At 60.3% G+C, this 230,686-nt stretch carries 182 protein-coding genes, 42 pseudogenes and 1 riboswitch (2 of these 225 cut by a window edge); of the genes and pseudogenes, 88 read left to right on the forward strand and 136 right to left on the reverse strand.

The features are described 5' to 3' along the window. The 7 genes from AC56QQ_RS29925 to ccoN form a co-directional block, all read right to left on the reverse strand. On the reverse strand, positions 1–1,497 hold the 5' portion of the coding sequence (locus tag AC56QQ_RS29925) for a cation-translocating P-type ATPase (protein WP_497124425.1). Its footprint begins 789 nt before the window's first position; 1,497 of the gene's 2,286 nt are visible here — the first part of the coding sequence; it begins with the start codon at positions 1,495–1,497; the stop codon falls past the left edge of the window. Beyond that, entirely contained in the window at positions 1,494–1,991 is a 498-nt protein-coding gene (locus AC56QQ_RS29930) for a FixH family protein (protein ID WP_489859704.1), read from the reverse strand. Before AC56QQ_RS29930 ends, AC56QQ_RS29925 begins: the two co-directional genes overlap by 4 nt. After that, positions 1,988–3,544 (reverse strand): cytochrome c oxidase accessory protein CcoG, encoded by a 1,557-nt coding sequence (gene ccoG, locus AC56QQ_RS29935; RefSeq protein ID WP_489859703.1) that lies wholly within the window; start codon positions 3,542–3,544, stop codon positions 1,988–1,990. The genes AC56QQ_RS29930 and ccoG overlap by 4 nt, the downstream gene beginning before the upstream one ends. 207 nt (positions 3,545–3,751) lie before the next feature. Continuing rightward, positions 3,752–4,615: a cytochrome-c oxidase, cbb3-type subunit III gene (ccoP, locus tag AC56QQ_RS29940; RefSeq protein ID WP_497124426.1), complete on the reverse strand. Its 864-nt coding sequence runs from the start codon at positions 4,613–4,615 to the stop codon at positions 3,752–3,754. 2 nt (positions 4,616–4,617) lie between these two features. Beyond that, positions 4,618–4,767 carry a cbb3-type cytochrome c oxidase subunit 3 gene (locus AC56QQ_RS29945; RefSeq protein WP_111546799.1) on the reverse strand — a complete coding sequence of 50 codons (150 nt, stop codon included), beginning with the start codon at positions 4,765–4,767 and terminating at the stop codon, positions 4,618–4,620. An 11-nt stretch (positions 4,768–4,778) separates the two neighbouring features. Continuing rightward, positions 4,779–5,510 carry a cytochrome-c oxidase, cbb3-type subunit II gene (gene ccoO / locus AC56QQ_RS29950; RefSeq protein ID WP_489859701.1) on the reverse strand — a complete coding sequence of 244 codons (732 nt, stop codon included), beginning with the start codon at positions 5,508–5,510 and terminating at the stop codon, positions 4,779–4,781. Continuing rightward, a complete protein-coding gene (gene ccoN, locus AC56QQ_RS29955) occupies positions 5,501–7,132 on the reverse strand; it encodes a cytochrome-c oxidase, cbb3-type subunit I (RefSeq protein WP_489859700.1) in 1,632 nt (543 codons plus the stop codon). The genes ccoO and ccoN overlap by 10 nt, the downstream gene beginning before the upstream one ends. Positions 7,133–7,456: 324 nt before the next feature. Here ccoN and AC56QQ_RS29960 point away from each other — a divergent pair. Continuing rightward, positions 7,457–7,705: pseudogene (locus tag AC56QQ_RS29960) on the forward strand (hypothetical protein); the annotation flags it as partial. A 107-nt stretch (positions 7,706–7,812) separates the two neighbouring features. On the opposite strand, the gene AC56QQ_RS29965 reads toward AC56QQ_RS29960, so the two are convergent. Then, on the reverse strand, positions 7,813–8,553 hold the full coding sequence (locus AC56QQ_RS29965) for a Crp/Fnr family transcriptional regulator (protein WP_489863631.1): 741 nt from the start codon (positions 8,551–8,553) through the stop codon (positions 7,813–7,815). Positions 8,554–8,710: 157 nt separating this feature from the next. Between AC56QQ_RS29965 and hemN the strand changes: the two genes are divergently transcribed. Continuing rightward, complete coding sequence (gene hemN / locus AC56QQ_RS29970) at positions 8,711–10,060, forward strand: oxygen-independent coproporphyrinogen III oxidase (RefSeq protein ID WP_489863630.1); 1,350 nt, start codon at positions 8,711–8,713, stop codon at positions 10,058–10,060. Between the two features lie 255 nt (positions 10,061–10,315). On the opposite strand, the gene AC56QQ_RS29975 is transcribed toward hemN, so the two are convergent. The 12 genes from AC56QQ_RS29975 to AC56QQ_RS30030 form a co-directional block, all read right to left on the reverse strand. After that, positions 10,316–10,582, reverse strand: a complete 267-nt coding sequence (locus AC56QQ_RS29975; RefSeq protein ID WP_489859699.1) for a DUF2274 domain-containing protein — start codon at positions 10,580–10,582, stop codon at positions 10,316–10,318. Positions 10,583–10,584: 2 nt separating this feature from the next. Continuing rightward, complete coding sequence (locus AC56QQ_RS29980; RefSeq protein WP_497124428.1) at positions 10,585–11,712, reverse strand: TraB/TrbI/VirB10 family type IV secretion system protein; 1,128 nt, start codon at positions 11,710–11,712, stop codon at positions 10,585–10,587. A gap of 112 nt (positions 11,713–11,824) precedes the next feature. Next, on the reverse strand, positions 11,825–12,853 hold the full coding sequence (trbG, locus tag AC56QQ_RS29985; protein ID WP_489859697.1) for a P-type conjugative transfer protein TrbG: 1,029 nt from the start codon (positions 12,851–12,853) through the stop codon (positions 11,825–11,827). Then, entirely contained in the window at positions 12,843–13,574 is a 732-nt protein-coding gene (trbF, locus tag AC56QQ_RS29990) for a conjugal transfer protein TrbF (RefSeq protein ID WP_489859696.1), read from the reverse strand. The genes trbG and trbF overlap by 11 nt, the downstream gene beginning before the upstream one ends. Continuing rightward, the gene (trbL, locus tag AC56QQ_RS29995; protein WP_489859695.1) at positions 13,575–14,897 is read right to left on the reverse strand and encodes a P-type conjugative transfer protein TrbL; all 1,323 of its coding nucleotides are present in this window, start codon (positions 14,895–14,897) and stop codon (positions 13,575–13,577) included. A 33-nt stretch (positions 14,898–14,930) separates the two neighbouring features. Then, positions 14,931–15,656, reverse strand: coding sequence for a P-type conjugative transfer protein TrbJ (gene trbJ, locus AC56QQ_RS30000; protein WP_489859694.1), 726 nt, complete (start codon positions 15,654–15,656; stop codon positions 14,931–14,933). Further along, positions 15,653–18,103, reverse strand: coding sequence for a conjugal transfer protein TrbE (trbE, locus tag AC56QQ_RS30005; protein ID WP_489859693.1), 2,451 nt, complete (start codon positions 18,101–18,103; stop codon positions 15,653–15,655). The genes trbJ and trbE overlap by 4 nt, the downstream gene beginning before the upstream one ends. Next, on the reverse strand, positions 18,097–18,369 hold the full coding sequence (locus AC56QQ_RS30010) for a VirB3 family type IV secretion system protein (protein WP_489859692.1): 273 nt from the start codon (positions 18,367–18,369) through the stop codon (positions 18,097–18,099). The genes trbE and AC56QQ_RS30010 overlap by 7 nt, the downstream gene beginning before the upstream one ends. Continuing rightward, a complete protein-coding gene (locus AC56QQ_RS30015) occupies positions 18,369–18,677 on the reverse strand; it encodes a TrbC/VirB2 family type IV secretion system protein (protein ID WP_111546811.1) in 309 nt (102 codons plus the stop codon). Before AC56QQ_RS30015 ends, AC56QQ_RS30010 begins: the two co-directional genes overlap by 1 nt. 11 nt (positions 18,678–18,688) lie before the next feature. Further along, positions 18,689–19,657, reverse strand: coding sequence for a P-type conjugative transfer ATPase TrbB (trbB, locus tag AC56QQ_RS30020; RefSeq protein ID WP_489859691.1), 969 nt, complete (start codon positions 19,655–19,657; stop codon positions 18,689–18,691). Continuing rightward, positions 19,654–20,067 carry a CopG family transcriptional regulator gene (locus AC56QQ_RS30025; protein ID WP_489859690.1) on the reverse strand — a complete coding sequence of 138 codons (414 nt, stop codon included), beginning with the start codon at positions 20,065–20,067 and terminating at the stop codon, positions 19,654–19,656. Before AC56QQ_RS30025 ends, trbB begins: the two co-directional genes overlap by 4 nt. A 118-nt stretch (positions 20,068–20,185) precedes the next feature. Then, the gene (locus AC56QQ_RS30030) at positions 20,186–22,216 is read right to left on the reverse strand and encodes a conjugal transfer protein TraG (protein WP_489859689.1); all 2,031 of its coding nucleotides are present in this window, start codon (positions 22,214–22,216) and stop codon (positions 20,186–20,188) included. Between the two features lie 268 nt (positions 22,217–22,484). Between AC56QQ_RS30030 and AC56QQ_RS30035 the strand changes: the two are divergent. The 4 genes and pseudogenes from AC56QQ_RS30035 to AC56QQ_RS30050 form a co-directional block, all read left to right on the forward strand. Beyond that, positions 22,485–23,891 (forward strand): annotated as a pseudogene (locus AC56QQ_RS30035) (ISNCY family transposase); the annotation flags it as partial. 608 nt (positions 23,892–24,499) lie between these two features. Beyond that, positions 24,500–24,925 carry a hypothetical protein gene (locus AC56QQ_RS30040; RefSeq protein WP_489859688.1) on the forward strand — a complete coding sequence of 142 codons (426 nt, stop codon included), beginning with the start codon at positions 24,500–24,502 and terminating at the stop codon, positions 24,923–24,925. Between the two features lie 9 nt (positions 24,926–24,934). Further along, positions 24,935–25,453 carry a PIN domain-containing protein gene (locus tag AC56QQ_RS30045; protein ID WP_497124430.1) on the forward strand — a complete coding sequence of 173 codons (519 nt, stop codon included), beginning with the start codon at positions 24,935–24,937 and terminating at the stop codon, positions 25,451–25,453. A 34-nt stretch (positions 25,454–25,487) separates the two neighbouring features. Continuing rightward, a complete protein-coding gene (locus tag AC56QQ_RS30050) occupies positions 25,488–26,414 on the forward strand; it encodes a CBASS cGAMP-activated phospholipase (RefSeq protein WP_489859686.1) in 927 nt (308 codons plus the stop codon). Here the strand turns inward: AC56QQ_RS30050 and AC56QQ_RS30055 are convergent. Genes AC56QQ_RS30055 through AC56QQ_RS30080 form a run of 6 tightly spaced genes read right to left on the reverse strand, consistent with a single transcriptional unit; the run spans position 26,411 to position 31,564 of the window. Continuing rightward, positions 26,411–27,556 carry a hypothetical protein gene (locus AC56QQ_RS30055; RefSeq protein ID WP_489859685.1) on the reverse strand — a complete coding sequence of 382 codons (1,146 nt, stop codon included), beginning with the start codon at positions 27,554–27,556 and terminating at the stop codon, positions 26,411–26,413. The two genes, AC56QQ_RS30050 and AC56QQ_RS30055, sit on opposite strands and share 4 nt — an antisense overlap. Continuing rightward, the gene (locus AC56QQ_RS30060) at positions 27,550–27,906 is read right to left on the reverse strand and encodes a hypothetical protein (protein WP_489859684.1); all 357 of its coding nucleotides are present in this window, start codon (positions 27,904–27,906) and stop codon (positions 27,550–27,552) included. The genes AC56QQ_RS30055 and AC56QQ_RS30060 overlap by 7 nt, the downstream gene beginning before the upstream one ends. Further along, complete coding sequence (locus AC56QQ_RS30065; RefSeq protein WP_497100559.1) at positions 27,903–29,048, reverse strand: hypothetical protein; 1,146 nt, start codon at positions 29,046–29,048, stop codon at positions 27,903–27,905. Before AC56QQ_RS30065 ends, AC56QQ_RS30060 begins: the two co-directional genes overlap by 4 nt. A 38-nt stretch (positions 29,049–29,086) precedes the next feature. After that, a complete protein-coding gene (locus AC56QQ_RS30070; protein ID WP_497100558.1) occupies positions 29,087–30,265 on the reverse strand; it encodes a hypothetical protein in 1,179 nt (392 codons plus the stop codon). Beyond that, positions 30,258–31,205, reverse strand: a complete 948-nt coding sequence (locus AC56QQ_RS30075; RefSeq protein ID WP_489859682.1) for a PD-(D/E)XK nuclease family protein — start codon at positions 31,203–31,205, stop codon at positions 30,258–30,260. Before AC56QQ_RS30075 ends, AC56QQ_RS30070 begins: the two co-directional genes overlap by 8 nt. Next, positions 31,202–31,564: a helix-turn-helix domain-containing protein gene (locus AC56QQ_RS30080; protein WP_489859681.1), complete on the reverse strand. Its 363-nt coding sequence runs from the start codon at positions 31,562–31,564 to the stop codon at positions 31,202–31,204. The genes AC56QQ_RS30075 and AC56QQ_RS30080 overlap by 4 nt, the downstream gene beginning before the upstream one ends. Before the next feature lie 320 nt (positions 31,565–31,884). Here AC56QQ_RS30080 and AC56QQ_RS30085 point away from each other — a divergent pair, with 320 nt between their 5' ends. Next, entirely contained in the window at positions 31,885–32,871 is a 987-nt protein-coding gene (locus AC56QQ_RS30085; RefSeq protein WP_497100557.1) for a phosphoribosyltransferase-like anti-phage protein, read from the forward strand. Between the two features lie 3 nt (positions 32,872–32,874). After that, positions 32,875–33,555, forward strand: coding sequence for an NADAR family anti-phage protein (locus AC56QQ_RS30090; RefSeq protein WP_489859679.1), 681 nt, complete (start codon positions 32,875–32,877; stop codon positions 33,553–33,555). A gap of 73 nt (positions 33,556–33,628) precedes the next feature. On the opposite strand, the gene AC56QQ_RS30095 is transcribed toward AC56QQ_RS30090, so the two are convergent. The 5 genes from AC56QQ_RS30095 to AC56QQ_RS30115 form a co-directional block, all read right to left on the reverse strand. Further along, entirely contained in the window at positions 33,629–37,273 is a 3,645-nt protein-coding gene (locus AC56QQ_RS30095) for a DEAD/DEAH box helicase (RefSeq protein WP_497124431.1), read from the reverse strand. After that, complete coding sequence (locus AC56QQ_RS30100) at positions 37,273–37,941, reverse strand: hypothetical protein (RefSeq protein WP_497109042.1); 669 nt, start codon at positions 37,939–37,941, stop codon at positions 37,273–37,275. The genes AC56QQ_RS30095 and AC56QQ_RS30100 overlap by 1 nt, the downstream gene beginning before the upstream one ends. A gap of 341 nt (positions 37,942–38,282) precedes the next feature. Next, positions 38,283–39,182, reverse strand: coding sequence for a restriction endonuclease (locus AC56QQ_RS30105; protein ID WP_497104005.1), 900 nt, complete (start codon positions 39,180–39,182; stop codon positions 38,283–38,285). 5 nt (positions 39,183–39,187) lie between these two features. Beyond that, a complete protein-coding gene (gene scpB, locus AC56QQ_RS30110; protein WP_489859676.1) occupies positions 39,188–39,925 on the reverse strand; it encodes an SMC-Scp complex subunit ScpB in 738 nt (245 codons plus the stop codon). A 5-nt stretch (positions 39,926–39,930) separates the two neighbouring features. After that, complete coding sequence (locus AC56QQ_RS30115; RefSeq protein ID WP_489859675.1) at positions 39,931–40,953, reverse strand: DUF1403 family protein; 1,023 nt, start codon at positions 40,951–40,953, stop codon at positions 39,931–39,933. Positions 40,954–41,672: 719 nt separating this feature from the next. Between AC56QQ_RS30115 and AC56QQ_RS30120 the strand changes: the two genes are divergently transcribed. From AC56QQ_RS30120 to AC56QQ_RS30135, 4 genes are read left to right on the forward strand one after another with little or no spacing between them, the layout of a single operon-like run. After that, positions 41,673–41,969, forward strand: a complete 297-nt coding sequence (locus AC56QQ_RS30120) for a DUF2604 domain-containing protein (protein WP_135919096.1) — start codon at positions 41,673–41,675, stop codon at positions 41,967–41,969. Then, positions 41,962–42,570: a putative metal-binding protein gene (locus tag AC56QQ_RS30125; RefSeq protein WP_489859674.1), complete on the forward strand. Its 609-nt coding sequence runs from the start codon at positions 41,962–41,964 to the stop codon at positions 42,568–42,570. Before AC56QQ_RS30120 ends, AC56QQ_RS30125 begins: the two co-directional genes overlap by 8 nt. 44 nt (positions 42,571–42,614) lie before the next feature. After that, positions 42,615–43,055, forward strand: coding sequence for a Mov34/MPN/PAD-1 family protein (locus tag AC56QQ_RS30130; RefSeq protein WP_489859673.1), 441 nt, complete (start codon positions 42,615–42,617; stop codon positions 43,053–43,055). Positions 43,056–43,057: 2 nt separating this feature from the next. Then, positions 43,058–44,617: an E2 ligase fold family C protein gene (locus AC56QQ_RS30135; protein WP_489859672.1), complete on the forward strand. Its 1,560-nt coding sequence runs from the start codon at positions 43,058–43,060 to the stop codon at positions 44,615–44,617. A 58-nt stretch (positions 44,618–44,675) separates the two neighbouring features. On the opposite strand, the gene rlxS is transcribed toward AC56QQ_RS30135, so the two are convergent. The 5 genes and pseudogenes from rlxS to AC56QQ_RS30160 all read right to left on the reverse strand — a co-directional run bounded on the left by rlxS (position 44,676) and on the right by AC56QQ_RS30160 (position 48,803). After that, positions 44,676–46,646 (reverse strand): relaxase/mobilization nuclease RlxS, encoded by a 1,971-nt coding sequence (rlxS, locus tag AC56QQ_RS30140; protein ID WP_489859671.1) that lies wholly within the window; start codon positions 46,644–46,646, stop codon positions 44,676–44,678. Continuing rightward, positions 46,607–47,509 carry a lytic transglycosylase domain-containing protein gene (locus tag AC56QQ_RS30145; RefSeq protein ID WP_497124432.1) on the reverse strand — a complete coding sequence of 301 codons (903 nt, stop codon included), beginning with the start codon at positions 47,507–47,509 and terminating at the stop codon, positions 46,607–46,609. Before AC56QQ_RS30145 ends, rlxS begins: the two co-directional genes overlap by 40 nt. Further along, positions 47,497–48,045, reverse strand: coding sequence for a S26 family signal peptidase (locus tag AC56QQ_RS30150; protein WP_489859669.1), 549 nt, complete (start codon positions 48,043–48,045; stop codon positions 47,497–47,499). The genes AC56QQ_RS30145 and AC56QQ_RS30150 overlap by 13 nt, the downstream gene beginning before the upstream one ends. Positions 48,046–48,181: 136 nt before the next feature. Beyond that, positions 48,182–48,520 (reverse strand): annotated as a pseudogene (locus AC56QQ_RS30155) (hypothetical protein); the annotation flags it as partial. Next, a complete protein-coding gene (locus tag AC56QQ_RS30160) occupies positions 48,480–48,803 on the reverse strand; it encodes a DUF736 domain-containing protein (protein WP_111547709.1) in 324 nt (107 codons plus the stop codon). The gene AC56QQ_RS30160 and the pseudogene AC56QQ_RS30155, both read right to left, overlap by 41 nt. 671 nt (positions 48,804–49,474) lie before the next feature. Here AC56QQ_RS30160 and AC56QQ_RS30165 point away from each other — a divergent pair. Next, a complete protein-coding gene (locus AC56QQ_RS30165) occupies positions 49,475–49,654 on the forward strand; it encodes a hypothetical protein (protein ID WP_489859667.1) in 180 nt (59 codons plus the stop codon). Between the two features lie 90 nt (positions 49,655–49,744). Here the strand turns inward: AC56QQ_RS30165 and AC56QQ_RS30170 are convergent, their stop codons facing one another. The 3 genes from AC56QQ_RS30170 to AC56QQ_RS30180 form a co-directional block, all read right to left on the reverse strand. Further along, entirely contained in the window at positions 49,745–50,269 is a 525-nt protein-coding gene (locus tag AC56QQ_RS30170; RefSeq protein ID WP_497100556.1) for a DUF309 domain-containing protein, read from the reverse strand. A 408-nt stretch (positions 50,270–50,677) separates the two neighbouring features. Next, positions 50,678–50,977: a DUF5615 family PIN-like protein gene (locus tag AC56QQ_RS30175; RefSeq protein ID WP_489859665.1), complete on the reverse strand. Its 300-nt coding sequence runs from the start codon at positions 50,975–50,977 to the stop codon at positions 50,678–50,680. Between the two features lie 4 nt (positions 50,978–50,981). Continuing rightward, positions 50,982–51,632 (reverse strand): DUF433 domain-containing protein, encoded by a 651-nt coding sequence (locus AC56QQ_RS30180; RefSeq protein WP_497124433.1) that lies wholly within the window; start codon positions 51,630–51,632, stop codon positions 50,982–50,984. 155 nt (positions 51,633–51,787) lie between these two features. On the opposite strand from AC56QQ_RS30180, the gene AC56QQ_RS30185 reads away from it, so the two are divergent. Further along, positions 51,788–51,937: a hypothetical protein gene (locus AC56QQ_RS30185; protein WP_497124434.1), complete on the forward strand. Its 150-nt coding sequence runs from the start codon at positions 51,788–51,790 to the stop codon at positions 51,935–51,937. Positions 51,938–52,058: 121 nt separating this feature from the next. Here the strand turns inward: AC56QQ_RS30185 and AC56QQ_RS30190 are convergent, their stop codons facing one another. The 4 genes from AC56QQ_RS30190 to AC56QQ_RS30205 all read right to left on the reverse strand — a co-directional run bounded on the left by AC56QQ_RS30190 (position 52,059) and on the right by AC56QQ_RS30205 (position 55,938). Next, positions 52,059–53,789: a ParB/RepB/Spo0J family partition protein gene (locus AC56QQ_RS30190; RefSeq protein ID WP_497124435.1), complete on the reverse strand. Its 1,731-nt coding sequence runs from the start codon at positions 53,787–53,789 to the stop codon at positions 52,059–52,061. A 77-nt stretch (positions 53,790–53,866) separates the two neighbouring features. After that, the gene (locus AC56QQ_RS30195; RefSeq protein ID WP_497100555.1) at positions 53,867–54,286 is read right to left on the reverse strand and encodes a DUF2958 domain-containing protein; all 420 of its coding nucleotides are present in this window, start codon (positions 54,284–54,286) and stop codon (positions 53,867–53,869) included. 79 nt (positions 54,287–54,365) lie between these two features. Continuing rightward, a complete protein-coding gene (locus AC56QQ_RS30200) occupies positions 54,366–55,331 on the reverse strand; it encodes an ArdC family protein (protein ID WP_497124436.1) in 966 nt (321 codons plus the stop codon). A gap of 373 nt (positions 55,332–55,704) precedes the next feature. Beyond that, positions 55,705–55,938: a helix-turn-helix domain-containing protein gene (locus AC56QQ_RS30205; protein ID WP_489859656.1), complete on the reverse strand. Its 234-nt coding sequence runs from the start codon at positions 55,936–55,938 to the stop codon at positions 55,705–55,707. A gap of 106 nt (positions 55,939–56,044) precedes the next feature. On the opposite strand from AC56QQ_RS30205, the gene AC56QQ_RS30210 reads away from it, so the two are divergent. Beyond that, positions 56,045–56,326: a DNA -binding domain-containing protein gene (locus tag AC56QQ_RS30210; RefSeq protein ID WP_489859655.1), complete on the forward strand. Its 282-nt coding sequence runs from the start codon at positions 56,045–56,047 to the stop codon at positions 56,324–56,326. A 20-nt stretch (positions 56,327–56,346) separates the two neighbouring features. On the opposite strand, the gene AC56QQ_RS30215 is transcribed toward AC56QQ_RS30210, so the two are convergent. From AC56QQ_RS30215 to pdxR, 6 genes and pseudogenes are all read right to left on the reverse strand, one after another. Further along, positions 56,347–56,526, reverse strand: a complete 180-nt coding sequence (locus tag AC56QQ_RS30215; protein ID WP_489859654.1) for a DNA -binding domain-containing protein — start codon at positions 56,524–56,526, stop codon at positions 56,347–56,349. 267 nt (positions 56,527–56,793) lie between these two features. Next, positions 56,794–59,195 (reverse strand): annotated as a pseudogene (locus tag AC56QQ_RS30220) (thiamine pyrophosphate-binding protein). A 52-nt stretch (positions 59,196–59,247) separates the two neighbouring features. Beyond that, entirely contained in the window at positions 59,248–60,198 is a 951-nt protein-coding gene (locus AC56QQ_RS30225) for a PDR/VanB family oxidoreductase (RefSeq protein WP_489859652.1), read from the reverse strand. A gap of 5 nt (positions 60,199–60,203) precedes the next feature. Next, positions 60,204–60,695: an MOSC domain-containing protein gene (locus tag AC56QQ_RS30230; RefSeq protein WP_489859651.1), complete on the reverse strand. Its 492-nt coding sequence runs from the start codon at positions 60,693–60,695 to the stop codon at positions 60,204–60,206. Further along, on the reverse strand, positions 60,692–60,916 hold the full coding sequence (locus AC56QQ_RS30235; protein ID WP_489859650.1) for a hypothetical protein: 225 nt from the start codon (positions 60,914–60,916) through the stop codon (positions 60,692–60,694). Before AC56QQ_RS30235 ends, AC56QQ_RS30230 begins: the two co-directional genes overlap by 4 nt. Before the next feature lie 44 nt (positions 60,917–60,960). Beyond that, the gene (gene pdxR / locus AC56QQ_RS30240; protein WP_497129173.1) at positions 60,961–62,460 is read right to left on the reverse strand and encodes a MocR-like pyridoxine biosynthesis transcription factor PdxR; all 1,500 of its coding nucleotides are present in this window, start codon (positions 62,458–62,460) and stop codon (positions 60,961–60,963) included. A 99-nt stretch (positions 62,461–62,559) separates the two neighbouring features. Between pdxR and AC56QQ_RS30245 the strand changes: the two genes are divergently transcribed. From AC56QQ_RS30245 to AC56QQ_RS30255, 3 genes are all read left to right on the forward strand, one after another. Next, complete coding sequence (locus AC56QQ_RS30245) at positions 62,560–63,768, forward strand: trans-sulfuration enzyme family protein (RefSeq protein WP_489863627.1); 1,209 nt, start codon at positions 62,560–62,562, stop codon at positions 63,766–63,768. Between the two features lie 61 nt (positions 63,769–63,829). Further along, positions 63,830–64,732 (forward strand): dihydrodipicolinate synthase family protein, encoded by a 903-nt coding sequence (locus AC56QQ_RS30250; RefSeq protein WP_497124438.1) that lies wholly within the window; start codon positions 63,830–63,832, stop codon positions 64,730–64,732. Positions 64,733–64,766: 34 nt separating this feature from the next. Next, positions 64,767–65,411: an FMN-binding negative transcriptional regulator gene (locus AC56QQ_RS30255; RefSeq protein ID WP_489859648.1), complete on the forward strand. Its 645-nt coding sequence runs from the start codon at positions 64,767–64,769 to the stop codon at positions 65,409–65,411. Between the two features lie 216 nt (positions 65,412–65,627). Here AC56QQ_RS30255 and ubiM read toward each other — a convergent pair whose 3' ends face one another. The 6 genes and pseudogenes from ubiM to queC form a co-directional block, all read right to left on the reverse strand. Then, positions 65,628–66,809 carry a 5-demethoxyubiquinol-8 5-hydroxylase UbiM gene (ubiM, locus tag AC56QQ_RS30260; RefSeq protein WP_497124439.1) on the reverse strand — a complete coding sequence of 394 codons (1,182 nt, stop codon included), beginning with the start codon at positions 66,807–66,809 and terminating at the stop codon, positions 65,628–65,630. A 236-nt stretch (positions 66,810–67,045) separates the two neighbouring features. Further along, the gene (locus tag AC56QQ_RS30265) at positions 67,046–67,735 is read right to left on the reverse strand and encodes a DsbA family protein (RefSeq protein WP_497124440.1); all 690 of its coding nucleotides are present in this window, start codon (positions 67,733–67,735) and stop codon (positions 67,046–67,048) included. Between the two features lie 163 nt (positions 67,736–67,898). Beyond that, positions 67,899–68,540 (reverse strand): annotated as a pseudogene (locus AC56QQ_RS30270) (cation:dicarboxylate symporter family transporter); the annotation flags it as partial. 499 nt (positions 68,541–69,039) lie between these two features. Continuing rightward, complete coding sequence (gene queE, locus AC56QQ_RS30275) at positions 69,040–69,774, reverse strand: 7-carboxy-7-deazaguanine synthase QueE (RefSeq protein ID WP_489859645.1); 735 nt, start codon at positions 69,772–69,774, stop codon at positions 69,040–69,042. Beyond that, complete coding sequence (gene queD, locus AC56QQ_RS30280) at positions 69,771–70,127, reverse strand: 6-carboxytetrahydropterin synthase QueD (RefSeq protein WP_489859644.1); 357 nt, start codon at positions 70,125–70,127, stop codon at positions 69,771–69,773. Before queD ends, queE begins: the two co-directional genes overlap by 4 nt. Beyond that, the gene (gene queC / locus AC56QQ_RS30285; RefSeq protein WP_497124441.1) at positions 70,127–70,825 is read right to left on the reverse strand and encodes a 7-cyano-7-deazaguanine synthase QueC; all 699 of its coding nucleotides are present in this window, start codon (positions 70,823–70,825) and stop codon (positions 70,127–70,129) included. Before queC ends, queD begins: the two co-directional genes overlap by 1 nt. Before the next feature lie 595 nt (positions 70,826–71,420). Here queC and AC56QQ_RS30290 point away from each other — a divergent pair. Next, a complete protein-coding gene (locus tag AC56QQ_RS30290) occupies positions 71,421–71,804 on the forward strand; it encodes a hypothetical protein (protein ID WP_497129175.1) in 384 nt (127 codons plus the stop codon). Positions 71,805–72,772: 968 nt separating this feature from the next. Here the strand turns inward: AC56QQ_RS30290 and AC56QQ_RS30295 are convergent. From AC56QQ_RS30295 to AC56QQ_RS30330, 8 genes and pseudogenes are all read right to left on the reverse strand, one after another. Beyond that, on the reverse strand, positions 72,773–72,997 hold the full coding sequence (locus AC56QQ_RS30295) for a helix-turn-helix domain-containing protein (protein WP_497124442.1): 225 nt from the start codon (positions 72,995–72,997) through the stop codon (positions 72,773–72,775). 1,045 nt (positions 72,998–74,042) lie between these two features. Next, a complete protein-coding gene (gene glmS / locus AC56QQ_RS30300; RefSeq protein ID WP_489859642.1) occupies positions 74,043–75,866 on the reverse strand; it encodes a glutamine--fructose-6-phosphate transaminase (isomerizing) in 1,824 nt (607 codons plus the stop codon). Between the two features lie 685 nt (positions 75,867–76,551). Beyond that, a complete protein-coding gene (locus AC56QQ_RS30305; protein WP_497124443.1) occupies positions 76,552–77,109 on the reverse strand; it encodes a DUF2285 domain-containing protein in 558 nt (185 codons plus the stop codon). Next, a complete protein-coding gene (locus AC56QQ_RS30310) occupies positions 77,021–77,395 on the reverse strand; it encodes a transcriptional regulator domain-containing protein (RefSeq protein ID WP_497124445.1) in 375 nt (124 codons plus the stop codon). The genes AC56QQ_RS30305 and AC56QQ_RS30310 overlap by 89 nt, the downstream gene beginning before the upstream one ends. A gap of 22 nt (positions 77,396–77,417) precedes the next feature. Further along, positions 77,418–78,050 carry an acyl-homoserine-lactone synthase gene (locus AC56QQ_RS30315; RefSeq protein ID WP_489859631.1) on the reverse strand — a complete coding sequence of 211 codons (633 nt, stop codon included), beginning with the start codon at positions 78,048–78,050 and terminating at the stop codon, positions 77,418–77,420. A gap of 93 nt (positions 78,051–78,143) precedes the next feature. Next, positions 78,144–78,869, reverse strand: a complete 726-nt coding sequence (locus AC56QQ_RS30320; protein WP_497124446.1) for a LuxR family transcriptional regulator — start codon at positions 78,867–78,869, stop codon at positions 78,144–78,146. 160 nt (positions 78,870–79,029) lie between these two features. Continuing rightward, positions 79,030–79,892 (reverse strand): annotated as a pseudogene (panC, locus tag AC56QQ_RS30325) (pantoate--beta-alanine ligase). Beyond that, a pseudogene (locus AC56QQ_RS30330) lies at positions 79,889–80,281 on the reverse strand (3-methyl-2-oxobutanoate hydroxymethyltransferase); the annotation flags it as partial. The pseudogenes panC and AC56QQ_RS30330, both read right to left, overlap by 4 nt. Before the next feature lie 212 nt (positions 80,282–80,493). Between AC56QQ_RS30330 and AC56QQ_RS30335 the strand changes: the two are divergent. From AC56QQ_RS30335 to AC56QQ_RS30385, 11 genes are all read left to right on the forward strand, one after another. Continuing rightward, positions 80,494–81,462 (forward strand): NUDIX hydrolase, encoded by a 969-nt coding sequence (locus AC56QQ_RS30335; protein WP_497124447.1) that lies wholly within the window; start codon positions 80,494–80,496, stop codon positions 81,460–81,462. A gap of 64 nt (positions 81,463–81,526) precedes the next feature. Continuing rightward, a complete protein-coding gene (nadA, locus tag AC56QQ_RS30340) occupies positions 81,527–82,501 on the forward strand; it encodes a quinolinate synthase NadA (protein ID WP_497124448.1) in 975 nt (324 codons plus the stop codon). Next, positions 82,498–84,039 carry an L-aspartate oxidase gene (locus AC56QQ_RS30345; protein WP_497124449.1) on the forward strand — a complete coding sequence of 514 codons (1,542 nt, stop codon included), beginning with the start codon at positions 82,498–82,500 and terminating at the stop codon, positions 84,037–84,039. The genes nadA and AC56QQ_RS30345 overlap by 4 nt, the downstream gene beginning before the upstream one ends. Next, complete coding sequence (nadC, locus tag AC56QQ_RS30350) at positions 84,039–84,893, forward strand: carboxylating nicotinate-nucleotide diphosphorylase (RefSeq protein ID WP_497124450.1); 855 nt, start codon at positions 84,039–84,041, stop codon at positions 84,891–84,893. The genes AC56QQ_RS30345 and nadC overlap by 1 nt, the downstream gene beginning before the upstream one ends. A 153-nt stretch (positions 84,894–85,046) precedes the next feature. Then, on the forward strand, positions 85,047–85,988 hold the full coding sequence (gene bioB / locus AC56QQ_RS30355) for a biotin synthase BioB (RefSeq protein ID WP_497124452.1): 942 nt from the start codon (positions 85,047–85,049) through the stop codon (positions 85,986–85,988). Continuing rightward, on the forward strand, positions 85,985–87,124 hold the full coding sequence (locus tag AC56QQ_RS30360) for an 8-amino-7-oxononanoate synthase (protein WP_497124453.1): 1,140 nt from the start codon (positions 85,985–85,987) through the stop codon (positions 87,122–87,124). The genes bioB and AC56QQ_RS30360 overlap by 4 nt, the downstream gene beginning before the upstream one ends. Continuing rightward, a complete protein-coding gene (bioD, locus tag AC56QQ_RS30365) occupies positions 87,121–87,849 on the forward strand; it encodes a dethiobiotin synthase (RefSeq protein WP_497124454.1) in 729 nt (242 codons plus the stop codon). The genes AC56QQ_RS30360 and bioD overlap by 4 nt, the downstream gene beginning before the upstream one ends. Then, a complete protein-coding gene (locus tag AC56QQ_RS30370; protein ID WP_497124456.1) occupies positions 87,755–89,020 on the forward strand; it encodes an adenosylmethionine--8-amino-7-oxononanoate transaminase in 1,266 nt (421 codons plus the stop codon). The genes bioD and AC56QQ_RS30370 overlap by 95 nt, the downstream gene beginning before the upstream one ends. Further along, positions 89,017–90,000, forward strand: a complete 984-nt coding sequence (gene bioZ, locus AC56QQ_RS30375) for a 3-oxopimeloyl-[acyl-carrier-protein] synthase BioZ (RefSeq protein ID WP_497124457.1) — start codon at positions 89,017–89,019, stop codon at positions 89,998–90,000. Before AC56QQ_RS30370 ends, bioZ begins: the two co-directional genes overlap by 4 nt. Before the next feature lie 58 nt (positions 90,001–90,058). Next, positions 90,059–90,511 carry an aspartate 1-decarboxylase gene (panD, locus tag AC56QQ_RS30380; RefSeq protein ID WP_111548091.1) on the forward strand — a complete coding sequence of 151 codons (453 nt, stop codon included), beginning with the start codon at positions 90,059–90,061 and terminating at the stop codon, positions 90,509–90,511. 1,146 nt (positions 90,512–91,657) lie between these two features. Continuing rightward, complete coding sequence (locus AC56QQ_RS30385) at positions 91,658–92,125, forward strand: Ros/MucR family transcriptional regulator (RefSeq protein ID WP_497124458.1); 468 nt, start codon at positions 91,658–91,660, stop codon at positions 92,123–92,125. A 248-nt stretch (positions 92,126–92,373) separates the two neighbouring features. Here AC56QQ_RS30385 and AC56QQ_RS30390 read toward each other — a convergent pair whose 3' ends face one another. Further along, a complete protein-coding gene (locus AC56QQ_RS30390; protein WP_023749661.1) occupies positions 92,374–92,586 on the reverse strand; it encodes a cold-shock protein in 213 nt (70 codons plus the stop codon). A 473-nt stretch (positions 92,587–93,059) separates the two neighbouring features. On the opposite strand from AC56QQ_RS30390, the pseudogene AC56QQ_RS30395 reads away from it, so the two are divergent. Continuing rightward, positions 93,060–93,852, forward strand: a pseudogene (locus AC56QQ_RS30395) (aldehyde dehydrogenase family protein); the annotation flags it as partial. Between the two features lie 280 nt (positions 93,853–94,132). Here AC56QQ_RS30395 and tnpC (AC56QQ_RS30400) read toward each other — a convergent pair. From tnpC (AC56QQ_RS30400) to AC56QQ_RS30430, 7 genes and pseudogenes are all read right to left on the reverse strand, one after another. Then, positions 94,133–95,704, reverse strand: coding sequence for an IS66 family transposase (gene tnpC / locus AC56QQ_RS30400; protein WP_497123677.1), 1,572 nt, complete (start codon positions 95,702–95,704; stop codon positions 94,133–94,135). Between the two features lie 54 nt (positions 95,705–95,758). Next, entirely contained in the window at positions 95,759–96,112 is a 354-nt protein-coding gene (tnpB, locus tag AC56QQ_RS30405; RefSeq protein ID WP_258580693.1) for an IS66 family insertion sequence element accessory protein TnpB, read from the reverse strand. Beyond that, positions 96,093–96,561: pseudogene (gene tnpA / locus AC56QQ_RS30410) on the reverse strand (IS66-like element accessory protein TnpA). The gene tnpB (AC56QQ_RS30405) and the pseudogene tnpA overlap by 20 nt, the downstream one beginning before the upstream one ends. 127 nt (positions 96,562–96,688) lie before the next feature. Next, entirely contained in the window at positions 96,689–96,937 is a 249-nt protein-coding gene (locus tag AC56QQ_RS30415; RefSeq protein WP_497124459.1) for a DUF982 domain-containing protein, read from the reverse strand. 207 nt (positions 96,938–97,144) lie between these two features. Next, the gene (locus AC56QQ_RS30420; protein ID WP_497129177.1) at positions 97,145–97,453 is read right to left on the reverse strand and encodes a DUF982 domain-containing protein; all 309 of its coding nucleotides are present in this window, start codon (positions 97,451–97,453) and stop codon (positions 97,145–97,147) included. 403 nt (positions 97,454–97,856) lie between these two features. Then, on the reverse strand, positions 97,857–99,485 hold the full coding sequence (locus AC56QQ_RS30425; protein ID WP_497124461.1) for a putative bifunctional diguanylate cyclase/phosphodiesterase: 1,629 nt from the start codon (positions 99,483–99,485) through the stop codon (positions 97,857–97,859). Positions 99,486–100,432: 947 nt separating this feature from the next. Continuing rightward, positions 100,433–102,853, reverse strand: coding sequence for a bifunctional diguanylate cyclase/phosphodiesterase (locus AC56QQ_RS30430; RefSeq protein WP_497124463.1), 2,421 nt, complete (start codon positions 102,851–102,853; stop codon positions 100,433–100,435). A 461-nt stretch (positions 102,854–103,314) separates the two neighbouring features. Here AC56QQ_RS30430 and AC56QQ_RS30435 point away from each other — a divergent pair, with 461 nt between their 5' ends. Both AC56QQ_RS30435 and AC56QQ_RS30440 read left to right on the forward strand, forming a co-directional pair. Next, positions 103,315–103,518: a hypothetical protein gene (locus tag AC56QQ_RS30435; RefSeq protein WP_497124465.1), complete on the forward strand. Its 204-nt coding sequence runs from the start codon at positions 103,315–103,317 to the stop codon at positions 103,516–103,518. Positions 103,519–103,769: 251 nt separating this feature from the next. Continuing rightward, the gene (locus AC56QQ_RS30440) at positions 103,770–104,192 is read left to right on the forward strand and encodes a hypothetical protein (protein ID WP_497124466.1); all 423 of its coding nucleotides are present in this window, start codon (positions 103,770–103,772) and stop codon (positions 104,190–104,192) included. A gap of 87 nt (positions 104,193–104,279) precedes the next feature. Here the strand turns inward: AC56QQ_RS30440 and AC56QQ_RS30445 are convergent, their stop codons facing one another. Together AC56QQ_RS30445 and AC56QQ_RS30450 are read right to left on the reverse strand one after the other, a co-directional pair. Further along, the gene (locus AC56QQ_RS30445; RefSeq protein WP_489863707.1) at positions 104,280–104,600 is read right to left on the reverse strand and encodes a DUF309 domain-containing protein; all 321 of its coding nucleotides are present in this window, start codon (positions 104,598–104,600) and stop codon (positions 104,280–104,282) included. After that, entirely contained in the window at positions 104,549–104,671 is a 123-nt protein-coding gene (locus AC56QQ_RS30450; RefSeq protein ID WP_497129179.1) for a DUF309 domain-containing protein, read from the reverse strand. Before AC56QQ_RS30450 ends, AC56QQ_RS30445 begins: the two co-directional genes overlap by 52 nt. A 343-nt stretch (positions 104,672–105,014) precedes the next feature. Between AC56QQ_RS30450 and AC56QQ_RS30455 the strand changes: the two genes are divergently transcribed. Next, positions 105,015–106,664 carry an MFS transporter gene (locus tag AC56QQ_RS30455; protein ID WP_497124468.1) on the forward strand — a complete coding sequence of 550 codons (1,650 nt, stop codon included), beginning with the start codon at positions 105,015–105,017 and terminating at the stop codon, positions 106,662–106,664. Positions 106,665–106,841: 177 nt separating this feature from the next. On the opposite strand, the gene AC56QQ_RS30460 is transcribed toward AC56QQ_RS30455, so the two are convergent. Beyond that, positions 106,842–107,003 (reverse strand): IS3 family transposase, encoded by a 162-nt coding sequence (locus AC56QQ_RS30460; RefSeq protein ID WP_497124469.1) that lies wholly within the window; start codon positions 107,001–107,003, stop codon positions 106,842–106,844. Positions 107,004–107,151: 148 nt separating this feature from the next. Next, the gene (locus AC56QQ_RS30465) at positions 107,152–107,628 is read right to left on the reverse strand and encodes a transposase (protein WP_497124470.1); all 477 of its coding nucleotides are present in this window, start codon (positions 107,626–107,628) and stop codon (positions 107,152–107,154) included. 134 nt (positions 107,629–107,762) lie between these two features. Here AC56QQ_RS30465 and AC56QQ_RS30470 point away from each other — a divergent pair. From AC56QQ_RS30470 to AC56QQ_RS30480, 3 genes and pseudogenes are all read left to right on the forward strand, one after another. Continuing rightward, positions 107,763–108,096: pseudogene (locus tag AC56QQ_RS30470) on the forward strand (carbonic anhydrase family protein); the annotation flags it as partial. Between the two features lie 161 nt (positions 108,097–108,257). After that, positions 108,258–109,802 carry a Fic family protein gene (locus AC56QQ_RS30475; RefSeq protein ID WP_497124471.1) on the forward strand — a complete coding sequence of 515 codons (1,545 nt, stop codon included), beginning with the start codon at positions 108,258–108,260 and terminating at the stop codon, positions 109,800–109,802. Positions 109,803–110,507: 705 nt separating this feature from the next. Beyond that, positions 110,508–111,569 (forward strand): tyrosine-type recombinase/integrase, encoded by a 1,062-nt coding sequence (locus tag AC56QQ_RS30480; protein WP_497124472.1) that lies wholly within the window; start codon positions 110,508–110,510, stop codon positions 111,567–111,569. A 216-nt stretch (positions 111,570–111,785) separates the two neighbouring features. Here the strand turns inward: AC56QQ_RS30480 and AC56QQ_RS30485 are convergent, their stop codons facing one another. Both AC56QQ_RS30485 and AC56QQ_RS30490 read right to left on the reverse strand, forming a co-directional pair. Further along, positions 111,786–111,920, reverse strand: a complete 135-nt coding sequence (locus AC56QQ_RS30485; RefSeq protein ID WP_497124473.1) for a hypothetical protein — start codon at positions 111,918–111,920, stop codon at positions 111,786–111,788. Positions 111,921–112,126: 206 nt separating this feature from the next. Continuing rightward, positions 112,127–112,819 carry a helix-turn-helix transcriptional regulator gene (locus tag AC56QQ_RS30490; protein WP_497124475.1) on the reverse strand — a complete coding sequence of 231 codons (693 nt, stop codon included), beginning with the start codon at positions 112,817–112,819 and terminating at the stop codon, positions 112,127–112,129. A 147-nt stretch (positions 112,820–112,966) separates the two neighbouring features. On the opposite strand from AC56QQ_RS30490, the gene AC56QQ_RS30495 reads away from it, so the two are divergent. Both AC56QQ_RS30495 and AC56QQ_RS30500 read left to right on the forward strand, forming a co-directional pair. Beyond that, complete coding sequence (locus AC56QQ_RS30495) at positions 112,967–113,473, forward strand: hypothetical protein (protein ID WP_497124477.1); 507 nt, start codon at positions 112,967–112,969, stop codon at positions 113,471–113,473. 11 nt (positions 113,474–113,484) lie between these two features. After that, positions 113,485–114,000, forward strand: coding sequence for a hypothetical protein (locus AC56QQ_RS30500; RefSeq protein ID WP_497124478.1), 516 nt, complete (start codon positions 113,485–113,487; stop codon positions 113,998–114,000). 161 nt (positions 114,001–114,161) lie between these two features. Here the strand turns inward: AC56QQ_RS30500 and glnA are convergent, their stop codons facing one another. The 5 genes from glnA to AC56QQ_RS30525 all read right to left on the reverse strand — a co-directional run bounded on the left by glnA (position 114,162) and on the right by AC56QQ_RS30525 (position 122,786). Further along, positions 114,162–115,571: a type I glutamate--ammonia ligase gene (gene glnA, locus AC56QQ_RS30505; protein WP_258599997.1), complete on the reverse strand. Its 1,410-nt coding sequence runs from the start codon at positions 115,569–115,571 to the stop codon at positions 114,162–114,164. 113 nt (positions 115,572–115,684) lie between these two features. Beyond that, positions 115,685–120,352: a glutamate synthase large subunit gene (gene gltB, locus AC56QQ_RS30510; protein ID WP_497129181.1), complete on the reverse strand. Its 4,668-nt coding sequence runs from the start codon at positions 120,350–120,352 to the stop codon at positions 115,685–115,687. Positions 120,353–120,609: 257 nt separating this feature from the next. Further along, entirely contained in the window at positions 120,610–120,831 is a 222-nt protein-coding gene (gene tnpB / locus AC56QQ_RS30515; protein WP_497104011.1) for an IS66 family insertion sequence element accessory protein TnpB, read from the reverse strand. Positions 120,832–121,192: 361 nt separating this feature from the next. Beyond that, positions 121,193–121,489, reverse strand: a complete 297-nt coding sequence (locus AC56QQ_RS30520; RefSeq protein WP_497124479.1) for a hypothetical protein — start codon at positions 121,487–121,489, stop codon at positions 121,193–121,195. A gap of 85 nt (positions 121,490–121,574) precedes the next feature. Next, positions 121,575–122,786 carry a porin gene (locus AC56QQ_RS30525; RefSeq protein ID WP_497124480.1) on the reverse strand — a complete coding sequence of 404 codons (1,212 nt, stop codon included), beginning with the start codon at positions 122,784–122,786 and terminating at the stop codon, positions 121,575–121,577. A gap of 665 nt (positions 122,787–123,451) precedes the next feature. Between AC56QQ_RS30525 and AC56QQ_RS30530 the strand changes: the two genes are divergently transcribed. The 11 genes and pseudogenes from AC56QQ_RS30530 to AC56QQ_RS30580 all read left to right on the forward strand — a co-directional run bounded on the left by AC56QQ_RS30530 (position 123,452) and on the right by AC56QQ_RS30580 (position 133,232). Next, on the forward strand, positions 123,452–123,847 hold the full coding sequence (locus tag AC56QQ_RS30530) for a histidine phosphatase family protein (RefSeq protein ID WP_497124482.1): 396 nt from the start codon (positions 123,452–123,454) through the stop codon (positions 123,845–123,847). A 335-nt stretch (positions 123,848–124,182) separates the two neighbouring features. Further along, positions 124,183–125,144, forward strand: a pseudogene (locus AC56QQ_RS30535) (radical SAM protein); the annotation flags it as partial. 523 nt (positions 125,145–125,667) lie between these two features. Continuing rightward, positions 125,668–125,784: riboswitch (TPP riboswitch) on the forward strand. Positions 125,785–125,863: 79 nt separating this feature from the next. After that, positions 125,864–127,723, forward strand: a pseudogene (gene thiC, locus AC56QQ_RS30540) (phosphomethylpyrimidine synthase ThiC). Continuing rightward, positions 127,720–128,721, forward strand: coding sequence for a glycine oxidase ThiO (thiO, locus tag AC56QQ_RS30545; RefSeq protein WP_497124483.1), 1,002 nt, complete (start codon positions 127,720–127,722; stop codon positions 128,719–128,721). The pseudogene thiC and the gene thiO overlap by 4 nt, the downstream one beginning before the upstream one ends. Beyond that, positions 128,690–128,887 (forward strand): sulfur carrier protein ThiS, encoded by a 198-nt coding sequence (thiS, locus tag AC56QQ_RS30550; protein ID WP_497124484.1) that lies wholly within the window; start codon positions 128,690–128,692, stop codon positions 128,885–128,887. The genes thiO and thiS overlap by 32 nt, the downstream gene beginning before the upstream one ends. A 2-nt stretch (positions 128,888–128,889) precedes the next feature. After that, a complete protein-coding gene (locus tag AC56QQ_RS30555; protein ID WP_497124486.1) occupies positions 128,890–129,663 on the forward strand; it encodes a thiazole synthase in 774 nt (257 codons plus the stop codon). Further along, positions 129,660–130,265, forward strand: coding sequence for a thiamine phosphate synthase (locus tag AC56QQ_RS30560; protein ID WP_497124487.1), 606 nt, complete (start codon positions 129,660–129,662; stop codon positions 130,263–130,265). Before AC56QQ_RS30555 ends, AC56QQ_RS30560 begins: the two co-directional genes overlap by 4 nt. Beyond that, entirely contained in the window at positions 130,256–131,017 is a 762-nt protein-coding gene (locus tag AC56QQ_RS30565) for a hydroxymethylpyrimidine/phosphomethylpyrimidine kinase (RefSeq protein ID WP_497124488.1), read from the forward strand. Before AC56QQ_RS30560 ends, AC56QQ_RS30565 begins: the two co-directional genes overlap by 10 nt. Positions 131,018–131,722: 705 nt before the next feature. After that, positions 131,723–132,004, forward strand: a complete 282-nt coding sequence (locus AC56QQ_RS30570) for an ArsR/SmtB family transcription factor (protein ID WP_497129183.1) — start codon at positions 131,723–131,725, stop codon at positions 132,002–132,004. Positions 132,005–132,203: 199 nt separating this feature from the next. Then, positions 132,204–132,397, forward strand: a pseudogene (locus AC56QQ_RS30575) (hypothetical protein); the annotation flags it as partial. 535 nt (positions 132,398–132,932) lie between these two features. Continuing rightward, positions 132,933–133,232 (forward strand): DUF982 domain-containing protein, encoded by a 300-nt coding sequence (locus AC56QQ_RS30580; protein ID WP_497124489.1) that lies wholly within the window; start codon positions 132,933–132,935, stop codon positions 133,230–133,232. Positions 133,233–135,456: 2,224 nt separating this feature from the next. Here the strand turns inward: AC56QQ_RS30580 and AC56QQ_RS30585 are convergent. Further along, complete coding sequence (locus AC56QQ_RS30585) at positions 135,457–135,813, reverse strand: hypothetical protein (protein ID WP_497129185.1); 357 nt, start codon at positions 135,811–135,813, stop codon at positions 135,457–135,459. 382 nt (positions 135,814–136,195) lie between these two features. Continuing rightward, positions 136,196–136,760: pseudogene (locus tag AC56QQ_RS30590) on the reverse strand (cytochrome-c peroxidase); the annotation flags it as partial. Between the two features lie 137 nt (positions 136,761–136,897). Here AC56QQ_RS30590 and AC56QQ_RS30595 point away from each other — a divergent pair. Beyond that, positions 136,898–137,362 carry a Ros/MucR family transcriptional regulator gene (locus AC56QQ_RS30595; protein ID WP_258599975.1) on the forward strand — a complete coding sequence of 155 codons (465 nt, stop codon included), beginning with the start codon at positions 136,898–136,900 and terminating at the stop codon, positions 137,360–137,362. 197 nt (positions 137,363–137,559) lie between these two features. Here AC56QQ_RS30595 and AC56QQ_RS30600 read toward each other — a convergent pair whose 3' ends face one another. Continuing rightward, the gene (locus AC56QQ_RS30600; protein ID WP_095495993.1) at positions 137,560–137,772 is read right to left on the reverse strand and encodes a cold-shock protein; all 213 of its coding nucleotides are present in this window, start codon (positions 137,770–137,772) and stop codon (positions 137,560–137,562) included. Positions 137,773–138,164: 392 nt separating this feature from the next. After that, positions 138,165–138,377 carry a hypothetical protein gene (locus AC56QQ_RS30605; RefSeq protein WP_497124490.1) on the reverse strand — a complete coding sequence of 71 codons (213 nt, stop codon included), beginning with the start codon at positions 138,375–138,377 and terminating at the stop codon, positions 138,165–138,167. Between the two features lie 507 nt (positions 138,378–138,884). Between AC56QQ_RS30605 and AC56QQ_RS30610 the strand changes: the two are divergent. Continuing rightward, positions 138,885–139,356, forward strand: a pseudogene (locus AC56QQ_RS30610) (M16 family metallopeptidase); the annotation flags it as partial. Here the strand turns inward: AC56QQ_RS30610 and AC56QQ_RS30615 are convergent. Then, positions 139,349–140,218, reverse strand: a pseudogene (locus tag AC56QQ_RS30615) (M16 family metallopeptidase); the annotation flags it as partial. The pseudogenes AC56QQ_RS30610 and AC56QQ_RS30615 sit on opposite strands and share 8 nt — an antisense overlap. Positions 140,219–140,831: 613 nt before the next feature. Here AC56QQ_RS30615 and AC56QQ_RS30620 point away from each other — a divergent pair. The 3 genes from AC56QQ_RS30620 (at position 140,832) to AC56QQ_RS30630 (ending at position 147,722) form a co-directional block, all read left to right on the forward strand. Then, entirely contained in the window at positions 140,832–142,289 is a 1,458-nt protein-coding gene (locus tag AC56QQ_RS30620) for an NAD-dependent succinate-semialdehyde dehydrogenase (RefSeq protein ID WP_497129187.1), read from the forward strand. Positions 142,290–144,225: 1,936 nt separating this feature from the next. After that, positions 144,226–146,352, forward strand: a complete 2,127-nt coding sequence (locus AC56QQ_RS30625) for a prolyl oligopeptidase family serine peptidase (RefSeq protein WP_497124491.1) — start codon at positions 144,226–144,228, stop codon at positions 146,350–146,352. A gap of 674 nt (positions 146,353–147,026) precedes the next feature. Continuing rightward, on the forward strand, positions 147,027–147,722 hold the full coding sequence (locus tag AC56QQ_RS30630) for an OmpW/AlkL family protein (RefSeq protein WP_497124492.1): 696 nt from the start codon (positions 147,027–147,029) through the stop codon (positions 147,720–147,722). 437 nt (positions 147,723–148,159) lie between these two features. On the opposite strand, the pseudogene AC56QQ_RS30635 reads toward AC56QQ_RS30630, so the two are convergent. The 3 genes and pseudogenes from AC56QQ_RS30635 to AC56QQ_RS30645 form a co-directional block, all read right to left on the reverse strand. Continuing rightward, positions 148,160–148,678 (reverse strand): annotated as a pseudogene (locus AC56QQ_RS30635) (transposase); the annotation flags it as partial. Positions 148,679–148,756: 78 nt separating this feature from the next. Continuing rightward, positions 148,757–148,975: a helix-turn-helix domain-containing protein gene (locus AC56QQ_RS30640; RefSeq protein ID WP_111548122.1), complete on the reverse strand. Its 219-nt coding sequence runs from the start codon at positions 148,973–148,975 to the stop codon at positions 148,757–148,759. A 203-nt stretch (positions 148,976–149,178) separates the two neighbouring features. Beyond that, on the reverse strand, positions 149,179–149,424 hold the full coding sequence (locus AC56QQ_RS30645) for a helix-turn-helix domain-containing protein (RefSeq protein WP_497124494.1): 246 nt from the start codon (positions 149,422–149,424) through the stop codon (positions 149,179–149,181). A 123-nt stretch (positions 149,425–149,547) separates the two neighbouring features. Between AC56QQ_RS30645 and AC56QQ_RS30650 the strand changes: the two genes are divergently transcribed. Then, positions 149,548–149,823: a DNA -binding domain-containing protein gene (locus AC56QQ_RS30650; RefSeq protein ID WP_497124495.1), complete on the forward strand. Its 276-nt coding sequence runs from the start codon at positions 149,548–149,550 to the stop codon at positions 149,821–149,823. A gap of 12 nt (positions 149,824–149,835) precedes the next feature. On the opposite strand, the gene AC56QQ_RS30655 is transcribed toward AC56QQ_RS30650, so the two are convergent. From AC56QQ_RS30655 to AC56QQ_RS30675, 5 genes are all read right to left on the reverse strand, one after another. Beyond that, positions 149,836–150,330, reverse strand: a complete 495-nt coding sequence (locus tag AC56QQ_RS30655) for a DUF2285 domain-containing protein (RefSeq protein WP_497124496.1) — start codon at positions 150,328–150,330, stop codon at positions 149,836–149,838. 58 nt (positions 150,331–150,388) lie between these two features. Next, a complete protein-coding gene (locus tag AC56QQ_RS30660) occupies positions 150,389–150,646 on the reverse strand; it encodes a transcriptional regulator domain-containing protein (RefSeq protein ID WP_497124497.1) in 258 nt (85 codons plus the stop codon). A gap of 34 nt (positions 150,647–150,680) precedes the next feature. Beyond that, positions 150,681–151,307: an acyl-homoserine-lactone synthase gene (locus AC56QQ_RS30665; protein ID WP_497124498.1), complete on the reverse strand. Its 627-nt coding sequence runs from the start codon at positions 151,305–151,307 to the stop codon at positions 150,681–150,683. Positions 151,308–151,397: 90 nt separating this feature from the next. Further along, on the reverse strand, positions 151,398–152,126 hold the full coding sequence (locus tag AC56QQ_RS30670; RefSeq protein ID WP_497124499.1) for a LuxR family transcriptional regulator: 729 nt from the start codon (positions 152,124–152,126) through the stop codon (positions 151,398–151,400). 540 nt (positions 152,127–152,666) lie between these two features. Next, complete coding sequence (locus AC56QQ_RS30675; protein ID WP_497124500.1) at positions 152,667–154,073, reverse strand: aminotransferase; 1,407 nt, start codon at positions 154,071–154,073, stop codon at positions 152,667–152,669. A 184-nt stretch (positions 154,074–154,257) separates the two neighbouring features. On the opposite strand from AC56QQ_RS30675, the pseudogene AC56QQ_RS30680 reads away from it, so the two are divergent. After that, positions 154,258–154,528, forward strand: a pseudogene (locus AC56QQ_RS30680) (Ros/MucR family transcriptional regulator); the annotation flags it as partial. Positions 154,529–154,718: 190 nt separating this feature from the next. Here the strand turns inward: AC56QQ_RS30680 and AC56QQ_RS30685 are convergent. The 14 genes and pseudogenes from AC56QQ_RS30685 to AC56QQ_RS30750 form a co-directional block, all read right to left on the reverse strand. Then, the gene (locus AC56QQ_RS30685; protein ID WP_497124501.1) at positions 154,719–155,240 is read right to left on the reverse strand and encodes a helix-turn-helix transcriptional regulator; all 522 of its coding nucleotides are present in this window, start codon (positions 155,238–155,240) and stop codon (positions 154,719–154,721) included. Positions 155,241–155,247: 7 nt separating this feature from the next. After that, on the reverse strand, positions 155,248–155,523 hold the full coding sequence (locus AC56QQ_RS30690; protein ID WP_497124502.1) for a hypothetical protein: 276 nt from the start codon (positions 155,521–155,523) through the stop codon (positions 155,248–155,250). A 34-nt stretch (positions 155,524–155,557) separates the two neighbouring features. Then, a complete protein-coding gene (locus AC56QQ_RS30695) occupies positions 155,558–157,114 on the reverse strand; it encodes an E2 ligase fold family C protein (RefSeq protein WP_497124503.1) in 1,557 nt (518 codons plus the stop codon). A gap of 5 nt (positions 157,115–157,119) precedes the next feature. Further along, entirely contained in the window at positions 157,120–157,551 is a 432-nt protein-coding gene (locus AC56QQ_RS30700; RefSeq protein WP_497124505.1) for a Mov34/MPN/PAD-1 family protein, read from the reverse strand. Positions 157,552–157,604: 53 nt separating this feature from the next. Then, positions 157,605–158,222 carry a putative metal-binding protein gene (locus tag AC56QQ_RS30705; RefSeq protein WP_497124506.1) on the reverse strand — a complete coding sequence of 206 codons (618 nt, stop codon included), beginning with the start codon at positions 158,220–158,222 and terminating at the stop codon, positions 157,605–157,607. Continuing rightward, a complete protein-coding gene (locus AC56QQ_RS30710; RefSeq protein WP_497124507.1) occupies positions 158,219–158,644 on the reverse strand; it encodes a DUF2604 domain-containing protein in 426 nt (141 codons plus the stop codon). The genes AC56QQ_RS30705 and AC56QQ_RS30710 overlap by 4 nt, the downstream gene beginning before the upstream one ends. A 271-nt stretch (positions 158,645–158,915) precedes the next feature. Then, on the reverse strand, positions 158,916–159,611 hold the full coding sequence (locus AC56QQ_RS30715) for a competence protein CoiA (RefSeq protein ID WP_497124509.1): 696 nt from the start codon (positions 159,609–159,611) through the stop codon (positions 158,916–158,918). A 256-nt stretch (positions 159,612–159,867) separates the two neighbouring features. Then, positions 159,868–160,365 carry an Lrp/AsnC family transcriptional regulator gene (locus AC56QQ_RS30720; RefSeq protein ID WP_497124510.1) on the reverse strand — a complete coding sequence of 166 codons (498 nt, stop codon included), beginning with the start codon at positions 160,363–160,365 and terminating at the stop codon, positions 159,868–159,870. 88 nt (positions 160,366–160,453) lie between these two features. Beyond that, positions 160,454–162,006: pseudogene (locus AC56QQ_RS30725) on the reverse strand (fumarate hydratase). Continuing rightward, positions 162,003–163,436, reverse strand: a complete 1,434-nt coding sequence (locus AC56QQ_RS30730; protein ID WP_497124511.1) for an NAD-dependent succinate-semialdehyde dehydrogenase — start codon at positions 163,434–163,436, stop codon at positions 162,003–162,005. Before AC56QQ_RS30730 ends, AC56QQ_RS30725 begins: the two are co-directional and overlap by 4 nt. Positions 163,437–163,626: 190 nt before the next feature. Continuing rightward, positions 163,627–164,553 (reverse strand): LysR family transcriptional regulator, encoded by a 927-nt coding sequence (locus AC56QQ_RS30735; protein ID WP_497124512.1) that lies wholly within the window; start codon positions 164,551–164,553, stop codon positions 163,627–163,629. A 124-nt stretch (positions 164,554–164,677) separates the two neighbouring features. Then, positions 164,678–165,592, reverse strand: a complete 915-nt coding sequence (locus AC56QQ_RS30740) for an HpcH/HpaI aldolase/citrate lyase family protein (RefSeq protein ID WP_497124513.1) — start codon at positions 165,590–165,592, stop codon at positions 164,678–164,680. Positions 165,593–165,714: 122 nt separating this feature from the next. Then, positions 165,715–166,864: pseudogene (locus tag AC56QQ_RS30745) on the reverse strand (CaiB/BaiF CoA transferase family protein). Then, the gene (locus tag AC56QQ_RS30750; protein WP_497124515.1) at positions 166,848–168,131 is read right to left on the reverse strand and encodes a methylaspartate ammonia-lyase; all 1,284 of its coding nucleotides are present in this window, start codon (positions 168,129–168,131) and stop codon (positions 166,848–166,850) included. Before AC56QQ_RS30750 ends, AC56QQ_RS30745 begins: the two are co-directional and overlap by 17 nt. 573 nt (positions 168,132–168,704) lie before the next feature. Here AC56QQ_RS30750 and AC56QQ_RS30755 point away from each other — a divergent pair. Both AC56QQ_RS30755 and AC56QQ_RS30760 read left to right on the forward strand, forming a co-directional pair. Then, the gene (locus AC56QQ_RS30755) at positions 168,705–169,988 is read left to right on the forward strand and encodes an ATP-grasp domain-containing protein (protein WP_497129189.1); all 1,284 of its coding nucleotides are present in this window, start codon (positions 168,705–168,707) and stop codon (positions 169,986–169,988) included. Between the two features lie 480 nt (positions 169,989–170,468). Next, entirely contained in the window at positions 170,469–171,812 is a 1,344-nt protein-coding gene (locus AC56QQ_RS30760; RefSeq protein ID WP_497124516.1) for an MATE family efflux transporter, read from the forward strand. Positions 171,813–172,003: 191 nt separating this feature from the next. Here AC56QQ_RS30760 and AC56QQ_RS30765 read toward each other — a convergent pair. Further along, a pseudogene (locus AC56QQ_RS30765) lies at positions 172,004–172,203 on the reverse strand (hypothetical protein); the annotation flags it as partial. 346 nt (positions 172,204–172,549) lie between these two features. Here AC56QQ_RS30765 and AC56QQ_RS30770 point away from each other — a divergent pair. Both AC56QQ_RS30770 and AC56QQ_RS30775 read left to right on the forward strand, forming a co-directional pair. Continuing rightward, entirely contained in the window at positions 172,550–173,683 is a 1,134-nt protein-coding gene (locus tag AC56QQ_RS30770; RefSeq protein WP_497124518.1) for a M24 family metallopeptidase, read from the forward strand. Between the two features lie 125 nt (positions 173,684–173,808). Continuing rightward, positions 173,809–174,498, forward strand: coding sequence for an aspartate/glutamate racemase family protein (locus AC56QQ_RS30775; protein WP_497124519.1), 690 nt, complete (start codon positions 173,809–173,811; stop codon positions 174,496–174,498). A 165-nt stretch (positions 174,499–174,663) separates the two neighbouring features. On the opposite strand, the pseudogene AC56QQ_RS30780 reads toward AC56QQ_RS30775, so the two are convergent. The 3 genes and pseudogenes from AC56QQ_RS30780 to AC56QQ_RS30790 all read right to left on the reverse strand — a co-directional run. Beyond that, positions 174,664–174,832 (reverse strand): annotated as a pseudogene (locus AC56QQ_RS30780) (IS256 family transposase); the annotation flags it as partial. 557 nt (positions 174,833–175,389) lie between these two features. Then, positions 175,390–176,205: a gamma-glutamyl-gamma-aminobutyrate hydrolase family protein gene (locus AC56QQ_RS30785; RefSeq protein WP_497124520.1), complete on the reverse strand. Its 816-nt coding sequence runs from the start codon at positions 176,203–176,205 to the stop codon at positions 175,390–175,392. Positions 176,206–176,516: 311 nt separating this feature from the next. Beyond that, a pseudogene (locus tag AC56QQ_RS30790) lies at positions 176,517–176,753 on the reverse strand (IS701 family transposase); the annotation flags it as partial. A gap of 127 nt (positions 176,754–176,880) precedes the next feature. Here AC56QQ_RS30790 and AC56QQ_RS30795 point away from each other — a divergent pair. The 5 genes and pseudogenes from AC56QQ_RS30795 to AC56QQ_RS30815 all read left to right on the forward strand — a co-directional run bounded on the left by AC56QQ_RS30795 (position 176,881) and on the right by AC56QQ_RS30815 (position 181,845). Next, positions 176,881–177,072, forward strand: coding sequence for a hypothetical protein (locus AC56QQ_RS30795; RefSeq protein WP_497124521.1), 192 nt, complete (start codon positions 176,881–176,883; stop codon positions 177,070–177,072). 367 nt (positions 177,073–177,439) lie between these two features. Next, positions 177,440–178,955 (forward strand): annotated as a pseudogene (gene istA / locus AC56QQ_RS30800) (IS21 family transposase). Beyond that, positions 178,952–179,845: an IS21-like element helper ATPase IstB gene (gene istB / locus AC56QQ_RS30805; protein WP_497124522.1), complete on the forward strand. Its 894-nt coding sequence runs from the start codon at positions 178,952–178,954 to the stop codon at positions 179,843–179,845. Before istA (AC56QQ_RS30800) ends, istB (AC56QQ_RS30805) begins: the two are co-directional and overlap by 4 nt. Positions 179,846–179,908: 63 nt before the next feature. Then, positions 179,909–180,557, forward strand: a pseudogene (locus AC56QQ_RS30810) (tyrosine-type recombinase/integrase); the annotation flags it as partial. 68 nt (positions 180,558–180,625) lie between these two features. Next, positions 180,626–181,845, forward strand: a protein-coding gene (locus AC56QQ_RS30815) for an IS3 family transposase (protein ID WP_497124523.1) whose coding sequence is annotated in 2 segments (ribosomal slippage) — positions 180,626–180,964 and positions 180,967–181,845 — 1,218 coding nt in all. Because the reading frame shifts where the segments join, the coding sequence is not laid out codon by codon here. 252 nt (positions 181,846–182,097) lie between these two features. Here AC56QQ_RS30815 and AC56QQ_RS30820 read toward each other — a convergent pair. Next, positions 182,098–183,191, reverse strand: a pseudogene (locus tag AC56QQ_RS30820) (IS701 family transposase); the annotation flags it as partial. 57 nt (positions 183,192–183,248) lie between these two features. Here AC56QQ_RS30820 and AC56QQ_RS30825 point away from each other — a divergent pair. Further along, a pseudogene (locus tag AC56QQ_RS30825) lies at positions 183,249–184,449 on the forward strand (IS256 family transposase). Here the strand turns inward: AC56QQ_RS30825 and AC56QQ_RS30830 are convergent. After that, the gene (locus AC56QQ_RS30830; protein WP_497124525.1) at positions 184,450–184,611 is read right to left on the reverse strand and encodes a hypothetical protein; all 162 of its coding nucleotides are present in this window, start codon (positions 184,609–184,611) and stop codon (positions 184,450–184,452) included. Between the two features lie 297 nt (positions 184,612–184,908). Here AC56QQ_RS30830 and AC56QQ_RS30835 point away from each other — a divergent pair. The 4 genes and pseudogenes from AC56QQ_RS30835 (at position 184,909) to AC56QQ_RS30850 (ending at position 189,910) form a co-directional block, all read left to right on the forward strand. Beyond that, a pseudogene (locus AC56QQ_RS30835) lies at positions 184,909–185,939 on the forward strand (IS110 family RNA-guided transposase). A gap of 875 nt (positions 185,940–186,814) precedes the next feature. After that, positions 186,815–188,362: pseudogene (locus tag AC56QQ_RS30840) on the forward strand (ISL3 family transposase). Positions 188,363–188,425: 63 nt separating this feature from the next. Next, a complete protein-coding gene (locus AC56QQ_RS30845; protein ID WP_497124526.1) occupies positions 188,426–189,175 on the forward strand; it encodes a tyrosine-type recombinase/integrase in 750 nt (249 codons plus the stop codon). Positions 189,176–189,271: 96 nt separating this feature from the next. Continuing rightward, the gene (locus tag AC56QQ_RS30850) at positions 189,272–189,910 is read left to right on the forward strand and encodes a Mu transposase domain-containing protein (protein WP_497124527.1); all 639 of its coding nucleotides are present in this window, start codon (positions 189,272–189,274) and stop codon (positions 189,908–189,910) included. A 62-nt stretch (positions 189,911–189,972) separates the two neighbouring features. Here the strand turns inward: AC56QQ_RS30850 and AC56QQ_RS30855 are convergent, their stop codons facing one another. Beyond that, positions 189,973–190,128 carry a hypothetical protein gene (locus tag AC56QQ_RS30855; RefSeq protein ID WP_497124528.1) on the reverse strand — a complete coding sequence of 52 codons (156 nt, stop codon included), beginning with the start codon at positions 190,126–190,128 and terminating at the stop codon, positions 189,973–189,975. 47 nt (positions 190,129–190,175) lie between these two features. On the opposite strand from AC56QQ_RS30855, the gene istB (AC56QQ_RS30860) reads away from it, so the two are divergent. After that, positions 190,176–190,931 carry an IS21-like element helper ATPase IstB gene (istB, locus tag AC56QQ_RS30860; RefSeq protein WP_497124530.1) on the forward strand — a complete coding sequence of 252 codons (756 nt, stop codon included), beginning with the start codon at positions 190,176–190,178 and terminating at the stop codon, positions 190,929–190,931. A 242-nt stretch (positions 190,932–191,173) separates the two neighbouring features. Continuing rightward, a pseudogene (locus tag AC56QQ_RS30865) lies at positions 191,174–191,275 on the forward strand (transposase); the annotation flags it as partial. A 330-nt stretch (positions 191,276–191,605) separates the two neighbouring features. Here the strand turns inward: AC56QQ_RS30865 and AC56QQ_RS30870 are convergent. Further along, a pseudogene (locus AC56QQ_RS30870) lies at positions 191,606–192,704 on the reverse strand (IS110 family RNA-guided transposase). Positions 192,705–192,960: 256 nt separating this feature from the next. Between AC56QQ_RS30870 and AC56QQ_RS30875 the strand changes: the two are divergent. Together AC56QQ_RS30875 and AC56QQ_RS30880 are read left to right on the forward strand one after the other, a co-directional pair. Then, positions 192,961–193,155 (forward strand): annotated as a pseudogene (locus AC56QQ_RS30875) (transposase); the annotation flags it as partial. Between the two features lie 42 nt (positions 193,156–193,197). After that, a pseudogene (locus AC56QQ_RS30880) lies at positions 193,198–193,555 on the forward strand (transposase); the annotation flags it as partial. 197 nt (positions 193,556–193,752) lie between these two features. Here AC56QQ_RS30880 and AC56QQ_RS30885 read toward each other — a convergent pair. The 8 genes from AC56QQ_RS30885 to AC56QQ_RS30920 all read right to left on the reverse strand — a co-directional run bounded on the left by AC56QQ_RS30885 (position 193,753) and on the right by AC56QQ_RS30920 (position 204,333). Next, positions 193,753–195,045 (reverse strand): serine hydrolase domain-containing protein, encoded by a 1,293-nt coding sequence (locus AC56QQ_RS30885; protein ID WP_497124531.1) that lies wholly within the window; start codon positions 195,043–195,045, stop codon positions 193,753–193,755. A 747-nt stretch (positions 195,046–195,792) separates the two neighbouring features. Continuing rightward, positions 195,793–197,163: a CapA family protein gene (locus AC56QQ_RS30890; protein WP_497124532.1), complete on the reverse strand. Its 1,371-nt coding sequence runs from the start codon at positions 197,161–197,163 to the stop codon at positions 195,793–195,795. Positions 197,164–197,498: 335 nt separating this feature from the next. After that, positions 197,499–198,746: a serine hydrolase domain-containing protein gene (locus AC56QQ_RS30895; protein ID WP_497124533.1), complete on the reverse strand. Its 1,248-nt coding sequence runs from the start codon at positions 198,744–198,746 to the stop codon at positions 197,499–197,501. A 49-nt stretch (positions 198,747–198,795) separates the two neighbouring features. Further along, a complete protein-coding gene (locus AC56QQ_RS30900; RefSeq protein WP_497129191.1) occupies positions 198,796–199,899 on the reverse strand; it encodes an ABC transporter ATP-binding protein in 1,104 nt (367 codons plus the stop codon). After that, on the reverse strand, positions 199,896–200,918 hold the full coding sequence (locus AC56QQ_RS30905) for an ABC transporter ATP-binding protein (protein WP_497124534.1): 1,023 nt from the start codon (positions 200,916–200,918) through the stop codon (positions 199,896–199,898). The genes AC56QQ_RS30900 and AC56QQ_RS30905 overlap by 4 nt, the downstream gene beginning before the upstream one ends. A gap of 1 nt (position 200,919) precedes the next feature. Then, positions 200,920–201,801: an ABC transporter permease gene (locus tag AC56QQ_RS30910; RefSeq protein ID WP_497124535.1), complete on the reverse strand. Its 882-nt coding sequence runs from the start codon at positions 201,799–201,801 to the stop codon at positions 200,920–200,922. 1 nt (position 201,802) lies between these two features. Further along, positions 201,803–202,744, reverse strand: coding sequence for an ABC transporter permease (locus AC56QQ_RS30915; RefSeq protein WP_497124536.1), 942 nt, complete (start codon positions 202,742–202,744; stop codon positions 201,803–201,805). Continuing rightward, positions 202,744–204,333, reverse strand: coding sequence for an ABC transporter substrate-binding protein (locus AC56QQ_RS30920; RefSeq protein WP_497129193.1), 1,590 nt, complete (start codon positions 204,331–204,333; stop codon positions 202,744–202,746). Before AC56QQ_RS30920 ends, AC56QQ_RS30915 begins: the two co-directional genes overlap by 1 nt. A 384-nt stretch (positions 204,334–204,717) precedes the next feature. Here AC56QQ_RS30920 and AC56QQ_RS30925 point away from each other — a divergent pair. Then, positions 204,718–204,913 (forward strand): annotated as a pseudogene (locus tag AC56QQ_RS30925) (transposase); the annotation flags it as partial. A 247-nt stretch (positions 204,914–205,160) separates the two neighbouring features. Here AC56QQ_RS30925 and AC56QQ_RS30930 read toward each other — a convergent pair. Next, positions 205,161–205,319, reverse strand: a pseudogene (locus AC56QQ_RS30930) (IS3 family transposase); the annotation flags it as partial. A gap of 118 nt (positions 205,320–205,437) precedes the next feature. Here AC56QQ_RS30930 and AC56QQ_RS30935 point away from each other — a divergent pair. Continuing rightward, positions 205,438–206,571 (forward strand): M24 family metallopeptidase, encoded by a 1,134-nt coding sequence (locus AC56QQ_RS30935; protein ID WP_497124518.1) that lies wholly within the window; start codon positions 205,438–205,440, stop codon positions 206,569–206,571. 275 nt (positions 206,572–206,846) lie between these two features. Here AC56QQ_RS30935 and AC56QQ_RS30940 read toward each other — a convergent pair whose 3' ends face one another. After that, the gene (locus AC56QQ_RS30940; RefSeq protein ID WP_497124537.1) at positions 206,847–207,671 is read right to left on the reverse strand and encodes an IS5 family transposase; all 825 of its coding nucleotides are present in this window, start codon (positions 207,669–207,671) and stop codon (positions 206,847–206,849) included. Here AC56QQ_RS30940 and AC56QQ_RS30945 point away from each other — a divergent pair. The 5 genes and pseudogenes from AC56QQ_RS30945 to AC56QQ_RS30965 form a co-directional block, all read left to right on the forward strand. Beyond that, positions 207,619–208,155, forward strand: coding sequence for an aspartate/glutamate racemase family protein (locus AC56QQ_RS30945; RefSeq protein ID WP_497129279.1), 537 nt, complete (start codon positions 207,619–207,621; stop codon positions 208,153–208,155). The genes AC56QQ_RS30940 and AC56QQ_RS30945 overlap by 53 nt on opposite strands. A 780-nt stretch (positions 208,156–208,935) precedes the next feature. Next, positions 208,936–209,769 carry an IS5 family transposase gene (locus AC56QQ_RS30950; protein WP_497124538.1) on the forward strand — a complete coding sequence of 278 codons (834 nt, stop codon included), beginning with the start codon at positions 208,936–208,938 and terminating at the stop codon, positions 209,767–209,769. Positions 209,770–209,891: 122 nt separating this feature from the next. Further along, positions 209,892–210,930: pseudogene (locus AC56QQ_RS30955) on the forward strand (IS110 family RNA-guided transposase). A gap of 587 nt (positions 210,931–211,517) precedes the next feature. Then, positions 211,518–212,861, forward strand: a pseudogene (locus tag AC56QQ_RS30960) (IS1380 family transposase). 196 nt (positions 212,862–213,057) lie between these two features. Next, positions 213,058–213,710 (forward strand): annotated as a pseudogene (locus AC56QQ_RS30965) (gamma-glutamyl-gamma-aminobutyrate hydrolase family protein); the annotation flags it as partial. Positions 213,711–214,031: 321 nt separating this feature from the next. Here AC56QQ_RS30965 and AC56QQ_RS30970 read toward each other — a convergent pair. From AC56QQ_RS30970 to AC56QQ_RS30985, 4 genes are all read right to left on the reverse strand, one after another. Further along, the gene (locus AC56QQ_RS30970; protein ID WP_497124539.1) at positions 214,032–214,676 is read right to left on the reverse strand and encodes a Mu transposase domain-containing protein; all 645 of its coding nucleotides are present in this window, start codon (positions 214,674–214,676) and stop codon (positions 214,032–214,034) included. A gap of 96 nt (positions 214,677–214,772) precedes the next feature. After that, positions 214,773–215,780 (reverse strand): tyrosine-type recombinase/integrase, encoded by a 1,008-nt coding sequence (locus AC56QQ_RS30975; RefSeq protein ID WP_497124541.1) that lies wholly within the window; start codon positions 215,778–215,780, stop codon positions 214,773–214,775. Next, positions 215,777–216,769 (reverse strand): tyrosine-type recombinase/integrase, encoded by a 993-nt coding sequence (locus tag AC56QQ_RS30980; protein ID WP_497124542.1) that lies wholly within the window; start codon positions 216,767–216,769, stop codon positions 215,777–215,779. Before AC56QQ_RS30980 ends, AC56QQ_RS30975 begins: the two co-directional genes overlap by 4 nt. Further along, on the reverse strand, positions 216,766–218,034 hold the full coding sequence (locus tag AC56QQ_RS30985) for a site-specific integrase (RefSeq protein ID WP_497124543.1): 1,269 nt from the start codon (positions 218,032–218,034) through the stop codon (positions 216,766–216,768). Before AC56QQ_RS30985 ends, AC56QQ_RS30980 begins: the two co-directional genes overlap by 4 nt. A 140-nt stretch (positions 218,035–218,174) precedes the next feature. On the opposite strand from AC56QQ_RS30985, the gene AC56QQ_RS30990 reads away from it, so the two are divergent. Both AC56QQ_RS30990 and AC56QQ_RS30995 read left to right on the forward strand, forming a co-directional pair. Further along, positions 218,175–219,065, forward strand: coding sequence for a Mu transposase domain-containing protein (locus AC56QQ_RS30990; RefSeq protein WP_497124544.1), 891 nt, complete (start codon positions 218,175–218,177; stop codon positions 219,063–219,065). A gap of 14 nt (positions 219,066–219,079) precedes the next feature. After that, positions 219,080–219,541 (forward strand): annotated as a pseudogene (locus AC56QQ_RS30995) (ATP-binding protein); the annotation flags it as partial. 60 nt (positions 219,542–219,601) lie between these two features. On the opposite strand, the pseudogene istB (AC56QQ_RS31000) reads toward AC56QQ_RS30995, so the two are convergent. Together istB (AC56QQ_RS31000) and istA (AC56QQ_RS31005) are read right to left on the reverse strand one after the other, a co-directional pair. Further along, a pseudogene (istB, locus tag AC56QQ_RS31000) lies at positions 219,602–220,494 on the reverse strand (IS21-like element helper ATPase IstB). Further along, the gene (gene istA, locus AC56QQ_RS31005; protein ID WP_497124546.1) at positions 220,491–222,005 is read right to left on the reverse strand and encodes an IS21 family transposase; all 1,515 of its coding nucleotides are present in this window, start codon (positions 222,003–222,005) and stop codon (positions 220,491–220,493) included. Before istA (AC56QQ_RS31005) ends, istB (AC56QQ_RS31000) begins: the two are co-directional and overlap by 4 nt. A gap of 180 nt (positions 222,006–222,185) precedes the next feature. Here istA (AC56QQ_RS31005) and AC56QQ_RS31010 point away from each other — a divergent pair. Both AC56QQ_RS31010 and tnpC (AC56QQ_RS31015) read left to right on the forward strand, forming a co-directional pair. Further along, positions 222,186–222,464, forward strand: a pseudogene (locus AC56QQ_RS31010) (ATP-binding protein); the annotation flags it as partial. 150 nt (positions 222,465–222,614) lie between these two features. Next, positions 222,615–223,685 (forward strand): annotated as a pseudogene (tnpC, locus tag AC56QQ_RS31015) (IS66 family transposase); the annotation flags it as partial. 15 nt (positions 223,686–223,700) lie between these two features. Here tnpC (AC56QQ_RS31015) and AC56QQ_RS31020 read toward each other — a convergent pair. The 3 genes from AC56QQ_RS31020 to AC56QQ_RS31030 form a co-directional block, all read right to left on the reverse strand. After that, positions 223,701–223,973, reverse strand: a complete 273-nt coding sequence (locus AC56QQ_RS31020) for an IS66 family transposase (RefSeq protein WP_497124547.1) — start codon at positions 223,971–223,973, stop codon at positions 223,701–223,703. A 301-nt stretch (positions 223,974–224,274) separates the two neighbouring features. Continuing rightward, positions 224,275–224,982, reverse strand: a complete 708-nt coding sequence (locus AC56QQ_RS31025) for an aspartate/glutamate racemase family protein (RefSeq protein ID WP_497124548.1) — start codon at positions 224,980–224,982, stop codon at positions 224,275–224,277. Between the two features lie 389 nt (positions 224,983–225,371). Then, positions 225,372–226,370 carry a M14 family metallopeptidase gene (locus AC56QQ_RS31030; protein ID WP_497124549.1) on the reverse strand — a complete coding sequence of 333 codons (999 nt, stop codon included), beginning with the start codon at positions 226,368–226,370 and terminating at the stop codon, positions 225,372–225,374. A gap of 826 nt (positions 226,371–227,196) precedes the next feature. On the opposite strand from AC56QQ_RS31030, the gene AC56QQ_RS31035 reads away from it, so the two are divergent. Continuing rightward, complete coding sequence (locus AC56QQ_RS31035) at positions 227,197–228,852, forward strand: MFS transporter (RefSeq protein ID WP_497124550.1); 1,656 nt, start codon at positions 227,197–227,199, stop codon at positions 228,850–228,852. 1,070 nt (positions 228,853–229,922) lie between these two features. After that, positions 229,923–230,686, forward strand: partial view of an NAD-dependent succinate-semialdehyde dehydrogenase gene (locus tag AC56QQ_RS31040; protein WP_497124551.1) — the 5' portion only. The gene runs 715 nt beyond the window's last position; only the first 764 of its 1,479 coding nucleotides appear in the window; it begins with the start codon at positions 229,923–229,925; its stop codon lies off the right edge, out of view.

Here is a 230,686-nt window from a genome sequence, read left to right on the forward strand (position 1 = left end):
CCCGCCAGGAGCGGCAAAACCGGCTATGGTCTTTGAAAACGGGTGACGGGAGTGCGCGGCCATGTCGGCTGCGATTGCCAGCATGGCCGCATCGATCGACGACGCATTGACCAGCCGGGGCTGTCCGAGCGTGAGCGTTCCGGTCTTGTCGAACACCGCTGTATCAATCGTCGCCAGGCGCTCCATGGCCGAACCGTCCTTGACCATGATGCCGTTCTCGAACAGGCGCCGCGCGGCGACCACCTGAACCATCGGCACGGCGAGGCCGAGCGCGCACGGGCATGTGATGATGAGAACGGCAATGGCGATGGTTATCGCCCTATGCCAGTCGCCGGTTGCCGCCATCCAGCCAAGGAACGTCGCGAAGGCGGTCAGATGAACCACCGGAGCATAGAGCGCCGAAACGCGGTCGGCGATCCGGCGATAATGGGCGCGACCACCCTCTGCGGCCTCCATCAGCCGAACCATTTCCGCCAGGAACGAATCCTTCGCGGCGGCTGTCGCCTCGATCGTCAGCGAGCCGGTAAGATTGAGGACACCGGCCTGCACGGGTCCGCCTGGCGCCACGTTTCGGGGCGTGCTCTCGCCGGAAACCAACGAGCAGTCCAGATCCGAGGTCCCCTGAATGATCTTGCCGTCGACGGGGATCCTTTCGCCGGCTGCGATCAGCAGCAGCATGCCTGGTTCGATCTCGCCAACCGGCAGGTAGTCGCGTGCACCATCGCTGCGCAGCACCATGGCGCCACGCGCCGCCAGCTGCGACAGGCCTTTCACGGCGGTCCGGGCACGCTCCCGCATGACATGATCCAGCGTGCGGCCGATCAAGAGGAAGAACAGCAGCGATACCGACGCGTCGAAATAGGCGTGATCGCCATGATTGATCGTCTCGTAGAGGCTCATGGCGTAGGCAAGCGACACCCCGACCGCGATCGGCACATCCATGTTCATGCGGCCGTGGCGCAACGCATTCCAGGCCGAGCGGAAGAAGATGCCGCCGGCGAAGGCGAGTGCAGGGATGGCGATAAGCGCCGAGACCCAGTGGAACAGGTCGCGGGTAGCGCCTTCGGCACCGGACCAGACAGAGACCGAAAGCAGCATGATGTTGCCCGCCGCGAACCCGGCAACCGCGACGGCGCGGATCAACTCCGAAAGCGTCCTGTCCTTTTCTTCAGCCTCGGGGGCGAAGAGATGCGCCTGGTAGCCGAGCCGTCCAAGCGCGGCGACGAACGGTGGAACCTCGTCGCCGCGCCAGCGGACCGAGACCCGTTTCGTCGACAGGTTGACGCGGGCGCTCTCGACGCGATCGAGCTTTCCCAACGCCGTCTCGATCGTCTGGATACAAGCTGCGCAATGAACGCTCGGCACCGAAAGATCGGTCTGCCGAAGATCATCGCCAAGCGATCGGCTGGCCAATTTGATTTCCTGGCTGGACGGTAGGACCGATGTGGTGCTGCCCATATCCAGCGCCATTTCAGCGCCCGGTGCACAACAGCTCATTGCAGCGCTCCATGGGAAATCATGACCCGCCGGACTTCCCGATAGGGCTCTGCAAGGCCGGCATCGGCGTCGACTTCGATGATCCAGACGCCCTCTTTTGGCGTGTGCTGTCCCACAAACTCCTGATCCGCAGAAGGCGCCAGGACGATGGATTTGTCTTCCGCCTCATAGGCGGGATGACGAAACAGCACCTTGACGCCATGCAAGGGAACCGGCTTGCCGGCGGGGTCTGTAAGTCTGTAGCGAACTTCGCCCGATGCGATCGTCAGTTTGCCGGTCCAGCCGAGCGCCGCCTGCGCGCGACCCTCCCCGGCCTTCTTGTTGAATTGCTGGCTCGCCACATAGGTGTTTTCGACGACAAGGCCGGTCCAGCTTGTGTTGGCGAGGGTCGCCATGGTCAGATTGACCGCGATGACCACGCCGAAAAAGGCAAGGATGATGGCCAACATGTGCCTGCCGGTGAATTCGCGGGATTTTTGCGTTCTGGCGCTCATCTGGCAGTCTCCAGTGCATTGAAGGTGGCGGTGTATTCGTCCGACTCGAATCTCGCCTTGTCCTCGACACGGAACGTGAAGGTTTGCGCTGTGCCGTGGATTTGATCCGCCGGCTGGCGCACGAAGACCTTCAGGATCTTCAGGCGGTCGGGTTCGACCGGAATGGCGAAAGAACGGCCTGCCGGGATATCGTCGCCGACCACGCTCATATCACCCCCTCGCAAGCCTTGAATCGTGACGATTATCGTCCTTGGCTGGGGGATCATGTTGAGCAGCTTGACGGTGTAGCCGTTGCGGATCGAACCGTCTGACAGCGTGACGAATTGCGGATTGCGGTCATGCAGCACGTTGACTTCGAGCCGGTCGCGCGTCAGCAGCGAATAAAGCAGGCCCAGGCCGATCAGCGACCACAAGCCCATGTAGACATAAGTGCGTGGCCGAAAGATCTTGCGAATATGGAAATGCGCCACCTTGTCGGAGAACAGCCCGTCAGCGGTCCTTACCAGCGACGGATTGACTGAACTGGAGCCGCCTGCGGTCGCCAGCATCATGTTGGCGTTGTAGTCGGAGAGCGTCGCGTAGGAGATCAGCCCGCGCTCCCTGCCGAGCTTGTCCATGACGCCGTCGCAGGCGTCGATGCAAAGCGCGCAGGTGATGCATTCGAGCTGCTGGCCGTCGCGAATGTCGATCCCCATCGGGCAGACCGCGACGCAGGCATTGCAGTCGACGCAGTCGCCGACGGACTGCCCTGCGGCTTGCACCTTCTTGGCGTGACGCGAGCGCGGTTCGCCGCGCCAGTCATTGTAGGTGACGGTGAGCGAACTTTCGTCGAGCATGGCCGCCTGGATGCGCGGCCATGGGCACATATAGGTGCAGACCTGCTCGCGCATCAGCCCGCCGAATGTGTAGGTGGTCGCCGTCAGCACGGCGATGGTGATGTAGGCGACGGGTGCCGCGGTGCCGGTGAAGAGTTCGCCAACCAGCGTCGGCGCATCGGCGAAATAGAAGATCCAGGCGCCGCCGGTCGCCGCACCGATGACCAGCCAGATGGCGTGTTTCGATACGCGCTGCACGAGCTTGCGCGCGGTCCAGGGGCCGGCATCGAGCTTCATCCGCGCGTTGCGGTCGCCCTCGATAGCCCGCTCGACGACCAGGAACAGATCGACCCATACGGTCTGCGGGCACGTATAGCCGCACCAGGCACGACCAACAGTCGACGTGATCAGGAAAAGACCGACGCCGGCCATGACCAGAAGGCCGGCCACATAGTAGAATTCCTGCGGCCAGATCTCGATGAAGAAGAAGTAGAAGCGCCGATTGGCGAGATCGAGCAGCACGGCCTGATCCGGGGCAAACGGGCCACGGTCCCATCGCAACCAGGGTGTCAGGTAGTAGATACCGAGCGTGATCGCCATCACCAGCCATTTGAACTGGCGAAAGCTGCCCGAGGCGCGCTTCGGGAAGATCTTCTTGCGCGGGGCATAAAGCGGCTGGCGGGTTTTGGCGGAGTTGACCGCTACGGCTTCGATCTGCGTTTTATCCAGCACGTGCATCTCCACTCGCGCGCAGCCGATGACATTGCGTGCAACCGGACTCGTCTGCTTTGGCTGACGTCCGGAGTGCTAGGTTGAGCAAGCTTTCCGAATGGCGGGCAGCGCCATTGGTGCAGGTCAATCCCAGCCTGCCGGGAATGTGTCGAGGCCCGGCGCGCGCCGGGCCTCGTCGCTTGGCGGGGAGGGGCCGAGAATAGGCTTCCGTTCCTATTCTCCGCCGCCAAGCGAATGGACATAGACCGCGAGCTCCTTGACCTTGGTTTCGCCAAGACGACCGATCCAGGCCGGCATGACGCCGTGCTTGGGTGCGCGGACCTGCGCGGCGATAGCTGTCTCGCCCGGTCCATAGAGCCAGATCGCGTCGGTCAGGTCGGGTGCGCCGAACTCCTTATTGCCTTTTGCGTTGTCGCCATGACAGGCCACGCAATTTTCGGCAAAGACCTTCGCGCCAGGCTCGATCAGACTGGCGTCCTGGACCTTGCCGGAGAGGCTGGCGATGTAGGCACTGACCTGAGCGATCTGGTCAGCGGTAATGATGTCACCAAAGGCCGGCATTTCCGACAGTCGCGTGTCCGGGTCAGACGCAAAACGGATGCCGTGCGTGATCGTCTGCTGGATCTGCTCGGCCTTGCCGCCCCAGAGCCAGTCGTCGTCGTTGAGGTTGGGAAAGCCCTTGGACCCTTGCGCGCCCGAGCCGTGGCACTGCACGCAATTGACCCTGAATGCCGCACCGCCGGCAGCGATGGCGAACTCGCGCAATGCATCGTCAGCAGCAATCTCGGAGATGGTTTTCGATTCCACCGCCGCGACATATTTGGCCTTGGCGGCTTCAGCGGCGGCCAGTGCTTTCTTGACGTCGTTGCGGCTCGAATAGTCGAGCACACCCTTGGACGCGGAGGTCAGCATCGGCCATGCCGGATAGGCGATGGTATAGCCGATCGCCCAGATAATGGTGATATAGAAGGTGATGACCCACCAGCGCGGGAGCGGGTTATTGAGCTCCCGGATGCCATCCCATTCGTGGCCGGTCGTTGAGATGCCCGACACTTCGTCGATGTGCTCGCCGCTCATGATCAATCGTCCTTGAGGGGAATCCGGGCGGCTTCGTCGGCTTGCCTGCGGCTGCCGGGACGAAGTGCAAAGGCAATGCATCCGATGAAGAACAGCGCCATCGCGAGCAGGCCCCAGCTGTCGGCGAATTTCCGCATCAGATTGTAGTCCATGGCCATTCTCCTCAGCGGTAGCCGGCGGCTTCGTCATAGTTTTTGAAATCGACCAGCGTGCCGAGCATCTGCAGATAGGCGACCAGGGCATCCATTTCGGTGACCTGCTGCGGGTTGCCGTCGAAGTCACCGATCTTGGCTTTGGGGTAGCGGCTTTCCAGGCCGGACGTGTCGGCATTGGGATCAGCCTGCGCCATCAGGTCGGCATTGGCCTGAGCGATCATGTCATCGGAGTAAGGGACGCCTACGCGCCTGTTAGCGATCAGATGCGTCGAGAAGTCCTTCACCTCGATCGACGTGTCCTTCAGGAACGCATAGCTCGGCATGATCGATTCCGGCACCACCGAGCGCGGATCGGCTAGATGCTGCACATGCCATGTGTTCGAGTAGCGGTCGCCGACCCGGGCGAGGTCAGGTCCTGTGCGCTTCGAACCCCATTGGAAAGGGTGATCGTACATCGACTCGGCCGCCAGGCTGTAGTGACCGTAGCGCTCGACCTCGTCGCGGAACGGCCTGATCATCTGGCTGTGGCAGAGGTAGCAGCCCTCGCGCACATAGATATTGCGCCCGGCGAGCTCCAGCGGCGAGTAAGGTCGCATGCCTTCGACCTTCTCGATCGTGTTGTCGAGATAGAAGAGCGGTGCGATCTCGACGATGCCGCCGACCGTCACCACCAGCAGGGAACCAACGAGAAGAAGCGTGGCGTTCTTCTCGATGACCGCGTGTTTGTCCATCAAGCCCATTTTCTGGCTCCTGATCGCGCACGCCGGAGGGCGGGGACGGAGCCCGGCATCGGATCCTCCTCGCGCTGGTATCCGAGGATGGTCATGGCAATGTTCCAGGCCATGATCAGGGTGCCGGACAGGTACATGGCGCCGCCGATGGCGCGCATGACATAATAGGGGTGCATGGCGGCGACGGTTTCGGCGAAGGAGTAGACCAGGAAGCCCTGCTCGTCGTACTCGCGCCACATCAGGCCCTGCATGATGCCGGAGACCCACATTGCCGCGGCGTAGACGACGATCCCGAGGGTCGCCAGCCAGAAGTGCCAGGTGACCAGCCGCAGCGAATAGAGACGTTCACGGTTCCACAGCTTCGGCACCATGAAATAGATCGCGCCGAACGAGATCATGCCTACCCAGCCGAGCGCGCCGGAATGGACATGGCCGATGGTCCAATCCGTGTAGTGCGACAGCGAATTGACCGCCTTGATCGACATCATCGGGCCTTCGAAGGTCGACATGCCGTAGAAGGCGATGGCCATCACCATCATGCGGATGATCGGATCGGTGCGCAGCTTGTCCCAGGCACCGGACAACGTCATCAGACCGTTGATCATACCGCCCCATGACGGCATCCAGAGCATGATCGAAAACGCCATGCCGAGCGTCTGCGCCCAGTCGGGCAAGGCAGTGTAATGCAGGTGATGCGGCCCGGCCCAGATGTAGAGGAAGATCAGCGCCCAGAAATGGATGATCGAAAGGCGGTAGGAATAGACCGGCCGGTTCGCCTGCTTGGGTACGAAATAATACATCATGCCGAGGAAGCCGGCGGTGAGGAAGAAGCCGACGGCGTTGTGGCCGTACCACCATTGCGTCAGGGCGTCCTGGACGCCGGAGAAGGCGGAGTAACTTTTCGAGCCCAGGAAGGAGGCAGGCATCGACAGGTTGTTGATCAGATGCAGCATCGCGATGGTCACGATGAAGGAGAGGTAAAACCAGTTGGCGACGTAGATATGCGGCTCCTTGCGCTTCAGGATCGTGCCAAGGAACAGGATGAGATAGGCGACCCAGACGATGGTCAGCCAGATGTCCACGTACCACTCAGGTTCGGCGTACTCGCGGCTCTCGGTGATGCCGAGCAGGTAACCGGTCGCGGCCATGACGATGAAGAGCTGGTAGCCCCAGAACACGAACCAGGCGAGATCGCCGCCGAACAGCCGGGCGCGGCAGGTGCGCTGCACGACGTACATGGACGTGCAAAGCAGAGCATTGCCGCCGAAAGCAAAGACGACGCCGGATGTGTGCAGCGGCCTCAGTCGGCCGAAGTTGAACCAGGGCTGGATGTTGAGATCCGGGTAGGCAAGTTGCAGCGCAATGACCACGCCGACCAGCATGCCGACGACACCCCAGAACATGGTGGCGATGGCGCCATACCGGATTGGACCATCCATGTAAGCGGATGGGTCGATCGGAGCGGCCACTTCGAAACTCGTGTTGCGGATGAGGATAGCGACAAAACCGAGCAGCACAAAAAACAGCACCCACATATGCTGCCGGAAAGGCTCATCCACCCCAAAGCCGGCGGCCACCAGCGCCACAAACGCGAAAAGGCCCAAAGCGACGATTTCTGTGCCGAATTTCATGACATTTCCCGACCTCGGATTCCGATGCGCGGACGCCAAATCCGCGGTGCATTAATTCCTCAGCCGCGGCCTGCTCGCCCTGATCCATGTCAGGGCCACACGATTTTGCTTCGGGCAGATCGAGCTCGGTGCAATCAGAAGGTGGCGATTGAACTTGGAAACGCAGCACGGGCCGCCCCGCTAATGGACAAGTCCGGCGTCCGCCGGGCCTGGCCGAGCGGAGGCGGTCCGGGCGATGTAATTAAGCGCCCATTGGGAAAAACTGCGGCTCTGCGACGCGCTGGAAAGTATTGCCGATGCCTTGCCGAGCGTCGATCGCTTCAAATGCCGTGGCACAGCCAGCGCGGTCGTTCGCTGCTTCGTGACATCCATCGGTTCGACGAGACGGTCATTTTCCCCGTGGATGAGGCGTACTTGACCTCAGCCGAGGCCAATCTTGCCTCCACCAGCCGGTTGCGCGCCGAGCATGTCGAGGATAAATGCTTCGCCGACGAGGTGGCCGAAACGCTCCTGGCGATCGGTCATGGTGATCCGATAGAGACTGCGGAAGCTTTCGGGTTCATGCTACGCGGCTTCTTCGAAGGCGTGCGGCGACACATCGCGTTCGAACGCGAGCATGTCCTGCCGCGGATCGGAATAAGCGACGTAGGCCCGGCGCTTAGGTCTCATTCCAAGGGCGGTTACCGCGCGCCTCGGCCGCCGCAGCGCTGCTCCAGCCGGCTCATGCTGTCCACGGTCACATGGCGGTTGTTCTCGATCCGGATCACGCCGTCAGCCCGCAATCGCGTCAGCTGGCGGCTCACGGTCTCGTTCGTAAGTCCGAGGAAATCAGAGATGTCGGCACGCGTCAGCGGCAGATCGAAGCACGCCGACCTGGCCGCCGGGTCAACATTGGGGTCGATATTCCGGGCGATCATGAGGAGAAAGCTCGCCACCTTTTCCGATGCGGTCTTGCGCCCCAGCGTCACCATCCATTCGCGTGCTTCGTCGAGTTCGTTCAGCGTCTGCTTGAGCAGGCGATGCTCGAGTTCCGGCGATTCCTTCATCATCCGTTCAACGGCCGCCTTCGGAAACGAACATAGCGAGACAGCTGTTGCCGCTTCCGCGTTGATCGCGCTTTTCACCTTGAAGGGCCGTCCCAGAAAATCCGGTGCGAACTGGAGACCGACGATCTGCTGGCGGCCGTCCGAAAGGCTCTTCGTGAGCTTCACCACGCCTGAAAGCACGTTTGCATAGCTGTCGACGGCCTCGGCGTCGCCGATCAGCTCGACCCCTGGCTCGATTCTGTGTCGCGACGAAGTCTTGGCGAGCCCCACCAACTCGTCTGGATCGAGCGCACCGCAGACGCCACGATGCCGTGCCTCGCAAGACAGGCAAAGGACGGGAATGCCGGAACTGTGAATGTCCTGCCGTACTGTCATTTCGTTCGCTTTACCGGTCCCAAGTGCCAGCAGGATAGCAATCGACGGCAGAGAAATCCTTGCGGCAGTTTGTCCGTGCTGAAGGTTGACCGAAATCAGGGCTTTGGCTCTTCGATGCGTCCAGAGTTCCGGCGAGGAAAACACGGTGGACCACGACATGCGACCGGAATTAGCTGCCAGACTTGGCGAGAACGTCCCGCGCTATACCAGTTATCCGACCGCGCCGCATTTCCATGCGGGCGTCGATGCTGCCGTTTACCGTGGCTGGTTGGAGGCGCTCGAAAGTGGTGACGAGATATCGCTCTATCTGCACATCCCCTATTGCGACAGACTCTGCTGGTTCTGTGCGTGCCATACCAAGCAGACGCGCCACTACGAGCCGGTGTCTGCTTATCTCCGCACGCTGCGCACGGAAATCGCGACGATTGCCAGCCTTGTCAGCGGCAAGGGTCGTGTTCGGGCGGTCCATTTCGGTGGCGGTTCGCCGACGATGCTGAAGCCCGAGGACATGGTGGCACTGGGCACGGTCTTGCGGGACAGCTTCGATTTTCTTCCGGACGCGAAAATCAGCGTCGAAATCGAACCCAACGACATGGATGAAGCACGCCTGGATGCACTCGCCGAAATCGGCATGACGCGGGCGAGACTCGGCGTGCAGGATTTCGATTCGAAAGTGCAAAAGGCGATCAACCGCGAGCAAAGCTTTTTGCAGACCAAAGCAGTCGTCGACGGAGTTCGTTCGCGCGGCGTTGAATCGATCAATCTCGATCTGCTCTACGGCCTGCCGCACCAAACCAGGGAGAGCGTCTGGTCCACAATAGCGCAGGCGCTGACCCTGGAACCGGACAGGATGGCTCTGTTCGGCTACGCTCACGTGCCCTTGTTCAAGAAAAATCAAACGATGATCGACGAGGCATGGTTGCCCGGTCCCGCGGAGCGGTTTGCTCAATCGCAACTCGCCGCGCGCGCGATCGTGGACAAGGGATATGAGGCAATCGGCCTCGACCATTTCGCAAAACCGGGCGATGCGCTGGCGCTCGCGTCCCGCGCCGGAACCTTGCGCCGGAACTTCCAGGGCTACACCGAGGATCGCTCCGAAACCTTGATTGGCCTTGGCCCATCTTCGATCAGCCAATTTCGCCAGGGCTATGCCCAGAACATGCCTTCGACCGCCGAGTATGGTCGCATGGTTGCGGATGGCGGACTGGCCGCTGTCCGCGGCATCGTGCTCTCCGACGACGATCGCGTCCGAGGCTGGATCATCGAGCGGCTGATGTGCGATTTCGCCTTCTCGGCGATCGATCTGGTGGAGCGCTTCGGCTCAGCCGGCCAGAGGCTCCTTCTTCAGTCGAGTTCCATGGCCCTAAACGATCCCCTTCGATTGCTCGAACTTGATGGCGAAAGTTTCCTGGTGCCGGCTGAACGTCGCCCCTTCGTCCGAAGCATCGCGGCCAAGTTCGACAAATATTTCGAAAGCGGAACGGCAAGGCACTCGGTGGCAATCTGAGCACCACAGACGAGCGGTCACCGTTTTCAGTCGATCGCGAACCGATTGAGATACGTTTTTGACCGTTCATGGGCGACCGTCGCATCACGGACCAGATACGAAGGTCTCTGGCCATAGGCGACGATATCGTCCGGTCGTGCCTTCCGGCGTCCCCACCTCGTCCCTAAGGCAGATTCCTACTTTCGCGTACGGAAAAGTTAAACACGCTTGCCAAACGAACGGCGATGCGCGCCATTGACCAACTCTATGCTTCGGTTAACCTGACCCTGGCTGGCGTCGCGATTTCTCCGACATGCTGGCGGCCGGCAAACTTTCCTTTCTGGCTTTGGCAAACGCTCGGTCGCCTTCCAGAAACCCGGCCAGCATGAAGGGGATGAGCTCAGCTACCGACTCAGAATCGCCGTAGGTCTGACGGTAAAGCGCCGCATAGTCCTTGAGTGCTTGGCTCAGGTCGGCGCTGACGGTGATGGTGATCTTCGAAGGTGTCCGGTCCGGAAGCTTTCCAAGTTTCAGGTTGGCCATGACTACTCCTGTTCAATCGGATACGGCCGCAGCACGAGATCCTTGTGTACGACGACGCGCAGCGGCCAACCGGGGCGGACGGTGATCGTGGGCTGAATATTGAGGTTCTTTTCGGTGATGCGCTGTCCGGCCCGACTGACGTTCTGCTGGGCGGATTCACGGATTGCCTTGACCAGATCGCTTTCGTTTTCCCCGAGGCTCAATTCCGTACCGACGCCTAGCAATGTGGCTAAGGCAACTCCCTTGATCAGCTGCCAGGTGTGGAAATCCACCTTGTCCTCAAGGCCAGCATAGCCGGCGGTGTCTGTCGCGGGCAGATTGTCGATTTCGATTGACGAGCCGTCGGGCAGCAGAATGCGTTGCCAGACCAGCAGCGCGCGCCTTTGTCCAAAGGCGACAACGCTGTCATAGGTGCCGATCAGACGTGAACCTTGCGGGATGAGCAAAGTGTTGCCAGTGACTGTGTCATGCACGGTCTCGGTGACCTGTGCGACGACGAGGCCGGGCAAGTCGGAATTGATGCCGGTGATGAGGCTCGCTGCAATCACGCTGCCGGCCATCAGCTGATACGGCGAAGCCGGCGTCTGCAGCGCATGCGGATTGTAGGTCCCGCTTGTGTTCCGCTCGCTGACAAAATCGAGCTTGCGTTGTTGATTGTTCTGGTCGCCCTCGGCCGGCGCAACTGAGGCTGAGGCCCGTGCTGCCTCGGATTGCGGAAGCGGTGCCTCAGACGGCTGCTGCACACTGTGCCCACTGCCGGCGACATCCGACTGCCGGAGTCGATTTTCGATCTGGAAAAACACTTTCGATTCGCGTGCCTCGATCGCCTGCTGGGCAAGGCGCTGCTCCTCGTCCGAAATCTCATACCCTGGCGCGATGCCGAGCTGGCGCTGACGTTCAAGGATCGGCCGGCCGAGATCACCTGGCAATGGTGGGCCGAGCACCGGCGCCTTCGGTTTGATCCCGGAGTAGTCTTTGGGGAGCGTTTCAAGTCCCTCGGCGGTTGGCTTGCGCCCGGTGTTGTAAAGCTCTTCCGCCTGCTCCTTGAAGCGCAGAGCCGGTCCCCGGAGCGCGATCATGGTGACGCCGAGCACGGCGCCCGATCCGAGTGCAGCGATCGTGATGATCACGCCGCGCTTGAACCGCACCGCACGACGGGGGAGGCCCGTAACTGCAGCTGCTCGGGATCGAGTTTCGGCGGAGCATTGGAGCGGGAAGTATCGGTCATGAACCTTTCCCCCCTCACCTGCCGGAACGCGCAAAAAGTGGGATCCGCCGCGGCAGTTGCCGGCCGTCATTCCTCGTAATGCGCACCACTTGCTGCTGCTTGGTGCCGAGCCGCAGTTCGGCCGCGGCAAAGAGGCGATCGACGATGTAATAGTTGCCGCGCATGCGGTAATTGACGAGCTGGCTGTCCCCGTCAGCACCGACGACGAAGAGCGGCGGTGCCTCGCCCTGATCGATGCGGCGCGGGAATTCGATATAGACCTTACTGCCGTCGTCGAAGGTGCGCGTCGGCCTCCATGGCGGTGTGTCGCCGGCAATCGAATAGCGGAAGCGAATATTCTCGAGCGCCACGTTCGACGCTACTGGCATGGCTGCCTCGGCCTGAGCGTTGCGCTGGCGAAGCGCGATGATCTGGTCCTCGCTGTAGGTCCAGGAAATCGCCGCCATAGCGGTCTTTTCCGTGCTTTGAAGCTGCAGGTGGTAGGTCCGCCGGTCAGTGCTGATGACCAGATTTGTGCCAAGCCCCGGTGCGAAGGGCTTCACCAGCACATGGGTTCGCTGGTTGTCGCCGGAACCACTGACGGTGTCGCCAATCACCCAACGCACTGTGTCGCCAGCCGACACGGATGAGAGTTTCTCGCCTGGCTGCAGGGCGATGTCGACGACGCGCTCGGGTGCTGCGTAAAGCTGGTAAAGCGCGCCTTCCGTGTAGGGATAGACCTGTACCGCGTTGATATAGCCATACTTGGTGGGTTGCTGTGTCGCCGCCTTGTTGGCATCCGCGACACGTTCTTCAGGGGAGCGTTTGTCCTCGACGGTTTTGCCCGGAGCGGGCTGTAGCTGGCCGGGTAGCGGCAAGGGCTTTGGAACTTCGACGATCCTGACCGGCTTTTCCGGCGCCTTCTCAATTGCCGCTGGTTTGAACTCAGCAGCGTCATAGGAAATCTCAGGTGGCGGCACCGGCTTCGATGCACAGGCGGAGAGGACGGCGGCCGACGTCGACATGATCAGCACGGCACGGAACGATGGCGTTCTATTTGTCATTGGCGGGCTCCTTCGGGGAAACGGATGTCGGCGCGGCACTGTCGAGCTCGCGCGACCAGTCGATGGCGTTGACGAAAACGCCGAGCGGGTTGTTGCGAAGCTGATCGGTATTGCTCGGCGGGCGGATCACGATGGTGAGGATCGCGGTCCAGCGCGTCGTGCTGGCCAGGCTGCCGCGCTCAAAGACCTGCTCGGTCCATTTGACCTGGAACGAGCTGTCAGAAGCCTTGACCACGCTGGTCACCTGCACCGACACGCTACGCGTGCCGATCTGACCAAAGGGGTCGTTCGACTTGGCGTATTCGTTGAGAAAGAGCGCTGCTCGATCTGTGGCAAAATCATAGGCTACCAGCCAGTTCTGCCGCACCAGCACCGGATCGGTGGAGACGGAACGAACATTCTGGATGAAACGACCGAGGTGCCATGCGATCTGGGCATCTGAGGGCTCATAGTCCCGGATTGCCGGCGCAACGGCGCGCGCCTCGCCGAAGCGATCGACCTCAACGACGTAAGGCACGACGCGGCTCTGCATCGACTGCCATACAAGTCCGCCGGAGAGTCCAGTTGCCAAAGCCAGACAGCCGAGGGCCATGAGCCGCCAGTTGCGGGCCTGTACTCGAGATGAGCCGATCCGCTCGTCCCAGAGCTGGGCGGCCTTCTGATACGGCGTAACCGGTTCGGGTGTTTTGCCGTAACGTTGAACGGGTCGCTTGAAGAGCATCTAGTCGTCCTTGTCATTGAGAGAGGGATTGGCGCTGCCTCCAGGCCTGTCGCCATCACGGACTGCTTGCATGGCGGCGTGTCGATGCGCGCGAGCGGTCTGTTCGGAACGCAAGCGCCTCGCCCATGTCGGCGCGGCATTAGCGGCCGTACTGGCTGGACCTCCGACCATTGACGCGGTCGGCGTACCGCCAGTCGCGATCCAAGCGGCTTCCCGACCGGCATCGGCGCTGCGTCCGAATGCTCCGGTGGCAGATCGCGCTGCCCGCATCGCGGCGCCGCCGGCGGCACCCGCCACACCCTGCATTCCAGCTGCCACACCGGACAGGCCAGAGTCGGGCGAAGTTGCACGCCCAATCTGCCATGCCGAGGAAGCAGCCGATCTCATGGCTGTGCCGGCCCGGATTGCCGCTAGACCGCCGCCAGTTGCCATGCGCGCACCGGCAAACGCAGCGCCTCCGGCAACGAGTGCTGAACCGGCGGCCGCCGTGGTGGTTCCGAGGGCAGCGCCCGCGCCAAGCTGCGGCGCGCCGGAAACAAGCCCTGAGGCGATCCCAGGCCCAAAGATGCCGAGCCCAAGCAGCGCCAATGCTCCTAGCACCTGAGACATGGCGGCAGCCAAGTCCGGCTCCTTGCCTTGCAGCGCGGACGCGAACTCGCCGAAGAGCGTGGAGCCGATGCCAACAATGACGGCGAGCACCATCACCTTTATGCCCGATGAGATCACGTTGCCGAGCACACGCTCAGCGAGAAACGCCGACCGGTTCCAGAGCGCGAAAGGGACCAGAGTGAAGCCCGCCAGTGTGGTGAGCTTGAACTCTAGGATGGTGATGAAGAGCTGGATCGAGAGAATGAAGAAGGCGATGATGACCAGGAACCAGGCCATGAGCAGGACGAAGATGGTGAGCGCATTGCCGAAGATTTCCGGGAAGCCAAGAAGCTGGCTTGCCTGATCGAGCAGCGGCCAAGCGCCCTCGAAACCGGTCGCGGCAATGCGGCCAGGATGCAGGAGATTGTCGGCGGACAGATTGCCGGAGGAGGCGTTGATGCCGAGACCGGCAAAGGACCGATAGATGATGTCTGCGAGGTTCTTGAAATTGTTCAGAATGAAGGCGAACACGCCGACATAGAGCACCTTGCGGATGAGCCGGCCGAAAATGTTGGGCTCGCCTCCAAGCGCCCAGGCGAGACCCGCAAGTGTGATGTCGATGCCGATCAGGGTGGTAGTGAGGAAGGCGACGTCGCTCGAGAGCAGACCGAACCCGCTGTCGATATAGCGGATGAAGGTCTCCATGAAGCGATCGATGACCCCAAGGTCGTTCATGCCGCCGCCTTTCTCGTCGTAGAGAACTGGTGATCAGTTGCCGGGATAGGCTGTACCGGTGCCCAGGAAGCGCTTCGTCGTCTGGCGGGCGGCTTCCTCGGACTGCGCCTTTCGGGCGGCATCTTCAGCCTCAGCCCGAAACTGCGTCGCGAGCAGCGTCTGAATCTGCATCTGCTGCTTGGTCGAAAGCGCGATCAGCTGATTGGTGGCCTGGCTTGCTTCAAGCGCGCCAGCCGCGCCCTGGCTGCGGTTGACGAGATCAGCAAGCAGGTCGCCGTCGCCACGGACATTCCCGACGATCTGGGATTGCACACCCATGGTCTGGCGGAACCCCTGCATGGCGCTCTGCCAACGTTCGCGCGCGGCGCTCGCTAGGTCGCTGACCTTGATCGTGGCGTCGTAGCTTTCCGGATATTGCTGGCGCCACTGGTCCTGAAGCTGGTTCAGATCGAAGCTTAGGCCACTTGCCTGATCCATCAGACCATCGATTCGTTGGAGCGAACCGGTGAGCTGGCCCACCGAAGAGAAATCCAGGCTCTGAAGGTTGCGCGCCATGTTCTGTAGCATGGTGGCCTGGTTCTGCAGCGACTGGATCTGGTTGTTGATCTGTTCCAATGCGCGCGCCGCCGAGAGCACGTTCTGCGTATAGTTCGATGGATCGAAGACGATCAGGGCATAGGCTGGCTGAACATAGTCGGCCATCGGCTTGGCGATCAGAGAGACGGTGACCAAGCTCGTGAAAAGGCGGCGTCCCATCATGATGATTGCTCCTTGTCTGGTTGAGGGAATTGCAGAAGAAGCTCGGCGGCCCAATTAAGGCCGCGCGCGCTCAGGAAGCGGGAGGCAAAGCTGCCCTGCCCGTCCTCGGACAGGACGTTGCCGATCAGGGTCTGCGTGGATGGATCGGAGGCACCACAAAACGCGAGCGTGATGGGGCCGAGCCCGAGCTCGAACAGACGGTTTCCACGGCGCGATTGCAGATAGTAGTGCCGTTTCGGCGTGGCGCGGGCGACCAATTCGATCTGCCGCTCGTTCAAACCGAAGCTCTCGTAGGCTGCTCTCGACTGCGGTTCCACGGCACGATCATTGGGAAGGAAGATGCGCTGTGGGCAGCTCTCGATGATTGCGGGCGCGATTGTAGAGCCCGCGATATCGGCAAGCGACTGCGTGGCGAAGATCACCGACACATTCTTCTTGCGCAGCACTTTCAGCCATTCGCGGATGCGGGCGGCAAACAGCGGATTGTCGAGATAGACCCACGCCTCGTCGAGCATGAGCAGTGTCGGCCGTCCGTCGAACCGCTCCTCGAGGCGATGGAACAAATAGGTGAGCACAGGCAGGAGAGCGCCCTGGCTGTGCGTCAGTTCTTCGGTCTCGAAACACTGCACATCCGACAAGGCCAGCCGATCATCATCGGCGTCGAGCAACCGGCCGAACGGGCCCTCGAGCGTGTACGGCATCAATGCGGACTTCAGCGCATTGGACTGAAGCAGGACCGAAAGGCCGGTCAGCGTGCGTTCCTGCGCCGGCGCGGTGGAAAGGCTGCTCAGTGCCGACCAGATTGCCTCCTTTACCTCAGGGGTGACGGTGACGTTCTCATGGGCAATGAGGCCTGCGATCCATTCGGCCGCCCAACTGCGGGTAGCCTGGTCGTTGATGTTGCGCAGCGGCTGGAAGGAAAGCGCCCCGTCCGCGCCGAGCGCGTGGTGCTCTCCACCCATGGCGAGTGTCGCCACGCGGGCTGAATTGCCCTTGTCGAAGACATAGACCTGCGCGCCGGCGTAGCGTCGGAACTGAAGAGCGATCAGCGCAAGCAGCACCGACTTGCCGGCGCCGGTCGGTCCAACGATCAGCATGTGGCCGACATCTTCGACATGGGTGGAAAGCCGAAACGGTGTCGACCCGCTGGTCTCGACGAAGAGAAGCGGAGGTGCCACTCGCCGGGTGACCTTGGCGAGATGCTCGTTCTCCGACGGACCGGCCCACGCCGACGACAGCGGCATCAGATGGGCAAGGTTCAGTGTATGAATGAGCGGCTGGCGAACATTGGCATAGACATGGCCGGGCAACGAGCCGAGCCATGCCTCGACCGCGTTGACGCTTTCGCGGATCGTGGTGAAGCCGAGCCCGTTGACGATGCCCTCGACCGCGCGAAGTTTCTCGGCGGCGGCTTGGCGGTCCTCGTCCCACACCGTCACGGTCGTGGTGAGATAGCCGAAGCCGACATGATCGCCGCCTAACGCCTGAAGTGCTTCGTCGGCATCGAGTGCCTTGTTGTCGGCATCGCTATCAACGAGCGGAACGGGTTCGTTGGTCACAACCTCGCGCAGGATAGCGGCGATCGATTTGCGCTTGGCAAACCATTGCCGGCGTAACCGCGTCAGCGTTTTGGTGGCGTCCGTCTTGTCGAGCGGAATGAAGCGCGCCATCCAGCGATAGGCAAAATCCCGGTGGTTGAGTGCGTCGAGAATTCCCGGCCGCGTGACGTTCGGGAATCCGAGGATAGTGAGCGTACGAAGATGCTGCTCACCCAGCATCGGCTCCAAGCCACCGGTAAGCGGCGCATCTATCAGGATGCCGTCCAGATACATGGGCGTTTCTGGTACGGTGACGGGATGGCGGCGGGTGGAGATTGTGCCGTGCAGGTAAGCCAGCGTCTCGGCATCGTCGAGCATGCGCACTTCGGGCATAAAACCCGACAGAAGATCGAGGACGCGGTCGGTCTCGTCACGGAACCTCGCTAGCTCCTGGCGCCAGTCTCGTTCGCCTTCGGAATGATGAGAGTCGACGAGCGCGCTTTCCGCCCGCGCCTGGCTGTCCGGCGGCGACATGAACAGCAAGGTCAGGTGATAGCGGCTCTCGAAGTGCTCGACCTTGCCCTCGAAGGCCGCACGCCGTTCTTCATCGACCAGCCATGACGCCGCGTCGGGAAAGCGCGAATTCGGATAGCCCAGCGCTTCGACGCGCTCGGCTTCGAAGAACAATGCCCAGCCGGAGCCAAGCCTTCTCAGCGCATTGTTTGCCCGCGCGCAGATGCCGACAAGTTCGGCTTCCGTCGCGCTTTCCAGATCGGGGCCGCGGAACTGTAAAGTCCGTTGAAAGCTGCCGTCCTTGTTGAGCACGATGCCCGGAGCGACCAGTGCGGCCCAGGGCAGATGATCGGCAAGCCGATCAGCTTTGCCGCGATATTCCGAAAGGTTCAGCATGCGAGCCACCCCTTCAGGCGAAGATGACGGACAAGCACGCCGGCGAAGTCCGGATCGCGGCGAGCGGCAAAGACCGCGAGCGTGTGGCCGGCGGTCCAGAGCGCCAGCCCGGCAATCCACTGCTGCAGGCCAAGGCCTATTGCCGCGGCCACCGTGCCATTGAGGATCGCCACCGCTCGCGGTGCGCCGCCTAACAGGATCGGCTCGGTCAATGCCCGGTTAACGGGAACCTCGAAGCCCTCGATATGCTGCTCTCCGGCGATCATCAGACGAGCGCCCCGCCGCCGAAGGAGAAGAAGGAGAGGAAGAAGCTCGACGCCGCGAAGGCGATCGACAGGCCGAAAACGATCTGGATCAGCCGGCGGAAACCGCCTGCAGTGTCGCCGAAGGCGAGCGTCAGGCCGGTGGTGATGATGATGATCACCGCGACGATCTTGGCAACCGGTCCCTGCACCGATTCCAGGATCTGCTGCAGCGGTTGTTCCCACGGCATGCCGGAGCCGGCCGCGTGAGCCTGGGCTGTAAGAAGAAACGCGAGCGCGGTGGACGAAAGAAAGCGAAGCTTCTTGCGCATGAGGTGACCTTTCAGAGCTGCTGGAGTTGCGGAAGCGTGAGCGGGGCGACGGCGTAATCGCCGTTGTGGTCGAGACCGGTGACCTCGGCCATCGCGTCGATGCGGCGCGAGGATCCGCGCCCGGCGATGAAGACGATCAGATCGATGGCATCGGCTATGAGACGGCGGGGAACGGTGACGACGGCTTCCTGGGAGAGTTGCTCGATCCGGTAGAGGGCGGAGCGCGCCGAATTGGCGTGAACCGTGGCGATGCCGCCGGGGTGGCCCGTGTTCCATGCCTTAAGCATGTCGAGCGCTTCCGCGCCCCTCACCTCGCCGACAATGATCCGGTCGGGCCGGAGCCGGAGCGTCGAGCGTACGAGATCGGCAAGTGTGACCGAACCCCGCCTTGTCCTCAGGGCGACGCAGTCCTTTGCCGCGCATTGCAGTTCGCGCGTGTCCTCGATCAGGATCACCCGCTCATCGCATTCGGCGACTTCTGCGAGCAATGCATTGGCAAGCGTCGTCTTGCCCGACGACGTGCCGCCGGCGACCAGGATATTGCGCCGCTCACGCACCGCCTTCCTCAGCGCGTCGGCCTGCAGCGGCGACATGATGCGGTCGGCGACATAGTTGGCCAGCGTGTAGAGTTTTGCGGCCGGCTTGCGGATTGCAAAGCATGGCGCCAGCACGACCGGCGGCAACAGCCCCTCGAAGCGTTCGCCCGATGGCAATTCGGCACTGACGATCGGGTTGTCGGCATGCGCCTCGGCGCGCACGTGGGAGGCGACGAGGCGGATGATGCGTTCCGCCTCGGAAGGGTGCATGTGCACACCGGTATCGACTCGGCCTTCTCCCAACCGGTCGAGCCGCAGCGCACCATCGGGATTGACCATCACTTCGATAACGGCTGGATCGGCAAGGGCCTCGGTGATCGCCGGCCCCATCGCGGTGCGCAGCATGGTACAGCGGCGATGGTCGGCTTCCGGATGAGAACTCATCCTTCTCCTCCCACGACATTCTCCTTGCCGAGCGACCGTTTCCCGGAGGCGATCTGGCGGCCGACCTGCTCGACGAATTTGTCGAAACGCTCCTGGGCAATGGCCTGCGTTGCTTTGTCCGGAACCGGCGTGTGGGCATGAAGCGTGATCGAGAAGCGGATGAAGAGCGCCAGGCTCTCCAGGATCATCTCGGCATCGCGCCCAACGTGAGCGAGGTCGCGGGAAAGACGGTCGAGCCTCACGCCGTAGCGGCGGTCGAGCTCATTCTCGCCACGCCGCTCGATGAAGGCCTCGACCGCCTTCGCCACGACCGCGGATTTGGTGGTCGATGGATCACGGCTGAGGTTTTCCAGTTTCTCGCTCAGCCCAAGCTCGAGCAGAAACTGATGACGAATGCGGTGGGGCTTCATGCGGCTTGTTCTCGACAGGCCGGCGTTGCGCCGGCGGCGGGAACAAGCATCGGCCAGACGCCCGAAATCGCTTATGGCCGTTATCTACGCTGAGATGCGCTCTGCCATTGAGCAGCCTTCAGAAGCCGGGGACGATGCCCTTGTCGTCGCCCCTGCCCTCGTTGATGCCATAGGCGCGTGCCGCGGTGGAAATCCGATCCATCACGCGCTTGTCAGCGACCGTCTCGCTATCATCGTCAGCGGGGTTGAATAGATCTTCCTGATCGGGCTTCTGGGTGACGGCGGTCTGTTCTTCGGGCAAACCGGGATGGCGCTGCTGTTGGACGCCACCCTCGGCTTCGATTGTCGCGCCGGCGCTTTCATCGTCGGCGGCAAGACGGCGGTCGACGCTGCGCACCTGCCCAGTCCAATCGTCTTGGCGCGGCGCAGGGCAGTCCCCGTAGGCGCCGTCGCGCAGCACTGGCGAAGGCAGCACTCGCTCGGTGAAATTCTGATCCTGGTAGTAGCGCAGCTTCTTAGCGCGGATCGGCGGCAACCCCGAAACCAGTACGAGTTCGTCTGTCGGTGGCAGTTGCATCACCTCGCCCGGAGTCAGGAGCGGGCGAGCGGTCTCCTGGCGGCTCACCATGACATGCGAAAGCCATGGCGCGAGCCGATGACCGGCGTAGTTGCGCATGGACCTCAGTTCCGTCGCCGTACCGAGGGCGTCTGAAATGCGTTTGGCCGTACGCTCGTCATTGGAGGAGAAGGCAATCCGCACATGGCAGTTGTCGAGTATGGCGTTGTTCTCGCCATAGGCTTTCGAGGTCTGATTCAGGGATTGCGCGATCAGATAGGCGCGGATGCCGTAACCAGCCATAAAGGCGAGTGCGGTCTCGAAGAAATCAAGGCGCCCGAGTGCCGGGAATTCGTCCAGCATCATGAGAAGCTGATGCTTTCGGCTCTTCTTTGGATCACCCTCCAGGCGCTCCGTCAGCCGCCGGCCGATCTGGTTCAGGATTAGTCGCACCAAAGGCTTGGTGCGCGAGATGTCGGATGGCGGCACGACCAGATAGAGCGATATGGGTCGCTCGGCATCCATGAGGTCAGCGATGCGCCAGTCGCAGCCCGATGTTGCAGCCGCTACCGTCGGATCTCGATAGAGCCCGAGAAACGACATGGCTGTCGAAAGAACGCCCGAACGCTCATTCTCCGACTTGTTCAGCACCTCACGTGCCGCCGAGGCCACGACGGGATGAACGTCAGGCATATCTGCCGTGCCGAGGTGGTTGGTCGTCATCATCCGCCGCAGTGTCGCGGCAAACGTGCGCTGCGGGTCCGACAGGAAGGTGGCGACGCGGGCCAGCGTCTTTTCCTGCTCGGCGTAGAGCACGTGCAGAATGGCGCCGACCAGGAGCGAGTGACTGGTCTTCTCCCAATGGTTCCGCCGCTCCAGCGCACCTTCAGGATCGACGAGGATGTCGGCAATGTTCTGGACGTCGCGGACCTCGTTCGGGCCCTTGCGCACTTCCAGCAGCGGGTTGTAGCGCGCCGACCTTGGATCGGTCGGATTGAAAAGAAGGCAGTAAGAGAACTTCGATCGCCAACCAGAGGTCAGTTGCCAGTTCTCGCCCTTGATGTCGTGAATGATAGCTGAGCCGGTCCAGGAAAGAAGAGTTGGGATAACCAGTCCGACGCCTTTGCCCGAACGTGTCGGCGCAAAGGCCATGACGTGCTCCGGCCCGTCATGACGCAGATAGCGATCCATCATCTTGCCGACGAAAACGCCAGCCGGCCGAAACAGCCCCGCCTTCTCAATTTCCTGTTTCGTGGCCCATCGTGAGGAGCCATAGGTGGTGACCAGACCGCGCTGTCGCGCGCGCCAGAGCGAACCGGCGATCGCCGCGGCACAGCCCATGAATCCTGTAGTGCCAGCAAGCATGCCGGCCTTGTCGAACACCTCAGGCGCGTAGGCGTCGAAATGGAACCACCATTCGAACAGTTTCCACGGCTTGTAGATCGGCCAGTCGGCCGCGATGAACCAGGGCGCGCCGAGCGGCGCCTGATGGCCAAGCATGTGGGCGCACCATTGTGTCGCAGCCCACACGCCAAGGAGGACGATCGCAAACACAACGGCGATCTGCCCAATTAGCAGCTTCGTGGGTGTCACTGGCTCGCTCCACTGTTCTGGACAGGTGGATCAAGCATGGCGCTGCACGGCGGAAACCGGAATGCGCCCTACGTACGATGGGGTGCGATGAACGCCCTGCTATTTAAATGGTCGTCCGTCCGGCAGTTCCGGACTGCATTTTATGCGACTTTGACCTGTAGCAGCTAAGTTAAAATGTCCGGATCTGGCAAAGTAGGAATGTCGCTTCTGCCTTGCCAATCTCCCCGCGTTCGAGAGCGCGGGAGATTGAAGATTGGGACTGGTTCTGATGAGCGAACGCGAGCTGCGGCGTATCGAGGTTCTGTCGAAGATCGTTGAGCGGCGAATGACAAGCATTGCAGCGGCAAGCCTGCTCGACGTTTCAGTTCGTCAGGTCCAGCGTCTGTTGAAGACGTTCGAGGCGGATGGCGCTGCGGCTCTCCGGCACAAGGCGCGTGGCCGACGTTCCAACAATCGCATTGTCGATGGTGTTCGCGACTTCGTGCTGGAGCTGATCCGCGAACACTACATCGACTTCGGTCCAACGCTTGCCCACGAGAAGCTGATCGAACGACATCAGCTCGCGGTCAGCAAGGAGACGCTCCGCAAGTGGATGACGGAGGCTGGAATCTGGACGTCGCGCCGTGAACGCAAGCAGCGGCTACATCAGCCGCGCGGGCGACGAGACTGCTTGGGCGAGATGGTGCAGATCGACGGCTCGCATCACTGGTGGTTCGAGACCCGTGGGCCCAAATGCGCCCTGCTCGTCTTCATCGACGATGCGACCGGCAAGCTGCTGCATCTGCGCTTTGCCGGCTCCGAGAACACGTTCGACTACTTTCACGCGGCAAAGGCGTATCTGCGGGAATGGGGCAAGCCGCTTGCGTTTTACAGCGACAAGCATGGCATTTTCCGAGCGACCCATGGTTCCGAGAAGGATAGAAGCAGCGGCCTGACACAGTTCGGCCGGGCTCTTTATGAACTCAACATCGATATCATCTGTGCCAACACCCCACAGGCCAAGGGTCGCGTCGAGCGCGCCAACCAAACGCTCCAGGACCGGCTTGTGAAGGAACTGCGCCTGCGCGACATCAGCACGATCGAAGCGGCCAATGCCTATGCGCCCGAGTTCATGGCGGACTTCAACGCACGCTTCGGCAAGGAACCGCGCAATCCGAAGGATATGCACCGCCCCCTCGCCGATCATGAGAATCTGGACGGCGCCATGTGCCGCAAGGAGGTTCGCACGCTGTCTCAGGCTTTGACGCTGCGCTACGACAAGGTGCTGTTCATTCTCGATCCGACCGATACCGCGAAGCGGCTTGCCCGCAAAAAGGTCGTCGTCTGCGACTATCCCGACGGTCGCCTCGAGGTCATGCACGACGGCATCGCCCTACCCTACAGAACCTTCGACAAGCTGCGTTCGGTTCATAGATCAGAGATTGTCGAGAACAAGCGACTTGATGCTGCCCTGGACCTGGTCGCCCAGATGCAGGCTGGGCGGGAGCTTCATCGCAGCCAGCGCGGGCCGCGGCGCACCGGACAGACGAACCACATGTTCGGCATCCCCGACGGCAGCCAGAGCAATGGCTATGTGAAGCGTGGCCGCAAGCCCGGACGGAAGGCGGACTTCACAAAGGACCCCGCGATCATCGCGCGGCGTGAACAGGCGCTCGCTAGAGGTCTCGCGGCCAAGGTCGAGAGCCAGGCCGTCAAAATCGATCTGACACTCACAGAGAGCGATAGGAATCGTATTGCGGATGTCCTCGCAGTGCTGGACGAGTTTCCAACCAACCGGAAGACTCAACCGACAACGGAAGCCGGCCTTTAGCTCGAAGAGGGCCACGCTGGTCTCAAAGGGCCGACGGAGATCTACTGGATCGCCCCCGATCGGGCAGCGCAACCCCGACCAGCTGTCGCCCGATCGGGCGCTGGCGTCGCAGCCGGCAGCCCCGTCTTGCGACATTTCTACTTTGCTAGCCAAGCGACATTCGAACTTGGTTGCAACATTGAAGCACAAATAGCGAACATCCAGCTCTGGTTTGTAGGTCTGGTGAGCGGAACCGCAGCCCCCATTTGCTGCGCAGGGACCTGCGTTTGGCTGGAAATCTGCGGCCCAAAGTTGCGGAGCATGATTACTTTCGGTTTGCGCTAGGAGAGACTCAGCCATGGATCGATCGGATTCGCAACATAGCGGTCGATTCGTGTGAGCGTTTCCCTAAGATCGCTCGAATAGGCTTGATATCGAGCGATATTCACGCTAACATACCGGGCAGGGTACGGAGCCGACAAAGGAGCGTTCCGATGAGTGAATTCGCCAAAACACTCCAGGGTTTTGTGGAGCAAATGCCAGACAGCCGCCAAAAGCTAGAGTTTCTGGAAGCCTTACAGGTGTGCCCGGTTATCAATCTAGAGGTCGTCCCCGAAGAGCGTGCAAATAAGAACATGAACTACCTTCGGAAACGTGCGCTTGAGTCTGGGCAGGCTTATGTGATTGCAAGGGCTGGGCGCGTCGACAATTTGCCTCAGGCAGCGTTCGTCCTATCGTCGGATACCATACTCTCGCTAATTGACTCAGTTCGCGGTGGAACAGAACGCAAAACTGCACGGCGAAGGCCCGCGAGTGCATTGCTCGCACAGCTAAAGCCGCTCGATGCAAGCGTTGTGAAGATGCGTCTTGAGCCTCGGTCTCAAGAGGAGACTGTTGGCGGACGCGGACGTGTATTTTAGTCGTCGCTCATGTCGCGCTATTTGATGAGCTCCCAGTGCGTCTTTGACGTGATCAAGAGGCGTAACCTCAATGCTGAACTTTGGTTAGAAGCCGCAGACTCGCGCGGCATCTATGCAGACGATATCTGCATCAGTGCAGTGACGCCTATGACCATCAGATGGCAACTTGAACAAGCGCTCACGGCGGCACGGGCAAAGCCCGAAGCCGCCGTGCATCCCGTGCCGGTGATCAGAGACTTCATCGACCAGGCAAACAGGCTTTTCGAAGATTTCGCGCGCGATGACCGGATCATTGCGATGGACCATCGGATCGCCGCACGCTGGGGCGATCTGCTTGATATGAGGATCACATATCGAGACCCCGACGGACGGCAATTCGAAGTGCCTAGCGCGACAAAGGTTGAGATCGCAACAGCGTTGGTTGGGAGGGGAGATTTCCCATTTGTTTACGTGGACTACCATCAGGATGGGCACGCAGACATCCCGGGGCTTACCGTAGAAAACCCTGAAGACTTCGTTCGCAAGTGAAATGGCGCAGTCCGCTCCCAATAGGTTTCAGATCTTGGCACTGAGCGGTGGAGGCTATCGAGGGCTCTTCGGCGCCGAATTTCTTGCCGCATGCGAGTCAAAGTTCAACGTTCGGTGCAACAACCGCTTTGACATCATTTCTGGAACCTCTATTGGCGCGCTCCTTGCTGCGGGCCTTTCGGCATCCGTTCCAGCGACGACATTAGCGGCGACAATCAAAGATTACGGACCGTTGATCTTCGCTCGCGGCATCACCACCAGCGTCAAACAGCTCGTGGTCGCGGCACCCTATAGCCCGGCTCCAATCCTTGAAGCCATTCGCAAGACGCTCGGTAAGCCCGTTGCCGCAACTCTGCTCAGCGACTACGACGCGCCACTCATTATAACGGCCGTCAACTACTCAACAGGCGAAACGAGCGTCTTTCGTTCCAAAGGCATTGCGGGCAAAGCGGCCAGCGCCGTGAGCATCGAAGATGCGATACTCGCAAGCGCTGCGGCACCAACCTTTTTCCCGACGAAGAAAATTGGGCCAAGCGAGTACATCGATGGTGGGCTTGTAGCGAACGCGCCAGACATGATCGCCCTCCTCGACGCGGTGAACTTCTCTCACGCGCGGATGGAGGAGATCTACCAGCTTTCGATCGGCACCGCGTCCCGTCGGCAAGGTTCCGCCGTGCATGAGAAATCCCGAGCCCCCGGATCTTTTTCATGGATAGCGCGCCGTGGGCTTATCCAAACGATCATGGCAGCCCAAGAACATTTGGTGCTGTCTCAGATGAGCAGCCTCCTTCGAAATCGATTTCTACGCATTGACGAAGAACCTGCGCAGAACCAGGTCGAAGCCATCAAATCATTGGATCTTGCATCTCCGGAAGCAACACAAACGCTTCAGCTGTTGGCGGGCAAAGCGTGGGAAGTACACAAGGCTGCGCGGCCGCTGAGGGATTTCTTCGTCCGTTAGGAGATCTCGTCGAGAAGACGTATGCGAGCGTTTCGCTCCCAGGTCTCGTAGGGCGTCGTCGGGCTCCAGAACATGTACCAAGCGTCCTGAAGCAGGCCTGAGATTTTTGGCGGATTCTGGACGTTGAAACCGACAATTCCGCACTCTCGAAACGCGGCGACGGCAGCGGATGCTAGGCCCGACAAAGCTTCGGGTGGATAGCAGAGGTCGAAGAGCGCCGTTTTCTCTGAATTCCGGTCGTTTGTGAGTTCTTGCCAAGCCCGGCCAACCGCCTCGGCATCCCGCTCACAATCAGTTTGCCGCAAAACCGCAAGGATCACGGACATCCGTGCATCGTCAGCAGGATGCGACGCGGGACGGGTGGCGGGAACGTGGAAAATGCCCTCACTTCTTCGAAAGCAGAGATGATAGTTGGTCCATCCAAACGCTGGTCCCGCGCAAAATGCGCCGAAGGCGTCACAGAGAAACTCTTCACACCAAGTTTCAATCCAGCATCTGCGCCAAAGGGCATAACGAAACGTCATGTCAGGTCCGCCACGTCGCCTTTCTCCGCGGACCGAGGCCCTGTCCAACGCGACACCCCGCTCGTTCATAACCTTTCGAAAGGCCCTAGACAGTGGATCAAGCCTAGGATTTGTAACGCCTTGGGGAGCGACCAAAGGATGACAGAGCTCATGATAGAGGTCCGGTAGGTGCAGAAAGTAGCGACCTTCGAGCAAAGGCACCCTCAAGAGATTGAATGATGGAGAAATCTCAAAATAGTCCTGCGATGTGTGGCTCACTGTTGGCGTGACGAGTGGGTAGTGAATTTCCCGACAGATGGCCGTCAGCAGTCGATTCAGATCTGCATCATCAGAGGATGTGTTCTTCAAAGCGAAAACGCCAAGGCGTTCGACATCGAAAATGCGCTTGGCCATTGCCTGATATGTGCGCGATATCGCGTCTATGTTCGGTGGCGAAGCCTCAAGACTTTTGAGCGCCTGAGCCAGAAGGATAAGCGCGTCATTCAGCTCGCCCACGCACTTGCTCTGAAGTGCTCTGAGTTCGAGCCCTCCTCCAGAGTGCGAAATCTCGATGAGGTCCCGCGCGCGCTTAATGGCGTGACCGATAGCCCCCCGCAAATACGCGGCGGCGATCACCAAGAGCCGGTCCGCGTAGAGAGAGCGGCCCGCTCATGGCTCACACGTTTAGCAATATCGGCGAGCGCGTGCAGCGCATCGTTCGGAATTGGGCGGCTTGCAACGACAATCGTCGCGAGGTGCCCGAGATCCGAGCGGGAGTTCCCTTGAGCGTCTCGAAGCAGACTATCGAGCAGCAGACCCTCATGACTGGCATTGCCACCCCTTGCCGTTGCAGCCGCCCGAAGCATTTCGGCCAGTTTTTCTGTTTTCTCAGCAACAACCGCGTCGCCTGACATCAGGATTTCATCGATCAGAAGATGAAAGGATGCAGCAAGGGATTCTGCACCACTGATCAGCGACAAAGTACTCATGCCGTTTCCAATTCAACGTTATCGCCTTCGTAGAGCATGTCATCCTCATCGTGTTCTGCGCCTTCATCTTTGAGGAAGGTGTCGCAAAGCTTCAGCGATATCGGCAAGCGGGAGCAGCTCTCCGGCCGAGTCCAAGTTAGGCAGGAAAGACGAAAAATATCATGCAGCGCGTGTTCCATCGAAAGCGTTCCCGCCGCACGAGTGACGTGCAATGGTCGAGCCGTCCCGCCGGGTAGAAGCGGCCAACCTGTTGTGCAGACGTAGCCTTCGTTTTCGGAAAGGGCCATCCATTCTCCCATGTCGGGATTGAGGATGTTTGGCATCTGACCATGCGCGTTCTGAACCTTGAAAAATCGCAGCGGCGCAGGGGAAGTCTTGCCGAGTTCGAAGACGTTCAGTTCAAAATCTTCAGCGATATGACCTTCATCGGCGAGTGTCTGACAGCCCGCTCGCAGACCAGCGATTTCGCTAGGGAAGACACGCCCGTCACGATGCACAACGATCTTCTTGGTCAACGTGGACAGATACTGCGCCTCGCTGCGCAGCATTTCGGTAAGCAGGTTTTCAACGATACCAGCCGACAGCTTCTCGTGCTTGTTGGATGTTTTTAGCCTGTGGCGAATAATGCGGCCCCCATCGGCTATGAGAACAATGCCCGCCGTCTGATGCTTGACGTCGATACCGATCACCACGTCCGCCTCGAGCCCTTTCTCGAGAACGAAGGGCCACTTCCCGTTCGGAATCAAAACTTTATTGAGCGCCGCACCTGTCAGATACCCCGAGAACCGACCCCCAAGGTCTGATTTGCGAACGTACTTTGCGTCCGTCCCGCTACCCACCCGGTGATAAGCCATGTCCGGCGTCGTTACGTGAAACACGGCAGCATTTATGCCATGGTCGCTCCGAAGCTTGTTCATCAGCAGCGCGGGGAGCTTATCCTGCATCCGCGCCTGTCCATTGTTGGCATGGAGCATGATAGCGCAGTCACCGGGCTCCAGTTCACCTGTCTGCGCGAGCTTAAGGATTGCTTTGGCCTGGTTGGCGGAGTTAACCGGCGCACTGAGATCGTTGTATGGCACAACCTTGGGTCGGTAACCTCCGGTTGGATGCAGTCTACCCACTTCGTCCTGGAAGTCCTTCACGAAGGTCGGTCCCCACGCGTTCATCACACTCTGAGGAATCACGAGTGCCTGCGGTTCGAGGGGGAGGCTTCGTAGAAGCCGGCACCTTTCTGTTCCAGAAGCCTGCGGCGGCTCTTTGCGTAGTCACGTACATCGACCCGGCTGCCATTGCGCTGGGTACCGTAGAGTCTGCGCCCGCCGCCAAAAAGAACGTCAGGCAAGTCGAAGGGACGCGTCGTAAGCTCTGCTGCGTTATCAGCAACTGTGATACGAGCATTGCCGAGTACGACATTGTCAAGAAAGCGTCTCTTAAATTGAAATGCCTTGGCCCGACGTGCACCCGGTGGCTGGATGGTCTGCCGCTGAAGGTGTGCTCCTCGCCTCGAATGCGTGTCGAGAATAGGAAAGCAGAGTTCCGCGGGAGCGGCTTTCACCTGCGCAGTTTCGGACCCGCGATAGTGCACGACTGCGCCATCGCCCTTGAGATTTATCAGGCTTTTGGGGATCGGTCGTTGGGCGTTCTTATGGAGATATTCTTTAAGGGAAATAGGCTTTCCGTCCTCAAAGGTGATGGGATCGCTGACCGATAGTCCAGCACCACTGATTCGTATTTCGAACCATTGGTCACCCATGCGATAAAGGCAGGATGAGCCTTTCATGCGACGGATGGTGTTTTGGTCGGCATCGGCGCCGATGGATCGCGCAGAGATCAGTTTTGTCTTCGCTTCGAGTAGGACGCCGAAACCACCGCGCGGGTAAGGGACGACCCGCACGGAGACACCCTCGAAGATGTCTACACCGTCCCGAGAAGATGCGGGATCACGGTGATAGAAGGCGTCACCCGCCCTGGGTCGCCACAACTCATTGCTTCTGTAGAGTGGAGTTTGAACGATAAAATTCAGGAACCGAAGCCGGATCGGGTCAAGCTCATCGCCATCCACCGAGCAATCGACTTCGAGCGTTTCGCCAACCGCTTTCAGCGACGCGACCCATCGAACAAGGTTGTGATGTAACGCGATGTTGTTAGCTACCTCCTCGGGCACGGCCAGATTCATGACATCGCCACGTTGCAGGAGGGCAAACGGCCGCTGGTATTGCCGCGTGAGCGTCCGCTGCAAACGCGTCACGCCAGCGAAGTAGGGAGATCCGGAAACATCGGTCCCCAAGATTTCAAAGAGCCTGTAGCGAGCGGTGACGGTCTCAAGCCCGCCGAGCCGGTAGAGGTTCGTTTCAAGCATGGCGGGCAGTTTCCCAACAGATCATTCGGAATGCGCACGTGGTACAGGTTTCTGGATTCGTCGCGACATCGAATTCGTCGATGTCGAAGTCTTCATATTTTCTGCCGCCAAGCGCCTCAGACATGGCGAAGGCGGTGTTCATCATGAAAAGCTCAGCGTCCTCGAGATCAGCCTCAGTTAAGATATGTTCTCGTACATCTCCAAGAAGGAGTTGGACCTCCTTCAGGACGATCTCGTGTGGGGGTGCCTGCCACGGATCCGGAAAGCCTCGGTTGGGATTCTCCATGCGACTGAGCGCAATGGCATAGCTTGCAAGCTGATCCCTGGCGTCGTTTGCGCCATCCGCATGCACCTTCCAATCAATGATTTGGATGGGTGCGCTTCCGGTATAAACAATCAGATCGGGGAAGGCGCTACCGTCAAGATTGCCAAGGATGTTGAAGTGAAGTCGAGGCTGCGCATGGAAACTCCAGCCAGCGACCACGTTGGCTCGGAACTCATCAAAGTGATAGAGATTTGTGAGCGCCGTAACGATGTCGTCCCAGGCTGCGTCGTAATCATCCACGGTGATTTCACGACCATAAGCGTGTTCAAACAGTAGAAGAAACGCATCACCATGATGCGACTTGACCAATGTGAGGTCTTCTTCTCGGTGTGTTTCCGCGAACTGACGTTGCTTGTCGAACAACTGTTTTCCATGTTCTTTGGCTTGGCGCAAAGTCAACCGCTCGTCGAAGTCCAAGTCCGGGACGATGCGTTCGGAGATAACCGTGTCCACGATCTGGCCCCTCCAAGCCGAAAGAGTCGAAAGGCTCTTCAAGCGCCGTGCGCGCAACCGAGCTTCATCTTTCACACGCCCAGTCGGCGCCATTACGTTAGCGTAGAACCACTTGCGCTGGCACTGACGGAAAACTCGAGCCGATGAGTATGACCACCTCATGAGCGGCCTCGTTCGCGCTTTCGAATCAAACTGAGGAAGTCGAAGAGCGCCTCTTCTTCGTCCGGCGAAATGTTACCGAGTCGGGCGGCCAAGTCCAGTGACCGCGCAGACGGATCGTCCACAGCGTGGCCGGGTACCGGGTACCCGGCCAAGGCCATGAGGCGCTCGTATGCAACACCGTACCGAAGCGCTAGGGTATGAAGCACCGTCGGTGAAGGTGTTCTGATCTTTCCCGTCTCCAACTGGCTGAGATAGGCGTTTGACACATTGGTTTCCGCCTCGACGGTGCGGAGGCTGAGCCCAAGAACCTTCCTAGCCTTCGCTAGATAAGCGCCAAGATCGTTCTTATCCTTTTCCATGATCGCTAATTATCGCAAGCATGCTAAGTTTGTCAAGCACCCATTCGACACGTTGAGTTCGACCTGCGCAGATAATTACTCCGGCTCCATCGATGGACGACTCTGCGCTGGCGAAGCGCTCAGCCCAGCGCCAATTGCTTTGGCGTGTCTCGGTCAGCCATTTACTCTTTGAGTAAGAATACGAAGAGACCGGGGGATGGCCGGAAAACATGGCTTTGGACTCTTTGTATTTCCTCTATTAGCAGCGAGGATAGACGAAGGTTGCACGGCGAGTCGGATATCGGGCTCCAGATGGTGGACTACCGCAAGGAGGCTGGGGGGTGACGACAAGAAAGGAATTGCTTCAGCGGGTGGTGGAGCAAATTGGGGATTATCGCCCGGGCGAGATTCCGCCGATGAGCGAGGCCCACGTCGATAAGTGGGTTCGACAATTTCCCGAAGGGACACAAGAGCCGATCCTTGGTGAACTCGGACATGTGTTTAACAAGACATATTTCACCCGCAAGAAGGTAGTAAGTTTTCTTTCGGCGGTTGCCGGCAACAAGACGCTTACCGGCGACGATCCCAAACAATTCTGGAAATCCACTAAGATTTTACAGATCCAGACGGCGGGAAATAGCCAGAAGGATATGTTGTCGATATTTGACAACGCACTGCAGAACACTTGTGGCTTAAGGATTGCCGACTGCGGCAGCGACGCGCCAGATACCTTCCTCTACATCGATGATGTTTTGTTTTCTGGTGGGCGGATCAAGCACGATATCGTCAAATGGATCAGGGAGGCTGCCCCGCAGAAAGCGAAGCTCGCCATAGCGACGATTGCCTATCACTCGCTTGGCCAATGGCGAACAGGCAAAGACATCGCCGACGCGGCCAAGGAAGCGGGTAAAACCATCAACGTGACATGGTGGCGCGTATTCCAGGTCGAGGATCGGAAGGCCTATATGACCAACACCGACGTCCTGCGGCCTACAGTCATCCCCGCCGATCCCGCAACGCTAGCTTACGTGCAAGGCTTAAATCTGGAACCGGTTCTTCGAACGCCCGGGCAGGTCGGAGGTTTGGGGTTTTTCTCTTCTGAGAACGGTCGGGCGCTTCTCGAACAGCAATTTCTAGTGTCCGGCGTTGGAGTGCGCGCCATGTCGCCCTACCTGAACGTCTATATGCGCCCTTTGGGAAATAGCATGATGGGAACGACGGGATTCGGGTCAATGATAGTTACCTATCGCAATTGCCCTAACAACGCCCCTCTGGTGTTATGGGCGGGCAATCCATGGTATCCCTTGTTCCCGAGGAAGACGAACTAGCTCATGGCCCAAGCCGAATTTCGAAGCTATCAACGCGATCAAGTCGTCAGCTTCCGCAAGACGACTGAGGATTTCGGCGGCTTGTCGAACATGGCGCCGGGATTTCCGATCACAATGCTGGGTGAGCTAATACGGACATCCGAAGCCCTCTATCAAGCGTGTCGCTTCCCACATATGCCCGACGTCCAGCGGATGGTCATCGACGAAACCAGTCCGATGACAGCCAAGATGAAATCCAAGCCATATCGTAAGGATTCCCGGCCGGATTGGGAGGATGTTCGCGTTTCGGTGATGCGCTGGTGCCTTCGGGTGAAGCTGGCGCAGAACTGGGAGACCTTCTCAGCGCTTCTGCTGGCAACTGGCGACCGGCCTATAGTTGAGGACTCGCGCAAAGACGACTACTGGGGCGCAAAGGCAGCGGAAGACGATTATCTAGCGGGCCGCAATGTCTTGGGCAGACTTTTGATGGAGCTACGCGAGGTCGTGCGCAGTGATCCAGATCGGGTCGCTGAGGTGCTACCGCTAGACATCCCGCATTTCGTGCTCCTAGGCCGGCAAATTCCGACCTTAAAGCGTAAGCTAAGCATGGTGCCCAGTCGACCGGATCGATCAGATAGGCTCAAGGTGACTCAACCTGCGGCTGAAAAATCAGGCAAAAAGACGAAGCAGGGCGTGTTGCTTTAATAACCGGACATATGTCGCTGGCAATTTCGCACAAGGGATCACGTCCGTCCGGAAAGCTCGCGCGACACGACGATCAACCTTGGGCAGGAAATGTGCGATAGACGGTAGCTCCCCGTTGTTCGACACGAAGCTGGAAGTCGTTTCTCACCGAACGTGAACCACGGCGGTTGTTAGCTGCGCGAGTCCGGGCAAGCTCAAAGCCCGCGGCGTCCAGCCACCGAATATACCCGTCGTAGAGGACCGGTATGACCTCGTAAGTCCGCCGCCGCCCATCAGTCCCGGTCAACTCGGCGACATCGGTTTGCTGAGCTGCTCCGGCGGTATCGGCGCGAGGGAGACTTGCTTGCCAACTCAGGAAGAGTTGAGGGTCTATAAGATCTTCGGGCTCTATGTCCACGTACTCCTCATTCAGCCAGTCCTCGAATTCCTGGCGACGCGCGGCTGCAGTCTCGCGCGTCTGAGCGAGGTTCTGGGAAAGAGCAAAGGCCACAAAAGGATCGTGGGTGCCCCACCTAAGCAGTTCGCGTGCCCAGAAACCGAACCAGGGAAGACCGGTCGTGGCCTTCCAGTCCGCCAGGGAAGGCACTGCGTAAGGATCGGCGGCACCGGCCGACCATGCCTGAGCGACCACCGCCCCAATGGCAACGCCAAGCCTGAATTCGAGATTGTCGGCGACAAAGCGTTGCCACGCGCGCAGATCGTCGGGTTCGGGCTTACGCGCGTCTGGTTCGTTCATCCACCAGCTCAGCACCTCAGCCCAGCGACGCAGAAGGTCGCGGTCCGTTTCCGTCTGCCTGACACGAAATCCGAAACCTTGGTCGCCCGAGAGAAGCCCTCCGATCTCTTCGAAAATGTCGATGCGGGCCTCGGCATCGTCCCCACCGTAATTCGTGGCGTTTTCGATGACCGCTCGGATACGCGGGGCAATCGCTTCAAACCGCCGTCCGATGTAGGGCGTAAACCCGTACTGGTAGAGGCGCCGTCTTTCCTGAGCGTCAGGATAAATAGTCTCCACGATCGCCCGCCCCCTAGCGATGAATGCTTGTCTCAACCAAGCTTCCTGAATGGCCGCCACCGATGTGAACGTACGCTGCCATAGATCGACGAGGTGCGCTTCTGCTTCGGCACCTGATACCGCGGCTTCCTCAGCACGAGCCAGTTCTTCGATCGCGGTCAGGAGAACGCCATCCAGCTCGTCAAGTGAGTCTGCCAATCGCGACTCGGCATCCGTTGCGCCCTCACCTGCCTCGTCACTGATTGCCGCAGGAAGAGCCTCTTCTAACCAGGCGACAAACGCGCCGGGATTGACGCCGAGCACCCGAAAGGCACGTTCGCGAATGGCTGACAGAAGCAATGCAAGTGGACTCTCGACGTTGCCGGCGTCGCTTTCTTCGATGAGCAGTGACACGCGCAGACGCTCGTAGTCCCGCTGCAACTCCCGAAACTGGGTTCGCTGGGTCGGTATTGTGCCCGCCGCAGTCGACGAAACCTGCGTTGGCAAGGCGACGATTGTCATGCCTTCGATACCCTTCGAAGCGCCAGGCCTCCCCGCGCGTCCGGCGAGATTACGGAACTCGGCCGTCGAGAGTGGTGAAACCACCTGGGTTTGCGTTGCGTGATCCCATGAACGGCGTTTGAGCGATGTGAGGAAAATCAGATCAAACGGCAGGTTGACACCTTCGGTAAGCGTCGCCGTCGCGACCGTGATCGGGCAGATCCGGCGATCTATCATCTCGGTCATCAGCCTGCGCAAGCGCTGCGGCATCTGGCCGTGGCTGGTTGCGATACCGTAGTCGAGAAGAAAGAGCTCGAAAGAATCGGCGCCGCAATAGTCCAGGCATGCGGCGCGAGCCTCGTCGAACCGAATGCGATCCGTGCCGACGGGCTGTTCAAACGCGGGGATGTTCGCCCAACTGTCGAGTTCAAGCGCCTCCTTGAACCATCGCATTGTCTGTTCCGGTTCCTGCGCTATCGAGATCAGGATGCGCTGACCTTCCTCGACAAGATGGAGAACCGTCCAAAGCACGCTAAGGCTGTTGAAGCGATTGAGGCTGTTGCGCATTGCTGCAGGAAGTTGGGGCATCGGCTGCATCCGCAGCGGCAGGTAGACGGGCTGATCCTGACCCCGGATGTAGAGAGGTCGGCCGTTCATGATGTCGAGCAAAATGCGTCCGGTCGAGTTCGGCGCAGTCTCTAGGACGCCGATCACCTGCCGTGTGCTGCGGTATCTGACCCCCACCGGTTCGGCATTTGGTCTTCCCTCGACCCACCGCGCAACGGGCATCGCCGCACCTCCCGCGACGGCCGTCAAAGCGATCCGCACGCCATTCGGGCGCTGCACCATGACGCGAGAGACGAGGCTCTCGAGCCTGAGCGATCGGTTGCTATGCTCCGCAAAACTGACCCGTGTGTTTTCCCCGCCTTCCGGGACGACCTGATGGGCTTCGTCCAAGATGAGCAATCGCAGCCGAGCAGTGAGTATCGGACCAAGGTAGCGCATGAGCGCCTCGGCTTTTTCGACCGTAGCAATCAAGACCGTCGGCCGGTCACCGGTAAGCCAGTAATCGGTGATACCCCAGTCTGCACCACCATAGAGGCCTGTGATCGTCATGTCGTTGCCGAGCTCGGATCTCAGCTTGGCTTCGACCTCGCCGGCGAGCGCCCGCGACGGCACCAGATAGATGGCCAGCGGGGCCAGCTCATTGTCGGGATGGAGAAGCAACTCCTTTACAAGTGCCATGTTCGCCACCAGCGTTTTGCCGGAACCGGTTGGTGTACACAACGCAAACGAGGAGTCCCGCAAAAGCCGTTCAAGGCCTTGCAGCTGTGATGTCCAGAGGATTCCGCGACCCCGTCGAAATTGGTCGCGCGCGTAGGCCTCGAGCCGAGCTCTGCGATCTGGGTCCATCGCAGCAAGCTCAAGGAGCGGACGATAGATACTCGCTGCCCGATAACCCTGCGCGACAAGCTGCATGAGGGAAATGAGTAGCGAAGCATCGTCGCTGAACGTGCGGATTGCCATCTCATCCAGGGCGATGAGTTTCGCCAACGCCACCTCGAGCCGTTCATCGCGACCACGACGCAGGCTGTCGGCGATGAGGCCAAGGCTGCGGACAAGCTCGACTGTGAAGTACCAGACGACGCGATTGTCGTCGCCTAACAACTCGTCTTCCTCGGGGTTCGGCATCCCCATCCGAAACGCGGCGTCTCGCCTAGTCAGTTCAGGGTTGGCTGCCCAGAATGCCGCAGCCCGTCGGATGACGTCGTCGAAGTCCGCCCTGAGGAACGCCGCATAGAGCGCGACACCGTCGTTTTCTGTCTCGACCTGTCCGAGCAGACCTGAGGCCATGGCCGGCAATCCACCGAGTTGGTAGGCTGCGGCTGCGAGGAGCTCGATCGGCACGATACCACGGACCGGATCACTCGCACGCGTGAGCCATTCAAGAATTTTCCCCGCCCTTCGGTAACAATCGATTGCGCGCCTCGAGGTTGTCCCTTCGATCTGCCGAAAGATTTGCCCGGCATGAAGAAGTCGTCGTGCATCGGCGAGTTGCAGAGCCGTCTCCTGTTCTCCCCATTGGATCGTGGGAACGTCCCAGGTCGTTTGAAGACACCGGACGAAGGATCGGGCCTGTTGGCGAGATAGCTCGTTCTCGATGGCGATCTGACGACGTACAGCGTCAGCAATCTCCAGACGATCTGCGTCGAGCTCCGGCACTATCGCGCCTCCTGCCAAAGGGTCGAGTAAAGCCTGTCAATCAAGTCAGCGCCATCTGTCAGAATGAGCTCGACAACCTGAAGGTCGTGAGGCGAAGTGTATTCTTCGGGAGTCGTCTCCCACCCGATCAGCACATCGTTTGCCTCGCGGTTGCGCGCACCATTCCCAGCGATGAGGATAAGATTGGTGCGTGACAATGGCACAGCGTCGAGTAGCACTGCCTGGTCAATCGACAGGATCGTTGCCTGGAACCCATCCGGATCACGCAGCTCCAGGAGACGTTGGAGCTGGCGCAGTCCATGGGGAATGGGCGTATCTCGATTGACTTCGAACCAGACCCCGCGACCTGACCGAATTCGCTCGTCGGTTTCCTCGTCCTCTTCCCATGGACCATGCATCAGCGTGGCAACCGCGGATTCTGTCAGTCGTCCGCGCCATTTCGCTTCGCCAGCGATGAACCGAACGACCTCGCCCTCCTCGTTCAGGGACAGCCCTATGAAGTCGGACCCAAACCGTCCGAAGATCTCCCGCTCCCGTCCCGGATCGCGCGCGAGACTCCAAAGATAGGCCTCAACGTCTGCATGATAGCGGAACAAGAAAATGGGAATGCGCCATTGGTGTCCCCCAACGAAATTCCGCTGGAACGCTTCTGTGATCATCCCGGCCATGACTTCGCCGAATAGACCGCGTCTCGCGGTCGGGGGAGGCAACTTGGATAGCACGTATGTGCGCCCGGAGCGCCGGCGTCGGGATGGAGGTCGATCGCAATCTGGCGATGGAAATATTCCCGCGCGTCGAGATGGGCGGATTCGAAATAAGGCCGCATTGCCGCTACCAGGTCGTCGTCTGTCGCAGCCCGTTGCTCGAGCAACAGATGGCCGTAGGTACCGCGGACCGTACCATTATCAGAAAGCCATCTCCTGATCGCCTCCATCGGCGGTCTACATGTGTGCATTTCTTCCCCACCCAGGCAGCAGCTACTCGTTACTCCGTCTCGAACGTTCCGTGCCTAGACTGGAAACAAGGTGCGCACACGCGCAAACGGATTTCGGTATTCCGAAGCATATCTCGCCTTTGCGGCAATAATCTCCGGTACCGAAAGCCGGCGTTGTAAGGCATCGAATATGTCCATGCCGTCGGCAAGGATGATGCGGCGCGCCGTAAAGGCCTCGAGCGCGCCGTCGGTAAACCCCTCGAAACTCACGAACAGGCCTCTGGTCCCTTCGAGCCGCTCACTCAGTTTTCCCTGAAAGGCGTGCAGCTTCTCCGCGTCAGTCTTCGTACGGTGCCACTTCGCCTCGAGCAGATATGTGGTGCCGCCGTGTTGGAACGAACCGTCGATCTGCTCCCCGGTGAGACGGAACCCTCCCCTTGCATCCATGCGCCAGACGTTGAACAAAGCGGTGAGGAGCCGCTCGAAATGATAGCCTCGAGCCTGGGGGGCATCCGACATGGCGTGCAGCCCCAGGAGGTCGCGTTCAAGACGATCAAGCTCGGCGTGGTCGGAGTCGTTGCGGTCGGACGATGGATGCGGCCAGGGTGAGGCACCTTCGAGGTCGAAGGATGGTAATGGCGCTCCGCCCAGCCGCTCGACAATGGCGCTGAGGCGCGCGCGCGCTTTGGTGACGGTATCCGGGGCACCGCGACCGATGCGTGCGGTTTCGCGATACTCCCAAAGCGAAGTAAGCGCCCTCACGATCGCGCGCGACTGACCGACGGTGAGGAAGACACGCAGGCGCTTCCCCTTGCTGCCAGAACCTTGAGCATAGGCGTCGTCATAGATGTCGACGCCGACCTCGCGGCGGAAGAAATCGTCGAACGTCGCATTGGTGAAATCGAGGACATAGCCGGAGCCCATTCCGAACAGCTCGTCCACCACCTTCAATTCAACGGGCCTGAGCTGATCCATTTCGTTCACTCCGAGCTTGCTTCGTCCAATAGTGCTTCCTCACCATAGCCGACAGCACTTTCGCTCTCACCATCGGCCAATGCGGCCGGAATGTCGCCTGCCAACAGCTTTTCTTTCGACAACAGCCCGGCGTCTTCCAGGGCCTCAAAATCCGGCAGGTCGCGCAGCGTGTCGAGACCGAACTCCAACAGGAATTCTTTTGTCGTGACATAGGTATAGGGCGCGCCGGGCGTCGGGCTGCGCGGACCGGACGCAATCAGTTTCGCGCCGCGCAGATGACCGATGAGATCGCGGCTGATCTCCTTGCCGAAGAAGGAAGAAAGCGCGGCGCGGGTGATCGGCTGGAAGTACGCCACACACATCAGCACCAACACTTCAGATTGTGTCAGATCCACGGTTCGCTCGTTGCCGCCGACCGCGGCACGGATGGCGTCGGCATAGGCAGGCCGGGTCAGATGCTTCCAGCCGCCGGCGACGGCGACCAGATCATAGGGACGGCCGCGCAGTTCTTCGCGGATATCGTCGATCAAAAGATCGATGCTGCAACTCTTGCCGACGATCCGAGCGAGCCTTTCACGGCCAACGGGCTCACTGGCAGCGAAAATGGTTGCCTCAACCCGATGCATCCACTCACGCCACCTTGCCTCCGGCGGCAGATGATCCAGCTCCCGATCAAACAGGCGGTCAGGTGCTAGACGGTCGCCTGACCGGCTCTCCCCTCGCCTGCGCGCAGCCTCCGCCATGATCCTCACAGCCCGTAGATGCGAAAGGTCGGACGACCGGACAGTTCACGCACAGCGTCGAGTTCGACCAGCCGGTCGAACAAGCGGCGCAATCCGCGGTCGCTCATGCCGGCAATCTTTTCGGATGCGACGATTGCGTCGTCGGACAGCAGCTTTTCGACAACAGCATCCGCCGCTTTGGCCCTAAGTTTCGGCGCAACCGCAAGCAGCCGGTCGGCGCGGCGCTCGAGTTCAGCGGAAAGATCAATCGCGCGCAGCGCAGCGCGTGCCTGCGCGGCAAGCAGACTTTTGGCACGCTCAGGATTTGTCTCGATGCTTGTCGCCACAGAGCTGGCTGCCAATCGAAGCGGGCGGGCACTTGTGCCCAAGGCCGCACCGGCGCCCAGCAGCGGCACCGCGTGTGCCCAACCCAGCCGTTGCGCCAGCAGGACGTCGGCGAGCCATGCGCCGACGGCGCGCGGGAAGCCGTGGCGTTCGGCGGCCATGAATGTTCCGGTCAGCGTTGCGACCATGCCAGCGCCGGCCGCGAGTTGCCGGAGATCGTCCGTCAGATCGCTGACCGCCTCATCATCCGGGGCGTAGCCGAACTCTTCCAACACCGCAGCGAGGTTTTTCTCCGTCAGCAATTCGTCCCCTGGCCGGGCTGCCAGCCGGCGCCAGGCGAGCAGCAAAAGCCCGGCGGGACCGACGGACAATAAATCGCCCGGTCGTGTGAGCAGCACGGCGTCGCACAGCGCCGCTTCATCCTCGACGCGACCAGCCTGCTTTGCCGTGACAGCGGCGGCCGAAAGCGCCAGCCGCTGCCGCCAGGCACCGGCCCACCGTTTCTGCCGGCGGACCACCGCGTCAAGCGCGCCGATGGCGGCGCCTGCTGAAATGGCAATGTCCTCAAGGTTTTGTGCTGCAAGGCTTTGCGCATCCGGGATGGCGCGGCGCAGCCAAGCCGGCACCGTTGCCGTCGGCGCGATCGACGGGGCGCCGGCAAGCGTGGCGTAGTGGCGCGGAGAGGATTTGGGACGCAGAATCATCGAAGCACGATGAATCATGACGGCGCTTTGCGCAAGCCGCAATGGACAAAACCGCCGCGCGTGTCGGTGACATAAAACGATCGATAATGTTGCATTATCAGTTGTTTAACTCTGCTCCTTCCACTTGAAATAAGTTAGCCGGCTAACGTCGATCTTCGGGACACCCGGACGACGGTTCGGTGCAGCCACTCACGTCCCCCGTCTTCTCGTCGCGACTATCGCGGTACGGAGCTGGTCACGGCGACCTGCTCCGAGACACCTTTCGAAGAGGCCGAGCCCGGATCACCAACTCTAAATCCCGCGTGATTGCCTATTCTATGAACCCTCCGTCAAGATTGCAGCGGCCAGAAGCTGCCCCAGCCAAATCATCACAGCGCCCACTCAATCGAACCTGAAATCATACCGGTCGGCGGACTTGCGCGGGGTGGGTCAATTTTGCGCGCGGCCAGTGGAGCAGCGCATGAAAGAGCAACATGAATAGGCGTGGCGCCAATATTTTCGCATTGCTCTAATCGATTATAGTTGTGAAGAGCGATTTCAGCCCGTTTACTTGCCGTTCAAGTCACGCATAAAAGAAGGTAGCACCGATTCGGTAGCTTATCCCCTGTCTTTCGCGTACTCGCGGCCCGTGGCGCCGGTGGACGATTGAAGATCGCCGGTCTCACTAGCAGGTGGGCACAAGGGCCTGGGGCCGGTTGGCAAGCCACAGGAGTAGGACGATGTCGAAGGATTCTGGTAAGGGCGATAATCACGGGGGCGGGCCAGGCAAGATCGAGATTACAGTGGTGGTGAACGGCCAGCCCACGCAGGTCGAAGCCAATCCCAACCAGCCGCTGCACGTCGTTCGTACCAAAGCCCTTGAAAACACGCAGAACGTCGCCCAACCGGCCGAGAATTGGGAATTCAAAGATGAGGCTGGCAACTTGCTCGACGTCGACAAGAAAGTTGGCGATTTCGGTTTTGCGAATCCCGTGACCTTGTACCTCAGCCTGAAGGCAGGCGTCGCAGGTGCCTGAACCCCAAACTGTCGATCCTGTGGTCTCCCGAGCGAAATTCGATCGGGAGATCGGCTGGTTCCTTGGACAAGCGGGTGTTTATCGGGCGCAGGGATGCTTCCTGATCGAGGCAGTCTTCCCAAGCGCCTTCTTCATCTTTGCGCCGCCGAAGTTAAAGCCACAGGTAATCGGTGCAGCTGTCGAGATCGACTTTTCCAATTACGATCTCCGACCTCCGTCGGTGGTCTTCGTCGACCCATTTAGGCGCCAGCCGATTGCCCGCAAGGATCTACAGCTTAAGATGCTGAGACGGTCGTCGCTACCCGGACCCCCAACGGAGATTGTACCGGTCTTGCCGCAGAACACCGTGCAACTGACGGACTTCATCCAGGCCAATAGTATGGAACACGCGCCCTTCCTGTGCATGGCAGGCGTGCGGGAATACCACGACAATCCAGCCCATTCAGGTGATTCATGGCTTCTCCACCGGGGTTCTGGAGAAGGCTGTTTGGCCTTCATCCTGTACCAAATAATCAAATACGGACTCACTCCAGTAGAGCAGCTTCAGCTCCAAATTTCAGTGGTGGGGCTGGCAGCACCCCTGCCAGCCATCCCGGAATGACCGCTCTGGAGGCCGTCAGAACAGTTGACCTCCCCCGAGACTGTGTGTCCGCTGTACAGGCGCATCTGCGCTCGGTTGGACAGCAGGGCTATGAAGGCATGGCGCTCTGGGTCGGCGTTCAGCAAGAACAGCACTTTGCCGTAACAGAAACTGTTATCCCGGCGCAACGTCACATCCGGACGAGCGACGGCGTATGCGTGATGGTTCCTGCCGAAGAATTGCACCGGCTCAATGTTTGGCTCTACAGACGTGGCCTGACGCTCCTGGCGCAGATCCATAGCCATCCGGGCCGGGCCTACCATTCGACGACCGATGACGCCTACGCGATAGCAACCACGGTGGGGTGCCTGTCGCTGGTGGTGCCGAATTTCGCGCGCGAGCCTTTCGATCTTGCTCGCGTCGCTGTCTATCGACTTGACGCGAAGGCGAACTGGAATGAGGTCGCGTCCGCAGCCCTGATGCGAATGATCACGATAACGAGCTGACGATGACCCTTGCTAATTTCATCGACCGCGCTGCTACGGCAGCATCTCAGGTCCTGACCGACTTTCATCTGGGTGACTTCAAGGCAGCTCTCGAAAAGCAGGTCGTGGCCATCGCTTTCGACAATCAGGCGGCCTCGTGCGCCGAAGGCCAGGCGACGCTGGATCTTGCGGTGAGGTTGCTCGCCAGACTCTATCCGGTTCTGGCAATACTCCCCTTGGACAGCGCAGCGAGTTCTCAAGCCCAAGCGCTAGAGCGCCTGGCAAAGTCGATCAATCCAAGAATCGGCATCCGGCGTTCCGGCAAGTTCGCGACGGTCGGCATCGTTGCAGGGGCGACGCGCCCATCACTTCGGTGCCCAACCTTGTTCATTGGATCGGACGGCTGGGCAGCAAAGCTCTCGCATACGGACCCTGTGGGCTCTGGCTCGAGTTTGCTGCCGTATGGAGCTGGCGCCGCCAGTTGCTTCGCTGCCGCCAACGTCTTTCGAACGATCTTCGCCGCCCAGCTGACCGGCGCCAAGTTGGACGAAAACATCGACCTCTCCTTATACAGCTATAACAAGACCAAAGCAGGCGACGCAGGCCCGGCCGAGTTTAGTGTCGACTTTGGTGAAATGCACTTCGTTGGGCTGGGCGCGATAGGCCATGGCTCGCTTTGGACCCTGGCGAAGCAACACGGCCTTTCGGGTCGGCTGCATGTAGTCGATCACGAAACGATCGAGCTCTCAAACCTGCAGCGCTACGTATTGGCTGGCCAGGCAGAGGTCGGCATGTCCAAGGCGGTCCTTGCAACCACCGCCCTTCGATCGACCGCACTCGAGGTCGAGGCGCATCCGCTGAAGTGGGCAGAATATGTTGCGCGCCGCGGCGACTGGGTCTTCGACCGAGTGGGTGTGGCGCTTGACACCGCCGCCGACCGTCTGGCGGTCCAAGGTGCTCTGCCCCGATGGATCGCGAATGCCTGGACTCAGGAGCACGACCTCGGCATCTCGCGGCACGGGTTCGATGACGGCCAAGCTTGCCTTTGTTGCATGTACATGCCGTCCGGCAAATCCAAGGACGAGCACCAGCTGATTGCCGAGGAACTCGGACTACCGGATGCACACGAGCAGGTGAAAACGCTGCTGCAGACCAATGCCGGAGTTCCTGACGACTTTGTAGCTCGAGTGGCTACAGCGATGGCGGTCCCCTTTGAGCCGCTCGCCCCGTTTGTTGGCCAGCCCCTGCGCTCCTTTTATCAGCAGGCTATCTGCGGCGGTTTGGTGTTCCAGCTCAGTGATGGAAGTCGCCGCGTTCGAACCGTGGTTCCAATGGCCTTTCAGTCAGCGCTTGCCGGGATTATGCTTGCCGCGGAGCTGGTCAAACATAGTGCGGGTTTTCCCCTGAGCCCGACGACGAGCACTCGGGTGAATCTTCTGCGCCCCCTCAGCTCCCACTTGCACGATCCGAAGGCCAAAGATTCCAGCGGCCGCTGCATCTGTAGCGACGGCGATTTCATTGCCGCTTACAGGCGCAAATACGGCAAGAGTGTTGAACAGCTAAGCGGTGTCTCCGCCGCCTAAGCAGACGCGGATATCTCCGATCCCAGGGCCGCGGCTTGTGCTCGTGATGAGGGCGCCACTATGACACGCTTGGCCCGCTCCTCTGCCGACCTATCGTCCATGAAATCCCCTCCCCGCTCACGATCCCGGATACCTCCTTGCCGATGTGCCGCTCGAGCACCGGCCGCCATGGCACCAGTGTGAACTCGCGCGACTTTTCAACGACGGCATATTTTCCGCTGGCAAGCTCGACGGAGCGACTGAGCCTACCCTCTACTCGTTCTCCAGGTCGGGCTTCGACATAAGACAGTCCAAGCCCCTCCGACAGCTGCCCGGCAACACGGTTCAGTTCGCGCTGGCGCAACATCGAAAGCTTGTTGGCGCGGTAAACGATCTGATCCTGCTCTTCATGCGCGAGGCCTTGCGCCATCAGCCACTGCCGCCGACGGGCTTGCGCCTCCTGGACTTCACGCCCGAACCCAGAGTCGCGGAACGCCGCCGGTCTCTCCGCAACCAGCTCCCGGTCGATCCAGGTGGCGCCTTCAAAGCGGACCTGTCGCTCCAGCGGCATTGACGAGAGCTTGTCAACGACGACAGGCTCGGCCCTGGCCCGCTGGCGTTCATATTCCGATGTGCGCTTGAGATGGTCAGGCGCGACGAGCCAGGTGCCGTTCGGCTCGCGCTCGACGCCACCGGTCGCGCGGCGGATGGCTTCCAGCCGGCGAACATGGGTTTCGGCAAAACTTTCGGTGGCAGATGGGTCGTGCTTCAGATGAATGTCGATGCTGTAGCGACCGCCATGCGCGGCGGCGATGTCGGCAACGATGCGATCGACCTGTCTGGGCTCGGTGCTCCTCGGCGCGACACGCACGATGCAGCCGTCGGGCACCGGTTCTACCGCCTCGCCTCTGCCGATGTCGATCCAATGGCTCTTCCCGTCCACGCCGTCGACGATCAGGTACTGCCGGTCATTGATCTCGTCAGCGAGCCCACGTGCGACGACGCGGCCAATGACAGGCTGGGCGAGCTGTCCTGATCGATCGTGGATCACCCAGTCGGCGGCACTGCGGGCGAGACCCTTGCCGGTCAGCTCGCGATGCATGGTCTTGATGATGTCGCCGCGTTCGCCGACACGACGCAGTGTGGCTTCGAGGTCATGGTCGAGGCGCCATCGGCTTGCGCCGACCTCCGCGGCCAGACCCATGCGCTCGAGCTTGCGCAGGCGGCCCTGGTGCAGCGTTTGGCGAAAGGCGTCGCGACCGTCCGGCGAGACAAGTCCGTCATCATCGCGCATGCTGAGCAGCCGCCGGTCGATGCTGGTGAAGCGCTCCTGCTCCATTTCCCGGCGCAGACGCTGTTCAATCTCGCGGTCGGTGCGTGGACCGAGATCGAGGCTGACCAGCTCGGCGGCACGCTCGCGGATGCCACTCGAAATATACTCGCGCGCGATGATGAGATTCTCGCCGCGATCGTCCTTGCCTCGCACAATGATATGCGTGTGTGGATGGCCGGTGTTGAAATGGTCGACCGCGACCCAGTCGAGCTTGGTGCCGAGGTCTTCTTGCATCTGCGCCATCAGGCGTCGAGTCAGCGGCTTAAGGTCGTTATACTCGATGCCGTCCTCGGGTGCGACGATGAAGCGGAACTGATGGCGATCGCCGTCCGCGCGATCGGTGAACGCCTTGCCGTCGACGTGGTCGCTGTCGGCGCCGTAGAGCTCGCCAGCTTGACCTTCGCGTGTGACGCCGTCGCGCTGCAAATAGCGCAGATGCGCTCGCGCCCCGACCGCGCCCTTGCCGGCGAGCTTGACGATCCTGGCCTTGACGACGACTCGACGCTGGCGAAAGGCGGCATATCGGTCGCGGGATCTGAGCAGCACGGCGGCCGCCCCGCCGCGCCCTGCCCGGCTCCCCGTGAAGCGACCGCCGCGCTGGGTCCGGCCGCCGGCCCTGTTGATCGCCGCACGGAGCTGGCCGGCATAGCGTTTGCCGGACTTGGAGCCGCGGGCGCCTATTTTCCCGAGCTTCGGTCGGAACTCGTCGTCCTGCATGCCCGGCCTCCGGCCGTAGCAGAGTCAAAATCGGTCACTCGCAGGGACCTAGCCTCCTGGAGCCCCTGGTAGCCTCTTGGGAAAACGATGTGCAGACAAACACTTGCCCGCCTCGTGGAGGCGGTGCCTCTATCTTGCCTTACGCGCCTCCCCTCCAGGACGCGCCTGACCCGCACATTGCAGCGATCCGGCTTCGTTAACCGCGCGCCATCTTTTCCGAGCGGCACGAAGAGATCGTCGTTGCTTTCGCCGGCGCGAACACCATCATGAAGGAAGAAGAGCGAGCGTCCGGAGTGCGCGTTTCTTCCCTTTGGAGTCGCGGATTCGCCCCTGAATTCGTTCATGTCGGCGGCCGAAATCCCCGTCGCCTTGAGCTGTTCCAGATAGGCGATGGTCTCCTTCGGCAGCGGCTTGCCACGCTTCAAATGGTCTTCGTAACGCTCGGGTCCTGCGTTGTAGGCGGCAAACAGGCCTGGGAATCCGAAGCGGTCATACATGGCGCGCAGATAGGCGGTCCCGGCCAGAATATTGTCGCGCGGATCGTGCGGATCAGGTCCCAGACTGTATTCGGCACGCATGTTCTCATAGGTGCCAGGCATCACCTGCATGAGGCCCATCGCCCCCGCGCGTGAGGTGATGGGGTGCCCATCGAGCATGGTCTTGCCGCTGCTTTCGGCATCCACGACGGCGTGAATCCAGGCTTGGGGAATGCGGAAGCGTCTGCTTGCTTCCGCTGTGAACGCCTGCCATCGTCCAAGCTGCGGATCACGGGAGATGACGAGCGGCTCAGCGCCGGTCGAGGCGGAACAGGCGCATGGCGCAATAGCGATCATGCCGAGCATCAGGAGGGTCAATCGGTCCATAGCGGCACGAGCCTCCCGATGATATTTGCGGCCGGCACCGGCCCGAAGTAGCGGCTGTCGAAGGAGCGATTTGCCTCGCTGCCAAGCAGGAACACCTCGTCATCAGAGAGATTTCGGCACCCGCTCCACCATGGCAGTGGGCGGCTCTGGCTGTCGGTTGTCAGCCGGCGCGCGACGATCTCACCGGCGATGATGATGGCGTCATTGAAGGCACAGACATGCTCGCCGGGGAGCGCGGCAAGGCCCTTCACCAGCGGCACATTGCGAGGCAGGTAGCCGCGTTCGGCGGCGAGATCGGCGACCGATTTTGGCAGGCGGACGAGCACGAGGTCGCCACGCGCGGGTGATCCAGCCGCGACACGATAAAGGCCGACCGGCGCGCTGGCCGAGGCGTTCCAGACCAGCCAAGGGGTTGGTCTGACGAAGGCGGCGAAGCAGATCAGGCCGAGGCCAATCGTGGCAACCGCGATCGTTTTGCGCGCTCGAAGGCGCCGCAGACGGCTGCCGATCAAACGGATGGAAGGGCGCCGGCTCATGGGCGCCCCCCTCGCCGGCGGAACCGGAAGTGACCTCGCCATCCTCGGGAGCAGAGTCCTGCGGCTGTCCCTTCGACCAGTCGTCGAGCTCGTCGATGTGGTAGCGGACATAGCGGCCGTGCTTGCGGAATTTCGGGCCGCCGCCTTTGAGCCGCATCTTCTCCAGCGTGCGCTGGGACAGGCCGATATAGAAGGCGGCTTGCGCGGTATTGAGAAACGGGCTGCCCTTCTTGGCGCAGGCCGCGCGTTCGTTTTCGTCGTCCATGATGATCCTCGTTTCGCTCTCGGAAAGGCGCAGGCGAGGATCGGCCAGCAAGGTCGTCGTGGGGACGGGCGAAGAGTCGGGGGAGAGTTTTCGCCGCCCCTTCGGGCGGACCTGCTTGGAAATGGAGGAACCCCGCGCCGGTTGCGGCGCGAGGCCCGAGGTCAACAGTTCAGTCGACGGGGTTCCAGATGATGGCGTAGGTGTCGTCATCGTCCTGGCCGGCGGCGCGGCCGAGATTGGCGTAGAGCTTGCGCGGACCGAACTCGGGGGCTGCGATCGACAGGCTCACATAGCCCTTGCCGGAGGTCTCGCCGGTGCGAATCCAGCCCGCACCCACTTCGACCCCTTGAGTCAGCACCCGGAAGTCGGGATGGTTTTCCGCGCTCTTGGCCTGATTGGGCACGATGTCGATGTCGGCGCGGACGCTGAGCGTCTTGAGCTGGCCCTTGTAGCCGCCGTTTTCCTGCTTCGTGACATAACCGATCGCGGTCATTTGAAAGTCTCCTTTTGCTGTCGCCGGGGACCATTCCCCTGCGATGGCGGACCGTGATGGGCGCGTCCGAGCGCCCGAACCCGACAGGGACGCAGCGGCAGCGGAGGACCCGAGCGGGCAGCTTTTTTGAAGCGAAGCGGCGCGAGGAAGCCGCCGCAGGCGGCGGGGAAAAAGCTGGCCGCGAGGGTTTCGGGCGGTCGGACCCGTCCATAGGTCGACAAGCCAGCCGCGGGGAAATGGTCCTTGACGAGAGCATGGAGACAGGCCGCGCGATCGGGCGAGCACGACAAGCAGGCGGCAATGCAGGTGCCGGGTCCGCCGACGCACTGAGACCTGCCCAAGCGACAGATATGTCCATGTGCTGGGCGCCTCGGTAACCATCCCCGGCCGTGATGCACGGCTGCCGCATAGCCTCGGTCGGGGCGGGATTTCTCGCGCGGTGCACGTCTGAAACACGAAAAAAAATGCGGCCGATGCCGCCCGAGAACGGGGCCAGGAGGCAGCACTCGAAAGAGCCGCCGTCGGGCTTGATTTCTTCTCGACGAATGAAGCTACGACCTTGCAGCCGGAAGGCTTGCGGCGATCGTGTCGTCAGCTGTGCGCTGCGGTTCGGGCCGCACTGCCAAAGGCCGGAACCGATAATGGCGTGTGCCACCATCAGGAGCAGCGCCATGGCGGGATGGTCGAGCATGGCGGCGCGCACGGCGGCATGGACGTGCCGCGTCTGGCGGCAATCGCTTGTTCTATCTGCTTTTGCCAGAACAGGTGGCATCAGCGAAATAGCTGTCTTCGCCGAACAAGTCGGAGATGATCACCTGATGCCCGAGCCGACGCAATGCGTGTTGTTCTAGGCTGGCCGCGAGGTTAGTGGCTTTTAACAGGACTGCGATCAACGTCCGCTACCCGCTGACGATGCTGGCTAGAACGGACTGGGTTGCCGATCAAACACTCTCGGATTTTGGTGTGAGTATGAACTCGAAAACGGGCACAGGCTGGCCAGGCATCGGCTCCGGCAAAACAACCGGGGAAGTTGTGGCCGCATCGGCATATTCTGCAAGCGCGGCAGGTGGCATGCCGAGCGCGGCCTCAAAGAGCCCGTTTTGCCCCCTCACTATTTGACGAAAAAGCCCTGCAGCTCTTGCCGCATGGCGCGCGGCAGCGACCCGCTTTCCCTCGCGGATTTTCACCCCTGACGCCGCCAACAGGATCAATCCCTTGAAGAACACGCGATGCTGAGTGCTTTGTTTCGCAGCGTGCCAAAGAGGCTCCCAAGCCTCATGAGATTCCCAGTAATAACCGTGGTTGAAAAGGTCGATTCCCCATCGAAATACATCCGAGCCTAGCGCTTCCTCAACGGCGACGGTCACCGGCTCGTTTTGGTAACTATGGCCCAAGGGATCGCGCACCGGATGCGGATGTCTGCCAGGCAGGTACGCATAGGTTGGGAAACGTTTTTCGGGCAGCAAGCGAGGACGTGACATAGACCCAGCAAACATGAAACACCGCTGATGGCAATTCATGTCACACAAGAACTGATGGCATAATGATACTCCCCGACACCCGCTTGTTTAGACCGGAGACATCGCCAAGGCAGCAGGCTGCGGCCTAGAAAACCAATCTGTACGAGGGCAGTCAAAGCCGGGAAACAAACCGAGCGCAGAAATGGTGAGGCCGCGCCCAACTGTACGAATAGTGCTGCTGCATCCTCCATGCCTTGCCTGAACGCTCCTGCTCCTTGTGTCACCGTTCCATCATCGCGTGCGTCCCCAGGTCGCCTCGTCGGCGATCCGGCGCGGCGAAAAGATCAGTTCCGGGGGCTGCCTTAATTGGTTCCTTGACCTGGTCGCGTTTATGGGCGTTGGCGACGTGTGAGCTCATGGCCTCAGCGCGCTAAGGCCAGCAATTGCATCGAAGAGCTCTCTCTGCTTTTCCGGCCCGACCTGAGGGACGACGATGATAAGGCCGGCGTGAACCGGTTCTTTGTCATAAAGCTTCCTGAAGTCCTTGGCATTGTTGGTGACGAAGGTGAAATCCCTTTCGACAATGAGGGGCATGAGGTCCCAGTCGGTTTCGCCGCTTAGCCCAAGCCAGGTGACGTGGTTTGCTTCATGTCCGCGTTCCTGGGCTACCGCAACGAGGGACGTGTGCAGGCACTCATCGATCAGAAACCTCACGAGGTCACACGCGCCTCGACCTGACCGACGGACGTGGGTCGCCCTTCAAGACCACGCTCTTCGACGACTTTATTTTCACGCCCTGCTCGGAAAGCTTCTTGGGCCGCCCGCGAACCGGATGAGCGGCAACCCATATCCTGGCGAGTTCTATCATCCGCGGCGTCAGCTTGGGATATCCCTCCAGAATCTCCGCTTCGTCCGCGCCTTGCGCGAGCATGGTCATGATCATGCGAACAGGGATGCGGGTTCCTTTGAAAACGGGCTCTGCGCCCATCACCCCTTTAACGCGGCCGATGGCGGCATCCGCCTCATCGAGATCGACAATGCGCGCTTCGAGTTGTTTACGTGCCTCGGCGACGTCGATGATCAGCAGGTCGTCAGCCCTTACCGTCTTGGCAGTTGGAGCAGCCTTGATTTCCTCGAACAGGCGGTGGCGGCGATCAGCGGGAAGTGTCGCCCCCACGCCATACCAGAGCTTGAGCCGCAGCAAATCCTCACCGGTCAATGCCCGTCGGACGATCCCGCCGGCGCGTCGGACAGCGCTTGGAACCGTGTCGACAATGCGTTTGTCTATCGCATTATGAACGGCCTTGATGCCGATCCCGCTGACGGCGGCCGCCTCTGCGGGGGTATAGATGCGAGCAGCTGCGCCCATAATTCTTCTCCTTGTGAAGAACAATATAGGTCGTTGGGCTCCCATCGTAAAGACACCCAGGCTTGCCGCAGCCTAGGCTCTGCTGCTGGAAAGCAGATTATCCAGCGTCCCATGGAAACGAACTGAGGTCCTGACGGTCACTCTTGGGTATATTTTTGCATGCGTCCAGGGACGCACTTGTCGTCGAGGCGGGCTTCGACGTCGGCATCGTTGCCAACGCGAAGGTCGGCCTGTCCTACGCCGGCCAGTTTTCGCGCGACGTGAGCGAGAACAGCATCAAGGCAGATCTGACAGTGGGATTTTGATGGCATCCCGGCGCAATCGTCATAAATGACTGCCGCTGACGCGCTTCCGTCAGTCAGCATGCTGGCGCCCGGACGCCAGAGCGGCGGCACTTGAGAGAACCGCCGCTCGGGCTTGATTGACTCATTTGGAGGCGAACAGCGGCTTAACGCGTGCCCACTGGTCGGCGATGCGGAAGCCGCCTCGATCGGTGTAGCTTTCGGCCGGGAATTTCATCCAGCGCGGCAGCCATGTCTCGATCTTCTGGCGCCCGTTTTCGCCCGCAAGCAAGTCGCGGATGATCTTCTTTTGCGTCTTGACCATCTCGGCGACATTGCCGTCCGCGACACGCTTGCCGCCGACATCGGCGAGCATCGAATTGGCGACTTCCTTGTCGCGCAGCAGATCGAAGAAGGCGTCGTCGGCTTGCCAGCAAGCGCCCATGTCGACGTTCAGATGGTTGCCGAGCGCCTCGATGACGGCGCTGCCGGCTTCGAGCGTCTCGGCCATGACGATGGCCAGGACGCGCATGACGTCATCCTCCGAGAGCGTCAAAAGCCGGGCGAAGACGCTGGCGAGAGCGAAGGCGTCGCCATTGCCGCCGGCGACCCTGCCATCCTCGTCCGGCGAGCCGAGCAGGGCCAGGACCGCGCGCCGTTTCTCGGCGAAAGCGGCTTCGGCCTTGCAGCCGGCAAGGCTTGCGGCGATGGTCTCATTGGCCGCGCGCTGCGGCTCGGGCCGCACCTGCCAGAGGCCGGAACCGGCGATGGCGTGCGCCACGATCAGGCGCAGCGCCACGGCGGGATGGTCGAGCATGGCGGCGCGCACGGCGGCATGGCGATGCAGATCGACATAGTTCTGCATCGGGCCGGTGAGTTCCGGCCGCGACGGCTTGGCGGGCGTTTCGGGATTGTCGTCGCCCTCGCTCGTCTCGCGGGCGCGGCGGGCTTCCTTGCGCGAAAGCCAGCCCTCGTGACACTCGACCTCGCCGCGATGCGAAACCGCAATGAAGACCTTGCCGCCTTTCTTCTTGGGCGTCTTTTCGTGATCCCAGGCGTGGAAATGCTGCCCCGGCTCCAGCACGACCACCTTGCACCAGCCGGCTTCCAGACAGGCGTCGCGTCTGGCGGCAATCGCCTCATTCTGCTTTTGCCAGAACAGGTCGGCATCGGCGAAATAGCTGTCTTCGCCGAACAGGTCGGAGACGATCAGGCCGGGGTAATCCTCGATGGCGAACAAAGCCACCTTGGTGGAGATGGACTGGCCGCCGAACAGCCACAGCTTCAACTGGTAGCCGCGCGGTGTGTATTGTTCGGGATCGGCAAACAGCGCCAGCCAGTCCTTCTGCTGCGATTTCGAGGCCATGGTGAGATAGCGCGCCGTCTCGGCGTCGATCTCGTCGCGCCGGTAGGCTTCGCGGATCTTGGGCAAGAGGTCGCCAAGCGCCAGAATGCGTTTGACCATCAGTTCGGTGATGCCGAAGGTCGCGGCGATGTCGGCAACGGTGCGGCCCTGACAGATGAGCCGCGAAAACGTCTCCCATTGCGACACCTCGTCGGGATCGAGCCGGGCGATGTTTTCGATCAGCGAGGCCTCGAGCGCATTGGCGTCGTCGCCGTCTTCCATGATGGCGCAGGGCAAGGGGTCGGCCTCGCCGCGCTCGTCGGCGAGCGATCTGGCCGCGAAATAGCGCCGCCGTCCGGCGACGATCTCAAAACTTTCCGCCGAGCCGTTGGGGCGCACCAGAAGCGGCACAAGCACGCCACGCGCGCGCACGGACGGCAGGATGTCGGAGATATCGGGCGCGCGTTTGCCATGGCGCATGTTGGCGGCGGAAATATTGAGCCTGTCGAGGGCAATGTGGGCAAGCTGCATGGGTCTTCTCCTTCGTTTCGGGTGGGATGTCCCCGCCGCTGAGGCCGAGGGCCGGCGCGGCGGGGACCGTTTTGCGCCTATCGGCGCGCTGGTTCCGCCCTGTCGGGCGGAATCTCGGAATGGGGCTTTGCAAGGGCGCCCGCTGCCTGTCGCAGAAGCCGCTCGGCTTCGGTGATGTGGCCGGCGCTGCGTGCGGCATCGGCATAGACGGAGAGCGGAAAGCGCGCGTGAAAACACAGGTCGCGCTCGATGCCGAGGCCAAGCCGCCCGTTGACGCTTTCAAGCTCGGCAAGGCTGATGCTGCCGAGTTCGGGAAAGCCGAAACCGAGGTCGCAAAGGCCAAAGAGCGTGTCGCCGTCGGCGTCGAGTTCGGTCAGAAGCCAGGTCGCAGGCCCGGTTGGATCGAACAGTTTTACCACCGGGACATGGTCGGTTTCGGTGTCAGTTGCGCCATTGGCGAGAAGCCGGGCGCGCAGTTCATCGGTGATCAGGATCATCGTAAATCTCCTTGTCGGAACGGGTCGGGTCGGTTGCGCGCGGCCTCTGTGCCTTGCGCGGAATTGGGATCGGGCGCGCTCATGCCGCGATCTCCCGGAGGTCCGCCGCGCCTTCGGCATCGGCGTTACGGCCAAGCAGGAAATCGGCAGCTTTCGAGGCATGGCTGGCGGCGCGGAAAATGGCGCGGTTGTCCTCGCGCAGCACCTTCAACCATGAGCCTATGTAATCGGCATGGCGCACGGTCGGCTCGATGCCGAGACTGGAGCAGACGAAGGCGGCGGTGATTTCGGCGACCAGTTCCTCGCGCGCATAGGCCTTGGAGCCGAACGAGCCGGAGAGGTCGCGGGCAAGCCTTGCCGGGTGGCCGGTCCAGTGGCCGAGTTCGTGAAAGCAGGTGCGGTAGTAGTCGATCTGGTGAAGGAACGCCGGCTGCGGCGGCACCTGGATGGTGTCGCTGCCCGGCATGTAGAAAGCGCGATCGCCGCCGATCCTGAAATCCGCGCCGCTACTGCGAATGACCGCCTCGGCCTGCGGGACGATCTCGCGCGCGGGCAGCGGCTCGGCGGCGGCGTAAAGATGGTCCGGCAGGTTATCGCACTGCGCGACGTTGAAGACGGTGAAGCGCTTCAGATAAGGCACTGCCTGTGGCTCTTCGCCATCGGCCTTGGCGCGTTGCTTCTCGTCTTTGGGAACAAAGCGGTCGGCATGCACGATGGTGGTGCCGCGCTCGCCCTTCCTGACGTTGCCGCCAAGGCCAAGCGCCTGCCGGAAGGTCAGCCAGTTCTGGCTGGGGTAGCTGCGTTCGATCACCGCGCCCCACAGGATCAGGATATTGATGCCGGAATAGGCGCGCTGGGTGGCCGCGTTCCTCGGCAGCCCAAGGCCGGCCTTTGCGCTCCCCCATGGCTTGACCCATGGCACGGTGCCGCGCTCCAGCTCGGCGATGATGCGGTCGGTGATCTCCTGATAGAGGCTGGCGCCCGCGCGCCCGCCCCTGCCCGCGCCAACCTCTCCGCTGCCGGAACGTTTGCTGTTTGCACGCATCGTTTCATCCTCCGCTCACCAATCGCGCGCCTTTCCCCGGAAGCGGGGTGGGCGGCGAGTCGCGACCGGAAAGGCCTGCCGTCGAAGGCGGACCGCATCCGAAGGACCGGAACGAAGAGGAGGACCCGGAGCGCAAGCGCAGGGTTGCGGGATGCCGCGGCTGGCCTAGAAGGGAGAGCCGCCCACCGCGCGCCGCCGGGAAAGGCCAACAGACAGACCGCGACGGCCGGACGGCCGGCGACCGTCGGCAGCCGACAGGCTGCGCGCGTCAGGGGGCGAAGCCAGATGGCCGAGACCGCCTGAGCCTGGCGAAGGAAAAGCGGGCTCGGTTCACGAGCACCCGGCGGGCGCCGTCAGGCGCGCGGACGCTCAGCTAGGACCGCAGGCTGGACAGAATCTCGCACGCATCAGCGTCAAGCGCCGCGGTCACGTCGAGAAACTCAAGGACATCGAGACGGCGCTCTCCACCCTCATATTTGGCCACGAAGGATTGCGGACGACCAAGCGTCTCAGCCAATTGCGCCTGGGTCAGGCCTTTGGCCTTGCGCAGCGAAATCAGCCGGGTCAGAAACCGCTGGTGACGGGGCGATCGAAGAGATTTGGGCATGCAGGCGAACCGGTCAGGGTAAAGACCGGCTCAGCGACTAATCCCGGTTTCGGATTATCCCATTTTGGGATATACTGGCGCTCGACGGGCGAGGTTCGCGGCAGACATGAATCGATCAACGGCAACAGACGAGAAGCAAAGCTCACCCCTGCGCGACGAAGTCCCCTGGGCGGAGAACCTGACGAGCTACGACAGGGAGCATTTCACGATCTACCTGCGGATCCTGGATGCCTGCGCCGACAATGCCAGCGAAGAGGAGATGGCCGATCTCATTCTCGGCATCGACCCGGCACGCGAACCGGTCCGGGCGCGCAAGGCACTTCGCAGCCATATCGACCGTGCGAACTGGATGGTTACGACCGGCTACAAGGAGCTGTTCGCCGGCTGACGAAGCGCCTGATATGCTTCTCAAACAAGGACGTCTCGATACCCGACATGCATGAGCGCACGGCCGCGAGAGACGGCGCGGCGGATGCGGTCGCGCAGGTGATCGCGAGGATCACTCCAGTCGGCGTGGACGCGCCGTCGGCCGATCAGCGCTTCAGCGATCGCGATGTGACGCTCCGGGCCCGTTGAAGTCCAGTCCATTCAGGCGCAGAGGTGCAGGCGCACTTTGGGGATTCACGGCCAAAGTCGTGTTTCGAACACGCGGCCAAAGCGTCGTTTCATAATGAGTCTCCAGCGCATGAGCAAAGGAGCCTCGAGATGAATGCCCTCACGCCGATGCCTCGACGCGACCACTCGCCCGCCCCACGCAAGTCCACGAGACCAACACGTGGAGAGAAGTTCCATGCCGCATGATCGACACCGCTCAGACGTACCCCGTAGCGATTACGCAAAAGTTCTGGCATCGCCTCAAGGCAGCGACTTCAGATAGCGAATGGTGCGTCCGGCACTGACAGCCTGCGCCGCGTGGACGATTGCATTCGCATCAAGCCCGTGGTGGCGATAGAGATCCGAGATCGTGCCGGTCTGACCGAAATGTTCGACGCCCAGCGCCTTGACGCGATGACCGTTCACGCCGCCGACCCAGGCCAGCGTCGCGGGGTGGCCGTCAATCACGGTGACGATCCCGCAATCGCGCGACAGCGGCGCCAGCAGGCGCTCGATGTGGCTCAGCGCTCCGGTCGCACCGCGCTGGCGGGCGCGTTCCGCGGCCTGCCAGCCAGCATTGAGCCGATCAGCGGATGTAATTGCCAACAGCCCGACATCGCGGCGGTCTTCCGCCAGAAGACCCGTCGCGGCAATCGCTTCCGGCGCGACGACGCCCTGGTAGGCGATGATAACGCTGGCGTTCGGTCCGGGCGGGCGCAGCCAATAGGCACCGTTGACGATGTCGCGCGCCAGTTCCACACCTATGTCGCGATGAGGCTGCTCCAAGGGCCGTGTGGACAGGCGCAGATAGACCGATCCGCCGGTCTGATCACGCAGCCATGTCGTTTCATCGGGATCGCCATCGCCGTTCCGTTGCATGTAGTCGAAGGCGAAACGCATGATCACCGCAAGTTCATCCACGAAGGCCGGCTCGAAGGCGCAAAGCCCGTCCTGCGCCATGCCGATCAGCGGCGTGCCGATCGACTGGTGCGCACCTCCCTCGGGGGCGAGGGTCACGCCGGAGGGGGTGGCGACCAGCAGAAAGCGCGCATCCTGGTAGCAGGCATAGTTCAGCTGATCGGCCGCGCGATAGATGAACGGATCATACACGGTCCCGATCGGCAATAACCGCACGCCATTCACGGAATGCGACAGCCCCAGCGCGCCGAGCATGATCATGAGATTGGATTCGGCGATGCCGAGTTCGAGGTGCTGCCCCTTGGGCCCGAACTCCCAGCTGTAGGTTGAAGGGATGCGCTCGGCCTTGAAGGTATCGGCCATGCTCTCGCGGGCGAAGAGTCCGCGTCGATTGACCCAAGCGCCGAGATTGGTCGACACCGTGACGTCCGGGGACGTCGTGACGATGCGCTCGGCGAGCGGCGTTTCACTGCGCGCGATCTCGTTCAGGATCTGGCCGAAACCCATTTGGGTTGAGACCTGCTTGCCACCCTGCGCCGGCGCGGGCAGCGCCGCGGGAACCGGAACCGCGGGCGCAGTGAGCCGGCGCCGGCCCTCGCTGAAGAACGGCGCCTGGGCGATGAAGGCCTCCAGTTCTGCCGCAGGCAACGTGGCCGCGGCCCATTTGTCCCATTCCTCGCCGGTTCGGACTCCCATCCGCTGGCGCAGGCCTTCCATCTGGGCGGGCGTCATCTGGCCGGAATGGTTGTCCTTGTGGCCGGCCAGCGGCAAGCCATAACCCTTGATCGTGTAGCAGATGAAGCAGACCGGCCGGTCATGCTGCGAGGCCGCCTCGAAGGCTTCGAGAAGGCTTGGCAGGTCGTGGCCGCCCAGATTGGCCATCAGCGCCTGCAGGTCGTCGTCCGAACGGCGTTCGATCAGTTGGGTGACCGTGACCGGCCCCTGATCGCCAATCTCGTCGAGCAACCGCCTCCGCCAGGCTGCACCGCCCTGAAAGGTGAGCGCCGAATAAAGCTGGTTGGGGCAGCGCTCGATCCAGTCGCGCAGCTTCTCCCCAGCCGGTTCGGCGAAGGCGGCCTGCTGCAGCGAGCGTGACGCAGGATGACCACGTCCCAGCCGAAGTTCCTGAAGATCTGTTCGAAGCGCTGCCAGAGACCTTCGCGGATGACCGCGTCGAGCGACTGGCGGTTGTAGTCCACAACCCACCAGCAGTTGCGTAGCCCATGCTTCCAACCCTCGATCAGGGCCTCGTAGATGTTGCCCTCGTCCATCTCGGCGTCGCCGATCAGGCTCACCATGCGCCCCTCGGGCCGACCCTTCATCCAACCGTGGGCGGACACATAGTCCTGCACGAGGGAAGAAAAGAGCGTCTGCGCGACCCCCAGGCCCACCGAGCCGGTCGAGAAGTCGACGTCGTCCACGTCCTTGGTTCGCGACGGATAACTCTGGGCGCCCTTGTAGCCGCGGAAGTTTTCGAGTTTCTCGCGCGTCTGATTCCCCGACAGATACTGAATAGCATGGAAGATCGGCGCCGCATGCGGCTTGACCGCCACCCGGTCCTGCGGACGCAGCGCAGCGTAATAGAGCGCGGTCATGATCGTGCCGAGAGAGGCGGAGGAGGCCTGGTGGCCACCAACCTTGATCTCGTCGCCTTCGCGCACGTGATTGGCGTGGTGGATCGTCCAGGCGGCCAGCCACGAGACGCAGCGCTCGATCTGGCTGAGATAGGCGAAGTTCGATGTCATCCAAGTCTCCGCAACTGATGCATCGCACCGGTGCTTCCGGATAGGCCTGTCTTCACAGATCCAACCTCAGCACGCCGGTTGCGCGCGATATACATGGGATGAAACGATGAGTCCGAGCGTCCTTGGACAAAACAGCGTCGCGATGCAGCGGCTGGCCTTCCAGCATGCCGCATTCGCAGGTCCCGCAGACACCGTTCTCGCACGAAGCCATGAGCAGCACGCCCGCCCCGCGCAGCGCCGCGAGCGCCGTCGTATCGGCCGCGACAGGAACCACTGTCCCGTCGCGAAGGATGATCGTGAAGGGCTCGGGCGGCGTGTCGTCGCGCTGCGGCGGCTGAAAAGCCTCGAAATGCACGCTTCCTTCCGGCCAGTCGGCGCTCGCCTTATCCACGGCCGCCATGAATCCCGGCGGACCGCAATAATAGAGCTGAGCGTCGGAGGAAGGGGTCGAGAGCAAGGCTTCAAGCTCCTGCCTGGTCTGCGGCTCGTCGTCGAAATGCAGCCACACAGTGCTACGGTCGAGCTCCCGCTCGATGATCGGCAACAGAGGCGTGAGTGCTCGGCTGCGGGTGAAGTAATGCAGTTCGTACGGCCTGCCCTGCCGCTCCAGGGCGCGCGCCATTGCCAGGATCGGGGTGATCCCGATGCCTCCCGCCAAAAGCACTGTTGGCCCTTCGCATTGGGCAAGCGGAAAATGATTGCGAGGCGCAGAAACCGGGAGTGTGCATCCGACGGCCACTGCCTCGTGGATCCATGCGGAGCCGCCGCGACCAATGTCTTCGCGCTTCACCGCGATTGTGTAGCGGCTCAGATCTGTCTGATCGCCGCAGAGCGAATACTGGCGCACTTTCCCGTCGGGTAGGTGAACATCAACGTGAGAGCCCGGTTCGAAGGGCGGCAGCAAAGGTTTGCGCGGGTGTTTCAGGTCGATGACCAGGACGTCGCCTGGCTCCTTGCGGGCGGCGGTCACGGTCAACTTCATGATGATGCGGGGCGAGGCCATGTCGATTACTCGTCCATTGGAAGAATCGGATCACCGGGGCGGATCACGCCACCAACCTCGATCGCGCAGTTCAGGCCAGAGCGGTTCAGAAGCCCCTCGTAGAGATCGGGAATGCCGAGCAGTTGCTCGATATACCTGCAGGGAAAGTTCATCCGCGCCGCCCGCAGGACGGTTTCCCCGATCCGGAAGCGCGTGCCGACGAGGTGGCCGAGCGGAACGCCTCGGGTGGTCAGGTTGCGGCGGTGATCTTCGGGCGCGAGCATGGCCTTGAAACCCGGAATCCTCGGCTCGCCCTGCGCGATGGCTTCCAGGACTTCGACCTCAATCAGCGTCACTTCGCGCACATCGGGTTTCGGGGAGTAGGTCCCTGTTCCGAGATAGTACCGGTCCCCGACAATGCCGCGCCCGGCAACGAGTTGTGCCTCGGTCAACGCCTCCATTTCGTAGGATGCGGCTGGCGCGACATGGATGTTGAGCAGCGTTCCCTGCCACGTCATGCTTCTTCGCCCTCCATGAGAGCAGTCGCGGCGTCCAGCTTCCAGCCGGATTTGATTGCTTCCTCGAGATGTCCGTTCGCCATGTCTGCTTCCGCGCTCCGGTGGCAGGTCACAGCCTGATCCGACGATAACCTCTGCCTGCGCACTGGCCTGACTGACAGAGCCAGTTTTTGCGATTTTTCCTGATCCAGTCGGCAGTCCAGCAGATCGCCGAACGTCATAAGTCAGGCTTGTTCGTCGTGCCGGCCGGCACCTTGCGTGCAGCCTAAGTGTCTGGAGAGCTCCTTCTCACCCGATCGACAGCGTCCGTGAGCAATCGAACGCCGTTCTCGATCTGCCGGATGGTCAAGGCGGAATAGCCCATCACCAATCCGATCCGGTCGGCGCGGCCTTCATCCGTTTCCCGACCGTAGAGCGGCGATATTGAATGAACACCCACGCCTTCTCGTCGCGCCTCTTCAACCAGCACGTCCTCCAATGACCGACGGAGGTCCTTGAACCAGACGACGACATGCAGCCCGGCATCAGCGCCTTCGATGACGATACGGTCTGCGAACGCGCGTCGAAGGGCGGCGAGCAGGGTCTCCCGGCGCTCGCCGTTCAGACGGCGGACGCGCCGCACATGGCTTTCATAGCCGCCGCTTTCGATGAGCATGGCCAGGGCCTCCTGCTCCGCCACCGGAGAATGCCTGTCCAGAAGCTGCTTGGCCGTCGCGAAGACGTCTTGCAATTCCGGCGGAACCACGAGGTAGCCGATGCGCAGCATCGGCGACAGCGTCTTGGAGATCGTGCCTAGATAGATGACGGAACTGCGGTCCTCCAGCTTGTGCAGCGGGGGCACCGGACGAATGTCGTAGCGGTACTCGCCATCGTAGTCGTCCTCGATCACATAGGCGTCATTGTGCCGAGCCCATTCGAGGAGCTGATACCGGCGCGAGACCGGCAACACGCCGCCGAGCGGAAACTGATGCGACGGCGTGACATAGGCCAGCCGCGCCGTGATCCCCTCAAGCAGCTCTGTCTTCATCCCATCTCCATCCACTGTGACAGAAACAGGCCTCGCGCCTGTGCTGGCAAAGACCTGGCGCGCCATCCTGTAGCACGGGTCCTCGACCACGAAGTTGTCGGAAGGATCGAGCAGCAAGCGCGCGCAAAGGTCGAGACCCTGCTGCGAGCCGCTTGCGACGATGATCTGCTCGACCTCGCAGCTCAGGGTTCGGGCGCGCCACAAATATCCCTGCAGCGCCTGTCGCAGGCGAAGCGATCCGCGCGGATCGTCATAAGCCAGGCGCCCAGGGCGTTGCGACATCGCCGCGTTCATGGCGCGCTTCCACATCAGCGCCGGGAAATCGGACGGCGCGAGGTCGCCATATCGGAAATCCACTTTCAACCGGTTGGGCAGGTAATCGGGCCAAGGCAAATTGGCGCGCAGTCTCTCGCCGTAGGCGGAAAGATGAATCGGGCCGGCGCGTTTTGAGACGGTGCTGCTCGCCTCGTGACCGATCAGCGAAGATGCAACGCGAGGTCGTGCGCCTTGCCGGACGTCTATGAAGCCTTCCGCGGCCAACTGCTCGTAGGCGACGGTGACGGTCGTTCGCGAAACGCCGAGTTCATTTGCCAGCCCCCGCGACGACGGCAGCTGACTGCCGGTGTCATAAACACCGCCAAGAATCTGGTCTCGAAGCGCCATGTAAATCTGGCGTGCACCCATGGCGTGCACATGGCCAGCAGAACCGGGATCTTGCGACTGGACCATTTCAATCATCACCAACTGGACATTTCATATAAACCAGTCTGAGCGCATCCTGCCGAAAATCCAAGAGGACACCACAGACCGATGACCCGCACGACCGATCAAACCAAAATGTATGCTGCGGAGCGGTCGCAGTGCGACGCTGACCTCAGTTTCGCCACCCGCGCAATCCATTTTGGCTACGATCCGGTCGGATTTTCGAACGCGGTCCAGCCTCCGGTCTTCCTGACCTCCACATACGGCTTCGAGAGCGTGGAGGCGAACGAAGCAGCTGCCGCGCTCGGCGGCAGGCTTTACGCTCGCGAATACAATCCGACGACGGAAATCCTCGAGAAACGGCTCGCCAATCTGGAGGGGGCAGAGGCGGGTTTGGTCGTGGCCTCGGGGATGGCGGCTTTCGGCACGCTGATCCTGTCGCTGCTGTCGCAGGGCGACGAACTCATCGTCCACAAGACCCTTTACGCGAACACACTCGCCATGGTCGAACAGGCGGTCCCGCGTTTTGGCATCAAGGTCGTTCAAGTCGATCTGTCGGAGCCAGACAGTCTCGATGCGGCGATCACCGACCGGACCCGACTTGTTTTCTTCGAGACCCCGGTCAACCCGCTAAGCCGCATCGTCGACATCGCAGCCGTTGCCGAGCGCGCCCATGCGTGCGGCGTGAAGGTCGCGGTGGACAGCACCTTCGCCTCGCCCGCGCTGCAGCGGCCGCTGGAACACGGGGCCGATATCGTGATCCACTCGCTGACGAAGTATATCAATGGCCACGGCGATGCTCTCGGCGGGGCGATCCTGGGTGACGCGAAAACGCTCCACACGCTGCACGAAACGGGCCTGCGCTACATTACCGGTGCAGCGCTCTCGCCCATGTCGGCGTTCTTGATTCTGCGCGGGCTCAAGACGCTGACGATCCGCATGGAACGCCACAGTGCCTCCGCGCAGACCGTCGCACAGGCGCTCGAGGTTCATCCGGCCGTGGCGTGGGTGAGTTACCCGTTTCTCGACTCTCATCCCGATCAGGCGATTGCCCGAAAGCAGATGTCCAAAGGGTCAGGCATGTTGGCTTTCGGTCTCCACGCCGGGTTCGAGGGCGCGCGCGCGATGATGGATCGGCTCAACCTGATCACCCGAGCTGTCAGCCTCGGTGACGCTGACAGCCTCATCTACCATCCGGCCAGTCTGACACGTGCCCGTAAAAGCATCCGCAAGGATGCTCATCTTGCCGATGGCGTGGGCGAGGATCTGATGCGTCTCTCGGTCGGTCTGGAAGACGCCGGTGACTTGATCGCCGATCTGAGGCAGGCGCTGGACGTGCTCTGACAGGCGGTTGCCATCCTGGCTTCCGACACTGGCGCGCTCATGCAGAAATCTGGAGCAAGCAATGGCATTCCTGAGCGGGCTTTCCGCATTCCCCATCACGCCGATTAATCGTGACGGCCGCATCGATACCAAGGCCCTGCGCAAGCTGATTAAACGGCTTTGCGCCGCAAAGGTCGATTCCATCGGCCTTCTCGGCAGCACTGGATGCTATATGTATCTGTCGCGCGGGGAACGCCGCCGCGTATTGACCACAGCGCTGGGGGAAGCCGGTGGACGGGCGCCGATCGTGGTCGGCGTGGGCGCGCTGCGCACCGATGAGGCGGTAAGGCTTGCGCGGGACGCCAAGGCCATCGGTGCTGCCGCGGGTTTGCTCGCGGCTGTCTCGTACACTCCGCTCACCGACGACGAGGTGTTCGAACATTTCTCGGTCGTGGCGCGCGAAAGCGGCCTTCCGATTGTCATCTACGACAATCCCGCAACGACGCATTTCCATTTCACTCCCGCACTTGTCGGCCGCCTGGCCAAGGTGCCGGGGATCGTCGCCATCAAGAATCCAACCGGCAAGAGCGACGCGATCGAGAGCCATCTGGCCGAGCAAAGGAGCATCGTGCCGGAAGGCTTTTCGATCGGCTACAGCGGCGATTGGAACGCCACCGAAGCCATGATCGCCGGAGCCGACACCTGGTACAGCGTGCTGGGCGGCATCCTGCCCGAGGTCTGCATAAAGATTGTCAGGGCGTCGCAGGCGGGCGATGCGGCCGAAGCACGCCGCCTCGACGCTGCATTGACGCCAATCTGGGATCTCTTCAAACAGGTCTCCAGCCTGCGCACAGTCTACGCGCTCGCCGAGTTGCTCGACATCTGCCGCGCCGAACCTCCGCGTCCAATCATGCCTCTCTCCGCCGCGGCCAAGCAGCAGGTCGCTGCCGCGCTGGCACGTCTGCCATCGGGCACCGGGTCGTGAACCGCGAACCTTAAAATCATCGAAAGGAACAATCATGTACGTGCCGCCTCATTTCGATGAGCCCGACCGGGAGGTTCTTTACGATCTGATCGAGAACAACGCCCTCGGCGTGCTGATCACCCACGCAGCGAGCGGGCTCGACGCCAATCACATCCCCTTCGAACTCGACAGGTCGGCGGGAGAACTCGGTGGCCTTCGATGCCACGTCGCGCGTAGCAACCCGGTCTGGCAGGACGTCTCGACCGGCGATGAGGTGCTCGTCGTGTTCCGGGCGGCCGACGCCTACATCTCACCGCAGTGGTATCCGAGCAAACATGAGTTCCACAAGCAGGTGCCGACCTGGAACTACCTCGTCGCGCATGCCTACGGGCGCATCACGGTTCACGACGATGAGCGTTTTGTTCGTCGCAACGTGGCGAAGTTGACTCATCGCCATGAGGCAACCCAGCCTGTCCCGTGGAAGATGGGGGATGCCCCAAGAGACTTCATTGACAGCCTGGTGAAGGCAATCGTCGGACTGGAGATCGAGATCACTCGTCTGGTGGGCAAAGCCAAACTGAGCCAGACCAAAGAGCCGCGTGACATTCGCAACGCCGGCGAAGTGCTTGTCGCCCATGGCGACAGGGGCGTCGGTCCGGCGATGCTGGCCGCCGCGCTCCTGAAGTCCGAACGCGATTGAAAGACTGCGCCATAGGATCAAGCGTTTGCGCCGAAGGTGCCAAGCCCGCGTTCCAACGGCTCACCTTTGCAACTTCAATCCCGAGCGCATAGGTGATCCACGCGTCGGGTCTAAACTGATAACCAGTGCGGTCATTATGACTTCAGGTACGCCTGCCTCGGATCAGCATTTGCCGACTGATTATCGAGGTCTTGCCCGCGCCGTGCCTGTGTGAGTTCACCGCTTAAGCATAGCCGAAATGCCATGGCGGACAAAAGGAAGATATTGGGCAAAGCGAAGCCCCACATGTCTTGCAAGCCGTGCCGCCGGGTGCTCGCCTGAGTAGAGGCCGACGAGGATATTCGTAGCATGATAGAGCGGCGCCGCCGACAGGCGCAGCCAGCTGTCGTATTTGTGAAGCATCTCAGGATCGGCAATGTCGCGACGGTCGCGACAAGCTGTCAGGATTTTATGGGCGAGTTGCTTCTGGCCGCTGAGGCCGATGTTGAAGCCATGCGCGGTCACCGGGTGCATGCCAATGGCTGCGTCGCCGATGAGTGCGACGCTGGGGGCCCAGAACGCGTGCGCCCATGTCGTGACCAGGGGATAGATATGGCGGGTGCTTGCCAAGCTCATCTTTCCAAGGCGTCCTCGACATCGGTTTGTCAATTCCAACAGGAACAAATCGTCGTCGAGGGCAAGCAGTCTGTCGGCTTCCTTGGCGCGCAAGGTGACAAGCAGCGACGACACGCCTTCCGTGAGTGGCAACATCGCTATCGTCTGGTGATGATCGAACCATTCGACTGCGATCTGGTGATGGACGCGCTCGTGCTTCACCCTGCAAATCAGCATCGATTTGCCAAGCCGATTGATGTCGGCGCCCACGCCGAGCAGGTCGCGCGTGGCGGAAAAACGCGAATCCGCTGCAACGAGAAGCCGAGTGCTCAATTGCCTGCCATCGGAGAGCGTCATGACTGCTCCTTTGTGGCAGTTTGTTGCATCGACGACCGAATGGCCGCAAAGCAGCTGGGCATGATCCTGCGAGCGGATGATCTTGAACAGGGAATCGCGGATTCGAAAATTTGGGACCAGAACTCCGAGCGTGTCCCCGGATCCGCCGGGAGGATCGAAGCGCAAGGCGAAAGGGCTCGATCCGTTGAGCACACGCGCGCCTCGAAGTGGTGATTTGTCCGAATCGGGGATGGCATCCCAGACGCCGAGCTCGCGAAAGATTCTGATCGAGGCGTTGGTCAGCGCGATCTCGCGACCATCGAAAGCCGGATTTGCCAGCCTTTCCAGCGACTGCTGTTCAACAACCGCCACCTTGAGTTCGCTATGGGCAAGCGATGCGGCGAACGAAAGACCGACCGGCCCGGCTCCGACGACAACGACGTCGAACATGTCGTCGCGGCCGGCCATCAGCACGCCGTCCCCAGCGTCACGAATAGGGTCGAAACGCTGGAGCGAACAAGATGCCGAAAAGCAATATGGAAAGCCGGCTGCCGACAGCACGATATGGTCGGTCGACTCCGGGGTTGCCGACCATGCAACATATATAGCCGGGCGCGAGAAGCAGGACGCATGGCGAGGGGAACGAGATTGCGCCGGCCGCCAGTGCCGTCAACATGCCGATATTGGAGATTTCAAGCACTGTCTCAAACCTTCGGCTTTGATCGCGCATTGGCGATAGAGCGTTGCAGCGTGTCAACATCGACCACTCCAAGGATCACTTCGTCGCCGACCACCAACGCCGGCGTGCCGGTTATGTACAGATCGCCGGCGAGCGCACGATTGCGCGCAATAGCATCTGCGATGGCCGGGTCTTCCATGTCCCGCTCGAGCTGCTCAACGTCGAGGCCCACATGTTCTGCGATGGTCAAGGTGGTCCTTTCGTTGACAACGCCGTGGAAGCCCATGAGGGCGCGGTTGAACGCCTCGTATTTTCCCTGTTTTTGGGAGGCGAGCGCCGCCACCGCGGCGAATTTGGAGGTGGGTCCCAGGATCGGAAACTCTTTGAACACAAGCTTCAGATTCCGATCGTCCTTCATGGCTTGCTGGATATTGAGGGCTGCCTCCCGGCAATGCCGGCAGTTGTAGTCAAAGAAGATGACCAGAGCGACGTCGCCTTCCGGATTTCCAGCGGTTGGCGCAGCGGGGTCATTGAGGAGTGCGTCGCGCCGCGCCGCGATCAGGATCTTCAGTTCCGCCGCGAGTTGGCGTCGGTCTTCGAGCTGCTGCAGGGTGTCTACGATGCCAGGATGATGTAGCGCCCCCAGCGCGGAGAAGAGCAGGGCGAGGGCCAAAAGGACGATGATGATGACAAGGCCGGCGGTTGGCTTGAACATGGGGCGGTCTCCAATCAACAGTGAACAGCAGGGCAGCAACGGTGCATAAAGCCGGTCATCGCTTTTGATCGCTTGTCCGACACTTCCCGGAGTATGAGAAGTCGCGGGGCTCTCTCGGAGCCGATGTCAGCCGGCAATTCCTCTAGGCCGGCTTGACGCGCTCCCCCAAATGGCTGAGCGGCGCTCGCGCGAGGTGGCCGGCCGCGAGCTTGAAAACGGGGGCGATAACCGCCTGGAGAAAGCAAACGACTGGCTTGCCCGTCTCTGCGACCAGCGCCAGCGCAATGCCGAACAGAACCGAGAAGAACAGGACCTGCAGGATGTCGCCTTGCGCGAAGGCACCGACGATGGTTGACGGAATGATGTTCATCAGGAAGCCGGTGACCGACTGCTCGTGGGCCTTGGCGGCATAGGTGTTGACACTCGAGGCATCGAGCGAAGCCGGATCGATGTTGAGGCCGGCGCCCGGCTGAACGACATTGGCGACGACAAGGCCGACGATAAGTGCGAGCGTCGAGAAGGCGAGGAAATAGACCATCGCCTTGCTGGCAACTCGGCCGACCTTCTGAAGGTCGTTCATGCCGGCGATGCCGGTCACAATTGTCAGGAAGATGACAGGCGCGATGATCATCTTGACGAGCTTGATGAAGGCATCCCCCAGCGGTTTCACGCTCTCGCCGAGTTCCGGATAGAAATGGCCGAGGGCGACGCCGAGGACGATGGCGGCAAGCACCTGCACGTAGGGCTTGGCATAGAAGGCCTTGCGAGGCGCGGGACTCGCGCTGCGGATTGGTGGAGCTAACATCATTTCTCTCCCAACCGGATAGGGGCCGGGCTCTTCCTCCCTTCCCAGGCTTCTGCCATCGCGACGCTCCGGTCGAACGCTGCACCAATGCCGCCGCAAGCGCCGTGCCAAATAGCGGCGGCGCGCCAGACTTCACGCCGTGCTTGTGCGGATTTCTGCAAACGCCACTGGCGCGTGCCTCTTATCGAGAGAAGGGCCCAGTGTGGGAGATGGGAGAGTCGCTCCGGGGCGTTACACGCAGCCTGGCGGCGGCCAAGCGATTGCCACAGCGATCCCGTATCGTCTGGCGCTCTACAAAATGGCGGGAGTCGACCGGCCGCGTTGCGACATAGGCCTTAAGTTGCGCTCCTGGCGCGATCGCTGTGCTGCCTCCGCACCGCCCGGATCAACGGCGCCTGGTTGGGAGCTCGACGCCGGCTGCGGATTTCACAAAGAAACAACGGGTCGACACCCAAGCGAAGATCCGCAGACGCAGTTCCAGTGCAACGAAAGACGCAGGCTAGACGGCCCTCTTGTTGCCCCACAGCAGAACGTGCAGCTGCGGCAGCACGCGGGCATCGAACCACCTGTCGCCGGTTACCTTTTCAACCAGCCACTCCATGCGTTTCATTATTCCGTCCATATCGACAGACGCGTCTTCGTTGCCAGGACCGGGCGGTGTGTGATTGCCCGGTTGCAGGTAGACCGGAAGGCGCGGAAATCGCTCCGCGGCGCCTTTCGCGTAGACGTAGTCGCTCTCGTCAAAAACAACGAGCTTGAGCACGATTTGAGGCTTCTCCTGCGCTGCATCGACGCACGCCTCGAGAGCGGCCCAATCGGTCCTCATTTCGCTCGAAGGCGGCTTTGGGCTGAGGACCAGCACGTCAAGGTCGGCAAACCAGTCCCTGGCCACCGAGCCTTGGGTCTCCAGCGCAAAACGGTAACCTTCACGATGGCCTCGCTCGATGAGCGCACGAAACGGCTGAATGGCCGGATTGCCGCCTGACAGCGACACCATCACTGGCCGACCGCCGGAAAGGGTCACGACGGTTTGCCATACCGCATTGATTGGCATCATCTCCCATTCGTTGCGGAATTGATTGTCCACCGCATGGAGACTGTCGCACCAGGAACAGCGATAGTCACACCCGCCGGTTCTGATGAAGACCGTCGGCAAACCGATGAGCACGCCCTCGCCCTGGATCGTCGGCCCGAAAATCTCGCTCACGCGGATTGCGGCATGCGTATCGGTCATGGCCGGTATTCCGCCCAGGTTTTCGGCGTTTCGCTCACCCGCACGGCCGAAGTTTCGGGCAGGCGTGCCTTGCACCATAGATAAAAATGTCTCGCAAGGCATTCCGCGGTGACTTGCTCATGTCCCAGCACGTCGTTGAGATGTCGGTGGTCGAAGCCCTCGTCGATATAGCGTTTGAATGGCGCCAGATCGTGATAGTCGCGCACGAAGCCGTCGTCGTTCAGTTCCTTCGCCGAAAGCTCCACTTCGACGATGTAGTTGTGCCCGTGCAGGCGCGCGCATTGGTGATCGGGCGGCAACGAGGTGAGCTGATGCGAGGCCGAGAAGTGGAATTCCTTGGTGATGCGGAACATTACGCGGTCCTCCTTCGCAGCGCATCGAGCCAGAAGTCGGAGTCCTCGTAGTCGGTGGGGTCCGGGTGCCCAGAAAGATGAAATGCCTCGCGCCGCTCGACGCAGGTGCCGCACCTGCCGCAGTGACGCTCGGCGCCCTTGTAGCAGGACCAGGTCTGCGCAAATGGCGTTCCGTATGTTGCACCATCCCTCACAATGTCCGCCTTCGTGAGATTCACATAGGGCGCATAGACGCGAATCTTCGCGTAGCCGTCGAGCGCACGGTCTTGCATCATCTGGAAAGAGTCGATGAAGGCCGGACGGCAGTCGGGATAAATGAAATGATCCCCACCATGCACGGCAGTCGCCACCGCTTCGACCTTGTGCGCGGCGGCAAGCCCGAAGGCGGTGGCCAACATGATGGCGTTCCGGTTCGGCACCACCGTCGCCTTCATCGTGTCTTCGGCGTAGTGCCCGTCCGGCACATCCACACTGTCTGTCAGCGCGGAGCCGGAAAGGCCGCGACCGATTTCGCGGATGTCGATGATGCGATGAGGGACGTTCAGACGCTCAGCGCAAAGGGCGGCAAAGCCCAATTCCTTCCGGTGCCGTTGGCCGTAATCGAAAGACAGGAGGCCGGCGAGCTCGTACTGGGCTGCCACCTTGTGAGCAAGAGTAACGGAGTCCAATCCGCCGGAGCAGACGACGAGAGTCTTCATCATTGGGTCCTTGTTTTAACCGGGTAGGCTGCGACCGGAGATTTCTCTGCGCTCCCCGTACTTCAGGAAATCCATCTTGTGAAGTGAATAGGGGGACGAGTTTGATGTGCTGACGCGACAAAGGGCCCTAGGCGATGCCCCTGCAATAAACACGGACGAGCGAAACAGCACGCTTCAGTGGATGTTCAAAGGCGAGCCGAACAGGCTCTGAAGGAGGACCGAATCTTCGGAAAACAAAGTTCGCGACGCTTCGATCAAGGGCCCGGCGACCCCGCGTTTCGAGGACGCCACCACGAGGTTTCATGTACAAGACGGCCCGAGAATGGGCGTTGCCGCAAAGAACGGACTTACCAGATGGGATACGCCGAAACGCAGATGTCTGGAATGATCACGACATCAATTGTCGCGGCAACTTGGTTGGCCGGCTCTTCGGGTTGCGTAGATCCCGCGCATTGCGCTTAAGGATCGGTTCGAACGGAGCACGTCTTCGGTCAATGGCCGACCGGCAAACCCTAAATGATCGGTCGTGACCGACATCTGTGAAAAAGCCGTGTTCGTCGATTGCAATCACCCCAGTGTTGCGCGCAGTTACCTTATGAATGAACTGGATTTGATGGTTTTCCGGATGGCGGTCGAAAGCGTCCGCTCGCTCTCCCTGAGCTTCGCTGAAAAAGCCGCGGAGATAGCCACCAGGAGCCGCGGCAGCCTGCTTTTCGACGTGCGGGTCGACGGTGACGCGGAGGTCCAGCGGGTCGCAGCGATCCGATATCAGGGTGAGCTGACCGGCGTGCTGGCGTTGGACAGACCGGGCCTCGTTACCCACCATTGCATGGTCAACGGTACTTTCTCACATTTCATTGCGCCCTTGGAGAACTGGCACAGCATGCCCCTGTCGATGCAGGCCAAGATCGATGCCACCGGCCATGCCAGTCTGTTCCTAGGGGCCTTGCGAAAGGCCGGACATATGCCGGGCAGCTAGCGTTTGGCTACAATCATTTGTGGATTTTGCATGCGGCATCGCTGCCGGCCCGCCGGCATGATTGTCGTAATCGGCTTCGGCGATCGCGGCAACGCAATGGCCGCGATGATGGCGATCAAAGCGTAGGCCTTGCATCGATGCGCAATCCTGTAGAGCGAGGTCTGCGCCTGGCACGGAGGTTGCGCAAGGCGCACATGCATCAGGTATTTGAAGGCATGAGCCCCTCATGCAAATGGAGCCTGCCGCGGCCGCTGTCGTGCGATCGTGCCGCCGAACTCGAGGGCGTGACGATCGACCACGCTGGAGGAAGCGCAATGCCTCGGGCGTCAGGGGCAGAGGCGCAAGCGAAGGTCGAATGCTGGTTGGCCGCTCGGGATCTCATCGACGCGTTTCGGGGAGGCGTTCGTTGTCGCCCGCCTCGACGTTCCAAGAAGCGCGCCGGCAGCCTGGGCGGGGGGCTTGGGGTTAGACTGCCGGCGCACGCCACTCACGAAGAGCGGCCCCTTTTCGCGGTTCAGACACCCATAGTCAACCCGGAGCGTCTGGGTGCCCGATGTGTTGTTTGTGAGAGCGGTGCGCGAAGCCAGCCATGTCGGCCGATCCTGCCCAACGTGATGGGCCGCTCTCGTCGGCCAATTTGATGCTGCAGCCAGTATCGCCTTGCCGACCAGCATGAGTTCACCGTTAGCAATCCTTCGTCGCGAGCCGATGCTATCGTGCTCGTGTCGCAGCCCTCCGGGCGGCAATATCGCCTGTTCCAACTTCCTGTTCGGCGAGCCCGTGTGCGATCCCTGACCCGGACAGTGGACGAGAATTCTCTTGGCGGTACTGCGCCAGAGGGCATTCGCGTCCAACGGAATCAAGCGTCGACTATCAGTCGCAAACGACACATCACAAGGTAGCGGACCTTCCACTCATTTGCAGATTATCCTACCGATCACGCGGCGTCGGATATGTCCGACTCTGCCTCAAGAATTCCCACAGGCATGGACAGCGATCTCGCTATCCGATCCCGATAGCCCTTGTTGTACCTTCAGACCCGACTCGATGTTTTGGATTTCCTCGGCGGAAAGCCCGCACGCCACAGCGAGGTCCTCGATTGAATATCCAAGATGCTCTCGATAAGCGCGGATGATGTGGGTTCCGCCTGACATAGCCGCCAAGACTGGCTCGGGAATGCGCGAATCCTTCATAGACACCTCCAAGAAGAGAAGGAGCGCCTGACAAATCGGGAGATTTCCCCCCGAGCTGGCGCATCCAGCAAATCAAAAAAATGGACGTCGATTCGGCCGGACTGGCCTCATCCATGGAATGGGCCACTCGAAATTGCCAGCCGGGTCGGGATATGGCGGCTCACCTGCTACTGATCAAGTTCCAACAAGCGGCCAGCCCTGAGATTGTCGGATCGATTGTACCGCATTCGTCCTGCGATCCCACGCGACTCATTCTCGCCGATGGCTTTCTTGAGCAGCAACTCGAACTCACCTGCCGCCGCCTGCAGTCGCGGCACCGTCTACCCAGCCTCGCGGACGCCGATAGCTTCGACCAACTCCCTCCGCCGCCCGCGCCTTTTGCGAATCGGTCGGCTTGCTGCCCGTCCAGGAGTCCCCACACTTTTGGGCTCCAGAACCCCCCGTCTTTATGATCCAACCGCTTGCATCACGCTTAGAGCGGGTCTCCGGCTACCGGAGCCGACCCCAGTAACGCAACGATTTGTTGCACACGTTTTTGCGAAGCTACAGCATCAGCAGAGGCGATTTGCAGCTCCTGCAGCAGGGCGGCACGATCGTTCGCAACCAGCTCCAGTGGACCGGCGCCTATTCCCGACAATAGCCATGAGGGACTCACGGCCAAGATGCCCGCCATCATCGCAAGGCGATTGGATTGCGGCGCGGCGCGGTCGCATTCCCATGCTTTCCAGCATGCCGTCTGGACACCAAGCCGGCGTGCGGCCTGCGCCATTGTAAGTTTAGTGACCTCGCGAGCGAACGAAATACGTCCCCCCAGAGTATCGGATGGCGCGAAATCACTAGGGTAGGTTTGAGTAAGAATTGGCTTGGTCCTCCTATGGTTCAATCCGCTTTCGGGCGATGACCTGCTGCGAACTCCGACCATGCCGGCCATCGTTCCGATTCGACGCCGGCAGTCTAAACAGGATTCGGCCCCATCATTAAAAGGCACGTTAAGGTGTTGGCGCTTTCGGAAGGAACAGCATCGCCACCTGCAAAAGCGTCACAATCATTCGACGGTGACCGATTTTGCGAGATTGCGCGGCTGGTCGACATCTGTGCCCATGAAGAGCGCCGTATGGTAGGCAAGAAGCTGTATCGGCAGCGAGAAGATCATTGGCGCGATAATCTCGTCGACGACCGGCAGCACGATCGTGTGCATGGTGTCGAGTTTCGATGCGGCGGCCCCTTTTTCATCGGTGATGAGGATAATCCGCCCTCCACGGGCAGCCACTTCCTGCATGTTGGAGGCGGTCTTGTCGAAAAAGCGATCATGCGGCGCGATGACGATCACTGGCATGTTCTCGTCTATCAGTGCGATTGGACCGTGCTTCAATTCACCTGCCGCATAGCCCTCGGCGTGGATGTAGGAAATCTCCTTGAGCTTCAGCGCACCTTCCATCGCCAGCGGGAAACTGGTGCCACGGCCGAGATACAGGACGTGACGACACTTTGACAATTCGCGCGACAGGAGCTCGATTTCCGGCTGGATGCTGTCGAGTACCTGGCCCATGACGCGTGGGACTTCGGTGAGGCTGCTGACAAGCGCCTGCGCCTCGTCTTCGGTTACGGTTCGGCGGGCCCTGGCGGCGCCGATGGCGAGTGCCGCAAGAACGGCAAGCTGGCAGGTGAAAGCCTTGGTGGAAGCGACGCCGATCTCCGGTCCGGCAAGGATCGGGAAGACCGCATCGGCCTCCCGAGCGATGGTCGATTCGCAGGTATTGACGATGGCGCCAACTTTCAGCCCAAGGTCCTTGCAGTACCTCAGCGATGCGAGCGTATCGGCGGTTTCACCAGACTGCGAAATGAAAAGAGCCGCCGACTGCGGCGACAACGGGATCTCGCGGTAACGGAATTCGGACGCAACGTCGATTTCGACCGTCAGGCGCGCATAGCGCTCGAACCAGTATTTTCCGACCAGTCCGGCGAGATAGGCGGTGCCGCAGGCAGAGATCGCCAAGCTCGGGATCCTGGCGAAATCGATGCCAGAAACCATGTCGGCGCGATTCTCTATGATGTTGATATGGTGGCCGAGCGCATGGGAGATGACCTCGGGCTGCTCGTAAATTTCCTTCTCCATGAAGTGGCGATGGTTGCCCTTGTCGGCCAGAGCGGCCGCGGCCGTGGAGGTCTGGCGCGGACGCTCGACAGGCTGACCGTCGAAATCGAAGATATGGGCGCCCGTCTTGCCGATAACGGCCCAGTCACCGTCGATGAGATAGGTAATTTCATTGGTGAAGGGAGCAAGCGCAATCGCGTCGGAGCCCAGGAACATCTCGCCGTCGCCATGACCGATCGCCAGCGGTGGTCCGTTGCGCGCTGCCATGATGGTCGACGGATCATCCTCAAAGATGATGGCAAGCGCGTAGGCACCCCTGACGCGTTTCAGCATGGCAGCCATTGCTTCTCGCCGCCTCATGCCCTCCCGGCGGTGTCGTGCCAAGAGATGCGCGACGACCTCGGTGTCGGTGTCGGTCTGGAACTCGGCTCCCGCCGCCGTCAATTCGTCCTTCAGCTCGGTGAAATTCTCGATGATGCCGTTATGGACGACGGCGACACCATCGGTAAAGTGCGGGTGCGCATTGCGTTCGGTTGATGCTCCATGGGTTGCCCAACGCGTGTGGCCGATTCCGATGTTGCCGCCCAGCGGCTCGTCCTTCAGTCTCGTCTCCAGATTGACGAGCTTGCCCTCGGCGCGCCGGCGGTGCAAGGCGCCCTCGGCGATCGTCGCAACGCCGGCCGAATCATAGCCGCGATATTCCAGACGCTTCAACGCGTCGACCAACCGGTCCGACACCGGCTGTTGCCCAACGATGCCAACAATCCCGCACATGTTTGTCTCCGCATTCTTCCGGCAGCTTCAGCCCAACGCAGTAATCCCGAGGACGGATACCCACCCGGCCCGTTTTCATTCAGGATCTTTAGTAGGAGCCTGTAATATTGGTAAAATCGATTATAGGCATACCTGCCATCCACCCTTTGGATAAACGAAGTCGCGTTTGACAGCTCCTGATCGGGTTGGAGGCTGAGCACTTAGATCGGAGCTAGTCATCACAAGCGGAATGGATATTCCAACTCTATCGATTGCGGCCTATGGACCAGAGGCTCAGAAAGGGAATGCCGAGATCCCGACCTCGCTGGGATATCTTGGGAGGTCCGACGCGGTAGCGAGCCGGCACGGGCAGTATTTTCGCAGCGCTTGGCCGCTCTTTGCGAATCCACACCTTAGCCCGTGATGGCATGTGTTCGTGGGTATGAACTTTGCCGGAACCGAGATAAGCGGGGTTCGGTGGCGTAGCCACAGAGCGCGTCCGGCGACCGCTTTGCACAATACCGCCGCACTGAATGCACTCTCAACGAAGCATTGGTTCTCAGTGCTTCGTCCCCAAACCCGATTCCCGCCGCGGAAGGACTAACCGCGCGTCATGTTTTGTGCAACGCACAATGACCCCGTCATACCAAACGCAGTCAAATCCCGGCGCGTTTTCGAATACGCCAATGACAAGCTGTCACCCCAATTACACCAGGAACTGTCTGTAGCCGCCGCCCATCAGGTAGCGGCCACGTTGGATGGCGCGACGCACCTGGTCGCGAAGATGGTTGCCTGGATGAGACCAATCTTCTTCGACACGCCGTCTCCCGAACAGGGCAATGGCGATTTCCTGATGAGATGCGCCGGCAAGCGAACCATCCAAGGCCTGGAGCACGATACGCAGACGCCCTCCGCGAGGTTCCGGCGGAAGGCAAGCAGCTGCCAGGCGGCCGCAATCATTGATGTCATTTAGGAACTGAAGGGCAGCGACATGGAACTTGAGGCGCCGCGGCGGCACGATTGCGTCGACATATAGCCGCAACGGGCGCAGAACGGAGGCACCGGAAACGGCGATCTGCAGACTCCGACAGTCCTCCCTCAGCAGCACGTGCTGCACGCCGTCAGGTGTCGCCAGGATGTCCTTGCCGCACGAGAGGGAAGACAGATCAAGCGGTTCAAAATCGTGGTCGAGCCCACCCGGCTCCGCGGCCGCTCGTAGAACATGGGCGCAGTCGCGCGGATCCCAAAGGACCGTTGCCGACATGGCGTCCGATTGTGGCGCGTCGGCGAAAAAGGAGGCTCCATTGCCTGAGGAAAGATGATCCTGTCGTCAGCTCGATTATCCTCGTATCGGCGCGTTTTCTGACAATGCAGGCGGGCGGTGCAATCCTGGCGTGGTCGCGCTGGAATTGCGGATTGCGCCGAAGAAATTCCCAGGCCCAGGCAGTGCGCGGCAATCGTCTGACGTAGTGGTAAGCTTCGTGACGACGCCAGTCCGGCCAGTCTACACGACCGACCGTCGCATCCTTGGGAAGACCAGCATCCGTCACGGCTCAGGTGTCCACAATAGCGCTATGCCGACGGGGCTAGAACCGGTTTCCACAGTACAGGTCCGCGCAAACGTCCCCTGCCGCGGATGCGCAAAAGGCTCGCGTGGGAAATCTCGAGAAGCCCGGCCACCGCCTCCGTTTTGCCGACGGGCATCGGCTGTCCGATGCGCGACAATGGCCACGTTGCGAGGCGAAGGATCCGTTCCATGCGCGTATCGGTCACCGTTACTATCCGGGTGAGATCGTTGGCCAAGCCGAACTCGATCATGCCGGCGAAGAGCTCGTAGGTTGCCTGGGCCAGCCCGCCCGCTGCCTTGGGCGTTGACGGCGGGAGATCGAGCGCGAAACGACTGCTTTCCCATATCTCGGCGGTCGAGGGGACAACGTCACCACCCAGCAGCACCGGGAACGTGTCGCGCAACATTGTGGGTCCGGTGCTGGGCAAAAGACGCACGCAACCGCGAATTCGCCAATCGGATCCCTTGAGCAGCAGATAGACAGGCTTGAAGCCGTCAAATGCGTCGGTTTCTATTTCGTCCTCGGTCTGAACTTCCCAATCGAGCCTTTCCTTGAACACCCGATATCTGAGCCCGTGCATCTCTTTGAGCTCGCTTGCGAACTCGCCGTAAAGGTCGGGTGTTATCAGCTGCAGCATGGTCGCCTCCGTGCGGGATGTGTTCCCGCCATCGAAGGCTAAAGCTGACGGTGATTCAGCCTGTAGACGTTTACAGCTATCTTGGCGGAAGGATCACGATCTCGCCTGACCGGACGCAGCCAGCCGTGCGACGGCCTGGTTGACCGTTCGCACGCCAAGTTTTGCCTTGGCGTTTTCCAGATGGAAGGTCACCGTGCGCTTCGAGACGCCGAGGATCTGGCTGACGTCCCAGGCCGACTTGCCGCGCGCCGTCCATTTCAGGCATTCGAACTCTCGCGGAGTGAGCGTTACACCATCCACCACACGATCGCCGCCGAGCCTGCGCCGGACATGGACGTGAAAGTTGACCGCCACCAGCTGCAATGCTTTTTCATAACGTGTCAGGGACCGCAAAAGCGGCGGATGGGACTCACCGGAAGCAAAGGTCAGCGCAGCAAACCGGCCACGATGATCGTGCATCGACATCGTCAGTCCGCTACGGATGCCGAACTGAGCTGCACTCTCCAGAATTTGTTGCTGTGACGCCGGCAGACTTTTCCGAGCACGATCCAGGCCCCAATCAAAAGTATCCCAGCCTTGCAGCCCACGCAGGATGACCGGATCAAGACTGTGGTACCGCTGTTGCAGATAACGTGATGTCCAGGATGACGGATAGTTTGAGATCAGGCGCGGCGCGTCGCCGGGGACCGACGGGTAAGTAAAATAGGCGAAGAGCGGAAAGTCGAAGCCGGCGGCGGCGGACGCCATTGTCTCACTGAGATCGGCGGCGTCGACGCTTGCGGAGAGTTGCTCGACGAAGTTCTCAAACACGCGATGCATGTGCGTTTTGCGTAACCTCCGTGACTGTCGCTGGATGCCAGGCAGGACCCGGGTTTAAGCGGTCGCGCTCCGATAGCGCTCGTGGGATGTTGTCGCCTTCATCGCCGCCATTGCTTTCCTACCTCTGCTTGCGGAGCGTGCCGCAACGCCGACAACCTCGTTAATTTGTTGAACCAACCGGTGATGTTCTGATGTTGTCGATGAGCCGTGTGTCGCCGAGCCACGCCGCGACAAGCAAGCGCGCCGGTCGGTCAACGTTTGTCATCGGTTGCAGATCGGCTTCGCCGCGAAGCTCCAGGTATTCGACCTCGCGATAGCCTGCCGACAAGATTGCTGCGCGCGCTTCGGCAAGGGTTGGCAGGACGCAAGAGCCACGCGCAAACCGATCGGCCGCCTCGAGCAGGATCGATGCGAGCCTTGGGGCAACGGCGCGCTCCGCAGGCGAGAGCCGGGCATTGCGCGACGATAGAGCGAGACCATCGGCTTCGCGGACAGTCGGACAGGGGGTAATGGTGATTGGAATATCCAGGTCTCGGACCATGCGCCTGACAAGCTGAAGCTGCTGGAAATCCTTTTCGCCGAAAAAGGCGAAATCAGCGCCGGTTTGCAAGAAGAGCTTGGCAACGACGGTCGCCACGCCATCGAAATGGCCCGGCCGAAATGCGCCGCACAGGCCCTCGCCGATTGCGGCCACCGAAACAGTCGTAGCGAAGCCCGCAGGGTACATCGCCTCGCCATCCGGCACATAAAGCAGGTGTGCGCCCAACGGCCCGAGTTTGCCGCATCTTGGTTTTCCGTCCGGGGATAGGCGGCAAGGTCGGCGGCACTGTTGAACTGCTTGGGGTTGACGAACAGCGTTTCGATGACCCGATCCGCCTTCTGAAGCGCTGCACGCACGAGGCTCAGATGTCCTTCATGCAAGGCCCCCATGGTCGGTACCACCGCGACAGTTGCGCCCGAGCGGCGCCATCCTGCAACAACGGTGCGAAGCTCGGTAACGGTTCGAACGATCGGCACGCTCATGCGACGTCTCCGGCCCTCGAGGCGGTGGCGTAGACATGTTCGGCCGCCGGAAAGCGCCGGTCCCGCACATCGGCTGCGTAAGCGGCGATCGCCGCCTCGCCCTCTGAGCCTGGTTCGGTATGGCGCTTGACGAATTTCGGCCGAAAGCGGGTGAACATGCCCATGCCGTCGTCGACTATCGGGCCGTCGCAGGCTAGCCAGGCGCCAATGCCGATTGTTGGGATGGCGATCTGCGCAGTGATGGCCTGCGCAAGTTGCTCGGGCACTGTTTCCAGCACCACCGAAAAAGCGCCGGTCTCCATGACCGGGCCGGCGTCGCGCCTGATCCGCTCCGCATTGTCTCCCCGCCCCTGCACACGATAGCCGCCGAATGTATTCATTGGCGCTGGCGGTGTAATCGCCTTTGTATCACCAGCTGCGCACACCTCATGCCTCCTTCCCTTGCGTTACCCGCGGCGGGTGTCGCGTTTGGCACAGTTTTGTGCAAGTGCGAAGAGCTAAAAAACGGGCATGCAGCTGTGCGTGTGTTGACGTACAGGCAGCCACGCTTACACTAAATCGATTCAGGCGCCCCGAGACTGGGCTAATCACTTTCGCGAACATGGACCATCAGGCAACAGGAACCAGGAAAGACAGAGCCGCCGTCAAGGCTGAGGACGTCAAAGTGGACCTGATCGCCGTTGTCGTCGCCGTAAACGACGGTGAACCCTGTGTACTTACCATCGGGCAGGCGGACACGCTGCCCTCCGGACCATTTGCGCTTGAGCACCGATCGCCGCAATCCGGGTTGAGGGGATGGGTCGAGCAGCAGACCGGGCACCCGCTGGGGTACATCGAGCAACTATACACCTTCGCCGATCGGGACCGCATCGGGGCCGGGCGCCAGCAGCGCGTCATCTCCATCAGCTATCTCGCACTGACCCGCAAGGAACAGGCAACGGGCTCGCCCAAGTGCGGCTGGCAAAGTTGGTATGAATATTTTCCGTGGGAGGATCACCGCTCCGGCACGCCGGCGGTGGTGCTGGATGTTTTGCGACCGTGCCTGATTGAATGGGCGGATGGCGCCAGCGACGCCGCCACGCGACGCGAACGCCGGCTGCGGGCGGCGATTGCCTTCGGCTTCGACGAGCGCCGTTGGAACGAGGAACTTACGCTTCAACGCTATGAGTTGGTCTACGAAGCAGGCCTGGTCCAAGAGGCCGGAATCGGACGGGACGCGCCCCCGCGTCTGCTGGTGCCCAGTAAATCCATGATCGCCGATCATCGCCGCATCCTGGCAACGGCTATTGCGCGGTTGCGCTCCAAGATCAAATACCGGCCCGTCGTGTTCGAACTGATGCCGCCGCTCTTTACACTCTTGCGGCTGCAGCGAACCGTGGAGGCACTCTCCGGCAGGCTCATCAACAAGCCGAACTTTCGACGGCTCATAGAGCAGCAGGAGCTGGTTGAGAAAACCGGGGAGACGACCACCGAAACTGGGGGCCGGCCAGCGCAGCTCTACCGCTTCCGCCACGACATTCTCGATGAGAGGCCGGTGGCCGGGACAAAATTGCCGCTTACGAGGGCTTGACATCCCTTATAGTCACAAAGAATATATAGGCCTTATATTCTTTTGGACTATAACTGGAGGCTCGATGAGCGCCATCCTGCCTTCGGGTGCGACCCTGTACGACCGCGTTCGGCGCGTCGTCCCCCCGATCGAATGGTTCACCTTTCTAGACGACATCGAGGCAATTCTGGCGCTGAAGCGGGAGCGCAACGCCGTCATCCTGGCGCACAACTACCAGACGCCGGAGATCTTCCACTGTGTCGCCGACATCGTCGGCGACAGCCTGGCGCTTGCGCGCAAGGCGATGTCAGCCGACGCCGACGTTATAGTGCTCGCCGGCGTGCATTTCATGGCCGAGACCGCGAAGCTGCTCAACCCGCAAAAGACCGTACTCATCCCCGACCTGCGCGCAGGCTGTTCCCTGGCGGACTCCATTACCGCCGAGGACGTGCGCCAGTTGCGGCAGCGCTATCCAGGCGTGCCGGTCGTCACCTATGTCAACACATCGGTCGAGGTGAAGGCCGAGTCCGATATCTGCTGTACCTCTGGCAATGCGAAAGCGGTCGTGGAATCCCTGGGTGTTCCTCGGGTGATCATGCTGCCGGACGAGTACCTGGCGAAGAACATCGCCGCCCAGAGCGACGTTGAGATCATCGCCTGGAAGGGCCACTGCGAGGTGCATGAGCGCTTCACGCCAGCCGATATCCGCCAGTTGCGCGAGGACCATCCGGGCGTGACGGTGCTGGCGCATCCCGAATGCCCGCCTGAGGTGGTGACTGAGGCCGATTTTTCCGGCTCGACCGCCGCCATGTGCGACTATGTCGAACGGCAAAAGCCGCCCCGCGTCGTGCTGATGACGGAGTGCTCGATGAGCGACAATGTCGCGCTCGCACATCCCGAGATCGAGTTCATCCGTCCCTGCAATTTGTGCCCGCACATGAAGCGGATAACGCTCGCCAATATCCGTACAGCGCTCGAGCAGAACCACCATGCAGTCACCATCGAGCCCGGGATCGCGGGGCGCGCACGGCTTGCGGTCGAACGGATGCTGGCAATTTGAGCACCGATATCCGCAGCTTCTTCGGACGGCCCATTATCATCGGCGGCGGCATCGCCGGGCTGATGACTGCGCTTCATCTGGCCCCTGAGCCGGTGCTTCTTCTGTCCAGGACGCTACTCGGAGCTGACACATCGAGCACCTGGGCTCAGGGCGGTCTGGCCGCGAGCCTCGGTGAGGACGATGATCCGGCGCTGCATCTTTCCGACACGATTGCGGCCGGGGACGAGCTCTGCGACAAGGATATGGCAGGCCGCATCCTCCAGGACGCGCCCAGTGCGATCGAGGGGCTTGCCGGCTTTGGAGTCCCCTTCGACCGTACGTTCAAAGGGTCGCTGCGCCTTGGATTGGAGGCCGCGCACAGCCGACGTCGCATCGTTCACGCGCATGGCGACGGTACCGGGCGTGAGATCATGCGTGCCCTGATCGCGACCGTGCGTTCCACTCCGTCGATTGTTGTCGTGGAGGGCGTGGAAGCGCGCCGGCTGGCGGTGCGAGAGAATGCGATCCGAGGCGTCTGGGCGAGCTGTTCGATAGGACAGGTCTTTTTCGGCTCGCGGCGGGTGGTGCTCGCCACCGGTGGGATCGGTGGATTGTTTCTCGACACCACCAATCCTTCGGGCAGTTGTGGACAGGGCCTGGCGCTTGCGGCTCGCGCGGGAGCTGTCTTTTCCGATCTGGAGTTCATCCAGTTCCATCCGACCGCGCTTGACGGACCGGAGCGTCCCATGACGCTGATCAGCGAGGCTGTTCGCGGCGAAGGTGCAGCCCTGATCGATGAAACCGGCCAGCCCTTTCTACAGGGTGTGCCAGGGGCGGAACTTGCGCCCCGCGATGTCTTGGCGCGCGCCGTGTGGAACCATCTTGCGAGCGGCCACCGTGTTTTTCTCGACGCGCGGCAACAGCCTGGCCCGGCATTCGCGCGACAGTTCCCGACGATAGCATCAGCCTGTCGTGGAATTGGCCTCAATCCCGTGCGCGATCTCATTCCCATTCGTCCGGCCCAGCACTACCACATGGGTGGGGTCGCCGTTGACGGCTCCGGCCATACCTCCGTCAAGGGGCTCTGGGCCTGCGGCGAGGTCGCCTCGACTGGACTGCATGGCGCCAACAGGCTCGCCAGCAATTCCTTGACCGAGGCCGTCGTTTGCGCGCGCTGGGTGGCTGAAAGCGTGGCCGGAACCCCCGCTCGCAGGACCAAGCCCGCGTTTGCGGGTAATTATCCATCGCCCGATCCGCTACCCGTGCGTCCTTTCCTGTCGCGCGCTCTCGGCATCGTGCGGGATGGTGAAGGCTTGAAGGCAGCCGCACACGCCTTGCTGCCGCTCGCCCAAAGCAAGGACGCGTCATCGGATCCGGCGGCGGTCGGGCTGATGATCACAATTGCCGCCTTGCGCCGCCGGGAAAGCCGCGGTGCTCATTTCCGGACCGACTTTCCGCATCATGCAACCGTCGCGCGCCGTTCCGAAATCACCCTCGAAGCCGCCTTCGCAGAAGCGCGGGAACTCGCACAATTGCCAGTGCTGGAAGGCGTCACCTGATGAAGCTCGCGCCACTTCCCGCAATCATGCTCGAGCCTCTGGTACGGGCAGCCCTTCTCGAAGACCTCGGCAGGGCCGGTGATGTAACCTCGGATGCCATCGTACCAAGCGAAAGCCACGCAAAGACCGTGCTTGCGGCACGGCAGCAAGGCATCGTCGCCGGACTCGATCTGGCGATGCTCGCTTTCAGCCTGATCGACCAGAATGTCGAGATGACCGTGGAGCGAGCAGACGGCAGCGAAGTCTCACAAGGAGAGATCATTGCAACGGTGAGCGGTCCTGCCCGGGCCATACTCACAGCGGAACGGACAGCGCTGAATTTTCTCTGTCACTTGAGCGGCATCGCGACAGCGACGGCATCGATCGTCAATGCGATCCGCGGGCACAAAGCCAAGATCGTCTGCACCCGCAAGACGACACCCGGGTTGCGGGCTGTCGAAAAATACGCCGTGCGCGCCGGTGGCGGCTCCAATCACCGTTTCGGCCTCGATGACGCCATCCTGATCAAGGACAACCACATCGCCATCGCCGGCGGAATTCGCCCCGCGCTGGAGCGCGCGCGAAGCAGCGTCGGCCATCTCGTCAAGATCGAAGTCGAGGTCGACACACTAGCCCAACTGGAAGAGGTGCTTGCTCTGGCCCCCGACGCCGTCCTGCTCGACAACATGTCGGTCGACGAATTGCGCAAAGCAGTGGCCATGGTTGCAGGCCGGGCGATCACCGAAGCATCGGGCCGGATTACCGCCTTAACAGCGCCAGCCATCGCGGCCACTGGTATCGATCTTATCTCCATCGGCTGGCTGACCCATAGCGCGCCAATTCTCGATATCGGACTGGATTATCGAGCGCCCTGATAACCCACAAGCAAACGGTCAGGATCGATACATATCAACCGGCCTGAATTCGGACGACGAAGATGCGGCAAGGCAAGAACTGAGAGCGGGACGGACATGCACGACACCAATGCGACTAAGAGGATGCCGCGGGCGCAATGCGATGATGGCGCGATGTGGACCCTGGAGAAGGCTCGCGCCCTTCACGATGCACCTTTCAACAATCTGCTTTTCCTTGCCCAAACCGTTCACCGCCAGAATTTCGATCCCAACAAGGTCCAGCTCAGCCGGCTCCTCAGCATCAAGACAGGCGGCTGCCCGGAGGATTGCGGCTATTGCAGCCAGTCGGCGCATCACGAGACCGGCCTGAAGGCGTCGAAGCTGATGGAGGTCGACCGCGTCATCGCGGAGGCGACCAAGGCGCGTGACGCGGGCGCCACGCGCTATTGCATGGGCGCTGCCTGGCGAAACCCGAAGGCACACGACATGGACGCGGTGGTGGCGATGGTCGAAGGCGTCAAGGCACTCGGCATGGAGACCTGCATGACGCTTGGCATGCTCGACCTTGAGCAGGCCGCTCGACTGAAACAGGCTGGTCTCGACTACTACAACCACAACATCGACACGTCGGAACGCTACTATAGCGAGGTCATCAGCACGCGGAGCTTTGGTGACCGGCTCGACACGCTCGAGCTGGTTCGCCAATCCGGCATCAAGGTCTGCTGTGGCGGCATTGTTGGCATGGGCGAAGAACCGGTGGACCGGATCGACATGCTGGTGACGCTGGCCAATCTGCCGGAGCATCCGCAAAGCGTTCCGATCAACATGCTGATCCCGATCGCCGGCACCCCGCTTGCCGAAGCCAGGCCGATCGAGCCGATCGAATTCGTGCGCGTAATCGCGCTGGCGCGCATCATGATGCCGAAATCGCATGTCCGTCTTTCCGCCGGCCGCACCGCCATGACCGACGAGATGCAGGCACTGTGCTTTTTCGCCGGTGCCAATTCGATCTTCGTCGGCGACACGCTGCTGACGGCGAACAATCCTGGGGAGGACAAGGATAGTCTCCTGTTCCGCCGCCTTGGCATCGAGCCGATGGAACTCGACACCCAATGAACGGGACACCGCTTGCCCGGTACGAGGCGACCTTGCAGGGGCTGGCGCGCAAGGACCGGTTGCGGACGCTGTCGCCGCGCGCCGGGCTCGACTTCTCGTCGAACGACTATCTCGGGCTTGCCCCCTCTAAAAGACTTGGCGACGCGGTTGCGGCGGCGATTGCACGGGGCACGCCGGTCGGCGCCACCGGGTCGCGGCTGTTGCGCGGCAATGCGCCGGAGCATGAGCAACTGGAGGCGGACGCAGCGACGTTCTTCGGCGCCGACCGCGCGCTGTTCTTCGGCAGCGGCTACATCGCCAACTTTGCTCTGCTGACCGCCCTGCCGCAGAAGGGCGACCTGCTGGTCCTCGACGAACTCGCGCACGCCAGCATGCATGAAGGCGCGCAGGCCGGCCGCGCCCAGTTCGAGCTGGCCTCGCACAACGACGCCAACGCTGTCGAGGATGCGATCACGCGCTGGCGTGCCGAAGGCGGCGTGGGGCGCATCTGGATCGGAACCGAAAGCCTCTACAGCATGGATGGCGACCGTGCGCCGATGGAGAGCCTGATCGCGCTTGCCGACCGGCACGAGGCATTCCTAGTCGTCGACGAGGCGCATGCCACTGGTGTCTGGGGACCGGACGGCCGGGGGCTGGCCGCCGCGTTCGAGGGCCGCGACAACATCGTCGCGCTCCACACATGCGGCAAGGCGCTCGGCGCGTCCGGCGCGCTCGTCACTGGGCCGCGAACGCTGTGCGACTATCTCGTCAACCGTTGCCGGCCCTTCATCTACGCCACCGCGCCATCGCCGCTGATGGCGGTCGCGGCACGCGAAGCGCTCGCCATGCTGTCCGACGAGCCGATGCGCCGTGTTCAGTTGCATGAGCGTGTCGCTTTCGCCGGCCGTCAATTGGCCGAGCGCTGCGGCGTGACGCCCAGCGGCTCGCAGATCCAGCCCTTTGTCATCGGCGACGTTGGGCGTACCATGGTGGTGGCGGCGGCATTGCAGGCGCGCGGCTTCGACATCCGCGGCATTCGTCCGCCGACCGTGCCCGAGGGCACATCGCGCCTGCGCATCTCGCTGACGCTCAACGTCGACGAAGACGACATTTCGGCGATGGTCGAGGCGCTCGTCGAGGTGTTGGCCTCGGCATGATCATGCGCATCGTCATCACCGGAACCGACACCGGAATTGGCAAGACCGTGTTTGCGGCTGGGCTGGCCGGCCTGATCGACGGTTTCTACTGGAAGCCGGTGCAATCGGGCCTCGACGGCGAGACCGACAGCGAGGTGGTCGCGCGGCTTGCCGGCTTGCCCTCGGAGCGCGTGCTGCCGGAAGCCTACCGCTTGAAGAGCCCGCTGTCGCCGCATCGTTCGGCCGAGATCGACGGCGTCGCGATCAAGGCTGCCGATCTTACTTTTCCCGTCCTGCCGACGCCGCTCGTCATCGAGGGCGCGGGTGGGCTGATGGTGCCGCTTAACCGGCGCACAAGGTTCATCGACATCTTCGCTGAGTGGCGGCTGCCGGTCATTTTGTGCGCCCGCACCACGCTCGGCACCATCAACCACACGCTGCTGTCGATCGAGGCCCTGCGCGCCCGCTCCATCCCGCTGGCAGGAATCGCTTTCATCGGCGATGAGATGGCCGACACGCAACGGACAATCGTGGAAATGGGCGGCGTGCCACAGCTCGGCAGGCTGCCGCATATCGATCCGCTGACCGACAAAACGTTGAGAGCGGCAATGATCGCCGGCTTCGCCTTCGCCTCGATTGCGGGGGGGAATGATGTCGCGGTCACCAGTCTGGCATCCCTTCACCCAGCACGCGCTCGAGCCGGCGATTCCAGAAATCGTCCTGACGGAAGGCGCCTATCTCCATAAGGCTGACGGCACGCGTATCCTGGACGCCATCTCTTCCTGGTGGGTCGTCACGCATGGCCACCGCAACCCCCGCATCATGAAGGCTATCGAGACGACCGCGTCGAGCCTCGACCAGATCATCTTCGCCGGCTTCACTCATGAGCCGGCCGAACGCCTGGCCAAGGCACTTGTCGGCCTCGCTCCCGCCGGACTCGACTGGGTGTTCTATTCCGACAGTGGCTCGACCGCCGTCGAAGTCGCGCTGAAGATGGCGCTCGGCTATTTCCGCAACATCGGCGCGCCGCGTTCGCGCATTGCCGTCATGGAGCACAGCTATCATGGCGACACTATCGGCACGATGAGCGTCGGTGCCCGCGGCGTGTTCAATGCCGCTTACGAGCCCCTGCTGTTCGAGGTCGACACCATCCCCTTCCCGGCCGCCGGACGCGAACAAGAGACGCTGGATCGGTTCGAGGCAGTTGCCCGCGACCGGCGCGCCGCCGCCCTGATCGTCGAACCGCTCGTGCTGGGCGCCGGCGGCATGCTGATGTATCCGGCCTGGGTTCTGGCCGAATTGAAGAAGATCGCAGAAACCTCCGGCACGCTGCTGATCGCCGACGAGGTGATGACCGGCTGGGGGCGCACTGGAACCATGTTCGCCTGCGAGCAGGCGAACATCTCTCCAGACATCCTGTGCACCTCGAAGGGCCTGACCGGCGGCGCCATCCCGCTGGCGGCCACGCTCGCCACCGATGCCATCTTCCAGGCCCATTATTCCGAAGACCGGAAGAAGACCTTCTTTCATTCGAGCTCCTACACCGCCAATCCGATCGCCTGCGCGGCAGCACTTGCCAATGTCGAGATCTGGCAGGACGAGCCGGTGGCCGAGCGGATCGCGACGTTGAGCGCGATGCAGGCCACCGGGCTGCAACGCTTTCGGGACAATCCATATTTTGCCGACTGCCGAACCACGGGAACGATCGCAGCGCTCGACCTCCGAACCGGTTCCGCAGGTTACCTCGCCGAGATTGGTCCGAAGCTGCGCGCGTTCTTCCTCGAGCGCGGCCTGCTTGTTCGTCCGCTCGGCAATGTCCTCTATCTTCTCCCGCCCTATTGCATCACCGACGGCGAGTTGGACGGGCTCTACGACGCGATCGAGGAGGCCGGCGAACGCTTCGGCGCGAAACCATGAGCGCATCGTCGCGCATTCTCGGGTTTGGCCATCATGCGCCGTCGCGCAAGGTGGAGAACCCGGAAATCGAAGACCGCCTAGGACTCGAACCCGGCTGGATAGAAAGGCGTACCGGGATACGGTCGCGCTTCTGGGCCACGGACGAGGACACGCTGTCGGGCCTGGCCACGCATGCGGGCGACATGGCGCTGGCGAATGCCGGTATTGACCGCAGCGACATCGGTCTGCTGTTGCTTGCCACCTCGACGCCCGACCACCTTCTGCCGCCCAGTGCACCCTTGGTCGCGCACAAGCTCGGCCTTGGCCGCGCAGGCGCGGTCGATCTAACCGGCGCCTGCGCCGGCTTCATCTATGCGCTGATGTTTGCGGATGGGTTCACTCGCCTGCACGGCAAACCAGCGCTGGTCATCGCCGCCAACATCCTCAGCCGCCGCATCAATCCAGCCGAGCGCGCGAGCTCGGTCTTGTTTGCCGATGCCGCTGGCGCCCTGGTGGTCGGTCCCTGCGATGACGCGGATCGCGGCATTCTTGGCGCCTCGGTGGATTCCGACGGCTCACGCTACGGGCTGATCCAGATCCCGGCGGGAGGAAGCAACATCCCGTTCCGCGGCGACCTCGACATCGGGCAAACCCGCATGACAATGACCGACGGCCGCGAAGTGTTTGCCAAGGCTGTCGAGATGATGACCGATTGCTCCATAAGCGCGCTGGCCGCGGCCCGAATGCGGCCGCAGGACATTGATCGGTTCGTGCCGCATCAGGCCAATGCCCGCATTTTCGATGCGGTCGGCAGGAACCTCGGCATAGCAGATCAAGCGATCGTCAAGACGATCGCCGATTACGGCAACTCTTCCGCCGCGACGATCCCACTGTCGCTCTCGCTGGCCCATCGGACGGACCCATTTCGACCGGGCGAGAAAATCCTGCTGGCGGCAGCGGGTGCGGGTCTCAGCGGCGGTGCACTCGTCGTCGGAATTTAGCCGAACACCTGGCTGCTCCGAGGACGGCAGGATTCATTATGGATAGGACAACAGACCCATGCGAAAACTAGTCGCCGGCAAGCTGCACGGCATCTACGTCACCGAAGCGAACCTCAACTACCACGGTTCGATAACGCTTGACCCTGACCACTGCGAAGAAGCGGGGATCCTGCCCATGGAATTCGTGGAGATATGGAACAAGAATTCCGGGGCGCGGATTTCGACCTATGTCATCCTGGGCGAGCGCGGTTCACGATGCTGTATTCTCAATGGAGCAGCGGCCCGCACTTGCCAGCCCGACGACCAGATCATTGTCTGCAACTCCATCTACCTGGACGAAGCGCATATTACCTCTCTGAAGCCCCGGATCGTTACGTTCGACCAGGATAACAACATACTCGACCGCCTAAGCTACTCCGTCGATCTTGACGCAGATGGCCGCTACACCTTCTCGATCCTTGACGAGACTGATGAGGCTTTGGCCATTCCTGCCATGGTCTCCGGGGCGTGACACCCGCCGCACATGTGACATCAGTGTTCGTCAATTGGTGGCCTGCTAGCAAGGCCGAGCCTGGCTCGTTGGTCATCGGCAAAATGTTCGGCGGGCGACTGCGTCTTGAACCGATGAACTGTCAGTTTGCCGTTCTCAACAATATGAACGGCCCATCCCCCACCACAACGCTTGACGCGCACGTCGTTTGGTTCGCCAGCCACCATTGCCGCCCCTCATTTTCGTCGCCCTGGACCGAGACTGGAAGTCGCTCCATGCACGGCGAAAAACACGGGACCTTACGTTACGTCAAGCAAAGATTTTCTGACGGCTGATGACTTGTCGATATGACTACGGAGGCAATTCAGGCGCGGAACGTCCGGGCACGCGGTATCTTGCGCTCGGATCGATTTAGATGCCCAAATTTTGCATTTTAATGCAGTCTTAATTATCCGCGGCCAATGTGAATGGGAACGCGTATTCAGTTCGAGTAACTCTGCAAAAAGCCCGCCGCTCTTGCCCTCAAGAGTGGCGGGTTTTTCGGTTGTGAGCACTGGTGCGGTCGGTGCGGATGCTGCCACAGCACAAGCGCCGTGGCGTCATCCCTGCCCCCCTCCCTCAATGGCGCGGTGCTGCTTTTCGGGGCGAAGGCTCGTCTAGGACGAAGCTGAACGCGCGAGCCGCCGGCTCTTGCTGATTCTGGGCACCGGACCCCTCCCCGGTGGACGAGCCTTGGCGCCCGGGTTCTCGTGGCAATCGTTTCCGGTCTCGACCAGATGGTTGCAGAGGAACAGGAGAACGCCTGTCCTACCGGCGAGTTCGATTCTGCTGCTTCACAGGCGGCCAGCTCTGCTCGCAGAGGGAGCCATTGTCCAGCGTGCCGGACCGGAATTCTTCGAATGATCGATTCCGATCTTCAGCGTAGAAAGAGATCGAGAACAGGCTTGCCAGCGTTTCAGGTCAGGATCGCTCCCTCATGCTACATCAAGCAGGGATGCGCCAACCGCGGTCGGATCAGAATGCACAAGACGGCGGGAAGCGTCGCTATTGACCGCAGTGCAGGACGAGCATCGCAACAGTCTTGCCGGGGCTTTATTGCTTTCAGCGGCAACCGGCACTATGTAGCGACACTTCGCCGACTGTCTTTCAAGCCACCCGGAGAGTTTCATGACAGAAGAAGCCGACAACAACATCGACGTCCTCATCGAGCTCACCGCCGATGTCGTCTCTGCCTATGTCTCGAACAATCCGGTCCCGGTGGGCGAACTCCCTGCCCTGATCGGCCAGGTGCACGCGGCACTCAAAGGCACGGCCGGCACTAGCGTTTCGGCGGAAGAACCGGAGTTTCTCAAGCCTGCCGTATCGATCAGGAAGTCGGTAACGCCGGACTACATCATCTGCCTTGACGATGGCAAGAAATTCAAATCGCTCAAGCGCCATCTGTCGACCCACTACGGGCTGACGCCAGACGACTATCGCGCCAAATGGGGTCTGCCGTCGGATTATCCCATGGTAGCGCCGAATTACGCCGCTACGCGCTCGGCATTGGCCAAGACGATGGGGCTCGGCCGCAAACCGGCAGAGCCGGAAAACCCCGCGCCGGCGAAGCGGACGCGCAAGAAGGTCGCAGCTTGATTTCAGCAATCGAGGTTTGTTCTGGGGCGCAGCTGCCATTGGCATAATCTGCATCTGTCCGGAATATGAAAAGGCGGGGTCTACCCGCCTTCTCTTTCAAGCAGCCTGGCTCCCAAGGACTTCGCGCGGGCTAACAGCAGCCTGCTCCTCAATCCGTCCGGTGAGCCCTGTTCTCCCCTTATATCGCTCGACCAGCACATCCGGGCGGACCGCATCCCTCCGCTGCTGGTAGGAGTCAGGGAAAAAATTCAGCCGGCTTTGCTGAGGCTGCCAGCTGAGGACTTGCCAGTGCGGCGGTCCTGTTCGATTTCATAGTTGATCTTCTGGCCGTCAGCGAGAGTCGAGAGGCCCGCCCGTTCAACGGCGGAAATGTGGACAAAAACATCCTGACCGCCATTGTCGGGCTGGATAAATCCAAATCCCTTGGTGCTGTTGAACCATTTTACCGTTCCAGTCGCCATGTGCGTTTTCCTTTGTAACAATTGCAATGTGGGCAGGCCGTCAGGCCGGTCCCGATTCATAACCGACTTTGGAGTAAGACGCCGCAAAAACGAGAAATCTGCAAGGCTCAATTTGATCGGCGGCTGTAACTCCTCATGGACCGTCCAGCGTCCGCCCGTAAAGGCTCACAACGACACGCGTTACGGCCCCGATGCGATACCCAAGACGGACGGGGCTGGAAGCGCAATAGCTACCAGGCAGGGCGACGGGAAGTTGATCGTTTGGGGAAAATGGGGGGTATGGACGACGCCGCTGGCGGACGGTTCTGGCCTCGCCGGTATGGACCGAAGCTGGCCGTCGGCCTGTCCCGCGGCAGGGCCACTCGGCCCAAGCATGCGCGACTTTTCGTGAGAGGTGGTCCTATGCAAAAGCCATACGTGCGCAGTAGATGTCCGCCCGGCCGGACAGGCCAAGAGCCTTTTGGGGATCGACTTTGCCGCTGCTCCCACCTTTGATCCGCCACCTCAAATCTCCTGACCTGTTTGGCAGCCTTGACCGCGTGCCGGCGCTTGGCAAAGCAGTCAGTGAGCGGACATTTGAGGTCCTCAACCCATCGACGGGCGAAGTGCTGGCAGAGCTTCCCGATATGGGTGTCGAGGAGACGCGGGCTGCGGTCGACAAAGCATATAGCGCGCAGCCTGGATGGGCGGCATTGACGGCCCGTGATCGCAGCGACGTTCTGTGGCGCTGGCATCAGCTGATTATCGACCACGCCGATGACCTTGCCGCGATATTGACCGCGGAAATGGGCAAGCCCCTTGCCGAGGCCAAATCGGAAGTGTCGCATGCGGCGGCCTACCTGCAATGGTACGCCGAAGAGGCCAACCGCATCTATGGGGAGACGATCTCCGCACCATCGACGGACCGCCGTCTGCTCGTGATCAAGCAGCCGATCGGCGTCGTCGGCACGATTACGCCATGGAATTTCCCGGCTTCCATGGTGGCGCGCAAGATCTCGCCGGCCTTGGCGGCAGGCTGCGCGATCGTGCTGAAACCGGCTGAACAGACGCCGCTCGTGGCCGGTGCAATGTTTGCCCTTGCGCTTTCCCGAAGGCGTGGTCAACCTGATCTACGCGTCTGAGGGCGATGCCGTCGGATGCGAACTCTGCACAAACCTCAAGGTCCGCAAGATCAGCTTCACCCGCTCGACCGAGGTTGGCCGGCTGCTCATGCGCCAGTGCTCGGACCAGATCAAGAAGGTCAGTCTCGAGCTCGGCGGGTCCTCGAACATGTGAAGCAGGTCGCACCTCGATGGGCGGCGGCTCTGGACCCGCTGAAACTGTCGCATTCGTCACCTTGAGGTCAGCTTCGCACCGACGCCGCTGTTGTGCCACAGTCAACCAAGGCGGTCGCCTCGAGGTGAGCACGTCCCCGGAAGCGTCGGGTATCGGACCTGGACAAGCGTTCACATCATCGTTCCACCCCACCGGCTGTCCGTAAGCGCTCATTTCCATGCGCGTTGACGCGGCCCGTTTGACGGGGTCGCTGTCAGACGGCTGCATCGGATCATGCAGCGGCGGTTTTGGCGAAGTTGAAGGGCAGCAGGTCGGTGATGTCGGCGTCTGTGGCGCGCTGCGGCAATTCGCTGAGGACGTGGCGCAAGTAGGCCAAGGGCTCGACGCCACAGGCGCGGCAGGTCAGCATCAGGCTGTATATGACGGCGCTGGCCCTGGCTCCATCCACGGTATCGCTGAACAGCCAGGATTTTCTGCCGGTGGCAAAGATTCTGATATCGCGTTCGAGGAGGTTGTTGTCGATCGGCATCCTGCCGTCTTCTGTGTATCGCGTCAGGTACTCCCACTGGTTCAGAGTGTAGGACACGGCGTCGCCGATCTTGCTATCGGGCAAGACCTTCGGCGCGATGTCGTCGAGCCATATCTTGAGAGCATTGAGGATGGGAACGCTGTGTTGCTGGCGAAAGCGGCGAATGCAATCGGCTTGTGTTTCGCCCTTGTCCGGCTTTTCGTTCCGCGCTTGGCCTTCAACCCGGTAGAGCTGCTCGAAGAACTTGAGCGCCTGCTCCGGCGGACCGCCCCCCTTCTTTCTTGCCTTGAGGGCATCGACGAAGCGACGTCTGGAATGGGCCATGCATCCCACATGGGTGGCCCCTGCCAGCGTGCGCCATGCGGTATAGCCATCGCTCATCAGTATGCCGCGGTAATCGCCGAGGAAGGCCTGCGGATAAATCTGGCCGCGACCCGGTTGATAATCGAGCAGCACGATCGGCTCGTTACTCTCTTCGCCGCTCCGGTATGCCCACATAAATGATGTGCTGGTGGCCTCCCTGTCCTTTTCCTTCAGGACCTGGACGGTGGTCTCGTCGCCATGGATGAGTGCTTGAGACCTGAGCCGCAGCTTCAGTGCGTCATAGATGCGGGAGAGATGCTTCTCGCTCGATCCGATCACCCAATGCCCCAGAGCGCCGCGGCTGACGGGCACGCCGGCTCGCTCGAATGCCTGGCTCAAGCGGTAGAGCGGCGTGCCGTCGACGTACTTGTGAACAAGAGCAAATGCCAGTGTCGAGGCCGTGGCGATGCTGCCCGGCAAGGGCTGCGCGGGCATCGGCGCGATCACGACCGGCGTATTGATGCCGGTGCGGTCGCAATGGCGGCAGGCATACTTGAAGCGCACATTCTGCAGGACCTTCGCCTTCACCTCGATATGAAGCTGCTCGGTAATGGCCTCGCCCATGTGGTGCATCCGGTGACGACAGCAAGGACAGGCCTTCTGATCTTCGGGAAGGTCATACTCGACGCGCTCGCGCGGCAGGTGTTCCGGCAGGGCCTTGCGGCCACGCTTCTTTGCCTCCGGCTTTTCGGTGGACGGAAAGCCGGTGTCCGGCAGGTCGATGACATTGCCATCTTCGCTGCCCGCGTCGTCTTCATCGGCAACCTGTTCGGCTTCATTGAAGAGGCGATCAACGTGCTTTTCGCTCTTGGGCGCAAAACGATGTGAGCGCGCCAGCGCCAACTCTTCCTCGAGCTTAACCACGCGTTCTGCGAGCTGACGGTTCTCCGCCTGCAGCACAGCAATGCGCGCCATCAACTCCTCAACAGTCGGTTCGCCAGGTCGATTCATCGTAGTTTTGAATCTGAACCGCACCGACGCGTCAACCGCACAATTCGGGAGCCGTCAGCCCGCAACCTGATATTGCCGCACCGGATGGCGCACCATTGCATCGATGTCGATGCCGTCGAGAATCCAATGGAGCTGCTCGGTCGTCAGCGTAACCACCGCCGTCTCCCGGCGTGGCCATCGGAACCTGTCTTCGGTCAGCCGCTTCAGAACCAGCACGAAGCCGGACCGGTCGAAGAACAAGAGTTTCATCCGGTCGCGGCGGCGATTGCAAAATGCAAAGACCGCAGGCGCAAATGGGTCAAGCTCCATCACCTCCTGAACCAGGACCGCAAGGCTGTTGATGCCGGCCCTAAAATCGATCGGCTCGCGGTGCAGGTAGACGTTGAGATCAGCGCCCAGTCTGAACATGGCCCAGAGCTCCAATGATCGCCGTCAACGCGTCTACATCACCGCATTCCAGCACCAGCTTCACGCCGTTCGGCAAAGACGCGCTCACCTTGGCTGGGAGTGGCGATGAGCCCATGCTTTCCGACTTCGACAGCCGCTCTTCACCACGCGCAGCAGGCCTGTCCACCGAATTGCTCTGCATAGGCAGGCTGTGGTCCCGCAGCGGTGACTTGAACTGGAATGAACGCAGACGGTGCAGGTGGCGGCAAAGCACCGGCGTCTTTGGTCGTCTTTATCCATTTCCGAAGAAGGTTGGCATTGATCCCATGTTCAAGCGCAAGTCGCGATACCGACACGCCAGGCTCAAGGCAGGCCGCAACTAGCCGCTCTTTCGACGCCGGGTCGTACCGCCGGCGGCCGTTGCGCAAAATCCGCCTCACCAGCAGTTTCTGTTCATCGTCCTCAATCACTTGGTGTCCACCTCCGTTAAGTGGACACTTCATGCCAAAACACGCTCAATGGAAAAAGGTGCGGAGAAATTCGCGCTTACGGCTGTCCCGGCGATGGCCGTCAGCAGGTCCTGAGCATCCCAGCTTTCTAATCGCTGCGCAGAATCTTTGCTTCAAGCGCGGCTGCCACGAAAGCTCTTCGAGCCGCCGCTGGATAAGCCTCACCGCGCAATACCTGCAGACAGGCATCCATCGCGGCCTTCCGTTTCGCGGTCTGACGTTGAAGATCACGCAGCAAAATAGCGGCCGCGTCATTGACCTCGAACACGATCCGCTCTGAGCTGTGAAGGCTAAGCCGAACAACGACTGGCCTCTCAAATCTGCTCAATCCGGTCATGTCTCCGCTCCTGCGAGGCAAATAGCCTCGATCGCACCTTGGCTCGGCCGAACGGTTCGGCTGCTCACTGAACCTCGCCCCTCGCGATCGATGTCCGGTACCTGATTCATGGCGGGGTTGCGCCGCTAATGTCGAGACCTGCTTCTGCTTTCTGCTATCCGTGAAATCCCGACACAATGCTCCCTCGGCGTGCCCCGTGCCAGACGCCTAAACCTGCACTTTTCCACGGCCGGACTTGCAGGCAGCGAGCCATTGCATGGCGGAAATTGCATCTTCTAATATGGCGGCCCGTTTCGCAAAGCCGAAAAAGGCATTGCGTGCTGCGCTTACAGGTTTTCGCCCATCGTATGCATCATAGCAGGTCCTGAGTCTGAGGGCTGCCTCGTAATTCACGTCTCTGCGATCTTCTGGCCATTCGTTGAGGAAATCGTTGGCGTCCGCAAGGCTGGCAATCTCCTGCACGATGTAGGTTGCACGCTTTACGAAAACTGGGCTGCTGAAAGCCTCAGGGTTCATTGGTTCCTCCCGACCTACTGAACGACTGGTCTGCGTGAACAGGCGCTTCATCGACACCCGCCGACATTCGCAGAATGTGTTGTCAGGGCAATGACGGTTCAAGAGGAAGGCAGCGGCGTGATGCCCTCCGGTAGGCCAGCAGGCCGATTCCATACATACTGTTGCAAGAGCGGCTCATCAGGTGGCAAAAAAATCTGCATCGTTCCGACCATTTCGCACGAAACGCTTGGTACATCTTCCGGCGTTGACCCGCCACGAGGAAGCGGCTCCGCACCCTCCGCTTCGTCACAGGGCTACTCAGGGTTGTACGGACTTGCGGCCTTCAGCCTACCTGAGCAAGGCAACGTGACCGTCGAGATACGAGACAACCAGACCATCGCCGCAAAAGTGCCGGTCCTGCTATTCAAGTACCTAGCTCCTGACCCACCGGCTCCGCGGCAATGCCAGGAATTTCGCCTATCCGGAGAGGTTTCCCGATTAAATAGCCTTGAGCTTCATCACATCTGACGCAGCGCAGATAGTCGAGCTGTTCGGGAGTTTCTACGCCTTCGGCTGTTACCTCGATTCGAAGCTCATGCGCCAACTCAACCAACGATCTTACAATCGCAGCGCAGTCCGCATCGGTGAGCATATCCTGGACAAAAGATCGGTCGATCTTGAGGCGCGAAAGAGGCAGTTTACGAAGATAGGTCAGTGATGAATAGCCGGTGCCAAAATCGTCAAGAGCAACTGTGACGGATAGAGAAACTAACGATTGTAAGAATGAAATCGTTTCTTCAAAATTCGAAATCAGCACAGTTTCTGTGATCTCGACCTCGAGTCTTCGGGGCTCCAAGCCGGCTTCAGCCAATGCCACTACAATTCCATCCAGCAAGGCCTTGTTCTTAAGCTGCACTACCGACAAGTTGACGGAGACCCGCAAGTCGCGCGGCCAGCGCGCCGCTGCCAAACAAGCCGTTTTGACGACCCAGTGTCCGATGGAGTGAATCAAACCCGTTTCTTCAGCGATGGGTATGAACTCCGACGGAGGGATTGGGCCAAGGGTCGGATGCTGCCACCGCAGAAGCGCTTCAAAACCTCGGATGCGATCGCTCCCGAGGTCGAGAAAGGGTTGAAATGCGAGCCAAAGCTGGTCGTTGGCGAGCGCAGATGCCAGATCGCGTTCAAGGGCACGGCGCCTTGCAGCGGCTTCATCGTCGCTTGCACTGAAAAACTCGATGGACCCCGCCCTCAGCGTCTTAGCCCTGTATAGCGCGGTGTCGACGCACCGCAGGAGTTGGTTGGCATCCAAACCGTCAGTGGGCGCCAAAGCGATACCGATCGAGGCCCTCCAATAAATTTCTCGTCCTTCGATCAAGAAAGGGGCGCGCATGGCCTCTATGATCTGTTTGGCCAAGGACCTGATCTGATCTGGCCTGATATCGCGCGTAGCAATCATTGCAAATTCGCCGCCCTCCAATCTGGCAATGCCATCGCTCTCCCGCGTCGATCTCCGAAGTCTCGCAGCCACTTCGACTAAAAGGGCATCCGCCATGGCTCGGCCAAAGCGATCATTCACCTCGGCAAAATTGTTAAGATCGAACAAAAGCAACGCACAGTGCTGGTCAAACTGCTTTGCGTCCACCAACGCGTTCTCCAGCCGCTCGTTGAAGCTGAACCGGTTTGGCAGTCTCGTTAGAACATCCCTGCGAATGGCATTTTCGCTTTCCGCTTGCAGAATGAAGCGTTGGGTAAATTCGACCGCGTGAGCAAGCACTGCACGAAACAGCGTGATGGCGTAGCTAACTATCAGGATTGCAACGGGCAGATTGACGGCGCCTTCCATCCACACAATCGCAACCGCCGAACCGACGAAGATCGGCAGCGTATACGCGATGGCGGCAATAGGAATCGTGGAGAAAGAAGCGGCGCCGCCTGCGATCATCCCGGCGCTCAGGCAGGTAATGACGACCTGGGCGGCACTTGTTGCCCCGCTGAAGAACAGGACGGGAAGTGCTCCCCACCAAGTGCCGAACAGGAAGGCGTTCCGCACCAGGTTTTGCGTTGCTCGGCGAGACACTGACCTTGGTTTGACTGGCTGAAACGATAATCTCGCTCTTAGGCCTACGAACCCGGCGGCGACGATGATAACACTCGCCCAGAGGATGGCTTTCGTTTGGTCCGGGGAGCCCCAAAGCGCCATAACAAGAGTGGCCGCATTGAGTATGTTCGCAACCATGCCGAGAGGCGTGTTGCGAAGCACGATACTGACCTGCTCCGCCCTAATTCGGCCGGTAAGTGGTTCGATTGTCGAGGGCCCGCCAAAAACTCGCAGGTCTCCCGCCAGAAAGTCACCAAACCTTGCGGCATACAGACGCTGCATCACTCTTTCACTCCCCCACGCTAGAGTAGTAGCTGCGTGTTGGTCCCCTAGCACCGAACACTTCGAAAAAAGTAAATTTCAGCCGCATAAATTGGACAGCCCAGTTTGGAAACCGAGGGCTTTGGAAATTCGAAGATAACGAAAACCGCAATGCTTGCTTAGGGCATCGTCGACCTAACGTGATCCATGTTTTCGCAATTGTGGCGTTGGCGATCACGCTTTCTGTTTCGACGCCCGCTGGCTAAGCTGGTTCAATGAGCCGGCTGATTCTCGAAGGGATCGAAATTCGTCGATGGTTTCGACCTCGTCATCTTCGAGCTCGTCGCTTGGGAGAACACCGTTATCCCGACCCCGCGTTCTGTCTTATTGGTGTGACGTTTGCATGCGCCCGAACCGCGTACTCTCCAGCGCATCAGCGGCACGGCGAACCGCTGCTCGAGGCGCTACGCCCGTTCGATGTAACGCGGGAAGGCGCAGCCGTCGATCGCGGCTGGGCGGGCAGAACCGAGTTGCCGAAATGCGCCACCATCTCAGCATAGGAGCTGTTGACCTGTGGAACCCAGCATCATCTCCGAACGCTCGCGAGTCTCACCACGAACGTGCGACGCGCTTGCGCACTACGCCGCGCTGTTCTTGACCAGGCGCAGTTCGTGGTTGCTTTGCCGTCGGGAAGCGGGCGTCCTGCCTTTGCCGCTCGTATGCTGGGCGAAGTCGGAAATCGGGCAGGGTCGGCCAAGTAGGTAACCCTGGATCGCATCGCAGGCTTCTTGCCGCAAGAAGGTCAGCTCTGCGTCCGTTTCGACACCCTCTGCCAGGACCGGGAGCTTGAGGCCCCGAGCGAGGCCAAAGACCGCACGCATGACGGCAGCCGCCTCATCGCTGGTATCCACTGCCCGGATAAGAGACTGATCGACTTTGATCTTGTCAAACGGGAATGCCCGCAAATTCGATAGCGACGAGTATCCGGTGCCAAAATCATCCATGGCAATTTGAACCCCAAGGCTTTTGAGCTGACGCAGGGCAGCGAGCGCCCGCCCGATATCCTTGATCAGGCAAGTTTCGGTAATTTCTAGCTCGAGGCGGAACGGATCGAGACCGGTTTCTTTCAGCACTGCCCCGACCAGCTCGGGCAAATTCCCGCCGTGGAGTTGCATGGCCGAAACGTTGACGCTGATTGCTAGCGGTTGTTGCCAGCTTGCCGCTTCGGCGCAGGCGGTCCGCAGCACCCATTCACCGATCTTCAGAATGGCGCCACATTCTTCAGCGACCGGGATGAACACCGCCGGCGGAACTGCGCCGCGTTCCGGATGATCCCACCGCAGCAGCGCTTCGAAACCGAACACCTCGTTGGACTGGAGCTGCGCCTGCGGTTGATAGACGAGGCGGAGTTCCTTGCGCGAGATCGCGTGACGGATGTCGTGCTCGAACTGGCGGCGATCGCGCAGATGCTCGCCCATGGACGGCTCAAAAACGCAATAATTGCCACGCCCCTGCATCTTTGCCTCATAAAGCGCTGCGTCGGCATGGCTCAGAAGCGTCTCCCGATCGGGTGCATCGTTTGGGAATACAGCGATGCCTATGCTGGTGCCGATGGTGACGCCGGCAGGCAGGTTGGCGCCTGTGTCGTTGAATGCGTCCAGGATGGCTTCAGCAGTGCGCGTCGCATAGCCCGCGCTCGGCAGACCGGGAACAATCACAGCGAACTCGTCGCCGCCCAAGCGCGCAACCATCTGCCCTGGCTTAAGGACGCCCCTGATCTTGTCGGCCACACACTGCAGCACAGCGTCTCCGACGAGATGGCCGAAGAGGTCGTTGATCTCCTTGAAGCGGTCGAGATCGAGGAAGAGGACGGCAAGGCACCTCTCAGCGCTGCGATGCGTCGCAAACTCGGCCTCCAGCTTTTCGTTGAAGCTCGTGCGGTTTGGAAGCTTGGTCAAGGGATCGTGGTGGGCAAGGAAATGAATCTCCTCCTCCGCCCGCTTGCGCCCGCGGATATCGCGCACGGCAAGAACTTGGTGTTGCTTGCCGGCATAGAGCATGCTGTGCCGGATCAGCTCAACCGGGACCGTACTGCCGTCCGTCGCGCATAGCCCCACCTCCAGCGGCGTTTGCGCAGTGCCCGTGAACTCGCCTTGGGAAACGGTGGGAAAGAAGGACGCGAGCGGGCGGCCGGCCGGCTGAGAGCCGTCGAGGCAGGCAAGCGCGGCGAAACTGCGATTGGCTGCCTCGATCTCGGTTTCGTTGCACACGATCAGCCCCTCGACGGCCGCGTCGGCCAGCTCCTGCATACGCGCTGCCTCGCCGGCGCGACGGAGATCGCGCACGTCGAGGGCGAGGCCGATGATGGCCAAAAGGATGATGAGGATCGAAACGAGGGCTACGCCAGCCGCCATCCAGTCCGCCGGCAACGCCGTTGCGGAAATGACAATGCGCGGGTCTGGCATGATTGCAGCCGCGGCCATCGCCGTGAAATGGTGGCTGCAAATCGCTACCGTCAGCACGAGGCTGCCGAGCGCCTTCCACTTGACCGTGTTGGCGTGAAGGGCAACCGGCAATGCGGCCGCGCCGAACAGCCCACCAAGAATGATTGAGGCGGCGACGAGCGGCACGTCCCAGACGACGCGGCCCGCGATCTCGAATGCGGCCATGCCGGTGTAGTGCATCACCGCGATGCCGCCTCCCACGATCGCACCCCCGATCCAGCGTCCATGTGGAACGCGTGGCGAGATGCCGATCGTGAGACCCGTCCCGGTCAGGGCGATCGCGGCCAGCAACGACATGATCGTCAAGGCGATGTTGTAGCCGCTCGGTACGGCGGGCTGGAAGGCCAACATGGCTATGAAATGCGTCGCCCAGATGCCGAAGCCGGTGGCGACCGCGGCGACAGCTAGCCAGATCCGTCGCATTTCGCTTTCACTGCGCCCGACATGGTGGAGGAGGTTCACGGCCGTGAACGAGGCCAGGGCGCAGATGAAGGCGGCCAGCGCGACCAGACGCAGATCATGCTGCGTCGCAATACAAGTGTAGACTTTCAGCATGCTCTTCCCCCAAGCAGGATGATCACCCCGTCTGGGAAGAAATCTACGACCAAAACTTGAATAAAGCGCTTAAGCGAAAAATCCACTTTGATTATCGTTACCGAAGGTTGTGAAGGAACTCCACAGGCTCGCTGCAGAATGGGCGGCCGGTAGCGCCGTAAATGGGAACGCCTGATTCTAGGCTTTGCAGTATGTTTGCCTAAGGCTACGGGCGTGAGGCGAACTCAGCGGAGGCCGTCGATGTCGAGCTGCGCTTGCGGTCGGCGATGTCGCCGGCGGAGCTTGAGGTCCAGCGCAGGGGCTACGCTACCACTCTACACTGACGACCGGTGATCCAGGCAATCGAGCAGGGTGCCGTACCACCCCGCGCGTCTGGATCAACGACAATGAGGGCTGCGGAACAAGCCTGGTCAGCGCCACCTTCTTGCGGCTTCTCAACCCGGTGGAGGGAAGCCGATGCGATGGGCACCAACTGCGGCTTTGGGATTGCCGAGCGCTTGCCGATCGGCAATCTGTGTCCGCCCACTCATGACATCCAGCATACTTCCATCAGCAGCATGAATCAGTTGCAGGTGACCGATTCCAAAAATGCGTTGGACGGGACCAATATGCTCAGGAACATGGGAGTATGGACAAGGGTGGCGGTCATCTTCATTGCATTTTGAATATTTTACGGATTCGCCGATGGGCCCAACAAAGGCGGCTGCGTAGGCGATATGATCGTATGGCGATCACCCTGAAAGCTGGACAAGAGATCGCGAGCGCGGGCCTGGGTGCCGGCGGGGAGCCGCTTTCGTCGTGGCTTGGACGGCGGCAACGCCTCCGAAAACCTTTGGAGAATGCGTGGCGCGGGTGGACGAAAGCGTGCGCTCCGCCTAGAGGACACTCGCAACTCCCCTAAGTCCGCGAGATCACTATGAGGCAGCCGCAGCGACCCTTTGTCGTCGAGATCAAACAGAAGCGTGGGCTGGTGAAGCGGCCACAGTCGATCTGGGGCGGCATCGACCTGGCAGCCATCGCGAACGAAGTCGCGGAAGCGAAGACGGAAAGTGCGATCGCCAAAGCGACGCCGCAGCCGACTTTTTCCGAAGATCTTCGTTCTCAGCCCGTGCCAACCACGAGCGAAGCGGTATCCGACGCCAAGGACGTGATCATGCCCGACGGATCGTCTCCTAAGCCGCCGACGGTTGAGGAAGCGCTGGTTCCTGAGGCACCGACCGCACTGACGGGAGGCAGACGAACCCGCAAGTTAAAGCGGTGGCAGAAAGATGTTCCTTTGCCGCGAGGTCAGCGATGGAAGCGGCGCCTGCCTTGGGTGCTCCGCCAGATCCGGGCCTAGCGGTAGATAGATCGCTCCAGATTGAAACTGCCCTTGTCACTGTTCATGACAATCGGCAGCTCATCCAGCTAACGAAGAGCCGCCCTGTCAGCCGCTCTCGGATTTGGGTGCGAGGATGAAATCGAAGACTGGCTGAGGCGGTTGGCCCGGCATCGGCTCTCGCAAAACAACCGGGAGAGTTGTGGCCGCTTCGGCTTCGACCGCGAGGGCGGCGGGTTTCATTCCAATTGCGGCCTCAAAGAGCCGGCTCGGCAGAAGCGCCACCTGACGAAAGAGCGCTGCAGCTCTTGCGGCATGGCGCGCGGCAGCGACCCGCTTTCCCTGGCGGATCTTCACCCCGGCCGCCGCCAATAGGATCAATCCCTTGAAGAACAGGGATGCTGGGCGCTTTGTTTCGCAGCATGCCATAGAGGCTCCCAAGCCTCATTAGCTTCCCAGTAATAGCCGTGGTTGAAAAGGTCGATTCCCCATCGGAACACATTTGAGCTGAGTGATTCCTCGACCGTAACAACAGTCCCCGGATCGCTTTGGTAACTGTGACCCAACGGGTCGCGGACCGGATGTGGATGTTTGCCAGGCAGGTATGCGTAGCCCGGGAAATTCTTTTCGGGCAGCAGGCGAGGACGTCACATTGGCCAGCAATCATGAAAGCGCGGTGGTGGCAATTCCAGATGAAGTAATCGCTTGCGCCAGAGTGCCAGCGGTAAAGAAATATCTTGCGCTGCCCCGACAAAATGCGCTCATGGGACCATTCCTCCATGGGCACGTGCGCCGGGAGGGCACCTCTAACGCGACCGGTGAACCGAGGAAGGGCTCAACCCAATGAGCAGGGTGGCGCGCGAAGATGCGAGTCCAGCTTCGTCGGCGACATTTGCGCCGCTCGAGAATGCGACCTTTCGTTCGATCTGGCTTGCCACACAGGTCGCCAGCCTTGGCTGGCTGATTCAAACCGTCGCCATCAGTTGGCTGATGGCGACCATCTCGACCTCGGACGTGATGGTCGCCCTGGTGCAGGCTTCGACCACACTACCCGTATTTGTCCTGTCGATCTTCGCCGGCGCCCTGGCTGACAACTACAGCCGCCGCAATCTCATGTTCGCCGGCTGGTGCGCGATAGCGTTGTCCTCGGCGATGCTGACTGTTCTTGCGGCGCTGGGGATTTTCAATCCTTGGATGGTTCTCGCCTTCAGCTGTATGGCCGGAGCGGGAGCCGCGTTCACCGATCCCGCCTGGCACGCGTCGGTGGGCGATATCTTGCGAAAACGCGAAGTCCCGGCCGCGGTCACGCTCATCTCGGTTGGATACAATGCCATTCGAAGCGTGGGCCCGGCGCTCGGTGGCATCGTCGTTGCCTCCTTTGGACCGCTGACAGCTTTCGCTGTGGCGACACTGACCTATCTAGCCCTGCTGGGGACCATAGGGCGCCGCAAATGGGATGTTCGCCCTTCACCTCTCCCGCGCGAGCCATTGACCACTGCCATCCATGACGGAGCGCGCTTCACGGCCCTGTCGGCGGAGATCAAGGCGGCAATCGCGCGTGGAGCGCTTTTTGGCCTGACCAGCATCTCCATACTCGCGCTCCTGCCTCTCGTTGCCCGCGATCAGCTAGGCGGAGGACCAATCGTTTATGGTGTCCTGATGGCCGGCTTTGGGACCGGCGCCTTGTGCGTCGGCATTTGCAACAATGTCTTGAGGCGGTCTTTGTCCCAGGAGCGGCTGACAACACTGGCATGCATTGCCTGTGCGGCATGTTGTCTATCTCTTGCTCTTACCTCCTCAGTGGTGGTGGCGGCTATTGCGCTGGCGCTCGGTGGCGCGGGCTGGGTCGTCACCTGGACGGGGCTTGACGTGAGCGTCCAATTGGCAAGCCCAAGGTGGGTCGTCGGTCGCACGCTCTCGATCCACTATGCCCTTTCGTCTGGCGGTATCGCGGCCGGCAGTTGGCTGTGGGGCACAGTGGCTGAGAACTATTCGCTCACCACAGCCCTGGAATCTTCCGCTGGTGCGCTAATAATGGTCGCGGCCACCGGGCTCCTGATGCCTATCCGCCAATGGCAGGACTCTGATCAGGATCCTTTTGGCTTCGAAACGCCGCAGCTCGCTCTCGATCTGAAGCCGAGAAGCGGGCCGATCGTTGTCAAGATCGAGTACTCAATACCGGAGGCGAACGTCGAAGCTTTCCTTGACCGGATGCAGGAACGACGGCGCGTGCAAAGCCGCGTCGGTGCTCGCCACTGGAACCTCCAGCGCGATCTTCAGGATCCCTTGCTTTGGACAGAAACCTTTCGTACGCCGACCTGGATGGACTATCTGCGGCTGAATCATCGGCTGACAACGGCGGACAAGGAGTTGGACCAACATCTGCTCGAATTGAACATGGGAGCTCCACCTCTTACCAAGCTATCGATTGAGCGACCGACCGGGGCAACCCGCAAGCGGGCTCAATCGACGCGATTTTTCTTCCGGCTGTGAACGCAGGGTTTGGGCCGGTAGGGCTTGGTGGGCGCGGCGGCATGATCGCTTGTGGTCCGCGAATGGTTGAAAGTAAGCCAAACCGAGGAGAAACAGGTGTTCCGCAACACCTGTGCGGCCGTGGCGCTGGGTTACCCCGGTTACGAGGCGCGCGCTATGACCTGCAGTTGGAAGCGACTATCCCGGACGCCGAAGAAATGGTTCTTTCCGAGTGCCATCAGCGCAACCGCGGTCTCGCGAAGTGACGCGCCGGCCTAGCCGGCGCAGTTGCGCGGTCACCCGGCGATAGCCGTAGCGGCCCTTGTGGCTGTCGAAGATAGCCTTGATCGCCTCCTTCACCGCCGCATGGCGGTCCGGGCGCGAGGCCGCCTTTTGCCTGTAATAGAACGTGGTGCGCGGCAGCTTCGCCAGTTCGAGTAGTCCCTCAAGCGGATGCAGCGGCCTTAACGCCTGGACGGCTTGCGCTTTTTGGGCGCGTGTTCCTGCGTTAAGGCCTCCAGTTTTTTAGGTAGGCGTTCTCCATCCGCAGCTGCTTCAACTCGGCCAGCAGTTCTTCACGGCTTTTGGCCTCGTCACTGGCTGCAACAGGCACTGCGGGGGCCGGCGGCTTTGACATGGGTTGTCCTCTGGGGCGCGGGCCGAGCGCCTCTATCCCGCCCGCATGATAGCGCTTCTCCCAGCCCGTCAGGCAACCGGCATTGCGGATATTGAACAGCGCCGCCGTCTGGCGATGCGACAGACCGTCCTCCCACATCCGCTCAAGCACTGACAGCTTGAAAGCCGCGTCGTAACGACCGTACTTGCCCAACAGCCCGGCATCGCCATGCACCTGGTACAAGGCAACCCACTTGCGAACAGTCGCCGCGTCAACTCCATGGTCCGACGCCGCACTCGCGTAGCTTTCATCTCCGCTCAGATACTTATCGACAACTGATCGCTTGAAACTCGCACTGTGTCTGGACATGCAAAACCCCGAAGGTTGTGTCCAACTTTCGGGGGGCAGTTCATTGACGGGGCTTCTTTGTTCAGCGACTGTGCTCAACCTTCAGGAAGTCGGAACAGCTGACGAGCAACCTCCCTTCTCCAAAGCAAGCGAGTTCGAGCGGGCTCGGCGTGCTTGGCGTCTTCCTGACACCGGGTGCGAAAAACGAGGCACTTGCACGCCTCGCGGCAGCTTTCCCGGCTAAGGCTGTCGCCGAGGCCTTGGTTGAGGATGTGGATCCGAACGGTCTCCTACCCGCCTCGCTGGCCTATTGGAGCTACGAGGGCTCGCTGACGACGCCGCCATGCTCGGAGATCGTCGACTGGATGGTGGCACGCGAGCCGCTGCAGGTTGGCGCCGCCGACATCGACAAGTTCACCGCGCTTTACCCGATGAATGCGCGGCCGGTCCTGGCGCCCGAACCGCCGTTTCATCCTGACGACGAGCTGACAGACGTTAGGGGTTGGAGGACAAATCAGCGGTCTTATGTAATGCTTGGGAATCTGTTTTCGGCGAAATTCGTCTTGTAGGACCAATTTTCGTGTAGTAAGATCGTTCTTCACGGTTTTGGCTGGCTTGAAACCAAAATTCGAGCGAAGGGTCCGATTTTCATGGCTGCAGCGCAGCAGCACCAATTTTCAGGACCTGTTATCGTTTTTCAGGAAATACGCCTTCCGGAGACCGCGACCCCGGCCGGATACAGCGCCCTGATAGGAGCCTACGGGCTCGCCGTTCCCTTGCCTCGCACGTTGTCCGCCATTGGCGAGCATCATCGAATTACTGAACGGGACGGCTGGAGGATCATGACGCCCCGCCATGCCCCACATCCAACCGTCGAAGGCCACCTTACCTTCGCGCTCAAGTACGAGGGGCTCGACCTTGCCGTCCTCAAGCGGCTGTTCCAGGTCACCGGTCCCGTACCGATCGAGGCGTTGGTCCGTGAACGCCCAACCGGCAGTTATGCCCGCCGCATCTGGTTTCTTTATGAATGGCTGACGGGCGCGCGTCTCGATCTGCCCGACGCGGATGCCGGACGCTACGTTCCGGTTGTCGATCCCGAGTTGCAATGGTCCGGACCCGTGAAGACCGCTTCGCGCTACCGCATAAGGGACAATCTCCCAGGCACGCCTGAGTTCTGCCCTCTGGTGTTCCGCACCAAGGCTCTCGAAAAATTCATTGGCCTTGAACTGCCGAGGCGGGCGGAGGCAATCGTAGCGGACGTGCCGCGCGACCTCCTTGCTCGGACCGCCGCCTTTCTTTTGCTCAAAGACTCGCGATCAAGCTACGCGATCGAGGGCGAGCGCCCGCCGCAAGACCGAATCCAACGCTGGGGCCGCGCCATCGGCGAAGCCGGCCGCCAACCGATCGATCGCGATGAGCTGCTGCGTCTGCAAAGAATTGTACTCGGCGATGCCCGTTTCGTGAGACTTGGCTTCCGAAAGGAAGGAGGCTTCGTCGGCCAGCATGACCGACATAATCGCATGCCCCTGCCCGATCACATCAGCGCTCGGCCTGAGGACCTGCCGCGGCTCATCGATGGGATGGTGGCCTTCGATCAAGGCCCCGCGCAAAACCTTGATGCAGTTATCGCCGCCGCAATCCTCGCCTTCGGCTTTGTCTACATCCACCCGTTCGAGGACGGAAACGGCCGCATTCACCGCTACCTAATCCACCATGTCCTTGCCATGTACGGCTTCAATCCGTCGGGAGTGGTGTTTCCCGTCTCGGCCGCGATCCTGGACCGGATCGACGAGTACAGGCGGGTGCTCGAGAGTTATTCGCAGCGCCTTCTGCCATTGGTCGAATGGGAACCGACGCCTCAATTCAACGTCCGGGTGCTGAATGACACGGGGGATTTCTATCGATTCTTCGATGCAACCCCACACGCCGAATTCCTCTATGCCTGCGTTCAGCGGACGATCGAACGAGACCTTCCCGAGGAATCCGCTTTTCTGCAGCGCTACGATCGATTCCGGCAACAGGTGGATGCCTTTATCGACATGCCCGAACGTCTGACCGATCTGCTCTTCCGTTTCCTTCACCAGAATGGTGGTCATCTGTCGAACCGCGCCCGCGAAAACGAATTCGCCGCACTGACCAATGACGAGGCAGGGCGGATCGAGGCGATCTACGCGCGAACCTTTGGTATCGATTGAAGGCGTGATCATCATAACGATCGATCTTTAGTCCGGCGGTTTGGCGATCCCCTTCCCTCTCTTGGTCCGAGGCGTGATTTGTGGCCGACATGCACGAGCTTTCCGTCCCAGTTTTTTCCGCCGGCCAAATGCGCTTCACAAAATATAGCACCGTCCCGTTCAATCTGAGTCATTCATCAGGGCGGCAGAGGGGGTGGGATACGGCTGGCTTTCGCGGCGCAGTGACCCGTTGAACCTGATCCAGTTCATACTGCTGCTAGAGACGGCACAAACGCTTTGCGGGAGTTACGCCCGAGGTCCTGTTTGGGCAGGGTCGACCAAAGCGTCTTTTCATCCTTCCGGCATCGATCTGGGTCTCCAATGCATGAGCAAAGGAGCTCAATGAGTGCCATCATCCCTACCGTGTCCACGGGGCCGCTGCCGGCCTCGAGGTAAGTCCACAGACCCGGCTTGATCCACCAGCAGATCAGGGTGCCGGTGCGCAAAATTTCTGTCTATCCGACGGCCGGCGAGCCGCCCGTCACCGACTCGATCCGTCCAGTCCATCATGGGTGCCACGGACAGTCTATGATCTTGATTTTTCAGCATTTTTTCTTTAACATCTCAAATCGTTAGGACCTGCCAAGTGCACACGAATTTACGCCAGAATACGACCCTTTTCGCCACGTTTCGATCTCTCAGTGCACACGGAGCGCACACGAAAAAATGGCCACCTACACTAAACTCTCGTCCGGTTCCTGGCGTGTCCAAGTCCGTCGCAAAGGTCGTTACGTCAGCGAGACCTTCCTGCGCCGAGACGATGCACGGCGCTGGGCAACCGAAACCGAGCGCCAAGTCGATCGCGGCGAGACGCCGACCAAGTCCCGCATAACGCGCCTAAAAACTTTCGGCGAACTCATCGACCTTCATATCGACGACATGTGCGATGTAGGCAAGTCTCCTCGCCGCTCCAAGGCCGCAGCCCTCGATATGCTGCAAAGGCATCTTGGGAAGTGCAACATTTCTGCACTCGATCGCGAACGGCTCATTCGCTTCGGTCGAGATCGAGCCGCCCAAGGTGCCGGACCAATGACTCTCGGTATCGACATAGGCTTTGTAAAACTCATTCTGGCTCACGCCGCTGCGGTGCACGGGCTGCCCGTCAAGGTCGAACCGGTTGATCTCGCGCGTATCGCCCTAAAGAGGCTTGGCCTCATTGGGAAAGGAAATCAGCGCGACAGGCGGCCGACGCAGGATGAACTCGATAGGCTCATCGGTCACTTCGATGCAAACGCTCGTCAAATTATACCGGTTAGCCAGATCATACGTTTCGCTGTTGCAACCGCGATGCGCCAGGAGGAAATCTGCAAGGTGCGTTGGTCCGACTTGGAATCTCGCACGCGAATGCTTCTTATCCGTGACCGGAAAGACCCTCGGAACAAGAGCGGCAACAATCAGCGCATACCGCTATTCGCGGCAACCGGATACGATGCGTGGGCCATAGTCGAGCAGCAGCGGGCAAAACGCAGCAATGACGACGATCGAATTTTCCCATTCAATCATAGGTCAGTCGGCACTTCCTTTCGTCGAGGATGCGCTGACCTGGGCATTCACGACCTCCATTTTCATGACTTGCGCCACGAAGGGACGAGCCAGCTTTTCGAAGCTGGATTCACGATTGAACAAGTGGCGCTGGTTACAGGCCACAAGGATTGGAAGATGCTTCGGCGGTATACGCATCTCAAGCCTGAAATGCTTCACACTGTCCGCACATCAAGAGCAGCGTAAGATAGGTTCCGTGTACAGGAAAGAGTCCATTCACCGGTATTCTAAACGCAAATCCAATTGACGGCTGCAGCTAAGATCATGCTGCTTCGAACACAGGCTAGAATGCTTCCACCGTTGAAACACCGAATGTCCGCCCCATGCCTTCGGAGCATTCTTGAAAGTGCCGTTCAGTTGGTTGCACCGGCATCTCAGCTTTGATCGGTCAGTGCGCCGCGATTAGGCAAGGGCGCTCACGTCACCATAAAGTTTGCGCAGATGCTCATCCGACATATCTAGGATTGGCTCGTACATAAAAGCATTGAGGTGGATGTTTTCCGGGGTCATCAAGACCACCTTGTCGAGCACCTTCACGGAGGGATCGCCACGCGGCGGCGCAAGAACTCGTCGAATTCGTTCTCGTAGAGGCGCTTATTCAGCGCATTGACGACATGGGCAGTTATCACAACGCGACCCCCTTATCCTTCCCTGGAGGATAGTTGCAGGCTCGCTAAAATGCGTCACCTGTCCGATCGGACAGTTGACTAGGCTATGGATGGATTAGGCGCTTGCGAACTGCCTCAACTACGGCCTGGGTGGTGGTCGCAACCCCAAAGGCTTCGCGGGCCTTTTGTCAGATGCCATTTCGCAGTCCGTTCGGTGAGCCCAAGGATCTGAGACGTTTCGGACGATGTTTTCCCCGCCGCGGCCCATAGAAGGACCTCTCTTTCGCGATCGGTTAGTAGATCTTCGTTCTTATCGTCTCCCTGTGAGAGTGCTTGGATAGCCATTCCCGCGTAAACGGCCATTGTCACCAACTGAACCTCCTGCCGAGGCGACAGCGAGCAGACCTTGGCTGAAGATGCAAACGAAAGTACCGATTGCCAATGACTGACACTAAGCATTGGCACCGCAAAACCACTCATGATGCCAAACTCAGCTGCTTCGCCCGCTACCCGTTGGGAGGCCTTTGTGCCAGACCATTTCGCCGGAACATCTGCCCAGAGAAATGGCTTCAAGGTCTTTGCCGAGTAGATGCAAACACCATCAACAACTGCATGCTCGGCATCGACGTATCGTTCAAACCAGCCGTTGGGCCAGCCGTTCAGTTCGACCATAGGAGCAAGCTTCTGGCCGCCAAGCGGCACGCCGCTCAAGATAAGATGTTCGAAGCCGAGGGTTTTGACCGTGTGAAGCAGGTCGGTGAGTAGTTGACCGACATTGGCATGTTTTCGACAGCGTTCGACGAAGTCAAACACCTCTGAATCGATCATGGCGTTTCCTCCCCCGCCGCCGCCGATACAACACTTCCCCTTTTACCACCAATACCCTATTCAATGTGGAATCAATTTCCATTCAAATAGCGATGAACGTGCGGACTTTCGGAGCCGAGTAAAAGCAACCTGTTTTGTCAGATATCGATGCCGTTCCTGTCCAATGTTGATAACTTCGGTGTCGCTGACGTTGAGCCGACCGAGACGCATGCCACCGTGCGCAAGCGAACCATCAGGATTGGCGAACGGCTCGACGATCAGGTTGCTGAGGAAGAATTGCACGCAAGGGCGCAAACGCACGAACGACGCCAGCTTGAAATGCAGCTTCCCGGCGATCGCCGCAAAGAGTTCGTCATCAGCATCGATACTGCGCATGTTCGCAGCGCCGATTCCAATTCAGCGCGCAACTTCGAGCTCGTTGTGGCCCGATGCGGCCGCGGCGGGCGGGGCGAAGGTGGCGGTCGCTATTTCGTCACTAGCAGCACCGACCAACGGGCAATCCGGGATCGCGCCCTTCATGCCCTTCGGGAAGTAGGCTACCGCGGCTTTGGCGATGTGACGGTGATTTCGGACGGCGCCGAAATCCTGAAGCGGCTACCCCGCGCAATGCCGAGCCGACGGCCCACATCATCGACTGGTTCCACATCGCCATGAAGGTCCAGCCGATGCAGCAGATCGCCGATCATATGGCTCGATCCCGATCGGGTCTCTCTGAAGCGCTTCCCGCAATCGACCGTGACATCAGAGCGGTGAAGTGGCGCCTGTGGCATGGGCGGGTCGATCGCGCGATCACCGATCTGGAGCAACTCTTGGAGAGGGTGAAGGCTTCGCAAGGAGACAGCGAGTTCTCCATCGCCCGACTTCAAAGCCTCGGCTTGCAGCTCCTGACCTATATCCGTTCGAACCGCGGCGCGATCGTCAACTATGGCAAGCGCTACCAAGCCGGGCTTCGCGTCGCAACGACTCTGGCTGAATCGGCGGTGAATTCACTTGTCGGCAAGCGGATGGTCAAGAAACAGCAGATGCGGTGGTCGCTCCACGGTGCTCACATGCTCATGCAGGTCAGGACGGCAGATCTCAACGGCGAGCTTCGCAATCGATTGCGGGCACCGTTCCGACAGCCAGAGCCGAACGTGCCACCACTATTCAAGCCCAAACCGCCTCTCCTGCGCGCCGCCTAACCCCAGAGAAGTTACCGGTCTCCGCCGAAAACCTCGACGAGGACGGTCCGTTGCGAGCTGACCCCATGCACGGTGCCTGTACTTGCCGACGGATGGCGCCCTCGAACTGCTCCGGCTTTAGATGCGCCAAACGTTGCCGGTCACCGCTCTTGTGAAGGTCATTAGACGGAGTAGTACATCTTAAACTCGATGGGTTGCGTGGTCCTCTCGACGCAGGTGACCTCCTCCATCTTCAGCTTGATATGGCTATCGATGAAGTCGTCATCGAAGCTTCCGCCAGCCTTAAGGAACGCGCGGTCCTCGTCAAGACTGGTAAGAGCTTCGCGCAGCGAACCGCAGACAGTCTGGATCTTCTGCTGCTCGCACTGCGGCAATTCGTAGAGATCCTGATCCATCGGTACTCCGGGATCGATCTTGTTCAGGATGCCATCGAGACCGGCCAGCAGGATCGCCGCGAAGGCGAGGTAAGGATTGGCGGCTGAATCAGGAAAGCGGACCTCGACCCGCGTGGCCTCCGGCGAGGTCGCCAACGGAATGCGGCAGGAGGCAGAGCGATTACGGGCTGAGTAGGCCAGCAGAACCGGAGCCTCGTAGCCGGGGACGAGACGCTTATAGGAGTTCGTCGTCGGGTTGGTGAAGGCGTTGAGCGCCCGGGCGTGCTTGATGATGCCGCCGATGTACCACAGGCATTCCTGGGACAGGCTGGCATACTTGTCGCCGGCGAAGAGAGGCTTGCCGCCCTTCCACAGCGACTGGTGCACGTGCATGCCCGAGCCGCTCTCGCTAAATACCGGCTTAGGCATGAAGGTCGCCGTCTTTCCATAGGACTTCGCGACATTGAGAACACAATATTTAAGGATCTGGATCGCGTCGGCGCTGCGAACTAGGGTGTCGAACTTTATGCCGAGTTCGTGCTGGGCGGGAGCCACCTCGTGGTGATGCTTCTCGACTATCACGCCCATGGCCTTCATGGTTGCCAGCATCTCACCGCGCATGTCCTGACCGGAATCCAGCGGCGGAACCGGAAGGTAGCCGGCCTTGGTCTGGATGCGGTGACCGTGGTTGCCACCCTCACGATGCGGATCGCCGTTGACCGGCAGCTCGGAGGATGTGAGCTTGAAGCCGGTGTCGTAGGGGTCAGACGCAAACTCCACGGAGTCGAACACGAAGAACTCGGATTCGGGGCCGACATATACCGTATCGGCAATTCCCGTGGACTGCAGGTAGGCCTCGGCCCTCTTCGCGATGCGGCGCGAATCTCGGTTGTATGGCTCGCCCGTCTCCGGCTCGAGAATGTCGCAGTTGATCGTCAGGGTGGACGCCGAGGTGAACGGGTCCATCTGGGCGGTCGTCGGATCGGGCATCAGGGTCATGTCGGACTCGTTGATCGCCTTCCAGCCGGCAATGGACGAGCCGTCAAACATAATGCCGTCAGCAAACGTGTTCTGGTCGGCTGTCGAGGCGTCGACAGTGATATGATGCAACTTGCCGCGCGGGTCGGTGAAACGGAAGTCGAGGTATTGGACGTCGTCATCTTTGATAAACTTAAGCACAGTCTTGGCGGTCTGCATTATGTCTGGCCTCTTCTGCCTGTTAAGATTGCCCTCTGCACTGAGGCCTAGGATTGGTGAAGGTGAGCTTAGATCCCGTCCGATCGGAGTAACGGCGCTTTTTGTGGATGTGATCATGGAACGTTTTCTCCACCGCCCATTTTCATGCGCTCCGTATCCTCGAGCGCGCGGCGGTACTCGACCGGCATCACCTTGCGGAACTTCGGCCGGTAGTCCGCCCAGTGATCGAGGATCTCCTTGGCGCGGGCCGAACCGGCGTAGTGCAGATGGCTCGAGATGAGTCGGTAGAGCCGCTCCTCGTCATGCCGCGTCATGTCGCCCGAGACGTCGACCATGCCTTCGTGCATGAGGTCGCCGCCGTGGTGATGCAGCTTCTCCAGCATGTCGTCCTCCTCCAGCACCGGCTGCAGCTCGACCATGGCCATATTGCAGCGCCGGGCGAAATCGCCCTCCTCGTCGAGCACATAAGCGACACCGCCCGACATGCCGGCCGCGAAATTGCGGCCGGTGCCGCCGAGAACGACGACGACGCCTCCGGTCATATATTCGCAGCCGTGATCGCCGACGCCTTCGACGACCGCGATCGCTCCGGAGTTGCGCACCGCGAAGCGTTCGCCGGCGACGCCGTTGAAGTAGCACTCGCCGGAAATCGCACCGTAAAGCACGGTGTTGCCGACGATGATCGACTGATGCGGCACGATCCGCGCGTTCTCCGGCGGCCGCACGATGATGCGTCCACCCGAGAGCCCCTTGCCGACATAGTCGTTCCCGTCACCGACTAGGTCGAAAGTGATGCCGCGGGCGAGAAACGCGCCGAAGGACTGGCCCGCCGTGCCCTTGATGGTCACGTGGATCGTATCGTCCTTCAGCCCTTTATGGCCCCAGCGCTTGGCAAGTGCGCCCGAAAGCATCGCGCCGGCCGAGCGGTCGACGTTCTTGATTTCGGCCTCGAAGGCGACCGGCACCTTGGTCTCCAGCGCGAGCTTCGCCTTCTCGATCAGCCTGCGGTCGAGAATGTCGTCGATCGGATGGTTCTGGCGCTCCGTCCAATAGGTCGCTTCCTTCGGAGCCTCCTCCTTGTGGAAGATATTCGAGAAGTCGAGGCCCCTCGCCTTCCAGTGCTCGATCATTCCGTCGCGATCCAGCAGGTCCGAGGACCCGATGACGTCGTCAAGCTTTCTGGCTCCAAGCGATGCGAGGATTTCGCGCACTTCCTCCGCAACGAAGAAGAAGTAGTTGACGACATGCTCCGGCGTCCCCTTGAAACGCTTCCGGAGCATCGGATCCTGGGTAGCGACGCCGACAGAACAGGTGTTCAGGTGACACTTGCGCATCATGACGCAGCCGACCGCGATCAACGACGCGGTGGCGAAACCGAATTCGTCGGCGCCGAGCAGTGCCCCGATGACGACGTCGCGGCCGGTCTTCAAGCCGCCGTCGACCTGCAGAGCGATGCGAGAGCGCAGACCATTGCGCACCAGCCTCTGCTGCGTTTCGGCAAGGCCGATCTCCCAGGGGCTACCCGCATGCTTCACCGAGGTCAGCGGCGCAGCACCGGTGCCACCGTCGAAACCGGAAATCGTGATGTGATCGGCGCGCGCCTTGGCAACGCCGGCCGCAACCGTGCCGACTCCAAATTCGGAAACCAGCTTGACCGAGATGTCAGCCTCGGGATTGACGTTCTTCAGATCGTAAATCAGCTGCTCCAGATCCTCGATCGAATAGATGTCATGGTGCGGCGGCGGCGAGATCAGGTCTACGCCCGGAGTCGAGTGCCGCGTCTTGGCGACGGTCGCATCGACCTTGTGGCCCGGCAGGTAGCCGCCTTCGCCGGGTTTTGCGCCCTGCGCCACCTTGATCTGCAGCACGTCGGCATTGACCAGATATTCGGTGGTGACGCCGAAGCGGCCCGAGGCGATCTGCTTGATCGCCGACCGCTCGGGGTTCGTCGAGCCGTCCGGCAGCGGCAGGTAGCGATCGCTCTCCTCGCCGCCTTCGCCAGTGTTCGACTTGCCGCCGATCCGGTTCATCGCGACTGCCAGCGTCGTGTGCGCCTCGCGGCTGATTGAGCCGAAGGACATCGCTCCCGTCGAGAAGCGCTTGACGATCTCCGATGCCGGCTCGACCTCCTCGACAGCGATCGGCTTGCGGCCGGCTGCCTCGGCGTCCTTGATCGTGAAGAGCCCGCGGATCGTGTTCATGCGGCTCGCCGACTCGTTCATCATCGCGGAGAACTCGCGATAGCGGTCCTCGGCATTGTCGCGCACCGCCTGCTGGAGCGAGGCGATGGCGGCCGGCGTCCAGGCGTGGCTTTCGCCGCGCATGCGGAAGGCGTATTCGCCACCGACGTCGAGCGCATTGGCGAGCACCGGATCGCTGCCGAAGGCGGCCTTGTGGCGAGAGACGGTTTCCGCCGCGAACTCCTCGAGGCCGATGCCTTCGATCGTCGTCGCCGTACCCAAGAAGTACTTGCCGACCAGCTCGGACGAAAGGCCGACGGCGTCGAAGATCTGCGCGCCGCAATAGGACTGATAGGTGGAGATGCCCATTTTGGACATGACCTTGAGGATACCTTGGCCGACCGCCTTGATGTAGTTGTGGAAGACTTCCTTCTCGTCGAGTTCCTTCGGAAACTCGCCGCGCTTGTGCATGTCGATGAGCGTGTCGAAGGCGAGATAGGGATTGATCGCCTCCGCACCGTAACCGGCGAGCAGGCAGAAATGATGGATCTCGCGCGGTTCGCCGGATTCGACGACGAGGCCGACCGACGTGCGCAATCCCTTGCAGAGCAGGTGGTGGTGCACGGCTGCGGTGGCGAGCAGCGCCGGGATCGCGACGCGGTCCGGGCCGATCTGCCGGTCCGAAAGCACGATGATGTTGTAGCCGCCCTTGACTGCCGCTTCCGCCCTTTCGCACAGACGGTCGAGCATCTCCGGCATGCCTTCGGCACCGCGGGTAATGTCATAGGTGAAATCGAGCGTCTTGGTGTCGAAGCGGTCTTCGGTGTGGCCGATCGAGCGGATCTTCTCGAGGTCGCCATTGGTAAGGATCGGCTGGCGGACCTCGAGCCGCTTCGCATGTGCCATGCCCTCGTGTTCGAGGATGTTCGGGCGCGGACCGATGAAGGAGACGAGGCTCATCACCAGTTCCTCGCGGATCGGGTCGATCGGCGGGTTGGTGACCTGGGCGAAGTTCTGCTTGAAATAGGTGTACAGCAGCTTCGGCTTGTCGGACATCGCCGAGATCGGCGTGTCGGTGCCCATCGAGCCGATCGCCTCCTGACCGGTCGTCGCCATCGGCAACATCAGGAGCTTCGTATCTTCTTGCGTGTAGCCGAAGGCCTGCTGCCGGTCGATCAAGGAGACGTCGCGGTGCAGCAGTGCCCGGGGCCCGACCGGCTTCAGCTCTTCGAGGATCAGCTGGGTGTTGTCGAGCCATTGGCGATAGGGATGCTTGCCGGCAAGCGACGACTTCACTTCCTCGTCGGAAATGATGCGGCCCTCTTCCATATCGATCAGCAGCATCTTGCCGGGCTGCAAACGCCATTTCTTGACGATCTTGTCCTCAGCGACGGGCAACACGCCCGCCTCCGACGCCATGATGACGCGGTCGTCGCTGGTGACGATATAGCGCGCCGGGCGAAGGCCGTTGCGGTCGAGCGTGGCGCCGATCTGGCGGCCGTCGGTGAAGGCGACCGCCGCCGGCCCATCCCACGGCTCCATCAGCGCCGCGTGATATTCGTAGAAGGCCTTGCGCTCCTGCGCCATGAGCTGGTTGCCGGCCCAGGCCTCCGGGATGAGCATCATGACGGCATGCGAAAGCGAATAGCCGCCGCGCACGAGGAATTCGAGCGCATTGTCGAAACAGGCCGTGTCCGACTGGCCTTCATAGGAGATCGGCCAGAGCTTGGAAATGTCGTCGCCGAAGAGCGGCGAGGAAACGGACGCCTGTCGTGCCGCCATCCAGTTGACGTTGCCGCGCAGCGTGTTGATCTCGCCATTGTGGGCGACCATGCGGTAAGGATGCGCGAGCTTCCAGGACGGGAAGGTGTTGGTCGAGAAGCGCTGGTGTACGAGCGCAACCGCCGACTGGAAGCGTTCGTCGGCGAGGTCCTTGTAATAGGCCCCGACCTGATAGGCGAGGAACATGCCCTTGTAGACGATGGTGGTGGTCGACAGTGACACGATATAGAAACCGAGATCGCCGCCGGCTTCCGCATAGATGCGGTTGGAGATCACCTTGCGGAGCGTGAACAGCCGCCGTTCGAATTCATCTTTCGTGGCTGCCTCGCGGCCGGCACCGATGAACACCTGGACATGATGCGGCTCCGTCGCAGCGATGTCCGGCGCTTTGGAGAGCAACGAATTGTCGACCGGCACGTCACGGTAGCCGAGTAGAATCTGGCCTTCCTCGGCCACGACTTCGCTGATCACATCCTGGAAATGGGCGACAAGCTTCTCGTCGCGCGGCATGAAGAGATAGCCGACGGCATATTCGCCTGCCTTCGGCAAGGTAACGCCCTTCTTCGCCATCTCCTCGCGAAAAAAGAGGTCCGGGATCTGAACGAGAATGCCGGCGCCATCGCCCATCAGCGGATCGGCACCGACCGCGCCGCGGTGGGTCAGGTTTTTGAGCATGGAGAGGCCATCGCGCACGATCTGATGCGACTTCTCACCCTTGAGATGCGCGACGAAGCCGACCCCGCAGCCATCGTGTTCGTTTCGCGGATCGTAGAGCCCCCGCGCACCAACCTGGCCCCAATCGCGTGCCTCTGTGGCCATAATCGTCTTGGCATTGGTATCGGCAATTGGTGTTGTCATCGACCTTAGCCCCTCTTCTGCTTTGGATTCGCGTCGATGTCGACTTGGTATCACCTCCAGAAGGGCGGCCTTTTCGGCGAGCGCCACGACAATCGCCTTCAGCGCATCAACGTCGTCCGGAAGCTCTTCGGCAGCCATCGCCATGACTGGCATCACAGCATGTTCGCAGCCGTTTTCCCAACGCTTTCAATGGCCTGATTCAACTTGCCACAGGCTCTTCAGCCTACCGATTGCGGCCGCCTCACCACCGCCGGCCGGACCTTCTTCCAGTCCAGCCCGTCAACCAGCGCCAAGAGCTGAGCGTGGTTCAGCTGAACACGCGAGGGCCCGATGCGTGGCCAGCAGAACTTCGTTTCCTCGAGCGTCTTGGCAAACAGGCATACCCCGGACCCGTCCCACCAGACCGCCTTGATTCTGTCCGCTCTTTTCGAGCGGAACACGTAAAGCGCGCCGTTGAACGGTTATGTGGCGCGCAATTTCGCCTCGGACTTGGTGTTGCGGTTGTTGGTCATGGTCTTTTCCTTTGGTTGATGGTTTCTGTCCCGGAGGACGGTTCCAAAGGAGACGGCGCTCAAAGCGGACTTATACCCAACACGGGAGCGCAGCGAATGGAGCGGGCAGGATCGGGACAAGATGCCGGGCGAGCATTGTTGTCCCTTTCAGAGGCAGATAGCAGCAGCAACAAGCTCAGGGCGAGTGCCATCGGGCCTAAGAGAAGGCTGGCCCGAACGAGGCTCCTGTGTCGGTGCAGTTGCGAATTTCGGACGTTTGCTTTGGCCGCACTCCGGGAACGGTTTCCTGTCAAGCGACGTAGCCCCCTTCCGGCACGCGCGCGCGTCCAGTGATCATGGCGCGCACGAGGTTCTCGCTGTGACTGAAGCTCCCCAGGACATCGCCGATATGAAGCGCGACCAGAGCCAGCATGCGATTGGCAAGCGCCTCATGCGCCGTCCCCGACCCATTCGATGCCCCAAGAGGCGTCAGTCGTTTGTGGCCAGCCGGTACGACCACGAGTGTCGTCGAGGTCAGTAAGGAAACCACTACCAATGCTTCCAACAGATTGTGACCGAGATAGCGCGCTTCACGATTGAAGATCATGTTTTCGGTGCACGAGCGTGTCTGCTCTCGGACCGCGGATGAATCGCGTGAAGCGGGCATATCGGAGATGCAGCTGTTCATTCCGTTAGAATGAGTGTTGGAAACGGAGGATGCCGCCGACGCCGTTCTTCTTGTCGGCGTCAGTCCAGTTCAACTTTGAAGGGTCGACCATGCCGACGCCGAGGTTGCCGTAGTCGTCATAGTCTAGTTCGGCTGCGACCGTGAAACCTGGAACGACCGTATAGGCGATGTTTGCAGCCACACCATAGTTCTTGAGCTGATCACCCGAGATCTGAAGATTAAACGAGGTTTTCTCGTTGAATTTGTAAGTAGCACCGGCCCAGAAAGCCCAATTGCCGCCCCAGATTTTGTAGAAGCCGCGACCATGAGCGTCGATTGCGTTGGTGGCATCATCGTTGAGCTTGCCATTGGAGCCGTAGCCGAACATTCCGAAGAGCGACAGTTCGTTGGTGACGTTGACACCGACGCGGACCTTGCCGGCCACCGATTCATAGTTGCTGTCATAACCGACAACGCCGGTGATCGCGCCCCAGCCTTGTGTGTATTTCACGCCGCCCACTACGTGCGGAACATAGCTGTCGACGGTGCCGACTACGCCCGAGCCTTCTTCGAGTGAAACCATAGCCGAAAAGCCGTTACTCGCGTCAAAGTAGTACTGAAACACATTTGTATCGAAATAGCCGTATCGAACAAGACTTTGATTGAGTACTGTTCCGGCGTATCCAATATAAGTATCGAAGGCCGACCAATCCTTACCAACCCGGAGGCCACCAAGCTGAATCCAGGCAGAAGTCAACGTGAAGTCTCTGTTGACGGAATCGTTATGAGGACTGTCCGGAACCGAATACGTGTTGCGATTTCCGAAGTTCATGCGGGTTTCGGTATAGGTCTTCAACGTGCCGAGTTCGGTCTCTTGCTGGGTCCAGATTTCGAACGCAAAGCGCGTGTTGTTTCGCCATGTACCTTGATCCACCCCAATCCTCGCATTCGAGGTTCTTGCGCGGTCATACGATCCCGTATCGCCAGCGCCGAAGTCATAACGGACATAGCCGCCGATGCGCAGGCAGGTCCCGGTGCCGGAAATGTAGAAGTAGCCAGCGCCGTAGGCGTCGCAGATTTTGACGGATTCAACGGGTTCCGACTCGGCGACCGTCACCGCGTCGGCGGCGCCAGCACCGGAAACTGCGATCAAGGTCGCAACTGAGCCGAGAACCAGCCCTTCAGTCAAAGTCTTCAGTGGCCCGAGGGCATCCAGCACTTCTGAGCCAATCGCCATAGTCATCTCCGCTTGTTGTGAGGCAGACCGTCACAACGGTTCCAAAGTTGACTGAGCAAGTGACGTGCCATCCTGAAGACGTCGCTGCGCGCTGACATTCAGTTGGCCGGCGCACCTTCGTCGCGCTTCCTTCTTTTCTTAATTCGAGGGTCAGACTGAGCACGAAGCGGAAACGTTTCGGATATGGTTCGTTTGTTCGATACGCGACAATTTCGTTCAATAGCGACAGTTTTTGTCTGCTATGAAAGACATCATCCGGCGGCACCGTCTCGGTACGGGCGTCCGGCTCTTGGAGCATGCCCAGGCCGTAAGCGTCATTGTTAGGGCGGCCACGCCTCGGCTCTGGCAAAGCTGGTCATGGTCCCGTGCGCCAGCTTGCCAATGTGGCTGTGTAAAAAGGCGCCCGTGCAATGATATAGGGCGGCGTATTGTCACGTCCTGTGTTCGATTAGCTCTGTTAGGTGCATCCGGAAGGATTTTGTCGGAGCACAATGGGCATGCCGACGGCCTTCTTTGTCACTCACCCAGAAGTTTCCGTCGATCCCGCCCTGCCGGTGCCAGCCTGGCGGCTTTCTGACCGCGGTGTCGCTCGGATGAGGACTTTCGCAGGGAGTGCGTTCTGTCCGACCTGACGTCGATATGGTCAAGCTCCGAGGCTAAAGCCATTGAAAGCGGCCGGCCCGCTTGCCGCAGGATTTGGTTTGCCAGTCCAGGTAGATGAGCACCTTGGCGAGAATGACCGCACCGCGACAGGCTTCCTTCCATCTGCCGAGTTCGAGCGGGTTGCTGACAGCTTCTTTGCCAATCCACATGAGAGTGTCCGTGGATGGGAGCGTGCGGTCGATGCTCAAGAGCGCGTAGTGCGGGCCGTGTTACGCATTCTTGGGACTCATAGCGACGGCGACATTGCTTTCATCGCGCACGGCGGCGTCGGCACACTCCTGCTCTGCAAGCTGCTGGACGCGCCCATTTCGCGCAGTCGGGATCAACCTTCCAAGGACATTTCTTCGCGTTCGACTTGCCGGCTACAAGATAATCGACGAGTGGCGGCCGATCGCTGAGAGATAACCTTCAACTTTTCTCCTGAAAAATTGGCTAAGCCAGGTATCGCTACGCGACAGCGTCTTATGAGCCAGTCGGCGAGCAAAGTCCGGTCCCAACGCCGTATCGTCTCTTAGGCACGCAATGCCGCGCGTCAGCAGCATCTCCTCGACCAGGCGCAGGCTGAAGGGAAAGCGACAGTAGAATCAAACGGTGTGGGCGGTGATCGGCGGGAAAGCGATGGCGCTTGTAGCTGACCGGCCAACTGTTCCCCATCGCCACCAGCCAACACTGATCGGCGGTTAACGCGACATCGCCCGCGTGGCGTTGGCGAAATACAAATTTCGCCCGAAGCGTCCTGCGCGACCGCTTCGCGCTCAGGGAAACGGCTGCGGTTGCGGTCGAGATTGATCCGCGCACCTTCACGGCCGAGATGGCCGAAGCCTGGGGAGCAGCCGGCGTGAACCGCGCAAGCCTCGGCGTGCAGAGCTTCGATCCCGTTGTTCAAAAAGCGGTCAACCGGGTGCAGAGTGAGACGCAAATGGCGGCTGCCGTCGAAGGGCTGCGCCGGCATGGAGTAAGCCGTATCAATTTCGACCTCATCTTCGGTCTCCCGCATCAGACGGTGCAGTACTGCGTCCAGACCGCGACGGCGGCGGTCGCCATGCGCCCCAACCGGCTTGCGGTGTTCGGCTATTCGCACATTCCGTCGCTCATAAATAATCAGCGCCAGATCGAGGAGACAGCACTGCCGGACAGCGCTGTCCGCGCCGAACAGGCTGCGGCCGTGGCCGAGACGCTGGTTGCCGCCGGCTACCGAGAGATCGGGCTCGACCATTTCACCTTGCCGGACGATGAGCTTACACTGGCGCAGAAAACCGGTCGCCTGCGGCGCAACTCCTGGGTTACTCGGCCGACACCTGCAAAACCCTGATCGGTTTCGGCGCGTCGGCTATCGGCCGCGTCGGCGAAGGGTACGTCCAGAACGAGGTTACACGGGATTCTTACACCCGGCACATCGCAGCTGGCCGTCTGGCGACGTCAAAGGGCTACCGTCTCACCGACGAAGACCGCGTGCGAGCGGCAATCATCGAGCGATTGATGTGCGATCTCGAGGCGGATGTGCCGGCAATCTGTGCCGGTCACGGATCTGATCCGATCCGTTTTCTCGATTCAGCCGAAGGCTTGGCGATGCTGGCCGAGGACGGCATAGTGGACATCGAAAAGGGTTTCATTCGCGTGCGGCAGGAGCATCGCTTTGTGATTCGCGCTGTTGCTGCCGCATTCGATGCATTTCTCGACCGGGTTGCCCCGTAAGCACAGCAATCGGCATGAGCGGAGGCCAAAGGGATTACCGCTCTTCGCTAGCGGCTTGGGTAGCTTGGCGATGTTCTCGACGACCGTTCCGTGGCAGCGTGGTGGTCGCAATCCTTTCGAACGGACCCTGCCGAAGAAACCGCCTTTCTGCAGCTCGATTCGGCAACAGTTGGCTGTCCTTATCGACATGCCGCGGCTGGCCAGTCTGCCCTTCCGTTTCCTTCACTGGTGGTCATCTGTCGAACCGCGCCCACGAAAATGAATTCGCCGCTGACCAATGACGACGGCAGGTCGGATCGAGGCGATCTACGCGCAAACGTTTAGTGCCGATTGAAGGCGAGACCATCATAAGAATCGATCTTTAAGCCCCGAAGGTTTGGCGATCCCCGTATCCCTGCCCAGGTTTTCGGGGCGTGATTGTCGCCGACGCATGCGCGAGCTTTTCTGCCCGGTCTGATTGGCCGTCGACCACTCCCGCGGCCCGAAGGCGCTTGACAAAGTAGCGCCGGCTCGTTCAATTCGGAGCATTCACCAGGGGAGTCCCGGCAAGGGGCTGAGATACTGCTGGCTTTCGCGGCGCAGTGACCCGTTGAACCTGATCCAGTTCATACTGGCGTAGGGACGGTGCAAGCGCTTTGCGGGAGTTCACGCCCGAAGTCCTGTTTCGAACAGGCGGCCAGAGCGTCTTTTCATCCTTCCGGCACAGAACTGGGTCTCCAATGCATGAGCAAAGGAGCCTCAAGATGAATGCCCTCACCCCCGCCGTGTCGACGGGACCACTGCCCGCCTCTCGGAAAATCCACAAATCCGGCCTCCTCCATCCGCACATCAAGGTGCCGATGCGCGAAATCTCCGTCCATCCGACGGCGGGCGAACCGACCTGTCACCGTCTACGATCCGTCCGGCCCCTATACCGACCCGACCGTCGAAACCAGTATCGAAAAGGGCCTCGCCCGGCTTCGCCATGAATGGATCATGGCGCGCGGCGATGTCGAAGCCTATGATGGCCGCCATGTCCGGCCGGAAGACAATGGATTCGCCGCGGGCGGGCGCCTGACGCCGGAATTTCCCATTCGCAACCGGCCGCTCAGGGCCAAGGCAGGCAAGGCGGTGACCCAGCTTGCCTATGCGCGCGCCGGCATCGTCACGCCTGAAATGGAGTTCGTCGCCATACGCGAAAACCTTGGACGCGACATGCTGCGCGGCAAGCTCAAGCGCGACGGTGAAAGCTTCGGCGCGGCGATCCCCGACTTCGTCACGCCGGAATTCGTGCGCGACGAGGTGGCACGCGGGCGGGCGATCATTCCAGCCAACATCAATCATCCCGAGAGCGAGCCGATGATCATCGGCCGCAATTTCCTGGTCAAGATCAACGCCAATATCGGTAACTCCGCGGTCACATCGTCGATGGCCGAAGAGGTCGAAAAGATGGTGTGGGCGATCCGCTGGGGCGCCGATACGGTGATGGACCTGTCGACCGGCCGCAACATCCACAACATCCGCGACTGGATCGTGCGCAATTCACCGGTGCCGATCGGCACGGTGCCGCTCTACCAGGCGCTCGAGAAGGTCGGCGGCATCGCCGAGGACCTGACCTGGGAGGTCTACCGCGACACGCTGATCGAGCAGGCCGAACAGGGCGTCGATTATTTCACCATCCACGCCGGCGTGCGGCTGCACTACATCCCGCTGACCGTTGACCGGGTCACGGGTATCGTCTCTCGCGGTGGCTCGATCATGGCCAAATGGTGCCTGCATCATCACCGGGAAAGCTTCCTCTACGAGCATTTCGCGGAGATCTGCGATATCTGCCGCGCCTATGATGTGTCCTTCTCGCTCGGCGACGGCCTTCGTCCCGGCTCGATCGCCGACGCCAACGACGCGGCGCAATTCGCTGAACTGGAAACGCTCGGCGAGCTGACAAAGATCGCTTGGGCGAAGGATTGCCAGGTGATGATCGAAGGCCCCGGCCATGTGCCGATGCACAAGATCAAGGAGAACATGGACAAGCAGCTCGCTGTCTGCGGCGAGGCGCCCTTCTATACACTTGGACCGCTGACGACCGACATCGCGCCAGGCTATGACCACATCACCTCAGGCATCGGCGCCGCCATGATCGGCTGGTTCGGCACCGCCATGCTCTGCTACGTCACACCCAAGGAACATCTCGGCCTTCCCGATCGCAACGACGTCAAGATTGGCGTGATCACCTACAAGATCGCCGCCCATGCCGCCGACCGGCGAAGGGCCATCCGGCCGCGAAAGTCAGGGATGATGCCCTTTCCCGCGCGCGCTTCGAGTTCCGTTGGGAGGACCAGTTCAACCTGTCGCTCGATCCGGAAACGGCGCGGGCTTTCCATGACCAGACCTTGCCCAAGGAGGCGCACAAGCTGGCCCATTTCTGCTCGATGTGCGGACCGAAATTCTGCTCGATGCGCATCTCCCACGACATCCGTGCCGAGGCCCAGAAGGAAGGCATGGCGGCAATGGCGGCAAAATACCGCGAGGGCGGCGATCTCTACATGCCGGCGGACGAGACCGGCGCACCACTTATGCCAGAGGCGCCTGAGCGATCATGAAGCTCCTGGTCAAGGGGGCCGGCGTCGCCGGCCTCACCGCCGCCTTAGAACTCGCCGCCCGCGGCGCGGGGGTCACAGTCGCCGAGATGCGGCATGGCCTTGGTGGCAATGCGTCGTGGTTCGCCGGCGGCATGCTGGCGCCATGGTGCGAGCGTGAAAGCGCCGAGCTGCCGGTGCTGGATCTCGGGCGCGACGCCGCCGACTGGTGGAATGCGGTACTGCCGGGTCAGGTGACGCGGGCCGGAACGCTGGTCGTTGCGGCACTGCGTGATACTGGCGAGCTCGACCGGTTTGCCAGTCGTACGTCGGGGCATCGGCGTGTCGATGAAGACGAAATTGCGCGCCTGGAACCCGACCTCGCCGGCCGCTTCCGGCGCGGGCTGTTCTTCCCCGACGAAGCTCATCTCGACCCGCGCCAGGCGATGGCAGCGCTTCATGACAAGCTCGCGGCGATGGGCGTCGAATTCCACTTCGGCGCCGACGCCCGGCACCTTTCCGGTTTCGATCGTCAGATCGACTGCACGGGGATGGCGGCAGAAGACGACGGCCTGCGCGGCGTTCGCGGCGAGATGCTGATCCTGCGCACGCCCGACATTTCGCTGTCACGCCCGGTCCGGCTGCTTCATCCGCGCTTTCCGCTCTACGTGGTGCCGCGTACCGATCACCATTTCATGGTTGGCGCGACGATGATCGAAAGCCAGTCCACAGGACCGGTCACGGCGCGTTCCATGATGGAGCTGCTGGGTGCCGCCTATGCCCTCCATCCGGCCTTCAGCGAGGCTGGCATCATTGAGATCGGCGCCGGTGTTCGTCCGGCCTTTTCCGACAATCTGCCGCGTGTCGAGGCACGTGGGACTACCGTCGCGATCAATGGACTCTATCGCCATGGTTTTCTTCTCGCCCCCGCCATGGCGCGCCAGGCTGCCGACCTGGTTTTCAGTCAAGACAGAACCACGGAGCTCGTTCATGAAACTGATGGTCAACGGCGAAGCGCATGAGATTGCCGCCACCACGCTGGCCGAGCTGCTTGCCGCGCTCGACTATGAGGGCGATTGGCTGGCAACGGCCGTCAACAACGATCTCGTGCACAAAGCCAACCGCGCGGAATTCCAGTTGAGCGACGGCGACCGGATCGAAATCCTCTCACCCATGCAGGGCGGTTGACCATGTTCGATCTCCTTGGAACGACGCTCCCTTCCCGCCTGCTTCTCGGTACCGCTCAATATCCTTCGCCGGCCATCCTTGCCGATGCGGTCAAGGCGTCGGGCACGTCGGTGGTGACCGTCTCGTTGCGGCGTGAGATGGCGGGCGGTAGGGCCGGCGAACAATTCTGGTCGTTGATCCGCTCGCTCGGCGTCAGAATCCTGCCCAACACTGCTGGCTGTCACTCCGTCAAGGAAGCGGTCACGACCGCGAAAATGGCGCGCGAGGTCTTCGGCACCAACTGGATCAAGCTCGAAGTGATCGGCAACCACGATACGCTGCAGCCGGACGTGTTCGGCCTGGTCGAAGCCGCCCGCATCCTGTGCGAGGACGGTTTTGATGTATTCCCCTATACCACCGATGACCTTGTTGTCGCCGAGCGGCTGCTGGAGGCGGGCTGCAAGGTTTTGATGCCTTGGTGCGCGCCGATCGGTTCCGCCCTCGGCCCGGTCAACATCATGGCACTGCGCTCGATGCGCGGACATTTCCCTGGCGTCCCGCTGATTGTGGATGCGGGGCTCGGACGACCGTCGCATGCGGCAACCGTCATGGAACTCGGCTTTGACGCCGTGCTGCTGAACACAGCGGTCGCCAGGGCGGTTGATCCGGTCGGCATGGCGCGTGCGTTCGGCAAGGCTGTCGAGGCCGGTCGTGAAGCTTTCATCTCGGGAATGCTCGAACCGCGCAACGTCGCCGTGCCATCGACACCGACGATCGGCAGGGCAGCTTTTTCATGAAGCTCGATCCCTTCTACCTGATCGTCGACAGCGCCGCCTGGATCGAACGGCTGGTGCCGCTCGGCGTCAATCTGGTTCAGCTTCGAATAAAGACCATGGATGAGGTCGGGTTGCGCGCGGAGATCCGCAAAGCGAAGGCCTTATGCGCCCAGCACCACTACCAGCTCGTCGTCAACGACCACTGGCGCCTGGCAATCGAGGAAGGCTGCGACTTCGTCCATCTTGGCCAGGAGGATTTGCAGACCGCCGATCGTTCGCGGATTCGGGCAGCCGGCGTGCGGCTCGGATTGAGCACGCATGATCATATCGAACTGGAAACGGCGATGGCCGCCGAGCCCGACTATATCGCGCTCGGGCCCATCTACCCGACCATCCTGAAGAAGATGAAATGGGCGCCGCAAGGGATCGAACGGATCAGCGAGTGGAAGCGCCGGGCAGCACCGATTCCTCTGGTCGCCATTGGTGGCCTCAACCCGGACAGGCTCGACGGCGCCTTTGCGGCCGGTGCGGACAGCGCGGCGGTGGTCACCGACATCACATTGAATGCCGATCCCCAAGCGCGCACGAGAGAATGGATCGAAAAGACAGACCGATGGCGCTGAGGCGAGACCCTTATGTGCTTGTCGTCGGTGGCTCGGACTCCAGCGGGGGTGCCGGAATTGCGCGCGATATCGAGACGATCTCTTCGATTGGCGTGCGAACCTGCCTAGCTGTCACCGCGCTAACGGTGCAGACGCACGAAGCCGTCATGGAAATCCATCATTCGCAACCCAGTCTGGTGGCCGATCAGATGCGCGCCGCGCTGCAGGCCAACGAGGTGGCGGCCATCAAGATCGGCATGCTGGCAACGGCCGAGATCATCGTTGCCGTTGCCGGCGTGCTGCGCGAAAATCCGCAGGTGCCGGCAATCCTCGACCCCGTGCTCGCCTCGACCTCAGGCCGGGCGCTGCTGGAAGCAGGTGCCATCGCCGTCATGAAGCGCAATCTGATACCGCTTTGCCGTCTCGTCACACCCAATCTCATCGAGCTGGCGCTCCTGGTTGGCTCGGAACTGGCAGTGGATGAGGACAGCGCGGTGTGGCAAGGCCAGGAATCGCTGAACGCCGGAGCGCAGGCCCTGCTGATCAAGGGCGGCCATGCATCGGGACCTCGATCAACCGATATTCTGGTGCGCTCCGATCACGAACCAGTCCGCTTCGACACACCGCGTCTGCCTACGTCGATGCGCGGGACGGGATGCATGCTGGCCAGTGCGATTGCGGCGAATATGGCGAAAGCGAGCCCACTCGAAGACGGCGTGCGCGAAGGTAAGCTGTTTGTTTTCGAGAAGCTGAAGGAGAATGCGGCCGCGTGACAGCGACCGCTCCATGTGCGCCACGAGCCGGTCCGCGCCAGTGTAGTCTTCAAGCGCTGACACTCATGGACAGCCTTCGGACGTGGGTTCCTTGCGTCGACGACCTCTCGTCACTGAAGGTTGAGCTCTCGTCCGCTGGAGTGACCGCGAAGGTTCAACCGCGCTGTCACAAGCGAGATCCACGTTCGATCAAAATTGTCGAAGCCGGTCCGATGCGAGCCGGTGGTCGCCGCGATCAGATGGCCGGTATATTAAGCGCTTGTCGATTTGGCCGCCTGTCTTACCGCTGCTCGCCACCTGATCAGCACCTCGCCATTCGCGTGCAGCGTTGCAACAGATCCTTCAAAGAAATTCATAGACTCTTAGCAACTCAAAACCGGTGTGAATGGTATGTTATCGCAACATCTGAGGTTAGCGGGTCAAAACCGAGGTGACGCGACTACCGAACAGCATTCAATCTCTGTTTAGCGGCAATGGCAAGAAGATCATCTCTCATCTTGGTCGTTCGAACACCGCCACCGTCTTCTCAAGACAAGTACATGCTTGCAAAACAGGCGTGTTCCCTCGCGACCAGCGTGATTGTCTGGGCATTTGGAGGCAAAAACAAGATTTTTTCGAAAGCTGTAGCATCGACGGAGAACGCCAAGTGACAAAGTCAGTAGGACGGGCGCCCAATTTTTCCATATGGCTTGATGCTGACCAATGATGACACTGGTCAGTCGCCTACGCACGGCAGCGCATCTTGATCGCCTTCGGATCCTGGGCCTTTGCGCCCATGCGGACCTAACTGTCTGCCAGCTAGCGGAGATTCTGGGTCTGCGTCGCGAGCAGGTTGTGCGACACGTCCGGCTGCTCGTCAGAGCTGACTTTCTTCGGAGCAACGAACAACGTCCCTGGTCTTCGTACCATCTCAAAGCGAGGAGGCAAGGACGGCGGTCTGGTTCAATTGTTGGTCGATCTCCTGCCCCACGGCGATGGCTATCATAAACGAGACCTACAACGGCTCGAAGCGACACAAGACGCGCGGTCGAAGGGGACCGCCTGCTTGCTCGTGAACAGATCAATCCAGTTGGAGCGCGAGACTACAATGGACAACTCCTCCGACCGCGCGATCGTGCTGCCCGACACCCCCGGACGGTCTACCTTGGCCGCGGTCGATTGCCGCGTTCACGAACTGCTTCTAAGACAAGTCCCGGAAGTCGCGGAGATTTCGGACCTCGTCACGCTTGCCCGCGAGCGACTGTCCGACGGCCAGTTGTGGATAAATCCGGACTGTGGCCTCAAAACACGCAAATGGGAGGAGGTCCGCCCGCCCTCATGAACATGGTCGCTGCAGCCCGGGCGCTTCGGGAGAAAGTGCCGGCCGGGAGGCCTTCCTGAGTCCTAACCATGTGGTGATTTACCGGCTGCCGCGTGTCGGCCGTTAAATGCCCAACCGATTACTTTACTGGAAATAGTCATTCGAGGAAAAACATATAATTTTCCTTCGGCAGGTGTCACGTTGCTGTTCAGGGGTACGGGCGGGCGGCACGCTGCGCTTGTCAAACATATGGCAGCCGGGTTCAATTGGAAGATCTCGGTTGGTTCGAACGCCGGAGCGGATGAAGCTTTGATCCCGGACGCCGCGCGGACGGCCGGTGGATCCCAGAAATCCCGGCGCCTGGCGACTATCACCGAACTTTGACCGATCGCGGGTGCGAAGCCACATTGGTATGTGAGCGCCTGAATGGAGTGTCATGCCACGCCCGAAACGCGTGCAGATCTCCCCGTCCGAAAAACTGCACCAGAGGACTGCAACCCCCTGCTTTCCTCTTGAAACTGTCATCGCCCTGACAACACATTCTGCAATTGTCGGAGGGTGTCGATGAGGCGCCGCGTCACGCAAACTAGTTGTTCAGCAGATCGGGAGGACCGAATGAACTCTGAGGCCTTCAGCAACCCCCTTTTCGTGAAGCGTGCACCGTACATCGTGCAAGAGATCGCCAGCCTTGCGGACGCTATCGATTTCCTCAATGAGTGGCCGGGACGCAGAGATCTGATCCACGAAGCCGCCCTCAGAGCGTGCTACGATGCATATGATGGGCGAAAACCGGTAAGTACAGCGCGCAATGCCTTTTTCGGCTTTGCGAAACGGGCCGCCATATTGGAAGATGCAACCTCCGCGATGCAGTGGCTCGCTGCCGGCAAGTCGGGCAGTGGAAAAGTGCAAGTGTAGGCGTCGGCGAAATGTATGAGGCGGGCGCGGGGCAGCACGCTGAGGAGGGCGCTGTTCGAGATTTCGCTATTCGAGATTTTCAGAGTTCGCCGAAAGCAAAACTCACCGCAACAGGGCAGATTTCACGCAATCCCGACCATGAACCAAACACTGCACATCGGTCGTTGGTGGCAAAATCGGGCTGTTGAAAGGGGATCGACGGTTTAGCCTCGCTCTGCCGCCGTGCTTGGCGCGTGCTCCGAAGATTGTGGCTGCCATCTCGACCTGCGTGTCATCATGGGAAACTGTCGCTTGGACAACGGCTGATCGAGATGGCAAGAGCTACAGCATTTAACTGCTCCCCTCCTCAGGGTTTGACGGACCGACGAGCCAGCTCCGGCATTGATCCATCATCATGGTGCATATGGATCGTCGCGAGTGCCGATGTTGACGTTCCGTGCCGCAATTTACTTTGATATTGAGATGTCCTGATCTACTAACCCATGGCAGCGGCGGAAGCCCATTATGAGCTGCCGATGATCTTTCTCAGCACTCGGTTTTCATCGGTGTGAGAATCGACCACTTGCCTTGATGCCGAGGGATCGCCACATTTTTTTCTCGGCCTGCGCTACTGATGGGCACATCCTTCAGAACCTCTACGGTGCACGCCGCCGTCTGCACCATTGGTTTTTCCGAGCAAAGAACCCTCCCGTCCATGGTCGTCTGACCTCGGCAAGGAACACCTGAGCGGAGGTCTCGTATTCCACCATGCGATCGGATTCCGCACTTGCTGAAGACTGCGAGTTCGGACGAGAATTTTCGACTTATTTCACCGAATAATCGAAGCCATTGCCGCGGCTTGCAAGTCTCCGCGCGTGGTGCACCTGCCGTTGACTTTCATCTGCTGCGCGCTTCGCCCTGCGGACAGGATACAGCGAAGCCTCCACGGCCGCGAAAATCTCGCGACGGCGGCTCGATTCCGGGGCCGGACCGCCATTTTGCGGATGTGATCCGTGGTGCCTGGCCTGGATCACGCCATCCAACTCCTGACCGCATCATCATTACCATCGCCCTCCTCCAGCCCGGCCGAGCCTCCCGATCGCCGGATCGATGATGATGATCCCCTTGGAGAATAGTCTCTTTTGAAAAGTGTGACGGTCTGCGCCGTCCTACCGTGTTTCAGCCTTTGCGTTGGCCTCCTGCGCTTCCTGCCGCACACACGGCGAAGCGCTGTCATTCTACCGTGTAACACCCACTGGAAATACGACAGGCGGACCACAATAATCACGTCTGAGCTAAAGATTTTTCGGGCAAGCCTCGAAAAAGGAAACGACAGCTCTTGGTCTTCAAGACGCCGCTTGAACTTGGTTGGGGAAAGGTCACCAGTCTGGCCGTTCCGAAACTTAGTTACCTTTCTTTGACCCGGCATCGTCGCCGAGAGATCAACGGGCGTGTTGTAGAGCGCGACATTTCGTCGGGTCGTGGTCGAGTAGCTCAGCCATTCGGCTTTCGCCCTCACAGATCCGCGCGGGCGGATTTCCGGCAGTCGGCTCTTTCCGAGGGTGACCCGCGTCATATGTTCCGCGCCGACGAGCTGACTGCGCGGCAAGGATTGAGAGCGACGAAGCTTCGCTAACGCTTACATTTCTCCGGTATTTCGGCGATGCATTCCTCGAGACGCTCCAGGCGGAATTTCGCATTTGCGAAGTTCATGTCCGGCTTCGAAACATCGATGGCGCCCCGTGGTCACCACGAGGTCGCGCTCCAGTTCGGCTATGCGCGCGCGCACCTGCCGAGCCTCGTCCTGACGCGACGCCTTGATCCATCCACGCCGCGCATCCGCCTTCCTGCCAACCGCCCCGAAACCATGCGGGGCATGCCCCCAAGACCGTAATCCGGCAAGCCGAAACGCTCTAAATTTAACATCCGCTAATGTAAGTCTAGTCGCATCGGCATGGCCGTGGGCGTTCGGCTTGACGCGCGCATAGACAACCGCAAATCGGTGATGCGTTTGGCGGCAAGCCATGCACGCTGGACGCCGAGAAGGTGGTAGAAATCACCGGCCACCCTGTTAGCGGCGTTTACCGCTGCGCGCCTACGATCGAGCGGTGTCGGCGCCCGGCGAAGCCAATGCAGCGGGTAAGGGCGCCCAATGGTGCGACACTGCCAAGATGTCGAACCTGGGGCGGATGCAATAGTCGACTGACAGCGATGTGCGGCATAGTCAAAGCGCAGTGACAGGCCGTTAAGCGCCGGGCAGTGCGCCTTTCGCTGACATCTCGAAGACATCGAGCAGGATGGCCAGCCCGACGCCGCACGCGGTCAGGATGACGCCGACCATGAAGATGCGGTTGGCGCGTTCATAGATGGGTCGGCGCAGCGAACTCATGTCGAGCAGTATGGACAGCGCCCGCATCTGCAACGCGATACCGACCAGGATCGGCACAATGGCGAACAGGTCGTACAGCCGCCATGGCATGGGATTCGCCGCCCAATGCGTGACGAAGCCAAGCGAAAAGGCGAGCAGGATGCCCACAACGGTGATTGTGCCGTTGCGGAAAATTGTCTCGATCAGCTCTTCCTTCGGATCGTGCTCGTCCAGCGTCCCTCTCCTCCCTATCCGTGGCAGGCTTTGCACAGTTTGCGACTAAGCTCTCGGAAAAACCCTCTACATCGCCGCCAATTAGTCAAGAGACCTTCGGAGATCGGGCAAAGCGAACCGGTGGCTGCGCGGGGAATTAGCGGAACTGGACGGTCAAACGCCGTTGACTTTGGCATAGTCTGAGACCGGCGATCGGGGCCATGTGCCCTGTCTCGCGCCAGATACCTAGCATGATGCCGTCGCAACGGGCTGGCGGCGGAAGCATTGTCTGCACTATGGGATCATGCAAGGCATTGCCTTCTCAAGGAGGTTGCGATCATCTCTTCCCAGTGATGGTCGCAATCATTGTTGATTGCAACTTTCCGTAGCCAGCTCCGGCTATTCATTTCCTTAAGATCTGCGATGCAGGTCGAGGCGTTGTCGCCGTTTCGGCGGGTAAGATGGGCAAGACCACCTCCGGTACCTTTCCGGTCAGCGAGTTGAGGAAGGCAACGAGCAGGTCGACTTCTTCTGCCTTCAATTCTTCGCCCGAGCCGGGTGGCGCCCATAATGGCCACGGCCTGTTTCAGATCCCAAACCTTGCCCGAATGAAAGTACGGCGCGGTGAGTGCTACGTTGCGCAGCGGCGCCGCGCGGAAAACATAGGAATCGTCAGCTGTATTGGTGACCGCAAAGCGGCCCTTGCCCTTTTTCGGCAGGACCTCGCGCTGGGCTTTCCACAAGGCCGAATTGGTAAAAGTCCTGCCCGCCAACGTTGATACCGGCATGGCAGGACGAGCACCCTTCTCCATGAAAAGCGCCAGGCCCTGTTTCTGTTCGGAAGTCATGGCTGCATCATCGCCATTGAGGAAGGCATCGAAGGGGGCCGGCGTGACCAACGTCGCCTCAAAGGCTTCAACTGCCTTGGCCAAGTTGTCGAAGGTGACGCGATCGGCCTCACCCGGGAATGGTGGGATGCGGCTATAGACCTCGATGCTGGACGAGCATCGCAATAATCCTGTCGAGACATTTGTTGCTTTCAGCGGCAGCCGCCACTATGAAGCGACGCTTCGCCGACTACGTTTCAAGCCGACCGGAGAGTTTCATGACAGAAGAAGCCGACAAGAACATCGACACCCTCATCGAGCTCACCGCCGATGTCGTCTCAGCCTATGTCTCCAACAATCCGGTTCCGGTGGGGGATCTCCCTGCTCTGATCGGCCAAGTGCACGCAGCTTTGAAAGGCACGACCGGAAGCGTCTCCGCAGCAGAGCCTGAGGCTCTCAAGCCTGCGGTCCCGATCAAGAAGTCGGTGACACCGGACTACATCATCTCACTTGAGGACGGGAAGAAATTCAAATCGCTAAAGCGCCATCTGTCGACCCACTATGGGCTGACGCCGGATGAGTATCGCGCCAAATGGGGCCTGTCGGCGGATTATCCCATGGTCGCCCCGAACTACGCAGCGGCGCGCTCGGCCTTGGCCAAGACGATGGGGCTCGGCCGCAAACCGAAGGAGCCGGAAACGCCGGTGCCGGCGAAGCGGACTCGCAAGAAGGTCGCGGCTTAATCTCGGCAACCGAGATTCGCTGCTGCCATTGGCATGATCTGCGCGGAATATGAAAGGCGGGGGAGCAACCCCCGCCTTACCTTTGCAGACAGCCTTCGCGACCGCTTGCAGCAATCTGCTGCTCCGGCCTTCCGGTCGGGTTAGCCCATCCGGGACGTACCGCGTGCTTCCGGCTCTCGCGGGACGCGACCTGAAAATCAGCCAGCTTTGCTGAGACTGCCAGCGGATGACTTGCCAGTGCGGCGGTCCTGTTCGATCTCATAGTTGATCTTCTGACCTTCATTGAGGGTAGAAAGGCCCGCGCGCTCGACAGCGGAGATGTGGACGAAAACATCCTGCCCCCCATTGTCGGGCTGGATAAATCCAAATCCCTTGGAGCTGTTGAACCACTTCACCGTTCCGGTCGCCATATGGGTATTCCTTTGTAACAATTGCAGCGTGGGCAGGCCATAAGGCCAGTCCGCTTCATAGCCGAGACTATAGGCAAAGCAAAAACGAAAAATTGCACGGCCCCGGCTTGATCTGCTGATAGTGGCTCGCGCCACGGGTCAACGGCCGGGTGGTTCACGTCGCCACCTTGGTGCATGACCCTGGCGAGGGCTTGAAGGAGTTCGGAATTGGATTGTTTCGAAAGGATCGAGGCGTTAGTCGATGCGGCCAGCGCGGATGCGATCGATAGGGCGCGCGTTTTGCTGGATCAGTTCGACGATAAGTCACAAACAATCGCCTAGGCGATCGACGACTTCCTGCTTGATTTAATGACCCTGGTGTTTGTTATAGAAAGCACGCAAGAGATGTTCCATTATCCAGCGCGGCGGTTGGCACATCTGAAATTGACCAGGATCAGGCTGTTGTTGGCATCATAGCGTTGAGCTTGGAGCCGGTCCCGATTAGAAACATCGATCTGTTCGTCGGCTAACCAGCGCGTAAAACTACCTGCATGGCGCGTGCAAGATGCCGTCGCCTCCTCAGCCAGCCTCTTCGCCACCTCTACTGCGAAGAGTCCGGCGGCCACCTCCCCTTTCCTACGACCCAGGCTCCTGACTCCTCTGCTCGTTCAGCGTCGACCCTGGCCTGCCTGTCGATGACAGCGATCTGCGGCGACAAGCATCATCCCCATTCCAACCCTCTCCCGTGCCGCACTGAATTCGAGGCACATCATATCTCCTGCGCGGCCGCGTGCTCGATCGTCTCCCGGACGCGCGTTTCGGATAACCGCGCATGTATCGTGCCAAATCAGAAAACCGTTGGAGGCGATGTGGTCGATCGGCCTTTGCTATGTTGCGTATCCGACATTGTCGGACATCGGACCTGGCCGAATGCGAAGCACTTGCGGCTTGGGACCTCACCAAGAAATACAGCCGCGGGCCTCCCAGACCCATCCGAAGATGACACTCGAGCTAGGCCTGGCAACACGAAGACGGTTGCTCACCCGGCTCAGCGTTGCGCGACGATCCGGCGCGCAAGAGGAGACGGGGACGAAGCCCTTCAAAATGAGGAACAAATCACTTGGCCTCAAACCTTGTCTGTCGACCGGCCACCACAACGGGGGCCATCGATCGAACTTCGGTTTCACTGGCTGCGGAGGCATTCATTGCACCGCATTGGTTCTCTCGGCGACCGCTCCGGTTCTGGCCGCTAAAGATGATGATAAAGTCACTGATTTCCTGCTCGACAACGGCATGGAGGTGGTCGTCATCCCCGATCACCGTGCGCCGATCGTCACCCATATGGTGTGGTACAAGATCGGCAGCGCCGACGAGCCGCCGGGCAAATCTGGCCTTGCCCATTTTGTCGAGCATCTGATGTTCAAGGCAGCGACTTTCAACCATGCAGCCGGCGAGTTCGACCGCGCCGTCTCCGCCATCGGCGGCTCGCACAACGCCTTCACCTCCTATGACTACACCGCCTTCCATGAGACGGTGGCGCCGTCGGCATTGGAGCAGATGATGAGCTTCGAGGCCGATCGCATGGAGAATATCTTCTTCACCGACGTGCGGCGACGGCCTTCACCTGATCGGCGGTGACCTTGCGAATACGGTCCGGCCATTCCGCGACATCCTTTACGCTGCCGCCGGTGGCAAGCGTCGAGCCATATATGTGGGCCGTGCAGGCCGGGTTGTCGCGGGCGAGGATCACCGAGCGGACACGGCGGTCCTTGGCCTTGCTCAGCTCGTCATCGGTCACACCGTCCTTGACGATGCGGGCGATCTCGGCATTAGCCGCGACTTCCAGATCGGCGAGCTTGGCATCGCCCCGCGGCGATGCGTAGATGGTGAAGCTGGTGGCATCCAGCATGGTGCCCTCGAAATTGGCACCGGTCTCGGCAGCAATACCCTGCTTCACCAACAGCTGCTGGTAGAGCCGGCTGCGGTTCCCGCCGCCGAGGATATCGGCCAGGAGGTCAAGCGCCTCGGCCTCGCCAGCTTCGGCCGTATGATAGGACGGCACTACCCATTGCGTGGAAAAGCGGGGCACCGAAACGCGCACATCGGTCAGCGTCACGGTACGCTTGGTGTTCTTCTCCGGCTCGACCGGGCGGATGCGGTCTAAACCAGCTGCAACCTTTCCATACGTCTTTCTGGCCAGCGCCTTCACCGTTTCCGGCTCGACGTCACCAGCCACCACGAGCACGGCGTTATTGGGCTTATAGTATAGATCGTAGAAACCGAAGGCGGCCTCCCAGTTCAACTGCTCGATCTCCTGCATCCAGCCAATGATCGGGACCCGGTAGGACTGGTTCTGCCAGAGCGTGGCGTCGACTTCCTCGTCGAGCACAGCTTGCGGATTGTTGTCGATGCGCCAGCGGCGTTCCTCCAGAACTACGTCGCGCTCGGTCTTGATATCATCGTCGCTATCTCGTGCCCGACCATTCGACCACCGGCTATCTCTTGCCAGAGATGGAGAATTGATGTGACGACGAACCAACATCGCCGCGCTTTTGCACACGCCTTGGCTTCTCCCCCTCTTCTGGGAGCGCCCTTCTCCCTTGTGAGCCTTTTTCATGGGGAGAAGTCCGGCTGGTGAGCAAATAGGTCCTCTTTTAACGGACCCAGACCGCTGACAAACCCCGTCGATTTTCAGCGGGGTTTTCTTAATGGCGGGTCAGGATTTTCGGGTGTCGACGGCATTTGTCAGGGGTGCCCACCTCATGCGAGGCCGGGTTTGCCTTGGCTGAGTGTCACGGCCCCATGCGGTCAGCCAGCTGCCATCGATGCGCTCCTTTGCATCGGCCCAGAGGTGGTGAATGACGGTGCGCTGGGCCTTGGCAATTTTCGGCTAGTGAGAACCGCGAGCCATCTTCCGGAGAACTCAAAGTAGCCCTCCTTTTCCTGTTTGGGGACGGTGGCCTACCAGGTGTCTGGCTGAGGCCCTATAAGGAACCAGGACGTCGCGGAATACACAAGCATACTGCTGACATATACCCGCTGCGTTGGGGAGGAATCCGCTATTGCCTCTGTGCCTCCCGATGATCCGGCACCTGAGATCCCCGGACCTGTTTGGACCCATTGATCGCCTGCCGGCGCTTGGCACGCGGCTCAGCGAGCGGATGTTCGACGTCCTCAACCCGTCGACCGGCGAAGTGCTGGCAGAGCTTCCGGACATGGGCGTGGAGGAGACACGCGCTGCGATCGACAAGGCCTATGTCGCGCAGCCTGCATGGGCCGCGCTGACCGCACGTGAGCGCAGCGATGTTCTGTGGCGATGGCATCAGTTGATCATCGACCACGCCGACGATCTCGCCGCGATTCTCACCGCGGAGATGGGCAAGCCGCTTGCGGAAGCCAGGTCGGAGATATCGCACGCGGCGGCGTATCTACAATGGTATGCCGAAGAGGCCAATCGCATCTATGGCGAGACGATCTCCGCACCATCGACGGACCGTCGGATGCTGGTGATCAAGCAACCCATCGGCGTCGTCGGGACGATCACGCCGTGGAATTTCCCGGCCTCGATGGTGGCGCGCAAAATCTCGCCGGCCTTAGCGGCGGGCTGCACGATCATCCTCAAGCCCGCTGAACAGACGCCGCTCGTGGCTGGCGCAATGTTTGCCCTTGCGCACCAGGCTGGCTTTCCCGAAGGCGTTGTCAACCTGATCTATGCGTCCGAAGGCGATGCAGTCGGTCGCGAACTCTGCACCAATCCCAAGGTCCGCAAGATCAGCTTCACCGGCTCGACAGAGGTTGGCCGGCTGCTGATGCGCCAGTGCTCGGAGCAGATCAAGAAGGTCAGCCTCGAGCTCGGCGGCAATGCACCTTTTATCGCATTCGACGACGCCGATATCGATGCCGCGGTTGATGGCGCGATCCAGGCGAAGTTCCGCAATGCCGGCCAGACCTGCGTTTCGGCGAACCGCATTTACGTCCAATCGAGCGTTCACGATGAGTTCGTCGAGAAATTCGTGGGGAAAGTCCAGCACTTATCGGTTGGCGACGGCTTCACTCTGGGAGCGGACATCGGACCACTGATCGACAGGCATGCTTTGGCCAAGATCGAATCCCATATCGCCGATGCCGTCGCAAAAGGCGGCACAATTCGATGCGGGGGCAAACGCATCGGCAAGCAAGGCACTTTTTTCCAACCGACGGTCCTCACGGAGGTCTCCAGCGAAATGACAGTGGCGCAAGAGGAGACATTTGGGCCCTTGGCTCCGATCATTCGTTTCGAAGATGCGGATCAGGTCGTGCGTGAGGCCAACGACACGATCTACGGCCTCGCTGCCTACTTCTATGCCTCAAACCTGAAGCGTGTCTGGCGCGTGGCCGAGGCATTGGAATATGGCATGGTTGGCATCAACACGGGACGCATGTCCTCGGAAGCAGCACCCTTCGGCGGGATGAAGCAGTCCGGCATCGGGCGGGAGGGTTCCCGACACGGCCTCGAGGACTATCTCGAAATGAAATACCTTTGCATGGGCGGGATCTGAAGCATCTGTTGGCGCGGTTCGCAGGTCCGACAATCGCGTGATCTCTGACGACCGGCATCGGAAGATCGCTGCTCGCTGGTGCCGGGCAAGGGCACCATTTCCCATCCGATTCCCTTGAAACCCAAGGAATGCAAGGCCTTCCGTTTCCCCGGGGTACACTTTCAAGTGCACAACTTCCGCCAGTAAGCGGCTTGTCCATGGATGGAGATTGTACTCGCCAGCTTATTGAGCGACAGCTAATGTAAGCACGTTTCGTGAACGAGAAAGTGGACTATAATTCGGCTAGCCGGCGTGAACAGACGACGCAGTCCGCAGTCGCTCATGACGGCGATGTTTTGCGATGCCATAATCGCATCGTCGGACAAGAGCCTCTAGTGCCGCGCCCACAGCCTTTAGGTTTCTCCGGCGCCGCTTAATGCGATCCGAAATCCTCCTCAAGAGGCTTGGAGATTGCCTTCTTCATGTTCCATTCGCCGCACCCTCTTCAGCCGGATATTCCCGCCGCCCAACCTCAACTTCTGAACGCCAAGGGGCATATACACCCTGGAAACGGATGCCCGGCAGGAGACGGAGCTCACTGCCGGGCCGGGCACGCCTTGGGAGGTGGCGTAACTCAGCGGTTTTTCGGGGCCTGAGACGACTTCTCCTCAGTCCGACGCCTTTTGCCGTAACCTTCGCATGTACCGCGCCAAGGCAAAAAAGCGTTTAAAAACAACTGACGGATCAGATTCTGCTATGTTGTGTATCCGACATTGTCGGGTATCGGACAACGGCGGACGAAGCTGAATAGTGCATGAATCAGCTTCCCCCCGTGGGTTCTGAACGCAATTTCCCGAGACGACGCCGGGCAACCGGGATCTGCTGCATGCCAGGCACCACATTATCAACCGCGACGACTCTCAGCATGGAGTGCGACGTCTAGTTCGTCCCAGCTGTCGGTCGATGCGGGGACAGCGCCCAGAGCATCAAACTTTCCCTCCTCATTATTGCGCATCTGGCTGCGATCGCGGATCCAGCAAGCGCACGGTAGGCTGGATCATCGAAGGCCTCCTTCCCCGCCACTGGAGGCGAAACTTCACACTATGGCAGCCTGTGCAGTTGCACCAGGCGAAGCCGACTATCGGTGAACCGAAAAAAACGAACCGCGAGACGCGCAATGGCCTGTTGGTGGTGCTCACGCCGGCTTCTCTGCGGACAGTACGAGATGGAGCGCGGCCGTGCTCCACTTGCCCCTTGGATGCAGGCAATTTCCAGGCAGACTTACTTCGCCTGCCCATTGTTATATCAGATGATGGGCCGCCTGCACGCCAAGTTCTCATAGGGACCAAGCTTGCGTCCGTTTGAACGCAGCTGGCTGGCACAATGGATAGACCTCAATGCGTCAAGCGGTGAAGCCTAGAATGCTGGGAAGAGCTTGCACAACCATCATTCGGCCGGTGCCCCATCCCCTTTCCCTCGGATCTCCGATTCTTTTCGCTGGCGGTGTGTAGATTTAGACGCGCAGGCGGCCTTTGTCGCTCAGATCGTCGTCAACTCATGGGTATCTGCCAATCGAAGCGGAGACGCGAAGCGTGTTGGAGTGACGATGTTGCGTCCCGACCAAGTTCGCTATGAACTTCCCTGCTTGAGTTTTGCACCGTGTCACTGAGCCCGTATCGAAGGTCGATCTGGTGGTTACGAGTGCAGTCATTGTCGGATCTTCGACGATGTCGGACATGAGACACAGCGCTGTCAGAGTGATCGCATTGTTCTGAAACGATTTTCCTAGTTGGCACGACACATGCTGTCCTGTCCTCAAGCGCACTGCTGCGCCGCACCAACTGAGAAGAACTCATCCCATGCTCACGCTTTTCGAACAGGCGGTCGTCGCCGCGAACACCGAGCTTTCCCGAGCCGACGGAAGCCTTTGCGCTTTTATTCTTCAGGTTGTCCGGACATGAGCGAATTCGATTTCCGCCCAACGCTGGATGCACCCGACGATGATCCCCATCTTTGGCTTGAAGATGTAGAAGGCGAACGGGCACTTGCGTGGACCGCCAGCCAGTCGGCCAGGACCCTGGGGAACTTCGGTGGAACGCAGTTCGAGAGCGACCGGGCGGCGCTTACAGCGATTTTCGACCGTCCCGACAGGATTCCCCTTATCACGCGCCGCGGTCAGTACCTCTACAATTTCTGGCAAGATGCCGGAAATCCGCGCGGGCTGTGGCGCCGGACCACCCTTGCCACCTACATGAAGACGGATCCCCAGTGGGAGGTACTGCTCAATCTTGACTTCCTCGCTGCGAGAGAGGGAGAAGACTGGGTCTGGGCCAGCGCGTCGATCGAGCCGGAGACAAGGGAAAGAGCCGTTCTGCGCCTGTCGCGCGGCGGCAGCGACGCGGTCGTGCATCGCGAATTCGACCTGATCTCTCTGAGCTTTGTCGCCGATGGTTTCAATCTCCCCGAGGCCAAGGGCAACATTGATTGGCTCGACCCTGACGCGCTTCTGCTCTTCAGTGCGCTTGGTGAGGGCATGGCCACCCGCTCCGGCTTCGCGCGGACCGTGCGGTTGTGGAAGCGTGGCGCGGATCCCCTGACGGCCCCAGTAATCTTCGAGACCGGTTCCGAAACCCTGGGTGTGTCTGGCCATGTGGACCGCACCGCCAAGAGCGAGCGCCTATGGTTCGTCGAGCAGCTTGCCTGGCTCGAGAAAATAGTCCGCATTGGCGATAGAAGCGGGCCGAAGATTGAGATCGGCCTTCCCAAGGACGCCAGATGGAATACCTTCGGCGATTGGCTGGCGGTAAAGCCGCGCAAGGCATGGACGGTTGCCGGGACGACCTATTGCGCCGACGCGCTGATCGGCATCTCGCTTTCCTCTTTCCTGGCTGGCGAGCGCCGTTTTAGCACTCTGTTCGAACCAGCCGAGAGGCGGGTCCTGCAGTCATTCTTCTGGAATAACGGGAAGCTCATTATCGCCTACCTGGCGAACCTCGTTCCGAGATTCGAGATATTCACCCCGGGCCCGCAGGAATGGACGCGCCGAGCCCTGAACACGTTTCCCGCCGAAGGGACTGTTGACCTCTGGTCACTCGATGCGGCAGATCACGAGACCAATGGAGAGATCCTGGTCTGGGCTCAGGATCCGATCACGCCGCCGCAGCTTTTCCTATTGGATCTCGAAGCCGCGCCGCCTCTCAGCGTTTCAGTAATCCTGAAGCGCAGCCCGAAGAATTTCGACGCATCCGGACTGGTGGTCACGCGCCACGAGGCAGTCTCGATCGATGGTGAGAAGATTCCCTATACGCAGGTCGGTCCGGCAGCCGAGAACGGGGATGCCGCGATTCACCTTTCCGCCTATGGCGGGTTCGGCATATCGCTCCTGCCCCACTACAACTCCTCGCTCGGCAAGCTGTGGCTCGAGCGCGGCGGCACGTGTGTGGTGGCGAACATCCGCGGGGGCGGCGAGTTCGGCACCCGCTGGCACGATGCCGGGCGGAGGGAGGGCAAGCGTCTCGCCCATGCCGATTTCGCCGCTGTTGCTGCCGACCTGGTGCGAAGGGGCATTACGCTGCCGAGGCGGATTGCCGCCGAGGGCGGGTCAAATGGCGGCCTGCTGATTGCCAACATGCTTACGCGCTATCCTGAGCATTTCGGCGCGCTATTCTGCACGGTTCCGCTTGTCGACATGCGCCGCTACACCAAGCTCCTGGCGGGCGCGAGCTGGATCGACGAATATGGCGATCCCGACAAGGCTGACGATTGGGCTTTTCTGAAGGAAATCTCCGCCTATCACACTGCCACGCCGGGACAGCCCTATCCGCCTGTCCTGCTCGCGACCACGAAACGCGACGACCGCGTCCACCCGGGCCATGCGCGCAAGATGGCCGCAAAACTGCAGGCTCTTGGCTATCCCGCTTACTTTTACGAGCCTGTCGCAGGCGGGCACGGCTTCGGCAAGGACAATCGGGAGCGCGCTGCATTCATCAGTCTTGGCATCAATTTCCTTCGCAGCGTCATCGGCTGGCAAGCCGAAAGTATTTCATTGACGACCGGGAGGCCGGCAAAAGCAAACTACGAATGAGCGAGTAGAGGTCGATGACAGCGAGAACGGTGCAAATAATACGAGCACGGTTTGCGCAAATGCGCGCCCGCACTCTGTCGATCCCAATCAATACTGCAGGACTATAGCAGTCTACCATTTCTGAAGAGCAAGGAGATAATTTCATGGCAACAAAGCAAACGAATGTGGCGCGGGGAGTAGCAGCGGCCGTCGCCCTGATGCTGCTGGCACAGCAGGCTGTCGCGACGAACCATCCACAAGCCCCTTGCGCCTCTCCGCCTTACCCTCCCCCTCCCCCTTACCCGTGCCCGTCTACGACACCAATCTAAGAGCCAAGCTTTTGGAAGATCCGCCTGCGCGCCTCGGGGGTGCCTATTCCGCTTACTTCTACGGACCAGTGCAGGCGGGCACAGCTACGGCAAGGATAATCCCGAGCGGGCCGCATTCATTGCCTTCGGCGACAATTTCGTTGGCAGCGCGATCGGCTGGCACGCCGATAGCTTTTATTGACGACCGACAGCTCGACAAGGGCGAACATCTAGGAAGTGAGTACAGTCGATAGTCTGCGAGAGTGTTGCAAACAATGCGTGCACAAGTTGCGACGAAATTCGCACCAGTGCTCTGCAGATAACAAACAACACAGCAGACCTATTCACAGTGAAGTCTGCCGTTTCAAAGAGAAAGGAAACAACACTATGGCAATAAAGCGAATTAACGTATTGCGAAGAGTAACATCGGCCGTCGTCCTGCTGCTGGTAGCGCAGCAAGCCGTCGCGGCAGACCTTCCGGAAATCCCGTTCGACCCGCAGGAGAGTGCCTTGCACACGGAATGGCCAAGCCCCTGGCAGGTCCGCCTGCGCGCATTGGGGGTCATTACTGAGGATTCGGGCTACGTTAATGCGGTGCCCGGCTCCGGTCTTTCCTATTCGAACACCGTGACGCCGGAACTCGACATCTCGTATTTCTTCACGGACAACGTTGCAGCCGAGCTTATCCTCGGCACTACCTATGCCAACATCACGGGCCAGGGCTCAATCGGCGGGCTGGGGAATATCGGCAAGGTTTGGCTGCTGCCGCCCACGCTCACATTGCAGTACCATTTTACCGATTTCGGCGCTTTCAAGCCCTATGTCGGTGCTGGCGTGAACTACACGATCTTCTATAACCAGCATGCCGGCAACGCCGATGCTCTCAAGGTTAAGAACACGTTCGGCACCGCGCTGCAGGTCGGGTTCGACTACATGGTGGACCAGCATTGGGGCATCAACTTCGACGTGAAGAAGCTTTTCCTTAAGCCAGAGTTCGATGTCACTGTGGACGGCGCGAAGCTGACGGGGAAGGCCGCTCTCGATCCCTGGTTGATAGGCGCAGGTGTCACCTACCGCTTCTGATGGGAAGCCGAAGTCGGGGTCGCTGAAAATGAAGGGCGCCTCGTGCGCCCTTAACCGTCAGTCGTGCACAGCCAAATCGGCCACCGGATCATTCGATGAGGTTGTGTTGTTGCCCGCAGGCAAGGAGGCTGTCCGAAGTCCGAGGAAGGCTCTAATCGATTTTACGAATGACCATCCGACGCATAAAAGCCGTGGGAACCTTGAGGAAACCATTGGTGGAGCGCGGCCTCGCCACCTTCGAACCAACAGATCACTCCTGTTCTTCGGGTCTCCGCTGGCGCCTGGAATGGAAGTGCTTAGACGCAATTTGGAGCAGGATGGCTTTCGCCGTTGTTGATGGAATGCCGCGGCCAACACTCGTGGCCGACATCAGTCTCAAGGGCGCCTCCAGGCATGGCGGCGATTGCCGCGAAATACCGTGAGTGCGGCTATCTCCAGGTGCGCGCGCCAACCAGCACGCTGCGCAGGGCTTCCTCGCGGGCACGCGTGATCCGCAGAGCCTGATCCTGCCGGCTGCCGAATGATCCTTGGCGTCAGGCTGAGCCAGGCCAGGAGGCAAAGTTTCGGTCCGATCGAAAGTCTCAGATGCCGGGCTCTTCATCACCAGTAGCGACGCATCGATCGGGAGACCGACACAGGGAATGGCGCCTCCTTGGCCGGATGTATCATTTTGGCGTCGACGTCTTTCAGATGTGGTTGCAACTGCGCATATTCCTTGAGCATGGATATGCGAACAGCTCCGCGGCCAAAATCCGGCAGCGTCCCATCTGCCACGATACGGCCGAGCAGCGGTTCGATCTGCACATCCTTTGGCGGCGATCAGCCCATATACTGTCGCATAGCTGCGGATCGCATTGGCGAGTTGCGTGCGATTGCGGATCAGCCTGTCGCGCCAGGTCAACCAGCAGCAATGCCGGCTGGTTGTCATCTGTCTTGACCGGTATGAAGCGCATCGTGTGAATTCTACGCCCTCGCATGCGCGATCGGGGTGCACCGTCATCTTGATCGAAGAAGACCCGGTCTCTGCGAAAGTCTCACGCCTGTTTGTCGGGCCGCACGAGTTCCATGTGGCTCACCCCGAGGGCTTGTGCCAACTCGTAGATCGTGACGATCGTCGGATTTCTGCGGCCTTTCTCCAAACCGCTTATGTACTGCTGACTGAAGCCGGAGATCTCGGCAAGCTGCTCCTGCGTCAGATGGTTCTTCTGCCTGAACCTCTGCACATTCCGTCCGACCAACTGGCGCATGTCCATCCGCCCAAGTCAGCGGATTAGGCATCTTGAGTTTATCAACTATAATATGTATTCCACACGGTACGTCTCAATCCGCCCGCAGACGGCTTCGCGGAGCCAATTTTCGGAGAGAGGACAGCGGTGTTACACTCTAAACTGAATGCGCCGATCGCGGACGAGGCGATGTTGAGGGCCCTTGTTGAGCGATCCGAGCGCGACACAATCTACAGATCACGAGAGCGGCGCATTTGTGCCAGAAGCTCGCAAGGGTCGATATCGAGAGCCTCGGTAACGTCGAGAAACTCAATTACGTCCAGCCGACGTTCACCACCTTCGTACTTGGCCACGAAGGATTGTGGGCGGCCCAACATTTCAGCTACCTGGGACTGGGTCACTCCCTTGGTCTTGCGCGCCGCAATCAGCCATTCTAGCAGCCGGCGCTGGCGAGCTGATCGGAGAGATTTCGGCATCAGACGAACCGGCCAACAAGGAACCGGCTCACCGACTAATCCCAGTTTCGGTTTATCCCATTTTAGGATATTGTGCCGTCAAGATCTGCGCGGGCGCGGAATAGGTCTTAGGCGAGACATGAAATGGTAGACAGATTGTTCCAACCTGCTTTTGCCGACGAGGTACCATGGGCGGAGAGCCTGACCGCTTACGACGATGAACACTTCACGACATATTTGAAGCTCATAGACGCATGCGCCGACAATGTGAGCGAAGAAGAGATGGCGCAGGCGATATTGGGCATCGATCCGGTGCAAGAGCCAGCGCGCGCCCAAAGGGCGGTTCGCAGCCATCTCGCGCGCGCCCACTGGCTGGTGGTGGCGGGGTACAAAGAGCTGTTCTCTGGCCAAAAGGCCTGATGGTGACAGTCGTTATAGAAGAAAACGCCTATACCCACCGTTCATGAGCGAGCGCCCGCGTCTGACTGCACGGCGGACGCTGTCGCGAAGATGGTCACCGGGGTCGGCCCAGTCGTGCTCGACGCGGGCTCTGCCGAAGAGGGCAAGGCCGATTTCGCGGTGTGGTGCGCCAGCGATGGAGCCGTCGAGCGCACGCAAGACGCGGCGCAACCGCGAGCAACGGGGCTCGGTCGGAAAGAATCCTGGTTGCAGCCTGCCGGTCCAACAGAGGCTGTTCAGACATTCCAACGCGTTCAGGCGTTGCTTCAGTTCCTCTGGCGACCAGAGGACGCAGGATGTCAATCGCACAGGTTCGAGGATGCTGACGCCTGAGGCAGCCAGCTGCAAGCTCCTGCCACTGTCCTCGACAAGGAGGTGCTGATGCCCGTCCCGCGTGACGAATATGGAGATGCGGCAGGAGCGCGCGGCGAGATCGAGCACGTCGACCCCGCGCGGCCGCGCCGCCATTTCGGCAGCAACCGGCAAAACATGCGGACATTGGCAGGGGCACCAAAAGACGCTCGCATCAGTTCTTTTCGAGCTTGCAAAACAGAAGGCCCCACCGCGAGAGATCAACAGTGTTCGACGGCAGGCTGATAATGTTCACGCACCGGGCGTTCGTGCGTTCGGCACCGCGCAGCGCGTTCGCCAGATCCTTCTGGAAGTCCGGATTGCGCCTGAGGAATTCCCAGGCCCAGCCTCGGCTGGTGAGCTGCTCGACATAGCCATAGGCACCATCATCTTGCCTGTCCGGCCAAGCAGGGCCAGGTCTTGTTTCGTCCATTGCATCATTTCCAGGAGAGGGTTGGATTCCAGGCTCAGGCGATCTTCATGACCGGTGTCCATAGCACCGGGCCCTTGAGCCCGCCATTGCGACGGAGGGCTTCCAAGCTCTCTGTCGAGACGTCGAGATTTCCGGCAACGGCACGTGTGTTGCCTATTGTTTGCGGATCGGACAACCGTTCGAGTGGCCAGCCGGCGCGACGCAAGATCCGCTCGATGCGCAGATCGGTTACGGTGACGATGCTGCGCAGACCGCGTGACAAACCAAACTCGACCATTCCGGCAAACAGCTCGTAGGTGCCAATTGCGATGCCGGCCTGTTTCGGTGTGGAAGGCGGCAGATCAAGCGCAAAACGGCTGCTTTCCCAAACCCGCGGATCTTCCGGCGCTGAACGGTCTGCAAGGAGAGCGAAGAAGCTGTCGCGCAGCATCGTCGGTCCTGTAGTCGGCAACAAGCGCACGCAGCCGTCGATGCGTCCGGCGGGCGCACGCAACACGAGGTAGTGGGGACGAAGCGCGTCGAATGGATCGACCTCATAGCCGCCGCTGAACGAAACGTCCCAATCAAGTCGATCCCTGAAGACGCGATACCGCAAGCGGTACATCTGCTCGAGCTCGTCGCTGAACTCAGCGTAGCAATCCGGCGTGATCAACTGCATCATTATGGCCTTCTCCCTCGCATGGATAACACCTACGATTGAAGGCAAAGGCCGGAGCTAATACAACCTGTGTATGTGCCCAGGTTTCTGAGATCAGGTGAAGAGGGATGGCTTGGATAGTGCAAGCCGAATGGCTGCCTGAATAGCCGTCTTCACGCCAAGCTTCTTCCTGGCGTTATCCCGATGATAGGCTGCGGTGTGCCGACTGATTCCCAAGATGCGGCCGATCTCCCACGCCGTCTTTCCGCGAGCCGCCCACTTCAGACACTCGATTTCCCTTCGCGATAGGGCAACGCCATCCACGATCCTGCCGTCGGCCAACTTGAGACAGGCATGAAGATGGAAGAAGATCGCGATGAGCTGCAGCAAGCGGTCATATCGGTCAATCAGGCGGAAGAACAGTGGTCGCCTTTCATCCGAGGCGAAGGTTAGTGCTGCAAACGTACCGGTGCTGTCATGGATCGGGATCGTGAAGCCGCAGTGAATGCCAAATTGCGTCGCCTCATCCATCAATTGTCGCTGCTGCGTCGACAGTTCGAGATTAGCACCGTGCGCATCCCAGTTGAATGGTTGCCGACCACCACGCGCCTGATGGATAACCGGGTCAATCTTTTCATACCGACTGTGAAGGTAGTGAGATTTCCAGGATTGAGGGTAGGTGGAAATCAGGCGCACCTTGCGGCCCTTGCCAGGCGAAGGGAAAAGATAGGCGAAAGAAGGCAAGTCGAGGGAAGAGGCAATCTCGCCCAGAGCGTTGCGCAGGTCCGTCGCGTCAGCGCTGTCTGCGATTTGCTCTACAAATCTATGAAAAGCGTCTTGCATGACTAAACTGCAGTGAGTTCTGGCCCCCATATCGGAGCCGAGACGGGTCGGCCAAAGCGCAGCAATTCAGGGTAGAAGGCCCGGCCGGAGACTGAGCTCCGTGCCGGGCCGGTGCGCCTTGGGAGGGCGATATGTGCTTCGACGGCGCTCTTATCGACACCAAGACCTCATTCCAGTGTCAACTGTTACCAGGTGACAGTTGTCCTCTTGGGTTTGCACTTCCTTGCGGTCGGAGTGTCTGTTTGCGGGCTGTTGAGACTGTCTCCATGGAGGAGCTCAGCCTCACGATGAATTGCGGTCTGTGAGAGCGTCACCTCTACAATTCTTGCAGCAGCCCTACGTCACCGTCTCGGACGCGAAGGCGGTACTGTGTTTTTCGAGATTGGCGGCGCATTTTCGGCATCGGCTCGCACGGCCTCCATGCAAGTTACCTTAAAAGCGAAGAGGTGGCTTTGCGGGCGCCAGCTCATGACGCCTCAGGGCTGCCGGACGTGCTATCCTGGTCGATCCGAGTGGGAGGCGTCATCCGTCTACGTCAGATCATATCGCGCCCTCCGCTTTCAGCGCGCGATAGGTCGTATCGACTGATTTCGCGGTTGCGTCGACGATGATGTCGATCTCTTTTCGGGTAATGATCAGAGGTGGGGCAAAGCCGAGGATATCGCCATGCGGCATGGCGCGGCCTATGACACCATTTTCAAACAGAGCAGCGGCGGCGCGCACGCCGACCTGAAGTCCGGGTTCAAATGGTACCCGCCCTTTAGGATCCCGCATCAGTTCCACGGCGGATAGGATGCCTACGCCGCGAACCTCGCCAACAACGGGATGTCCCTCCAGTTCGGCTTTCATGCGGGCATGCCAGTACGGTCCCACATCCCGAACATGTTCCAAGATGTTTCTTTCCTTTAGCAATTTGATATTCGCAAGCGCGGCCGCCGCGCAAAGCGTGTGACCAGAATATGTCCAGCCATGGCCGAGTGGGCCGTGCTTTTCCGTCCCCTGTTCCAAAACCGACCAGACCCGGTCACCGATAATCGAACCGGAGATAGGCAGGTAGGCGGAACTCAAGCCTTTAGCGATCGTTACGAAATCCGGACGCATGCCATAAAGGTGGGAACCGAATTTCTCACCGGTCCGCGCGAAGCCGCAGACCACTTCATCGGCGATCAGAAGGATTTCGTACTTGTCGAGCACGCCTTGAATTGCCGCCCAGTATCCCTTTGGGGGCGGAACGATGCCGCCGGTTCCAAGTACCGGCTCTCCAATGAAGGCTGCAACCGTCTCCGGGCCTTCAGCGAGGATAAGGGCTTCAAGTTCGTTGGCACAGCGCCTGGAGAACGCTTCCTCATTTTCGCCGTCGTGCGCCTGGCGATAGTAATGTGGCGTCGTCGTATGGCGCACCAAATTCAAAGGCAAGTCGAAGAAATCGTGAAAGAAGGGCAGGCCTGTCAGGCTACCGGTGACCAATCCGGACCCGTGATATCCGCGATGCCGCGAGATGATCTTCTTCTTTTCAGGACGGCCGAGAATATTGTTGTAGTACCACACCAGCTTGATGTTGGTTTCGTTGGCGTCGGAACCGGAGAGGCCGAAATAGACCCTTCGCATGTTCTGACCGAAATATTCGACCACGGCCTCCGCCAAGAGGGCGACTGGCTCGGTTCCTTGGCTTGCATAGACATGGGCGAACGGCAACTCGTGCGCTTGCCGGGCGATGGCCTCGGCAATCTCCGTGCAGCCATATCCCATATTGACGCAGTAAAGCCCTCCGAAACCGTCAAGGCTCTTTCGGCCTTCCGTGTCCCAGATGTATACGCCTTCTGCACCGGCCATGATCCGGTTTGGCGTCTCGCCGCGGCTGTGCTTGGCCAGATGGGTAGAAGGATGGAAGACGAAGCTTCTATCCTTCTCCCGCAGTTGCTCGGTTCCCAGATTGCTCAAGCGCATGTCCCTCTCCTCGCAATGGATCGACGGAGGGCACTCGGCCGGCCGCCTCTCTAGCAATTAGCATACCGCAAACGTCGCTTGAGTTTCGCGGGAATGCACGTCTTTAGCCGACGAATTCGCGGAATTGGCATCAAACGCCATGGAAACCAAGGCCTCGGCGTTCAACGTTGTGATCTTTCGTGAGGTTCCCGCGGTGAACCCGAAGAGGTCAGTTTCCTGACTACATCGTTTGCCTCGAAGACGGGAAGAAATTCAAATCGTTGAAGCGACATTTGGGTGTCCACTATGGCCTCACTCCTGACGAGTACCGTGAGAAGTGGGGGATTGAAGATGGACTACCCCATGGTGGCGCCGAACTATGCGGCCCCGCGGTCCGAAATGGCCAAGTCTAGGGTCTTGGCCGGAAGGCTGTTGCCGCCAAGGCAACCAAGAAGCATGGAAAGCGGAAGGTCTGAAATTTCGACATGTCCCACCTGGGCGCGATCTTGCGCAGCGGAATTGAGGAGTGCAGCGGCGGATGGAAGTCGGGCAGCGCTGTGTTCATGGCGCGATCCCGACTTCAGAAGTTGGATAGAAGCTTCCGCCAGTTCCATCAATAGCAGTGTGACGGAGCTGGATTACCAGTTTTCTCTGCGAAGTGCTTCCTTATGCGATCAAGCGCTCTAACTCGCGCATGGCTGTGGGAGCGAAGCGTCTTGCCTCCTTCGCCACGTTGACCTCCAGAGTCGCCTTTGCCGTTTCATGCAGGGTGTGCTCCGGCTGATAGCCCTTTCGGCCCTCCAGCCAACCCAGGACATCGCTCAGATGCCATAGCGCACCGTTGCCTTCATGCACAGGGGCTGGAAAATCGTTGTTGCCCAGCATTAGCTTGCGAAGGTACTGACGGGACACGCCCATCATTTCGGCCACGTCCGTCAGTCCCACAAGGTCAGGCGTGGCTTCTACCAAGGTTGCGGTCGGGATAGCGGCCTTCACGTCTGCGAGCGCACTGCGGACGGCTTCCTGCGCGCTTTCCGCTTCTCGAGTAAACTCGAGAGCAAGCCGGCCGACAATGCCGATGCCCACAAGAGCATCGGTGCATCCAGCCTCGCCAAGACGCTCCACCAAGGCATCCGCGTCCTGATCGTCGTCCGCGAGACGGTACTTCAGGGTGAAAGTGTATTCCATGACGATGTCACTCCTTGCCTTCAGCCGTCTCTTCGGTTTTCGCCTTATGCGTCGTGCAGTTATCGACAAGACGCTTCAGCTTCTTTGCTTCGTTGCCAGCGTTCTTTGGCGTGCTCCAAATGCTGGTTATGCAGAATTCGCCGCACCGACATTGGTCATCGTTATATGGGCAATACATCTTGCCCCAAGCGTGACTTCCACCTATTTCGATGCGCCACCCTTGCGCTTCGGCATGCCTGAGTGCGGCCTCAATTTCCTTCTTTGGGTGCGATTTACGCGCCATCTGTACCCTCAATATGCGACTCATAGAGAGGTTGTCAAGTGACAACCAATTCGAACTGACCAGCCGGTTCCGGTAACGGACCGTACTTGGCTCGATATACGTCAAGGTAGTCGGCGTCTTGGCAAATGCACCGCCCTTGTGGATCCTTCCTCCGGCGTTCGGTGATCACGTCGCTCGGCATTTTTCGCAACAGGTTCAGCTTGGCCGTGGTCCAAGGCCTCCCTCGATGGCCTTCTGCCCGTTTGATGATCTCTCCAGCCAGCATGATCCCGGCCATCGCGGACTGAAACGCCATCGGCACCTCCACCTTGACAGGACTCCGCCCGGCCGTGATTTCAAAGACAACACCGCCACAAATGGCCCCCTGATAAAGAGCGCGCAACGGTCTGCCGACAAATGAAAGCAGAGGATCGATCGGGATGGCCAGCCTGCTGGCAATTTCCGCCATGAGCGCCACGTCGACAGGGCTTCCGTTGTGCAGCATGGGGCGCACCACCTCGAGCTTTCGATCCTCGAGGCCCAGCGCAGCGGCAATCTCGTCGTCCTGGTCGGGTACCGTTCCATTCGGCAGATAGAGACACGCCAGGCACGCCATGTCGTCGTCGAATCCGTGGTGCGATACTCCAAGGTCACCTCGCTGCGTCCAGGAGTTGATCGTCCAGTGGGGGAGCGCGCCTTGCACGGCGATTCGGTCCGCCGCGGAATCGAGCGCAACCGCCAAATGCCGCATCGAGCCTGCTGGAAGCGCCTGCCATCGCGCCTCGTGCCCGACAACCGACAGGCCGGGGTTGTTCTTGATGTATCGGCTGGCGAGCTTCACTTTACTCCGTCCGACATCCCGCTCAAGAGCCAGTACGTATCGCTGAAGGTTGCCCTGATCGATCGTTTCCGGATCGACGACCTCAAACGCCCCTGTCAGGCCCGAGATGCGGGAGAGCCCCCACACCGCGCCGTTGCCGATTGCCCCGAGGCCGAGCAGGAAAAGACGATCCAGATCCACGTCGCTAGGAAGTGCCGGGTTCACCTGCGAGCCTGGTGCGTAGTCGAACAGTGAGAAGGCAACCGCCTCGTCGACCGATGCCCCGTTCAGTTGCGCGCCGAAGACGGAACGGAACAGATTGGCGGCTGCGATGCACGCTGCGGCGCCGGCTCCGAGCGGGTTGTGACTGTTTCCCGAACCGACTGGTCGCGACACCGACAACTTGGCGAGCCACCCGCCTGAACCCAGGAACAACTTCTGACAGGGAACATCAGGGATCGCGGAGCCGACCACCAGGCAATGGGAGAGGCCGGCCCCTCGGCGCGCCAAGGTGATCCGGCTATTTATCGAGCGCGCAAGCCTCGCGAGACCTCTCGCAAGCCTTGCTGCCTCCTCTCCCTCGGGAAGGAAGCATATCGAAGGATAGAGCCGCGCCAACAGCCGGACCAGCAGGTCTAGCGATGCCCTGCCCTCCGTCGAGCAAGCCTGCCCGTCGAAAGCAATTCCCACCACCAACCCATTGAGCAACCGCTCGAACTCCCGGACGTCGAAACCTTGAAGCACCTGGGAAGCGGCAGTGGCAGTACGGCCAAAGTAACTCGCGAACGCCATTTTTCTCAGTCCACGATTTCAATCAGACGGTGGGCTGCCTGACGTGGCACCTCTAGCCAGCTACCCGCCGCATTGAGACGATAGACAGCCGTTGACGACAAATCGAATGGCTGGCTCGCGAAATCAGGAACGACAAGTGAGAGGCTGCCGATGGCCGTCGCTATAGCGTTCTCGTCATCTGTGCCGGAATGGTAGGCGTCAGTCGGATGGCTATGGACTTGGGCCAGGATTCGCAAATCGTTCTCAAACAACCACACGTTGAGACGATGCAGCTCAGCGCCTTCAATTTGCACGCCGACGCCGGATGCACTTCGAATGAGGCGCTGTTGCGGAATCAACGCGCGCTCGACTGTCGCCGTTTCACCCGCCGTCTTTCCCACCCAGAGTCCAAGCCCTTCGTAGCCAGCTTGCCCCACGGCCGCCAAATGCTTGTGCACGTCCAGGATGGCCCGGCGCGGAACTCGGAAACGTTCGACCCTCGCCAGCCCGGCTATCGAGGCAGCACTGCCCCGTCCACCTGGAAACCCTGGAACTGGAACTGTACCTGATAGTTGATGTTCCTGATCGGGTTGATGCCGCTCGCCCAGATTTGCTCCAGAATAAAATGCAACGAGCCTTCGCCAGAACGACGATGCAATAGCCATGAGTCACCTGTGTGCGCTGGGTGATCGTGATATTCTCGAACGCCGGGCAAGCACAGGAAAGGAACCTCCTCCGGGCTATGCGCCTGGATCAGTTCCTGGAATACCAAACGGCCCTGTTGCCCCATCGCAGTGATTGTTTCCGGCGTCGCGTTCGCCATGCCGTCGAGCCGCAGCATCTTGAAGCCAAGGCTCTTCATCGGCAGCGCGGCGCCCGTAAACGGATCGACAAACGTTACCGATGGCGGGACTAAGTCATAGTTCGTGAAATCGAGGCGAACTGCGCAGACGATGGCCCTTGGGTTCAGCCTGGAACTGGCAAAGATCACCAGGACGCGCGGGAATGCCGCCTCAACTAGAAACCAGCCCCGTCGGCGGTATTCGCCTTCGAGTCCCCTATACCGTGCGATCTCGCGATCGAACTTGCGCCGGGAGACCGCCTCGTCGACGAACTGGCCCTCTATCAACCCGCAGCACCAGCCCTGAGACTCAAGAACAGCTTGGTGCCGGCGACAAGTCCAAGGTCCTCGATCTTCTTGCTCGCATCGAGAACGTAGCCTGCGGCGTCCTTCAGCTCCCAGTTCTCAGGTGGCTGTCCAACATTGCCGGACATTTCCAGGGCTTTCCCTATCACTGTATGAAGAGGTGCATTCACATTGGCATCAACAGAAACGGGATCTCCATTCACGACGATGATGAAAGTGATCTTGTTTTTTGATCCCGTCGCCTGACCTGCAGCTGTTGTGGAAGTCTCATTAGGTCTTTTCATTTTCCCGCCCATAGAATCGAATGAATCGTATTTATCATGCCAACCTGATGTATGCAGCGCGGATTCTCTCGCCCTGCAGATATATTTTGCAGATATATTTTCAAGCTTCGTTTTCGTCACAGTACCCGTAATGATTACAGGCGCGCCCGATGTCGGCTGCCGTTACTCGAGCCCAATCATTCGTCGCTCTCACCGAATCTCCACCCGACACCGGAAGCGAATCCTGTGCGCCTGCGCCCTTGCGGGATGAGCAGCCCAGCTCCCATCAATTCGACCGCCGCTGGCCGAAGCCCTTCGGAACTTTCAGCTTGGTTGCTAAAATCGCCGTCGGCGCCGCCCCCGTCTCCGCAAATTCGAATCATGCGCGTAGTTTCGATGACGTGCGCTCAGTCTATTCTGGACGAACCATCCGATCGCCTGCGTAGGGATGATCTGCTCCCTGTTCCAAGCCGCAACCAAGCTCGCGAAACCGCCACGACAACCGCATAACTGTCGACACGCCCTGGCAATAGGCACCAGAGCTTCCCTTCAACTGCCTTGGGTGCGCCTTCTGGAGCCGCGAAACTTCGAAGTCAAAAAGGACGGGCTTTGTGCAGTTGACCCATGCAGAAGGCATACAACGCTCCGGATTGCGCGTGACGAACACGTCCACCGAGAAGGGCACCCGGAACAGGTTGTCACTCTCGAAAAATCGGTGTCGGTCGTTCTTCAGACGGAGCCCATTCACCAGCCAGATCATCTTTTTGTAGAAGCGTTCGCGAGAGTCTCTCTGCTGCCCCGGCAGATAGGAATGTTGGAATTCGATAACGTGGCCGTGCTTGGTCATCACGTCTGCGATGTGTTTCTCGCCTGTTTCGTCGTGCCGGATGATTTCCTGCCATTCGGGAGGGAATTGATTCTTCCAGCCCCGGGGCCAGATAGTTTCTGCTTCCCACCAAGCGTTGGAGGGCCTATTGCCGCGATGCGCCCAATGCCAGGTCCTTTGTATTCCGCACTTGGCTACCGTCTGCTGTGAGCAGCCCGGGCAACGACCAACCAACCCGGGAGCGGCCTTACGCCGCGCATCATTCACCAAAGCGTACCGCATGACTCATTCCGTTGTTGCGCGGCCACACGGCGAGGTGTAGCAGGCTGCTTCTGTCGAGGTCCTTCTCTCGCAGTTGCTCGGTTCCCAGATTGCTCAGGGCGCATCATCCCTCTTCTTGCGTTGATTGAGGGGGACGCCCGGTCAGACGCGTCTTTATACGGGAAGCGCTTCCTCGGGTTTCGCGGGAATGCGCGTCTTTAGCCAAGGAATTCGCGGAATCGGGATCGAACTCCGTGGAAACCAAGGCTTGGGGAGTTTACCGTTGCCTTAGTGCCGACAAGGGGATCGGCGCATTGGATTTCACAGGTTTGGTCACGACAAGACTGTAATATTGATCGATCCCCAAGCCTGCCTGCAGCAGTCCCTCCATGAAGTCCTGATAGGCAGCCATGGAAAGAGATGCGACGCGCATCAGATAATCGATCCGTCCCCCGATAGCCCAGCAATCCAGGATTTCCGGAAATTCTTGGATCGCAATCTCGAAGTGTCTTTGGTCCTCGAGCCGGTGACGATCCAGCACGACCTCCACCATTACAAACACCATGCCGCCGATGAGAGCCGGACTCAGCCGCGCGTAAAACCCCTCAATAATCCCTGCGACTTCGAGCGCACGGAGCCGCTCCGAGCAGGCCGACGCCGAAAGATGAACGCGCTTCGCAAGCTCGCTTTTTGAAATCCGACCGTCTGACTGAATCTCTGAAAGAATCCGGAGATCCCAAGCATCCAGGCGCACAGGATTGAGTTTCGACTTCATGACCTTCTGCTCTAATGCCGTTGTCGACAATGGAATTGATGCCAACCAACGGAATTGATGCCAACCAACGGAGCCTGGCCAGGAAGGCTCAAACGCCGATGTTGCGTGCGATGCTTTCAGCCGCCATGCGCTTACGCCACTCAAGAGGCCCGGAATTGTGAATGGAGTTTCCCTCAACATCGACAGCCATGATGACAGGCATATCCTGCACCTCGAATTCATAGACTGCTTCCATGCCCAGGTCTTCGAAGGCAATGAGCCGCGCTGACTTGATCGATTTTGATATCAGGTAGGCAGCCCCCCCACAGCGATGAGATAGGGCGTTTTGTGTCTTACGATCGACTCGATGGCCGTCCGTCCCCTCTCCGCTTTGCCCACCATCGCGAAAAGTCCGGTTTCGGCGAGCACCTTGTCCGTAAAATCGTCCAAGCGGCTGGAGGTTGTTGGACCAGCGGGTCCGACGACCTCATCCTTCACGGCACGGACTGGTCCGACGTAGTAGATCACGCGCCCCCTGAGATCGACCGGAAGCGGCTCGCCGGCGTCGATCAACTCGACGATTCGCTTGTGGGCGGCGTCACGGCCTGTCAGCATCTTTCCGGACAAAAGGAGCGTTTCCCCGCAGCGCCACGATGCCGTCTCTTGCTTGGTTAGCGCGTCGAGGTTGACCCGCCGGATGCCGGCTGGGTTCAATTCCTCGATCCCAATGTTGGGCCATTCGCGCAAGTCGGGCGGCTCCAGACTGATGGGGCCAGAGCCGTCCAAGGTAAACTTCAGGTGCCGGTTGGCGGCGCATTGCGGAATGAGCGCCACGGGCTTGGACGCGGCGTGGGTAGGATAGGTTGCAACCTTGACGTCAACGACTGTCGTCAGGCCGCCTAGGCCCTGAGCGCCGATGCCTAGGGCATTAATTCGTTCATAAAGCTCAACCCGCAGTGCCTCCTCCGCACTTGATGGCCCCCTCGCGATCAATTCCGACATGTCAATTGGCTCGTTCATGGCCTCCTTGGCAAGCAGCATCGCCTTTTCAGCGCTACCACCGATGCCGACCGAGATCAGGCCGGGCGGGCACCATCCGCTGCCCAGGGTCGAGACGGTGTCAACCACCCAGTCGGCAACGGACGCGCTGGGGTTTAGAGTGGTGAAACGCGCCTTGTTTTCTGACCCGCCCCCTTTTGCTGCTATTGTGATCTTAATCTGGTTGCCGGGCACGAGGTCGACGTGGATGACAGCCGGCGTGTTGTCACGCGTGTTCAACCGCCCGGCAAGCGGATCCGAGACGATCGATGGTCGAAGGGGATTGTCGGGATCGAGATAGGCTTGGCGGACGCCCTTATTCACGAGGTCGGCGAAACTGGCCGTTGATCTGATGTGGACGCCCATGCCAACCTTTGCAAAGACCACCACGAGACCGGTGTCCTGGCAGATCGGGCGCCGTCCGAAGGCCGCCATGCGGGAGTTCAGCAAAATCTGCCCGATGGCGTTCTTAGCCGACGGACTCTGTTCGCGCGCGTATGCCTGCGAAAGATATCGGATGTAATCCGGAGAATGGTAATACGAGATGTACTGAAGGGCGTCGGCAACGCTCCTTGTGATGTCCTTGCCGGCGATGGTCCGTGTTCTATTTCCCACCGATTTCATCCAAATGAGCTGAGACCGTTGACCATTTTCAGGATTTGGAAGCTTCGCACCCCCTGTTCGCCACCTTCATATCCGTAGCCACTCTGCTTGACTCCCCCATAAGGCGCGTCCGCCGAAACCCCTTTCAGGTAATTCACACTGACAGCCCCTGCCGAAACACTGTTAGTCAGCTTGCGTTGAACTTCAGCAGTGTTCGTGAAGAGGTAAGCTGCCAACCCATACTCGGTGGCGTTGGCCTCCTCGATGGCCTCCTCTAGCGTGTCGAAGGGCGCAATCGTAAGAATCGGTCCGAACGGCTCTTCATGCAGCACTCTCGCTTGCTTCGGTACGCCCGTCAGGATGGTTGGCGGCCAGTAGAAGCCCGGTCGGTCGAGCCGGGAGCCACCGGTCTCGATACGGGCGCCGCGTTCGACCGCATCCTTGGTCAGGCGCTGCATGGCCTCGATTCGCCGCGAGTTCGCCATCGGACCCATGTCCGTTGCAGGGTCGTCTGGTAGCCCGATCATAATCATGCGAGCCGCATCCGTCATCCGGGACAAGAATTCCTCATATAGAGACCGAGCGACAAGAATCCTGCTGGGCGCGTTACAACTCTGGCCCGCGCACTCAAACTTGTATTCCGAAATAGCCCGTACGGCCTTTGCCAGGTCGGCATCCTCGCACACAATAACCGGGGAGTGCCCACCGAGTTCAAGGATGCAACGCTGCAAATTGTTCGCTGCGAGCGTGGCCAGCTGTTTTCCAACGGCCGTGGAACCCGTGAAAGTCAAGACCTTCACGATCGGGGAACTCAGAAGATGCCGCGATATATGCACCGGCACACCGAAGACGAGATTGACCACGCCATCCGGAATGCCTGCTTGACGCAACGATTCCATGATATGGACAGCCGCGCTGGGTGTCTCCTCAGCCCCTTTGAGGATTACCGGGCAGCCTGCCGCCAGCGCGGGGGCGAGCTTGCGGGCGATGAGAACGGCTGGATAGTTCCACGGCGTAAAGGCAGCGACTACGCCGAGCGCTTCCGGGAGGATCATCCGATTCGGGCCTAACGGAATCGCGGCCGACAACTCTTCGGCATGGCTGCCGTTCCACTCCAGCGTTTCGATCGCGCGCGCGTATTCACCTGTTGCTTCGGAGACTGTCTTTCCCTGTTCGGTGGACAAATCCCTGGCTGCGGCTCCAACGTTCTTTGCTAAGATAGTGGCGGCAGCCATGAGAATTTGACCGCGCTCTTTCGCAGGACGTGCAGACCACGCCCTGCGGCTGCGCTCTGCCGAAGCGAGAGCCTCATCCAGATCCGACACCGTCGCCGAGGCCACCGAGGCAAATAGCTTCTCCGTCGCGGGGTTGATCACCGGCAAAGAGGCTCGGCTACCACCGGCACGCCACTTGCCGTTGATGAAAAGCTCGTAGCTCCTGGCGTCGGACATCGCGGGCTCCACTTGTCTGAATTCTGACCAACGAGTGCTGTTTCGGTATCGAAACAGCACTCGTTCAGCCAGTTTCATCGCGATGGTCGCGTCGGGTCAAATATCGATTAATGCCGAAATCCATCTGGAATCCAGATCGATCTGTTCGGATGGCAAAAAAGTCATGCCGTGTTTTATAGATAGACGGCTGTCAGGTCGTGTCAGGAATCGATGCTGCCCAGCCGCGGCTCTCTATTAACTCTCTGGCGACCTTAGGAATGAGCTTGCGGACAGCGGAAACGGCCGCAGAACGCTCATCTTTCGGATTTACAGCAAGCACAACGGACCGGGTAATCACCGGATCGATGATCTTGACCGTACGGACCAGCCCTTGAGAAGCTTCTTTCTGAACCGCACACGGGGCGAGAATAGAATGCGCTTTTCCCTCTATGACCATGTTGATGATCGTTGAGAGCGAGTCCACTTCAAACTTGACGTCCAGCGCGCAGCCGTGTTGTGCGACGACGTCAGCCACCGAACGCCTGACATTGTTATTGCGCATGGGAACCGCCAGGGGGAATGCATGCAGGTCCGCCAGAGATATCGCATCTTCGAACGGTGACTGGCCGGACGGGACCACCAGACATAGGTCTTCGCGCGCTAGCACCGTCATTCGCCCCACACTGTCTGCGGTGCGGTAGAGAACCGCCAGATTGAAGCGTCCAGCCGCCATCCATTCCTCCAGCGGTCCCGTCATACCCTCGACCATCTTGAGGGACACCTGGGGCAGTTCGTTTCTCACCGCCTCAAGCAGCGGACCGCTCAGGACGCGAGCAGCTCCAGACGGAATGCCAATAGTCACCTCCCCGGCAGGGGAAGCAGCTGTGTTGGTCAATTCCACTTCGGTAAGTCGAATTTCCTTGAGAATCGCCCGAGCCCGCTCGAGCAGTTTGGCTCCTGACGCCGTCACGCTTACGCCGGTCCTGTCGCGTATCAGCAGCTGAGTGCCGAAGCCTTGCTCCAGTTGACGCACATGCAGGCTTAGCGCGCTCTGGGCGACATTAAGGAAGCCAGCGGCCTTCGTGAAACTGCCTGCTTCGACCACGCCGACGAAATATCTTAACTGCCTGATTTCCACGGGTGCTCATCCGAGGGCGGACTGCAATTGACGTAATCTATCTCGAAATGTGATGGCGCGATAGCAATAATTGTGCCGAGTTGCATGACGCCCTATTGTCGTGTCGTTCCAGTCTGGTGAGCCCTCAAACGGCTAACTCGGCGCCCGGATCCGCGGCGATGATTTCTCGGGCCCTTCGGAGAACCGGTGGGTCGACCATCTTTCCATCCATAGCGAACGCGCCTCTGCCCTGCGCCGTCGCATCTTTTTCCGCCGCGAGAACACGACGGGCCCACTCGAGTTCCTGTGGGCTTGGTGAGAAAGCCTCATTGAATATGGCCACCTGGGCTGGATGGATCGCCAAAGCTCCGGCAAAGCCAAGTCGCCGCGCATGCGCCGCGGCTTCACGAAGTTTATGGGTGTCCGAGAACTCGGCAATGCTTCCAATAAAGCCCAAAGGGAGCAATCCGGCCGCGCGGGCAGCGAACAACACGGCAAGGTTCGGGGCCAGGAGCAGATCAAATTCCGGTGAGCCGCCAACAGCTGCACTGAAGTCTTCAGGACCGAGCGCCAATGCGGCCATCCTGGGATGCGCCGACGCAATGGTCGCGAGCCTTGGCAAGGCGCCAGGCGTCTCGATCTGGGCGAGGAACCGTATGCGTCCGACCGGAAGATTTCTTTCCCGTTCAAGTTCCGACACCGCACTCGCGATCTCTGCTACCCACTCTGCCGAATCCGTCTTTGGAAGAACAAGTGCATCAACACCCGCCATCACGGCTGCATTGAGGTCGGCCGCCAAGGCACGCAAACCGCGATTCACGCGAACTAAAACGAATGCGCCCGTGCGCGTCACCTTTGCCACGGATTGAGGAAGCTGTCGCCGGGCCTCGTCCTTTTCATCGTGGGGAACGGAATCTTCGAGATCGAGAATGAGGCCATCCGCACCCCTCTGACGGGCCGTCTCCACAAAACGCGGAACGTGAGCTGGAACGAAGAGTAGTGACCTCCAGCGCGGTACAGGAAGCGCGCTTTCGGCGGCTGGAAAGGTGTCCTTGATCATGAAACGCCTCGGTCGATATCAGCGACGGCGGCTGCAGTGAGGTTGCCGGGCGGCTGCCGATGCTCTGGGAGGGCGGAGCAAGCACGCACTCTCGAGTGCGTCCCTCCCGACAAGCGGCGCACTCATGCTGACGCAGCTCTTTCGTGCAAACGCGCCGAAACTTCCTGGCGGACACTTTCCGTGTGGGCGCCAAGAGCCGGAACTGGACGCAGCGAGGGGTGCTCAGAGTTGAAGATCGCCGCCGGAGCTATCGTCTCTACAGTTCCTTTAGGTGTGCCAACCCCAACCCTGCGAACATGGGGATGCTTTGAAATATCGGCGACTTCATTCAGTCGCCCATATGCCAACCCGGCCGCTTCAAGCTCCTGCATTGCTTCCTGGCAGGACAATTCGGAAAAACGCCGTTCAATGATCTCGTCAAGTTGGGCACGGTGACCGAGACGCTCCATGTTGTCTGCGAAACCAGGTGCGCGTGTAAGCCTCTGCTGCTTCAGAAATTTCTCGCAGAAATTCACCCATTCGCGGTCATTTTGAACCGAAAAGATGACTTCCTTGCCATCGGCACACCTATAGGCGCCATAAGGAGCCAGCGACGGGTGCTTCACGCCGGCGCGTACCGTGTGATAGCCGCTGTAGTCGTGTTGCAAAACCGGCACGTTCATCCAGTCGGCGACGGCATCGAACAGTGACACTTGGATGCTTGCCCCTTCGCCGGTAACCTCGCGGTGGTAGAGCGCCTGAAGAATGGCGCTATGCGCGGCCATGCCCGCCGAGATGTCGCAAACCGAGACTCCTACACGCGCTGGCCCCTGTTGGTTGCCGGTGATTGCGCATAAACCCGTTTCGGCCTGGACAATGAGATCGTAAGCCTTCAAGTGGGAATAAGGCCCCCCCCCCGAACCCCGAAATTTCGCAGGTGATCAGCCGCGGAAATCGGCGACGCAGATCAGCACTCCCGAAACCCAGTTTTTCGATGCTGCCCGGCTTCAGATTCTGGATAAAAATGTCAGCAGCGGCAATGAGCGTGTCGAGGATCTCGCGGTCTGCCTTCAATCTGAGGTCCAGACATACCGATTCCTTACCACGGTTGAGCCAGACGAAGTAAGCGCTCTGCCCCCGGACCAGTTTGTCGTAGTTTCGGGCAAAATCGCCTTCGGGCCTCTCAATCTTGATCACCCGTGCGCCGGCGTCTGCAAGGCGCGACGATGCGTAGGGCGCAGCCACGGCTTGTTCGACTGCTACGACGGTGATCCCCTCAAGAGCGTTCTGCATGCCACACCGCTTTTTCATCCAATTTTTCGTTTTGAAACCGACGATGGTTCAGCATCGCCAGCACCCGGTTTTGTTCGTTCCCAACGATTGAGAATGCCTCGTCGACACCCATTCCGGGCTTCGCAAGCATCATGTCGGCCTGGGTTGCCACCGAGACGTGGACAGAAGCCTGGGCCGAGAGATCTGTCTCGGTACAGCTGCCTCCGACATAAGCCCCTACCTTGTGTTCTTTGCAGATGAGAACTGCGCGCGCCGTGTCGGCAAGCGAGCCGACATCGGGCGTCTTGATTTGTACCAGATGCGCGGCCTTCGCTTCGGCAAAAAGCCTAATATCCTCAAGCGTATTGCATCTCTCATCCACGACAATGCGCGCGCTGGAACCCCGGTTGTCCAAAATCGATACGATCTTGGCATAGTTCTCAATTTGAGCTTCTGTGGAACCAAAGTCAGCGGGGCATTCGACGTTGAGCGTGAAACTCGGAACCCTGTCGGCAACCCTGCAGATGAAGTCGGCAATCCTTTGCGATTCCAAGCCAATTTCCTGGCCGATCCAGCCGTACACATCGAAATGCAGCACTGGATTGTAGCCGGGGCGGCCGATTTCACGTGTCCGCGTGGCAACCCACTTCACGAACTCCATGAAAGTCTGGCCATCGACGCCGAATTTCTGCCGTGAGTTGATCAGGCCGTGGGGAAGCACATCCACGGCCTTCAGAATCATCTTGTCCACGTTCATTTCGCGAACATCGCCGCTCTGGCAGTAAATCGGGACCCTGCACGTTGGTAGCGGCAGGTCAAATTCACTGCATACGATCTCCGTCATCGTCCTGCGGTGGAGGTAGGCCGCTGCGCCTAGGAGCGCTTGGCTGACGCCATACTCAATCGCGAGTGGTAGCCGCTCGTGTTCGAAGGGCTCGAAAATGTTCGCACAGGCATCAAGGTAACGTGACGCATCAACATCGAGAAGCCGTGGCACCACGATCCGCGATGTCAAATCCGAGATGTGAGCAGTTTCAAACAATGGATCGCGCCCGCCAGCACCAGAGTACTGAACGCCCATCATGTCGCCCCAAACAACGGTGTCGTCGGTGAGGACCAGCCCAACACAAAGCGAAGATGCCGGAACGCGAATGGACGTGAACCCAGGCGTTATCGGCTCGCCAGCATAGATGAAGCCGTCCTGCACTGCGCCATTCCTGATAGCGGCTTGGTCGTCATAGAAAAATGCGCCACTACCAGGCACGAGGAGAACGTCTTTGATCTGCACTTCACTTCGCTCGATTTTTCGGACGGCGTTGACGGGCGGATGCGGTTCGATCCGTTACCGCCAATTATGTGCCACTGGGGCTGGCTTCGCCAATATAATGTCCCGGACGGTGCCATCGTGTTTTGAGATGGCGGGTACCTGCCCAAGGAAACTGCCGTCGCCCTCACACTCTATGCGGAGACCAGCTGAACAGGGCGTTCGAGCCGAAACGAAGCGAGACTGGCGTATCTTATTGTCGAGAGATTTCCATCGTCGAGGGCTCCTTATTGTTTGTTTAACCGAAAACATAGCCGATGAACCGACCGTCGCGAAGGCGCCGGCAGCGGGTCGGGCGCCGACGCGGCCGAGATCAGCCTAAACCGGAATGGCTTACAATGCCGCTTCACCCACGGCGTCCCGAGTAGGCCAGCCATTGCAACAAAACGTTCAAATAACGTTACGAAATCTTTGCGGTCGCAGTCCGTTTACCGTGATAAGTTCAATTGTAAGTATGCTTCCATGCGGTGCCAGTGAAGCGAATGAATGTATAATCTAAGATATCAACACAAACTTTAGAAAGTAAAATCAATGACGATTGCAAGAAGAGCCCTCATTATGCTGGAGGGCGCGAGTAATAGCCGGCTGTACATCCAAGCCGCTCAGCGTCTTGGCCTTCATCCAATTACCCTATCGGCTGATCCAGATCAGTTCGATTATCTTGCGGTGGGAACCGTTGAGGCAATCCGGGTGGATACAGACAATCTCGATGCGCTGACCCGCGAATGTTCCCGGCTGCGTGCAACCTATGACATTGCTGGCATTACCAGCGCCCAGGAGTCATTCTATGCGGCGGCTGGCAAGCTCTGCCGGGCGTTCCGTCTGCCTGGACCGAACCCTGCAGCGATTGAACGGTGCTGCGACAAATTCGCTCAACGTCAGATTCTCGCCGAGGCCGGCGTCCCAGTACCGGCATATCGCGTGGCAGCGAATGCGACGGACGTAGAAGCCTCTGCTGCGGAGATTGGCCTGCCCGTGATTGTCAAGCCAGCCGTAGGCATCGCCAGCATCGGCGTCCGATTGTGCCGCAACGCCGAAGAGTTGGCCGAACATACGACCTATCTGTTGGGTGAGAACTACAAATGGCGGTCCTCGGCGAGGATACTGGTCGAAGAATTCGCGCAAGGTCCCCATTATAGCGTTGAATTGATGGGAAATGAGGTCATTGGGATTGGCGCCGCTGATTTCGGTCGCCCACCGCATTTCGTCTGTCGTGAATACATCTACCCGGCCCTGCTGACTGATGACGAACATAGGCGCATCGCCGCTGTTTCGCTGAGCTGTTTGCCAGCCCTCGACCTTGGCTGGGGGCCAACGAACATTGATCTACGGTGGACGAAGCTTGGCCCAGTCGTGATTGAAGTCAATCCGCGTCTTGCCGGCATGCCCAACTCTCAACTGGTGCAGCTGGCGCACGGTGTCGATCTCGTCACCGCGCACATTAAGCTTGTCATCGGAGAGCAATGCGACTTGCGTAGAAGGCATTCGCATACTGCAGCCGCCCGGGTTCTAATTCCTGATCGTGACGGCGTGCTAGGTGCCCTAGGTGGAGACAGTCGGGCGGCTGCTGTACCAGGTGTCGCCGAGGTCAAATTCTATGTTGAACCCAAGACCCCGATCGTGAGGAAAGGCGATTGGCGAGACAAGATCGGACATGTCATCGCCGCTTCGCCCAGCCGTGCTAAGACTAAGGGGATACTTCAGCGTGCCGTCGACTTAGTCGAGTGGCCGATAACACCATTTCCGATCCTTGATGAGCATGAACAACATCTGCAACCCCTCACCTCCTGCACAGGCGCAGGTGGCGCCAGTAAGAGTTGATGGTCGCCGAACGTTGGTGCAACTAGCATGAGAGGGAACTGAGCTTTTGTGCAAGAAACTGAATTGGCGTGCATGGGACGATCGGCACCCTGCGGATCAGGCGGCGGGAATTAGGAATTGCTCAGCAAGGGACGGATTCGGATCGAAGGCATACCTTACCTGTCCCTTGTACATCATATGGATCACTATCTCGATCCGTTTGAGACTAGCCGTCGCTGGCGAAGGACTTAATGCCGAGCATCGGTCGCAGTCGGCGCTTGGTATCCCGTTGTTCCTGCTGGAGGCGAGTTTTCAAGTACTGGCTCCCGCGAATCCGGATCGTCTTGAGCCGCTGCCCTGAACGATCCGGCCACCGATTCATGGTGTAGAAGGAGATAATCGCCTCTCCGTCGCTAGACGGTGTTCTGATTAACCCGCGCTCGGCCGTCAATATAATCCGCCGGCAACCAAAACGTCGCAACACAGTCAGTAGGAGCCGACGTGGCACAGAAAGCACCGATCCTTGGCTCAAAGCCGTTCCGGGTCACCAATCGACAGGTCCTAGCGATCGCCATTCCGATGACGCTCGCACACCTCACGACGCCGTTGCTCGGTCTGGTCGATACGGCCGTGGTCGGCCGTATCGGGGATGCCGCGTTGCTTGGAGGTCTTGCGGCCGGGGCGGTTGTCTTCGACGTCGTCTTCGCGACCTTCAATTTCCTGCGCTCCGGTACCATCGGACTCGTCGCCCAGGCTTACGGGAGGGGCGATGCTCTGGAAGAGAAGGCCGTCTTCTGGCGGGCATTTATTATCGCCGCGATTTCAGGCCTGGCCCTGATCCTGACTGCGCCGCTGATTGCCGCGATCGGCGAATGGTTCATGAACGCGGAACAGCCCGTGACCACCGCGATGGATCTCTACATCCGCATCCGCCTCATCTCGGCGCCTGCCACTCTTATCAACTATACGATTCTCGGCTACTTTCTGGGTCGCGGCAATGCAGCCTATGGACTTTTCCTGCAACTTCTCCTCAACGGGACGAATTTCGCTTTCTCGATATTTCTAGGTCTTTATCTCAACTGGGGCATTGCAGGCGTCGCGTGGGGAACTGTGTGCGGCGAGGCCGCCACCACGATCGCCGGCATGATGGTCCTCGCCGGACGCTTCCGCGCGATGCCGTATATGTCGCGCCAGCATTCGTTCAACATGGTGGCAATGAGACGGATACTTCACCTCAACGGCGACATCATGATCCGTTCCTTTGTGCTGATGGGAGCATACATCCTGTTCATTAGGCAGGGCGCCCAGCTTGGCACGTTGACGCTCGCCGCCAACGCGGTGCTGATGCATTTGTTCCTGGTCGCAAACTATTTCCTCGACGGATTTGGGGCGGCGGCCCAGCAGCTTGCTGGCCAAGCCCTTGGCGCCCATGATCAGCCGGCTTTCTTGCGCGCCGTCAAGCTGACCACGGGCTGGGGATTCGTGCTTGCGGGCTTTGCGAGCGTGTTAGTCTTCGCGTTTGGCGATCAGCTGGTCGACGCCATAACACAGACAGCGGACGTGCGTGCAGAGGCGCTTGTCTATTTTCCTTGGGTGACGTCTGCGGCTTTGAGCGGCGTGCTCGCCATCCAGATGAACGGCGTCTTCCTCGGCGCCACTTGGTCGCGCGACTTGCGCAATATGATGCTCTTGTCCTTCGCGGCCTTAATCGCTGCGTTGTTCGCGTTCGGGCAGATGTTCGGCAACCACGGGCTCTGGGCGGCGCTGCACATTTTTATGCTCGTACGTGGGATAAGCCTGCTGTCGATCCTGCGTCGCCGGATCCGCTCCGCCTTCGCGGAATGATTGTCAATGGCTACTTCGGGGATGTGGGTTGTTGCAAAGAGCTGAATTGGGGCGCGTGGCAGGATCGGTACGCCGCGATCAAGCAGCGAGATATCGAATGCTGTGCAGCGCGATTAAAGTGCGCATCCCGCCGCTCAGCGTAGCTGCGCAGAGCCATGCAAGAGCACAGGTGCGGAATTTTGTTGAAGAAGTCAGCGTCGAGGTGGCGCTGGGTCGGCAATTGCAACGGATTTCGCAGGCATGCGCTTCTCATCCCGGCCGGGGGTGGGCATTCGGATGCGCGCTTGCGAGTTCCTGCGGTTCTGGGCGGTGGCTGCGAGGTGGAACTCGTCGCGAGCGCCGTTCCGTCCTCGTAGTCGAGTCGATCGAGCTTTAGGATGCGTTTTATGCGCGAACATAGGCACCGCCGCCTCGATCTCGGAGCTAGATGGCGACAATACACAAACTGAATTTGACGCAAACTGCCCCGCGATCGACATTCGGCTAAACGATGGTGCTCAGTGGTCATAGATGTTTAGATTTGGGAGCCACTGGTGCTCGGCGGTGAAGCCTTCAGGATCTGCAGAACGAAACGGCCTGGCATGGCATCGAATCAAAGCAACATAGCCCGCCGCAGTGACGGGGTTGTCGTCGTGCGAGCCCGGGAAAGTCGGACCCGACAAGAAGACATACGTTCGGGCTCCGGGATGCTCAGGCTCTATGGGACGGCCCTTACTATGATCACACAGGATTGACTGATGACACAGGCTCAGCTCTTCCCGCCACCGTTTCCCATCGACGAATTCCGCTCGCGCCTCGCGGCATTGCGCACAGTCATGGCCGAGCGGCGCGTTGACCTACTTATCGTGGACCAGCGCGAGCACATGATTTATTTCAGCGGTTACGCGTCCACAGCGGCCATGTACCAAGCGGTACTCATCCCTCTTAATGGAGAGCCGGTCCCAGTGATCCGCGCTCTCGACGGTCCGATTTTCAGCGAAAACAGCTGGCTCACCGATCACGTGGCATTTGCCGATAGCGAAAATCCGATCAAGGTCGTGGCCGAGACGGTCAAAGCCCGCGGTTTTGGAGCCTCGGTCGTAGGCGTTGAGCGCGACAGCCATTTTCTCACTTTAAACCGGGCATCGGAGCTCGAAAGCCTGCTGCCGAGTGCCAGGTTAGTTGATTTCTCCCGTATCATGTGGGAAATGCGGCTGGTCAAGTCCCCGCTCGAACTTGCTTGCCTCAAGGTAGCCGCCGAGATCTGCGATCACGCGGCTGCGGCAGCCTTCGACGCGGCTCGGGCAGGTATCAACGAGCGTGAAGTCTTCATAGCCATGACCAGCGAAGCGTTGCGCAGCGGTGCGGACAATGCGCAGATCGGCGTCATCTCATCCGGACCTTCGACCTCCTTTCACGCATCACTCGGCAGCCGTGTGTTGGAGGAGGGGGACATCGTATTTGTGGAACCGGCTCTGCACTTTCGCGGCTACACCTCGCGGATCATGCGGTCGAAATCGATCGGTGTGCCATCCGATGAACAAGTCAGGACTGCGGAAACGATCATCCGAATTCAAGACGAGCAGTTACGCATCATGAAGCCCGGCGCAAATGCAAAGGATGTGGACCGCGTTGTGCGCGAGGGGATATTGGCGGCTGGATTGCGCGACCGCTACACGAATATCACCGGCTATACGCTCGGCCTCAAGTGCGCTCCTCGCACCAGTGACTTCACCCGAGTCTTCCTGCCCGAGAGCGATTGGCAGCTAGAGCAAAACCAGGTCTTCCACATGTATACCTCCGCGCGTGGCCTGCCGTTTAGCGAAACCGTCGTTGTTACACCTGAAGGCGGGAAGCGCCTGACCAAAATGGAGCGCAAGCTTTTCTACTGAAGTCCATTCACCCAATAGCAATTCGTGGCCGTACGCAGCCGAGCCATGATTAGATCGAACAACGGCCTCGCCGAACGGATGCCATGGAATGCAACATCAAACAGCGTACTAGAAGGAGATGCAACGTGACAACCCTCGGAGTTTTGTGTCTGTCGAACAGGAATACCTATACTGGCCAAAATCCAGACTTTGGCCCAGGCATTGCCGGTCCGAGCCGTTATGGATGCCCTCCAATATGGAGACAAATCCCAGGAGCTTGGGCCAACAATGTTGTCTCGGGTGATCCTGCTTGTGAAAATGGGTATGTCAAGGCCGCCCAAGAGCTTGTACGGGAAGGAGCCGACGCAATCACGTGTGACTGCGGTTTTACGGTGCGCTACCAGCAGGCGATTGCAGCAGCCGTATCGGTGCCGGTGTCAACTTCAAGCCTGCTTTTACTTCCACACCTGCTAGCCAGCGTGCCTGCGAATAAGAAAGTCGCCGTACTCACTGCGGACTCACGATGCCTCGACGCAGGCATAATGGCTACGCTGGGTATAACAGAGCCATCGCGATTGGTCATTGAAGGGCTGGAGGGTACAGCAACCTACGCCTACATGTGGGCCGAGAAAGGTGAGATAAACGTCGAGGACGTGCTGGCCGACACCGATGACATCATTGCCCGGGTTCGGAAGCATGAAAATATTGCAGCTATTCTATGCGAGTGCACAATTTTTGTGCGTGTCTCGCCTCGAATAAGAAGGGCCACCGGATTGCCGGTCTATGACGCGGCACACAACGCAACTCTCCTTTTGGCAGCAGTGGCTGAACGATAATTGACCGTGCCTACAGGGGCGATTATGAAGCTGGCCTACGGTCTTGCCGAAATTAAGTCAGCGGCAGGCGACCTTTTCGCGCTCCCTCCGATGGAAACAGTTACTCAATTGCGGTCCTGTACCGAGCAAAGATCGCTCTATCAACAACGTGAACAGCGTGCGGGGCAACTGGGTGAACGCGAAGGCGTTCACCGCCAGCGCTCGGCACTTGAGCCGGCATTTGCAAAGGAACGCCTTGCGGCGGCTCTCGATCTCCTCCCGCTTGGCCGCGTAAATCATATCGGTGTAACCGGGTCTCCTCGTGCAGGCGTTCGGGAGCGTGGGCGAGCAGGTGCGCCAACGACGATCTGTCACCGCGCACCCGCTCGCGCAGGCCAGCTTCGATCGGATCAAAGCAGTTGTCGAAAAGATAGCTCTTCGCCTCATCCGGGGATGAACGGCTTTGGCATTCATGGTAGTTTTGGTCATGGGGGTAGTCTCCTGTCCGGCGCTCTAACGCCGGATGTTCCGGTTTGACACCCGGAGACTACGCCAACTCACAATTCCAACCACTCCCGCGACGACACCTCATCATGTCACTCTCGGTGTTGTTGACACGAGCCGTCGCCGCCGATGGACGAAGCGAAGCTTCGGATCGTGGAGGAGAGCTTTTTTGACTCCGTCGTTGGGATCGGCGACAGCGCGGCGGCATTGGATGCATCGGGAGGTCGGCTCGGAGCAGATGGGCTCCGCGACTTTGATCTGGCACGAGGGGCAGCGCCACAGCGCGGTGCGCTCCAGGCGATCACCTCGAGCGGATATAGGTGGTTTTTATAATTCGGTGAGAGTCTGGTCACGATTGCGAGCTATGTGGATTTACTTACCGCAAATCAATGTGACAGCACGGGTAAATCATCCGGCGGGTAGCTGAATGCCGGTCCTCGCCGCGGCGTGGGCCCGAACCGCATCTCCGAAAGCGCGGAAGATGCGCTCGGACGCTTCGTCGGAGTTCACCCAATACTCGGGATGCCACTGGACGCCGATCGCGAAGGCGCGAGCATTCTCTACCGACACTGCTTCCACCGTTCCATCGTCGGCCACCACTTCGACCTGAAGCCGCGTGCCCAACCGATCGACCGCCTGGCGGTGAAGGGAATTCACCTTGAATTCGCCTGCGCCGACCACGCCCGCGAGGCAGGTACCGGACTTGATCGTCACAGTCTGACGGATGGCGAACTGCTCGTCCCGGCTATCGCTCTGCGGCGCCCGATGGTCAAACAAGCCGGGACGATCCTGGATCTCGGTCGCCAGCGTGCCGCCGAGCGCGACGTTCAATTCCTGAATACCACGGCAGATGGCAAGCAGCGGAACCCCATGATCGATTGCCTTGCGGATCAGAGGCAGCGTGGTTGAATCGCGCGCTGGGTCATAAGGGCCGTTGGCTTCACTCGCGTCACCGCCATAGAGCGAAGGATGGACGTTCGACCCGGAGCCCGTGATCATCACGCCGTCGACTGCGGCGAGGAGTCGGTCAAAGTCAAGCCGATCGCCGAAGGACGGGACCAGCACCGGGAATACGCCGGCCGCGGCGACCGCCGCCTCGAGATACTGCTGGGGCGCCGCGTGCCAGAGATAGTTGTAGAGTTGGCGAACGTCCGTCGAGACGGCAATCAGCGGCTGATCTATCTTCTCAATGTCCCAAGGTGCCATTTCTTTAGCGTCCGCCATCACACTAAGCAAGCACTAACAATGTATGGGGATCTCAGAGTTGTTAAGTATTGAATCCATATCGCGACAATCTCGGATCAAGATGGCTAGCATCATTGCGCTGGCCCTGCCGGAGGGCGATCTTTCGCTACAGTCCATAAACCCTCTCGTTCAGGGGTCTAGTCTTACTGCGTCATAAATTGCTGACCTGACGCGGACTGTCCATGGCTCTTGTGCAGCACGGACATCGTTGCAGACGGTTGGCCAGGGCCACAGTCAGGCGTCGCCTGATGGTCGGGATTGAGGTCGGGACGTGCCGCTCTGGTCGGATCGGAGGATCCGCGGGGTCGACAACGGTCGGGAAGACCAGGTGTTTGACGGCCCTGGGCGAGAGCTGGTGCCGAGGGGGGAATCGTCTCCCTCAGAGCGATCATCAGGAAGCCATAGGCGGCGATGCAGAGACTGGCGTGGTGGTGGAAGCCCCGCCACCCTCGGCCTTCGTAGTGGCCCAGTCCCAGCTCCTGCTTAAGCTCCTGATAGTCTCGCTCGATGCGCCAACGCAGCATGGCGGTTTATGCCGACCGCCGAACTATGCCGAGTGAGCAAGTTTTTACCAACACTTTCCTCAACGTAGCGGTAGCTGGATCGGCATAGCTTAGGCTCTCTCCGTCGCAATAGACGCGAAGGAGAGGACACATGAACGCAAGTGACTATCTGCAACGCAGCACACTGTATCGGAAGCTGATCCACGGGCCATTTGGCGAGTTTGCACGCGTTTGTGCGGGCAGATTGTCGGACGAAGGCTTCGGTCCGGCGAGTTTGCACGCGTTTATGCGGGCAGATTGTCGGACGAAGGCTTCGGTCGGCAATGCACCTGGCGATCGCTAAGCCTATTTCGTGAGCTGAGAGACTGGCATGTCGGCAAGGGCACGATCTCCAGGATTTAAGCGAAGTTCATGTTGAGCGGTTTCTTGAGCACCGTTCCAAACACTGGAGCATTGATTCGGGCGACCGATCCGCGCTTTGGCGCTTGCTTGCCGCGTTACGGCAAGAAGGTTTGATACCAACCTGCGCGGCGACAATCAAGGTGAGACTCAGCGTCAATCAGGATGAGACTCGGCGGCGGGGGGTGTGACGAAGGGAGGGCGTAGCCCGACCGGAGTTACACTCCCGCCGCGGCGCGATTTTTCGGCGTCTCATGATCGCGGTTGGCCCGGTAGCGTGGGTGATTTTCTGAGACTGGAGAATCACCTTTGTGCCGGGTCGCCATGTAACCGATCATCAGACGAGGCTTTTTATGAAGTACCGACAAAACAATTCCATCGAGGTCTCCGCCGCCAAGGCGTCGATCAGCCGGGCGACAGCTTACCGCATCGAGAAGGAGGCGCGTCTTCCATCGCAGAGCAGGCCGCCGCGCGACCGGCGTCGCCCCGATCCTCTTGAGCATATCTTCGATGCTGAGGTTGTTCCGCTCCTCAAGGCCGCTCCCGGCATCCGTGCGGTCGCCGTTTACAATGAGATGCTGCGGCGTCATCCGGAACTGTCCGAAGGTATTCGCCGCACGCTTGAGCGGCGTATCCGATCATGGCGGGCTGTTCACGGTCAGGAGCAGGAAGTGATCTTCCGTCAGACGCACGAACCCGGTCGGTTGGGACTGTCGGATTTTACCGACATGGGCAGCCTCGGCGTGACGATCGCCGGCCAGGCGCTCGACCATCTGCTCTATCACTTCCGGCTGGTCTGGTCGGGCTTCGAGCACGCCCATGTCATCCTTGGCGGCGAAAGCTTCGTTGCTCTGGCCGAGGGCCTGCAGAACGCGCTGTGGTCGGTCGGCGGTTCGCCGCTCTATCATCGCAGCGACAGCTTGTCGGCGGCCTTCCGTAACCTCGATGCCGACGCCAAGGTCGATCTGACGCATCGCTACGAGGAACTGTGCGGCCATTATCGCATGACGGCGACGCGCAACAACAAGGGCGTCGCGCACGAGAACGGCTCGATCGAAAGTTCCCACGGCCATCTCAAGAACGCGGTCCGCGATGCGCTACTGATGCGCGGCACCGGGGACTTCGACGATCTCGGCTCCTACCGCGCCTTCATCGATGATGATCGTCAGCCGCCGTAATGCCGCACATGGCAAGCGCATTGACGCTGAGCGCCCGCATTTGCAGGAACTTCCCGCCCGCCGCACCACCGACTTCGAAGAGGTGGTCGTCACGGTGTCGCGCACCGGCGGCTTCACCTTGCGCAAAGTCTTCTACACTGTGCCTTCCCGCCTGATCGGACATCGGCTTCGCGTCCGGCTGTTCGACGATCGCCTCGAGGTCTTCATCGGCGGGACGCATCTGATGACGTTGCCCCGAGGACGCGGCCATGCCGACGGCCGGCACGACCAGGTCGTCAATTACCGGCACGTCATTCATTCCCTGCGCAAAAAGCCGATGGCGCTTCGGGATCTCGTCTATCGCGACAAGCTCTTTCCCCGGCTGGAATATCGTAGAGCCTTCGACGTTCTCATCGAGCACCTGCCCGACAAACAGGCTTGCAAGATTGCCGTCGAACTGTTGGCGCTGGCTCATGATCGTGGCTGCGAGCGTGAACTGGCTGAAGAGCTTGCCAGAACGCTCGACGCCGGCGAACTGCCTGATCTGGCCGCCCTGAGAGCGCTCTTCGGCCCGGATCCGGCCCGGTTGCCGACTGTTCATGTGCAACTCGCATCGCTCAATGGCTATGAAGCCCTGATCGGCACGGCCTATGCGGGAGAGGTCGCATGAAGAGCATCCACACAATAGATGAAGCACGCCTCGGCATCATGCTCAACGAGCTCCGGCTGCCGACAATCAAGACGCTCTGGCCGCAGTTCGCCGAACAGGCCGACAGAGAGGGATGGCCCGCCGCCCGGTTCCTCTCCGCCATCGCCGAGCATGAATTGGCCGAGCGGGCGCATCGCCGGATCGAACGCCACCTCGCCGAGGCGCATCTGCCGCCCGGCAAGACCCTAGACAGCTTCGCCTTCGACGCCGTGCCGATGGTCTCCAAGGCCCAGGTCATGGCGATCGCCGCCGGCGACAGCTGGCTCGCAAAGGGCGCCAACATCCTGTTGTTCGGCCCGCCCGGCGGCGGAAAGAGCCATCTCGCCGCAGCCATCGGCCTCGCCCTGATCGAGAACGGCTGGCGCGTGCTGTTCACCCGCACGACCGATCTCGTCCAGAAGCTTCAGGTCGCGCGGCGGGAGCTCCAGCTCGAATCCGCCATCGCAAAGCTCGACAAGTTCGATCTGCTCATCCTCGACGATCTGGCTTACGTCACCAAGGACCAGGCCGAAACGAGCGTGCTCTTCGAACTCATCTGCGCAAGATATGAGCGGCGTTCCATCATGATCACCGCCAATCAGCCCTTTGGAGAATGGAACAGGGTCTTTCCGGATCCCGCCATGACCCTCGCCGCGGTCGATCGGCTTGTTCATCACGCAACGATCTTCGAGATGAATGTCGAAAGCTACCGGCGCAGATCTGCCATAGAGGCCAAACGCCAGCGCGGCAGGCCCGCCTCCTACGCGACAATCAAAAACACGCACGAGCTTGTCGCGGAGCGGCAATCAGAAACCGACGAAAGCCTTGCCAGCGACAATCAGCATGATAATTTGCCCGTGACCGCGACGTAAGAATCTCATCCAGATTGTCGCGCGCGTCTCATCCTGATCGTCGCGCTATACCAACCGCCCTTTCGGTCTTTCTTCAGATATGCGTCGTTCGAGGAGCCGGCCCATAGCGCCCAGATTCAACGCGTGCTCGCGATCCCGAGCAAGCGATGCGACAAGCGACAGCTTCAGTTTCTCGCTAGGCCCGAGATTGAGGCGATCCTGGCCTGTCCGGATCGCAGCACATGGCTGGGACGCAGTGATCACACTCTGCTGTTGCTGGCCGCGCAAACGGGGTTGCGGGTCTCGGAGATCATCGATCTCGACCGGGACTTGGTGATGCTGGGACACGGTGCCCACGTGCGATGCGTTGGCAAGGGCCGCAAGGAGCGAAGTACGCCGCTACCAAGGTTGCACAGCAAGCCCTTCGGGGCTGGCTCAACGAGCCCAGGAAGCGGGGTGCAACGGCTCTCTTCCGAACATGCACGGCGGCAGGCTGAGCGCCGACGGCGTGCAGGCGCTGCTGAACAAATATGTCGCCAAGGCTCGCGAACACTGCGTCCCCCTCCGCTCGAAGCGGGTGTCGCCCCATGTTTTGAGGCACAGCGCTGCAATGGAGCTGCTGCAGGCGGGCGTCGATTGTTCGGTCATCGCCCTATGGCTGGGCCATGAGGCGATGGAAACAACGCTGACCTATCTTCACCCACATCTTGAGCTGATGGAATCCGCACTTGCCTGAAATAGCCCCCGAATGACCCGGACACGATCTCCATCTTGATAAGGGATAGGAGTAATGTCGTGTCTATGACTGGTAGCCTTCCGAAGATAGAGATCCTGGACGGCCGTGAGCGACGGCGGCGGTGGACGACGGCGGAGAAGCTGTCGATGGTCGAGGAGACCTACGCGCCGGACGTGACGGTGAGCCTTGTCGCCCGGCGCAACGGGGTTCAGCCCAACCAGCTCTTCCACTGGCGCAAGCTTGCTTCGCAAGGTGCGTTGACGGCGACGAGCGCCGAGGGCGAAGTCGTTGCGGCTTCGGAGTATCGGGCTCTGCAGAACCAGGTGCGCGAACTGCAGCGGTTGCTTGGCAAGAAGACCATGGAAGCTGAGATTCTCAAGGACGCTCTTGAGGTGGCGGCGGGCTCAAAAAAACAGATGTTGCGGTCGCTGTCGTGGCCGAAGGACGGTTCCCGATGAAGGCGGTGTGCGAGACGATTGGTGTTGCCCGCTCCAACATCGCCGAGCGTTCCAAGGGAAGCGAACGGGCGAGAATTGGCCGTCCTCCCGAGCCCGATGGCGAACTGGTCGCCGAGATCGAAACAGTCATCAAGGATTTGCCGACCTACGGCTACCGCCGCGTTCATGCCGTGCTGCGCAGAACGGCTCGCGCAGCGGGAACGCCGGCGCCCAACCACAAGCGGGTCTACCGGATCATGAAGTTGCACTGCTTGCTTCTCAATCGGCACGCCGGAGGGTTTGAAGAACGCCGCCATGACGGGCGGGTCGCCGTCGACCGCTCGAACCTGCGCTGGTGTTGCGACGGCTTCGAGATCGGCTGCGACAATGGTGAGAAGGTGCGCGTCGCTTTCGCGCTCGACTGTTGTGATCGCGAGGCCATCGCCCATGTCGCCACCACCGAGGGCATCAAGGGCGAGGATGTGCGCGACCTCATCATCACCGCCGTCGAAAGCCGCTTCGGCCATGTCAACCGGCTGCCCGACACGATCGAGTGGCTGAGCGACAACGGCTCCGGCTACATCGCCCACGAGACCAGGGCGATGGCGCGTGACATCGGCCTGGAGCCCAGAACGACGCCGGTCCGGAGCCCTCAGTCCAACGGAATGGCCGAGGCCTTCGTCAAGACGATCAAGCGCGACTACATCCGCGTATCACCGCTGCCCGACGCCAGAACCGTGATGGAAAGCCTGCCTTTGTGGATCGAACACTATAACAGCCTTCACCCGCACAAGGCACTCGGCTATCGTTCACCCCGCGAGTTCATCGCGGATCAAACCCAACCCTGATCGTGTCCGATCATTCGGGGGCAACAACAGAATCCGCACTTGCCAAGCTGAAGTCATACGAACGCGCAAAGGCCGAACGATTTCGACCAAACGACCGGCTTCTCGCGTTCCTGAACGCCCCCTTTGAGCATGAGAACTATGCCGAGTGTGAACGACCGGTTCTTGGTCGAAATGGCAGGCAAAGCGCGTCATACCGCCATGATCGGAAGAGGCGCTCGGCATAGTTCGGCGGTCGGCATAAACCGCCTTATGCCGCGCGCGGCATAAGGCGGTGTCGACCAGCTGGGTGATCGTAGCGTCGGCCGGCAAGGTGGAGAGCCAATACTTGCTCGGCTCGGCTCGACCTCGCCTTCAGGCCACTTCGATCAGGAGCCACTCTTGGGCGTGAGCCTCGGGCCGATTGTAGTCCCTGGATGCCGGCTGCAAGCGCACGGCGGCGAAGCGGGAATTGAGCTCGGTGTTGGTTCCTTCACGCCAGGCGATCGTGTGCCAAGCCTCGGCGTCTAACTCCTCGGCCAGGGCTTTGGCCGAGATCGGCTTGTGATTGTCGGTTCGGCCGAGCCGAGACGGCGGCCGGCCTCTTCCGCTCCAAGGCTTGGGCGGCAGCGGGCTCTCGCCCGGGCGCCAGACGCTGAGTGTGGGCTGAACGCCGACCACATAGGTCAGACCGAGCTCGGACAGGCCCGCGCGGAAACCGCCGCCGGCGTCATATCCGGCGTCCAGAACCACGCCGGGCGCGACGCCCTCGGCCTTGGCCGTCCTGATCTGCTCGAGTGCTATCTGCGGCTTGGTCTGGAACGTGATCTCCGCCGGAATCTTGGCCTTCTTGCGTTGTTCCGGATCCTGCGCCCAGCTGTGTGGGAGATATAGTTGGTAGGCGATCGGAAGCGAGGCTGCGTCATTGGCGATCGATAGGCTAACCGCAATCTGACAGTTGTCCTGCTTGCCCAACTGGCCGCAATACTGACGCGCTACGCCCACCGAGTGCTTGCCCTTCTTGGGAAAGCCCGTGTCGTCGACGATCCACACCCGGATCGGTCCATGCTGCTCGATCCGTGGAAGGACCCAGTCGCGAACCCGCGCTAGCAAGGCCGCGTCCGACCACGGCGCCTGTCCCACGAAATGCAGCAGAGACTGATGCTTGGCCGACGGCTCCGTGACGGCGCCGTGACGGCCGCCAATGGCTCCACGCTCTTGCGCTCCAGCGGCATCAGAAGTCCGAGGCAGTAATCCTTCAGAGGCTCAGGGTCGCGTCCCCAGACGTGGTGTAGCTCGGCGGTAGCGAAGCCGCTCGCGAGCGCGCCCTCAACAGCGCCGTAGCGAGCGAGCGGCTTTGCGGCGGTCATCGATGTTCCCCGGTAAGGTCGGGTTGCTGACACCAACCTGATTCGAAGGAACCACCGATGACCGACGACATGATGAACCTGCGCACGCTCGTGGAGAAGACCCCCGACGCCGATATCTTGCGCGAGATGATCGGCTTTGCCGCCGAGCGGCTGATGGAGCTGGAGGTGGGCGCCGCCACCGGCGCCGCCTATGGCGAGAAGAACCCGCTGCGGACGGCTCAGCGCAACGGCTATCGCGATCGCGATTGGGAGACGCGGGCCGGCACCGTCGAGCTGCGCATCCCCAAGCTCAGGAAGGGCTCCTACTTTCCGGGCTTCCTCGAACCGCGGCGCATGGCGGAGAAGGCGCTGACGGCCGTCATCCAGGAGGCCTACGTCCAAGGTATCTCGACCCGCTCGGTCGACGACCTGGTCAAGGCCATGGGCATGAGCGGCATCTCCAAGAGCCAGGTCTCACGGCTGTGCGAAGAGATCGACGGCAAGGTCAAAGCGTTCCTTGAAAGACCCATCGAGGGCGACTGGCCATACCTGTGGATCGATGCCACCTACCTCAAGGTGCGCCGCGGCGGACGCATCGTCTCGGTCGCCGTCATCATCGCTGTCGGCGTCAACGCGGACGGCCGGCGCGAGGTGCTGGGCATGGAGGTCGGCACGTCTGAGGCCGAGCCGATCTGGACGGAGTTTTTGCGCAAGCTGACCCGCCGCGGCCTCAGGGGCGTCAAGCTCGTCGTCTCCGATGCCCATGAAGGCATCAAGGCGGCCGTCACCAAGGTGCTGTGCGCGACATGGCAGCGCTGCCGGGTCCACTTCATGAGGAACGTGCTGGCGCATGCCGGCAAGAGCGGGCGCCGTGTCGTCTCCGCCTTCATCGCCACCGCGTTTGCCCGAGGAGACGCCAGAAGCCGCCAGCACCCAATGGCGTGCCGTCGCCGACCAGATCCGGCCGAAGGTGCCCAAGCTCGCCGCCATCATGGACGACGCCGAGCCCGACGTGCTGGCCTACATGACCTTCCCCAGGGAGCACCGCGCCAAGCTGCATAGCACCAACCCGATCGAGCGCCTCAACGGCGAGATCAAGCGCAGGACCGAGGTCGTCGGCATCTTCCCCAATGACGATGCCATCGTCCGCCTCGTCGGCGCGTTGCTGCTTGAACAGAATGATGAATGGGCCGTCCAGCGCGCCAGATACATGACGCTGGAAACCATCAGCCAAATGAGCGATGATCCTCTCATCAGCCTGCCAGCCGTGGCACGCTGATCATCCCGGCCCCATGCCGGAGAGCGCGGCGACCAAGCCGTCAGCTACACCACTCCCTGGGACACGATCAGGCTCAGCTCGGTCGGCGTGGCCAATCACCCCGATCAAGGCATCGACATAGGCGTCGAACGCCACTTCACTCTCCGCGGTCCAGTTGCTCATGGCGCGCTTCCCTGATCACGAATCAGCACGCTAACAAATCCGCAACCAGCGCGAATCCCCCGCACCCGCGACTTTCTGACTCAGTAAGACTAGCAGGCTGATGAAAAAGGCTCAGAGATACCCGGTTTGAATCTGATTTGTGCTCGGACTGATTCTGATACGTTCCGTGAACAAAACAGTTTTTCAACAGATGGGGTGATTTGGGGTCTCGCCCGAGCCAAATTGAGGGCGGCTGCTCCTGTCGAGATGTGAGAACGTGGTCGATGTAGATCGCCACAAACATCAGGAGGAGCAGCCATGAAGTATTTTGCCGGACTTGACGTGTCTTTGGAAGAGACCGCGATCTGTGTCGTCGACGAGAGCGGCCGGATCGTGAAGGAAGGGCGGGCGGCGAGTGAGCCGAGGGCGCTTTATGAGACCTTGCGAAAGATCGATCTGCCGCTGGAGCGCATCGGGCTCGAAGCCTGCTCGCTGACGGCCTGGCTTTATGACGGTATTCGCGCCGAAGGATTGCCGGCGATCTGCATCGAGACCAGGCAGGCCAACGCGGCGATGAAAACGATGCCGAACAAAACGGATCGCAACGACGCCCGCGCCTTGGCGCAGATCATGCGCACCGGCTGGTATCGGCAGGTGCATGTGAAGAGCCAGCAGTGTCGGCTCTGGCGATCCCTCCTCGTCGCACGACGCACGGTCCTCAATGAAATGCGGAGCATCGAGAACGTCGTCAGGGCGATCCTGCGGGAGGCCGGCATCAAGCTCGGTACTCCAAGCCGTGCAGCCTTCGCCGATCGCCTGCGCGAACGGATTGGCGCAGATACGGTGATCATCGCGCTTGTCGAGCCGCTTCTGGCGATCGTGGCCGCGATGTTGCGCGAGTTCGGGCGACTGACAAAGCAGGTCCTCAATATCGCCCGCGAGGAGCAAGTCTGCCGGCGACTCATGAGCGTTCCAGGTGTGGGACCTATCACCGCGCTCGCCTTTCGTGCCACGATCGATCAGCCGGACCGCTTTCGCCGATCGAGGGATGTCGGAGCGCATCTGGGTCTGACCCCGGCACGCTATCAATCCGGCGAGACGGACATTCAGGGCAAGGTAGCCGATGCGGTGACGAGCTCGCCCGCACGGCCCTCTACGGCTCATTCGCTGCTTGTGCTCAGCAAGAAATGGTCGAGCCTCAGAGCCTGGGTATGAACGTCGCCAAGCGGCGCGGTATGGCGCGAGCCCGAGTTGCTGTTGCCCGCAAGCTCACCGTCGTCCTGCATCGCATGTGGAGCGATGCGACAGAATTCCGCTTCAGCAAGGCACCCGGCCCCGTATCGGTATGAAATAGGGACAACGGACCAACGAAGGAGGAGTTGATTCCGCCCGAAGGCGTGATCCGGATCGTTCCCGTGGGGACGATGGGCATGGCGATCTCGTTAGCAGGCACGATCCTGGGACGAACTCTCCTAAGGTCGTTCAACAGATTGAGACGCCTCGCTCTACTGACCCCATCATGCGGCGGCCCAACGTCGACCGCGAAGAAAAGCGAGTGACCCGCGGGGCGACATGGTCCGGAAAAAATATCAGGAGGAGCTTGACCTCAACGACCCCAATCAGAGAAGCCTGCTAGGGCCCTTTCGGTGACTAGGGGCTGCAAGGCGTGCCGAGATAAGGCCGAGGCGTGCAGCATAGTCCGACAGCATGGCGATGGGCCGTGGTATGGAGCTGTACCAGCCGCGGCTTGCAGCACTTCGTTCGCGAACGGTGAGAATCTCTTGGGGAAGATCGACGTCCCCCCAGCAAGTCAAGCACTTCGGATGGCATAGCCTGGCCACCGCCATTCTCTCCGTCGCGCCAATCGCCATTTTTGAGCAGCGCCTGCACGCCGGCGGAGCGCCGCCGCGCACGTTCGAAAAGAGAGCCGTTGCTCCATTGCTAGGCTCGTTAAGCCAGCACCGAAGGGCTTGCTGCACAATCTTGGTGAGCGGTATTTTCGCTTCTTTCCACCCTTTGCTGATACATCGCAGATGTGCATCGCGGTCGAGCAACACCGCGTCCCGGTCGAGATCGACAATCCGAGGCCCGCAACCCATTTGCGGCCATCTATGTCAATCACCACTGAATCGGGACCCTGGTTTTTCGCGCAAAAGGGGGTCAGACTCAATCTCGCTGCATGTGAAGGCTGAAGTCGCGATTTTTCCGAGGGGGAATCAGCGCGATGGAACGGAGATCTGGGTCGACGAAACTGGCGCCGGCGGGCTTCGTCGTCGAGCATGCGGAGATCGACACGGATTGCGTATTTCTTGACGTGCGCGCTACGGCGGTTTCGGCAACGTGCCCGTGCTGCGGGACGAGTTCACGCCGGACCCAGAGCCGATATCTGCGGCAAGCCGCCGATTTGCCGATCGCCGGTCGGCGGGTTTTCCTGCGGGTGACGGTTCGCCGTTTCTGGTGCGACGCCGTTCTTTGCCGCCGCCGCATTTTTGCCGAACGGTTTGGCCCCGATATTTTGGCTCCGTTATCGCGAAGGACCGGACGTCTTGAGACGATCGTTCATCACTTGGGGCTCGCGCTTGGCGGCAGGCCGGCTGCGGCCTTTGCCGATCGCCTCATGATGCCTGTGAGCAACGATACCCTGTTGCGTGTCGTGCGCCGCAGGACTGAACAGCCGCGTGATTAACTCGCCATCATCGGCATTGACGACTTTGCATTCCGGCGCGGTCAGCGATACGGGACGATTGTCTGCGATCTCGAACGCCGCAGGCCAGTGACATTGCTGCCTGATCGCGAGCAAGGCGACATCGCAGGCATGGCTCATGGGCCATCCGTCCATCACGACCGTCGCGCGTGACCGAGGTGGTGGATATGGCGAGGCAATCGCCAAGGCGTTGCCGCATGCCGATCAGGTGGCCGACCGCTGGCACCTGATGGAAAACGCCAGCCGAGCCTTTCTCGACGCGGTTAGCAAATCCATGCGGCAGATCCGAAAGGCCGTCGGCAGCACCATCATAGATCCAAAGCTTCTCACCTATGCCGAACGGCTACAGTATGAGGGATATCAGCGCCGGCAGGAAGCCAACGAGGCCATTCTGGAATTGTCGAAGCAGGGCATTCCGATCAAGCAGATCGTCAAGCGTACCGGGCATAGCCGCAAGCTCGTCCGTAGCGTCCTGCGCGGCCAACGCTCCGATGTGTTTCGCGTTCGACAAAGCTCGCTCGAGGAATGGCTCCCCTGGCTGGACAGCCGTTGGGGGCAAGGCGCGCACAATGCATCGGCGCTCTGGCGCGAAATGCGCGAGAAGGGCTTCCGCGGCCAGATCGGCGTCGTCTCTGAATGGGCGCGGCGCCGACGGCTGGCCGAAAAGGCCGATCAAAGCGCGCTTGCCCGCACGCCCTCGGCGCGAACTATCGCCAGGCTCATGACGCTGGCGCGCGACGACCTGTCCAAATCCGACGCCCTGCTGGTCGCGGCAATCGAGAGCAATGTGCCTGACCTGACCTTCGCACGAACGTTGATCGCCAACTTTCAGGAGATGATCCGATCAAAGGCGGTGCCAAATTGGACGGTTGGCTCGACCACGCTAAGGCAAGTCTCGTCGGCTCCTTCGCGAACGGCGTCGAGAAAGACATCGCCGCGGTCCGCAATGCCATCATATCTCCATGGTCGAACGGCCATCAGATCACCAAGCTCAAACTCATCAAGCGGCAGATGTATGGCCGCGCCAAGATCGATCTGCTCCAGGCGCGCCTCATCGGTGCAACTTAGGCTGTGGTCGCAGCGGGAATGAGTCAGAGCCCCTTTTGCGCGAAAAACCAGGGTCCCGATTCAGTGGTGATTGACATCTTTGCCTACCTCGCTGTGCGTGTACCCGAGATGCTGGCGGTTTGTCAGCAAGTCGCGGCAATTCCCGTCAAGCGCACATCACTGCCCGATACGCACTTCCTGGAGCGGGAGGAGGTAGCGGCCTTGTTTCGTTCGCTGCCTCGGCAAGGGCATCTCGCGCTGCGCGACCACACACTATTGCTCTTCCTCTACAACACGGGCGCCAGGGTACAGGAAGTTGCGGATCTTCGTATCGAGCACCTCGAACTCAAGCCGCCGGCCAAAGTCCACTTGCACGGCAAAGGTGACAAGTGGCGAACGTGCCCGCTTTGGGATGAGACATTGAAGCATATCCAGGCACTCCTGGCCCAGCGCCGCGCAGCGCCAGGCGAGCCAGTCTTCTGCGCTCCGAAGGCTCGTCCTTTAACGAGGTTCGGGATCTATAAGATTGTCCGACGACACGGCGCATCCTTCGATACGCCCGGGCCGAAATCCAGACGTGTCAGCCCGCATCTATTCCGGCACACCGCTGCCTGCCACCTACAGGAATCCGGTGTCGAAGTTAATGTCATACACAGTTGGCTCGGGCACGTGAGTCTCGACACGACAAACCGTTATGCCGAGCTGACGCTGCGCGCCAAAGCCGAGGCGCTACGCGCCTGCGAAGTGAGTGGTTCAGGTATTTCAACGGTACCCCGACCACGTCTTGCCTGGAAGGACGACAAAACCCTCCTCGACTGGCTCAACTCGCTGTAGCGCATTATGTGTCCTCTCGCCCGCGGCCCACCTTCGAAATACCGGCTCAAACCGTTGCCAGCCACATAACGGCGTTGGACACAAAAGCCCGACAATTTGAAGTCCGGCGTCAACCATGCTTCCTTCTACGATCCGGAGATCAACCGCAGCTATGGCATGATGGCCTCGCATTATGGCGTCGGCGTTCTGCCGGCCCGGCCGAGGCGTCCAAAGGACAAGGCGAAGGTCGAGAATGGGGTTCGCTTTGCCCAGACCTGCATTCTGGGTCGGCTGCGGCGGCAGACTTTCTTCTCGCTGGCCGAGGCCAATGCCGCGATCGCCCAGGCGCTCGATCGTATCAACGACCATATCATGCGCCGCCTTGGCGTCAGCCGCCGCCATCTGTTTGAGACCGTGGAACGGCCTGTGCTGGCAAGCCTGCCTGCCGAGGATTACGAGTTTGCCGAATGGCGCCTGGCCCGTGTCGCCACCGATTATCACGTCGAGTTCAAGGCGTTCTTCTATTCCGTTCCGCATGGCCTGATCCGCCAGCAAGTCGACATCCGCGCGACGAGCAGCGCGTTCGAGATATTCCACCGCGGCAAGCGCGTCGCCGTCCACCTGCGCCGCTATGGCGGACGGCGCTACGGCACAACCCTGAGCACATGCCCAGTTCCCACCGCCGATATGCCGAGTGGACACCGGACCGCTTCCGGCGATGGGCAGCTTCGATCGGGCCGCAAACCGAGGGGCTGATCATCGCAATTCTGGCGAACCGGCCGCATCCCGAACAGGGCTTCCGAACATGTCTGGGCATCCTACGCCTGTACCGTGACCTCCATCGTGATCACGCCGAGGCCATCTCGGCCCGCGCCGTCGAGATCGGTGGGCTCACCTGCAAGAGCATTGCAGCGCTCATTGCCAACCACAAAGCCACCCGGCCCGCCGCCGGTCCCGGTGCCATCATCGATCACGCCAATCTGCGTGGTCCCGGCTACTTCCATTAACGAGAGACAAGATCATGCTGACCCATCCCACCCTCGACATGCTATGCGATCTCGGCCTGCACGGTATGGCCAAAAGCTTCCAGGATCTCGACGCCCAGACGGAAGCTCGCGCCCTCGATCATGGCGAATGGCTCGCCATCTTGCTCGAACATGAAGCAACGCTACGCCGCCAGAAACGCTTCGAGGCACGTGCCCGCGCGGCCCGGCTGCGCCATGACGCGCAGGTCGAAGATACCGACTTCCGTGCCGAACGCGGTCTCGATCGTTCCCTGTTCCTCAAACTCGCGAGCTGCGACTGGATCCGACAGCGTCATGGGCTCCTGTTGACCGGCCCGGCCGGTGTCGGAAAGAGCTGGCTTGCCTGTGCCCTCGGCCACAAGGCTTGCCGGGAGGACTTCTCCGTCACATATCATCGCGCCCCACGGCTCTTTGCTGAGCTTGCCCTGGCAAGGGGCGACGGCCGATATGCCAGGATGCTGAAGGCGCTGGCCAGGACCGATCTGCTCGTTCTGGATGACTGGGGGCCTGAAAAGCTCAACGACGATCAACGTCGTGACCTCCTCGAGATCATCGAGGATCGCTACGAGCGACGCTCGACCATCGTCACCAGCCAGGTTCCTGTCGACCGGTGGTACGAGATCATCGGAAATCCGACCATCGCTGACGCCGTCCTCGATCGCCTCGTGCACAATGCCTATCGCATCGAACTGGCCGGCGAGAGCATGCGAAAACAACGAGCCATCACCATGCCGGAAACGGCTCGGGCTTGACCTAAACCTAAACTCGAAGCAAACCTCAACAACGACCCAGGTGATGTCCAAAGGTGGCCGGCTTCGAATCGGAATCCCGGCCGGAATGAAATCGGAATGGGTGGCCGGCGATTGATCGGAATCGCTGGCCGGCTTCGTCGGAATACGCAACATTGACGACACCTTGACGCCGCGCATGGCGGTCAGCGAGCCATTACGACGAATACGGCTTCAGCCAACATTGCAGTCCGCAGGTCATCGACTGGTGCCAACGTTATCCGGCGATCGCTCAGAGCTGGCGGCGCAACTGGCTCCATGTCGTGCCGTTCTTCGCATTCCCCGAAAGCGTGCGCCGCATCATCTACGATGGATGAGATCGACAAGCGTTATTTTGTGACGAGCCCTAACACCTCCCCGAGTATGTTCTTTGGTTCGACCGCGTCGCTGGTGTTCTTCCGTCCCGACCGCCCATTTCACAGCCGCCGCGCGCAGGGGGCAGTCAAGGCTGGCCGCGTTTTACGCGGCCACCGCAAGGCTTGGGCCTTGATTGGCCCGAGCACGGCGGCATGCTCAATCGGATCGGGGGTGCAAGGCCCCGCAACTGGAAATACCCGACGCAGTCAGCTATTGTCGTCGTGCGCGGGCGACCTCGTGGCGAAGCGTGGTGCATCGGCTGAAAGCGCCGCCGGGCCGCCTTATTCGAGCCTTGCCGGACTGAGGCGCCCGCGCGCCCTTTCCTTTGGCGGGCGCGGGCACCAAGCCTCGACGAAGTGTTCGTAACCCTTCTGGGCCTGCTCGGCGACACGCATCTCCTGGTTCCGAAGTTCCTTGACATTGTAAGCATAGGTCGGACCGCGGCGGTTGCCTTTCTTCTGCGGCTTGCCAGCCTGCAGCTCCATGCTGCGCATCTTGTGGGCGACCAGACTGCATCGCGCCCAGAGGTAGTCCTCTTGCTTCGTCAGCATATGCCAGCAAAGAACCGCCAATTTTTTGGCTGCGTCCGACCTTGCTGATCCGCCCGTGATGGGCAGCACCGAGCCCCGACTGGCGCACGCGTGGGTTCAGGCCGAAATAGCTCACCAGCTTTTGCGGGCTGGAAAAACGGCCGATGTCACCGACAGCCGCCACTAGCCCGGCGGCCACCGCGAGATTGACGCCAGTGATTGTGAGCAGCCGTTTGATCGCCGCATCGTCGAGCGCGCTCTCGGCAATCTCCCGGTCAAGCACGCGGAGATCGTCACTCAGCCTGTCCAGTTCCCGGATATGGCGTTGGATTGCGGCGCGCTCGTCATCTGGCACCGGCTGACGGGTGAGCCAGGCACGACCGAGGCGCCCGAACAGGTCGGCATGGGGGCACCGCGGAATCAGGTGGGCGTAGAGGATCGAATGCACCTCGTTCTTGATCCGGGTCCGATGCCGCACGACCTGGTAGCGCCGCGCGACCAGCCTGCGCATTCGCTCGGTGGCGGCATCCGGTGTCCAGATCTCCGGCAGGTAGCCGGCTGCGTACAAGCTGGCCAGCGTGCCGGCGTCGATCTTATCGGTCTTCACGTGAGCGTGCGCGATTGCTTTGACCTGCAGCGGGTTGGCGATCACCACCCGCTTCACGAATCGCGCCAGCACCCGCGACACCGCCATGCAGTTGCCAGTGGCCTCGATGACCACCTCATCGGTGGCCAAAAGAGTTCTGCCGAAACCTTCCAGCGCCGTTCGCGTCATGTCGACCCGGCCCACATGCCGCAGCCGACCGTCTTCCCAAATCACCACCTCGCCAAAGGTGCGGTGGGTGTCGATTCCGATTACACGTCGCATTCCTCTGTCTCCTCTCGATCAGTCAGAGGGGAGCGGCGGGCGACACGACAACTACGGATTCGCGCACACGGCGCAACCGGGCGAGTCGCAGAGGCGGCCAGCTACTAACACGAGCTCGCAGCTCATCGTGTGCATCGGCCTGCCCGCACCTTCGTGATCCCGGTGCCTCTGTCCCGGATGGTCGCACCATACGCCGCGCATCAGAAAAGCGTAGCCGGACATCGGCACCAAGAATCTCATACCGGTTACGAATGCCATCGAGGCGCTGAACTCAAAGCTGCGGCGGGCCGTGCGAACGCGTGGCCACTTTCCCAATGACGACGCCGCAATGAGGCTCCACGCCGCCGAGGAATGGAAACGCGCCCCGCGCGAATGGTTCGAGGCCAGGACACAATTCGCCGTCGTCTTCGGCGAAAGGTTCGTCAGCCAATGACGATAACAGGCCTCAAGCACAAGATTCCTGACAGTCCCCGCTCAAGGTGCCGATACCCGCTTCATCGTCACCAACTTTCAGGTGGCAAGGCCAAGGCGCTCTACGAGGATGTCTGCTGCCGGCGCGGCGCTGCCGAGAACCACATCCAGTCATCAAGTCGTGGAAGAAGAATCTCGCCGCCGACCGCACCTCCTGCACAAGAGCGACGGCCAACCAGTTCCGGCTGTTCCTGCATGCCGCCAGTCGCCCAATTCGACACGCTGCGACTGCGCCTCAGCAAGATCGCCGCGCGCGTGGTCGAGATGAAGCAGCCCCCAACCCCCTGCACCTGCCGACATCCTGTCCCGACCAGCGCATCCTACGCATCGTCCTCGACCGCATTCCGCGGTTCTTGACATAGCGGACGGGCCGACAACGCCCCGAAACGAACCCGCCGACAGCAACCTGCAAACCCCGCCTTCCATCACGACAGATCACCGCCGGCGCCCGACCAACTTGTCACAATGAACCGAGACCGCGACCAGATCACCACCTAAGGCCGCCAAACGTTCATCGCCGTGCCTAAACCCGCTGGCTACTATTGAAATCTTATAGCCTCTATTTCGCCAATTCATCTCGGATGGCTCGCATCGCCGCGAGCGTATCGTCGATACCAAACGTGGGTTGGCGTTTCGGCCGATGGTGGGTTTGCACCTCTGCCGGGACTGGCCGATGGGAGAGTTTCACCGCCGCAAAATCAGATTGCGGGTCGATATAGAGAAATTGGCCGGCATAGCCAGTATGGCCATAGGCTCGACGTTCCCGGTCATAAATCCTGCAGCAATTGTGGTAAGCGTGCGTCACGGAAGACGGCTGTTGCCCTTGCAACTGGAATAGTTGTTCACTAGCTGCCCGTGTGTCGTCGATCCATTCAGTTGGAACGATCTGTCTCCCGTTGAGTTCGCCGCGGCGCAGATGCAGCAGCGCGAAGCGGGCCCAATCACGAAGTGTGGCCTGGAATCCGCCGGACGTCATGGCATGCCGCGCCGGGTCGACGATTTGGCAGGCGTCTTCCTCCGCCCCCATCGGACTCCACAATTCGCTGCTGAACAGCTCCGGGAGAAACTTGCCGGTTACGCGCTGCATGACGAAGCCCAGCACGTCATGGTTCGGGTCGAAGTACGCATACCGCGCGCCGTGCGGCGCCTCCTGCTCCGTTATTCCTAGGATGGCGTCCCAGACACTCGCCGGAGCGTCAGGATACGATTCCACAGGGCCATGGTATCCCAAAGCCACGACGAATTTGTAGTACTGGCTACCTGCCACAAACTGGTCCTTCTCCCCCTTCCCAATCGTCGCGCCCGCAGTATGGTCAAGGAGATGCTGCACCGTGGCGCCGCGATAGGCGGTAGCCTCCAGTTCCGGCAAATACCGTGTTACCAGACCCCCTGGATCAATGAGCCCTTGGCCGACCAGTATGCCCACCATTGTCCCCGTGAGGGTCTTCGATACCGATCTGCCAACGTGCTTGAAATGCGGCTCCATGCCATTCATGTATGTCTCAGACACGATCTCGCCGCGATGCATAACCAGAAAGCCAGCAGTATAATCTCCCTCGAGAAACTCGCGGACTGTGGCGCGCCGGCCACCGGTGAATAGGATTTCAATGCCTCCGATGTCTCTGAGCCGCTGTGCAAGCGGCAGGACCGGTCCTGGGCCCCGCCAAACCGTGGCGGTTCGCGTATGTTCGCTCACATGCGAAAATGTCCAACGGCTATAAGGCCAAAGGGACCACTCTTTCGCCGGGATCATAGGCGCGCCTAGCGTCGGATCGGGCTGCCATAACTCGGGATCGGACTGCGATGACTCGCTAGCCACGCGGCGACCGAGATCGGCGAGTTTCTGAGACATCGAAACGCTCCATAAGTTCGGCCGACGGCCCACTAAAAAAATCGACATATGTCGTATAGAGCACGGCCGATGACCGCTTTGCGCTGCCTCATGTCAACGCAGGAACTCGGCGTTTATCGCCGTCCATCGCGCGCCCCGCTCGTGAAAATTGCCTATTGAGGCCGTTCGATATCCAAACTACTACACTGATCTTCCGCTCAATTTTGGTGGCGTAGCCTTAGCGGAAGTGTATTGATTGGGATGGTAACGCTTGCGATGACAGAGCTCTCTGGCCCCGACACAATACCCCGCTTCGACCACCATCGTTTTCCCGCCGAGATTATCGCCCATTCGGTATGGCCCATCATCGGTTTTCTTTGAGCCCAATGTCGAGGATCTGCTCGCTGACCAACGGGATTGATGTCACGTTTCAAACCGTGGCGGATGGGCCGTAAAGTTAGGTTCCAAATTCTCTCGCCAGCGCCAACCTGTTTCGCCTTCACCGAGAACATCTGCCTGCAAACTGTCATTGCGATGCCATGAGGACCTGGCGGCAGATCGCTATGTCGATCCCAAGGTCTTGAAGCCTCATTAGACCTATACTCGATAAGGCGACGCCGCCGGGACGAATGTTTCCCAGGGGTGATGGGAGAAGCGGTTGGCTTAATCAGTGATCGGGATTTCGATTGCGCGCATGTTTTTGCTGGCTGCTGCAATGTTGGACCGCTTTCGCTCGGGCTACTTCAAGGGCTCAATGCGTCATTGTGGTCATCGCAGCGAGCTGGGCTGCAAACTGATCACGCCGACGTCGTTCTCGATGGCGATCTCGGTCCCAAATGGCGTTGAGAGTGTCTGCAGACGCTCGAGAATGGCTTTTGCTTGCTGCGTGGGTGCGAGACTTGGAACGCCGCGGTCTGCAAACCTTTCCGAGTGACCGAGTTCGATCGGATATAGCCGCAATTCGGCAAGCTGGTTCAGCTCAAATCGGCTGACAGTGACAATGCTTTCATAGAAGAGCGGGTGTGTGAATCCTCCTGCCATCTCGGCGACTTTAACCTCGGCATCCGTGTCGACCAGTGGGTCCTTAGCGTATTCATCAAACATGTCGGCGCCGGATGGAGTCCCGAGGTCGTCCTCGAAGAAGTTCCCAAGGCCATAAAAGATCGGTCGGCCCTTGTAGATTTCGATGCCGCGCAACTGGTGCGATCCATGCCCGATATATGCATCGGCCCCGGCATCGATCATGCGACGTGCAAACGACGGTTCGTAATCAGGAATTACCTGCCGACAATTATCAGGCTCGTGCCCGTGGTTCGTGACAATGCAGAAGTCAGAAAACTGCTTGCCTCGACGAACGTTTCGTAGAATGCCGGCGACATCGCGCGGATTGGGTTCGTAGCTTACTCCAGCCGTGTCGCCGGCTATGTATGTCGTTCCCTCCATCACGACCACGCCGGGATCTTCACCGCCAGGCCAGTGGCAGGGTAACGCAGCACGTATCTGCCTCAAACTCTCAAGCATCTCGCGAGGAACCACGATGCTTTTCGCCAAACGAAGGGCGTTAAGTCCAGGTCTGCCTGGCGCTTCGCCAGCGGGATCGCCCGCACGAGCCATAGGCATAAAGGTTGTAGCACACGAAACCAACGCCGCGCGACCACGCGCGGTCTCCAAGAAGCGAGCTGCGCCGGCTTGCGCGAGATTCTCGCCCACGCCGGCATGGATGATCCCATTCTGGTCGAGCACCCGGCTCGTTTCGCGCATGCCTTCAACGCCCCAGTCAAGGGAATGGTTGTTAGCGCGACCTACGATGTTAAACCCCATCGCCTTTAAATCAGGTCCGACTTCCGGCAAGCTGAGGTGATAGGCGCCGCCGTATTCTGCCTGCGGGTACCCATTGAACGATCGGATATCAAAAATGTTGACCTCCAGGTTGCCAAAAGTGACGTCAGCATCACGAAGGATCTTGTTAACGGCGCCGAACCCAGGATCCTGAGATTTGGTCACTGTCCGCGACACGATGAGGTCGCCGACTGCTGCCATCGTGAAGCCGTCCGCCACGTTTGTTGCAAGCGAGCCGACCACATCAAAGCCAGCACCTCGCTGGGCTGGATGACCATCGACCCCGTGTGAATTTTCCATAGATTTCTCCTGCATTTGCCGCGGTTCGCATTTTTGCGTCTTCGTGTTAAGCGCTGCAGTTCTACTATTTTGACGGGTTGAAAAGCCCCGCCGAATTGTCAAAGCAGACGCTAACCTAGTTTGGCGCACCGAATTGTGCCGTGGGCCCTGGCCTGATCGCGGATATGACAGGCGGCGACCGGGAGGTCATAGGCGTCTAAGGCAGCACGACAGGTGGAACCCTCGACCGCGAGCGCGCATTTGACTTTACGACGTTCACCCCGATTCCACTGTTTTGTGTCAAGACCGCTGTCCAGGGCGCGGGGCTACGCACGTAGCATGTAAGTATTAGCGGCTCATAATTGCCTCTTGAGCAGCGGCGCGTGCGATTGGATGCGACCGAAAGCGCGCGATGACCACTTCCGCCTTCGGCGCGATATACAGGCGCTGGCCGTGGATGGCCCGGGCTTCCAGGGCGCCCATTTCATCATGCGGCAACCACCATTGGCTGCGATAGGACCATCCATCGGGCGCTTGGGAAGGTCTGCCCTTTGTAAGTCGTGCACGACGGAAGCGGGAACGACCTGCTTTCCATTCCATTCGCCCTCACAACGTATAAGTTCGCCGAACCGCACGAGGTCACGAAGCGTCGCACTCAAGCCGCCGCCAGCGATGGGCATGCCGGTGGAATCGACTGTTGCGTAGCCGTCCTCCTCACAGCCAAGCGGCGCCCACAGGCGTTCATGTAGAAGTTCCGCAAACGAACGACCCATAACCCGCGCCATCACCCATGTCATCACTTCTGTATTGACAGTCTTGTAAACGGAAGGCCCCCCATGTGCGCCTTCCTTTTGCACGGTACGCAGGTAGTCGCATAAGGTGTGAGTGCCGTCATACCCATCCGGCCTCCACCGCCAGCCACAGGCTCGCATATAAGCGCAAACACCCGAGTTCTTGTCGGCGTACTCCTCGGTATGGGCAAGCCCCGTCTCCATGACCATTACCTGACGCAATGTGGCGTCCCCAAAGCCAGAGATGCGCAGTTCGGAGAGGTAATGCGCGATCGTCATCGCGTCGTCGAGCACACCTTCGTGCGCAAACGCTGCGGTCAGAGTGCCCGCATACGATTTCGTCACTGAGTGGCACGCATGCGGCAGGTGCGGCTCAAGGGCACCGAAGCGCTCATATACGACGCGCCCCTGCAGCATTATGATGCCGTCGGTGTAGGTGTCGAAAAGCGCATCATCGACGCGCCACGTGCGCCCATCATTGTCGGCGAAGGTGACCTCCCCCAGGTCTGTGGCCCTGTCGCTGCGATCAAGCGGCGACGGACCGCGCCACACGTTCACAGTCGGCACAAGCTCGCGCATGTGCGACAGCGACCAACGGATCTGCGAGAACTCGAAGAACTTGTCGCCGTCGAATAGGATCCGCTTTTCGTCGGCTGGCGGCGCACCGCGCATCAAGCCGAGTTCATCCGGATCGGACGTGCGCCCGTCGAGATACTGCTGTCCATTGAATTCGAGCATACGCCTAGATAACCGCTTCAACGCCACATTGTCGACACGTGCACTCAGCGCAAGTTCTTTCAAAACCTTTTCCATGACCTCAGTCTTTTCAACTGTTGCTATGACGACTGCTAGTGCAGGCACTCTAGCCGGCATCGCGGGCTGTCGGCCCATGCGGCGGCTTTACGAATTCCTCCGAGGATTCCAACACGCCCCGACCTGCTATGCACTGTGGTGAAGAATTGACTGCCAAATCCGGCTGTCCCGGAACGTCTATGGCCGGAGCGCGCACATGACAGGCCACGACGCGCCCGTCTGCCATTGGCACCAAAGGCGGTACCTCGATGCGGCAACGCTCGACCGCGAGCGGGCAGCGCGGGTGGAATGCGCATCCGCTCGGCGGATTGATGGGGCTTGGCACCTCGCCCTCTATGGGCGCCTCCAGCCGAACCCTCGTAGGATCCGGCACAGGTGCCGCCGCGATCAGCGCCTCGGTATAAGGATGGACCGGCTTGGCGAAGAGCGCCTCACACGGCGCGAGCTCCACGATCCGTCCCAAATACATGACTGCCACGCGATGGCCGATATGCTCGACCACGCTTAGATCATGCGAGATGAAGACGAAGGCGATCCCCATCTGCTCCTGGAGGTCCATCAGCAGATTGAGGATCTGCGCCTGCACGGAAACATCGAGGGCCGAGACCGCCTCGTCGGCGATGATGATCGAAGGGTTGAGGGACAGCGCACGCGCGATGCCGAGTCGCTGGCGCTGGCCGCCTGACAATTCGGAGGGAAGTCTGTGCCTCATCTCGGGCGCCAGGCCCACCTTCTGCAGAAGCTCCGCCGCCAGCGCCTCGCGCTTCCTGCGGGTCAGGCGCTCGAAGTTCTCGACCGGTTCGGTGATGATTTGTCCGGCGGTGAGCCGCGGGTTCAGCGACGAATAAGGATCTTGGAACACCATCTGCATGCGACGCCGCCAGTTCCGAAGGGCGCGCTTGTTGAGGCCCGCAATGTCGGTTCCGTCGATCAGCACGCGCCCGTCCGTCGGCTCTGTCAGCCGCATCAGAAGCCGTGCGACGGTGGACTTGCCGCAGCCGGATTCACCAACGATGCAAAGCGTCTCGCCTGCCTCCACCGAGAACGAGACATCCTGCACGGCCCGCACTACCGGAATACTTGTCTTGAAGATTCCCGAGCCAAGCGGAAAGTGCTTGGTCAGATTCTCGACTTTCAGAAGATGACCGTTCATGCGCGCACGACCTCTTCGGCCCGCCAGCACGCCGCGGCGTGGCTTGCCCCGACATCGCGTAGGGCGGGCGTCTTGTTGCGGCAAATGTCGATAGCGAACGGGCAACGCGCGGCAAAGCTGCATCCCACCATCGGCTCGCGCAGACTCGGCACAATTCCGGGAATTTCCGGAAGGCGGCGCTCTTTGCCGCGACGCCTGTCCGGCAGCGATCGCATGAGGGCCTGAGTGTAAGGATGCGCGGGACGGGCGAAGAGATCCGTCACCGACGCCTGTTCGACGATCCGGCCGGCATACATCACGATCACGCGCTGGGAGGTCTCGGCGACAACGCCCAGATCATGGGTGATAAACATCACGGCGGTTCCCGTACGCTCCTTCAGATCGACGATCAGCCGCAGAATCTGCGCCTGGATCGTGACATCGAGCGCCGTCGTCGGCTCGTCGGCGATCAGGAGTTCCGGTGAGCAGGCGAGCGCCATGGCGATCATGGCGCGCTGGCGCATGCCGCCCGACATCTCATGGGGATAGTTGCTGACGCGACGCTCGGGATCCGCAATGCGGACGAGGCGGAGCATCTCTTCGGCCCTGGCCATTGCATCCGAGCGGGAGGCCCCAGTGTGGATTTCCACCGCTTCGGCGATCTGCCGTCCGACCGTGTGAACAGGGCTTAGGCTCGTCATGGGATCCTGGAAGATCATGGCGATCTTGTTGCCGCGGATCTTTCGCATCTCCCGGTCGGACAACTCAAGAAGGTTGCGCCCGTGAAAGCGGACTGCTCCACCGACGATCTCGGCGGTCAGATTCGGCAGTAGGCGAAGGATCGAGAGAGCGGTGACGCTCTTGCCGCATCCGGATTCGCCGACGACGCCGAGAGTCTCACCCTTCTTCACCTGAAAGCTGATGCCGTCCAAGGCGCGAGTAACGCTCTCTTCGCCAAAAAAATGTGTCTCGAGATCCTGGACATCGAGGAGCACGTCATCCTCGATGGCTGTTTCTTCTATGAAGTTTTGCATCAGCATATCAACGCCTCCGCTTCGCGCGGGGGTCGAACAGGTCGCGCAGACCATCCCCGAGGAGGTTGACCGCAAGGACTGTGATCGCAAGGCAGACCCCCGGGGCGAAGACCGTCATTGGCGCAATCGCGAGATAGAGGCGCGAGCCCGAAATCATGTTGCCCCAACTCGGAATTTCGGGCGGCACGCCTACGCCGAGAAAGCTCAACCCCGCCTCCGTCAGGATCGCGCTGGCGCAGACAGTGGCGCTCTGCACCATGAGCGGAGGAATGGTGCTCGGCAGGATATGGCGCCACAGGATCTTCGGCAGGCGCGCGCCGCCGCAGCGCGCGGCCTCCACAAAGGGGAGCTCGCGAACACCCAGGACCACCGAGCGAACTAGCCGCGTGACTGCCGGCGTCTGGGGGATCACGATGGCGACGATGAGGATGCCGATCCCGGGCCCTGCCAAGGAGATGAGCGCAATGGCCAGCAGGAACGTCGGGATCGACATCAGGCCGTCCATGACCCGCATGATGACGTTATCGAATGTGCGGCTATAGCCGGCGACGATACCGACTAGTAGCCCGGCAAGGGCCGCGCACACCGCCGATATCAATCCGACCAGGAGGGAGATGCGCGCGCCGAAGACTGTTCGGGCAAACACGTCCCGGCCCAGATTGTCGCTTCCGAACCACATCTCGGCGGAGGGGGGCTGAAGCCGTGTAAATGGGTCCATGTTCCCCGGATCGCCGGCGTAAAGCGGCGCAGCGAGCGCCAGGATGATCAGAAGCCCCAACAGGCCGCCGCCTGCAATGACCAGCGGATGACGCCTTGCCAGACGGGGAAGGTCAGATATTCGCAGACGCCCCGTCGGGACGTATTCAACTGGTGCCGAGAATATCGTCATATCAGTACCGGATACGCGGATCGATCAGAGTGTAGGCAAGATCGACCGTGAGATTGATAAGTACGTACACGCCCGACACAAGGATGAGCACGCTCTGGATAATCGGATAGTCGCGATTGTTGATCGCATCGACGACCAGACGCCCGATGCCGGGTATGTTGAACACCGTTTCCGTGAGCACGACCCCGCCGATGAGATAGGCGAAACTGATGCCGATCACGGTCAGGATCGGTACGCCGGCATTCTTCAAGGCATGGTGAAAAAGCATCGCATAGGACGAAGCGCCCTTGGCGGCAGCCGTTCGCATATAGTCTTCCGACAGGACTTCGAGCATGCTCGCCCGCGTGATCCGGGCGATGAAGGCAATATAGCCGAAACCCAAAGCCACGGTGGGCATGATCAGGTGCACGAACCAGGGGCCGAGGCCAGCCGCGATCGGCACATATCCCTGGACCGGTAGCAAGTGCAATCTGATCGCAAAGAAGTAGATGAGAAAAAAGCCGATGACGAAGACCGGAACGGAATAACCCAGTGCCGAAAAGGCAGCGAGGAGGCGGTCGATGAGCCCTCCAGTTTTCCACGCGGCGAGCATACCGAAAGAGACCCCGACCGACACCGAAAGGATCATCGTCAGGATCGACAGGGAAAGGGTCGGTTCAAGCCGCTGCGAGATGAGCTCGAGAACCGGTAGTCCGGCAAAGATCGAGGTGCCGAAATCGCCGCCAAGCATATCCCACACCCAACGCATAAACTGAACTGGCATAGGATCGTTTAGGCCCAGTTTTTCGCGGATGCCAGCGATCATCTCTGCGGACGCTAACTCGCCGGCCATCAATTTTGCCGGATCGCCCGGTGCCAGCCTCAGCAGCAGGAAGACGAAAGTTCCGACCACCGCCATGACGGCTATGGTCGAAACCAATCTCCGAAGGATGTATGCTGCCATTAGGCAGATCCCTGCTCAATGTTCCACATCGGGATAAGTGTCGGCGTGGCAATAAGACCGGTGAGCGTCTTGCGGCGTGCGATCGGCAAGACAGTATGACCCAACAGAACATGAGGAACATAGTCCCACCAGACTCTTTGCAACTTGCGGGCTAGCGTCTTGCGCTCCTCAAGCGTTTCGACATTGGCCCATTTGGCCCGAAGAGCCTCATATTCGTCGCTCTTCGGCCAGCCGGTCCAACCGCTCTCGCCGGGCATGGCTAGGTAAGGCGCGCTGAGCGGATCAGCGAGTTCAAAATCCGTAGCACTTGTGATGAAGATGCTCCAACCGCCCTCCTCAACGGAGCCCTTATTGTCGCGCCGAGCGCGGACAGCCCCTCCATCTCCCGCGACAAGCTCCGCATTAACGCCAATTTTGCGTAGCGTGGCTGCCAACAACTGCGCCATATTGCCGGCCGCAGCCCAGTCCGTGCGCTGCAGGATGACGACCTTCGCGCCCGAATATCCCGCCTCCTCGAAGAGTTGCTTGGCTTTTTCCGAATCGCCGCCTTTCTTGAACCATCCGGTATTTTCGTCGTTCGAATAGGGCATTCCAAACACGGATGTGACGACAGTGATGTATTCTGGAGGGAAGGATGTACGCATGAATGCTTCCTGATCAATCAGGTGAAGCATAGCTTGACGCGCCTTGACGTTGTCGAATGGCGGCTGCAGGCAATTCATGCGCATGAAAAATTTTTCACCCCCCGTGTTCAAAACCTGCAGTGCAAGGTCGGGATGGCCCTCGATCGAAGAGTAAAGATCCGCGGATGGGGTTGCGAGGAAGTCGACCTCGCCCGATTGCAAAGCGGCGAAAGCAGTCTGCTCGTCGGCGATGATTTCCCAGATGATGCGATCGACCTTGACAACCTTTCCGCCGGCCAATGAGTCGGGCGCCTCCTTGCGTGGCACATATGATTCGTTTTTATCGTAGGTGAAGCTCGAGCCGGGCCGGGCAAGCGCGTGATTGAACTTGTATGGCCCCGATCCGATGTTCGCGGTCACCTGCTCGGTTGCGGGACGGTTCGCATCCTGCTCGCGCATGACAGGAAGGGAGGAACGCGCGAGCAGATCGAGCAGGATTCCGAGGGGCTCTTTGAGCGCGATGGTAAAGGTTTTATCGTCCTTCTTCGAGATATCCCTGGCTCGCGCCATGATTAGTTGCCCGCCGGAAGACACCTGCCCCCACCGACGAATAGACGCGACACAATCCGCTGCAGTGACGGCGCTGCCGTCGTGCCAGCCCAGCCCATCGCGGAGCTCGAACGTATAGGTCTTCTGGTCATCGGAAATGCCCCACTTCCCGACCATCTGCGGCTGCGGCACAAACTTGGAGTCGAATGCAAAAAGCGTGTCGTAGATCGCAAGGGCATGGATGTAGGTATCGGTGGATGTCGTCACGATCGGGTCGAACACAGCGAGGTCACCGAACACCATCCGGACTGTTCGCGCATCGGTTGGCGGTGTTTGTGCCCGCAGGACCGAAGGTATCGACATAGCCGTTCCGGCGGCTAGACCTACTTTAAACAAGTCGCGTCGAGAGATTGTCATGCGTTGCTTCCCCTTTGCCAATCGACCCGTTAATCCGAGTTTATTTTGGATTGAATACGACAGGAGCGCCCATTCAATCTCTGTTCCGTCCAATCTATGTTCGGTCGCGCCGCGGCCTACGTCAAATGCAGTTTGTGTATCGTTGCGATCTGGTTTTGAGATAGGCTCAGAGCGGCCTAAGACCGTGATATCGCCGGCCTCGCGTCGATCATCAGTTGCCGATTCCCGCCTGTCGCGGCGAGCCGCACCCAGCATGCCAACGTCTCGTTGCGCCGCCATTCGATCAACCGATAACCCCGCAAGTGATTTATAGAGCCTTTGACCTACCACGGTAGTTTCCTCCATCTGAGCTTAAGGGGTCCGACCTCGATTGAGGGACGACCGATGAAGAGAAAGCGGCTTACGGAAAAGTCGATGATCGCGGTTCTGCGTGAGCATGAGGCGGGAGCAAAGGGGGCGATCTGGCCCGCAGCCGCGGGATCTGGAGGCTACGCTGTATAACTTAAAGGCGAAGTATGGGGGAATGGATGTGTTCGACGCCAAACGCCACTTGGAAGGCGAGAGGCTGCTCGCCGACTCGAAGCCTAGGGCGCTGAAGGCTGCTATCGAAACCGTCGGCAGCGATCCTCATCCTGGAAGGCCCTGACGATGTCTTGCACCGTGGTGATGCCCGACAGCGCCTCGCGGACAGACAACTGCATGCTGACCTTCCGATCAGATCATCGATCACGAGATCAGTGTCTCACGCAAAAGCTTAGCTGCAAAGGAAAAAGCTGTGTTTGGTTGATAATGCCGGCGTATAACCAGGAACGGATCTTGTGCTGACCCCGTCCTTGCGGAATGCGCCGCTGCGTCGAGCGATGTTGTCCGAGGACACGGCAGACCCGCCGCTTGGGCAGTTTCAGGGTCGATCGCACGTGCCCGATGCGGGCGCGGCGACGGGCGGGGCTCACCAGTTTCCCGAGGCGGCCTCCTTCTAGAAACAAGATGGATGTCCACCAATAAATATATTGGATCGCTCGCTGCATTGGAGTCCATATGGCGGGGACACTGCCGGTCCAGCTCCACCAGACGCGCCTTACTATGATCACACAGGATTGACTGATGACACAGGCTCAGCTCTTCCCGCCACCGTTTCCCATCGACGAATTCCGCTCGCGCCTCGCGGCATTGCGCACAGTCATGGCCGAGCGGCGCGTTGACCTACTTATCGTGGATCAGCGCGAGCACATGATTTATTTCAGCGGTTACGCGTCCACAGCGGCCATGTACCAAGCGGTACTCATCCCTCTTAATGGAGAGCCGGTCCCAGTGATCCGCGCTCTCGACGGTCCGATTTTCAGCGAAAACAGCTGGCTCACCGATCACGTGGCATTTGCCGATAGCGAAAATCCGATCAAGGTCGTGGCCGAGACGGTCAAAGCCCGCGGTTTTGGAGCCTCGGTCGTAGGCGTTGAGCGCGACAGCCATTTTCTCACTTTAAACCGGGCATCGGAGCTCGAAAGCCTGCTGCCGAGTGCCAGGTTAGTTGATTTCTCCCGTATCATGTGGGAAATGCGGCTGGTCAAGTCCCCGCTCGAACTTGCTTGCCTCAAGGTAGCCGCCGAGATCTGCGATCACGCGGCTGCGGCAGCCTTCGACGCGGCTCGGGCAGGTATCAACGAGCGTGAAGTCTTCATAGCCATGACCAGCGAAGCGTTGCGCAGCGGTGCGGACAATGCGCAGATCGGCGTCATCTCATCCGGACCTTCGACCTCCTTTCACGCATCACTCGGCAGCCGTGTGTTGGAGGAGGGGGACATCGTATTTGTGGAACCGGCTCTGCACTTTCGCGGCTACACCTCGCGGATCATGCGGTCGAAATCGATCGGTGTGCCATCCGATGAACAAGTCAGGACTGCGGAAACGATCATCCGAATTCAAGACGAGCAGTTACGCATCATGAAGCCCGGCGCAAATGCAAAGGATGTGGACCGCGTTGTGCGCGAGGGGATATTGGCGGCTGGATTGCGCGACCGCTACACGAATATCACCGGCTATACGCTCGGCCTCAAGTGCGCTCCTCGCACCAGTGACTTCACCCGAGTCTTCCTGCCCGAGAGCGATTGGCAGCTAGAGCAAAACCAGGTCTTCCACATGTATACCTCCGCGCGTGGCCTGCCGTTTAGCGAAACCGTCGTTGTTACACCTGAAGGCGGGAAGCGCCTGACCAAAATGGAGCGCAAGCTTTTCTACTGAAGTCCATTCACCCAATAGCAATTCGTGGCCGTACGCAGCCGAGCCATGATTAGATCGAACAACGGCCTCGCCGAACGGATGCCATGGAATGCAACATCAAACAGCGTACTAGAAGGAGATGCAACGTGACAACCCTCGGAGTTTTGTGTCTGTCGAACAGGAATACCTATACTGGCCAAAATCCAGACTTTGGCCCAGGCATTGCCGGTCCGAGCCGTTATGGATGCCCTCCAATATGGAGACAAATCCAAGGAGCTTGGAGTCCGTGTTGAAATTCACGGATGAGCGTTTCGGCGGATGAGATTGCCGCCCATTGCGACAAGGATCATGGCTTGCGAGACGTCGATGCGCTGCTCGTAGTCGCGCACGAGGCGGCGCCATCTTGTCATCCAGCCGAAGGTCCGCTCGACGACCCAGCGGCGGGGCAGGATCTGGAAGCCCTTCTGGTCGTCGGATCGACGGATGATCTCGACCACGAAGTCGAGATAGGTGGCTTTGTCCATGAGCTTCAGCCGGTCATAGGCGCCGTCGGCGAACAGATGCTTCACCCAGGGCCAGCGCTTGCGAATACCATCCAGGATCGCCTGAGCGCCGGCACTGTCGGAGATATCGGCGGTGGTGAGGTTGACCATCAACAGCCGCCCATCCGTATCGACGGCAATGTGTCGCTTGCGGCCGACAATCTTCTTGCCGGCGTCGTAACCCCTTGTTTCAGCTTGCGGAGCCTTGACCGACTGGCTGTCGATCACGCCAGCCGTGGGAGTGGCCTCGCGCCCGGCTCGCTCGCGATCCAGCATCAGCGCCACGTCGTGGATAGTCTGGAACAGAAAGCGCCGCGCCAACTCGCGGAACCAGCCGTAGACCGTCTGCCAGGGGCCGAAATGGATCGGCAGCATCCGCCAACCGCAACCGGAGCGGACCAGGTAGCGCACGGCGTTGACCACCTCCCGGAAATCAACCTCGCGCGGACGGCCGCGACGCCCAGGCTTGGGCATCAGCGGTGCGAACTGCTCCCACTCTTCGTCCGTCAAATCAGACGGGTAGCGCTTGGTCTTCTTGGCAATCTGGGCCATCCGCCCACGGCTCTGCTCTGTCCACATCAACAGCTTGAATCATAACCAAGCCTCAGACGGAACCCATAGCCAGCCGATTTTCAAAACGGTCTCTTGGGCCAACAATGTTGTCTCGGGTGATCCTGCTTGTGAAAATGGGTATGTCAAGGCCGCCCAAGAGCTTGTACGGGAAGGAGCCGACGCAATCACGTGTGACTGCGGTTTTACGGTGCGCTACCAGCAGGCGATTGCAGCAGCCGTATCGGTGCCGGTGTCAACTTCAAGCCTGCTTTTACTTCCACACCTGCTAGCCAGCGTGCCTGCGAATAAGAAAGTCGCCGTACTCACTGCGGACTCACGATGCCTCGACGCAGGCATAATGGCTACGCTGGGTATAACAGAGCCATCGCGATTGGTCATTGAAGGGCTGGAGGGTACAGCAACCTACGCCTACATGTGGGCCGAGAAAGGTGAGATAAACGTCGAGGACGTGCTGGCCGACACCGATGACATCATTGCCCGGGTTCGGTAGCATGAAAATATTGCAGCTATTCTATGCGAGTGCACAATTTTTGTGCGTGTCTCGCCTCGAATAAGAAGGGCCACCGGATTGCCGGTCTATGACGCGGCACACAACGCAACTCTCCTTTTGGCAGCAGTGGGAGATGTTTGTCACTAGCTGCTGGTCGGCTTCCCGGCATGACGATCGGTATAGCTGGTGTGTTACGGTGGAGGAAAGTTGGCGCTCATCGATCTTGAGGACTGTGTGGGTGGGGTCTTCTACTCGGATATGTTTTATGCCGTTGCCGCAGCTGGACTTCGCTAGCGTCTCTCCACCGCAATTGGCACTAAGGAGTGGACGGCAGCGGCCAGGATATACAATTCCCCGAGTGTTAATAGGCGGATAGGTGGTGTCGATCTGGAGCGCAGCATTATCACCACTCGCAAACAAATGGCCAGGTAACCGCGGCTGTGACCACTCCATGCCACGTCACTCGCTGTGCTGTCGGCCTTGCCTCCACTTGGGACGCCACGCAGCCGCAATTTTCTCTGTCGGTGAATGGGCTGCCGGTACGGCTTCTTTTGAGTACCCCGTGTTCCGGCAACTGTCGCGAAAGTCTGCCACCGGCAGACGGGAGGCACCCATCTGCCTCCAGGACGATTGCTATATGGATATCATGATTACAGAAGCTAAGTCGCCCATACACTCTTAGAGCCTGACCCAAAACTCGAGATTGGGCGGTGGAGGCGGTTGAGTGGCCCCGTCCGTTGTGATTCGCTTGAGCTGTCTAGACTTGAGCAGGATCACAACATGGGTTGGACGGAGACCACCCGGCGGCAGTATTGCCGCGCGGGGCAGCGAGATGCAAATGCAATGACGGACCGGGAATGGGCGTTGATCGAGCCGTTCATGCCTGGAGCGAAGGCGTCGGGACGACCACGCACGACCGAACTGCGATCGGTAGTGGATGCGCTCCTCTATATTGCCTGGACCGGCTGCCAGTGGCGGGCGTTGCCGGACCGCTTCCCGCCCGTTTCGACGGTTCAACGCTATTTCTATGCCTGGCGAGACAATGGGCTGTGGAGGACCATCAACTTCCACCTGGTGGCTGCGGCACGCCTGGCGCTTGGTCGCGAGGCGAGCCCGAGCGCCGGCATCATCGACAGCCAATCGGCAAAGGCCACGGACGTTGCCGGTTTGCGTGGCTACGACGCCGGCAAGAAGGTCAAAGGCCGCAAGCGCCATATCATTACCGACACCGAGGGGCACCTTGTCGGGCTGAGGGTGCACACGGCCGACATCCAGGACAGGGATGGGGCAGTTGGCGTCACCGCCTCCATTCGACAGCTTTACCCGTGGCTGCGCCATCTATTCGCCGACGGCGGCTATGCCGGAGAAAAACTGACGCAGGCTCTCGCCAACCTGGGTACATGGACCATCGAAATCATCAAGCGCTCCGACGCGGCCAAGGGCTTCGAGGTCCTGCCGCGACGATGGGTCGTCGAGCGAACTTTCGCCTGGCTCGGACGTTGTCGCCGGCTCGCCAAGGATTTCGAGGCGACTATCGCCAGCGCCGAGGCATGGATATTCATCGCCTCCATCCGCCTCATGCTCCGCCGCCGCGCAGCTCCACCTCGCACGTAACCGAGTTTCGAGTCAGATGGGGTGATTGGGGTCTCGGCCGAGCCAGATGATGGCGGCTGCTCCTGTCGAAATGTGAAAACGTGGTCGATGTGAGTCGCCACAAACATTTGGAAGGAGCAGCCATGGAGTACTTTGCCGGACTGGACGTGTCTTTGGAAGAGACCTCTATTTGCATTGTCGACGAGACTGGCCGGATCGTGAAGGAGGCGAGAGCGTTGAGCGATCCGCAGGCGTTGTGTGAAGCGCTGAAGGGGACCGGCTTGCCGCTTGAGCGGATCGGCCTGGAAGCGTGCTCGCTGACGGCCTGGCTTCACGATGGACTGCACGCCGAAGGCTTGCCGGCGACCTGCATCGAGACGCGGCAGGCCAATGCGGCGATGAAGACCATGCCCAACAAGACCGATCGCAATGACGCCCGCGCGCTGGCGCAGATCATGCGCACCGGCTGGTATCAGCAGGTGCACGTCAAGAGCCGGCAAGTGCCGGCTTTGGCGCTCGCTGCTGGTTGCCCGCCGCACGGTGCTGAACGAGATGCGTTCGATCGAGAACGTGGTGCGGGCGATGCTGCGCGAGGCCGGCGTCAAACTGGGCTTGCCGTCGCGCAGCGCTTTTGCCGGCCGCGTGCGGGAACTGGCCGGCGCCGACGCCCAGATGATGGCGATGGTCGAGCCGCTGCTTGCGATCCTCGCCGTCATGCTGGGAGAGTTCGCCCGCCTGACCAAGCAGGTTCTCGATATCGTGCGCAAGGAGGAAGTCTGCCGGCGGCTGATGAGCGCGCCGGGCGTCGGGCCGATCACCGCGCTTGCCTTCCGCGCCACGATCGACCGGCCGGAGCGGTTCGGCTCGTCGCGGGCGGTAGGGGCGCATCTGGGGCTGACGCCGGCGCGCTACCAGTCCGGCGAGACCGACATCCAGGGAAGGGTCAGCCGCTGCGGCGATGAACTCGCCCGCACCGCCCTCTACGAGGCAGCGCATTCGCTGCTCGTGCGATCGAAGAAGTGGTCGAGCCTCAGGGCCTGGGGCATGACCATCGCCGGGCGCCGGGGCATGGCGCGGGCGCGGGTGGCGGTGGCCCGCAAGCTGGCGGTCATCCTGCATCGCATGTGGGCCGAGGCAACCGAATTCCGCTTTGGAAAGGAGCCTGCCGCGGTGGCGGCGTGAACCGAGGCCAATCAAAGGAACACGCAACACGAACAAAGCCTTCGCCCGAAAGGGCGATGCCCGGATCGTTCCGTGGGGACGATGGGCGAGGCGATCTCGTTGAGAGTCCCGAACCTGCCGGCCAAAACTCGGCAAGGTCGTGAAACAGATTGAGACGCCTCGCTCTCCTGACCCCATCATGCGGCGGCCAGAGCGCCGACCGCGAAGAGAAGCGAGTGACCCACGGAACGGTCCAGAAAAAAGTGCAGGAGCATCTTGACCTCAACGACCCCAATCAGAGAAGGCTCTTAGTACCCAAGCCTGCAAATGACGGGAATTAAAACGTGGCCTATCGGAATCTTGAAAAGAAAAATCAGCCGCTCATTGCCGTTTCGACGGACGTCCGCCAACTCTCTGGCTATCTCTGGCACGCCCCACCAGTATATCATTGCGGCCATTGCCGCAGCCGGCGTATTTCCGGTACTAGCCTGCCTTATGCACGACAACCGATCTGAGAGGCTGGCGGATGTAGCCTAAGCGATTGATTTGGCGTAGGATTCGGTTGTCTAAGCCAACCCTGCCACCGCCTCTCGCGAGCCACACCCGCCATGACCGATGATACGTTGCTGCCGCTCTCATTTCCAGCCGTTGGACGCAAGAAGATCACAGCTGCGTTTGACGGCGGGCGCATCACCTCGGATGGTGGCGTCATGCTGCTGGCAGCGGCCGAGCGACGCCTGCAACTGGCCGACAGGCTGGCCGCCGCGATCCACGATCCGCGCGATCCAGCGCGGGTGACGCACGCCATGGCCGACATTGTGCGCGCCCGCATCTTTGCGATCGCATGCGGCTACGAGGATGCCAACGATCTCGACCGACTGCGCACCGACCCGGCCTTCAAGCTCGCCTGCGGACGGCTGCCCGACAGCGGGATTGATCTGTGCTCGCAGCCGACCTGCTCGCGCCTCGAGAACCTGCCCGACCTGCGCACCGTCATCCGGCTCGGCTGGGTGCTGGTCGATCTGTGGCTGTCGAGCTATGCCGCGCCGCCCAAAAGCGTCACGCTCGACATTGACGACACGGTGGATGTCGTTCACGGCCATCAGCAGCTCTCGCTCTTCAACGCCCATTACGACGAACGCTGCTTCCTGCCGATCCACATCTACGACGCCGCGACAGGACGCCCGGTCGCCATGATCCTGCGTCCTCGGCAAGACCCCGACGGGCAAGGAGATCCGCGGCCATCTGCGCCGCCTTGTCCGGCGCATCCGCGCCCGCTGGCCTGCCACCCGCATTCTGATCCGCGGCGATGGCCACTATGGCCGGGCGGAAGTCATGGCCTGGTGCGAGAACAACGCGATCGACTACGTCTTCGGCCTGCCCGGCAACAAGGTTCTCCAGCGTCTCGTCGATGAAGCCGCCGACGACATCCGCACCCGCCGCGCGCTCGAGCAGAAGCCGGTGCTGCGCGGCTATGCCGAGACCCGATACAAGGCGAGATCCTGGAAGACGGAACGTCGCGTCTGCGCCCGCATCGAGGCAACCTCGATGGGCCTCGACATCCGCTTCGTCGTCACCAATCTCGACAAAGGCTCCGCCGCGCATGTCTACGACGTGATCTACTGCGCCCGCGGCCGGCCGAAAACCTGATCAAGATGCACAAGAGCCAGCTTGCCTCCGACCGCACCAGCTGCCGCTCACCGATTGCCAACCAGGTGCGCCTCGTCCTGCACACCGCCGCATACTGGCTGATGCTCACCCTGCGCGAGGCGGTGCCCGGAACCCATCATCTGCGCAACGCCGAGTTCGCCACGCTGCGGCTCAGGCTCCTCAAGCTCGGCGCCCGCGTCATCGAAACCGTCTCGCGCATCCGCCTGGCCTTCGCCGCTGTCTGTCCCGAGGCCAGCCTGTTCCGACAAATCGCTCTCACGCTGCAGCCCGCAGGACCATGACGGCCGGGGCATCAAAGCCCCGCCGAACCCGACACCTTAACCCTCCAGCGCGTTCCAAAGTCCAGTCTCAGCTGCGGTGAAAAAGACGCCTCACACCTTCATGACCGAACGCCCAGCGGCAACGAACTAAGCTGCTCGTGAATAGGACGGGCTAGTCTAGTCCCTTCCGTTGGTGATCAACTTGACTTCGAGCAACCTCAAGGCCGTCGATGGCGTGATGGTCACAGGCTCCGGGTTGAATGTCCATCCCTCGCTCTATGGCGGAGAGGCGAGCGAAGCCAACGGCCCATATGACCCAGCGCGCGATTCCACCACGCTGCCTTTGATCCGCATGACGATCGACCATGGGGTTCCGCTGCTTGCTATCTGCCGCGGTTTGCAGGAAATGAATGTCGCTCTTGGCGGCACGCTGGCGACAGAAATCCAAGACTGTCCCGGCTCGGTTGACCATAGGGCGCCGCAGAGCGATATCCGAATATCAGGGCCGGCACCTGCCTCGCAGGAGTGGTCGGCAAGGGCGAAATCAAGGTCAATTCCCTCCACCGCCAGGCGATTGACCGGCCAAGCACGCGGCTTCAGGTCGAAGCGCTGGCTGAAGACGGAACCGTGGAAGCCGTATCGGTGCGAGATGCCCGCGCCTTCGCAGTCAGTGTCCAATGGCATCCCGAATATTGGGTGAAGTCCGACGAGGTGTCGGAGCGTATTTTCCACGCTTTTGGAGAGTCGGTTCGGGCCCACGCGGCGGCAAGAGCATCGGGCATTCAGACGAGTCCGTATCCGGCAGCGGTGAGGCGATTACCGCATACCTCAGGCTCGACCAAATCGCAGATGTCGCCGATGGCGCGCTAGAGTGCCTCGACGGATCAGGCTTCGGCTTTGCGCAAGTTCGCATTGATCTTGGCGAGGCCTGCTCGATCGTTTTGTCATGATGCCTCTCAATGATCGCTTCCTGTTGACGTTCAGTTGCGGATTCCGGGGTTATCCGGCCGGGTATTCCAACTTGAAGCCGGCCACCATTCCGGAATAATGAAGCCGGCCACGATTCCGATCAATATCCGGCCACTTTAACGGGGCTAAAGAGAACACATCTGGGTCAGCAACTTTGGCATGACGGTCCTTTTGAACAAGGGACGCGTGATGCCGGCAAAGAGAAGGCTGACCACGAGACACTTACGACAAATGCTGCGGTTTGCCGGTGACGGAACGAGCGCCCGTGAGATTGCACAGAGGCTGGGCATAGCGCGCAGCACCGTGCAGGATAATCTGAAGCGGGCGGCCGCGGCGGAGCTGAGCTGGCCGCTGCCGGGCGACCTGACCGACGATGCGCTTGCCGCGGTGGAATATCTCGAACGCGCTGCTCGTCGCGCGGATGTCGACTTGCTGGCGGATCAGGCCATGCGGAACGGAATAGAAGAACGCCTTGAACTCGACGTGATAATCGGTGGCGACACGGGCCAGGCGCCATTCGGCAAACTCGTAATCCTCGGCAGGCAGGCTTGCCAGCACAGGCCGTTCCACGGTCTCAAACAGATGGCGGCGGCTGACGCCAAGGCGGCGCATGATATGGTCGTTGATACGATCGAGCGCCTGGGCGATCGCGGCATTGGCCTCGGCCAGCGAGAAGAAAGTCTGCCGCCGCAGCCGACCCAGAATGCAGGTCTGGGCAAAGCGAACCCCATTCTCGACCTTCGCCTTGTCCTTTGGACGCCTCGGCCGGGCCGGCAGAACGCCGACGCCATAATGCGAGGCCATCATGCCATAGCTGCGGTTGATCTCCGGATCGTAGAAGGAAGCATGGTTGACGCCGGACTTCAAATTGTCGGGCTTTTGTGTCCAACGCCGTTATGTGGCTGGCAACGGTTTGAGCCGGTATTTCGAAGGTGGGCCGCGGGCGAGAGGACACATAATGCGCTACAGCGAGTTGAGCCAGTCGAGGAGGGTTTTGTCGTCCTTCCAGGCAAGACGTGGTCGGGGTACCGTTGAAATACCTGAACCACTCACTTCGCAGGCGCGTAGCGCCTCGGCTTTGGCGCGCAGCGTCAGCTCGGCATAACGGTTTGTCGTGTCGAGACTCACGTGCCCGAGCCAACTGTGTATGACATTAACTTCGACACCGGATTCCTGTAGGTGGCAGGCAGCGGTGTGCCGGAATAGATGCGGGCTGACACGTCTGGATTTCGGCCCGGGCGTATCGAAGGATGCGCCGTGTCGTCGGACAATCTTATAGATCCCGAACCTCGTTAAAGGACGAGCCTTCGGAGCGCAGAAGACTGGCTCGCCTGGCGCTGCGCGGCGCTGGGCCAGGAGTGCCTGGATATGCTTCAATGTCTCATCCCAAAGCGGGCACGTTCGCCACTTGTCACCTTTGCCGTGCAAGTGGACTTTGGCCGGCGGCTTGAGTTCGAGGTGCTCGATACGAAGATCCGCAACTTCCTGTACCCTGGCGCCCGTGTTGTAGAGGAAGAGCAATAGTGTGTGGTCGCGCAGCGCGAGATGCCCTTGCCGAGGCAGCGAACGAAACAAGGCCGCTACCTCCTCCCGCTCCAGGAAGTGCGTATCGGGCAGTGATGTGCGCTTGACGGGAATTGCCGCGACTTGCTGACAAACCGCCAGCATCTCGGGTACACGCACAGCGAGGTAGGCAAAGAAGGTGTTCAGTGCAGCGCGACGTTGATTGCGAGTACGTACCGAGTTGCCGCGTTCTTGTTCCAGGTGCTTCAGGAATGCCAGAGTCCGTTCGAACGTCAGGTCATCAAGGGCCAGTGCAGTAATTCTGCGGCCACGCTGCTCGGACGCGAAGCACAGGAACAGGCGGATCGTGTCACGATAACTGCGGATCGAACCGAGCCGCAGCCCCTTCTGAACCGGGAGATGATCAGCAAAAAATGACTGGACCAGTGTACCGAGGGAGATGGTCATGACCGATCCTCCGCGAGTGTTGCCGCGGCAAAGGCACGGAAGCGTCGGTTGGCGTGTTCGAGAAGCTCCGGGGTCGGCGTCAGATACACCGCAGTAGAACTGATGTCGCCGTGCCCCATGAAAGTCGAAAGCGCAAGAAGCTTCGTCTGAGGATCGAGGCCGAGCCTGTACCAGCGCGTGAGTGTGCCAACGGCAAATGAGTGTCTCAGATCGTGCAGGCGTGGAGGCGAAATACCGGGTGGGATCCGCAAATTTAGGCTCGGGACCATAGCGTGAAAGGTCTGGCTGATGGTCCCAGGATTGATTGGGCGACCCCCGCGCAAGCAAAACAGCGGCTGATCGTCCGCAGTATTGGTTGCGAGCGCCGTAGTCTGGCGTTGGTGCAGATGCTGGCCCAGGAGTGCTCCGAGCTTCGGCCCAAATGGGACGAGGCGGCTCTTGTAGAACTTGGTCTCCCGGATAACGAGCAGGCGCCGTTCCAGATCGACGTCTTTGAGGCATAGCCGGCAGGCCTCGCCGACACGCAATCCCAGTCCGTAAAGGACAGCGAACAGTACGAAATATGTGTTGCCACGCTCGATCGTACTGCCATGGCTCGGAAGCGCCTTGGCAAGAGCGAGCAACCGAGTGGCTGCGTCTGTGTCGAAGATAAATGGCGTGCGCTGATATCTTCCGCGCCGTGGTGGGGATCTCAACGGTGTCTGGGCGAGCTTCTCGTGATCGACGAGATATGAGAACAGTCGCCCTACCGTACAGCGCAGGTGGTTATAGCTTCTCGGGCGCGACCTTGGACGCGAGAGGAGAAACTCATCCACCAGTGCCGGGGTTATCTCGGCAAGGCTACCAATGTTGTTGTTCGACAAGTAGGCATCGAACAGCGCGAGCGTCTTCTCTTCGACATCATAGCGCCGTCGCAACGAGCGCTTGTGGGCGAGGAATTGCTCAATCTCGTGGCGGAGAAAACTCTGGAAACGTCCATCGTAGCTCACAGCACGTCCTCCCCATTGCCTAGTGGAACCTCGCGCAGCTGTTCGACAGCGATCTTCCCGTAGATCTGGGTGGAGGAGGCGCTGCGGTGGCCAACGTAGTCGCCGATGTGCTTCAGCGGAAAATTGGCGTTTAGCAGTCGCTGCACACAGCTGTGACGTAGGACATGGGAACCGGCGCGTGGCACGCTAATGCCGGCTTTGCGGATGAAATGGGCGGCGCGACAGACAACCGCCGCGGAGCCTATCGGGGCGTGTGGAGCACAGCAGCGCATAAATACCTCACGGCATGTCGTGGCAGGTCGCCCGTTTTTGAGGTATTCGATGATCGCAGCCCCCACTGCCGCCGAGAGCGGATAAGTGGTGGTGTTGCCTGCTTTGCGATCCCGGATCTTGAGCCGTTCGTTGCGCCAGTCAATGTCATCAAGCGTGAGCGTGGCGACCTCCGCAGCCCGCAGTCCATAGGTAGCAAGCAGCATCATCATTGCGTAGTCGCGCTTGCCGGAGGTGGACCGTCTGTCGATACCTGCCAGCACTTGCTCGACCTGTTCCCAACTGATCGATCGCGGAACACCAGCGTGCCGGTACGACTGCGGAAACTCGACAAGCGAACTGAGATCCTTGGCCAGAACCCCCTCACGATGGAGGTAGCGCAGAAAGACCCGTAGCACCCCGCATGCATTGCGCACCGTCGACCAAGAAACTCGTGGCGGAGCGTATTCGGCAATGAACCCGCTGAGCACGATTGGCGACAGCTTTGCGAGGTCGTCAATGCCGGTGCGCTCAAGATAGGTTGCGAACTGACGCAAACTAAATTGGTACTGGTATATCGATCTCTGACGAAGCCCCTTCTCTTCGGTCAGGTACTTCAACAACCCCGGCGCCTGACGTTCGAACGGGTTGTCTGGCTTATGGGGACGACCCCGACCAATGTAGCCGGAGACCGCCAGCTTCAGCATCTGGCGGATGGGATTGCGTACTTCATTGCCGATCTGCTTGCGTCGCCGGCCCGAGCGTCGTCTAGCATGCTCACCAATCCACGCTTGCACGAATGGCTCGACGTGATCAGGTAGGTTCTTAACTTCGCTGGCTCCCTGAGCTTTTGCGAACTCGCCGAAACTCACCACAATGGGTATCCGGCGAGACACGCTGCGATCCGTATAGCGGCGTTCTGCCATCCAGCCGACGTATTGTTCGACTGTGGAGGCGATCCAAGACTCGTGAATGCGATCGATAGTAGAAGGGCGGATGTAGTACTTCTCCAGCATAATAATCTCCTAAGGAAACAGCGAGATCACCATGCCATGAGCGCTCCATTATGTTGCCACTAGTGCAACGATAATGTTCGCAAATGCGGGTTTTAACTCCGTTCGCCACATAACGGCGTTGGACACAAAAGCCCGACAATTTGAAGTCCGGCGTCAACCATGCTTCCTTCTACGATCCGGAGATCAACCGCAGCTATGGCATGATGGCCTCGCATTATGGCGTCGGCGTTCTGCCGGCCCGGCCGAGGCGTCCAAAGGACAAGGCGAAGGTCGAGAATGGGGTTCGCTTTGCCCAGACCTGCATTCTGGGTCGGCTGCGGCGGCAGACTTTCTTCTCGCTGGCCGAGGCCAATGCCGCGATCGCCCAGGCGCTCGATCGTATCAACGACCATATCATGCGCCGCCTTGGCGTCAGCCGCCGCCATCTGTTTGAGACCGTGGAACGGCCTGTGCTGGCAAGCCTGCCTGCCGAGGATTACGAGTTTGCCGAATGGCGCCTGGCCCGTGTCGCCACCGATTATCACGTCGAGTTCAAGGCGTTCTTCTATTCCGTTCCGCATGGCCTGATCCGCCAGCAAGTCGACATCCGCGCGACGAGCAGCGCGTTCGAGATATTCCACCGCGGCAAGCGCGTCGCCGTCCACCTGCGCCGCTATGGCGGACGGCGCTACGGCACAAACCCTGAGCACATGCCCAGTTCCCACCGCCGATATGCCGAGTGGACACCGGACCGCTTCCGGCGATGGGCAGCTTCGATCGGGCCGCAAACCGAGGGGCTGATCATCGCAATTCTGGCGAACCGGCCGCATCCCGAACAGGGCTTCCGAACATGTCTGGGCATCCTACGCCTGTACCGTGACCTCCATCGTGATCACGCCGAGGCCATCTCGGCCCGCGCCGTCGAGATCGGTGGGCTCACCTGCAAGAGCATTGCAGCGCTCATTGCCAACCACAAAGCCACCCGGCCCGCCGCCGGTCCCGGTGCCATCATCGATCACGCCAATCTGCGTGGTCCCGGCTACTTCCATTAACGAGAGACAAGATCATGCTGACCCATCCCACCCTCGACATGCTACGCGATCTCGGCCTGCACGGTATGGCCAAAAGCTTCCAGGATCTCGACGCCCAGACGGAAGCTCGCGCCCTCGATCATGGCGAATGGCTCGCCATCTTGCTCGAACATGAAGCAACGCTACGCCGCCAGAAACGCTTCGAGGCACGTGCCCGCGCGGCCCGGCTGCGCCATGACGCGCAGGTCGAAGATACCGACTTCCGTGCCGAACGCGGTCTCGATCGTTCCCTGTTCCTCAAACTCGCGAGCTGCGACTGGATCCGACAGCGTCATGGGCTCCTGTTGACCGGCCCGGCCGGTGTCGGAAAGAGCTGGCTTGCCTGTGCCCTCGGCCACAAGGCTTGCCGGGAGGACTTCTCCGTCGCATATCATCGCGCCCCACGGCTCTTTGCTGAGCTTGCCCTGGCAAGGGGCGACGGCCGATATGCCAGGATATGCTGATCTGTATAGCGCGACGATCAGGATGAGACGCGCGCGACAATCTGGATGAGATTCTTACGTCGCGGTCACGGGCAAATTATCATGCTGATTGTCGCTGGCAAGGCTTTCGTCGGTTTCTGATTGCCGCTCCGCGACAAGCTCGTGCGTGTTTTTGATTGTCGCGTAGGAGGCGGGCCTGCCGCGCTGGCGTTTGGCCTCTATGGCAGATCTGCGCCGGTAGCTTTCGACATTCATCTCGAAGATCGTTGCGAATGAACAAGCCGATCGACCGCGGCGAGGGTCATGGCGGGATCCGGAAAGACCCTGTTCCATTCTCCAAAGGGCTGATTGGCGGTGATCATGATGGAACGCCGCTCATATCTTGCGCAGATGAGTTCGAAGAGCACGCTCGTTTCGGCCTGGTCCTTGGTGACGTAAGCCAGATCGTCGAGGATGAGCAGATCGAACTTGTCGAGCTTTGCGATGGCGGATTCGAGCTGGAGCTCCCGCCGCGCGACCTGAAGCTTCTGGACGAGATCGGTCGTGCGGGTGAACAGCACGCGCCAGCCGTTCTCGATCAGGGCGAGGCCGATGGCTGCGGCGAGATGGCTCTTTCCGCCGCCGGGCGGGCCGAACAACAGGATGTTGGCGCCCTTTGCGAGCCAGCTGTCGCCGGCGGCGATCGCCATGACCTGGGCCTTGGAGACCATCGGCACGGCGTCGAAGGCGAAGCTGTCTAGGGTCTTGCCGGGCGGCAGATGCGCCTCGGCGAGGTGGCGTTCGATCCGGCGATGCGCCCGCTCGGCCAATTCATGCTCGGCGATGGCGGAGAGGAACCGGGCGGCGGGCCATCCCTCTCTGTCGGCCTGTTCGGCGAACTGCGGCCAGAGCGTCTTGATTGTCGGCAGCCGGAGCTCGTTGAGCATGATGCCGAGGCGTGCTTCATCTATTGTGTGGATGCTCTTCATGCGACCTCTCCCGCATAGGCCGTGCCGATCAGGGCTTCATAGCCATTGAGCGATGCGAGTTGCACATGAACAGTCGGCAACCGGGCCGGATCCGGGCCGAAGAGCGCTCTCAGGGCGGCCAGATCAGGCAGTTCGCCGGCGTCGAGCGTTCTGGCAAGCTCTTCAGCCAGTTCACGCTCGCAGCCACGATCATGAGCCAGCGCCAACAGTTCGACGGCAATCTTGCAAGCCTGTTTGTCGGGCAGGTGCTCGATGAGAACGTCGAAGGCTCTACGATATTCCAGCCGGGGAAAGAGCTTGTCGCGATAGACGAGATCCCGAAGCGCCATCGGCTTTTTGCGCAGGGAATGAATGACGTGCCGGTAATTGACGACCTGGTCGTGCCGGCCGTCGGCATGGCCGCGTCCTCGGGGCAACGTCATCAGATGCGTCCCGCCGATGAAGACCTCGAGGCGATCGTCGAACAGCCGGACGCGAAGCCGATGTCCGATCAGGCGGGAAGGCACAGTGTAGAAGACTTTGCGCAAGGTGAAGCCGCCGGTGCGCGACACCGTGACGACCACCTCTTCGAAGTCGGTGGTGCGGCGGGCGGGAAGTTCCTGCAAATGCGGGCGCTCAGCGTCAATGCGCTTGCCATGTGCGGCATTACGGCGGCTGACGATCTCATCGATGAAGGCGCGGTAGGAGCCGAGATCGTCGAAGTCCCTGGTGCCGCGCATCAGTAGCGCATCGCGGACCGCGTTCTTGAGATGGCCGTGGGAACTTTCGATCGAGCCGTTCTCGTGCGCGACGCCCTTGTTGTTGCGCGTCGCCGTCATGCGATAATGGCCGCACAGTTCCTCGTAGCGATGCGTCAGATCGACCTTGGCGTCGGCATCGAGGTTACGGAAGGCCGCCGACAAGCTGTCGCTGCGATGATAGAGCGGCGAACCGCCGACCGACCACAGCGCGTTCTGCAGGCCCTCGGCCAGAGCAACGAAGCTTTCGCCGCCAAGGATGACATGGGCGTGCTCGAAGCCCGACCAGACCAGCCGGAAGTGATAGAGCAGATGGTCGAGCGCCTGGCCGGCGATCGTCACGCCGAGGCTGCCCATGTCGGTAAAATCCGACAGTCCCAACCGACCGGGTTCGTGCGTCTGACGGAAGATCACTTCCTGCTCCTGACCGTGAACAGCCCGCCATGATCGGATACGCCGCTCAAGCGTGCGGCGAATACCTTCGGACAGTTCCGGATGACGCCGCAGCATCTCATTGTAAACGGCGACCGCACGGATGCCGGGAGCGGCCTTGAGGAGCGGAACAACCTCAGCATCGAAGATATGCTCAAGAGGATCGGGGCGACGCCGGTCGCGCGGCGGCCTGCTCTGCGATGGAAGACGCGCCTCCTTCTCGATGCGGTAAGCTGTCGCCCGGCTGATCGACGCCTTGGCGGCGGAGACCTCGATGGAATTGTTTTGTCGGTACTTCATAAAAAGCCTCGTCTGATGATCGGTTACATGGCGACCCGCCACAAAGGTGATTCTCCAGTCTCAGAAAATCACCCACGCTACCGGGCCAACCGCGATCATGAGACGCCGAAAAATCGCGCCGCGGCGGGAGTGTAACTCCGGTCGGGCTACGCCCTCCCTTCGTCACACCCCCCGCCGCCGAGTCTCATCCTGATTGACGCTGAGTCTCACCTTGATTGTCGCCGCGCAGATCTGCTCGTTCTGGATGACTGGGGGCCTGAAAAGCTCAACGACGATCAACGTCGTGACCTCCTCGAGATCATCGAGGATCGCTACGAGCGACGCTCGACCATCGTCACCAGCCAGGTTCCTGTCGACCGGTGGTACGAGATCATCGGAAATCCGACCATCGCTGACGCCGTCCTCGATCGCCTCGTGCACAATGCCTATCGCATCGAACTGGCCGGCGAGAGCATGCGAAAACAACGAGCCATCACCATGCCGGAAACGGCTCGGGCTTGACCTCTAAACCTAAACTCGAAGCAAACCTCAACAACGACCCAGGTGATGTCCAAAGGTGGCCGGCTTCGAATCGGAATCCCGGCCGGAATGAAATCGGAATGGGTGGCCGGCGATTGATCGGAATCGCTGGCCGGCTTCGTCGGAATACGCACCCAACTGCTGGCGACGATCCTGTTTGACAAGTTCGGCATGCATGCTCCACTCAACCGACAGAGCGCACGCTTCAAGGCCGAGGGGATCGACCTGCCGCTGTCGACGCTGGCCGATCAGGTCGGCCACGGAACCTTCGCCGTCATGCCGCTCTTCCAGCTGATCGAGCGCCATGTGCTCGCGGCCGAGCGCCTTCATGGCGACGACACCACCATTCGTATCCTGGCGAAGGGCAAGTGCGCGACCGGGGGCATATGGAACTATACGCGCGATGACCGTCCCTTCGCCGGGCCTGCGCCGCCGGCGGCGATCTATTACGCCTCGAGCGACCGGCGCGGCGAGCATCCTCAGAAGCGTCTGGCCGGGTTCGCCGGCATCCTTCAGTGCGACTGTTACAGTGGCTTCGAGCCGTTGTTCGACCCGCAGCGGAAGGAGCAGCCGATCACGCCGGCCTTTTGCTACGCCCATGCGCGACGAGGATTCTTCGAATTGGCCGACATCGCGAAAAAGGCCCGGGATGGCAAGAAGGGCAAACCGATCTCCCCGATCGCGCTGGAGGCGATCAGGCGCCTCGACGCGCTGTTCGAGATCGAGCGCGCCATCAACGGCCGCAGCGCGGACGAGCGGTATGCCGTGCGGCAGGAAAAAAGCAAACCACTTCTCGACGACATGCACGCCTGGTTGCTCCGCGAGCGCGATACCCTCTCGCGCTCTTCCGAGGTCCTGAAGCCGATCAACTACATGCTCAGGCGCTGGGCCGACTTCGCCCGCTTCATTGACGACGGCAGAATCTGCCTCAGCAACAATGCGGCCGAAAGAGCGCTGCGTGGCATTGCTCTGGGAAGGCGCAACTGGACCTTCGCCGGTTCCCAGCGCGGCGCCGACCGCGCCGCCGTTATGCTTACCCTCATCACCACGGCACGCCTCAACGAGGTCGACCCGAAAGCTTGGCTCGCCAATGTCCTGGCCCGCATTGCCGATCTTCCCACCTCACGTCTGCACGAACTACTGCCCTGGCACTGGAAGCGCCTGCGCGAAGCCGACAAGCCCGCCAATCAGCAGGCCGCCTGACCTCACGCAACGTCATCATAGAGCCCACCGCGCGCGCACGCGCGTGCCAATCATGCGGCCTTCGTCGTATGCGTACTTTGCGCGCGGCGATCCGGTCTTCAGGTGGCGTGCCGCGGACCGTCGCCTCGACCGCGTAAAGCGCGCGATCTGACGGACGGCGGCTTCGGCGATCGGAGATTTCGTGTTCCGCAGCTGCTTCACGAAGCGACGGCGCAGATGGCTCCAGCAGGGGACGAGCTTCCAAGCTCCTGCGGCCACTCGACGCGGATCAGCCGGTCGTACCCTCATAGCCGCAGATCTCGTCTCGCCCCGAGCCACGAGCCGGCCGGACGATCAGATGCGAATCTTCGACATTCCCTCGCTTGATGACCCAAGTGCGCCCATGCAATATTGCTGGGCAGGGATGATGCCGGCGCGAATCTGGCGAAGGACGTCGCAGGGCTCAGATTGAGCATGCTGGCGGCTGCGGTCAATGTGACTTCGCCGCGCTCGGCCCATTCGCCATCCCTGTAGACTCAGTGCAACGGGTCGATTGCAAGATGCTCTGTCACAGGACGCTCTGGCGGTCAAACGCTCTGTCAGTGAAAATCTATTTTTTGAGCGACGCGAGCATCATCCGGCACATAGTTGTGATATCGTAGACCGGCAAGTTCGTTAGCCGGCGGATTGCCGGCGCGACTACTGGGAACCCCGCACACTCGAAAAGGATAGCCGCAATCTCCGGATGCGCGGCTCTCAGCTTGTTGATGCAAGCGCCTACATCCGCTTCCAACGCGACAACATCGGTCGGCGGCGCAGGAATCTTCAACTCATCATGCCAGTACTTACTGCCTTCAACTCCGCCTACCACAACTCTCGACCGCTCCGTCGGATCGCTGAGCTCGAGCATATCGTCGCCGAAAGCGTTAGAGTCATAAGTCAGAACGGCAAATTTGGCGGATGGTGGCAGTTGACGGATTAGCGTCGGCAAAAGGAGCATGCTCGACATTGCCACGGGTACCTCTACAGAAGCTGCTACAACCGCCTGGTATCGGATCAAGAAGCCGCAGTTTGAACTGATCGCGACGGCTCCTCGCTGGACCAACCGCTGCGCCGCTTCAACGTAGCCGCGCTCAAGAACCGGATCGCCGCGCGGCGTTCTTCTACCGAGTGTTCCCTCTGCGATTTCCGTTATGACGGGGAAACCAAGGGTCGCAGGATTCTCAATCGCGCCCGGTTCCGTACCCCTCTCTGAGCTGGGCAACTGCCCTTGGTCGGAAGTTAGTATCCCGAGAGATGCTTGGGGTCGTAACGCCATGAATGTAGTCCTCACAGTTGGAAGCGGCCAACGATGCGTGCGGCCCACTAACCGGTTCACTCTGGATGTATTTTTGGTTCAACCAATTGAACCAGTCAAAAGCAGATCTTATACGACTGTTTCGTCGGCATAATTGCGATGCGAAGATCTGCTGCAATTCCTCTCGCGACCTGAAGATGCACATCTTATCAGCGCCCTCTCCGCTTCGGTCAGGTTGCTTGCGTAGCGGCGCAACGCGCACGGGTTACTTCAGTCCAAGACATCGTGATCTCCATCGAATCCCGCAAATTCAAAGGAATCGCACCCCTCTGAAATAAGCTCTTTTGGAACGGACACTTAGGCGCGTTCTCATGTTATGTCGCCTTGGAGCGATCGAGGCGAACGTGATTTCAACGATTTAGCGGTCGCGCAAGGAGCGCTAGCCATTCGTCGACCTCGACATAGCCTCCGGATCGAATGCCGCAGACGATGGAAGGGCCAGGCGACCGGATATCAATGGAATCGGCTGACGAAGAATCCATCGGATGCAGAATGCCGATAAGATCTCCCTGCTTCACTTCATCCAACATCGAGCAACGAGGTTCGAAAATACCCCGCGCAGGCGATTTCAGTTCATCGGCCGGGCGCCGCGTTTGAAGTGTATGGCTGGACCTCCGTTGACGGAACATCGGGTACTCGGCTTTCCCTCGACGAGTCCGAGCGAGATGAGTGCGTTGCGTACTCCAGCTTCGTAGATCGCGAGAGCTTCGGCACCCAATGGTGCCCCCGCCGAGTTCAGCACAAACGAATACCTTGTGCTGGTTATGGGCCGAGATATCGAACATTCCAAGCGTATCTGGATGATCCCACACCAACGTCATGGGTAATAGGAACGCCTCTGCCATTCTGATCGTCTTGGCCATGAGATCCGGATTTGCAATGGGATGCGTCGTGGTCGATGGTAGAAAATCCCACGTTGGTCCGAAGCTGTGCAGATCAAACACGGTGTCGGCCATCGGCAACAACAGGCGCGAAACGGCATCCGCGATTCGTTCGGTTATCGACCCGTCGGCACGGCCCGGAAACACTCGGTTGAGGTTCAATCCGTCGATCGGTGTATTGCGGCTGAATGCCTGCACGGCCGGCGGATTGAGCACGGGGACGATGATGACCCTTCCACAGGTTTGCGCTTCAGGGAGCCACTCAACAAGCCGCCGCGCAACAAGAGGCCCTTCCAATTCATTGCCATGACATCCGCCAGTGATAAGGAGCCGCGGTCCCTCGCCTTTGTTGAAGCTGAAGACCCGGAGCGAAAGAGCTTCGCAATCGGCGCCCTTTGGGACAACAAGATGCCCTTTGCTCACGCCGGGCTTGTCGAGATCAAACGTAAGATGTAGTGCTTCGCTCATTGTTCAGCCTACTGTGAGTATTCAGGGACCTTGCGCCGGGTTTGCGTTTATCCGCTCTGCAAGTATGCGCCAAGCTGTCTTCAATTCGCCAATATAATGTCCCGGACGGCGCCATCGCGTTTTTAGATGGCCAGCGCCTGCTCTGCTGAACTGCCGCTGCTCCGACGTTCACAACGAGAACTGGAACCGTGGCGGATAGCGGGCCTCCCCTGCGTACACCTAGGACCGCCAGCGTGCTTGCGCGATACGGGCCAGCCCTTGGGGATGACGTCAAGCTTCTGCATATACTGGAGCGTTTCATGTCCCCTATCGAGACTAAGCAGCATGACTGCCTGCTACAACGCTATATCCTTGAGGGGCATGATCGGCAGCCAGATACCGTGCCCGACATTCTTCAGGACGCCGAGCTCGTGCGAGAAAACGGTGAAGGCGACCGATCCACTTGCAGATCCATGGGTAGGGTCAAGATCTGTACCTAAACGAAGACGCCAGGCCCTAGACCGTCTTGTCGGCGATGACATCCGAGGCTTGAGGGGCAGCTTCCGCGCGATGTGCCGAGTAGCTGGCGCTGGTCACACAACAGCTCGGGGGCGCCTCTGCGCGCAGATGAGGGTCTGGGTCATGTCGCACAGTGGGGCCGACCAAGGAGCTTAAGGGCCATCTCGGCGCTGGATGGCCAGGATATGGATCCTGTATTTGACGCAAGCCAGCAGGTGATCAATCTTGGACCGGAACGAAATTACAAATTGGCGGATGTCTGCGCCTGCACATTCTTCCCCGCAGGCGAGCTATACGAATCGTCAAAACGGGAGGCGACGCTCCAAATATGAGCAAGGCCGAGCGCGCAGATGCAGATCCAATTTCGCCATCGACGTTTGCGCCGCTCAAAAACCCGACCTTTCGTTCGATCTGGCTCGCCACACAGGTTTCCAGCCTCGGCTGGTTGATGCAGACTGTTGCTATCAGCTGGCTGATGGCGACGATCTCGACTTCAGATCTCATGGTTGCGCTGGTACAGACTTCATCATACTTGCCGGCGTTCATTCTGTCTGTCTTCGCGGGGGCCATCGCCGATAATTTCAGTCGTCGCAGGGTCATGTTCGCCGGCCGGTGCATTATGGTTGTAGCATCTGCCATGCTGACCGCGTCTGCGGCGCTAGGCTTTGCCGACCCGTGGATGATCCTCGGCTTCAGCTTTTTGATTGCTTGCGGCGGTGCTCTAAACGATCCCGCCTGGCAGGCCTCGGTTGGCGATATCGTAGACCGACGCGATGTTCCTGCTGCCGTTACCCTGCTCTCCGTCGGCTTCAACACTGTCCGGACCGTGGGCCCGGCGCTCGGCGGCATCGTGGTTGCCTCGTTCGGACTTCTGACCGCTCTCGCGGTGACCACACTCAGCTATCTGGTCCCTCTGGGCACCATATGGCGCTGCAAATGGAAAGTTCGCTCATCACCGCTCCCACGGGAGTCGATGAGCACCGCGATCTATGACGGGCTGCGCTTCACGGCGATGTCTTCGGAAATCAAAGCTGCGATTGCCCGCGGAACCCTCTTTGGCCTGGCGAGCATTGCCATTCTCGCGCTGCTGCCGCTGGTTGTCCGGGATCAGTTGGGGGGAGGACCGCTCGCCTATGGCACGCTTATGGCCGGCTTCGGGACAGGCGCCGTCTTCGCCGGCGTCTCCAATGGCATGTTCAGACGGCGCTTGTCACAAGAAAGGCTAATGACGCTCGCCTGCGTCGCCTGCGCGGCCTGCTCCCTTTCCCTTGCACTGACCTCTTCGATCGCAGTGGCGGCAATTGCACTCGCCTTTGGGGGTGCGGGTTGGGTTACTGCCTGGTCCGGGCTTGGCGTGAGCGTGCAGCTGGCGAGCCCGCGCTGGGTCGTGGGGCGCACCATATCAATCTATTATGCATTGATAGATGGTGGCATCGCGGCCGGCAGCTGGGTGTGGGGCATGATAACGCAGAACCATTCCCTGAGCTTGGCGCTGGAGAGTTCCGCTGGAGCCCTGCTGCTGGTCGCTGCAGCCGGCGTTCTGTTTCCTCTTCGCGAGCGCCGCGAATCCGAGCCCGATCCCTTGGAGGAATTCATCGTTCCCGCAGTCGCGCTTAATCTGAAGCCGAGAAGCGGCCCGATCGTGGTCAAGGTCGAATATCTGATAGCCGAGAAAAATGTCGAGGCCTTCCTCGACCTTATGCGGCAGCGCAGGCATGTCCACAGCCGCGTCGGTGCTCGGAATTGGACGCTCCAGCGCAACGTTCAGAAGCCTATGCAATGGACGGAGACATTCCAAGCGCCGACCTGGACGGACTACCTTCGCTTAAACCATCGTCTCACCGAAGTAGACAAGGAACTGGACGACCGTGTCTTCCAGTTGCACGCGGGAGAGGAAGCACCTCAAATGACGCTTTCGATTGAGCGGCCGACAAGCTTCGCTCGGAAACCCGAGCAGTCGGCCCCTTATTTTCCCCACCGTTGACTTCTTCACGCCTGCACTACCGGGCCTAGCGCTTGCACCAGATCACGACCGATCACGATATACTTTGGAGAGTGTGATGGCGCCCAAGGAACCTCGTTGAAGATCACGTCTCAAGACGATCGGCGCGACGAAGATGGCGGCAGGGCGTTCCGCCCCCGTGAGCGATGGGCAGAACGACGGCGGCGCACCGCTCCACCGTCACCGCACGGTTGCGAGCTTCGCCTTGGCGCGCAGGACCTGCTGGGGCTGCATTCAATCCCGCGTGTCAGGGGACTGAGAATCTGACCCCTTGCGACCCGAGGAACTGACACCTCTTCGTGATCTTGAGACGATGGAATTTGGCCACTTTGGGCCGCGTGGAACCGGACGAGGTCGCGGCGATGATACGGCTGCATGGCTCGGCTGGGGCGCCAAGCGGCTTGCGCACGAGGTTCGGATGCGCGCGCAACACAGTGCGACGATATCTTCGCCAGGGGGGCGGCGCCCTTCCGGAGCCGGTGAGGCGCTCGGCGCAGGATGGATGCGACGAATTGCTGCCTGAGCTGTTTCGTTCGGCGTGGCGGCAACGCTGCGCGACGCTTGGCTTTTCGCGCCAGATGCATATCCGAGCGTCGCTATGGGATCGGAGGCAGACTGGTTCGAGCGAATGGAGAGCGACCTCCTTCAGTTCGGCGGCGTTCCCCGCGGAGGTATTGCTCGACAATGCCGGGTGCTGGTCGAGCTCTGATGTGGCGACGCGCGAGGTTCGGTCTAAAGCTTCACGCCTTCGCGCGACACCGGGGCTTCCGATCTGGCGCCCGTATGAGCAAATCACCTACGTCAGTTTGGATGTTCACAAATTTCGGCCGCTCTGCCAGTTGGAGGCCGGCGCGGAGAGCGTCCGCAAACCTCCTTCTCTTCATCAGTCCGTTCTTCAAGCAACGGCCACTCACCAGTCTCATAAGGCGGAAAAAGTTCGTCTGCATGTCAGTATTCGCAGCAGAACGGCTTCGTATCCTGCAACTGCGCTGCCAATCGACGATCTTAGCGGGCTAGCTTGATGAAATAGAACGCTCGACACGGAGTTATAGATGAAAGGTTCCGCAACCTTTGCATTAGAGGGCCTCAAACGGCCGGACCTTCTGCAAAAACGCGCTTATGTGAATGGCGTCTGGCTCTGGAAGCCGGAAACCCTCGCGGTAGTCGATCCCGCTACGGGGGAAGAATTGGCTCAGGTGGCAGCCTGCGAAATGTCTGATGTAGATAATGCAGTTCATTTCGCGAGAAGCGCATTCCTGCGATGGCGCGATTCGCTTCCTTCAGAACGGGGCGCATACCTTCGGAAGTGGGCGACAGGAATGCGCGAAAACGCGGAAGATCTGGCCGTCATCATGACCGCAGAGCAAGGCAAACCAATCGCGGAGTCTCGCGGCGAAATCTCATACGCCGCGGGCTTTCTTGACTGGTTTGCAGCGGAGGGCGAGCGAGCATACGGCGAAACCATCCCCAGCCATATAATTGGAAGCCGGCTGGCCGTGCAGATGCAGCCGATCGGAGTGACAGTTGCTATCACACCATGGAACTTTCCATCGGCAATGATCACAAGAAAGGCTGGAGCGGCATTGGCCGCTGGCTGCACCATGATTGTAAAGCCCGCTCCAGAAACCCCCTTGTCGGCACTCGCGCTTGCCCGTCTTGCCGAAGACGCAGGAATCCCCGCCGGCGTGTTTCAGGTGATAACCGGCGAAGCTCCGCCACTTGCCAAGCGGCTGTTGGAGCATACCGATGTTCGCGCGTTCTCATTTACGGGCTCGACCGAAGTTGGCCGTATCCTGCTCGAGCAGTCCGCAAAGAC

The sequence above is a fragment of the Mesorhizobium sp. RCAM 05099 genome (assembly GCF_059683685.1).

Coding starts and splice junctions, on each gene's coding strand:
- AC56QQ_RS29930 (WP_489859704.1), bottom strand. CDS start 1,991: ATGAGCGCCAGAACGCAAAAATCCCGCGAATTCACCGGCAGGCACATG.
- ccoG (WP_489859703.1), bottom strand. CDS start 3,544: ATGCACGTGCTGGATAAAACGCAGATCGAAGCCGTAGCGGTCAACTCC.
- ccoP (WP_497124426.1), bottom strand. CDS start 4,615: ATGAGCGGCGAGCACATCGACGAAGTGTCGGGCATCTCAACGACCGGC.
- AC56QQ_RS29945 (WP_111546799.1), bottom strand. CDS start 4,767: ATGGACTACAATCTGATGCGGAAATTCGCCGACAGCTGGGGCCTGCTC.
- ccoO (WP_489859701.1), bottom strand. CDS start 5,510: ATGGGCTTGATGGACAAACACGCGGTCATCGAGAAGAACGCCACGCTT.
- ccoN (WP_489859700.1), bottom strand. CDS start 7,132: ATGAAATTCGGCACAGAAATCGTCGCTTTGGGCCTTTTCGCGTTTGTG.
- AC56QQ_RS29965 (WP_489863631.1), bottom strand. CDS start 8,553: ATGACAGTACGGCAGGACATTCACAGTTCCGGCATTCCCGTCCTTTGC.
- hemN (WP_489863630.1), top strand. CDS start 8,711: ATGCGACCGGAATTAGCTGCCAGACTTGGCGAGAACGTCCCGCGCTAT.
- AC56QQ_RS29975 (WP_489859699.1), bottom strand. CDS start 10,582: ATGGCCAACCTGAAACTTGGAAAGCTTCCGGACCGGACACCTTCGAAG.
- trbG (WP_489859697.1), bottom strand. CDS start 12,853: ATGACAAATAGAACGCCATCGTTCCGTGCCGTGCTGATCATGTCGACG.
- trbF (WP_489859696.1), bottom strand. CDS start 13,574: ATGCTCTTCAAGCGACCCGTTCAACGTTACGGCAAAACACCCGAACCG.
- trbL (WP_489859695.1), bottom strand. CDS start 14,897: ATGAACGACCTTGGGGTCATCGATCGCTTCATGGAGACCTTCATCCGC.
- trbJ (WP_489859694.1), bottom strand. CDS start 15,656: ATGATGGGACGCCGCCTTTTCACGAGCTTGGTCACCGTCTCTCTGATC.
- trbE (WP_489859693.1), bottom strand. CDS start 18,103: ATGCTGAACCTTTCGGAATATCGCGGCAAAGCTGATCGGCTTGCCGAT.
- AC56QQ_RS30010 (WP_489859692.1), bottom strand. CDS start 18,369: ATGATCGCCGGAGAGCAGCATATCGAGGGCTTCGAGGTTCCCGTTAAC.
- AC56QQ_RS30015 (WP_111546811.1), bottom strand. CDS start 18,677: ATGCGCAAGAAGCTTCGCTTTCTTTCGTCCACCGCGCTCGCGTTTCTT.
- trbB (WP_489859691.1), bottom strand. CDS start 19,657: ATGAGTTCTCATCCGGAAGCCGACCATCGCCGCTGTACCATGCTGCGC.
- AC56QQ_RS30025 (WP_489859690.1), bottom strand. CDS start 20,067: ATGAAGCCCCACCGCATTCGTCATCAGTTTCTGCTCGAGCTTGGGCTG.
- AC56QQ_RS30040 (WP_489859688.1), top strand. CDS start 24,500: ATGAGTGAATTCGCCAAAACACTCCAGGGTTTTGTGGAGCAAATGCCA.
- AC56QQ_RS30045 (WP_497124430.1), top strand. CDS start 24,935: ATGTCGCGCTATTTGATGAGCTCCCAGTGCGTCTTTGACGTGATCAAG.
- AC56QQ_RS30060 (WP_489859684.1), bottom strand. CDS start 27,906: ATGAGTACTTTGTCGCTGATCAGTGGTGCAGAATCCCTTGCTGCATCC.
- AC56QQ_RS30070 (WP_497100558.1), bottom strand. CDS start 30,265: ATGCTTGAAACGAACCTCTACCGGCTCGGCGGGCTTGAGACCGTCACC.
- AC56QQ_RS30075 (WP_489859682.1), bottom strand. CDS start 31,205: ATGAGGTGGTCATACTCATCGGCTCGAGTTTTCCGTCAGTGCCAGCGC.
- AC56QQ_RS30080 (WP_489859681.1), bottom strand. CDS start 31,564: ATGGAAAAGGATAAGAACGATCTTGGCGCTTATCTAGCGAAGGCTAGG.
- AC56QQ_RS30090 (WP_489859679.1), top strand. CDS start 32,875: ATGGCCCAAGCCGAATTTCGAAGCTATCAACGCGATCAAGTCGTCAGC.
- AC56QQ_RS30100 (WP_497109042.1), bottom strand. CDS start 37,941: ATGGCCGGGATGATCACAGAAGCGTTCCAGCGGAATTTCGTTGGGGGA.
- AC56QQ_RS30105 (WP_497104005.1), bottom strand. CDS start 39,182: ATGGATCAGCTCAGGCCCGTTGAATTGAAGGTGGTGGACGAGCTGTTC.
- scpB (WP_489859676.1), bottom strand. CDS start 39,925: ATGGCGGAGGCTGCGCGCAGGCGAGGGGAGAGCCGGTCAGGCGACCGT.
- AC56QQ_RS30115 (WP_489859675.1), bottom strand. CDS start 40,953: ATGATTCTGCGTCCCAAATCCTCTCCGCGCCACTACGCCACGCTTGCC.
- AC56QQ_RS30120 (WP_135919096.1), top strand. CDS start 41,673: ATGTCGAAGGATTCTGGTAAGGGCGATAATCACGGGGGCGGGCCAGGC.
- AC56QQ_RS30135 (WP_489859672.1), top strand. CDS start 43,058: ATGACCCTTGCTAATTTCATCGACCGCGCTGCTACGGCAGCATCTCAG.
- rlxS (WP_489859671.1), bottom strand. CDS start 46,646: ATGCAGGACGACGAGTTCCGACCGAAGCTCGGGAAAATAGGCGCCCGC.
- AC56QQ_RS30145 (WP_497124432.1), bottom strand. CDS start 47,509: ATGGACCGATTGACCCTCCTGATGCTCGGCATGATCGCTATTGCGCCA.
- AC56QQ_RS30150 (WP_489859669.1), bottom strand. CDS start 48,045: ATGAGCCGGCGCCCTTCCATCCGTTTGATCGGCAGCCGTCTGCGGCGC.
- AC56QQ_RS30160 (WP_111547709.1), bottom strand. CDS start 48,803: ATGACCGCGATCGGTTATGTCACGAAGCAGGAAAACGGCGGCTACAAG.
- AC56QQ_RS30165 (WP_489859667.1), top strand. CDS start 49,475: ATGGCGGGATGGTCGAGCATGGCGGCGCGCACGGCGGCATGGACGTGC.
- AC56QQ_RS30180 (WP_497124433.1), bottom strand. CDS start 51,632: ATGGGCGCAGCTGCTCGCATCTATACCCCCGCAGAGGCGGCCGCCGTC.
- AC56QQ_RS30190 (WP_497124435.1), bottom strand. CDS start 53,789: ATGCAGCTTGCCCACATTGCCCTCGACAGGCTCAATATTTCCGCCGCC.
- AC56QQ_RS30195 (WP_497100555.1), bottom strand. CDS start 54,286: ATGATCCTGATCACCGATGAACTGCGCGCCCGGCTTCTCGCCAATGGC.
- AC56QQ_RS30200 (WP_497124436.1), bottom strand. CDS start 55,331: ATGCGTGCAAACAGCAAACGTTCCGGCAGCGGAGAGGTTGGCGCGGGC.
- AC56QQ_RS30205 (WP_489859656.1), bottom strand. CDS start 55,938: ATGCCCAAATCTCTTCGATCGCCCCGTCACCAGCGGTTTCTGACCCGG.
- AC56QQ_RS30210 (WP_489859655.1), top strand. CDS start 56,045: ATGAATCGATCAACGGCAACAGACGAGAAGCAAAGCTCACCCCTGCGC.
- AC56QQ_RS30215 (WP_489859654.1), bottom strand. CDS start 56,526: ATGGACTGGACTTCAACGGGCCCGGAGCGTCACATCGCGATCGCTGAA.
- AC56QQ_RS30225 (WP_489859652.1), bottom strand. CDS start 60,198: ATGGCCTCGCCCCGCATCATCATGAAGTTGACCGTGACCGCCGCCCGC.
- AC56QQ_RS30230 (WP_489859651.1), bottom strand. CDS start 60,695: ATGACGTGGCAGGGAACGCTGCTCAACATCCATGTCGCGCCAGCCGCA.
- AC56QQ_RS30235 (WP_489859650.1), bottom strand. CDS start 60,916: ATGACGTTCGGCGATCTGCTGGACTGCCGACTGGATCAGGAAAAATCG.
- pdxR (WP_497129173.1), bottom strand. CDS start 62,460: ATGATTGAAATGGTCCAGTCGCAAGATCCCGGTTCTGCTGGCCATGTG.
- AC56QQ_RS30245 (WP_489863627.1), top strand. CDS start 62,560: ATGTATGCTGCGGAGCGGTCGCAGTGCGACGCTGACCTCAGTTTCGCC.
- AC56QQ_RS30250 (WP_497124438.1), top strand. CDS start 63,830: ATGGCATTCCTGAGCGGGCTTTCCGCATTCCCCATCACGCCGATTAAT.
- AC56QQ_RS30255 (WP_489859648.1), top strand. CDS start 64,767: ATGTACGTGCCGCCTCATTTCGATGAGCCCGACCGGGAGGTTCTTTAC.
- ubiM (WP_497124439.1), bottom strand. CDS start 66,809: ATGGCCGGCCGCGACGACATGTTCGACGTCGTTGTCGTCGGAGCCGGG.
- AC56QQ_RS30265 (WP_497124440.1), bottom strand. CDS start 67,735: ATGTTCAAGCCAACCGCCGGCCTTGTCATCATCATCGTCCTTTTGGCC.
- queE (WP_489859645.1), bottom strand. CDS start 69,774: ATGACCGATACGCATGCCGCAATCCGCGTGAGCGAGATTTTCGGGCCG.
- queD (WP_489859644.1), bottom strand. CDS start 70,127: ATGTTCCGCATCACCAAGGAATTCCACTTCTCGGCCTCGCATCAGCTC.
- queC (WP_497124441.1), bottom strand. CDS start 70,825: ATGAAGACTCTCGTCGTCTGCTCCGGCGGATTGGACTCCGTTACTCTT.
- AC56QQ_RS30290 (WP_497129175.1), top strand. CDS start 71,421: ATGAATGAACTGGATTTGATGGTTTTCCGGATGGCGGTCGAAAGCGTC.
- AC56QQ_RS30295 (WP_497124442.1), bottom strand. CDS start 72,997: ATGAAGGATTCGCGCATTCCCGAGCCAGTCTTGGCGGCTATGTCAGGC.
- glmS (WP_489859642.1), bottom strand. CDS start 75,866: ATGTGCGGGATTGTTGGCATCGTTGGGCAACAGCCGGTGTCGGACCGG.
- AC56QQ_RS30305 (WP_497124443.1), bottom strand. CDS start 77,109: ATGTCGGCAACGGTCCTTTGGGATCCGCGCGACTGCGCCCATGTTCTA.
- AC56QQ_RS30315 (WP_489859631.1), bottom strand. CDS start 78,050: ATGCTGCAGCTGATAACACCCGACCTTTACGGCGAGTTCGCAAGCGAG.
- AC56QQ_RS30320 (WP_497124446.1), bottom strand. CDS start 78,869: ATGCATCGCGTGTTTGAGAACTTCGTCGAGCAACTCTCCGCAAGCGTC.
- AC56QQ_RS30335 (WP_497124447.1), top strand. CDS start 80,494: ATGGACCATCAGGCAACAGGAACCAGGAAAGACAGAGCCGCCGTCAAG.
- nadA (WP_497124448.1), top strand. CDS start 81,527: ATGAGCGCCATCCTGCCTTCGGGTGCGACCCTGTACGACCGCGTTCGG.
- nadC (WP_497124450.1), top strand. CDS start 84,039: ATGAAGCTCGCGCCACTTCCCGCAATCATGCTCGAGCCTCTGGTACGG.
- bioB (WP_497124452.1), top strand. CDS start 85,047: ATGTGGACCCTGGAGAAGGCTCGCGCCCTTCACGATGCACCTTTCAAC.
- AC56QQ_RS30360 (WP_497124453.1), top strand. CDS start 85,985: ATGAACGGGACACCGCTTGCCCGGTACGAGGCGACCTTGCAGGGGCTG.
- bioD (WP_497124454.1), top strand. CDS start 87,121: ATGATCATGCGCATCGTCATCACCGGAACCGACACCGGAATTGGCAAG.
- AC56QQ_RS30370 (WP_497124456.1), top strand. CDS start 87,755: ATGTCGCGGTCACCAGTCTGGCATCCCTTCACCCAGCACGCGCTCGAG.
- bioZ (WP_497124457.1), top strand. CDS start 89,017: ATGAGCGCATCGTCGCGCATTCTCGGGTTTGGCCATCATGCGCCGTCG.
- panD (WP_111548091.1), top strand. CDS start 90,059: ATGCGAAAACTAGTCGCCGGCAAGCTGCACGGCATCTACGTCACCGAA.
- AC56QQ_RS30385 (WP_497124458.1), top strand. CDS start 91,658: ATGACAGAAGAAGCCGACAACAACATCGACGTCCTCATCGAGCTCACC.
- AC56QQ_RS30390 (WP_023749661.1), bottom strand. CDS start 92,586: ATGGCGACTGGAACGGTAAAATGGTTCAACAGCACCAAGGGATTTGGA.
- tnpC (WP_497123677.1), bottom strand. CDS start 95,704: ATGAATCGACCTGGCGAACCGACTGTTGAGGAGTTGATGGCGCGCATT.
- tnpB (WP_258580693.1), bottom strand. CDS start 96,112: ATGTTCAGACTGGGCGCTGATCTCAACGTCTACCTGCACCGCGAGCCG.
- AC56QQ_RS30415 (WP_497124459.1), bottom strand. CDS start 96,937: ATGACCGGATTGAGCAGATTTGAGAGGCCAGTCGTTGTTCGGCTTAGC.
- AC56QQ_RS30420 (WP_497129177.1), bottom strand. CDS start 97,453: ATGAACCCTGAGGCTTTCAGCAGCCCAGTTTTCGTAAAGCGTGCAACC.
- AC56QQ_RS30430 (WP_497124463.1), bottom strand. CDS start 102,853: ATGCTGAAAGTCTACACTTGTATTGCGACGCAGCATGATCTGCGTCTG.
- AC56QQ_RS30435 (WP_497124465.1), top strand. CDS start 103,315: ATGGGCACCAACTGCGGCTTTGGGATTGCCGAGCGCTTGCCGATCGGC.
- AC56QQ_RS30440 (WP_497124466.1), top strand. CDS start 103,770: ATGAGGCAGCCGCAGCGACCCTTTGTCGTCGAGATCAAACAGAAGCGT.
- AC56QQ_RS30445 (WP_489863707.1), bottom strand. CDS start 104,600: ATGGCATGCTGCGAAACAAAGCGCCCAGCATCCCTGTTCTTCAAGGGA.
- AC56QQ_RS30455 (WP_497124468.1), top strand. CDS start 105,015: ATGAGCAGGGTGGCGCGCGAAGATGCGAGTCCAGCTTCGTCGGCGACA.
- AC56QQ_RS30465 (WP_497124470.1), bottom strand. CDS start 107,628: ATGTCCAGACACAGTGCGAGTTTCAAGCGATCAGTTGTCGATAAGTAT.
- AC56QQ_RS30475 (WP_497124471.1), top strand. CDS start 108,258: ATGGCTGCAGCGCAGCAGCACCAATTTTCAGGACCTGTTATCGTTTTT.
- AC56QQ_RS30480 (WP_497124472.1), top strand. CDS start 110,508: ATGGCCACCTACACTAAACTCTCGTCCGGTTCCTGGCGTGTCCAAGTC.
- AC56QQ_RS30490 (WP_497124475.1), bottom strand. CDS start 112,819: ATGATCGATTCAGAGGTGTTTGACTTCGTCGAACGCTGTCGAAAACAT.
- AC56QQ_RS30495 (WP_497124477.1), top strand. CDS start 112,967: ATGCCGTTCCTGTCCAATGTTGATAACTTCGGTGTCGCTGACGTTGAG.
- AC56QQ_RS30500 (WP_497124478.1), top strand. CDS start 113,485: ATGCAGCAGATCGCCGATCATATGGCTCGATCCCGATCGGGTCTCTCT.
- glnA (WP_258599997.1), bottom strand. CDS start 115,571: ATGCAGACCGCCAAGACTGTGCTTAAGTTTATCAAAGATGACGACGTC.
- gltB (WP_497129181.1), bottom strand. CDS start 120,352: ATGGCCACAGAGGCACGCGATTGGGGCCAGGTTGGTGCGCGGGGGCTC.
- AC56QQ_RS30520 (WP_497124479.1), bottom strand. CDS start 121,489: ATGATCTTCAATCGTGAAGCGCGCTATCTCGGTCACAATCTGTTGGAA.
- AC56QQ_RS30525 (WP_497124480.1), bottom strand. CDS start 122,786: ATGGCGATTGGCTCAGAAGTGCTGGATGCCCTCGGGCCACTGAAGACT.
- thiO (WP_497124483.1), top strand. CDS start 127,720: ATGAAGCTCCTGGTCAAGGGGGCCGGCGTCGCCGGCCTCACCGCCGCC.
- thiS (WP_497124484.1), top strand. CDS start 128,690: ATGAAACTGATGGTCAACGGCGAAGCGCATGAGATTGCCGCCACCACG.
- AC56QQ_RS30555 (WP_497124486.1), top strand. CDS start 128,890: ATGTTCGATCTCCTTGGAACGACGCTCCCTTCCCGCCTGCTTCTCGGT.
- AC56QQ_RS30560 (WP_497124487.1), top strand. CDS start 129,660: ATGAAGCTCGATCCCTTCTACCTGATCGTCGACAGCGCCGCCTGGATC.
- AC56QQ_RS30565 (WP_497124488.1), top strand. CDS start 130,256: ATGGCGCTGAGGCGAGACCCTTATGTGCTTGTCGTCGGTGGCTCGGAC.
- AC56QQ_RS30570 (WP_497129183.1), top strand. CDS start 131,723: ATGACACTGGTCAGTCGCCTACGCACGGCAGCGCATCTTGATCGCCTT.
- AC56QQ_RS30580 (WP_497124489.1), top strand. CDS start 132,933: ATGAACTCTGAGGCCTTCAGCAACCCCCTTTTCGTGAAGCGTGCACCG.
- AC56QQ_RS30595 (WP_258599975.1), top strand. CDS start 136,898: ATGACAGAAGAAGCCGACAAGAACATCGACACCCTCATCGAGCTCACC.
- AC56QQ_RS30600 (WP_095495993.1), bottom strand. CDS start 137,772: ATGGCGACCGGAACGGTGAAGTGGTTCAACAGCTCCAAGGGATTTGGA.
- AC56QQ_RS30620 (WP_497129187.1), top strand. CDS start 140,832: ATGATCCGGCACCTGAGATCCCCGGACCTGTTTGGACCCATTGATCGC.
- AC56QQ_RS30625 (WP_497124491.1), top strand. CDS start 144,226: ATGAGCGAATTCGATTTCCGCCCAACGCTGGATGCACCCGACGATGAT.
- AC56QQ_RS30630 (WP_497124492.1), top strand. CDS start 147,027: ATGGCAATAAAGCGAATTAACGTATTGCGAAGAGTAACATCGGCCGTC.
- AC56QQ_RS30640 (WP_111548122.1), bottom strand. CDS start 148,975: ATGGACATGCGCCAGTTGGTCGGACGGAATGTGCAGAGGTTCAGGCAG.
- AC56QQ_RS30645 (WP_497124494.1), bottom strand. CDS start 149,424: ATGCCGAAATCTCTCCGATCAGCTCGCCAGCGCCGGCTGCTAGAATGG.
- AC56QQ_RS30650 (WP_497124495.1), top strand. CDS start 149,548: ATGGTAGACAGATTGTTCCAACCTGCTTTTGCCGACGAGGTACCATGG.
- AC56QQ_RS30655 (WP_497124496.1), bottom strand. CDS start 150,330: ATGGCGGCGCGGCCGCGCGGGGTCGACGTGCTCGATCTCGCCGCGCGC.
- AC56QQ_RS30660 (WP_497124497.1), bottom strand. CDS start 150,646: ATGGACGAAACAAGACCTGGCCCTGCTTGGCCGGACAGGCAAGATGAT.
- AC56QQ_RS30665 (WP_497124498.1), bottom strand. CDS start 151,307: ATGATGCAGTTGATCACGCCGGATTGCTACGCTGAGTTCAGCGACGAG.
- AC56QQ_RS30670 (WP_497124499.1), bottom strand. CDS start 152,126: ATGCAAGACGCTTTTCATAGATTTGTAGAGCAAATCGCAGACAGCGCT.
- AC56QQ_RS30675 (WP_497124500.1), bottom strand. CDS start 154,073: ATGCGCTTGAGCAATCTGGGAACCGAGCAACTGCGGGAGAAGGATAGA.
- AC56QQ_RS30685 (WP_497124501.1), bottom strand. CDS start 155,240: ATGGAATACACTTTCACCCTGAAGTACCGTCTCGCGGACGACGATCAG.
- AC56QQ_RS30690 (WP_497124502.1), bottom strand. CDS start 155,523: ATGGCGCGTAAATCGCACCCAAAGAAGGAAATTGAGGCCGCACTCAGG.
- AC56QQ_RS30695 (WP_497124503.1), bottom strand. CDS start 157,114: ATGGCGTTCGCGAGTTACTTTGGCCGTACTGCCACTGCCGCTTCCCAG.
- AC56QQ_RS30715 (WP_497124509.1), bottom strand. CDS start 159,611: ATGCGGTACGCTTTGGTGAATGATGCGCGGCGTAAGGCCGCTCCCGGG.
- AC56QQ_RS30720 (WP_497124510.1), bottom strand. CDS start 160,365: ATGAAGTCGAAACTCAATCCTGTGCGCCTGGATGCTTGGGATCTCCGG.
- AC56QQ_RS30730 (WP_497124511.1), bottom strand. CDS start 163,436: ATGTCCGACGCCAGGAGCTACGAGCTTTTCATCAACGGCAAGTGGCGT.
- AC56QQ_RS30740 (WP_497124513.1), bottom strand. CDS start 165,592: ATGATCAAGGACACCTTTCCAGCCGCCGAAAGCGCGCTTCCTGTACCG.
- AC56QQ_RS30770 (WP_497124518.1), top strand. CDS start 172,550: ATGACACAGGCTCAGCTCTTCCCGCCACCGTTTCCCATCGACGAATTC.
- AC56QQ_RS30785 (WP_497124520.1), bottom strand. CDS start 176,205: ATGGCGGACGCTAAAGAAATGGCACCTTGGGACATTGAGAAGATAGAT.
- AC56QQ_RS30795 (WP_497124521.1), top strand. CDS start 176,881: ATGAACGCAAGTGACTATCTGCAACGCAGCACACTGTATCGGAAGCTG.
- istB (WP_497124522.1), top strand. CDS start 178,952: ATGAAGAGCATCCACACAATAGATGAAGCACGCCTCGGCATCATGCTC.
- AC56QQ_RS30830 (WP_497124525.1), bottom strand. CDS start 184,611: ATGAGCAACTGGACCGCGGAGAGTGAAGTGGCGTTCGACGCCTATGTC.
- istB (WP_497124530.1), top strand. CDS start 190,176: ATGCTGACCCATCCCACCCTCGACATGCTATGCGATCTCGGCCTGCAC.
- AC56QQ_RS30885 (WP_497124531.1), bottom strand. CDS start 195,045: ATGTCTCAGAAACTCGCCGATCTCGGTCGCCGCGTGGCTAGCGAGTCA.
- AC56QQ_RS30890 (WP_497124532.1), bottom strand. CDS start 197,163: ATGGAAAATTCACACGGGGTCGATGGTCATCCAGCCCAGCGAGGTGCT.
- AC56QQ_RS30895 (WP_497124533.1), bottom strand. CDS start 198,746: ATGGAAAAGGTTTTGAAAGAACTTGCGCTGAGTGCACGTGTCGACAAT.
- AC56QQ_RS30900 (WP_497129191.1), bottom strand. CDS start 199,899: ATGAACGGTCATCTTCTGAAAGTCGAGAATCTGACCAAGCACTTTCCG.
- AC56QQ_RS30905 (WP_497124534.1), bottom strand. CDS start 200,918: ATGCTGATGCAAAACTTCATAGAAGAAACAGCCATCGAGGATGACGTG.
- AC56QQ_RS30910 (WP_497124535.1), bottom strand. CDS start 201,801: ATGACGATATTCTCGGCACCAGTTGAATACGTCCCGACGGGGCGTCTG.
- AC56QQ_RS30915 (WP_497124536.1), bottom strand. CDS start 202,744: ATGGCAGCATACATCCTTCGGAGATTGGTTTCGACCATAGCCGTCATG.
- AC56QQ_RS30920 (WP_497129193.1), bottom strand. CDS start 204,333: ATGACAATCTCTCGACGCGACTTGTTTAAAGTAGGTCTAGCCGCCGGA.
- AC56QQ_RS30935 (WP_497124518.1), top strand. CDS start 205,438: ATGACACAGGCTCAGCTCTTCCCGCCACCGTTTCCCATCGACGAATTC.
- AC56QQ_RS30940 (WP_497124537.1), bottom strand. CDS start 207,671: ATGTGGACAGAGCAGAGCCGTGGGCGGATGGCCCAGATTGCCAAGAAG.
- AC56QQ_RS30950 (WP_497124538.1), top strand. CDS start 208,936: ATGGGTTGGACGGAGACCACCCGGCGGCAGTATTGCCGCGCGGGGCAG.
- AC56QQ_RS30975 (WP_497124541.1), bottom strand. CDS start 215,780: ATGACCATCTCCCTCGGTACACTGGTCCAGTCATTTTTTGCTGATCAT.
- AC56QQ_RS30985 (WP_497124543.1), bottom strand. CDS start 218,034: ATGCTGGAGAAGTACTACATCCGCCCTTCTACTATCGATCGCATTCAC.
- AC56QQ_RS31020 (WP_497124547.1), bottom strand. CDS start 223,973: ATGAGGGTACGACCGGCTGATCCGCGTCGAGTGGCCGCAGGAGCTTGG.
- AC56QQ_RS31025 (WP_497124548.1), bottom strand. CDS start 224,982: ATGGCGTTACGACCCCAAGCATCTCTCGGGATACTAACTTCCGACCAA.
- AC56QQ_RS31030 (WP_497124549.1), bottom strand. CDS start 226,370: ATGAGCGAAGCACTACATCTTACGTTTGATCTCGACAAGCCCGGCGTG.
- AC56QQ_RS31035 (WP_497124550.1), top strand. CDS start 227,197: ATGAGCAAGGCCGAGCGCGCAGATGCAGATCCAATTTCGCCATCGACG.